Below are 230686 nucleotides of genomic sequence, written 5' to 3' on the forward strand. Positions count from 1 at the left end.
GCGATGGAAAAGCCGTGCATTGACCAGATCAATAATCTGTCGTGACGCTGTTTCGATATCCGCTTGCGCTGTATCAATCACCAGATCAACATTCTTCCAGGGCTCGTAATGACGCGCTCTGACCTTGGTCCAGTCGGGCAATTCCAGGTTTTCGATATCACTTTCGCGGCTTTCAATGCGGTTTCGATGCGTCGCCTCATCCGAGCAGAACAGCTCAACCTGCACGAATTCCGCATTGGCTAACTCGGCCGCCCTACGCCATGCCTGTCGGGTTTCCTCGACAGAATTGACCGCATCACCAATGACAATGCGACCCAGGCGAAGGTTATCCGTTGCCAAGCGGCTGGCCACCATATACCCCACCGGCCCCAGTTCATCATCGGGGCGTACGTTAGCGTCCCAGACAGCCTGTTCGATCGTGTCGATACGGAGGTGGGTCGCGCCGAGTGATTCTGCAACCCTTCTTGCAACGGAGGTCTTCCCGACGCCAGGTAGCCCTCCCAAAATGATCAGCATCTCCATATCCTTGTGAAATCTGCGCTATCAAAGCGCCGAGGGTGTTGGAATCCTCCGGCCGCCTGGGCCAACGGAATCTCGAATGGCGTCTCTCGTGACCGAATGAACTAGCCTTTTTGCCGTACCGTTGGACTCATCTTCAGACGAGGAAACAAGCCATGCTGCAAGCGCTACCCGAAGGATTCACCGCTGTGATTACCGGGGCCGGCGGTGGTATCGGTCAGGCCGTGCTGAACCGACTATTGAAGAGTGATCGACTGGGGCATGTCATTGCGGTTTCCCGTCAGAGGCTCGAGCATGAGGATTCCCGAGTCGAAAATCTGAAAGCCGATGTCACGACCGAAGAGGGTCGTAAGATACTGAAGGCGCAATTGAATGACGCACCTCTACACTTGCTGTTCAATGCCATAGGCCTGCTTCATGACGAGCAGCAGGCCATCTCGCCGGAGAAGCGGCTCGAAGATCTCGATGTCGAGACACTGGCGACACTCTTCAACGTCAATGCCATCACGCCGGTTCTGCTGATCCAGACGTTAGTCAATTCCCTCAAGGGTCGCCACCCCGCCATCATCGCCAGCCTCTCGGCCAGAGTGGGTTCGATCGGTGATAACGAGCTGGGTGGGTGGTATGGCTATCGGGCCAGCAAAGCGGCACATAATATGTTCTTGCGTACGGCCGCCATCGAGCTGGCGCGCTACAACCGGCAGGCGATCGTACTCAGCCTGCATCCCGGAACGACCGATACCGGCCTTTCCCAGCCTTTCCAGGGCAGGGTTCCGGAAGGCAAGCTTTTCACGCCAGATTTTGTGGCAGAGCGTTTGTTGGCGGTAATGAACGACCGCCGCGCTGAGGAGAGCGGCAGTTTCTGGGATTGGGCAGGAAAGCCGATACCGTTCTGATGGGACCGAGCTCACGGTCATCACGCTGACCGCATGACCTGCAGAGCTTCGATCAAACTGTTCATCTCGTCATCGGTACCGATCGAAATGCGCAGGAAATCGCTGAGCCCGTCCTTGTTGAAATGCCTGACCAGAATGCCGCGTTCGCGCAGACCGCTGAACAGGTTGGCGCCACTGTATTGGGTATGGCGAACGAACAGGAAGTTGGTCTGCGATGGCAAGACTTCGAAGCCCAGCGATTCGAGCTGCTGGCGCGTCCACTCGCGTGTCGCAATAATCTGATCGCAGCGGTTTTGAAAATAAGTGCTATCTTCCAGCGCTGCGATGGCGGCATCGCTGGCCAGCATATCCACCGGGAATGAGTTGAAGGAGTCTTTTACCCGCTCCAGGCCTTCGATGAGCTCGCGAGAACCGATCGCATAACCGACACGCAAGCCAGCCAAGCTACGCGATTTCGACAATGTCCCGGTGACCAGCAGATTCGGGTATTGCTCGATTAATGGCACGCTGCTTTCACCGCCGAAGTCCACGTAGGCTTCGTCCACCAATACGACGCTCCCGGTGATCCGATCCAGCAATTGAGCAATCGCCGAACGAGTGTGGCCATGGCCCGTGGGTGCATTGGGATTGGCAAACACCACGCCGCCGTTATCGACGTCGAAAGCCTCCAATGCTATCTGCCAGCGATCATCCAGCGCCACGGTGCGATAGTGGATGTCGTAGAGCTTACAGTAGACCGGATAGAAGCTGTAGCTGATCGCCGGCATGAGAAGGGGCTTGGGCTGGCAGAAGAAGGTCTGAAAGGCCAGCGCCAATACTTCGTCGGAGCCATTGCCGACAAAGACTTGTTCTGGCTCCACGCCGTTAACTTCCGCCAGTGCCCGTCGCAGGGCCCAGGAGCCCGAATCGGGATAGGATCGCAAGCGATCGATTTCGAATCGATGCAAGGCTTGTTGGACCGACGGAGATGGCGGGTAGGGATGCTCATTGGCATTGAGCTTGATCAACTTCTCGCGTGGCTGCTCTCCCGGTACATAGGGTGTCAGGGCGCGAACGGCAGGGCTCCAGAATTGACTCATGATCTCTCGCGGGCACGTTATTGATAGAGGCTGGATACGCGTGGCAGCGCTCATAGTGACGTCTGGCCAGGCCCCGCGCAAGGACGCCAGAGACAGACCGGTCCGAGCTCACTCGGGCCTCCTTGACGACCCTCGGCGGCGGGTTTGGGCCTTCGGGTTGATTAGTGGTCTAACGATCGCCATCTAAAAAGCATCCGATCCATATGACTATTTTTAAAGGTATCCCATGGCTTACGACAAGCTGCTTTCGCCTATCATCGTCGGTGATGTCGAACTCTCCAATCGCGTACTGATGGCACCACTGACGCGCGCCAGAACACCGGATAGTGTGCCCGGTGAGCTGCAAGCCGAATACTATGCTCAGCGAGCCAACTCGGGGCTGATCATCAGCGAAGCGACCAATATCTCTCCGACCGCGCGGGGTTATGTCTACACGCCGGGAATCTGGACCGACGCCCAGGAAGCCGGCTGGCGCCGAGTGCTGGAAGCCGTTCACGGTGCCGGCGGTCGCATGGCTCTGCAACTATGGCATGTCGGGCGTATCTCGCACGAGATGGTGCAGCCGGAAGGCCAGACGCCCGTCGCGCCCAGTGCGTTGCGAGCCGAAGGCGCCAACTGCTTCGTCGAGTTCGAAGACGGTAGTTCCGGCCAGCATCCGACCAGCACCCCGCGTGCGTTGGAGCTCGACGAAATCCCGGGGCTGATCGACGATTACCGTCAGGCAGCCAAGCGCTCGAAGCGCGCCGGATTCGATCTGGTCGAAGTGCATGCCGCCAATGCTTATCTGCTGCAGCAGTTCCTCGCCACCGGCAGCAATCAGCGTACCGACCGCTATGGTGGCAGCGTGGTCAACCGCGCCCGTCTGCTGCTCGAAGTCGTCGACGCCGTGACGGAGGAAATAGGCGCGGGCCGCGTTGGCGTGCGGCTATCGCCGTTCATCGAAATATTCGGGCTGTCGGATGACGAACCACAGGAGATGATGCGCTATCTCGCCGGCGAATTGGATCGCCGCAAGATTGCCTACTTGCACATTAACGAGCCCGACTGGACCGGCGAAGGCCCGCAGCTCAGCGATGATTTCCGTCGCGATCTGCGTGATCGCTTCACCGGCACCTTGATCTACTGCGGGCACTACACGGCCGAGCGGGCGGAGACGTTGATCGTAAACGGTCTGGGTGACGCCGCTGCCTTCGGTCGTCCGTATATCGCCAACCCGGATCTGGTCGAGCGCTTCCGCCGCGAGGCCGTCCTCAACGAGCCGAACCCGGATACCTTCTATGGTGGCGGGGCGGAAGGTTATACCGACTATCCGACGCTGGATTGAGTCGCTTTCCCGTGGCAGCCTGAGCGACGGCGTCTGAATGGGATGTCACGCGGCAGACTTACCGCTATCCTGTAAACACGTGGCCGCCCAAGCGGCCTGTATGGCCCAGAAGTGAAAGGAGAACCGATATGCAGATCAGGACGTTGCTGGCCAGCGCCGCCACGGTAGCCGTATTGGCCGGTTGTGCCAGCGGTGGCAACCAAACGCAGACCGGCACCGCCGACTCCTCTGCCGGGATGTCGTCGAATGCCGTCACCTACGAAGGCACACTGCCTTGCCGTAGCTGCGACGGTATCGATTTGACCGTCAACCTCGAAGGCCAGGAGTCCTCGCCAGCACCGGAGCGCACCTTCACCCTCGAGGCCGACTACCAGAACCACCCGCAGAACCCGGATCCCGAGCAGTACGAAGGTCAGTGGGAAGTGATGACCGGCACTGCAGTGGATCCGCAGGCCACAGTCTATGAGCTGACGCCGAACGGTGAAGGCCAGGTCTACTATTTCCAGAAGATCGACGACAGCACGCTCGAGCTGATCGATCCGCAGCGCCGTCGTTTCGAAAATGGCGAGACTCTGCGTCTGACCCGTCAGTAAGTGTTACGGTTGATGACTCAAGAGGCGGCCATTGGCCGCCTTTTTTTGTCCGAGGAAAAGCGTCTATGGGATGTCACCAACGGGTCGTCGCTGGCGAGTCGCCATCGGTCGGTCGTCGTTGTGAAAAGGTCTTCTGTGGCACCATACACGTTACGCTAACTTCTACTGGGCCTGATGGAGACCGCCGCGCGTGGCAAAAGCGAAGAGCGCCTTTGTCTGCACCGAATGCGGTGCGGACTACAGCAAATGGCAGGGGCAGTGCAGCAACTGCCGTGAATGGAATACGCTGAGCGAGGTCCGACTTGGCGGCGCACGGCCCGGGGCGGCGGCGACATCCGGCGGCGGGTCACGTGGCGGCTACGCGGGCGCACTTTCGCGAGAAGTCGTCGATCTTTCCGGCGTCGATCTCACCGAGGTGCCGCGCTTCAGCACCACGTTCGAGGAATTCGATCGCGTACTCGGGGGCGGTCTGGTCCCCGGTTCGGCGGTGCTGCTGGGCGGCCATCCCGGGGCCGGCAAGTCGACGCTGCTGCTGCAGACTGCCTGCCGTCTGGCCCAGAGCAAGCGTGTCCTCTATGTCACCGGGGAAGAGTCGCTGTCCCAGGTGGCGATGCGCGCTCACCGCCTGCAACTGCCGACGCAAGGTCTCAAGATGCTCGCCGAGACCAGCATCGAAACGCTGCTGGCCGTGTCCGAGCGCGAGCGTCCCGAGGTGCTGATCATCGACTCTATCCAGACCATGCATCTCGAGGATATCGGTTCGGCCCCCGGCGGCGTCGCCCAGGTGCGTGAATCGGCGGCAGCGCTGACGCGCTTCGCCAAGCAGAGCAACACCGTGCTGATGCTGGTCGGCCACGTCACCAAGGATGGCTCACTGGCCGGTCCCAAGGTGCTCGAGCACATGATCGATGCCTCGCTGCTGCTCGAAGGCGACAGCGACTCGCGCTTCCGCACTCTGCGTGGGCAGAAAAACCGCTTCGGCGCGATCAACGAGCTCGGCGTGTTCGCGATGGTCGAACTCGGTCTCAAGGAGGTCAAGAATCCCAGCGCGATATTCCTCTCGAGGAGCGAGGAGCTGGCATCGGGTAGCCTGGTCATGGTGGTGTGGGAAGGCACGCGTCCCATTCTGGTCGAGGTGCAGGCGTTGCTCGACGAATCCGCGCTGGGTAATCCGCGCCGCGTGGCGGTAGGGATCGACCACAACCGTCTGGCGATGCTGTTGGCCGTGCTGCACAAACACGGCGGACTGTTTACCGGCGACCAGGACGTCTTCCTTAACGTCGTCGGCGGGGTCAAGGTGCTCGAGACCAGTGCGGATCTCGCGGTGCTGCTGGCCGTGGTCTCCAGTCTGCAGAATCGACCGCTGCCGCGGGAACTGGTGGTGTTCGGCGAAGTGGGGCTTTCCGGAGAGATTCGTCCGGTCCCCAGCGGCCAGGAGCGCATCGTCGAAGCCGCCAAGCATGGTTTCACGCGTGCGATCGTGCCCCGGGGAAACGCCCCCAAGAAAGCGCCTGCGGGAATGCAGGTGGTAGCGGTCGACAAGCTATCCGAGGCGCTGGAAGCGTTATGACTGCGGAACGCCTTCGCGTCTTGCCAGCCGGTAAATCCGATCCAATCATCGCCAGCACTGAGTCTCGTCGCCGCGTCGGTTAAACTGTCCGGCAATGATTGATATCACCAGCAACATCTCCAGCCATGGGACGAGGAGCCAAACCATGAGTGCCATCCGCCTGACGCAATACAGCCATGGAGCAGGCTGCGGCTGCAAGATCGCTCCCGACGTGCTCGATCGGATTCTCTCCAAGGCTGGCCCGGGCGCCCAGAGCAAGCAGCTGATCGTTGGCAACCAGGGTCGTGAAGATGCCGCCGTCTACGATCTCGGCGATGGTCGCGGGCTGATCTCCACCACCGATTTTTTCATGCCGATCGTCGACGATCCGTTCGACTTCGGCCGCATCGCCGCAACCAATGCCATCAGCGACGTCTACGCCATGGGCGGCAAGCCGATCATGGCGCTGGGGATTCTCGGTTGGCCGCTGGACAAGCTGCCGGCGGAAATCGCCGGCGACGTTATGTCCGGTGCCCAGGCCGTCTGTCGCGAATTGGGTGTTGCCCTGGCAGGTGGCCACTCGATTGATGCACCGGAGCCGATCTTCGGCCTTTCGGTCAATGGCCTGGTCGATCTCGACAATCTCAAGCTCAATAGCGGCGCCAAACCGGGCGATCTGCTTTACCTGACCAAGCCGCTAGGTGTCGGTTTTCTGACCACGGCCGAAAAGCAGGGACTGTTAAAAGCCGGGCATCACGGTCTGGCTCGCGAAACGATGCTGATCGCCAATGATATTGGTGAGGATCTGGCCAGAATCCAGGGCGTACACGCCATGACCGATGTCACAGGCTTCGGCTTGGCGGGCCATCTGAGTGAAGTGTGCGCGGCCAGCGGTGTCGAGGCACGAATCGATTTCGCCAAGCTACCCCGGCTCGCCGAAGCCGAAGCTTATCGGCGCCAGGGCGCGGTCCCCGGTGGTACCGGGCGTAACCGGGAGGCGATCGGCAAGGCGCTGCCGGAAATGGATGCCGCTCATTGGCAGTGGCTGTGCGATCCGCAGACTTCCGGCGGACTGCTGCTGGCGGTGGATCCGGCCTGGGCGGATGACGTCGAACGCGTGGGTCGCCAGCATCAACTCAAACTGGAAGCATTCGGCGAATGCGTCAGCAAGCGCGGTGGTTCCGGCCTGATCGAGGTGCGCGGTTGAAGAGCGATCAGAGGAGTCATGAACTGATCGACCCCGATCTGGCGCTGCTGGATCGGCCGTTGATCGACGTCCGAGCGCCGATCGAGTTCGCGTCCGGTGCCTTGCCGGGCGCGATCAATCTACCATTGATGGACGACCACGAGCGCCGCGAGGTCGGGATTCGCTACAAGCACGCCGGTCAGGCCTCCGCGGTGGAGCTAGGCAACGATCTGGTTTCCGGCGATCGCCGGGAATCGCGCCTGATGGCGTGGGAGCAAGTGATCGCAACGGCGCCAGATAGCGTAATCTACTGCTTCCGTGGCGGCATGCGTTCGAAGATCTCGCAGCAGTGGCTCGCCGAGCGAGGCCATTCACTGCCGCGAATTCGCGGCGGCTGGAAGGCAATGCGCAACCGGCTCATCGAGACGCTTGAAACCCATAGCCATGCCCCCCTGCTGCTGATTGCCGGCCTCACTGGCTGTGCCAAGACGGCACTGATCAACTCACTCGACGCCGGCGTCGATCTGGAAGGGCACGCGCGGCACAAGGGCTCGGCGTTCGGTCAGCATCCGATGGCCGGGCCGTCGCAGATCGATTTCGAACATGGCCTGACGCTGGATCTGAGGCGCCTGCCCCTGGCGCGCGTGGTCGAAGACGAGTCTCAGCGCATCGGTCGTCTGGCGATCCCGGCGACGTTCTGGCAGTCGATGAAGGCCGCGCCCTGTATCCGCGTGGAGATGCCGTTGGAATGGCGTCTGGAGCAGATCCGCAAGGATTACATCGAGGACCTGAGCACGATCTATCACCGCGACTACGGCCCGCAATTGGGCGAGGTACTGTTTCGCAAGCAGCTTTCCGGCGCGTTGAAGCGACTCGGCAAACGCCTGGGTGGCGAGCGGCTGGCACGGCTGTTCGAAGCCCAGCAGCGGGCGTTCTCGGCTCAGCACCACGGTAACCTGCAGGCGCACGATGCATGGCTGGCGCCGCTGCTGCAGGAGTACTACGACCCGATGTATCGTCATCAACTGGAGCGTCACCAGATCGAGAGCCAGTCTCGGCCGACACTTCATGTAGGCGATTGGGATAGCTGCCTGGCGGTGGCGCGGGAATGGGAGCACGAGCACGCTGGCTAGCCAGTCATGGATGGAGTCGAATTACCGGTCCTCGAGCCACCCGGTCATGACTCGGTCCAGCAGTGCCGCCTGACGGTCGAAGCGCTTCGGGTCGCGCAGGATTTCGTCACGGCTCTGTACGTAGGGCGTTTCGCTGGCCGGTGGTGGAAGGTGATCGTAAAGCGCTGCGCTACCTTGAGCCGTCAGCTCCAGATGGCACTGCAGTGCGAGGACGCGACCCAGATCCCAGGCAAATCCCTGGACCGGCCCGGCCGGGGTGCTACCCAATGGCAGACAGCCATCCGGCAAACCGAAGATGTCGCGGTGCCAGAGCAGCGCCTCGAAGGTTTCCGGCAGATCGAAGGGGCTCTCATCGGCCAGTGTCAGCGGCTGCCAGCCGATCTCCGGCTGCACCGCGGGCGAGACGATGGCGCCGAGCGCCTCTGCGATCAGGCCAGCACCGAAGCCGATGCCCAGAACCGGCTTATTGCTCTTCAAGGCGCGGTCGATCAGCTTGCGTTCACGCTTGAGTAGCGCCGCATCGGGTGGCCCGGGCGCGTCGAGCAGCACCAGCGCGTCGCAATTCGCAAGAGGCGGCGGTAGTTCACCCTCGTCCAGTCGGCAGTGGTTGTAGCTATGCCCCATGCCGGTGAGCCAGTCCGCCATGCGGGCGGGGCCAAACAACGGGCTATGCTGGAGAAAATAGATATGCATGATAGGTTCATCATGGGGGCGACCGGCTCGCTCGACAAGCGTGAAACGGAGTTTTAGCGATGGCCATTCGCGCTCAGATTCTCGAACAGATCTACACCATCGTGGCGCAGATTCCGCCGGGGCGTGTCACCACCTATGGTCGGATTGCCCATATGACGGAAGGGGCCACGGCGCGTCTGGTGGGCACGGCCATGCGGCAATTGCCGACCGGGCACGACTTGCCATGGTACCGAGTGATCGGCGCCAGCCGACGAATCGCGGATCATGGCGGCGCCCAGCGCCAGCACGAACAATTACGCGCGGAAGGCGTCGTTTTCGACGCCAGCGGCCGCGTACCGACGCATTTGATGTGGCCAGAATGACGATGTGGCCAGAATGATGGAGAGTTCATGACCCAGCCCACGGCTAGCTTCAACGCCAGACTTCGCCAGCTCGATGCGCGCCGACAGATCGCCTTCATGGCCGCGCTGAGCGAGCGCCTGGTACCCAACTATGCACTCTATGCCGGTATGAGCGGCCAGGGAAATCCCAATGTACTGAATAACGTGCTGGACTTGGTGTGGGAACGGCTCAAGATAGCCTCGGCAAAGATCGACTTCGATAAGCAGGCCGAGAAGCTGGCCGAGGTCGAGCCGCCGGAAGCCGACGACAGCTTCGGCGCGCGTCGGGCCACGGAGAGCGTCATGGCGATTACCACATTGCTCGATGCTCTGCGCGGTGAGGCCCCGGAAGCCGCGCTGGAAGTCAGCCGGGTCTCGCGCAATGGTGTGCGCGCTTACATCGAGATGACCGAGGGTAGCGAGGACGCCGAACGTCTCGATGTACTATTCCGCGAGCATGAACTGACGCAGGATGAGCGCGATTTCCAGGACGCCGTACTCGAAGCGCTCGAGGCCGATCCGAAGCTCGACAATCTCCCGGCGCTGCGTACGCTGGGTCGCAACCAGGGTGTCAGCAACCTGGGCCTGAGTCTCGACTGACCCGTCTTATCAACCGGTTGTGGATAACCGGCTACGCTAAGAGAAGGAGTGGATAACGCCGACGAAGATACGGAGCGGTACGCCAGAATAACGTTCAAGGAGGAACACCATGCAGAAACGTGGGTTGATAGGTGGTTTGGCATTAGCAGCCGTGCTGCTGTCGGGTTGCCAGAGTCTACCTGACTGGGGGGGCGATCCGTTGCGTTCCGAGCCGGTCGTGAAGAGCGTGCACGAACCCGATTGCGAGGGCGATAGCTGCGCTAACGTCAATGCCGCTTATTTGCGTTTCCCCGAATCGCCGCAACTGTCGGCTGAACTCGAGCGACGGTTGTTCGCGCTGGCGAGTGGTCTCAGCGATAGTCCCGATGGTAACGCGATGGGTCAGGCGACTTCGTTCGACATGTTTGCCGATCAGGTGTTCGCGGCCTCCCGCAGTGCCCGCCGGAGTGTGCCGGAGATGCCCGGTTTCGAAGCTGATCTCAAGGCCGAAGAGGTGGCGGATCACGATGATCTGCTGGTAATCGAGCTCGATGGTTACCTGTATAGCGGCGGCGCTCACGGCCTGCCGTTGACCTCCTATATGGTCATCGAACGGGGTACACAGCAGGTCGTGGAGCTCGCTGACATGCTGCTTCCGGGACAGCGCCCCGCCTATGAAACGGCCTTGAAGCGGGCTCACCAGCGTTGGCTACAGACGGATCAAGCCAGCGGGCTGTCCGAAATGCAGTGGCCGTTCGCGGTATCCGATAACGTGGCACCGTTGGAGGACGGATTGGCAGTGAAGTATCAGGTCTATGATCTGGCGCCGTATGCGACGGGGCAGCCGCAGCTGATGATTCCCTATGCAGAGCTCGATGGGATTCTCAAGGCACGGTATCTGCCTTGAGGCGCCAGTGATCGTCGCGATTCGCGATCAATGGTTGATGCCGGCAATGGTTGATACCGTTAATCTTTGAAAATAGACGACCAACGAAAACGCCGTGCCTGAATTCAGGCACGGCGTTTTCGTTTCGATCTCCAACGGCTCCCCGGGCACTGCTTTCTCCCCGGGGGTAGAGGCGATGGGATGCTGCGCGACTCTCCTACAGTCGCATCTCGATACCCTGCTCGGCCATATAACGCTTGGCATCGGGAATCGTGTACTCGCCGAAGTGGAAGATGCTGGCGGCGAGTACCGCATCGGCGCCACCTTCCTTGACCCCGGCGACCAGGTGGTCGAGATTGCCGACGCCGCCGGAAGCGATCACCGGCACCTCGACGGCATCGCTGATCGCGCGGGTCACGCCGAGATCGAAGCCTACCTTGGTGCCGTCGCGATCCATGCTGGTCAGCAGCAGCTCGCCGGCGCCGTATTCGACCATTTTGCGCGCCCATTCCACCGCATCCAGCCCGGTGGGGCGACGACCGCCGTGGGTGAAGATTTCCCAGCGCGGCGGTTCGCCGTCGGCGCTGACTTTCTTGGCATCGATAGCGACGACGATGCACTGGCTGCCGAAGCGCTCGGCTGCCTCGCGGACGAAATCCGGATTGGTGACGGCGGCGGTATTGATCGAGACCTTGTCCGCCCCGGCGTTCAGCATGGTGCGGATATCCTCGCAGCGGCGAATGCCACCGCCCACGGTCAGCGGGATGAACACCTCGCCGGCGATGCGCTCGACCATCTCGACGGTGGTATCGCGATCTTCGTGGCTGGCGGTGATATCGAGAAAGGTGATCTCGTCGGCGCCCTGCTGGTTGTAGCGCTTGGCGATCTCGACCGGGTCGCCGGCGTCGCGGATGCCCACGAAATTGACGCCCTTGACCACACGGCCGGCGTCGACGTCGAGACACGGAATGATGCGTTTGGCCAGTGTCATGAGCGGACTCCCTTGGCGCGGCTTTCGTCGCTACGAACCGAATCGCCCCGAATCGAGTCACTCAAGGCCTGGGCCTCGGCGACATCGAGCGAGCCTTCGTAGATGGCACGACCGGTGATCGCTCCGATGATGCCGCTATCGGCAACCTTGGACAGCGCGCGGATATCCTCGAGATCGGTCACGCCGCCCGAGGCGATGACCGGCAGGCCGCCGTCACGGGCGAGTTGCGCCGTGGCTTCGACGTTGACGCCCTGCATCATGCCGTCGCGGGCAATGTCGGTGTAGACGATCGACGAGACGCCGTCATCGGCAAAGCGCTTGGCCAGATCCACCGCCTTGACCGTCGAGACCTCGGCCCAGCCATCGGTAGCGACGAAGCCGTCTCGGGCGTCCAAGCCGACGATCACGTGGCCGAGAAACCGACGGCACATCTCGCCGACGAAGTCGGGTTCCTTGACCGCCTTGGTACCGATGATCACATAGCTGACACCGGCGGCGAGGTAATGCTCGATGGTTTCCGCGCTACGGATACCGCCGCCAATCTGGATCGGTAGATCCGGGAAGGCACGCGCAATGGCCGTGACGGCTTCACCGTTGACGGGTTTGCCCTCGAAGGCGCCGTTGAGATCGACCAGATGCAGCCTTCGGGCGCCGGCCTCGACCCAGCGGGCGGCCATCGCGACCGGATCGTCTCCGTAGGAGGTCGCATCATCCATGCGGCCCTGCTTGAGGCGTACGCACTGGCCGTCCTTGAGGTCGATGGCGGGAATCACCAGCATGGTTTCGAATCCTTTGAGTCAGTGAGGTGCTGCCTGAAAAGTCGGCGAGCGCAGCGCGCTGTTCGGATCAGTGCCTAGGGCGCCCAGTTGACGAAATTTTCCAGCAGTTGCAGGCCATCCTTGGCGCTCTTCTCCGGATGGAACTGCACCGCGAAGACGGTGCCACGACCGGTGACCACATGAGCATCGACGCCGGCATAGTCGGTCGTGCCGAAGATATTGGCGTCATCGGCAGCTTCGACGTAGTAGCTGTGCACGAAGTAGAACCGTGCGCCGTCCTCTATGCCGTTCCATAGCGGATGATCATGGTGCTGGGTCACGCGGTTCCAGCCCATGTGCGGCACCTTGAGGCGCTCGCCCTCGGGCGTGATCAGCTTGTGGCCGAAACGACGCACACGGCCCGGCAGAAAGCTCAGGCAATCGATGCCGCCGTTCTCTTCACTGCGATCGAACAGCATCTGCTGGCCGACGCAGATGCCGAGCAGCGGTTTGGCCTGCTCCTCGAGCAGATCCTTGACCAGACCTTCGAGCTCGGTGCGCTGCAATTCGCCCATGCAGTCGCGGATCGCACCCTGTCCGGGCAGTACCAGACGCGAGGCGCCGCGAATCGAACGCGGATCGCGGGTCACCATGACGTTTTCATGAGTGACGTGTTCGAGCGCCTTGGCCACGGAGTGCAGGTTGCCCATTCCGTAATCGATCACGGCGATCGTCATTGCGGTTTCCTCGCTGATTCGGTGATGACGCGGGACGGCATCACAGGCTGCCTTTGGTCGACGGCATCTGGCCCGCCATGCGGGGGTCCTGCTCGACCGCAGCGCGTAGTGCGCGGCCAAAGGCCTTGAAGATGGTTTCCGCCTGATGATGGGCGTTGAAGCCCTTGAGGTTGTCGATATGGAGCGTGACCTGGGCGTGATTGACGAAACCCTGGAAGAACTCCCAGAACAGCTGTGTATCCAGCCGGCCGATGGCTGCGCGGGTGAATTCGACATCCATGAACAGGCCGGAACGACCGGAAAAATCGATCACCACGCGGGATAGTGCCTCGTCGAGTGGCACGTAGGCGTGACCGTAACGACGGATGCCGCGCTTGTCGCCGATCGCTTGGGCGAATGCCTGGCCCAGGGTGATGCCGAGATCCTCGACGGTATGATGTTCGTCGATCTCGAGATCGCCCTTGGCGTCGATCGTCAGATCGATCATGCCGTGGCGAGCCACCTGGTCCAGCATGTGGTCGAGGAAGGGAACGCCGGTCTGGCAATCCAGGCGGCCGCTGCCGTCCAGGTTGACCGTGACCGTGATCTGCGTCTCGTTGGTGTCGCGCGACACCGTGGCGATGCGCTCGGACATGCGTGGGGAATCTCCCGGTACGGTTGGCGAGAATCCGCCATTATAGTGAATCGAGCCCTGCATCCGCTACAATGGCGGTGTTTATCGGGCGACGGTCACCCAGTCGCCGCATGGATCAGTCAAGTCGTTCCGTCGACAAGGAGACACCGGGGGCATGCCGGAAGCCGTACCGCACGTCGAGCTGCATCACCAAGTCATGTCCGGCCGCGCGAAATGCCGGCAGTGCAACGTTTATCGTCCGCTGGCGTCTGTCGATGTTCGCGCACAGGGAGGATTCGAATGAAGGGTTTTTTCAGAGCGCTGCTGGCGGTCGTCGGTGTCCTGGGGATTCTTGTCGTGGTTGCCGTGGTCTATATCACCACGTTCTTCGACCCGAACGATCTCAAACCGCGTTTGATCGAAGCGGTTCGCGACCAGAGCGGCCTCGAGCTGCGTCTCGATGGGCCACTATCCTGGTCTTTCTATCCGCGTATCGGCGTCAGCGTCAAGGATGCCGAGGCCTGGCTTCCCGAGCAGCCCGAGGACGATGCACCCTTCGTCGGCTTTGACAATGCCGAAGTCAGCGTTGCTTTCACGCCGCTGCTGACCGGCGACGTGTCGGTCGACGGCCTGATCCTCGATGGCATGCGTCTCAACCTGGCCCGCGATTCGCAAGGCCATGGCAATTGGCAGGTGCTGCTGGATCGGCTGGCCGATAACGATGACGATAGTCAGCCGTCGTCGGACGCTGTCGATTCGACGACGGTTGCGCAGCCAGAAAAGCCAGCGCAGACGGAGAAGGCCGCGCCCGCGAAACCGGACAAGAAAGGCCCGGGCTTGAAGCAGGGTGATGATCAGGCAGTTGCATTCGATATCGCCAGCATCAAGGTCTCCAATAGTCAGGTGAATTACGTCGATCGCCAGAAGTCGTTGGATATCACCCTTTCCAACCTCGGCCTGCAGAGCAGCAACGTCAGCCCCCAGTCCTCGTTCCCGGTGCAGCTCTCGTTCGATGTCGACGGGCGCCAACCGGACGTCAACGGCAATGTGCAGTTCAAGAGCCAGATGCGGATGGATCTGGGCGCCGGGCGCTACACTTTCGAGAACGTGACGCTCAACGGCAAGGCCCGAATGCCGAAGCTGGCCGAGCAGGCGCAGGCGCTCAATCTGAAAGTTGCGACGCTGGTTGCCGACACTCAGGCCAAGCAGTATCACGCCGACGAGATTCAGCTTGGCGCCTCGCTCTACCATTCTTCCATGCAGGAAGCGCCGCTGTCGCTGGATCTTCAAGGCAATGCCGTGGCTGATCTCCAGGCGCAGACCGCGACGCTCGATGACGTCGCCTTGAGCGGAGACGATGGCCTGGATCTCAAGGGCAACGTGGATGTCACGCAGTTGAATGACAGCCCGCGATATCAGGGACACTTGGAATTGGCGCCACTCTCGGTTCGTGACTGGCTGACCCGGTTCGGTATCGATGTGAACAGCGCCGATGACAAGGCGCTCACCGCGCTCTCGTTGAGCGGACCGTTTTCCGGTGATGCGCAACATATCGACCTCGACGATCTGCAGATGACGCTGGACGACACCCAGCTTCATGGCTCGCTGGGCGCCGCGTTCGACGGTCAGTCGTTGAACTTCGACCTTGCCGGAGACAAGCTCGATCTCGACCGCTATCTGGCGCCGCGGGCGCAAAGCGCGAACGATGGGGCGCAGAGTAACGACGGCAAGGACACCGCATGGCTATCGACGCTCGGCATTGCGCCAGCAATGGCAGCGGTCGAGGGAGCCGAGTTGCTCCCCGTCGCTTGGTTGGCCGGGGTCGAGCAGGAAGGCCGCCTGACGTTGGATTCGCTCAAGGTCAAGGGCCTCGACTTGAGCAGCGTCGAACTGGCCACCAGCGGCAGCGGTGGGCGCCAGCGCATCGATTCCCTCAGCGCCAATCTCTACGACGGTTCGTTGCAGGCCTCCAGCGCCCTGGATCTGCGCCAGCCGCCAATCAAGCTCTCCTTCACGGAGCGCATGAACGGTGTGGATATCGCACCGCTGTATCAGGCTTTTAGCGGCAAGGCGTCTCCGCTGCGCGGTAAGCTCAACCTGCAGGGCGATTTCGACTCGCGGACCAATACCGCCGAAGGGCTCAAGCAGAACCTCGACGGCCAGGCCGCGCTGCGGATCGACGACGGTGCGATGCTCGACGTCAACGTATCGCGTCAGCTGTGTACCGCCGTGGCGGCGCTGGAAGGGCGTGAGTCAGCGCGGGATTGGAGCGATGACACCGCTTTCGATCGCTTGCAGGCCAGCGTGAAAGTCGACGACGGCGTGGCGCACAACGACGATCTCGACATCGCCATTCCCGGTATCGACGTGACCGGCAAGGGCGACGTCAACCTGGTGACCAACCGTCTCGACTACCGCGCCGCAGCCCGCTTCACTGATACCGCCGACAAGGCTGCCTGCGGGGTCAACCCGAGACTGGCCAAGATCGACTTTCCGATTCGCTGTCAGGGCAACCTGAATGACGCGCCGGGCCAGTGGTGCGGATTCGACCGTGAGGCGTTTCAGAGCTCGATCTCCGAGCTCGCCAAGAGTGAGGCCAAGCGCAAGGCCGGTGATCGGATCGACGAGGAGCTGAACAAGCAGCTCGACGACGGGACCCGCCAGAAGATCGACGACAAGCTGGGAGAGGGCGCTTCCGAGAAGATCGGTAACAAGCTTCGGGACCTTTTCCAGTGAACTCCTCTCATTGCCGATCTCTGCGCCGACGTGATGTCGGCGCTTTATTATCCGCCTTGTGCCTAGCCTCGAAGGCTGCCCCATGTTTGATCCCAAAAGGCCACCCATGGTTTTTCCCAAGAGGTGATGTTTGACAGAGATTGCCCTGTCGGCCGAGGCCTTTCGCGAGCGCGTGTTCGACTGGTTCGACGCGCATGGCCGTAAGTCATTGCCGTGGCAGTACGATAAGACGCCTTACCGGATCTGGGTCTCGGAGATCATGTTGCAGCAGACCCAGGTCACCACCGTCATCCCCTATTTCGAACGTTTCATGGCGCGCTTCCCGGACGTTCAGGCACTGGCGCTAGCCCCCCAGGACGATGTGCTGCACCTTTGGACCGGGCTCGGGTACTACGCCCGGGCGCGCAATCTGCACAAGGCCGCCAAGGTCGTCGTGGACGAGTACGATGGCGAGTTTCCGACTCACGATCTCGAAGACATGATGGCCTTGCCGGGGATCGGGCGCTCCACGGCGGGGGCGATCGTCAGTATCAGCACCGGTCAACGTGCCGCGATTCTCGATGGCAACGTCAAACGCGTGCTGGCTCGCCTGCATGCGGTGGAGGGCTGGCCCGGCAAGAGCGACGTATTGGCCCGGCTGTGGGCACTGGCGGAATGCTACACGCCGGAGAAGCGGCTGCCTGACTACACCCAGGCGATGATGGATCTCGGTGCCATGATCTGTACTCGCGGCAAGCCGAGCTGTTTGCTGTGCCCGTTCGAGGATGTCTGCGTGGCGCACGACCAAGGCGAAGAACGCTGCTACCCCGGTTCCAAGCCCAAGCGCGAGTTGCCGACGCGCCAGACTCAGATGTTATTGTTGCGGGACGCCACTGGCCGGGTGCTGCTCGAACAACGTCCGCCCAGCGGCCTTTGGGGCGGTCTGTGGGGCTTTCCGCAGTTCGAGGGCGACAGTGAGCTGCACGAGTGGCTGGAACGGCACTGCAGAGGTGTTCATCTCGAATCCGCCTGGCAACCGTTCACTCACACGTTCACCCATTTCCGGCTGAAGATCACGCCCAGACCGGCGCGGCTTCCGGATCAAGATGTCGTTACCGGCGTTGCCGAATCGAATCGGCAATGGGTCGATCCCGCCGAACCCGCCAACGTCGGTCTGGCGGCGCCGGTCAAGGCCCTGCTAGCGACACTGGCCCAGACCGACGCACTCAACGCATGACAGGAGGTTATTCATGGCGCAGACCGTATTCTGCCGCAAGTACCAGCAGGAGCTCGATGCTCTGGCGTTCCCGCCGCTACCCGGCCCCAAGGGCCAGGAAATCCAGCAGACCGTCTCCAGGCGCGCCTGGGAAGAGTGGCAGGCGCAGCAGACCCGGCTGATTAACGAGAAGCATCTCAACATGCTGGACCCGCAGGCCCGCGAGTATCTGATGACTCAGATGAACCGGTTTTTCGACAACGAGGAAACCGATCACGCCGAGGGCTACGTACCGCCCAGCCAGTGATTTTTCGATGCCGCGAAGGGAACTCATCTTTTTGAAATAAAAAGGCTTGACCCCAAAACGGCTTGCTGGTTAAATGCGTCCCCGTTGGCGAAGGCCAGATAGCTCAGTCGGTAGAGCAGGGGATTGAAAATCCCCGTGTCGGCGGTTCGATTCCGTCTCTGGCCACCATCATTGCTGGGGCATCGCCAAGTGGTAAGGCACCGCTTTTTGGTAGCGGTATGCGCAGGTTCGAATCCTGCTGCCCCAGCCATCGCTAACGTCTCTATGCTCGCCGACATAGCTCAGTTGGTAGAGCAACTGACTTGTAATCAGTAGGTCCCGGGTTCGACTCCTGGTGTCGGCACCAGAGCTTAGAGATTGTTTTACAAGGCTTTTTGCCTTGCAATAAACCGCCAATTTGGCGGTTTTTTTGTGCGTGTCCGTTAAATGTCAACCGCGCCAGCGAATCGAGTTTTACTACCTCCCCCCAGCTTGGGTGCGAAGTGCGCATCGCGCATGCTCACCATCAGCACCTGTTGTCCCAGGATCCTCTGACGAGTCAGAAGGTTGCCGCCATGGATCACGAAATGGCTGGCAAACATATGCCGATGGGGCGATTCGGTTCCTGCCCGCTTCGGTATCGACGCTACGAACGAAAGGGCGCGCGATAACGACAGAAAGCAGGGACAAAAAAACGGCCCAACAAGCGTCATCGGGGATGACTGACTCGTGGGCCGTAAACGATCGCAGTAAAGCGACCATGAACTCGATTGCGGCTGCACAGAATTGTTTCAGTGCGAGCAGTGCATGGGAGTATTGTCGCCGTTTTGTGGCAAAAATGGGATGCGGGAAATGCAAACAAACGTTAACACTCAATTTTCATATAAAAAGCAGTTGGTTATCGGCCGGTTTGATATTCCATGTGCCGAAACACCACTGAGTTCATCGGCAATCGACTGGGATCGAGAGTCGGTAGGGACGGGAGATCCCTTGCGTTAGTTTGTTTGTGGGAGTCGTCATGGAAAATCTAATTGCTTTCACCTTTGCGGCTACGTTGCTCACCTTGACTCCTGGGATCGATACGGCGTTAGTGCTCAGAACGGCTTCGATAGAAGGTCCTGGGCAAGCGGTGAAGGCTGCGCTGGGAATCAATGTCGGCTGTTTGCTTTGGGGGGCCGCGGTTGCCTTTGGCCTGGGCGCTGTCGTTGCCGTGTCAGAATTAGCTTACAGCGTGCTGAAATATTGCGGTGCCGCTTACTTATGCTGGCTAGGCCTGAACATGTTGCTTTCGCCTCGTCGGAGCATGGGGGCGGTGGGAACGGACTCGGGCAAGCGAGAAAATTGGTTCCTGAAAGGGGTTCTAGGAAACGCGCTAAACCCTAAAGTTGGTATCTTCTATGCTTCATTTCTACCTCAGTTCATTCCCCAAGGCAGTTCGTTAGTCTTCTGGACGTTTGGACTCGTGATAATTCACGTCATTATCGGCTCGGTATGGTCCTTGACGCTCATCGCAGCAACTCGCCCGCTCGGTCGCTTGCTGCGTAATGCACGAGTAATCCAGTGGATGGATAGAACCACTGGTATGGTTTTCCTGCTTTTCGCGACTCGCCTGGCATTCAGTAAGCGTTGATGTCAGCAAAGCTTGCACCGACAGCATTGGATGGCGTGATGCCTCTGCGCTCGCTTTGACTAACGGTCGGTGGAAGCGGGTCTCCTGCTGGTTGTTTCGGTTCCCCTCAAAGGTGTAATGCGACGATCGTGGTCGTCCCCGGATGGGTGACCACCCATGATACGGGGGAGCGAATGAGCTCTCGGCTTCCATTGCCGACAATATGTCTTTAATGTTGGACATATGGACATAACGATCGCTACCCAGAGCTTTGCTGCCTTGTCTCAGGAGACGCGTCTCCAGGCCTATCGGCTACTCGTGCGTCATGAGCCCGAGGGGCTTCCGGCGGGCGAAATTGCGCGTCAGCTATCCGTGCCTCACAACACGATGTCGGCCCATCTTTCGGTGCTGGCTCGAGCCGGTTGGGTGATGTCGCGTCGGCAGAGCCGTTCGATCATCTATCGTGCGGATCTCTCGCACATGAAAGAAACGGTCCGATTCCTGGTGCACGACTGCTGCGGCGGCCATCCGGAGGTCTGCGAGCCGTTCCTGGACGTATTGGGCGAATGTTCTGTCATTGAAGCCAAGGAGTGAGATCGTCATGAAGCCATTGATCTATCACAACCCCGACTGCGGCACGTCGCGCAACACGCTGGCGATGATCGAGGCCTCCGGCGAGATGCCGGAGGTGATCGAGTATCTCGAGACACCGCCCACTCGCGAGCGTCTGATCGAGCTGATCTCGATGATCGGTATCACCCCGCGCGAACTGCTGCGCCGCAAGGGAACGCCGTTCGGAGAGCTCGGCCTCGACGATCCGGCCCTGAGCGATGAGCAACTGCTCGACGCGATGATGGCGCATCCTATCCTGATCAACCGGCCGATTGTGGTGACCGACAAGGGCGCCCGGCTGTGTCGGCCTTCGGAGCGCGTTCTGGCGCTGCTGGCCAGTCCGGTTGCGACGTTCACCAAGGAAGACGGTGAAGTCGTGCATGCCGATGGGGCGGGGCATGAGTGAAATGAACGATTCGGTCGATTTCGACGACCTGCCCAATATTGATCCGGACAAGCTGCAGCCGATCGATGTCGAGGCGCTGATCGGCGCCGATGAACCGCGTCATGCACCGAAAATTCTGGTGCTCTACGGTTCGCTGCGCGAGCGCTCCTTCTCGCGCCTGGCTTCCGAAGAGGCGGGCCGGCTGCTGCACTGGTACGGCTGCGAGGTACGTAGTTTCGATCCGTCCGGGCTACCGCTACCGGACGATGCCGAAGCGGAGCACCCCAAGGTGCAGGAGCTGCGCGGTCTCGCCGAATGGTCGGACGGCATGCTATGGGTGAGCCCGGAGCGCCACGGGGTGATGACCGGCGTGATGAAGGCGCAGGTCGATTGGATCCCGCTGTCGCTGGGCGGCGTTCGCCCCACCCAAGGCAAGACCCTGGCGGTGATAGAAGTCTCCGGCGGCAGCCAGAGCTTCAACGCCGTCAATCAGTTACGAATCCTAGGGCGCTGGATGCGGATGATCACGATCCCCAACCAATCTTCCGTGCCCAAGGCGTTCAACGAGTTCGACGAGGCGGGACGCATGAAGCCGTCACCGCTCTACATGAGAATCGTCGATGTCTGCGAGGAGCTGGTGAAATTTACCTGGCTAACCCGGGGTCGCTCGGCCTATCTCACCGATCGCTATTCCGAGCGTGTCGAGAGCGCGGAAGCCCTCTCTCGCCGCGTCAACCAAAGCACTCACTAGCAGTATTCGCTAAAAAGTACTCACTGAACTCAAGGTCATTCGATGCTGGCACTGGCTATTTTCGTCATCACCCTGGTTCTGGTGATCTGGCAGCCCAAGGGTCTGGGGATCGGTTGGAGTGCGCTGGGCGGCGCGCTGGTAGCGCTACTCGTGGGCGTGGTTCACTGGACGGATGTCGGGATAGTGTGGAACATCGTCTGGGATGCCACGTTGACCTTCGTCGCGCTGATCATCATCTCGCTGATTCTGGACGAGGCGGGCTTCTTCGCCTGGGCGGCTCTGCACGTCGCGCGTTGGGGCAACGGCAGGGGGCATCTGCTGTTCCCGATGGTCGTGGTACTGGGTGCGGTCATCGCGGCGTTCTTCGCCAACGATGGGGCGGCGCTGCTGCTGACGCCGATCGTGATCGCCATCTTGCTGCGCCTGAATTTCTCGCCACCGGCGGCGCTGGTCTTCATCGTCGCCACCGGATTCGTCGCCGACACCACCAGCCTGCCGCTGATCATCTCCAATCTGGTCAATATCGTCAGTGCCAACTACTTCGATATCGGCTTCGATCGCTATGCCGCGGTCATGGTTCCGGTCAATCTGGTATCGCTGGTCGCGACGCTGGCCGTGCTCTGGATCGCGTTCGGTCGCCGGATTCCCAAGCTCTATTCGGTCGAAGTGCTCGATGCGCCGCGTTCTGCGATCAAGGATTCGCTGATATTCCGCGCGGCGTTCCCGCTGCTCGCGGTGCTGCTCGTCGCTTATTTCGTCACCGCGCCGCTGGGCATTCCCATCGCTTTCGTGACGGGGACGGCGGCAATTCTGTTGATGGCGATCGCCGGGCGCTGGTGGCGCGGCGGGAGTGGCGCGGCCGTGTCGGTGACGGCCGCGCTGAAGGGCGCGCCTTGGCAGATCGTGCTGTTCTCGATCGGTATGTATCTGGTGGTCTACGGGTTGGGCAACGCCGGTCTGACGAACTACGGCGCCAAGGCGCTGCAGTGGCTGGCGGAACAGGGCGATTTCGTCGCCACGATCGGCACCGGCTTTCTCTCCGCCATCGTCGCATCAATAATGAACAATCTGCCCTCGACGCTGGTTGGGGCGCTGGCGATCGATCAGGCACAGGTGCCGCCGGTAACGCAGGAACTGATGGTCTATGCCAACGTGATCGGCAATGACCTAGGGCCGAAATTCACCCCGATCGGCAGTCTCGCGACGCTCTTGTGGCTGCATGTGTTGGCCGGCAAGGGCTACAGGATCGGCTGGGGTCAGTACATGAAGATCGGCCTGCTGATCACCCCGCCGGTGCTATTGGCAACGCTGGTGGCGCTGGTGTTGTGGTTGCCGGCACTGCCTTCCTCTCACTGACTCCTGGATTAGCGTCAGGGCATGTGGCCAATGTGACAACCGGATCCCACCTGTTCGGTGGTTTCGAGCGCGAGGTCGACATCATTGTGCTTCACGACCAAGCGCATGACGCGGGGCGATGTCCGGCTCTATCGGCAGTTGGCTGGCAGTTGACGATGGATGCCGATCGGGTCAGGCGGCCAACGGCTGCAGCGGCCCGAAACACTCGTAGCGTCGCTCATGAGCGGGGATGCCGCTCGCCTCCAGCAGTTGATCGATCTGCCGCATCATGGGGAGCGGCCCACAAAAATAGTAGGTGGCATTGCGTTTGCCGATCCAGGCTTCCATCTCGCCTGCGGTGATCTTTCCGCGTTTTACATCGGCGTTATTCTGCGTTTCATGCCCGGGTTCGTCGAGGCGGACATGAAGCGTGAAATTGGCGTATTCACAAGCAAGCGCGTCGAGTTCCGCGGCAAAAGGGCGGACGCCTGCATGTCTGGCGCACTGGATGAAGATGATCGGACGCGAGGCGGAGGCTTCGAGCGCAGCATGGGCCATGGAAATCAGCGGCGTGACGCCGACGCCTCCGGCGATGAACACCAGTAGTTGGGCTTCGGCCGTCGGTAGTTCGAGTCTGAAGTTACCACACGGCGGTGTCAGTTCGATCTGGCTGCCCATGCCAAGCGTGCCATGAATCCGATGTGAAACATCGCCGTCCGGATTGCCGTCGATACCGTCCTCGCGTTTGACACTGATGCGATAGGCGGCTTCGCCCGGCGCATTGGAGAGGCTGTAGTTGCGCATGGCCGTGTTGCCTTCGGCATCATGCAGACGCAAGGAGACATACTGTCCCGGCTGGTGTCTGGGCAACGGCTTACCGTCCACGGGGGCCAGATACCAGGACGTGACGTTCTCGCTCTCTGGTTGGCACCCGACGATGGTAAATGGTTTGAATCCCGTCCAGCCCTGGTGTTTGCGCTGCTGGTCGTAGATCACCTGCTCGCGAGCAATGAATACCTTGGCAAGCTCTTCATAGGCTGCCGCCCAGGCGTCGATGAGCTCGTCCGTAGCGGCATTCCCCAGCACTTCCTTGATCGATGCCAGCAGGTTCTCGCCGACGATCGGATAGTGTTCCGGCTGGATAGTCAGCGAGGCGTGCTTCTGGGCGATGACCTCGATGGCGTCGTTCAGCGCCGCGGGATCATCGAGATGCTGGGCATAAGCCAGGATCGCGCCGGCCAGTGCGCGCTGTTGGGTGCCGGAGTGCTGATGCGCGGGGTTGAAGTAGCGCTTGACCTCGGGGTTGTGCTCGAACATCCGCGCGTAGAAATGGCGAGTCAGTGTTTCGCCGTGTTGCTGTAGCACCGGAACAGTGTGTTTGACGAGTTCGATCTGGGCAGCAGTGATCATGGGCGGTCGGCTCCTTCAAAAGAGAATAGACATTTAATAGGTATTTTATATACCTATTTAAATAAGAGTATTATCTACCAAATTTTCAGTGTCAAGCGATCATGAAACTGACGACGCATACCGACTATTCGCTCAGACTGCTGATCTATCTTGCGATCAGACACGATGAGATGCCGGCAACGGTGCAGGCGGCGGCAAACCACTACGCTATTTCGAATCATCACCTGGCGAAGGTCGCCCAGACGCTGGTGCAGTTGGGGTATGTCGCGAGTCTGCGGGGGCGAGGCGGTGGGCTGCGACTGCAACGACCCGCGGAGGTGATCAACATCGGCGGACTCGTGCGCCAGACCGAGAACCTGGAGCTGCTCGAATGTTTCGGCCCGAACTCGACCTGCCCCATCGAGCCGGGCTGCCGGTTGAAAGGCGTGTTGTACAAAGCGCAGCACGCTTTCCTCGAGGTTCTCGACGGTTACGTCCTGGCCGACCTGATCGAAAACCGGGAAGAGTTGAGGTTGCTGCTGTTGAAATGAGCTCTCGCGTTCGACCTGAGTGTTTACATCTCGACACATATCTCTCGGCGATACTTAACTCATTTAAACTTCATAGGCGTTTTTGGGGCGTAAGGTGGTTGTACAGCGTCAGGAAGACGCAGTGCCAAGGAAGGTATCGCAGGAAGCGATATTCACAGGGATGCATGGCAGGAAGCCATGGCGTATATGCAAGGAAACGCAACGATCTAAACCCGGCCCTAGCGGTCGGGTTTTTTTCGTCGGGTTCGAAGGATAATGGATTCTGGTAAGCCGTGGCTAGTGGTGAGCGCTCCCGCTTGCCCGAAGCGGGGAACGACGGGTTTACCGACGGTGCAGGGAAAAGGGAGGTCGGCATGAACGACAGCGAGAGGCAGGATCGGGTTCGGACCCGTGTCGGGGCGACGCTGCTCGCGGCGACTCTATTGGGTATCGGCGTGATGGCGGCGCTCGACGAGATCATCTTTCACCAGGTGCTAGCCTGGCACCATTTCGTGGAGACCGACAATTCGGCCCTGGCGCTCGCCTCGGACGGGCTACTGCATACACTGGAACTGGTTCTGCTGGTCTTCGGTGCTGCCCTGATGCTGCGTCTGCACGAAACCGGGCGGCACGCAGCCGGCTATCGTGGGGCCGGTTTTTTGCTCGGGATGGGGGGCTTCCAGCTGTTCGATGGCATTGTCGACCACAAGATCCTGGGGCTTCATCAGGTGCGCTACGTCGACAATCTTCTGGCCTACGATCTCGGCTGGAACGCCGCCGGTCTGTTGCTGCTGATCATCGGCTACTGGCTGTTGCGTCGCGCCCGGCGTGGCGAGGCGATGAGTCAACGATGAACGGGTTCACGCTGATCTTCGGGCTGCTGGCGGGTCTCTATGGCTGGGGCTGGTGGCGTCTGGAGAGACGCGGGCGGCACTGGCCTCGCTGGCGACTCATCCTTTTCTGGGGGAGCGCGCTCGCGCTCGCCATCGTGCTGTCACCGCCGCTGATGCAGTGGGCGCATGGGGATTTTCGCGGCCATATGGTGATGCATCTCGTTGCCGGGATGATCGCCCCGCTAGGGCTGGTAATGGCGGCGCCGGTAACGCTGGCGTTGAGGAACGTGCCTGCCCGCTGGGGGAGGCGCTGGGTCGGATTCGTGTCGTCACTGCCCATTCGGATATTGAGTCATCCGATCACGGCCGCGGTATTGAATATCGGCGGCATGATGGCGCTCTACCTGACGGACCTGTACGCCGTCATGCTTCACTCGTTTGGGTTCGCCCTGTGGCTGCACTGGCATTTCATCATCGCGGGATGCCTGTTCAACTGGGCGATCGCAGGACCGGACCCGGCTCCGCAACGGCCGACCCTCGAATGGCGCTTCGGAGTGCTGGTGGTATCGATGGCGGTGCACGCGATGCTTTCCAAGTGGATGGTCCAGTTTCACTTTCCGGCCTCGGTTCCTCTCGAACAGGTGCGCCAGGGCGCCGAGCTCATGCTCTACGCTGGCGAGCTGCCGGAAGCCCTGCTGGTCTATCTGTTGGCACGCCAGTGGCTGCGCTTGCGCTATCGCGACGCGCTAACGGCGTCGGTCGCGTCCGACGCTCGGTGACTTTAGGCTCGAGAATCCAGCGAAACGCGAGCGAGAGATTCGCGAGGCAATGGACAAGCTCAATGCCAATCGAAGCAATACGCCACCGCCGCTGAAACTCGGCGGAGTTATTTTACCCGGGCTTCCAAACCAACGCCGTAGGCTCGCGGTTTTTGGCTTGACGGCTTTCCCATCGAGTTCTGCTGTCTGCTCGATCGCTCGGCTTGCCCAAGGCGTGAGTTCCTGTCGAAAACTTGTACAAAGATTTTTTTATGTAGGGCAAAAGTACGAGTAAATTCATACCGACCTCGATTTGAAAACTGCCTGCCGGCATGGATCATTTGTCATGGGAAAGGTGGTGGTTGATTATTTTAATATATTGATATAAAAGGATTTTCAAGATATTTTTCCGCTAAATTGGATAAGAGTGCCTCGTGACCAGGGCGAGAAATTGTACGTAGCGCGATCTAAATAAAGTTAAGTTTTTCTATACGCCTGCCGATAGAACGTCTCGCGGCATGGAGCGAATTCTCCCATCGGAGAACTTCCCGCTTGCCGAGACCAGTTCCACTCGCCCTGAGGCCAGAGCCAAGGGCAACTATCGGGGCTTTTGCCATGCTGCTATTGAATCGAAGCGTGAAACTCCGCCTGGCTGCGAGCCTGGGCATCTGTATTGCCATGCTGTTCATCGTCGGAGGCGTCGGGTTGTATTGTCTAAGCGACACCAAAGCCGCTCTTGAAAGGACCTATGAAGGGAATGTGCTGACTCTGAAGGATCTCAGCCAAATCGACCGAGCTCTGCTCAGCAACCGAGTCAAGATCACCGCGGAGCAACGGGATCGCAATCCGGAGTCCGCCCGCGCGACGCGACAGGAGATCGCGGATAACGACGCGTTGATCGATGCCGCGTGGAGCGACTACTACCCACAACGTCTGGGCGGCCCACAGGAGCGCGAGATGGCGGATGCCTTTATCCCGGCGTTGGCCAACTTGCGGGCTACCATTGCCGAGCTCAACACGGCGATGATCGGCAATGACTTCGACCAGGCTCGGACCATCGCAACGACCACGCTGCGCCAACAGTATCCGGCGGCACTCGGTGCTATCCAGCAACTGATCGAGCGCAACAGCGTGCAGGCGGCCGAGGCATTCGAGGGCGCTGTCAGCGAATACGAATGGAGTCGCAATGTCGTTGTCGGGATCATGTTCGGATCACTGGTCATCGGGGTATTGGTAGCGCTATGGCTGATCCGCGGCATCATGACGCCGCTGGGGAAGGCGCAGGCGTTCGCCAATGCCATGGCCGATGGGAACCTCAACAACACGATCAATATTACCTGCAAGGATGAGTTCGGCGTGATGTTGCGCTCGCTTCAGGCCATGGAAGTCCAGTTTTCCCGAGTCGTCATGAACGTGCGCGATAACGCCGAATCGGTCAGCACAGCGGCGGATGAGATCGCGCACGGAACCGATGATCTCAGTCGTCGAACCCAGGAACAGGCGGCCAGCCTCGAACAGACTGCAGCGTCGATGGACGAGATCACCTCGACCGTGCGCCAGAATGCGGAAAACGCCGCCGAAGCCGATAAGCTTGTGCATGATGTCAGCCTGCGGGCCAACGCCGGAGGAGAAGTGGCGGGGCAGGCAGTCAAGGCGATGGAAGGTATCAACGCTTCGAGTCGCAAGATTGCCGGTATCGTGGGGTTGATCGATCAGATTGCCTTCCAGACCAACTTGCTGGCGCTGAATGCCTCGGTGGAAGCGGCGCGCGCCGGTGAGCAAGGTCGCGGCTTCGCCGTGGTGGCCAGCGAGGTGCGTAATCTCGCCGGGCGCAGCGCCGATGCCGCCAAGGAGATCAAGAAGCTGGTGGAAGAGAGCATCGGTCAGGTGGATACCGGCACCGAACTGGTCAACCGAGCCGGTCAAGCACTGGAGGAGATCGTTGACGGGGTCGAGCGGGTGACCACGCTGGTCGGAGAAATCGCGGTGGCTAGCCGCGAGCAATCCCAAGGCATCGATCAGGTCAACACTGCAGTCTCTCAAATGGATGGCGTGACCCAGCAGAATGCGAGCCTGGTGGAAGAATCCAGCGCCGCCGGTCGTTCTCTGCAAAGCCAGGCCGCAGGTCTGTTGAAAGAAGTTTCGTTCTTCAAAGGCGCCGCTACTGCCACCGATGCCACCCGAATTGCCTCGGCCGTTTCAACGCCATCGGCGGCCACGGCCAACCCAGGTGCGAGTCGACCTGCATCGCTACAGCGGCCGGCCCTCAAGTCGTCTGCCCGAGAGGAAACGGTCGAGGAGTGGAGTTCGTTCTGAAGCCTTGGGAAGATGCCACTTCCAGGATCAGAGACGGAACCCCTCAGGGCATTGGCTGCAAGGTAGGGTCGGGATATCGCTAGCATCACGCCTCTGAAGATCAACCCGCGGCCGATACAGGGCGCGATGCCTGATCGGTTACGCTTTCGGCGAGATGGATAATCAGCACGTGAGGCTGGCCGTCCAGCGTCAGCCGCGCTTCGCTGGCTTCCAGCCGCTCGCCGTCGAGCGTCGCGCCGACAGGTTGATCATCCGAGGCCCGTTCTACCCGGATCAGGCAGGCGCTGCCCTCGAGATTGACGGTGGCCGAGAAGCCTGGCCAGGCGTCGGGTATGCACGGCGAGACAATCAGCTGGCGGCCCTCCCGACGAATCCCCAGGATCCCACCGACGCCAGCCTGATACATCCAGCCGGCGGATCCGGTATACCAGGTCCATCCGCCGCGGCCGACGTGAGGCGGTTCGGAGTAGACGTCGGCCGCGATCACGTACGGCTCGACGCGATAACGCGCGACCGCCTCCGGCGTCAGGGCATGGTTGATCGGGTTGAGTAGAGAGAAAAGCGCGTAGGCTTTATCCGCTTGGCCCAATTTGGTGAAGGCCAGAATCGACCACATCGCGGCGTGGGTGTATTGGCCGCCGTTTTCTCGCAGCCCCGGCGGATAACCTTTGATATAGCCGGGTTCCAGCGTGGTATGGTCAAAAGCCGGCGTGAACAGCAACGACAGCTTCTCTTCCGGATGGATCAAATATCGCTCCACCGAGGCCATGGCCTGCGCGGCGCGCTCTGGGGCGGCGCCTTCCGACAGCACCGCCCAGGACTGGGCAATGGCATCGATACGGCAGGCGTCGTTGTCGCGGGTACCCAGCCACTGTCCATCGTCGAAGGTCGCGCGGCGATACCACTCGCCATCCCACGCCTCGTTCTCCAATGCCAGACGCAGCGTCTCGGCGCGCGCTAGCCAGCGTTCGGCGTTTGCACGTTCTTCCGGTACTTGGCGCGCTTCGGCCAGTGGCGCGAATAGCATCAGCGTACGCAGTAGCAGCCACCCCAGCCACACGCTCTCGCCGCGACCTGCCTCGCCGATACGGTTGAAACCATCATTCCAGTCACCAGTACCGATCAGCGGCAGGCCGTGTTCGCCAACATTTTCGAGCGCCTGGTCCAGAGCGCGGGCGCAATGCTCGAACAGTGAAGCCGTCTCGTCGGCCATCATCGGCTGGGCGAAATCATCATGACTCTCGGGGGCAAGCGGAGGGCCTTCCAGGAAACCGACGCGTTCATTCAAAACGTCGATGTCGTCCGTCGCCTTGATATAGGTGGCGGTGGCGAAGACGAGCCACACCCGGTCGTCGGAGATTCGGGTACGAACGCCCTGGCCGGAGTGGGGTAGCCACCAGTGCTGCACATCGCCTTCGACGAACTGGCGACCCGCGGCGCGCAGCAGGTGATGCCGCGCCAGTGCTGGCATGGCGAAGGTGAGCGCCATGCCATCCTGCAACTGATCGCGAAAGCCGTAAGCGCCACTGGCCTGATAGAACGCCGACCGCGCCACGATTCGGCAGGCCAGTGTCTGATACAGTAGCCAGCCGTTGAGCATCAGGTCCATGGCCGGATCCGGCGTGTTGACCTGAAGCGTGCCATGCAGTGTCTGCCAGTAGGCTTCGACCTCGCTCAGCTTGGCATCGAGATCGGTACGCCGATAGCGTTCGATCAGTTCGCGAGCTCCCTCTTCGTTGTTGGCCTGGCCCATGAACGAAACGACCTCGATTGACTCGCCGGGGGCAAGCGTCAGCGTGCACTGCTGCACGGTGCACGGATCGTAGCCTGCTCCTTGGCTGGCGGTCAGCGGGCGCATGTCGGTCAACGCCTCGGGAGCAGCCAGCGAGCCCCGGCCGAGAAACTCGCGCCGATCGGCGGTCCAGTTGCTCTGACGACCGTCCAGGTCAACGAATCCTACCCGCCCCGGAAATGCCTGATTCCAGGGGTTGCGCATCAATAAGGCCCCGGTGGCCGCGTCGTGCTGAGATACCAGGTAAGGCGCGGTCTTGGCCCGAGAAGTGCCCATCACCCAGGCAGTGTAGGCGGTCACCACCAGTCGGCGAGACGTCGCGGTGCGATTTTCCAGCGTCAGTCGCGAGATCTTGATGGAATCGTTCAATGGGACGTACTGCAACAGCACCATGGACAGCTGCGGTGTGTCGTGTTCGAAGCGGGTATAGCCAAAACCGTGTCGCGTCACGTGGCGGGCCTGATGGCCCGGGCGGGTACGACAGGGGCGAGCGGTGACGGTGGTCAGAGCACCGCTGTCGGCATCCTGCACGTAGAGCACTTCCCCGGGCAGATCGCTGACCGGGTCATTGGACCACGGCGTCAACTGATTCTCGCGGCTGTTGTCCGCCCAGGTGTAGCCGCCGCCCTCTGCCGAGACCTGAAATCCGAAGCCCGCGTTGGCAATCACGTTGATCCAGGGCTGAGGCGTGGTGTCGCCATTGTCGAGCACGCAGACATATTCGCGGCCGTCATGATCGAAACCTCCAGTGCCATTGAAGAACGTCAGATCCCCCAGCGGGCGCCGGCTGGAGGGCGCCACGACCGGCCGACGAGAAAACGCCAGGGCGTCGGCCCCGCCATCGATCATGACGGGCTCGTGTTCGATAGGGTCGCGATCGACAGGGGTGTGATCGATAGCGTCGCGACCGATAGCCTCGGGCTTGGGGGAATTCGACTTGTCGGACACCCCACCGTGGCGACGGGGAGAGGGCAGTGCCAGCAGGACGTCGAGTTGAGCAGGTAGCGCGCCCTTACGTGCCGTCAACACCACGCGAGCCACGGCCAGTAGCAGTTCGTGGCTGGCGAGACTCAACTGGTTGGCACGCAAGGTATAGACCGAGCCCAGCGCGAGGTTGCCATCGACATGCGCAGGGGGGCGATTGGAGCGAACGGCCGTCTCGATCGCATCCTGCAAGCCCTGAAGGTAGGAGTGAGCACGGTCATTGATGATGACCAGATCGACGCCGAGGCCCTTGGCGCGCCAATATTCATGGGCGCGCAGCATCGTCTTCAGCCAGGCGATCTCCTCAAGATCCCCGAGACGCAGCAGGACGATCGGCAGGTCTCCGGAAATACCCATCGGCCAGAGATTGGACTGTATCGACAGCCCGCGTTTCAGCGCATCCGATGACGGCCGGAATCGGGCGTCACTGTATAGGATCGGCGCTGCCAGGCGCTGAAAATCGGCGGCTTCCTCGAGATCGATGTCGAGATGGCGTAACTGGACCTGAGCCTGGGTCCAGGCGAGGGTTCGAGCACGTTCGAAGGCACTGGTGTCGTGATGCTTGTCGATCAAAGCCAGCAACGTCTCGCGGCTCTCGGCAACCACGGTCCAGAAGTCGATATGGGAGACGTGCCCGGGGGCAATCTGCAGGACGTAACGCAGCGAGAAAATGGGATCCAGCACCACGCCAGTCGTGTTCGACAGCGGTTGGCCGCCAAGCGCGATGGCGTTGCCTAGCTGACGACCCCGGCCCAGGAAGCGTGCGCGATCCGTTTCATATTGCGGCTCACCGACACATTCTCCTTTCACCAGCGCGAAGTGTGCAGCCCAGATGGGGAGTTCCTGGGTATCCCGCCGACGCCGAGTCGCCGTCAAGGCGGTGTAGTCGGCGACGAAGCCTGTCTCGACGAACAGCTTGGCGAAGGCCGGATGGGCATCGTCGGTGGCCGTCTGGGTGAGCACGACTTCGGCATAGGAGGTGACCTCGACCGTCACCGCCTGGCGGCCGCCGTTGGTCACCGAGAGACGGCGAACCTCGCCGTCGTCCTCGCCAGAGACCAGCACCTCGAGCACGGTGGTGAGATCGCCGTCGCGGCGTGTGAACCGAGCGTGATCCTCGGCGAAGACCACTTCCCGGGAATCGGCCGGCTTGCCGTTCGGATACGCGCCAGCGGACCAGCAGGCGTTGCTATGGCGATCGCGAAGGAGGATGAAACTGCCCCACTCGTCGCGGGTGGCGTCTTCGCGCCAGCGCGTTATCGCCTGGCGTTGCCAGCGGCTGAAACCGGCGCCGGCCGTGGTCAGCATCACGTTGTAGCGGCTATTGGACAGCAGATGCGTGACCGGCGGTGACGTGGGTTCCCCCTCGATCCGCCGCACCGCTGCGGCCGCCGCGACGGCACTCGATGGCGCGGCATGATCGGCATCGTTGGGGGAGGGCAGTGTCGCGACTTCTCGCGGCAGGCGCTCCTGCAGCAGTAGCTCGCTGGCCTGGATCATCGGCTCACTGTGGAAGTGGCCGCGCAGTCGCCCCTCCAGCAGGCTATTGGCGATGGCCACGATGGTCATGCCCTGATGGTGAGCCATGACGTTGCGCACAATGACGAAGGTCTGATCGACGGGCAGCCGCGTGGGGGTGAAGTCGATCGCCTCGAAGAACCCGAAATGACCTTCGGCCTCCATCGATCTCAGGCGGGCAAAGTTTTCCAGCGCCGCCCGGGGCGCGACCATGGTGGCCAGCGCCGTGGCATAGGGCGCGATGACGAGGTTGTCGCCGAGTCCGCGCTTGAGACCCAGTTCCGGGACTCCGAAGTTGGAATACTGATAGGTGAAATTGATATCCCGGGCATTGTAGGCGGATTCTGAAATGCCCCAGGGAACATCGAGACGCTTGGCGTAAAGACGCTGACTGGCTACGACCAGCCGGTTGGTCTGCTCGAGCAGGCTGCCGAAAGGGGCACGCATGACCAGGGAGGGCATCAGGTATTCGAACATCGATCCCGACCAGGAGATCAGCGCAACACCGTCTTTCAATGGCGTCACCGCCCGGCCGAGCCGGAACCAGTGGCGAGTGGGCAGATCACCCTTGGCGATCGCCAGCAGACTCGCCAGGCGAGCCTCGGAGGCGAGCAGGTCGTAACAGCCTTCGTCGACCTGGTCCTCCCGAGGGGAGTAACCGATCGACATCAGCTTGCGTTCCGGCACCAGCAGAAAGTGGAAGTCCATCTCCAGGGCCAGTCGACGGGCCTCGTCCGACAGATGATGCAACCGTTGCTCCAGGGTTGTCCGGGTCACAGTGTCGCTCCCGTTCGATACGTCTTCGTCACTGTCGTTGCCGACGCCGGAAAGCGGCGCGGTGTTCTCGGCGTCATGGCGATGCTCGTCGAGGCAGTGCTGCAGGATAAGCATCCAGCGCTGTGGGGAAACCTCCCCGGTAGCGGAATCGACCGCTGGCGTGGCATTCGATTGCGGTTCCAGCAGGCGCTGACAGGTGTCGATCGCTTGACGCAGGACGTCACAGTATTCGATGCCGTAAGACGTCGTTTCGAGCTGGGTCGTGAGAGCATCGAGCTCGTCCAGCAGCGCCGTTCGGGTCTTGGTATCCAGCAACTCGGTGGCGGCGATATCTTCACGACACAGCAGCAGCGTATCGTTCAGGCCCTCGCGGGGGTCGAGCACGTGGGGATGGGCGATCCAGGCTTCGCAGGCTTTGGCCAGCGTGATCAGGTGACCGGCCAGATTGCCGCTGTCCACCGTGGACACGTAGAGAGGCTCGAGCGGAGCGAGATTCCGGGTATCGTACCAGTTGTAGAAATGGCCCTTGCAGCGCTCCATTTCCAGCAGCGTGACCAGTGTGGCTTCCAGTCGCTCCACCGCGCGATGGGTGCCGATCCAGGCGAAATCCCGTGCGGCGATGCAGGCCAGCAGATAGAGGCCGATGTTGGTCGGCGAGGTGCGCTGGGCGATGACCGGTTTGGGGTCGAGCTGGAAGTTGTCCGGTGGCAACGCGTGAGAGGCCGGGGTCACGAAGGTATCGAAGAACTGCCAGGTGCGGCGCGCGATACGGCGCAGGGCCTGTGCTTCCGGCGGTGCCAGACGTAGATTGTCGGTGGTGTCGGTCGGCGCACGACTGGTCCAGAGCGCGATCAACGGCGCCACCAGCCACAGTACCAACAGCGGTAGCGCAATCGGCCACGCCGGTGGTTCGATGACCGCCAGAATCAGCGCCAGCGCCAGGCTCAGCAAGGTGCCGCCGGCCATCTCACGACCGAAGCCAGCCACACCCAGACGCTCGTTGCCAGCCAGCTGCGAGGCTGTCGTCCACTCCAGCAGATGGCGGTGAGAAACGTAGACGCGAAAGAGCGTGCGCACGATGGCGTCCACCATCTGCCAGGCCTGATCCGCCAGCAGCGTGAGGCTCAGTAGACAACGTCCCATTTCGGTACGCAGATCCCGGCCAAGCGTTCTCCAGTGGTGACGCCAGTTGCCGTCACGGCGGTGCGGCTTCAGGGCAAAAACGACCGGAATCAACGCGGGAATGATCAGGCACGCCAGCGTCAGGGCCATGGCCGTCAACGCCGCTGGCGTCGGGAGCCACGCGCAGAGCATGAGCGAGCCGAACAGGGTCGGTGCCAACAGCGAACGGCGCAGATTGTCGGCAATCTTCCAGCAGCCGACGGCCGTCAGCGCCTGACGATCGGCGCGTCGTCCCCAGAACCAGGGCAACAGCTGCCAGTCCCCGCGTGTCCAGCGGTGCTGGCGTCTGGCGGCGACATCGTAGCGTTCCGGGTACGCCTCGACGACTTCGACATCGGAAGCCAGTCCGGCGCGCGCGAAGATGCCCTCCAGCAGGTCATGGCTGAGCAGGCTATTCTCGGGGATTCGACCGATCAGCGAGCGCTCGTAGGTGTCCACCGCGTAGATGCCCTTGCCCGCAAAGGAACCTTCACCGAACAGGTCCTGGTAGAGATCCGATACCGCGGCCGTGTAGACATCCATGCCGCCGGGGGCGGAAAACAGGCGCTGATAGCGTGAGCCCTGACGGCCGATGGGGAGCGAGGGCGTCACGCGGGGCTGGAGGATGGCATGTCCTCGGATGACCCGATCATTGGCACCGAACACGGGCTGGTTGAGCGGATGGGCCATCTTTCCTACCAGTCTGGCGATCGTGTCACGCGGCAGGCGGGTATCGCTGTCCAGCGTCACGACATAGCGCACGCCGGGCGGCACCCATGGCGTACCCCCATCGACGGTCACATAGGATGTATCGTCGGAACCACGCAGCAAACGATTGAGCTCGGTCAACTTGCCGCGTTTGCGTTCCCAGCCCATCCAGCAACCCTCGCTGGAGTTGTAGATTCGATGGCGGTAGAGCAGCAGAAAGCGCGGACCGTCAGCGCCAGGGCCATGACGTTGATTGAGCCGTGCCATGGCATCGTTGGCGATGGCGAGCAGAATGTCATCACTGGCGAGCTCGGCGGTATCGGCGTCGCGGCCGTCCAACAGCAGGGCAAAAGTCAGGGCGCCAGCGTTGCCGGAAAGGTAGTGCACTTCCAGGCGCTCGATCAGCTCGCGCAAGGCGACCGCTTCGGTCAGCATGGCCGGTATCGCCACCAATGTTTTCAGCGATGAGGGGACGCCATCTTCGAGCGCCATCCCGGGCAACGCCTCGCCGCCGACACCTTCTCCCAATGCGCGGTTCGCCAAGGCCGTCGCAACCTCGTAGGCGGGTAGAAAAATCAGCAGCAGCCAAGGCAATTGCCAGACGAACGGCAGCGCGGCCGCGGTCAGCGCCCAGATGGCCAGTCCCATCAGCACCAAGGTGATCAGGCTCGTTGCGCAGGCATAACCGGCCAGGCCCAGCGTCAATACGATGCGACGAACCCGCAGGTCCATTGGCGGGCGGAAGCCGAGCGCTCGTTCCAGCTCGCGGCGTCCGTCGGCAATCAAGTAATAACCCGGATCGGAACGCCGCTCTATCTCGGCAGAGGAACAATCCGCCGGGGGCTCTGCCTGAGCGGCGGTCAGCGCTTGCTCGGTCACGAACAACTCGCCTCGGCGGGACCCGCGGGCCAGTTGTTCGATGGCGTTGCGGTAGCGATCGCGGGTGGCAAAATCCATCTCCGCGAAGCGGCTCTTGGCACGCAGCTGCTGATCGACCAGACTGACTTGCTCGACTTGAGTCGCCCAGTCGAAATCGGCGATATGACGCAGGCTGGTGATAGCGTTGCGCACGCTGACGTTGGAGGCGCCCTGACGTTGATGGGCGTTGTGGACCACTGCCGTGATCGACATCTCCTGGCGGGCGAGCTCCTTTTCGAGCCACGCAAGTGCCGGAACCTTGCCGGGATCCTGATCCCGCAGGCGCTTGGCCAACTGCGCGTAGAAATGCGCGACAAACGGGTCGGCAACATCGAGGTTGGCGTAAGGGATCAGAGGACTGCTGTCGGCACCGGGGCGCAGCAGGCGCTCGCACAGGGTATCGGCTTCTTCGCGAGCGTCACGTGCATGCACGATCTGATCGGTAAGCCGTCGCAGATTCTCCACCAGCACGAGTCGCAAGCTGATCGCAATCGCCCACAGCTCGCCAATGGTCAACGGTTCGACACGCTGATAGGCATTGATGAAGCGGCTCAATGTGATCGGATCGAAGTGGCTGTCGGTATGGGCGACATAGGCCCAGGTCAGCCCGAAGACCCGCGGATAGCCGGCAAAAGGGCCATCGGCGAGCTTCGGCAACTGGCGGTAGTAGCCCGGAGGCAAATCTTCATCGATGTCGCTGACATGCTTTTCGACATGGTGATAGTGATCGAGCAGCCACTCCGCTGCGGGTACGATGCTGCGGCGATGGGCGACGTCGTTGGCCATGCTGCGATAGGCGATGCCCAGTGCCACCGTGTCGTCGTGCAGTCGTTGATGCAGAGGTAAGACATCGGGCGGGTCGTCGGTGATCGGCTGCGCCAGCGCGAGGCTCTGTGCATGTTGCTCGAGCCGTTCGGGCCCGAACATCTCTTCGCGAACCGGTGCCTTGGCGTTCCATGGGGGCGGTGGATTGGCGCTGGCGTCGCGCCGCCACCAGACGTTCAATTGACACCCCCCTGTGAACGACGATAACGGATGATCGGTGACCTGACGCGTCGATGCATTGGTGATCTCCTGCCGCCGAGCGAGTGAAATCAATTCTCGCGCCGAGGCGGTAACTCCATGCCATGGTCAAAAACGAATCACGCCCGCTGGCGATAGGCGGTGCCACTCGAAAGTTCGTCGAGTGTCGAGGTGAAGAGAGCCATGAACGACCGTCACGGCATTCTACGAGGTGGGGAATCGCGGGATGTGTTGGCCGACCCGTGATGTTCGGTACGCGTCTGGCGAGGCCCGAGCAGATCGTTGGCTTGAGTATGAGCGCAGGGCAGCGAATTAGCGAATGCCTGATAGGTACGGAGGCGGGAAATCGTAGTGAGTAGCGCGTGCCCGGGTTAGCGGGATACCCGACGGCGCCCGATAGAGAGCGAAACGGCAGAATTCAGGAGGTGTGAAGCGCCAGCGCTAACGAATTGCAGGCAAAAAAGCGCCTCGTCGGGCCTTTGCCGAGCCTTGCCAAAGATAGACTAGCTGCAGTTTCGTTTCCTGCGGAACATACTTGGCCCCGATACCGTCGGGGCTTTTTTTTGAAAGCTTGTCAGTAAAGAGTTTGTCGGCCTCAGTGCGACACCGACATTCGCTCAGGAGCGGAGCCACGCGTACAGCAATTTGTAGAATACGGTTTCGTCGAGCTCGGTGTACTTAGACAGGTCGCGTTTCTGGCCGAATTGCAGATCGGTAAAGTAATACTTGCCCTCGGACTCGATGATCTCCTTGATGTCATCCTCGTCGGAAGAGGCATACATCAGGATCCGATTACCGTGGAGGTATTGCTCCTCCGGCTCGACGTGAAGCTTGCAGCTACCGAAGGTAATCGTCAGAACCTGGAGCGTGATTTCGAACGTTTCATCATACTTTTCGAGCGTATGGTTGGCTTCGGCATGATGAATCTCGATGTCATCGATATCGAGAGCGTTGACCCATTCCTCGATATGGCTCTGTAGAGCACGCAAATTTGCCTCACCCGCCTTCAAGGCCTGTTTGAAATTTGCCAGACGCTCCTGACAAAGGAGCACTTCATCCTTGATGTGCTCTTTCAATTGCGCGATCTCAATCATATGTAGCCTCTTAGCTCCTGATATCCCCCGCGCTAACCCAGCCGGTTCAAATGACAGAATAGTCGTTCACTACGAAAAGACCGCCTGGTATCAGGCGGTCTTCGAACTATTTCTGTTTGATCAGGCGGCAGCAGGATGAACGTGGGGCGAGAATGGGTGTATCGCACTCAAGGCCCTCTCTAGATCCAGTGTCTTGCACTTGAAGGCACTGCAGTTGGCACAGCTGACATTGGCTCCCTCTTGTGCATTCATCGGCAGGTGAAATTGCTGGTGACCACAAACCGAGCAGGTAAGGTCCAGCGTCACTTTGATCACGCGGTCACCCTCAAATTAGAGTGATGATTATTGAGCGGACGGTTCTCGCGCGCCATCTGTAGCGTCAGGCTGCGGCACTGATTTAGGATCTGCACCGAATAACTGGGTGCTTGAGAATCTGCCCAGTGACCGATGGTATCGAGAAACTCTCCGCATTCGGTACAGCTGATTTCATCCCACTCAGAGTGGGCTTCCAATGAGATGAATTGAGCATTACCACAACGTGTGCATGAAATTGAATCTTTCATTGTCAGCCCTCCTTGGCTGCAGACCGGCCTTGTGGCCGATCGAAATGTTGGCAATCCTTGCCGTGCCCCGCTGAGCATCCCTGCCCGCTTTCCGGCATCCTTGCCGGTTCCGACTGGCCTGACGATCCTTGTCGGCCCTACGAGACTTTTCGAATCCTACAACTGCATGCTGGCACAGCATTCAGTGCTGTACAAGGCTTGTACGGCATGGAGTTTTTCGTCCAGTTATCCCATGTTAAATCGTGTGTAGTAAGTGGCTGAATCGGTTGGGACGGGATGAAAGAAGTTTTTCCAGGATTCTCTGAAATATCATCCTCTACGCTTACTTGAGGTCGGTTATCCGCCACGCCTTGCATTCTCCAGTCAACGGTTTTACTCGCAGACCGCTATGCTGTGGGGCACGACACTTCAATTCGGAATTTCCATGAATTCTCTGAGCCAGCACAAGGCGTTCATCTTACTGCTGACGCTAGTCTCCATCGCGTTTGTATGGCTGCTACTGCCATTCTACGGGGCCGTACTCTGGGCCGTGATCCTGGCCATTCTGTTCCAGCCCATGCAGCGCCGGCTGGAATACCGGCTCAAGGGGCGGCGCAATTGGGCTGCGCTCATCAGTGTGATGGCGTGCGTGTTCATCGTCATTCTCCCGATATCGCTGATTTTCGGTGCCATGGTGCGTGAAGGTGCCAGCGTCTATCAGCGCGTGGGAAGCGGTGATATCGATTTCAATCAATACGTTCAGCAGTTTCAGAGTTCGCTGCCGGCTTCGGTCCAGGACTGGTTGGGCGATGCCGGTTTCGGCAGTTTGTCCGATATCAGCAACCGCCTGGCTTCCGCGCTCGAGCAGGGGAGCCAGTTGATTGCCACGCACATGCTGAGCATCGGGCAGAACACTCTCCAGTTTCTGATCAGCACCGGTATCATGCTCTATCTGCTGTTTTTCCTGTTCCGGGACGGGCGCTCACTCGGCCAGCAGATTCGCATCACCATTCCCCTGAGCGACGAGTACACCTACAAGCTAATCGACAAGTTCACGGCGGTAGTTCGCGCCACCGTCAAAGGCAACGTGATCATCGCCATCGTGCAGGGGGTGATCGGCGGTGTCGCCTTCTGGGCGCTGGGGATCGAAGCGGCGCTGCTATGGGGTGTGATGATGGCTTTCCTGTCGCTATTGCCGGCGATCGGTTCTGCTATCGTCTGGGTCCCGGTAGCAGCGTATCTGCTGATCACCGGGGCCTACGTCAAGGGTGCGATATTGATCTTTGTCGGGGTCGTGGTCATCGGGCTCGTCGATAATTTCCTGCGCCCGCCGCTGGTCGGCAAGGAAACCAAACTGCCTGATTACGTGGTGCTGATCTCGACGGTCGGCGGAATGACACTGATGGGCATCAATGGCTTCGTGCTCGGCCCGCTGATTGCGGCGTTGTTCATCGTTGCCTGGTCGCTGTATCGCCAGGAGCAGGAGGCCGAAGCCGAGAATCTGGAACAGACCACGGGAACGGCCGAGATACCCGGGCAGCGGCAAAATCGCTAGCTCAGGCAGATAGACTCTCAGGTTAATTATTATGATGCTAATCAATTGCCCGGCTGTTATTCACCAGGATACCGATGCCAGACTCACTTTCCCCTGCGCGTGGCGCGATTGGCCGGATCGGTGCCCTCTTGCTTGTCGTTTTCACGATGACGGGGTGCGCCAACTACGCCGGTCTCGAACCGCAGCAGACGTTGACCCCCATTAGTCAACTAAGCGTCACCGAGGTCATCGGGCGTTCGCTGGTGTCGCCAGCGGCCTGGCCTGATATCGATTGGTGGAAGCGGCTGGGCGATCCCGAATTGGACCGCCTGGTAGGGGAGGCGCTGAGCGATTCGCCGGATATTGCCATCGCCCAGGCGCGGCTGCATTCGGCCAACGCCGCCATCGCCTCGGCCAGAGCCGGGGCGCTACCCAGCGTCGACGCCTCCGCCGAGGTGTCGCGGTCGCGAATCTCGAAGGTGGAGGATCCGCGTGGGCAGGGCAATTTCTACTCTACTTCGCGGTCGCTGCTGGTCTCGTTCGACTACGACCTCGATCTCTGGGGCGGCAGCCGCGCCGCCTGGGAGGCCGCGCTGGGCGAAGCGCGTGCCCAGCAGATCGAATATCGCGCGGCAGGGCTGACGCTATCGGTCAACGTGGCGCGGGCTTACGTCAGCCTGGCCAACGCCTACGCAATGCGTGACGTGGCGCAGCGCCAGCTGGATCGCGCGCAGCGCATCAACGATATCAACGACGAGCTGCTGCAGGCCGGCATCCGTAACCAGTCCCAGAGCCTGCAGTCGCAGGTGACTGGTGCCAGTGCCCGCCAATCGCTGGAGTCGGCGCAGCAGACGATCCGCAGCGAGCGAATCTCTCTGGCCATTCTGCTCGGCAAGGGGCCGGACCGCGGCGAGTCGATTCCTCGGCCCACGGCGCTTTCGCCCGCCATCGCCGCTCTGCCCAGCGTAATCCCCGCCGAACTGATCGGTCATCGGCCGGATGTCGTCGCCGCGCGCTGGCGGGTCGAGGCCGCCTCCCAGAGCATCAAGGCAGCCAAGGCGCAGTTCTACCCCAACATCAATCTCTCGGCGATGGCGGGGTTCCGTTCGGTTCTGGGTGACTACTTCTTCAGCGAGGCGGCGAAATCCGGCAGCGTCTCTCCGGCGATCTCGTTGCCGATCTTCGAAGGCGGCCGACTCCGCGCCAACCTGGATAGCACCGATGCCGATTACGATCTGGCCGTGGCGCAATACAACCGAACCATCGTCTCGTCATTGGGCGAAGTGGCGGACGACATCACCACGCTGGAGTCTCTGGAGCGACAACGCGAAAGCCAACAGGAGGCGCTTGAAAACGCGCGCTCGGCCTATGGCCTGGCCGAGGAGCGCTACCGCGCCGGGCTGGTCGATTATCTGGACGTGCTGAGCAGCGAGCAGCAACTGTTATCGGCCGAACAGAGCCTGACCCAGCTCGACTCGCAGCGGCTCGACCGCTCGGTGCAGCTCGTCCAGGCGCTGGGCGGCGGCCTTGCGCTGGATGCCAGCGTTCCGCACGACAGGGGTGGGTTCGTCTTCGCCCCGGATCCCAACGCGACCTCTGCGAAATGACCTGGATCGTCGCTTAGACATCGTCGCCAACCGCCTGTTTTACGACGATTTGCGGCTATCGTTGCAGTTGTCCGTGCAGGCGTTGATGATTATCATAGGTGTCGCCTGGCCGGTATAGCTCAGCTGGCAGAGCAACGCATTCGTAATGCGTAGGTCGGTGGTTCGAGTCCACTTACCGGCACCAGACTTTTCCCGCCTCATCAATCAGTTAAGAATTTCTCCCATGCCGCTCTTAGCGGTTTTTTCGTTTAAATGTCAACAAGGTGTCAACTCGCGAATCGGGGTGCCATCTGTAACGTTGTGTCGCCTTTGGCGCTTCGGTGCCAACCAAGGTGCGTGTAGGCGGCGACGCTTGCGGGATCGAGAAAGACGGCCAGGCGAAGGCACCATGAACCAAGGTGCACACGGTAGGCGAAAACATCGGGGAAAAAAACGGCCCAATAAGCGTCATCGGGAGGATGGCTGACTTAAGGGCCGGAAAAGATCGCTTTCTAAGGAAGGCGACCATGAACGCGATGGAGGCCGTGTTGATTAGAAAAAGCAAATATAGCCTAGTACAGCGATTGTCGCTACTGAGAGTCACGACGGCAAACGAATTTGTACCTTTGTCATAAAAATTTACAAAGGCAGTCGAGGACTTCGACCAAAGGCGAATTTAAACTTGGATTTCTCTACATGAAAGCGAATAAAAAGTAAGCGCAAGATGCAATTAACAATAAAAACCCGCGTTCGGTGTACAGCTCATTGAGCCGAACGCCGACGCGGGTCGGGGTTGCGTCGTACAGGGTACGTAGGACGCTTATCGTTATATAGCGCTGTTCATGGTCGCTATATTGGTGTGCCGACTGATGAGATACCTCGTTCGATCTTTGATCAAGCAGAGGGAACTGTCCCATCTTATCCGATGCACGAGCCGATACTACTCCCTGAAGTCGAGAGCTGACAATATCGCTTAAGGGGCAGGGGCAAAAAGAAACCCGGTTATGAGAAACGTTCAACGGGAGCGTTTGCCATACCGGGTTGAAGCGGCCGCAGGGAAGCAACCAGAACTGGAAATTTGGGCGAGCGCCGAAGATACGCTGTCTGTAACCAAGTGTATCGGAAAAATTACGGAAATATTAAGGCTTGGGGTCAATCTTTTTCCAGAAAATTTTAAGCGATTGCCGATTCATGATCATTCCTCATCGGCGAGGCATTCACATTGAAGGAAAGCGGCGTTGATCATCAGGTGATGACCGACCTTCCGAGAAGGCAGATAGCCATGGCGAAGCTGGTCTTCGATACTCGGGCGGGTTCGCCTTGGCTGGCGTTCGCTATAACCGCCAATATCGCCTGTCGTCGTTTTGACCGGTGCAGCATCGCCAGGATGACGTTCTCTGCTTCCGGGGCTATCGTTCAAGAGCCGTTGGCCATCGCACGAAAGCCGCGAAGGTCATTACCGAGCTTTTGCCTGGCAGAAATCGATGGAGCAGTCCTGGGAGGGAATCCGCATGCCATTGGGTCTAGAAGTGATGAAGGAAACATCCGACACGTTCCATGCCAAGGAATGGTTGCGTCGCTATCAACGTGTTCGAGCTGCCACTGAAGCGATCTGTGCGCCGCTGCATAAGGAAGACTATCTAGTACAGAGTATGCCTGACGTCAGCCCGCCCAAGTGGCATCTCGCCCATGTCAGCTGGTTCTTCGAAGCCTTTATCCTGAAACCTTTTCACCCCACTTATCAGACCCTAGATCCCTCATACGACTACCTGTTTAACTCTTATTACGAGACGCATGGCGTGCCGTTTCCGCGCTCCGACCGCGGAATGATTTCACGGCCTACCGTCGATGACGTCTATCGCTACCGGGCTCACATCGACCAGGCCATGCAGGAACTCCTCGAGGAACCCCCGCAAGCCCATGCCGAGGAAATCCTCCGGCGTGTCGAATTGGGTCTACCCCACGAGCAGCAGCACCAGGAGCTGTTGTTCATGGATATCAAGCATATTCTGGCTCAGAACCCGCTCGGCCCCGTCTACCGAGACGACCTGGTGGCTGCGCCAGCACACGAGACCGGCGAGCTCCGTTGGCATGGCTTTCCCGCCGGGGTTCGGCTGATGGGTCATGACAAAGCCGATAAGGGTTTTGCCTACGACAACGAGATGGGGCGACACCGTCAGTTCGTGGAAGCCTTTCAGATCGCCGATCGCCCGGTGACCAATGGCGAGTTTCTCGCGTTCATGCAGGCGGGAGGATACGACAAGCCCGATTACTGGCTGGCGGACGGCTGGGCCACGGTCAAGGCAGAGGCGTGGAAGTCACCGCTCTATTGGGTCGAACGAGATGGCGTCTGGCATCACTTTACGCTGGGCGGGCTGGTGCCGGTCGACTTGAATGCGCCAGTCTGTCACGTCAGCTTCTATGAAGCCGACGCCTATGCCCAGTGGGTCGGGGCCCGGCTGCCGACCGAAGCCGAGTGGGAAACGGTAGCTGGTAACGTACCCATGCAAGGCAATTTCTTCGAGCGGGACCATCTGCAGCCGGTTGCCGCTGCAGCGACCAAGGACGTGCCGGGACAGATGTTCGGTGATGTCTGGGAATGGACCGGCAGCGCCTATCGGCCTTATCCAGGGTTCAAGAAGTTGCCGGGGAGCTTGGGCGAGTACAACGGCAAGTTCATGTCCGGGCAGATGGTTCTTCGTGGTGGCTGTTGCGCAACGCCGGAAGACCATATCCGTCCCACTTATCGAAACTTCTTTCCCCCGCACGCCCGTTGGGCTTTTTCCGGTTTCCGCCTGGCCAGGCACATCCCAACGTCAGAATAGGGGGCGTAGACGCAGAACGTCTTGCTGGCGATGTCGTGAGCCTCTCGGCTCCGCGCTCTAAATCCATAGCCAAGCGATATTTTATCGATGCGTTGCGGGGTGGCACTATGGCGCTCCTTTTTTCACCGGCTCCCGCAACACGATGGTCAAACGATATCTCGGCAAGATGAAAGGTTCGCCCCCGACGCGACCGGCACCGGATTGGCGCGATGCCATCTGGTCATGGCTGGGGGCGTTTCTGGGAATGGCGGGCGTGGGTTGGCTGAGCGCGCAGTCGCTTCAAACGCATTCGCTGCTGATGGTCGGCTCATTCGGCGCGACGTCGGTGCTGCTATATGCCGCGCCGGAAAGCCCACTGGCGCAGCCGCGCAATGTGCTGTTCGGCAATCTGCTCTCGGCGCTGTGCGGCGTGCTGGTATGGAAGCTGATCGGCGATAGCTGGATTGCGGCGGCGGTGGCGGTGTCGACTTCCATCCTGCTCATGCAGATGACCCATACGCTTCATCCTCCGGGCGGCGCGACGGCGCTGATCGCGGTAATCGGTTCCGCTGAACTCCATACGCTGGGCTGGTCCTATGCGTTCTTTCCGGTCGCGACCGGCTGTCTGCTGATGCTGCTGATCGCCGTGTTGGTCAACAACCTGGCAAGGCATCGCCGCTATCCGCTGCATTGGTGGTAGGGCGCGACTCACCCTTCTCACATTTCAGGTACCACACCTTTCAGGCGGCAGCGGGCCGTGGCTCTCCTTACACTCGGGTTTTTCGTGTTGATTCCGGCCTGTAATGGCGGGTCTACACCGGCGGATCAACAGGATCAACAGGATCAACAGGGTGGGAGTGCCATGAGAACCCTCGGATACAGCCTGATCGTAGGTTGGGTATTGAGTTGGGTCGCGGTTGAGGGAATCGCCTGGGCTACGGAGATGGATGCTGACCATTCCGTCGGCTGCAGCAACTTTCGCTGCGATTTCGGTGATGTGCCGAAGGCCTATCCACCGTTGATCGCCGAACCCTTCGTGTCTTTCTATCGCGATTCTGTGGTCAAGCCGATGAGGCCTTACCGAGACTGGCGGCCTACTGCCCGGCAATTGCCGAATGCCGGCGTCGCTAAACGACACGTTTCTGAAAATGCGGAAATGACATCCCGCGAGAAGTGAGCGTCATCATCGAAGGATTGGTCGACACGTTTTTTATGGCGGTGTCTTTACTACGACGTCTTCAGCGTACTGCGCTTTAGCTCGCCGCCGTTCACGCGGCGTTGGCGCGCGCCTGTCTCGACTGCTCCTCAACGGAGCGAGGCCTTCTATCTCTCACCCCCCCATTCCATGTCTTTCTGGCACGAGACAGCGCGATCATCTCGGTCTCCAGATCGGCGGAGTAGCACTTGAAAGCGGTGCAGTTCGCACAACGAATCTGCTGTCGTTCATTGGCCCGTACCGGTAGATGAAATTGGTCGTGGTCGCAGATCGAGCAGATGAGATCCAGCGTGACGCGAATCATGAGGTATCTCCAGGCGAGGAAAGGGTTGGCGTGTCGAATACCGTGCGTGACCGGGATGTAGTGTGATGGGGCCGTATGACGCTGTGATGAATGGGCGGTCGTCGAGCTGATGTTTTGATCCGAACCGGTGCCACGGTCATTTGGGATGACTTGATATACGTTATCGAGACTGCGAACGGTGAGTGTCACCGTGAGGCCACTAGACGAGAGCCATCGGCTCCGATCGTCGGAGGATTGCAATTCCCGTACTCTTTTCTAGGATGAGTATCCCACTGAAAAACAGCTGAGGATTTATTGACCCTTTCCTAATCAAGTTTAGTGCTTCGCACTATTTGGTGTGCCACACCTAGGACTGGATCTGAAACCTGATCACAAACTTGGAGGTGATTGGATGTCAGTACAGACCGCATCCCCCCAAACCCGAAATTCCACGTGGACGAAGCAGGATCGCTACCCGACTCGTTTGCGCCAGCCGCAGGACGCGCTCTGGCAACAACGGCAGGAGGACGTCGTCAAGGGGCGCCATCTCGATGGCCCGCTGAACGACGAGCAACTGAATCGTTATGAACGCGATGGATTTCTTTTCGAACCCAATTTTCTGGGGCAGTCGGAACTCGACGAGCTGTGTGCCGAATTGGCCGTCATGCTCGATCGGGACGACTTTCGTGATCGCGATTTCTCGATCACCGAACCGCGAAGTCACCAGATTCGTTCGCTGTTCGCTATCCATCATCTGTCGCAGCGCTTCGCCGAGTTGGCGAACGATGCGCGTATGGTAGGCCGTGCCCGCCAGATCGTCGGTGGCGATGTCTACGTGCATCAGTCCCGGATCAACTACAAACCCGGCTTTCACGGCAAGGGTTTCAACTGGCACTCGGATTTCGAGACTTGGCACGCCGAAGACGGCATGCCCGAAATGCATGCCGTCAGCGCCTCTATCGTGTTGACGGACAACCACCATTTCAACGGCCCGCTGATGCTGATCCCGGGTTCGCACAAGGTGTTCGTGCACTGCCTCGGTGAAACGCCGGATGACAATCACAAGCAGTCGTTGAAACAGCAGGAGCTCGGTGTTCCGAGCAACGACGCGCTGCGTGAGTTGATCGAGCAGCGCGGCATCGAAGCGCCGACCGGCGCCGCCGGCGGATTGTTGATGTTCGACTGCAATACGTTGCATGGTTCCAACGCCAACATGTCGCCGGATCCGCGCAGTAACGCCTTTTTCGTCTATAACCGTCGGGACAACGCCTGCGTGCAGCCGTTTGGCGCCAAGAAGGAACGTCCCTCGTTCCTGGCGCATCAGCCGGATGAAGTTTGGACGCCGCAGCAGGAAACGCACTAAGGCGCCAGTGAGCGTGCCGCTCGGATGTCGAGGCGTTCTCGAGTGGTAACGATCCCCGGCACGGTCGATCTGATGCCATAAGCCGCCGTTGAAGGTAGACTCGAAGAGTTGCCGCCAGCGGCGGCTTCTTGCGTCTGAAGATTGGATTTACATCCAGAAGTTGGATTTCGCCTTGGACGTCTGATTTCCCCGTAGATGTCTGCTCTCCCATGAAGAGTCAACGGTCATTGCCATTGCTTTGGAGCTTGTCATGCCTTTCACCACCCGATTCATCGACGGTCTCGAGACCGGCCTGCCGCTTGGCAAGATTCTCTGTGTAGGGCGCAACTACGCCGAACACGCCAGGGAGCTCAACAACCCGGTACCCACCTCGCCAATCCTGTTCATCAAGCCGTCGACCAGCGCCGTCGAGCTCGAAGACCCGATCGAACGTCAATTCAGCCACGGTGACGTGCACTTCGAGACGGAACTGGCGTTGTTGATCGGCGAGCGCATGAGCCATGTCAGCGCGGATGAGGCGATGAACGGGGTGGCAGGGGGCGGGCTGGCGCTGGATCTGACGCTGCGCGACGTGCAGTCCACGCTCAAGGAAAAAGGCCATCCATGGGAGCGGGCCAAGGCGTTCGATGGTGCCTGCCCGCTGTCACGCTTCGTGCCGGTGGAGGGCGACGTCGACTGGGAAGCGGTGACTTTCCATCTTGATATCAACGGCCAGCGTCAGCAGAGCGGCAAGACCAGCGACATGCTGTTCGGTCTGCCGGCGCTGCTCGAGGAGATGACCCGCACCTTCACCCTCGAACCGGGCGACGTGATCCTGACCGGCACGCCCTCCGGCGTCGGTCAGCTTCCCCGTGATGCCGTTCTCGGACTGTCGCTCTCGCTGGGGCTGGATGTCGGCACGCGCACGCGCTGATTGATCTGGCAGACAGCAAAACGCCCGGCATTGCGAGGGAAGCAGTGCCGGGCGTTTTCGTATCGATTCGCGTGTCAGTTCACGCCTTTACTCGAGATCGTGCTTACTCAAGATAGGTATAGCCGCTGAGGCCTTCCGATAGCTCGTTCACGAACAGCTCGCGCTCTTCGACGGTCAGCGGGCTGGCGATCAGCTGTTCGGTGAGCTTGCGCTTGAGCGCAACAGCGTCGAAATTGACGTAGCCGAGCACGTCCGCCACCGCATCGCCCTGTTGGACGTGGGAAAGCCGCCATTCGCCGTTCTCGTCGAGGGCGACGTCCACCGAATCGGTGTCGCCGAACAGGTTGTGCAGGTCGCCGAGAATCTCCTGATAGGCGCCGACCAGAAACAGCCCGATCAGTTTGTCATCGTCGTCGTCCCACTCCGGTAGCGGCAGGGTGCTCTCGAGGCCCTGGCCGTCGACGTAGAGATCGATCCGGCCGTCGGAATCGCAGGTGATGTCCTGAATCACGCCGCGCCGGGTCGGTTCGCGATCCAGACCGGTCAGCGGCAGCACCGGGAAGACCTGATCGATCCCCCACACGTCCGGCAGCGACTGGAACAGCGAGAAGTTGGCGAACAGCTTGTCGGCGAGCTTTTCGGCCAGTTCGTCGGCGATCTCGCGATGGGCGCGGTTGCGGTTGTCGAGCCGCTTGTGCAGACGCTGGCAGGCGGCGAAGTAGACCGACTCGCCCTCGGCGCGGGCCTGCATGTTGGCTAACCCCAGCACGAAACGATCCTGCAGTTCGCCCACCGCCTGGACCACATCGTGGTAGGCCTCGACCAGATCGCGGGGTTCGCGCATGCCTTCGAGCCGGTCGTAGACGCGCCACAGCTCGGCGACGTGGGCGTCGCCCTCGACCCGGCGTTCCGGCTCGATGTGGCCCAGACGCTCTTCGCCGATCACGTTGGTGACCAGCACCGCGTGATGCGCGGTCAGCGCGCGACCGGATTCCGAAATCAGCTGAGGGTGCGGCAGGTTGTGGTTCTGGCAGATTTGGCGGAAGGCCCATACCACGTTGGTGGCATACTCCTGCATCGAATAGTTGATCGAGCAGAAGCTCTGCGAGCGAGTGCCTTCGTAGTCGACGCCCAGGCCGCCGCCGACGTCCACGGTGTCGATCGGCGCGCCGAGCTCGCGCAGGCTGTGATAGAAACGGGCGCACTCGCGCAGACCACGCTGGATATCGCGAATGTTGGCGATCTGCGAACCGAGGTGGAAGTGCACCAGTTGCAGGCTGTCTAGCGCGTCCGCGTCGCGTAGCCGTTCGGTGATGGCCAGCAGTTGGCTCGCGGTGAGACCGAACTTGGACTTCTCGCCGCCGGTATCCTGCCACTTGCCTTTACCGACCGAGGAGAGCCGCGCACGCAGGCCGATGCGCGGTTTCACCTTGAGATTCTCGGCCTCTTCCAGAATCAGGCTCAGCTCGGAGTATTTCTCCACCACCAGATAGACCTTGTGACCGAGCTTTTCGCCCATCAACGCCAGGCGGATGTACTCGCGATCCTTGTAGCCATTGCAGACGATCAGCGACGAGCCCTCGTCACCGGATAGCGCGAGTACCGCCATCAGTTCCGGTTTACTGCCGGCTTCCAGCCCGACCCGGCCACGGCCACGCTCCTGAGTGGCGAGAATCTCCTCGACCACGCGGCGCTGCTGATTGACCTTGATCGGATAGACCGCGGTGTAGCTGGCCTGATAATCCTCCTCCTTCATCGCGTGATCGAAAGCCATGCATAGCTGTTCGACGCGATCGTGGAGGATATCGATGAAACGAACCAGCACCGGCAGCCGCAGGCCGGCATCGCGTAGCCGGTCGACCAGGGTGTCGAGAACCAGTGTCGGACCTTCGACCTCGCTGCCCAGCGGGCGCACCAGCGTGCGGCCGAGGTCGTCGACGTCGAAATAGCCGCTGCCCCACTGATCGATATTGTAGGTACGGCGAGCCCGTGCAGCGGGTGAAGGATTCGTCATGACGCTCTCCGGTCGGCCGGCAACAAAACAGAAAACAAATAGCCCCCGGCGTGAATGATGACGACGGCCGGGAACGCGAATGGCGCGCATTATGACGTCGTGAAAAGGTCACGACCACCGAAGTCTGGGAAAAGCTAGTCGAAATTACGTCAGCGTAAAGTGGCGTGAAACATTCAAGGACGGAGTTTCGTGCCACATTCCCGCGCAAAATCGATGAAAGCACGCATGCCGGCGCCGAGATGGCGATGTCTAGGATAATAGAGACAGAGTCCGGGATAGGCAGGCGTCCATGCATCGAGCCATTGTTCCAGCTGGCCGGTCGATAGCCAGTTCTGCGCCGCCCAGCAAGAGACATAGGCAAGCCCATGCCCTTGTCTGGCGGCGATGAGGGCGAGCCTGGAGCTACCCACGACCAGATTGCCGTGTGTCTCGACCTTGATTTCTTTACCTCGACGTACGAACTCCCACCGATAGATCGCGCCGCCGGGAAGGCGCAACTGAATGCAGCGGTGCCGCTGCAGGTCAGCAGGACTCGTGAGCGGTGGCGCCGATTCGAGATAGTCTGGCGCACCGACCACGATATGCCGCTGCTCGGGGCCGACAGGAATGGCCACCATGTCTTGGGGAACGAGTTCGGCAAGTCGGATACCACAGTCGAAACCCTCGGCGGCGATATCGATGAGCCGACCTTCGCAGACGATCTCCACTTCCATTTCGGGATAGCGATGCAGGAAGTCGAGCACAACCGGCGCCAGGCACTGTTCGGCGGCTGCCGTATCCGCGTTGATGCGTAACCGACCTATCGGCCGCTCACGAAAATCGCTCAGCGCCTCGACCGCCAGATCGATTTCCCCCAGCGCGGGTGCGATGCGTGTGTAAAAAGCACGGCCCGCTTCCGTCAGGGACACGTGACGCGTCGTACGGTGAAAGAGCTGGACCCCGAGTCTTTTTTCCAGCGAGGCAACCGCGTGACTGAGTGCGGATGGACTTTGTTCCAGAGTCCGCGCGGCAGCACGGAAGCCCGCTTGCTGGGCCACCGTCACGAACGCGGTCAGCTCTGTAGGTGATAGGGCGTTGATTGTTCGATATCCCTCATTAAAGCGTTCAAGCCCATCCGTCTACCCAGAACAATGACAGCAAGGTAGCGTGCAGGCAATAGACCAATAGGAATTCGATATCATGATGAAAACGCCGTACGGAGCGGGCACTACCGCTGATCAAATTCTCAACGAGCTAAATCTGCATGGGCGCCGCATGATCGTTACCGGCGGAGCCAGCGGTATCGGGCTGGAGACGACACGCAGCCTGGCCAAGGCCGGCGCTCGAGTGGTCGTCGCCACGAGACGTCCCGAAGCGGCCGAAGGGGCAATCAGCGCGTTGCGTCGCGAAAACCCCAATGCCGAGATTAGCGTCAGAGCTCTCGACTTGGCGGACCTTCGTTCCGTCCGCACATTCATCGAGGGGTGGGAAGGTCCGTTGCATGCTCTGATCAACAATGCCGGCGTCATGGCCTTGCCTTCGTTAGAGCGCTCGCGCCAAGGCTACGAGATGCAATTTGCGACTAATTTTCTGGGTCATTTTGCACTGACCCTCGGTCTGCGGCGTTATCTTGCCGAGGCGAACGGCGCACGAGTGATCTCGGTAAGTTCGACGGGCAACCTGTTCGCTCCCGTTTTCTGGGATGACCCGCATTTTCGATTCATACCCTACGACCCTCTGCTGGCCTACGCCCAGTCGAAGACCGCCTGTATTCTTCTGGCGATATCCATTGCTTCGAGGTGGGCTGGCGACGGCATCGTTGCGAATGCGCTTAACCCCGGCGCCATTGCCACTAATCTGCAGCGTTACACGGGCGGGCTGCAAACGCCGAAAGCTCTGCAGAAATCGCCGTCACAGGGCGCGGCGACGTCCGTTCTACTGGCCGCTTCGCCCTGTGTGGAGGGAGTGACCGGACGCTACTTCGACGATTGCCAGATCGCGCCTATGCGAGAAGCTCGCCGGCCAGGAATTCCTGATGGCGTCGCGAGTTATGCGCTGAATTCAGACAATGCCGAGCGACTTTGGCAGATGGCGCTGCAACTGATGGGCCGATAACCGGTATGGCCCTTTGCGGCGAGGTCGGATAATACGGTCATCGGGCGTTATTGGGCAGCGGCGGTACGCGGCCGTCGAGGCGTCTGCCCAACAGAGTGCGAAAGCGTGCCGGGTCGTGTGGCGTGATGTCGTGCGCCGGTGGATCGACGTGGATCACCAGCAGCCGTGACAGCCAGTAGCGCAGCGCCGTCAGCCGCAGCATGACTGGCCACAGTTCACGTTCCACTACCGTCAGCGGACGATGTACGAGATAGGCGCCGAGGATGGCGTCGTAACGCGGCTCGTCGATATCGCCAGCCGCATCGCTGGCCCAGTCGTTGATCACGATCGCCAGATCGAACAGTAGATCGCCGCTGCAGCCGTTGTAGAAATCGATGATGCCGCCGAGACGATCGCCGTCATAAAGCGTGTTATCGCGGAACAGATCGCCGTGAATGGCTCCCTGCGGCAGTTCGACTCCAACAAATGCCTGCTCATAAGCGGCAATCTCGTTGCTCATCATGGCCTGGTCGTCGGCCATCAGAAACGGCAATGCTTCGCGGTGGCGACGCGTGAGCCAATCGAGATCACGCGGGTTGGCGCGCTTGCCGGTGAACTGCTGCGAGGCCTGGTGCATGCGACCCAGGGCATCGCCGAGCGCGACGCATTGGGCCAGGTTCGGTGCGCTCGGGTGGCTGCCCGGCATACGCGGAAACAGCAAGGCGGGTCGCCCGGCCAGGCGCTGAAGAGCGACGCCGTCGCGGTCGTGAACCGGCCCCGGTACTGGCAGTTGCCGCGCGGCCAGGTAGTCCAGCAAGTCGACGAAGAACGGCAGATCCTCGAATTCTCCCTGCTCGAACAGCGTCAGCACCCACTCGCCCTGTTTGGTAGAGACGAAGAAGGTACTGTTCTCGGTGCCCTGAGGTACGCCTTTTAGCGTCTGCAGATGGCCGACGGAGTAGCGTTCGAGAAACTCGGCGACCTGATCGTCGCGCAATGGAGTGAATACGGCCATGGGGTCCCGGATCTGGAGCGGTCGTTAGGGGTAAAAACAGCGCGCATTGTAGCGGCTAGCGAGGCGCTCTCCTACCGGCTATTGAATGCCGGGCCAACGCCAGGTTTGAGTTGGCCTGAACCTCGAATCACTCGTTCTGGACCCAATCGGGCACGGGAACGCTGGACGCCTCGACGCGCTTGAAGTCGCCATCGCCACTGTCGTCGTAGAAAAAATAGGTCTCGCCCCCGTCTTCATTACTGTTCTTGCCACTGCTCTTGAGATGGCGAGGGGCAATGCGAATCGCGTAGAGCTTGCCGTTGACGCGGTACTCGTCGATCGTGCGCTGGGCATCCTTCTGCGAAGTGATCTCGGGCTGCACCGCGGACTGCGCCATAGCCGGCAGCGATACTCCGCCGATCAGCAGCGCCGCCAACAGGGCCGGCAGCCACATAGTCATTCGCGCCCATGAGGTCATTCGCGACCACACTCTCATTGCAGCCTCCTTCGCTCGTCTCGGGTTGCAGATTCATCGGGATGCGGATTGCCTATTGTATCGCTTTCCTCCACCCGGACGCATGGGGCCAGTTGGGGGCATGCAGGTGGATGCCCTGACGCCGAGCCATGGCTTGCGTATCATGAGGGCATCGAAAGCCAGTCACGGATCAAGCAGCTCATGGCAGATGCCCCCATCGTCCTCGTCGACGGATCGTCCTACCTCTATCGTGCTTTCCACGCATTACCGCCGCTATCGACCTCCGATGGCCAGCCCACCGGCGCGGTACGCGGGGTGCTGTCGATGCTCAAGAGCCTGATCAAGCAGTACCCGAAAAGCCCCATGGCGGTAGTGTTCGACGCCAAGGGCAAGACCTTCCGCGACGAGATCTACGCCGAGTACAAGGCCCACCGGCCGCCGATGCCGGACGATCTGCGCCCGCAGGTGGAGCCGCTGCACGACTGCGTGCGCGCGCTCGGCCTGCCGCTGTTGTGCATCGAGGGCGTCGAGGCGGATGACGTCATCGGCACGCTGGCGCGACTCGCCACCGAGTCCGGCCGTGATGCGGTGATCTCCACCGGCGACAAGGACATGGCGCAGCTGGTCAACCAGCACATCACGCTGGTCAATACGATGAAGAACGAGACGCTCGACGTGGCCGGCGTCGAGGCCAAGTTCGGCATTCCGCCGTCGCTGATCATCGATTATCTGGCATTGATGGGCGACAAGGTCGACAACATTCCCGGCGTTCCCGGCGTAGGTGGCAAGACCGCGCTGGGACTGCTGCAAGGCATGGGTGGCGGGCTGGACGCGATCTACGCCGATCTCGACCGCGTCACCACGCTGAGCTTTCGCGGCGCCAAGACCATGCCCAAGAAGCTGGAAGAGAACCGCGAACAGGCCTTTCTCTCCTACGAGCTCGCCACGATCAAGACCGACTGCGAGCTGCCGGTGGGGCTCGACGATCTGCACCTGGCCGATCCCGATCGCGAAGCGCTGAAAACGCTCTACACCCGGCTGGAATTCAAGAACTGGCTGGTGGAACTGCTGGAAGGCAGGGACGAGGGGGTCGACGATGTGGGTGCCGAGAACATCGGCAAACCGGAAATCGCTGAAGAGGTGACGCTGACCAAACCGGAGCGCCACGATCAGACCCTGCTGACGCAAGCGGAATTCGACGCCTGGCTCGAGCGGCTGACAGCCAGCGAGACGTTCTGCTTCGATCTCGAGACCACCAGTCTCAACTACATGGAAGCCGATATCGTGGGTATCGGCCTGTCGCTGGAACCGGGCGAAGCTGCCTACATTCCGGTGGGGCACGACTATCTCGATGCCCCGGCACAGCTGGATCGAACCGCCGTGCTGGCAGCGCTCAAGCCGCTACTGGAAAACCCGAAAATCGGCAAGATCGGCCAGAACCTCAAGTACGACATCTCGGTGCTGGCGCGCTACCAGATCCGGGTCGCCGGGGCGCTGAACGACACCATGCTCGAATCCTACGTGTTGAACTCCACGGCGACACGCCATGATATGGATTCGCTGGCGCTCAAGTATCTCGGCGAGAAGACCATCAGCTTCCAGGACATCGCCGGCAAGGGCGTCAAGCAGTTGACCTTTAACCAGATTGCCCTCGAAGAAGCCGTTCCCTACGCGTGCGAGGACGTCGATATCACCCTGCGCCTGCACCAGGCCTTGCGTCCCAAGGTGGAAGAAGCCGGGCGGCTGGCCGAGGTACTCGATACCCTCGAACGTCCGCTGATCCCGGTGCTCTCGCACATGGAGCGTGGCGGCGTGGCACTGGACGCCATGCGCCTGCACACGCAGAGCCAGGAGCTGGAAAAGCGCATCCGGGAGCTGGAAATCGAAGCCTTCGAGCTCGCCGGCAAGGAATTCAACCTGGGCTCGCCCAAGCAGCTGGCGGAGATTCTGTTCGAGGAACAGAAGATTCCGGTGATCAAGAAAACGCCCAAGGGCGCACCGAGCACCGCCGAAGCGGTACTCGAAGAGCTGGCGCTGGACTTCCCGCTGCCCAAGCTGATCATGTCGCATCGCGGCATGACCAAGTTGAAGTCGACCTATACCGACAAGCTGCCGCGACTGGTCAATCCGGCCACGGGACGGCTGCACACCAGCTATCATCAGGCGGTGACGGCGACCGGGCGGCTCTCCTCGAGCGATCCCAACCTGCAGAACATTCCGATCCGCACCGAGGAAGGGCGCAAGATCCGTCAGGCATTCGTGGCCCGCGATGGCTATCGCATCGTCGCCGCCGACTACTCGCAGATCGAGCTGCGCATCATGGCGCACCTCTCTGACGACAAGGGCCTGCTGGATGCCTTCGCCAACGACCGCGACATTCACGCCGCCACCGCGGCCGAAGTGTTCGGCGTGGCGCTGGAGAAGGTCACGACCGATCAGCGACGCAGTGCCAAGGCGATCAACTTCGGCCTGATCTACGGCATGAGCGCCTGGGGCCTTTCCAGGCAGCTGCACATCGAAGCCAAGCAGGCCAAGGTCTACATCGACCGTTACTTCGACCGTTATCCGGGCGTCGCCAAATTCATGGACAATATCCGCGCCCAGGCCGGTGAGGATGGCTTCGTCGAGACCGTGTTCGGTCGCCGGCTGTATCTGCCGGAGATCAAGGCCCAGAACCACGCCCGGCGTCAGGCCGCCGAGCGCACCGCGATCAATGCGCCGATGCAAGGCACCGCCGCCGACATCATCAAGCTGGCGATGATCGACGTGCATCACTGGCTCAATCCGGCTCAGGGCCAGGCGGAGTTCGATGCCTGGATGGTGATGCAGGTTCACGATGAACTAGTGTTCGAGGTCAAGGAGAGCCAGACACAGGACTTCCTCGGTGCTATTAGTGGGCGGATGCAGAACGCTGCCCAGCTCAATGTCCCGCTGATCGTGGAGGCCAATAGTGGGGCCAATTGGGATGAAGCGCACTGAAACCTGCGCCCGGCTGTCTTACACTGGTTCGACCTGTACGGATTCGACTTACATTGACGTATCGTTTATCGCCGCGTGACGGCTTTATTTTCGCAAGGAGCACAAGATCATGGCCAAACAGCAAATCGGTGTCGTCGGCATGGCCGTCATGGGCCGCAATCTGGCGCTCAACATCGAGAGCCGCGACTACACGGTGTCGATCTTCAACCGCTCGCGGGAGAAGACCGATGAAGTCATGCAGGAAAATCCCGACAGCAAGCTGGTGCCGTTTTATAGCGTCGAGGAGTTCGTCGCCTCACTGGAAACGCCGCGCCGCATTCTGCTGATGGTCAAGGCGGGCGATGCCACCGACAAGACGATCGAGTCGCTCAAGCCGCATCTGGACAAGGGCGATATCCTGATCGACGGCGGCAACACGCCGTTCGAGGACACCATTCGGCGCAACAAGGAGCTCTCGGAAGCGGGCTTCAACTTCATCGGCACCGGCGTCTCCGGTGGCGAAGAGGGCGCGCTGAAAGGCCCGTCGATCATGCCGGGCGGCCAGAAGGAAGCCTACGACATGGTGGCGCCGATCCTCGAGAAGATCGCCGCGCGCGCCGACGACGGCGAGCCGTGTGTCACCTATGTCGGCCCGGACGGCGCCGGCCATTACGTCAAGATGGTCCACAACGGCATCGAGTACGGCGACATGCAGCTGATCGCCGAAGCCTATTCGATCCTCAAGGGCTCATTGGGGCTCTCGAACGCCGAGCTGGCCGAGGTCTTCAGCGAATGGAACGAAGGCGAGCTCGACAGCTACCTGATCGATATCACCGCCAGGATCTTCACCAAGAAAGATGATCAGAGCGATCACGACGTGGTCGACATCATTCTCGATTCCGCGGGCCAGAAAGGCACCGGCAAGTGGACCAGCAAGAGCGCCATGGATCTCGGCGTGCCGCTGCCGCTGATCACCGAGTCGGTCTTCGCGCGTTTCATTTCCGCGCTGAAAGACGAGCGCGTGGCAGCTTCCAAGGTGCTCACTGGCCCCAAGGAGACGCCGCTCAAGGGCGACAAGCAGGAATTCATCGAGAAGGTGCGCAAGGCGCTGTTCTTCAGCAAGATCGCCTCCTACGCTCAGGGTTTCGCCCAGATGCGCGCCGCTTCTGACCAGTACGAGTGGGATCTCAACTACGGCGAGGTCGCCAAGCTGTTCCGCGCCGGCTGCATCATCCGTGCTCGCTTTTTGCAGAAGATAACCGACGCCTATCAGGAAAATCCCGAGCTCAAGAACCTGCTGATGGCGCCGTATTTCGGTGAGATCGCCGGCAACTATCAGCAGGCGCTGCGCGACGTCGTCGCCCATGCGGTCCAGAACGGCATCCCGGTGCCGACGTTCTCCTCGGCGATCGCCTATTACGACAGCTATCGAGCCGAAACGCTGCCGGCCAACCTGATTCAGGCCCAGCGCGACTTCTTTGGCGCCCACACCTACAAGCGCGTCGATCGGGAAGGGACGTTCCACACCGAGTGGCTGCAGGACTGACGGAGACGGATCGATGGCGGAACTGGAGCGGGATCGGGTTCGCGAGCACTTGGCAGGTAACACGCCGCCTGTGCTCGACGAGAGCGCCAAGGCGCACTATCAGGAGCGTATCGCGGCGCAGTTGAAGGCCCGCCATGCGGTACTGGTGGCGCACTACTACACCGATCCCGAAATCCAGGCGCTGGCGGAAGCGACCGGCGGCTGTGTGGCCGATTCGCTGGAGATGGCGCGCTTCGGCAAGGATCACCCGGCGACGACGCTAATCGTCGCTGGCGTGCGTTTCATGGGCGAGACGGCCAAGATCCTGAGCCCGGAGAAGCGGGTCTTCATGCCGACGCTGGAGGCGACCTGCTCGCTGGATATCGGCTGTCCGGCCGATGCCTTTTCCGACTTCTGCGATCAGCACCCGGATCGCACCGTGGTGGTCTACGCCAATACCTCGGCGGCAGTGAAAGCCCGCGCCGATTGGGTGGTGACCTCTTCCATCGCGGTCGAACTGATCGATCATCTCGATCGGCAGGGCGAGAAGATCCTGTGGGCGCCGGATCGCCACCTGGGCAACTATGTCCGCGAGCGAACCGGAGCCGACGTGCTCTGCTGGGACGGCGAGTGCATCGTCCATGACGAGTTCAAGGCCAAGGGCATTGTCGAGCTCAAGGCGCTGCATCCGGAAGCGGCGGTGCTCGTGCATCCGGAATCCCCCGCCTCGGTGGTGGAAATCGCCGACGTGGTCGGCTCGACGTCGCAGCTGATCGCGGCGGCGCAGCAGCTCGACAACCCCAGCTTCATCGTCGCCACCGATCGCGGCATCTTCTACAAGATGCAGCAGCTGATGCCCGACAAGACCTTCATGGCCGCGCCCACGGCAGGCAACGGTGCGACGTGTCGCAGTTGCGCCAGCTGTCCGTGGATGGCGATGAACGGTCTCGAGAACACCCTGGCGGTACTCGAAGACGCCAACGGCTGCGGTCAGGAGATTCACGTCGACTCGGAAATCGCCGCCCAAGCGCTCGTGCCGCTGGATCGCATGCTCGAGTTCGGGGCCGAATTGAAGCGGCGCTAGTCTTCATACGGAGCCTGGGATCTGGGCGGTCGTCACAATAAAGAAAGCCACGGAAGTGCCTGTCCGGTTTGACACCGAGACGGGCATTTTTAATGCGAACGAAGGTGGCAGAGCCGAGAAGACAGGGCTGGAACAAAAACCAGGCTAAAAGTGGTAGTTGATGAACAGGCCGGCACGGAACTGGGTGGAATCGCCGATATCGTCGACGATCGGGCTGTCGGCGGCGTCGCCGGTCAACTGCGTGACACCCAGCAGCCCGGTGACTGACCACTGCCGCGTCACATAATAGCTATAGGTGGTGGCCAGTCCGGCGGAGAAATAACCGTCATTGGCGTCGTAGGCATCGATCCCGGAGCGGGCACTTTCCCGATTCGACACGCTGAATAGATCATCCGCCCAGTCGGCGCTGGTATAAGTGAAGCGAGGACCGATTGTGAACGCGGCACGCTCGCCAACCTTGGTCACATAGTCCGCCTTGAAGCGAATCCGGTAGCCGTCGAGATCGCCTGTAAAGGGCGTCTGCGCCGAGGCGCTATAGCGCCAGTTGGCGTCGTTGTAATTGACGCGCAGGCCGGCGGTGGCGCCGCCGTCGACGTCGTCGAGATCCTTGATGTCATCCTCGTTTTCACGACCCAGGGCGTAGCCGATGAACGGCGCGACGCGCCATTTGTCCTGGCGAATCACGTTCCAGCCGATACCGTCTTCCAGGCTGGCGAAGAAGGCATCACCGTAAGTGAGGTTGAACGTGGGCCACGGCGTGGTGTGGTAATCGTCACTGCCCAGATATTTGGGCCAGTATGCCGCACCGCCGCCGATCGCGCCCTTCAGTTGCGGTTGCGCGGCCTGTGCCGCTGATGCTGTCAGTAACCCAAGTGCAGCGATCCAGCCATAGCGAAAAATCGGTGACATGCCATTCGTCCCTGAGTGGAAGGTTCATGCGTTAGTGGGAGCCAAAACATACTTGGGGTGCCCGTAAAACACCAGTTTATCAATACGCCTTTACATCGCCTCCGAGAATCTTCGTGCTGACGATCTCCGGCGACGTGTAATCGGCGAATCCTGCTTCCCGTTGAGATGCCGCTGGCCTACGCTGAAAGCAGTAATCGGTGAAATCATCTTGGGAAGGCCGTGGGGACACGACCGATCGATAATGACGAACAACGGGGAATGACGGATGCGACTCACTTCGACGCTACGAAACAGCTTGATGGGCAGTGCGGCGCTGCTGACACTGAGCGCCTGTACCAGCGGGCCGGTAGAACAATCGGTCACTACCTATCTGAATTGCGATGACTTGAAAACGGCCGTCGCCAGCGCGGATAACGGTTTCGACGACATCAAGCGCGGCTCCCGCACGACTCGCTACGGACAAATATGGAGAAGCTCCGCCCAGGCCTTTAATGATGCTTGTTCCATCGTTTCCGCCAGTGGACCGACTTATTACACCTGTTCGGGAAGTGTCGAATCCGATGCGGGCGAGTCGCAGTTGGAAGCGGCGAGCGACGGCATTGGTCAGTGTCTGGGATCGGCGTGGTCGTCTTCATCTCCGGCAGCGGGAGAAACCGATTTTCAGCGTCAGGATGGTAGCGGGCCGGCGCTCAAGCTCAAGAGCTTCGAAAATGATCGCGGTGCGCAGATGGTGATGATGCGGATCGATCCGTAAATCTTGAGTCAAAGCCACAGCGCCTGTCGATTCAGATGTCGATAGGCGCCACCTCTATCTCCTAAAATCCGCTCTCACGAATAAAGATCGCCGCTATCCAGTTGCCAAACTGGCCTACGAGACTCTCCTGCTCAGCGTCGACATGCAGCTGGCCACGCGCCTGGCGTGACTCTGGCCAGGGAGAGTCCACTCGTGCCTTGACCGCGAATAGCGGTCGCTCCAGACGGAGTTCGCTGGGTTGGTCCCGAGAGCTTTCGGAGAGCGTGAGCGGACCGCCCTGACGATCGGCCAGCATGGGTTGCTCCAGCAAGGTGCTGCGCGTCGGCGCGATGTCGATGAGCTCACCCTTGAGTGGTGCCGTCTGCCCCTCGACGAAGAAGCTGACGGGATTGCCAACCGATACACGGTGGATCTGATCCTGATCGATATAGGCCTCGATGACCCAATGCGCCGGATCCAACAGCACGCCGAGAGGTTCTCGCGAGCTGAGCCATTGCCCCGGTGCCAGTTCCGTATTGAGTTGCTGCCATTGGCCTGGGAACGGCGCAGTTAGCGTGAGCCGGGTGATCTCTTTTTGCGAGGCTTCCATATTACGCTTGCCCAGATTGCGGCGCGCGCGCGCGGCGCTGTCGATGGCCAGACGCTGCGGATTATCGAGAAGCCCAGCGAGTTCGGCATCGAGATTCACCAGGTGCGATTGCTGAGCGGCCAGATCCAGCTGGATGTCCGGCTCTGTCATGCGAATCAACGGAGTTCCGGAGCTGACCTGACCGTCGGGCGTGCGTTCCTGAAGGCGCGCCGGGAAGGGCGCGTAGAAGGTAATTTCGTGCTCTGCGCGGATCACCCCCGGTCCACTGACGCTGGTCCGCCAGGGAATACAGGCCAAGGCGATCAGCGCCAGTAACAGCAGCAGCCAACCCAGACGATAGCGGCGAGACACATTCTGGCGACGAGACCACCAGTGTGAGAGTTCGCGAGTGATGGGCATGATGATGAACCAGGCAATTTCGACACAGAAAAGAACGATGCCGAGTGCTTTGAAGAACAGGGCATAGACGGCGATAGCGATACCCAGAAAAAGCACCAGACGGTACAGCCAGGTCAAAAAGGCGAAGCCCACTAGGGCTGCGCGTCGGCGCGGAGGAAAAGCTTCGGGCCATGCGTCGTCAAGGCCGAGAAGACGGCGTCTCAGCCACGTCCTGGCCTGGCCGCCGGCGCGCTCATGCAGGTTGGGAAAGTCGAGCAGATCGGTGAGGATGAAGTAGCCGTCAAAACGCATGAACGGGCTGGCGTTGAGCGCCAGCGACAACACCCAACTGGTGGTGGCCAGATAGAGTAGAGCGCTATTGACGGCGCTGGGCTCCGTCAGCACCCAGCCCAGTGTGGCAAGCCCCGCCAATCCTAATTCGGTTAGAATCCCGGCCGAGGAGATCGCCAGCCGCTGCCGGGCGCCTTTCAGCCGCCAACTTTCGCCGGTGTCTGTGTAAAGCATCGGCCACAATACGATGAAGGCGACGCCCATGTGGGCCACTTTGACGCCCAGACGAGTCGCCACCAGTGCGTGGCCTAGTTCATGCAACGACTTGGCGACTACCAAGGCGCAGGCGAAGCTGACCAGACCTGAAAAGGAGAAGGCCTCGACCACCGAATGGGTAAACAGATCCCAGCGCTGCATCACCATCAGCAGGCCCGATACGGTCAATACCAGAACCAGCGCGACGCAAGTTCGGGTAAACAGCCACGGCGTGACTCGGGCGAGCCGCTGCAGTCCCCGCTGAGGATGAACCAGTGGTAGGCGGAAGAACAGATAGTGGTGCAGCCACCACGTCACACTGGCCCAGGGCGAACCCTGATTGGCCTTTGCCGCCATTTCATCGATTCGCGCGCGGTCCGGCCGCAGCAGTTGATGGCGGCCCAGAAAATCCAGCAGCTCGAGAACCTGTTCGGCGCTGGGGTCGAGTGCCGTCTGTGTGGAGACCTGCGCGCAGATCCGCTCGGGCGTCTGCCCCCAGCGCAACAGGCACTCGAACTCCAGCCAGCCGATACGATAGAAGCGATTGGTGACCGGGTCCTCGATCGACCAGACGGGTTCGCCACTGCGCCCGATACCGGCATCGACAAGCTGAAGGTCATCACGCAAAGGCGGCACGGAGGCGAATAACCGGGGATCCAAGCTCGTCTGCGGATCATCGGCTGGCGGGCGCGGCTGATCGTCCCTATTTCCAGTAACGGTTGCGGCAACCGTCGTTGCAGGATTCGTCGCGGGCGCCATGTTGGGGGTCACCACCCTGTCCAGGCGCGTAGTGCCGAAAGCGGGCGTCGCAGCAGGTAATAGCCGAGGGTGACGTCGTCACCATAGACCTTGGCGGTGCCATGCAATCCCAGCCGGGCGTGCTCGGGCTCGTCATCGATGGACGCTAGCAGCCGGTAGGCGGCAATGCCATTGTCGTCAGGCCTGGCCTGATAGCTGGTTTCTTCAATGACGCCGTGGATGGGGGCCAGCGGATAGGCGGTCAGGAACAGGGTGACATCGGCGCCAGGGTCGAGGGCGATGGCATCGGCAACGGCTAACTGGATTTCCATCTCCGGCTGAGCAGGATCGGCCAGTCGCAAGATCCGCTCGCCGATGGTCACCGGTCTTCCCTGCCAGTCGTCGATATCCCGATAGACTGCGATGCCATCGCGAGGGGCGCGAACCAGCGTCCGCGCCAGTTCGGCCTCGACCGCTTCCAATTCGGCCCGGCGTTGATCGCGCTGACCGCGCAGACGCGTCATCTCGGCCAGGCTGGTACGATCGTCAAACGCCAAACTGCCGGCGGCGTCCAGTTCCGCCTCGGCGACTCCGAGCCGCTGTTGAAGCACCGCCGCCTGACTCTTGAGGCTCGTCGTGTCCAGACGCAATAATGGCGTTCCCGCTGTCACCGCCTGATTGGGGCGAACCAGCATTTCTGCCACGACGCCGTCCAGCGGGCTGGTGACCACGATCGCATCGCGTGAAATTACCTGCGCGGGCGCTAGCGCTGACTGGCGGATCGGCACGAACATTGCCGCCGCTACGATGACGACGACCAGCCACGCCAGTTGCTTGCGTGGCAGTCTCCACCCCTTGCGGCGAGGAGTCAGCGCTTGCCAGCAATAGGCCCAGGTGGAGGCAAGCCCCGGCATCTGTTCTCGAACTGCCTGAGGTGGCGGCTGGTCGAGCAGAAAAACTGCGAGAGCGAGCCTCTCACCGCCTTGATCATGCAGCGGCACACACCAGAGTACGCTGGGCCACCATTGCGCCCATCCTTCCACAATGACATCCGGCGGCGTGAGTTGATCGCGGATCAGAACTCGGGGCGTGCTGTCTTCGAACTCCTGATTCAGCCAGCGAGTGGCCTGCTTCAGCCAGTTGAGATAGGGCGTCTGCTCCTGGGGCGTCGCTAGCCCGGAGACGCACATCACGCTCGGCGAAGATGCAACGGGTACCAGCAATAGCCCTTGGCGAAAGCGCAGCAACGGATAGGGATCGTTGGCGATGGAAAACCCCAGACCAGCCAGGGTCGAGGCGGCCATGGCGCGGTCACGTAACTCGGTGACCGCCGCGATGAGCGACGGTGGACTCGGATGTTCGCTGGCGCTCATCGGCTACTCTGACGGCTTGGCGACGGTTTCAGGGCTTATGGAAGAGCCGGTGGATGAGCTGACGGATGGACTCGTCGAAGAGCCGACTGAAGCACTCATCGACGCCGTCCCGGTCATGCCGGCCATAAGATCGGCATGGGACGCATCCAATTTAGCTTCGAGCTCTACCGTTTGCGCCACCGCATCGATGCGAGCGCTGATCGCGCTCAGCGTCGCGCTATACGTCTTCCCGGTTTCATTGACGCGTACCGATAGCGCCTGACCGGTCGTCAGCCTTGGCAGCAGCTCGGAGGGGGCGGTCAGCCTTACCTTCAATGCACCATCGCCGACCAGATCGATCAGCGATGTGCCGCCCCCCACGGTCTGAAACGGTTTGACGTGTAGTTTGGCGATGCGGCCCGAAAATGGCGCTACCAGCGTGCAGCGGTCACTCTGGGCGGCGGCGAGACTCAGCGAGCTGTTGGCCTTGTCCACCTCAGCCGCTGATAGTGCGACCTCCAGGTCGCCGACGGCGTCGAGCTTGCGCAGATTGCGCTTGGCTTGGGCGTTCAGCTTCGCCACGGAGAGCTCGGTGTTGGCAACGTCGACTCTGGCCTGCTCGATTCGGCAATCGAAACTGGCCAGTACGTCACCCTTGGCGACGGATTGGCCCAACGAGACGGGCAGCGTTTCCAGTGTGCCTTCCATCCGGCTCGAGAGCGTGGCCTCGACCTGTGGGGTGAGAAGCGCCCGCAGACGATAGTCGGAGAGTGGCTTCTGCGCATGCGCTTCGCTCGACTGCTCATCCAAGGGCATTTCAACCGATGGTGAAGCCAGCGCGCCTTGCTGAGCCTGCGCGTCAACGTCGATCAACAGAAGTGCTGTCATCAAGCTGGTCCACAGCAGGCGAGACGCCACTCTACGATCAGGCCGCATTGTCTCTCTCCGGTAGCGGCGCTTCGCGGTCAGATTGGCGGGAGGATGAGGGCGCTGGAAATGGCTCCCCGGCTTGGGATGCACGGTTCATCTCCGACGGCGTTCGGACCGGGGCTGGCAGCGTGAGCGCGGCTTCGTTCTGGTGCATGGTCATCATCCGCTCGATTTCGCTGGCCAGCGTGTGAATGTCGTACTGCTCTACGGTTTCCGGCAGTACGTCGAGGCCAATGGAATTGAATAATCGTCCCCACGCCGCCTGGGCACGCGAGTAGGCGGCTTCGCGCTGATATTCGGACAGCAGATAACGGCTCTCGGCACGGATGACTTCGAGTTCGGAGCCGATCGCGCTGGACGCTGCCGCCTTGGCGTAGGCCAGCAAATCCTGATCGACGTCCAGGCTCTGATCGGCGTAGTCGAGCTCTTCCTGGGCCAGGTGATAGCGCAGCGCGCCGACTCGAACCTGGGTCAGCACGGCCATCGACAACGCCGTGCGGCGCAGATCGTCGACTTCCGCCTGCGTCTTCTGGGCATTGTCGAGGTCGGGATATTGCAGCAGACGCAGCAGATTGAGCGAGACGTTGACGCCGCTCTGGGCCCAGTTGTTGTTGTACAGATAGTCGTTGGAGTCGTATTCGACACCTGCGCTCAGGGTGATGTTGGGCCACAGTCGCGCCTTGGCCGCCTCGAGATCGAGTTCGTTGACGCGTTTGCGATACCACTCTTCCATGATCTCCGGACGATGCTGTAATGCCAGGGTTTCCAGATATTCGACGTCGACCGCCTCCGGTGGCAGGTCGGGCTCCGGCTCGTCTGCCAGCTTCAACTGGGTGCCCGGCGGCAACGACATGAGTGCCGCCAACTCGGTTTGTGCCAGCTCCAGGTCCTGGCGGCGCGCGGTGAGCAGCGTGGTGGAGTCGAGCAGGGCGCGCTGGTATGCCAGCACTTCCTGGCGTGGCAGCAGGCCCTGATTTTGGGCCTGGCGCGCCGCATCCAGCGCCACTTCGGTCCGTGCCAGCAACGTATTCAACTGCGGGATCAATCGCTGTGCCGATAGCGCGCGCCAGTAGGCGTTACGCACGTCGCGCAGCACGTTCTGCGCCACTTTGCGGCGGCGCTCTTCCGCCATCAGAATCTGATCGGCTTTCTGCTGGTTTTCGTAGTAGGCCAGGCCAAAATCCAGCAGGCTCCAGCTCAGGCCGAGACCGGCGGTGGTGCGGTAACGCTCTTCCGAGGTCGAGGCACGCAGGCTCTCCTCGCCGTCCTCGATACCGATGGAGGTGCCGCCGGAATCATTGCTGCGATCGCTGTAACCCGCGTCGGCCACCAATTGTGGCAATAGCTCGTGACGGGAGACATCCTGCAGGTTCGAGGCCAGCGCGCTCTCCATCAGTTTGAGCCGGTAGTCGAGGTTGTATTTCAGCGCGCGAGCGGCAGCTTCGTAGAAGGTGATCGGCTGGTTGATCGGCTCCTGATTGCGATACATCTGCTCCTGATCGGCGATGGCTCGTTGGCGAACTTGCGCTTCGCTGTAGGGTTGGGGTTCCAGGCTCGAGCAGGCACTCAACGCCATGGTGGCGGCGATGGCTGCGCCGAGGGTCGTCAGGGGCGAGCGAATCATGCTTTGTCCTTATACTGTGATCCGAAATCGGACTCCATCAGGAGAGGCACCTGGCGCTGGTGAGAGGCCAGGAGCTGCTGGCGGAAGCTCTGTGCCACCGCTAGATGGGATGTCTGACTGGAATGTCGCGTCGAATGGCCTTCATTGGCCTGCGCGCGGCTATCGTCGACGCCGGTCGAGTCGAATGGCGGTGATGACCAGGCACTGTCATTGCCGTTCGCCGACCGCGATTGATCGCCGGTCTGACTGGTAGATTGATCCGGGGTGAGTTCGTTACTCGGCGGCTCGTCATCGCTGCTGGACGCACCGTCGCTGAATTGACCCTCTGACAATCCGAGTCGGGTGGGTGCATATAGCGACGGGTCCGGCAACAGCCCATCGGCGGTGAGATCGGTGCGGCCGTGGCGGCCCAGCAGTAGTAGCTGATCCTGCTCGGCGTAGCTGCGACTGAGCTCGATGCTGGCGCCGACGAATTGCCCCGGCACATCTGCCAGTCGGTCCCGCAGCGAGAGCGTACGAATCTCGAGCGGGCTCACCAGCCCGGGCTGCGTACCGTTGGACACCCGCAGATAGTTGGATATCTCGATATTGTTCTGCTCGACTTCCGGCGTCACGAAGACGACCGGATCGATATCCGGGAGCTCACCACCAATGCCTGGCGGCGGAATCAGCCCATCGGCATGAGGCCCGACGCTATCCCCCCTGACAGGAATGTAGGGCGCCGCAATATCCAGCGTGATACTGAGGTTGGCCGACGTGGTCGCACCCGTCGTATCGGCGACTCGATAAACGAACACATCGTTCAGTATTTGGCCGCGACCCGCCGCTCTCAGCACGTCCGGGTTCGAGAGGTCGATGGCGTATTCGTAGCGGCCATCGGCGTTCAACATCAGCGTGCCGTACTGCCCCTGCAAGACTTCGCCGGCCGGGCGCGCGGCACCGCCTCCCGCCGGGCGCATGTCGATGACGCGGAGACTATCGTTGGCGTCGACATCGCTATCGTTGGGCAGCACGTTGCCGATGGCTTGCGGAGAGGGCGTTTGGTCCGTGGCCAGATTGCTGTCGTCGGCGGCCATGGGCGTATCGTTGGCGCCCTGGATGACGACCGTCAGGCGGGCGCTGTCGGTTTCCCCTGCGCGGTCTCGCATGACGTAATCGAAGCGCTCGGTGAGTGTTTCTCCCGCCGTGCGCAGCGCCTGAACGTCGGGGTTGTCGTTGTCGACGAAATATTGGTAACTGCCATCGGCGTTGAGCGTCAGCGTGCCGTAGCGACCCTGAAGCGTCTCTCCGGCCTGGGCGTTCGTCGACGTGTTAGCCAGGGCGACGCTGATGACTGTCTTCGTTTCGCCGTACGCCGGACCGTCCACATCCGTGTCATTGGTCAGCACGTTACCCGTCGGGTCGACGCCGGTGGTGCTGTTGTCGACACCGCCCGCTTCGACGGCCGTGGCCGCGTCATCGCTGGCGATCGGGTTATCGTTGCGCCCGTCCAGGGTGATGGTCAGTTCGGCACTGGCCGTCGCGCCCCAGCGGTCGTCGATGGTGTAGGTGAATACGTCGGTCAGGGTTTGCCCGCTCTGTCGCAGCGCCTGCACCGCGGGATCGTCGTCGTTGATGTCGTAGCGATAACTGCCGTCCTCGCTCATCACCAGGCTGCCGTATTGCCCTTCGAGAGCGTTATCGAGCGAGCCATCCGAGCCGGTGTCCTGAGTACCACCGGTTCGGATGGCGATGACTTCGAGATTGGGGCCGAGCGCACCGGGGAAGGCGATGTCGTCCGGATCGCTATCATTATCCAGCACGTTGCCTGACGCAGGGCGGCCGGTGGTGGCGTTGTCGCTGCCGCCGGCTTCGATGGCCGTACCGGCGTCGGTATTGGCGACGGGGGCGTCGTTACGGCCGCGAATATAGACCGTCAGCTCAGCTGCATCGGTCAGATTGCCCTGGTCCTGAGCGGTGTAGGTGAAGTTATCGACCACGAAGTTGATCGGACCCAGGGCGGTGATCGCGGCATCATCGACCACATAGGTATAGCTGCCATCAGCCTGCACTGTCAGCGTGCCGTAGGTACCGACGATGTCCACGCCGCCCGCCTGCATGTTGGAAGCGACCGCTCCTTCTGCTTCCTCGCCGGCGCGTACGCCGTCCACCACCAGCGTATCGCCGTTATCCACGTCACTGTCGTTGTCGAGCAGATTGCCGGAAGGGTCGCGGCCGGGCGTGGGGTTCGACGGTGTATCCGCCACGGCCAGCGCGAGATCGTCAGCGGCGGTGGGGGCATCCCAGGCACCTTCGACCGTCAGTGTCAGCTGGGCGGTATCGTGAGCGCCGACCGTGTCGGCCATCTGATAAGTGAAGACTTCGTTCAGCGAGTCACCGGGTACCAGGGCCTGCACAGCGGCCAGGTCGTTGTCGACTCGATAGGTGAAGCTGCCGTCCGCATTGAGGGTCAGCGACCCGTATTCGCCCTGGACGACTTGAGTGTCACCACTAGTGTCGCCGACCGTGACAAAGCGTCCGCCGTCGTCTGTCGATCCCGTGCGAATGCCGACGACCTGCAGGGTGTCACCAACGTCGACGTCGCTATCGTTGTCCAGCACGTTGCCGCTGCCATTCTGGCCCGCGGCGCCGTTGTCGGTCCCGCCGGCTTCCGCTGCTGTGGCGCTATCGTTGGTGGCTATCGGATTGTCGTTGCGGCCTTCGATGGTGATCGTCAGGGTGGCGCTGCTCTCGCTGCCGAGAGTATCGACAGCGGTGTAGGTAAAGATCTCCGTCAGCGTATCGGATGACGTTCGCAGCGCCTGTACAGCGGGATCGTCGTTATCGATGATGTAGCTGAATTCACCGTTTGCGTCGAGCGTCAGCGTGCCATAGGCACCGTTCAAGGTGTCACCAGGACTGGCATTGCTTGAGGTATCAGAGCCTTGGGAAAAGCCATTGACCGTCAAGTCCTGGCCATCGACATCACTATCGTTGTCGAGCACGTTGCCGCCGCCATCGCGTCCTGGGTTGGCATTGTCGAGTCCGCCGGCCTCGATGGCAGTGGCGGTATCGTCGACCGTCGACGGCGGGTCGTTGGCCCCCGTCACGGTGACATCGAGCTGAGCCAGATCGACGTTGCCGTCACTATCGACGATGCGATAGGTGAAGGTTTCGCCAAGGGTCTCTCCGGCCGGCAGGCGCTGAACGTCAAGATTATTGCCGTCGACCTCGTAGCGATAGCTGCCGTCGGCCCCCAGGGTCAACGTGCCGTAAAGGCCGGCAATGGCGGTTCCATCGCTGTCGGCGGTAGACCCCGGGTTGACGTCAGTCAGACTGCTACCGGCTGACTCGCTACCCGGTCGGATGCCGTTCACGCTCAGCGTGGTATTGGGGCGATCAATCGCGTCGACATCGCTGTCGACGCCATCACCGTCATCGTCGGTGATCACGTTGCCGGTGCCGGCCCCACCCGGTGTGGCGCCATTCGTCGACGGCGCCTGAGCCGTGGTGTCGTTGTCGGTCGCCACGGGCGCATCCTGGTTGCCCTCCACGGTGATGACGAGGTTGGCGACACCGTTCAGTCCCGCGGCATCCGTGACCCGATAGCTGAAGGCCTCCGACAGTGAGTCCCCCGCGCCCAGGCGCTGCACATCGGTATTGTCGTCGTCGATTTGATAGCGATAGCTGCCGTCGGCACCGATCGTCAGCTTGCCGTACTGACCCTCGATCACGCTACCGCTTGTACTGTCGGTGTCGTCATCCACGGCCTCGAAGGCGCCCGAGGTGTTGTCATCGCCCAGGCGAATACCGCTGACCTCACGGGTTTCGCCTGCTCGATCCACGTCGGTGTCGTTGTCGAGCACATCGCCGGTGGCATCCTGGCCGCCGCTGCCATTGTCGACGCCGCCGGCCTCCGTGGCGGTACCGCTATCGTCGACGCCGACCGGCGTATCGTTGGCGCCATTGATCGTGACCGTGATGGAGGCGGTCGATGTCAGGCCACCCGCATCGGTGATTTCGTAGGCGAAGGTCTCCTGCAGCGTATCGGATGCCGTTCTCAGCGCCTGAACGTTGGCATTGTCGTTATCGACGAGGTATTGCGCAAAGCCGTCGCTGCCGATCACCAGCGTGCCGTAACTGCCGCTGATGTCGAGCGGTATTGCCGGGTTGGCGTCGACGAGCTCGAGACTGCCGGCGTCGATACCCGCCTGACTGACGCGCAGCGTGTCGCCGTTGGTAGCGATATCGATGTCGGTGTCGTTGTTCAGCACGAATCCGTTGGGATCGACGCCAGGGATATTGTTGCCAGTGCCGCCGGCTTCAACGGCAATGGCGGTATCGTCATTGGCCACGGGCGCATCGTTGACCGCATTGATGGTGATGGTGAGCGTGTCGATATCGATGAGATCGTCGTCCGACGATTCGCCGGGAATCCCGTTCCCCTCGCTGCTATCGGGGTTGTCGCCGAAGTTCCCATGATCATGGGTGGTGATGGTCAACGTGTCGGTGCCGTTGACGTTGGCGTTGCCGAGATAGCTGAGGCTGGCGAGTGTCGTATTGATCTCGTCGACGGTGCCGCTGAGCGTGACGGTGTTGCTGTTGTTGCCCGCGATCTGCGACCCGCCGGCATTGGCGATGGCCAGCGTGCCTTGGGTGACGCTCAACACCACTTCGAGATCATTGGCTCCGGCCTGATCCGAGGAATCCCGCGCATCCGGATCGCTGATCGAGAGCCCGTCGATAGCGATGGACGTATCTTCGTCGCCGCTGGGCGCGTCAGTCGGCAGATCGTTGACCGGGGCGTCGTTGAGTTCGACATAGCCGATATCAGCGTCGTCGGTGCCGCCGTCAGCAAGGTTGATCTCGACAGAGGTGAGGCTGCCATCGCCGTAATTGCCGCCGTCGCTATCGACTCTGGCGCGCACGTCACCGGCCGAGGTGTTCGGATCGGTGTCGGTGAAGTTCTCGGCGCTAGTGATGCGATAAAGGCCGGTGGGGAGGACACCGAACTGGTATTGGCCAAGCGTGTCGGTGGTATCGATGAATTCCGCGTCGTCAGTGTTACCGAATATACCGTCACTGCCGGCCCAGGTCAGGGTGACCGTGCGACCCGTGAATCCGGCTTCGTCATCGTCCTGCACGCCGTTGGCGTTTTGGGTATCGTTCCACAAGGTCCCTGAAATCACGCCCAGGCCGGCACCGCTGGTCAGAATGTAGTCATTGGGACTTCCGCCGATGCCATCATCGCCATTGCGTTCACCATCTTCGGCCCCGTCGGTGTCGCCCACGTCGGTTCCGCTGAAGCTTTGAAAATCTTCCGGCAGGCTGGACCAGGTCAGCGTGGCCTGTGCATCGGTCGGGCTGATCACGCTGTCGTTGGGTACCTCGACGCTATAGGTCACTTCGATCGAGGTGCCAGGATCGAGCTGGTCGAAGCCAATCGAAACACCGTTCGGATCATTGACCAGGCTGACGCCGTCCGGCAACGAGTCAGGCTCGTAGTCCTGACCATCGATGGTCACGTTGGTGACGCTATAATTGGTACCAGCGGGAAAGCTATCGCTGAGCATGACATCGTAAGCCGGCGCGCTGCCATTCTGAGTGAAGTTCAGATCAACCGTGGCGTTGCCTGTGGCTTCCCCCGCATTAGGATCGAAAGCGGTCACGGTCTTGTCGAGGCCGTTGAAGCCTGGCTCGACAATCTGCTCTGTGATCGTTGTGCTGGGCGTTTCGGTGCCATCGCGGCTTTCGGTAACGGTCATGCCAAGCGTCTGGCCGGCGACATTGCTGGCGACGTTAGCCACGCGGACGTTGAACTCCAGCGAGATGCCTTCCTTGTCGGCGTCATTGTCGGCGTTGATCAACTGACCTAGCTCGATGGTCAGAGTCCGGCCGTCAGACGATATCGAGTAACGGCCTGGGTCCAATGTTCCTGCGGGGCCGTTGCCGAGGTCAGCGGGAATGTCGCCGGCCTCCACAGACTGATCGTTGCCGTTGATGCTATTCGCACCGGTATCCAGATCGCTGCTCAATCCGTCCTGATTGGCGATAAAGGCCATCAGAATCTGGTTGGCGGTTTCTGGCGGAATCGTCAGGCCCTCTTCGACTTGAATCGTCAGCTGATAATTGTCGATAGAGCCTTCGGGGATGAGCGCCACCACGCGATAGCGAATGATCTCGCCGACTGCGACGTCCTCACTCGGCCCGCTGGTCGGGTCGGCCGCCGCGGTGTCGTCCAGGCCTCCAATCCGCGACACCCGCAACGCCTGAGCGACAGGGATGGTCAGCGTATCGCTGCGCTGGTAATCGTTCAGCACGCCGCTATTCAAGCTGCCGTCCACGCCGGTGCGTTCGCCGGCAGCGTTGGCCGGGCTCTCCGAGTCATTGTCCAGGCTGGTCCACTGGACCTCGGCGGTGCTGGTCAGGCTAGTGACATCGGCCGCGGTAGCGGCCACGTTGCCCGTCAACGTGACGACGATGCTCTCGCCGTTTGCCAGATCGATGTCGGCGCCATCGACGGATTTCAGCACGCCGTCGACGATCTCGAAATCACCAGCAGCCGCGCCGGTAATTTCAGCGATGTCGATACCGTTTAGCTGGTCTGGTAACTGCGTGTTCAACGTGAGGCCAAAGGCGTCGATATCGGAAGTGTTGCTCAAGGTGACGTTGAAGGTGACGGTATCACCTTCATCCACGCCGACGCCGAGGTCGGCCACAGACGGTACGGTCAGGGTCTGTTCCACATCGACGGTGGGCTCTACCAACGTGGTGGAGGCTTCGTCGCCGCTCAAGGCGATATCGCGATCCACCGCGCTGTCGTTATTACCAGCATCGCCATTGACGGTGTCGCCGTCGATATCGGAGTACGTCAGGCGGGCGCTGTTATCGTGCGTGGTGCCGGATTGACTGCCGGGCGTGGTTTCACCTTGATTGCCGAGCGTGTTGGCGGCGATCAGGCGCAAACGGACCACGAAGCTGTTGTTGTTCGTTGCGTTATCGTCATCGACGCTGCTGGCGTCGATGACGAGGCGGCCATCGGCAGCATCGAAATCCCCGGCCGTCAACGTTCCTGCGAAGTCGTTATCGATGGCGTCACTGCCCGCGGCCGTGGTGATGAGCTCATACCCGTCGCCGCCATTGAAGCTGCCGTCCAGTATCATGCCGGCGGGGATCAGATCATCGACGCTAAGGCTTTGCGTGGTGCCTTCCGGCAGGGTGACGACGATGTCGTAGGTCATGGTCTCGCCGACGACCAGATTCGCATCGTTGGTGTGCGCCTCGCTGGAGTCGTCTTCGCTCAGGCTGCCGTCGGCGAAGTCGATCCGAATCGCCGGTGCGGCAACCTGTTGAGTGGCATCGTCGGTCAGGTCGATGGGGGTAAAGTCGCTGCCGTTATCGACGCTGGCATATCGGTTCAGCGTCGCCGTGGTCCCCAGTGTGCGGCTGGCGGCCACGGCGCCCATCACTTGCACGTCGTAGGCGATGACGACCAGGTTAGTGCCACTGTCGTCATTGGCGGTGCCCGCGCGGCCGGCCTGCAACGTGGCAAGGCCGCCGGCATCCAGCAGGTTGATGGTGTTGCCGTCGACTTCGTAATCGGTGCCTTCTGTCAGCACGGTGGAGCCGTCGCCGAGGGTCAGCGTCAGGTTGGCGAGATCCAGGCTGCCGTTCGTGAACGTCAGATCCGGAGGCAGGGTGATCGACGTCGAGACGTCGAAGGCGCCGCCACCACCGGTATTCTCCAACACGGTGGCTAATCGCAGACTGTCGCCCGCGTCAATGTCACTGACGTTGCCGTCGACGACCGAGGGATCGGTAATCGGATCATTGAACGGCACTCCCGAAGTGAGCGGGGCGTTCCAGCTACCGCTGGCTCCTGTGAGCGTGCCGTGGGTCGTACTGACGACGCCATGGGTGATCGAGACCACCGGCTCGGCGACCGACTGCACCTTGGCCACGTCTTCGGAGACCAGCTCGTTCTTGTCTAGCGTCGTGGTCTGTTTCGACTGTGCCAGGATGTCCAGCGAGCGATTGTCGGCGAACGGCTGGTCACTCACCGTCATGGTAAAGCTGACGGCAATCGTGCTGCCGCCGAGCGCTTCGGTGGCGTAATCCTCGAAGGTGAAGATGACGGCGTTGCCCGGGCCGCTTTCGACGCTTTCGATAGCACCGGGATGGGTATTGTCGGCGGCTATCTCCCAACTCCCCGGGCCGTCACCTTCTGACCAGTCAATGTCCGAGACATCGAGCAGTGGCAGCGGCAGATAAGCAATGAACTGCAGATTTTCGTGATCACCGGTCACCAGTTCATAGCGCAGGGTAAAGGTGACGTCTTCGCCCGGCGCGAGTTCGGTGTCGCCACCATCGATGCTGATATCGACCGTGCTGGTGGGAATATCGAAATTGGTAGATGAATTGTCCGACTGGTTTTCGCCGCTGAGGTTGTTGGCGTCGATCAGAACCGAGCCATCGACTAATGCATCGTTGCCAAGGCTGTCGCCCTCATTGATCTCGGGATGGTCTTCGTCAGTGACGTAGCTCTGACTGATCAGCGCACTGTAGCTAATGACCGCCGAGGTGGCAGTGCCATCGATGGTGTTATCGAAGGCCGCATCTCCTACCAAGCCACCCACCAATCCATTCTGATCAGGAAAGGCTTGCTGCATCGAAGCGGCGATATCGAACACCAGTGTCGTGGTGCCGTCATCGTTGGTCGTTTGGGTATAAATCAGATCGACATCGACACTATCCGCGCCGACGAAGGTCACCGTCATCGAGGGCGGAGCGTCAGTCGTATCCAGAACCTGACCATTGCCCAACGTGTCGGTGACGCTGAATTGGCCTGTATCCTGAGTGTCGTTACCGAAGGCAAAGTAATCCGAGAGCGCCACGTCGAGTCGATACGCCAGCGTATCGCCGGGGCTGATACCGCTGCTGCCGGTATCGATCGCGATCGTGGCGCTCTTTTCCAGGGTGATGGATTTAGCGGTGAAGGAAACCGACTCGCCGACGCCATCGAAGGCGATCTGATTGTTGTTATCGGGATCCTGATCGCGCGGATCCTTCGGTGTCCAGGCGCCCGTGCCCGTCGGCGCACCGAAGGTGATCGTCACATCGTCGCCGGTGGTCGGGTTCAACACCGGGTTGCCGTTGGCGTCGCTCTCCGGCACGTAGAAATCGACTCGGCTGGAAGTCTCCGTCTGCAGGGTGTCGTAGGTGACCGTGTACTCCGTGAGGAACACGTCATCCCGGGCGATCAGCGTATTGATCGCGGCCTGTCCGTTGACCACCCGCCCGCTGGCTAGCGTGATGGAACTCAATGTACCCGTACCCGGATCGATCGCCGTCACCTGCACGTTGGTCGGGATCGGTTGGGTGATGGTCACGTCGGTCAAGGACTGTGTGTCCACACCGGCCCCCGCCGGTCTTACCGTGGTGGTCAGGCTATGGGTGTAATTTTCGCCGCTGGCCGTCTCGTTCTCATCCATATCCAGCGCCTGCTCGACGGCGATGACGGTGGGGGACACGGTGAAGACCACAGATTCCGTGCCAATCAGGCTGGGATCATTGCCGGGGTTATCGAGCGCGTCATTGCCCAGCTCGAAACCGCCCACGGCGGTGATATCGAGATTCGGTGATCCATTGACCGCTGCCGTATCGGCCAGGTCGCTGAGCGTGGCGTTGACGCTAACGACGATGGCGGGCTGGTCCTGCGTCACACTGGCGAAAGGCAGCGAGATGACCACCAGCGTGTCGCCGGCTTGATAGCCATAGTCCGCAGCCTGAATCACCAATGCGTCGCCATTGGCATCCTTGGCGAACGGGTGTTGGGCTTCGCCATTGGCATCGAACGTGACGCTTTGGAGATCGAGACTGCCGCCGAGATAGCTGGCCGAGTTGATGGTGATGCCGTCATCGACTTCGGCGCCGGCGCCATCCTTGCCCGTGGTGGGGACGAGCAAGTTGATGAAGGGCGCGTAACCCTCCTGACTGGACGCGGTTTCGAAGTTGACGGTGAAGTTGAAGTCTTCCCCCAATGGCACGCTGTCACCGGAAGAGGGCAGGCTGACGCGGGGATCGGCATCGGCCAGCAGGCTATCCATGCTGGTGAGCCGGAAAAGATCCAGCCCGGATGGCTGGTCGAGATCGCCAATGGTCGTCTCGAGTTGCCAGTCGCCATTCAAGCGTAGCGCGCCGGTGTCATCGTCGGAAGCGCCCACATCGGCTTCGGTCACTTTAGCCAGTGAATCGACCAAGGTCGCCCCAGTGTTGTCTGCACCGATGCGGCAACCGTATAGCAGGAGATCGGCATCAGCGGTCAAGGCGTCGCGCCATTGACCTAAACGGCCTTCGAGAGAGTCCAGGGTGTCGCTGGCGACACGCGTACTGCCTAACTGGAACTGTCCGGCAGCCCCGTGGCTGAAAATTTCGATGCTCTGCACATGGTCCATGCCGGCAAGTGCGGAGGTGATGGCATCGACCCCATCCTGCTCGGCCTTGACCACCAACAGTTCTGTGGATGTCCTGGCGCTATCGACGATGGCCTGGCGCTGCTCGGGGTCGAGGCGGGCATCGATGACGATCAGATGGCTCTTGCTCTGTTCGTGGGTGGATTGAGCCTCTGCGCCCTCTCTTGCCCCCGAATCCGTAACGGCGTGATGCGTGTCACCGTCCTTCGTCGCTGCGTGATCGGTATCTGCCATGTCGACTGCAACGGCAGCGGCACCATCGAACAGCAGGCGGGGTTCGAGTGCCAACAGGCGTGACCGAGGTAGTGTTCCCTTCATGAACTCTCCAGCGGCAAGTATTATTTTTTGCCCTACCTGTCCAATGGCCTAAAGGGCGAGGGTAGAGGTGTTCTTAAGGCCAATAATTAGAATAGTCGTTATTTAATCTGTCTTGTGAATGACTTTAGTAGAAATAAATTTATCTATACTAATTAAAGTTAGAAAGGGTGTTGTCGAGGAAAAACGCAATAAACTCAGCGATGTATTTGATGATTTTAATAGTGAATCGATATTGATGTTTTTACTATAAGCAGTTTCCAGGGATGTCTTAAATTATTTAATTGTAAAATTATGTTTCGTGATGGTATTTTTGCGACGTTGCTATTGGTACGGACAGACATTTTCATGTGCTTTGCATGCGGGCATGGAATGACTTCTGTAGGTGTTATCAATAAATCAATATAAACAAAAGCTTATATTGATGTGTGGCTTTGTTGGTTCTCGATTTTGTCCGAACGACCTGGGTCCGTGTTTTCGTCTGAAGGTGCTTCCGGTTTGGAAGTGGTAGTGAAAGCCAGGGGTAAGCCAGAGATGCACAGTCGAAGCGACTTGGCGTATCCGGTCTTATCGCTGCGTGAAATGGTAATCAGGAAATAGCACTGCGTGGCGACCAACCTGGCAGCAGCATTCCGGCGCTGGCCTTCATTGTCACGCCGCCTGCCGAGGCTCGGGCATCTCCGAGACCAATTGGCGCGCGAAATCGGTCAGCATTTGCCGGACTTCCGCATGACTCTCGGGTGCCCAGCGTACGACGACCTCTGCCAAACGTGCCCGAAACCGCGCGGTGAGCTGGATGATCAGCTCATGCCCGGCCGGCGTGGCAGACAAGGTCTCGTCTTCCTGCCGAGCGATCAGGCCGCGCTCCGTCAGGCGTTTCGAAATCTGGGCGAGAGTGGCGTCTCGTCCATTCGGCTTGGCGGCCTGATCGCTGTCGGCGCGCACGGTCTGCAACAGCAGCCAGGCCTCTTGCGGCGACAGATCCGCCTTGAGGCTCTCCAGAATTCGCCGCATGGCTTCCCAGCGATTCGGCCCGGAAACCGCGATGGAGATAATCCTCTCCAGCTCCTCCAGTGAAGAGGCCTGACGCGGCATGGCGAAGCTGTCGGTTAGATCGGAGGCGGTCGTACCGTCGCCCACGGTCTCGCGCAACGGTATCTCGGGGAGAAGCAACGTGAGCACGAAGCTCAGGGCTGCAAGAGCCGCCGCGATCAAAAATACCGGGCTCAGTGCATCGGAATAGGCCACGCGGTAGAGCGTACGGATATTGTCCGGTAAGGCCAGAATACCGGCGGGGTCCGACACGATCTCAGCGCCTTCGGGCAGGCCTTGCGCCAGCCCTGATGCCAGACCGACAGCAAATATCGTCCCGGCGGCCGCGACCCCCAGGGCTGCGCCGATGGATCGAAAAAGCGTGACGCCCGACGTCGCCACGCCCAGATTCCGATAGTCCACCGCGTTCTGCACGGCGAGCACCATGACCTGCATGACCAGGCCGATACCGGCACCGAGCACCAGCATATACAGCGCTATCATCCAGCCTGGTGTCTGCATTTCCAGCCGTGACATGAGCAGCAGACCGACGCTCATCAGCGCCGTGCCAACGATGGGAAATAGGCGATAGCGGCCGATCCGGCTGATGATCCGACCACTGATGATGGACGTTATCAGCATTCCGCCCATCAAGGGGGTCAGCGCTATCCCCGCCAGCGATGGAGTGAAACCGTGAACGACTTGCAGATAGATCGGCATGAACGTGACGGCCGCAAACATGGCCATACCGACGATGAAACAGACGGTGGAGGAGATGACGAATGTGCGTTCGGAAAACAGCTCCGGCGGCAGGATCGGCTCTTCCGCGCGACGCTCTACCCAGGCGAGACCGATAAGGCCGATTACGGCCACGGCGGCAAGCAGCAACTCGGTGGGGGATGTCCAGGCAACGGATTTACCGCCGAGGCTACTGGCCAGCACCAGCGCGGTCAGTCCGAGTCCCAGTAGCATCGCCCCCAGATAGTCGATGCGCGGGCGGTGACGCGACGCCGATGGCGAGAAAGTCATGGTGATCACGGCAAGCGCGGCAAGACCTATCGGCACATTGACGAAGAAGATCCAGTGCCAACTGGCGTGTTCCACGATATAGCCGCCAAGCAATGGCCCGACGACCGTCGAGACCCCGAACACGGCGCCGAAATACCCCTGATATCGACCTCGCTCGCGCGGACTGACGATATCGCCGACCGCCGCCATCGAACTGACCATCAGTCCTCCACCGCCGAGCCCCTGAACCGCGCGAAAAATGATCAACTGCGTCGTGGATTGTGCCAGGCCGCAAAGCGCGGACCCCAGCAGGAACAGAATGATGGCGACCTGAAGCACCGCCTTGCGGCCGAAGATATCCCCCAGCTTCCCGTAGAGCGGTGTGACCACTGTCATCGCCAGGATATAGGCCGTCACGATCCAGGCGAGATAGTCGAGCCCGCCCAGCTCGCCGACGATTGTCGGCAGCGCCGCCGATACGATGGTCTGCGACAGCGAGGAAAGAAACATGACCAGCATGAGGGCACCAATGACGATGCGCGTCTCTTGTTGAGATGGGGTCGCGATATTAGCCATTTGTAGATGCTCTCCGTCATGCTTCGTCTTGATGAGGTCCGTAAGGATACGGGAGGGCGGCTGCGCCGCTAATGATCACTGAATGGCTATTGGTAATGTCACGATTGAACAAACCGAACGGGCTCTGTCCGTGCAAAGTCGCATTGCTCAAGGGAATTTACGTTTAGACTAAGTTTTATCGACAACAATATTTGCTATTTTTTGCCAATCAGGAATTTTATTTAAAATTGCCACGCGTGGCTTCATCTCTAGGGGTTATCGAAGAAGTCAGTGGCATGTCAGCTATAGGTCTATATAAATGGAGGTGATGTTGCAACTGCTAAATGAATGCCTCTGTCAGATTTTTTGTTTCAATTTGTGACTGTTGATTGGGAATAATTTTTTAGAAAATGCTTATGCATAATTAGGAATTTTTCGCGATAAATCAACATTCACAGCAGTTAATGTACAATATGTCACAATGTTTGCTTTGCAGAAGCAAAATGTCTCAGCCATAAATTTATCTGTAATTACAAAGCGAAGATCATTCGCTGAATAATAAAGTGAAGCCAACTTCGAATGAAAGTTGTTGTTCGAGTCAATGGTCTTGACTGCCAGAAAGTGCTTTCAAAGTACTAAGGGGACTGGTCATGGGGGGCGCTACGACGCAGAGGTTGGTGAGTTTTCACACGGCTGCCGTTACTTGCCTTGTTTTCACATATAGTCCTATGTCTTCCGCCGATGATCAGGAACTGGCCAAGAAGCTCAGCAATCCAGTAGCCAGTTTGATCAGCGTTCCTTTCCAACTGAACTACGACGAAGATGTTGGTGCAGGCAACGGTGAGCGATTCCAGCTCAACATTCAGCCCGTCATTCCGTTCGGTATTTCGAAAGACTGGAATCTGATCAGCCGGACGATTTTCCCGATCGTCAGCCAGAACGATGTCGTGCCCTCCGAAGGCAGCCAATTCGGCACCGGAGATACAGTACAGAGCCTTTTCTTTTCGCCCAAGGCACCCACGGCGTCAGGGCTGATCTGGGGTGTGGGTCCGGTTTTCCTGTTGCCGACTGCCAGCGAGAATACGCTGGGGAGTGAAAAGTGGGGCGCCGGCCCGACCGGCGTGGTGTTGCGGCAGAGTGGCCCCTGGACAGTCGGTATGTTGGCCAACCATATCTGGGATTACGCTGGCGATAGTCATCGCAACGATATCAATAGCACCTTCCTGCAACCGTTCACGTCTTATACGACTCCTGCCGCGTGGACCTACACCGTCAATAGTGAGTCGACCTACGACTGGGAGGCGAACCAGTGGTCGGCGCCGGTCAATTTCCAGATCACCAAACTGACGTCTCTCGGCTCGCAGCCCTTCAGCGTGGGTGGTGGGCTGCGCTATTGGGTCGAATCACCTGACGACAGCGGGCCTGACGGGTGGGGTGTCCGTCTGATCGCCACCTTGCTGTTTCCAGAATAAAGAACCTCTCGTAGAAGCGGGGCAGGGAACATGAATCACTCTCGAATCATTCCGTGGGGCTGGCTGTGCGTGAACTCTCCAAACCTGGAGTCGCCCCGCGGTCATGGCTGCCGCCATCAGCGTGCCGTGGTGATGGCGCTGATCGCAAGCGGTTCGGTGATCGGTTACAGCGCTGTAGCCGAAGCCGGTGGCATTTTGCTTTATGAAGCCGGGCAGGAGGACAGTGGCTTGGCCAATGCGGGGTCGGCCGCCAGGGCGATGGACCCGAGTGTATTGATGACCAACCCTGCCGGTATCAGCCGACTGGCCGGCAATCAGCTTTACGTGGGTGGGCAACTGATCGTTGGGCGAATCGACTTCGACCCGGATGGCAGTACCAACACCTCCGGTGGAGACGGTGGTAATGCCATGGTGCCCACGCCAGGGCCTAGTCTTTTCGTCAGCCATCGAGTGGATGAGCGCTCAACGATTGGCCTCGGAATTTACGGGAATTTTGGTCTGGGGTTGGATTACGACAATGACTGGGTTGGCCGCTACGTGGTGCAAGAAACCTCCATTGTCGCTGCATCACTGCAGCCGACCTATGCCTATCGCTTCAATCCCAAGCTCTCGGTCGGCATCGGTCCGCGTCTGGTCTACGGCAATTTCCGTACGGAATCCGCGGTGAACAACAACGTGCTGGGTGGCGCTGGTTATGACGATGGTCAGATGGAATACGAGGATCACGATACCGCCTGGGGCTGGAACCTGGGCGCGTTATACGAAATGGATGACTTCACCCGCTTCGGGCTTGCCTATACCAGTAAGGTTGATCTCGATTTTGATGACAAGCCGAACTTCCGCGGCATCGACAACCCCGTGTTGGATACGACAATTCAGCAGGTCGCAGTCAATCGCGTGGGCCTGGGCCTACGGATTCCCGAAACGTTGACGGCGAGTGTTTTCCACCAAATCAGCGATGCCTGGGCGGTCATGGGCAGTGTGGGTTGGCAGAATTGGTCCGAATTCGGCGATATCGGTGTCGAGTTCGATAGTGGCTTGGGCGACGCCTCCACTGAAGCGGACCGTCATTATCAGGATACCTGGCACGTCTCACTCGGGGCTCAACATCAAGTGAATCACCGCCTGCGCTGGAACATGGGAATCGCCTATGACAGTTCCGCCGTCAAGAACGCGGATCGAACATTGGACAACCCGATGAACGAAGCGTGGCGGCTGGCGACAGGGATCAACTACCGCTGGGACGACCAGCTCGACCTGGTCCTGAATTACACCTTTATCTATCTGGGCGACATGGATGTCGACCAAACCAAGAATCTTTCCGGTCAGCGCGTCAGCGGCGAGTATTCCAGCACCTACCTGAACGTGTTTGGCGGCGGGGTGAGATGGCGTTTCTAAATGCAAAAAACGATGCCCGAAGTGAGGACAGCGACCATGAACTCAAAAAAATAACCTTCGACTTGATAGAAGGTAGCAGTAGAGGCGCTTGCGTCTTAATAACGCTACGAAAGCAGTAGCACTGGGAAGTCTAGAAGTGCCAACGATTGAGTAGATAAAGGATCTCGTCATGAAAACGAAAAGTACTTTTCTAGCGGCAACGGTCGTCACGATGTTTGGCATGTCCGGCATCGCTCTAGCCCAGAGCGATGCCATGGAAGAAACCTACGAAGCGAATGAAAAACCGCTGGAGGCCGAGTCGACATCCGAGAGTGCCGGAGACGCGAATACCGATGCCGGAACCGGGCATAGCGAATCCAGCGATAAATCGATAAACGCTGTTGGTGAAGAGACCAATAAAGCGACTGATATAGAGCAGGATGAGGAAATGAGAAAGCTGGACGCGGAGGGTGATAGCGAAGCGGAAAGCGAATCCCAGGAGCAAAAATAACGTTTACCATCGCTAAAGGAGACCCGAGTGTGGCGCTACAGATTTAGCTCCGCGTTCGGGGCTCTCATGGATAATGTGGGATCCAAGTGAACGCATCATGAACGGAAAACTGTCGCAATTGGTCTGCCGTTCTCTTGTCGCGTTTCATGCTGATCTTCCTAGTGGGAACCAGATGATCTCTCAACGATGGAGTGACGGCTAGTGTCGGATACTATCCGCTTATCGACGGCTCAGGATTCTACGCGAGGGTGGCTTTCGAGTCGTTTAAAGCCTCCGCTTTTAATGGAAAATCGTGAGTTTTTCATCGCTGAAATGGCGGGTTGCCATGATTCGTTTCGCACTGATAGCAGCGTCGTTTTGCTGGGCTCAGTGGGTTGCCATTGCGGCAGTCCATGCGGCGGAGAGTAAAGACGAGTCATGGTTTTCCCGAACGGTGGATTCGTTCACGGACGACCAGGATGGCTGGTTCGATGTGTCGTCGTTCCTGGCGAGCGGGGGGGTTTTGGTCATGCCGATCATCATCACCGAGCCTGCCGTCGACGACGGCTTCGGTTTGATCGCGTATTTCGTGGAACCCCCTGAGCCCGGCAGTGACTTACCGCCGACGCGTACGATATTGGGCGGCGTGAGAACGGGCAACGGTTCCGAAGGTTTCGGCGTCATGCGTTCGGGCTCGTTTGCAAAGGGCCGGCTGCTCTATAACGCGGCCTTCGCCAAGGGCGTGCCGATGCTGGATTTTCATCCCGGCAACCGAGACGCGGCCGTTGGCTACACCAACGATATCGAATACGCCGCCTTCAGAGTGCGCTATCGCTTCGAAGATACCGGCTTTTCCGTCGGCCCCTCGTTACGCTGGCGGCGCAATGACGTGAAGCTGGATACCCACGGAAACTTTCCACGCGTCGACGATTTCGCCGGGCGTGAAACGCAGCTCAACTCCATCGGGCTGGAGGGGCATTTCGATAATCGCGACAACCCGCTGACCCCCACTTCCGGTCTCAACGTCGTTGCGGATTGGCAGAATTTCAATCAGGTCGTGGGTAGCGACGTGGATTTCAATTCGCTCTCGCTTTTCGGCGCCTGGTTCGCGACCCGTGACGCTTGGACGTTGGGTGTCATGGGCAGTTCCAGTGTGGTCTCGAGCGGCGCGCCTTTCTTCATGCTGCCGGACATCAACATTCGAGGACTGGAGCGCAATCGCTACACCAGTGACAAGGTGCTTTCCTCGGAGCTCGAGCTTCGTCGCCAGCTGAACCCGCGCTGGGGCGTCCTCGGTTTCACCGGCTATGGCAAAGCCTTCGGCGATGACGAGCAGCATGCGTCCACCTGGGGCGCGGGTTTTCGATATCGGATCGCCAGGCAGTTGGGGCTGGATGTCGGCGTCGACTATGCGTTCGGCCCCGAACAGAATGTGCTCTACATCCAGTTCGGACACGCCTGGGGATCTCAGATGGACTAAGACTCAATATGAAGATTTTTCAGTGTAGAAGAGTGCTGTACGGATTCCGGAAAGGCGCTGCCAGTTCCCGGACTGACAATCTTCATACCGCCTGCCGAGGCTCTGTCATATCCGCGACCAGTGTATTAAAGATAGCGAACCGAATTTTTCGTATTGCTCGAAAAAACGATTCGAAGGCTAAATAAAAGAGGGGCGCGAATATTGTCATTGTCGGAACCCGTCCAACGCGCTCGCGTCAGCCGGTATTGGATGTCGGTTTCGAGTATTACTTAGAGGTTGAGAGAGCGTGTTATCCATGCGATTCGGGCACGCATTTAGATGAAATGAACCTCTGATGGATTTGCAAGATAGGCTGCTTGACGCTAAGAATATGATTATTAAAGGAGTTGGTTCGTGTCGCAAATAATTTACACAAATTTACGCTAAAATTCTCTATCTGATTTGATTGTTAGTCTACATTAGAAGAGCAAAATTAGTATCCCGAAAATGGCATGTCCCCCGCCTAATCATTTTTGCTAGGAGATGCATTCAATGGAACTCACGCCACAAAAAAAACCGCCTTCGCTGCATTGGCCCGGTTTCCTGTCTGCTGCTTTAGTTGTAGCAATGGCTTTGCCGGGAACAGCACTGGCTCAGGAGAATCAAAATCAATCAGAAAACTCATCCTCATCAAAACCCAATATTCTGGTCCTGTGGGGTGACGACATTGGCCAGTCCAATATCTCAGCCTACACGCGGGGATTGATGGGCTATCACACGCCTAATATCGACCGCGTCGCCAGCGAGGGCATGATGTTCACGGATTATTACGGTGAGCAATCGTGCACGGCGGGGCGATCCTCGTTCATTACCGGCCAGAGTGTGTTCCGCACCGGCCTTTCCAAGGTCGGCATGCCGGGCGCCAAGGAAGGGATGAGTCCAGAAGACCCGACCATCGCCGGGCTATTGAAGGCGCAGGGCTACGCGACAGGTCAATTCGGCAAGAACCACCTGGGCGATCGCGACGAGATGTTGCCCACCAACAACGGTTTTGACGAGTTTTTCGGCAATCTCTATCACCTCAATGCCGAGGAGGAGCCAGAGCTGCCGGATTATCCGAGGGATATGGTGCTGGCGGATGGCCGGACCTTCGAGGAAGCTTACGGACCTAGAGGGATCATTCGCTCCACGGCGGATGGGGAGATCGAAGATACCGGGCCGTTGACGCGCAAGCGCATGGAAACCGTCGACGACGAAACCTCGGCCGCCGCGCTGGATTTCATCGAACGCAAGACGCAGGCCAGTGAGCCTTGGTTCGTGTGGTGGAACGCGACCCGGATGCACTTCCGAACGCATGTGAAGGATTCGCTGCGGGGCATCTCCGGGCAGAACGAGTATTCCGACGGCATGGTCGAACACGATCGTCATGTGGGGCTGTTCCTCGACAAGCTCGATGAGCTCGGCATCGCCGACAACACCATCGTCTTTTATTCCACCGACAACGGGCCGCACATGAACTCCTGGCCCGACGCCGGGATGACGCCGTTCCGCGGTGAAAAGAATACCAACTGGGAAGGCGGTTGGCGGGTGCCCGCCATGGTGCGCTGGCCTGGGCATATCGAAGCGAATTCGATTTCCAACAAGGTCATGCACCATATGGACTGGCTGCCGACGTTCCTGGCCATTGCCGGCGATCCCGATATCAAGCAGGAGCTTCTGGATGGTGGCGTGCAGGCGATCGGGCGCGACTACAAGACCCATCTCGATGGCTACAACTTCCTGCCCTATCTGACGGGCGAAACCGACGAAACGCCGCGTCACGAGATTTTTTACTTCTCGGATGACGGCGATCTGATGGCGCTGCGGTACGACGACTGGAAGCTGGTCTTCATGGAGCAGCGCGCCCAGGGGACGTTGTTGACCTGGTCCAACCCGTTCACACCGCTGCGCGTGCCGTTGATCTTCAATTTGCGCCGCGATCCCTACGAGCGCGCGCCGATCACCTCCAATACCTACTACGATTGGCAGCTTGACCACGCCTTCATGCTCGTCCCGGCTCAGGCCTATGTCGCGAAATTCCTGGCAACGTTCAAGGAATTCCCGCCACGTCAGGAAGCGGCCAGTTTCAGTCTGGACAAGGTGATGGAGACGCTGCAAGAGCCTATCGCTCAGTAGCCAGAGCTTCAGAGGTGAGAGCTTCTGGAGTAAGCGCAATACGCGGGCGAGTGCAGCGGCTGCACTCGCCCGTCATCCCGGTTTTTTCCATCGCCCGGCGCTGCGCAAGATGAGCGTGCGGGGCCGGCGTGATGAATGACAGGAGTGATGACCTTGAGAAAACATCGTTTCTCTAACATCGCCATACCGCTCGCTGTTGTCTGGCTATCGCTGTTCGGGTTGCCGGTTCTGGCGCTGGCCGACCCGCTGCCGTCCTGGGAGGCGGGCGAGCATAAAAGCGCCATCATCGATTTCGTCAAAGCGACCACCGATCCTGGCAGCGGCGATTTCGTGCCGCAGCAGCAGCGCATTGCCGTCTTCGATAACGACGGCACGCTGTGGTCCGAACAGCCCTACTACTTCCAGCTCGCCTATGCGCTCGATCGCGCCGAGGGAGCGCCCCCCGGCGCCTTGAGCGATTCGCTGCAAACTGCCGTGGACGATCACGATCTGGCGACCATTCTCGCGGGGGGAAATCAATCGCTGCTCGATATCGTCAACGTCAGCCACGCCGGCATGAGCGTCGAGGCGTTTCAGAACGACGTCGGCGACTGGCTGGCCGAGGCGCGCCACCCGGTGACCGGACTTCCCTACACCGAGATGGTCTTCCAGCCGATGCTGGAACTGCTCGTCTATCTGCGAGATGCGGGCTACGCGACCTATATCGTCTCGGGTGGCGGGGTCGATTTCATGCGTGTCTTTGCCGAGGACGCCTACGGCATTCCGCCGCAGAACGTGATGGGCAGCACCGGCAATCTGGCCGTGTCCCGCGAAGGGGGCGAAATAACCCTGGTCAAGCAGGGCGATATCGCCGGGCTGGACGATGGCGACGGCAAGCCGATCACCATTCAGCGCACGCTGGGTCAGCGCCCGATCATCGCGGTCGGCAATTCCGACGGCGATGTGCCGATGCTGACCTGGACCAGCGAAGGCAGCGGGCCGCGGTTGGGCGTATTGATCCATCACACCGACGACGCACGCGAGGTCGCCTACGACCGCGAGAGCTCCATCGGCAAGCTGGATCAGGGCCTCGACGAGGCCGAGCAACGGCAGTGGGTTGTCGTGGATATGGCCGAGGACTGGCGCACCGTCTACGACCAGACTCTGAACGAACAGACCCAGAGCGAACAGAGCCAAGGCGAGACAGCCCGGCACGAGGGCAGCCAATGAGTTGTCGCGACGATATCGAGGCATTGGAAGCGGCGATCGGCACATCGATCATCGGCCAGAAACCGGTGATTCGTCGGCTGGTCATCGGGCTGCTGGCGAACGGCAACCTGCTGATCGAAGGGTTGCCGGGGCTGGCCAAGACCCGTGCGATCAAGGCGATGTCGCGACATCTCGAGGCGGACTTCAGCCGCATCCAGTTCACTCCCGATCTGCTGCCGTCGGACGTGACCGGTAGCGACGTCTATCACCAGGGCGTGGAGGGCTCGGTATTCACCTTCAGCCCCGGCCCGCTGTTCGCCAACCTGGTACTCGCCGACGAGATCAATCGTGCGCCCGCCAAGGTACAGTCGGCGCTGCTCGAAGCGATGGAGGAACGCCAGGTCACGGTCTCGGGCAAGACCCATCCGCTGCCCGAGCTGTTCATGGTGTTGGCGACCCAGAATCCCATCGAACAGGAGGGCACCTATCCACTCCCCGAAGCGCAGCTGGATCGTTTCATGATGAAGGTGCTGATCGACTATCCGGCGGTGGAGGAAGAGGTCGAGGTGATCCGGCTGGTGCGTGACGAAGAGAGAGAAACCCTGCGAAAAGAGGGCCCCAGGAGCGCGCCGGTGGTGATTGCCCAGGAGGCCGTCTTCGAAGCGCGACGGGAAATTGCCGCGCTACATGTGGCCGATCCGGTCGAGCGTTACATGGCCGACCTGGTGGATGCCACCCGCCACCCGGCGCCGCTGTCCGAAGATCTCGCACGCTGGATCGAACTGGGCGCCAGCCCGCGAGCCAGTCTGGCGCTGGATCGCTGCGGACGCGCCCACGCCTGGCTCAATGGTCGTGACTATCTCGACCCGCAGGACGTGCAGGCGGTGGCGCCGGACGTGCTTCGCCACCGGCTGGGGCTCAGCTTCGAGGCTCAGGGCGAGGGCCTGACGACCGATGCGGTCATCACCGAGCTGCTGGCGCGTGTCGCACTGCCGTAATCATGCCCGCTTTCGTCGACTCTCGCAGAGGAGGTCAGGATGCCAGGCTTTTCCGTGCGACATCGGGGTGTCGAAGCGACTGACGTTGGCCGCGATCCTCGAGTCCATACCGACCTCGCTCATCTGCGCGGACAGGAGCGCGTCGGGCGAACGCTGAGCCTGCTGCCCCGACAGCCAGCGCGTAGCGTGCTGAATGGCCGACACGGTTCACGTCTACGCGGGCGCGGGCTCGATTTTCTCGAACTGAGAGGTTATCTGCCATCGGACGACGTTCGCACCATCGACTGGCGCGTGACCGCGCGCACCGGCGAACCGCACGTTCGCGTCTTCACCGAGGAACGCGACCGCCCGGTGTTGATCGTCGTCGATCAGCGCATGTCGATGTTCTTCGGCAGCCGGCATGCGGTGAAGTCCGTCACCGCCGCCGAAGCGGCGGCGATGCTGGCATTCGCGATTCTTGCCCAGCGTGATCGCGTGGGCGGTATCGTCGTGCGCGATCGGGCTATTCAAGAGTTCCGGCCCAAGAATTCGCGGGCGGGCGTGATGCGTTTTCTGCAAGGGATCGCGGACGCCAATCTGGCGCTCCACGCTGCCGCCGAGGCCGACGCGCCGACCTCATTGGATGCCGTCCTGGAAGCGGTGGCCAGACTGGCGAGTCGCGATCATCTGGTGGTGATACTGAGTGATTTCGATGTCATCGGGCCGCGCAGTGAGCGGCTGTTGAGTGCGCTGTGCCGACACAACGATGTCGTGCTGGCGCCGGTCACCGATGTGCTGGCCGAACGTCTCCCGGACGATCTGCGCCAGACCGTCTCGGACGGCAAGCTACAGGCCCTGATGGACACACGCAGTGCGCGAGTCAGGGAGGCGCTCGAGCAGGTATCGGTCGCGCGCCGGGAGACGCTGCTCGAATGGCAGCGGCGGCTGGGGCTGTCCATCGTCCCCTTGTCTGCCAGCGAAGATACCGCCGCTCAGTTGAGGCGCTTGCTCGGTGTGAGCCGCGGTATCGGAGCCAGAAGGTGACGCCATGAGTCAACAAGCCGTCGCCGCCGCCCAGGTTTCCATAGATCAGGCCCAGGTTACCGCCGACCAGGCACCGGACGGCGCTTCGCCACCGCTGATGCTGTCGCAGATGATCGACCAGCTTTCGCCGCCGCCAGAGCCGCTGCCCGTCGCCTGGTGGCCGCAGACCTGGGGCTGGCTGGCAATGGCGTTGGTGCTGGGTGGGTTGCTGCTGTGGATTGGATGGCGCTGGTATCGCCACTGGAAAGCCAACCGTTACCGGCGCGAGGCGCTGGCCGAACTGCATCGGCGTCTGGCCGCGGGAGAGGGCGCCATCGCCGTGGCGGACGTGCTCAGGCGCACGGCGCTGGTGGCCTTCCCGAGACAGGACGTCGCCTCACTGCGCGGTGAGTCCTGGGGACGCTTCCTGAATCGCACGATGATGTCTGGCAAGGCTTCCGGCGAGGCTTGCTTCGATGCGAAGTCGACCGTGCTGTTGGCCGAACTTCCCTACCGCGAGCCGAGCAGTGCCATTCATCAGCTGGACGATCTGATTCGGCGCGTCGAGCGCTGGATCACGCGACACGATGCAGCGAGGGGAGCGACGCATGATTGAACTTGCCACGCCGCTGGCGTTGCTGCTGTTACCGTTACCGTTGCTGATCCATTGGCTGGTGCCCGCGCGAAAGCGCCGGATGAGCGCCCTGCGGATGCCCTTCTTTCGCCGCTACGTGGAGGCGGCGGGTGTGACGCCCGCCGAGGGCGCGCAGGTGGTGACGCGTTCGAAGATGCTGTGGCTGGTGGGCATTCTCTGCTGGCTGCTTCTGGTCGTGGCGCTCTCTCGTCCCGAGCAGGTGAGCGCGCCCATCCACTGGCAGACGTCGGCGCGGGATCTGATTCTGGCGGTGGATATCTCCGGCTCCATGGACGAAAAGGATTTTGCCTCTTCGGATGATGAAACGCTGCAGCGACTGGCAGGGGTCAAACAGGTGATCGCGGGCTTTCTCGACGATCGTGAAGGTGAGCGCCTGGCGTTGATCGTGTTCGGCACCCAGGCCTTCGTGCAGTCTCCGCTGACGACGGATCTCGATACCCTACAGGCACTGCTGGCGCAGACCGAGGTGGGCATGGCCGGCCCCCACACCGCGTTGGGCGACGCCATCGGCCTGGCCATTCGCCAGTTCGATGCCAGCGACGTCGAGCAGAGGCTTTTGATCCTGTTGAGCGACGGTGCCGATACCGGCAGCCGCATGAGCCCGGTCAATGCCGCCAGCATTGCCGCGGACCGGGGCGTGAAGATCGTCACCATCGCGATTGGCGACCCCCAGGGAAGCGGGGAGAACCGCGTGGATACCGCTACCCTGGAGAGCATCGCCAATACCACCGGGGGCGCCAGTTTTCTGGCGACGGATCAGCAGGCGTTGCAGGACGTCTACGATCAGATCGATGCGCTGGCGCCACGCCAGATCGCCGATCACAGCTACCGGGAACGTCGCTCGCTGGCAGCCTGGCCCATGGGGCTGGCCGTCGTTCTGGTGCTTCTGGCCTGGATAGGGCGCAGCGTTTCGCTGGGCAGGAGGCGGGTGGCATGAATTTGCTCGATGCGCTATCGGCCTTTCATTTTCTGCGTCCCCTCTGGTTTTTGCTGCTGCCACTGGTCGGCTGTCTCTGGTGGTGGTACCGCTTTCGCTATCAGCAGAAAGAGGTCGCGTCGCGCCATTTCGCTCCCCATCTCGCTCAGGCGCTACGGATCGGACAGGGCGCACGTGGCGGCCTTTCGCCGGTCGACACGCTCGCTGCGCTATCGATATGCCTGATCATCGGGCTGGCCGGGCCCGCCTGGAGCCGTATGGCCAACCCCATGATCAGCCAGACGGCCCCGCTGGTCGTCGCTATGGAGGTCAGCTCCTCGATGATGGCGAGCGACGTTCCCCCCACTCGACTGGCGCGAGCCAAGATCAAGATAGAGAACCTGCTGGCGACGCGCAGTGGGGCGGAAACGGCACTGATCGCCTATTCTGGCTCCGCCCACTTGGTGGTCCCGCTGACCGCTGACCCGGCGTTGATCAAGCCCTATCTGGAAGGGCTAAACCCCGACGTCATGCCGAATGAAGGCGATGTGTCCGCTAAGGCGTTCTCCATGGCCGAGACGCTGCTCGAAGATCAGACCGTGGCAGGCACGATCCTGTTCGTGAGCGACGGCCTGAGTGCGACGAATCGCCCGGCGTTCCAGGCGGGGGAGCCGAACAACACCCTGGTCTTTCTGACGCTGTTGCCTGAGGGGCAGCCGACACCGGAGATCGATGGGCTGGATGCACAGCAGGTCAGCGTCAGCGCCGATGACAGTGACATCGAGAGCCTGGAAAGGACGCTGGCATCTGCCTATCAGCAGGCGCTGCTCAATGATGACCGGCTGGCCTGGAAGGGCCGTGGCGTCTGGCTGGCCTGGCCCGCCGCGTGCCTTGCACTGCTCTGGTTCCGACGTGGCTGGAGTCTCGGTGTCCTGATCCTGGCGATTCTCATCGCTCCGACAATGGCCTCCTGGCCTCGCGAAGCCCTCGCGCAGCAGAACAGCGGGACGGTGTCGAAACGAGCGGCCTCGACGGACGAAGCATCGCCGGTCATGTCCCGAGTGGTCGATGCGTTCCTGACGCCGGACCAGCAGGGACGGTGGTGGATGGAGCACCGTCGATTCCGCCAGGCCAGCGAGCATTTTCAGGATCCTGCATGGCGTGGCTACGCGCTGTATCGGGATGGGCAGTATGGCGAGGCCGTCGCAACCTTGGGCCAGCTGGAGACAGCCGACGCGTCGTTCACCCAGGGATTGGCGTTGATCCGCAATCGCCAATATCGCGAAGCCATCACCGCCTTCGAGACCACGCTCGCGCGCGACGCTGACTATCCGGAAGGGGCGCGTAATCTCGCCTTGGCCAGGCAGATATTCGACGACGTCGAGGAGACGCGAGAGCAGTCCGACTCCGGCGAGGATCGTGGTGAGGGCGCCGATGATGTGGTTTTCGACAACGAAGAGCAGCGCGGCGTGGAGACGACCGTGACTGGGGACGAGGGCGACCAGCTGCTGACGCCGGATCAGTGGATCTCGTCCATCGACTCCGATACCGGGGACTACCTGCGTCAACGCTTTGCGCTGGAAGCGACCAGGCAAGCGACAAACCAGGCGACGGAGAGCGGGCCATGAACGAACGCCGCGGCTCGTTTTTCCGTGGATGCTTACGCCTGGCATGCCTGTTTTTTGCACTCGGTGTCGCACCGACGGCGAGCGCCCAATCTCAGACAACGCCAACGCTTGCGCAGCCACTGGCACCGCAGGTTACGGCAACGCTGGACCCGACCCGTGTCGCGCCTGGGGAGACGGCACAGCTGCGCGTCACCGTGTTGGTGCCAACCTTCATGCCGCGTCCCGTGGAATTCCCCGCTCTCGATCAGCCAAACCTTCGGGTTCAGCTGCCGGAAAGAGCGACGATGCCGGTCAGTCGGAGGGTCGATGGGCGTACCTGGGCCGGCGTCTCGCGCCGTTACCAGCTGACACCGATGGCGGCGGGCGACTTCACGCTGGGGCAGGGGGCGCTGGAGATCACTTTTCAGGATCCCGAGACCGGCGAGGCGATAACACGAAAACAGACACTGGAGCAGCAGACGCTGATCGCTGCCGTGCCCGAGGCGGCAGCAGGGCTTTCGCCCTATATCGCCGGTACTTCGCTGACACTGGCGCAGCGCATTTGGGTGACTCGGGCGAGCGCTTCCGAGGCCGAGTCAGCCCGAAACGAAGCGGACAGTGACGAGACGAACAGCACAGCCACGGGCGCTGACGCAGCGAAGACCGCTGAAACGCTGGACCGCTCTGGCGAGGAACCGATCTCGTTGGCGATCGGTGACAGCCTGCAACGAGAGATCGTGGCAACGCTCGAGGGCGGCAGCGCGCTGTTACTGCCGTCGTTGGGCCAGACTGTGCCGGTAGCCAACATGGATTTCCACGCGACGTCGCCGATCGTCACGGAGACCCAGAACGGTGGCTCCCGGACCGAACACCTGACCTATATCGCCCAGCACGGCGGGCTGGTAACGCTACCTGATATCACCGTGCGCTGGTACGACCTCAAGAATCGGCGCATCGTTTCTACGAGCGAGGCGGGCATGACGATCGCCATCGAAGGCGCGCCATCGCCTTCAGCCGCGTCGGGGCAGTCGCTTCTTCAGTACGGGAAGCTGGGTATCGCCATTGTGTTGCTCGGCGTGGTGGTCGGTAGCGGATGGCGCTGGCTGTGGCCGTTCTGGAAACGCGCCAGGCGGCAGCGTCGTTTACGTAGAGAGCGTAGCGGTATTGCCGCCTTGAGGCGTCTCGAGCGACAGGTCAGGGCGCGACGCTACGCCGAAAGCCTGAGCGCCTGGCAGGAACTATTGCGGAAGGCGCCCCGGCTGCCCGACTCGTGTTATCGCGAAGTTACGCGCTGCCTGGCAGTGCTGGGGCGGGAACGCTACGCGGCCAAGTCGATCCCAAACCAGCCGAGCCCGAACCAGCCGGACGCCTCATGGCGCGCCTTGCAGCAGGCAGTACCCCGTGTGGCCGACCTTCGCCAGGCTCGGGGCGAGCCGCCGTTACCGCCATTGAATCCTAGGGCCCTATGATGATGAAACCGTATCGTGAGCGTTGTTCGAACCGTATCGTGGCGGGAGCCTTGTTCGGCATGATGGCATGGTTGCTTCTTTCACCGGCTGCCATCGCAGTTGCCGCCCCGAAGGAAGCGACTCGGGAATCCCTTTCCGACAGCCGCTGCGTCGATTGTCGGGAAGCGGGTTCCGAGGAAGAGAGCTCAGGAGAAACCGGGGTCGACGGAGAGGGCTCGGATGAAGCTATTCCGGATGAAGATAGTCCTGGTGAAGCAAGCCCCGCGGCACCGCTCGTGGATCGCGCCAACTCGCTCCAGCAGGCCGGCCAGCGGGCAGAAGCCATCGGTCTGTATCGGGAGGCGCTGGCGCTGGATCCCTACTACCTGCCGGCCAGAGTCAATCTGGTGACGCTCTACAGCCGTGCGGGAGATGACGACGCGTCCCGGCAGCTTCTGGAAACCGGACTGGAGCTACCCGATACACGGCCTGCCGATCGCGGTCATCTGGCCTATCTGTTGGCGCTGTCGCTGGCCGAGCAGGGCGAGTTCGAGCCGGCGCTCGATTGGTTGAATCGGGATGCCGAATGGCGACCCGGCCATGTGCGCACCTATTACAATCAAGCGCTGCTGCTCGATCGCCTAGGGCAAAAGGAAAAGGCGCTTGATGCTTTACATAAAGGGCTCTATCTGGCGCCCGAGTCGCCGGATCTGCTGTACGCCGCGGTCTACCTGAATGCCACCCAGGGCAACGTCAACCGGGCCTTGGCGGTGATGGAGAAGTTGCGTCGTATTGCACCGGATGACCCGCAGCTCGGCAGGCTCGAGCAGCAACTCAAAGGTCAGATGCCGCAGTGAGTCAGGGTCGATCGAGATTTCTGTTCGACGAGATTTCGGTTTGATGAAGAGCCCGGTTCGATCAGTGTCCGCTTTTCTGAATGAGGATTCGGTTTGATGGCAAAGCAACGCAACAAGCACGCCGCTGCTTCCATGGTCGCTCTCGAAGGCGGCACTTTCCGCATGGGTTCGGAAGCTTTCTATCCCGAAGAGGGGCCGTGTCGCGATGTGACCGTGGGTGCCTTCGAGATCGATGTCCTGCCCGTGACGTACGGTGAATATCGGCGTTTCGTCGATGCCACCGGTTATGTTTCCGATGCCGAGAAGGCGGCCGATCCGAAGCGATTCCCTGGGGCCGACCCGACGCTGCTGCTGCCCGGCGCGGCGGTATTCACGCCGACAACCGGCCCGGTGCCGCTCAACAACCACTTCCAGTGGTGGCAGTTCACTCCGGGAGCCAGCTGGCGCCACCCGTTGGGCAAGGGCAAGTCGCTCAAGGGGATCGCCAAGCACCCTGTGACCCAGGTCAGCTTCAACGACGCCATGGCCTACGCCGAATGGGTGGGAATGGATCTGCCGACCGAAGCGGAGTGGGAATTTGCCGCGCGTGGCGGGCTGGAAGGCAGGGAATTCGCCTGGGGCGACGAGCTGCATCCCGGTGGCAAGCGCCTCGCCAAGACCTGGGAGGGGGAATTTCCGTGGCGTAACGACGCTCCGCCTGGGCTGGAACGAACTGCGCCGGTGGGCAGCTATCCGCCCAATGGTTTTGGGCTCTACGACATGATTGGCAATGTCTGGGAGTGGACGAAAGATCCTTACCACCGGCGCGAACAGCCCGCCAGGACCTGCTGCAGCAGTAGCCCCAGGGCGGACGATCCGGCGGCCAATCTCAAAGTGTTGAAAGGCGGTTCTCATCTCTGCGCCCCGGAGTACTGCCAACGTTATCGACCGGCCTCCCGGCACCCGCAGCCGCTCGATGAAGCGACCTCGCATATCGGATTTCGCTGTGTGAGGCGGTAGATGGCCCTTCATGTGCCCCCATGCTCATTCCTCTTGGATCGCGGCGGATTACTCCTGAATTCGCCCTGTCACTTTGCGCGGCCTCGCGCCCTCTCCTAAGTTGAGTAGATCCAGGTTGAGTGGGAGCCATGCCGCCTGACACGGCAGGACCTGCTCGATGACTCGCCCTTGGCGAACTCTCGCCGACTGATCGCCTTGCATTCGCCGAGGCGTCTTCCGATACGAAGCACTCCAAAACGAAAAACACCGATATGAATAACAAGAACGATCGAGTGGAAATTGATGAGGACAATGGCATGGACGATAAAGACCGTTTATCGGCTGATGTAGAGACTTACGACCCGTCGCAGGGGCAGTCACGACCCAGCTCTCCGGGGCGCCGTCGCTTTCTGCAGACCGCCGGCATTTCCGGGTTGGCCGTGGCGGCGGCGCCGGCGCTCTCCCAGGTAAGCTACGCCGGTTCGCCGGACCAGCCGGAGACCCAGGCCGATGCACCGCCCGCCGAGGGCAAGCAGCGCATCACGCTGGTGATCAACGGCCAGCGACAACAGCTGGACGTGACGCCCAACGTGATTCTTCTCGATGCATTGCGCCACGGGCTCAAGCTCACCGGCACCAAGAAAGGCTGCGATCACGGCCAGTGCGGCGCGTGCACGATTCTGGTCAACGGTACGGCGATCAACTCATGTCTGAGCCTGGCGGTGACGCATGACGGCGATGAGATAACCACCGTCGAAGGGCTGGAGAAAAACGGCCAGCAGCACCCCATTCAGCAGGCGTTTCTCGAGCACGATGCCTATCAGTGCGGTTACTGCACGGCAGGGCAGATGATGAGCGCCGTGGCGATCCTGCAGGACGATGCGATCGGCAAGAGCGACGCGGACGTACGCGAAGCGATGAGCGGCAATATCTGCCGCTGCGGGGCCTACAAGAACATCGTCGCGGCCATCCAGTCCGCTCGAGGCGCCGTGAAGGGAGGCAACGCATGAGACATTTCGATTACGCTCGCGCAGGCAGCGCGCAACAGGCGGTCGCCGCTCACGGATCGGACCGCGAGGTTTCTTTCCTGGCCGGTGGCACCACGCTACTGGATCTGGTCAAGCTCGACGTCATGCAGCCGCACAAGATCGTCGACATCAACGGCGTCGCTCTCGACAAGATCGAGCGCCTCGACGACGGCCGTCTACGCATCGGCGCGATGGTGACCAACACCGCGCTGGCCCGCGATCAGCGGGTCGTCGACGATTACGCGGTTCTGTCTCAGGCGTTGCTGGCCGGTGCCTCGACCCAGCTGCGCAACAAGGCAACCACCGGCGGCAACGTGATGCAGCGGGTGCGCTGTCCCTATTTCCGCGATGGTGTCTCCGACTGCAACAAGCGCGAGCCCGGTAGCGGCTGTGCGGCCATCGGCGGCGTCAATCGCAGCGTTCACGCGGTGCTCGGTACCAGCGACGACTGCATTGCGTCGCACCCATCGGACATGTGCGTGGCAATGATCGCCATCGGCGCCACGGTGGAAGTGCAGGGGCCCGAGGGCGCCCGCGAGATCGACTTCGCCGACTTCCACCTGCTGCCCGGCGACACGCCGGCGCGAGAGCATGCGCTGGAACCGGGCGAGTTGATTACCCACGTCATTCTCGACGCGCCGCTCGAGGGCAGCCGATCGGCCTATCTCAAGCTGCGTGATCGTCAGTCCTATCAGTTCGCGCTTGCCTCCAGCGCGGTGATCGTACAGATGGATGGCAACACCATCCGCGAGGCGCGAGTCGCGATGGGCGGCGTGGGCACCAAACCCTGGCGCGCCCCGGAAGTGGAGGCGGCGCTCAAGGGCAGGCCGGCGAGCGAGAAGCTGTTCGCCGAGGCCGCCAAGCTGGCGTTCGAGAACGCCATTGCCTACGCCCACAACGGCTACAAGATTCCGCTCGGCCAGCAGGCCATCGTGCGCAATCTTTCCGATCTGACCGCCGCCTGATCGCCCGCGAGGAGAACCGAACATGAGCGACAATGAAAAAAAGAGCGAAAAAAAGAGCGGTGACAAGCGCCACATCATCGGCGCGGGCGTGCCCCGTATCGACGGACCGGACAAGCTATCGGGCCGTGCCAACTATGCCGCCGACAATCTGCCATCCAATCTGGCCTACGGTTATGGCGTCTTCAGCACCGTGGCCAGTGGCAAGATCTCAAAATTGAGCGTCGACGAGGCTCGCAAGATGCCGGGAGTGATCGACATCTTCCATCATGGCCACTTCCCGACGCTGTATCACACGCCGTCGAGCTTTGCCGACGGCAACAAGGTCGAAGAGACACGGCTGCCGTTCGAGGACGAGCGCGTCTACTACGAAGGCCAGTTCGTGGCGCTGGTCGTCGCCGACACCTTCGAGAACGCGCGGGCCGCGGCTCGCCGGGTCAAGGTGACTTACTCGACCGACAAGGCCGTGGCCAATCTGGACCAGGGCGTCGAGGCCAACGGCACCCAGGCGGGTAGCGGCAATCATGATCGTGGCGATGCACCTTCCGCCTTCGACGGCGCGGCGACCACCATCGATGCGACCTACCGTACGCCGGTAGAGACCCACAACCCGATGGAAATGCATGCCTCCACTGCATGGTGGGATAATGGCGATCTGACGATCTTCGATGCGTCTCAGGGCGTGGTGGTGGCGCGCAACGCGCTCTCCAAGATATTCGCCATGCCGCCGGAGCGGATCACCGTTCATGCGCCGTACATCGGTTCCGGCTTCGGCGGCAAATTGTGGACCTGGCCGCATGCCATCGCCACGGCGGCAGCGTCACGTGAACTCGGGCGTCCCGTTCAGGTCGTCGTGCCGCGCCAGCAGATGTTCACCACCGTCGGGCACCGCCCGGAAACCCGGCAGCGACTACGTCTGGCCACGGACGCCAACGGCAAACTGGTGTCGCTGCGTCACGAGGCGATCAACACCACGTCCTACACTGATCAGTACGTCGAGACCTGCGGCAGTGTGACCAAGAGTCTCTACAGCTGCCCGAACCTGACCGTCAGCCATGAAACCACGCAGGTGAATCGCGGTACGCCGACCTCGATGCGAGCGCCGGGGGCCGCGCCGGGGTTGTTCGCGCTGGAGTCGGCCATCGATGAGATGGCATTGGCCGTAGGTGCCGATCCCGTGCAGTTCCGGCTCGATAACTATGCCGAACGCGACGAAAGCAAAGACCTGGATTTCTCGAGCAACCATATCGTCGAGGCGACGAAGCAAGGCGCCGAACGTTTCGGTTGGGCAGACCGCATCCCCGACATCGGCAGCATGAAGGAGGGTCGCGAGATCGTCGGTTACGGCATGGCAGCATGCAACTGGGAAGCGCTCAAGATGGCCTGCGATGCTCGCGTCTCGATTCGCGCCGATGGCACCGCGTTCGCCTCCTGCGCCACGCAGGACATCGGCACCGGCACCTACACCATCGTTGCCCAGGCCGTCAGTGACGTGACCGGCATCGCACTGGACAAGATCACCGTCAAGCTGGGGGATTCATCCTATCCCGACGGGCCGGTCTCCGGCGGCTCCTGGGCCACGGCGACCACGCTGCCGGCGATTGCCGGCGCGGCGCGCAAGGCGCTCAGTGAGATGAAGGGCTACGCTACCGGCAGCAATGGGGCTTTTTCCGGCGCCTCCGGCGACGATCTGGAAGTGGCGGATGGAGGCCTGCGCAACGCCGACGGCAAGCAGGTGAGCTTTGCCGATATCCTGGCAGCGGGGCGCTACGGCAGTGCCGACGGCGAGGCACATACCGATGGTGCAGATTCGAAATACTCCTATCGCTCCTTCGGTGCCCACTTCGTCGAGGTGCGCTGGGATCCGGGTATCTCGCACCTGCGCGTTGCGCGGGTGGTCAGCGCGATCGATGTGGGGAAGGTGATCAACGAGACCACTGCGCGCAATCAGGTCGAGGGCGCCGTCGTCATGGGTATCGGCATGGGCCTGTTCGAGGCGACCGAATATGACGAGCGCAATGCCCGGCCGGTCAACAACGACTACGCCGAGTACGTGGTGCCCGTGCACGCCGACCAGCCGGACGTCGACGTGATTCTGCTCGACTACCCGGATCTGGCGTTCAACGAATACGGCGCGCGGGGCATCGGCGAAATCGGCATCACCGGTCTCGCCGCGGCCGTCGCCAACGCGGTCCACCACGCCACCGGCAAACGCATCCGCGAATTGCCGATCACGCTCGACAAGCTGATGGACGACGTGCCCCGCGCGAAAACGGCCTGACACGATTCTCTATGGCGCAACGAAGCCGCGGCCTCTATCTGACCAACACTCAGGTAGAGGCCGCGGCTTTTTGACGATATCAGAGAAACATCAACGAAATGCTTGGAATATAGGCAAGGATCAGCAAGCCAATAAGAGAGACGACAAGAAAAGGAACGACGCCCTTGGCGATCGTGCCAAGGGGCAAGTTCGTGATATTGGCGGCGACGAACAAGTTGATGCCTACCGGGGGCGTAATCAGCCCGATGGACAACGCTGTCATCAATGCGACACCAAACCAGGTCGGGTCCAGATTGAGTTGATGTATGACGGGCAGGAAGATCGGCAAGGTAATGAACATGATGGTAATGGCGTCCATGAACATGCCGGCCAACAGCAGGATGATCAACATCATCATTACGACGACCCATGGGCTGCTGCTGATATTGAGCAAGGCATCCGAATAATCGCTGACCAGTCCGTCGACCACGACGACCCAGCCAAACAGGCTGGCAAACGCGACCACCAGCATGACGACAGCAGAGGATCCGGCGGACGCGACAACGCAGGAAAACAGGGAGGTCGGCGTGAGCGTGCGGTAGATGAAGAAGCCGACGAACATGGCGAAAACCGTTGCCACGATGGCGGCTTCGGTTGGCGTAAATATCCCTCCGTAAATTCCTCCCAGGATGACCACCGGGGTCAGTAATCCCCAAAATGCCTCACGGAAGGATTTTATCAGCCGAGCTGCGTAGGGAAGATCGATATTCGTATCGAGATGTCGTTGAAAAACCGCTTCTTCGCTCGCGCTTTCAGCCAAGGACGGTGACGGGACGATTTTGGCAAAAGGCAGCGCACATAGCATCAGACAGCCGAGCATCAGGCCAGGGACAATGGCTGCCAAAAACAGATCGGAGATGGAGGTGCCGGCGAGAATGCCGTAGATCACCAGGCCAATCGAGGGTGGAATGATCAACGAAAGCGCTGCACCGGTACAGACCAGCCCGGCGGAGAAGGCGCGAGAATAGCCATCGGCGACCATGCCGCGAATGATCAACGGGCCGATTGCCGCCACGGACGCCGGGCCGGAACCGCTCACGGCACCCCAGAACAGACAGACGACGGTGCCGACGAGCCCCATGCCGCCCGGCAATCCTCCGACCAGCGTACGAAAGAAATTGATCATTTTTTCAGCAATGCCGGTGATGCCCATGATGTTGCCGGCGAGGATGAAAAAGGGAATGGCGAGCAATGAATATTTCGCGATCCCCGAAACGATGAGATCGCCGACCATGTCCAGACCAAAGCCCATTTGATACATGGCGGCCATGGCAGAGAGGGCCAGGCTGAACGCCACAGGCACTCTGATCAAGACAAGGACGAAAAACAGAATGATCATCTGAGTACCGGCAGACCAGTCCATCATGAGAGTGCCTCCGGCTTCTTGATTTCCGCAACGGCCAGTTCGATCTGGCGGATCATCAGCATGACGAAACCAAGAGGAACGATCAGGGTGTAGTACCACTGCGGAATTTGTAGCGCACTGGATACGACGCCGCTGGAATACTGGTTATCGAGAAGATTGACCGTGAAAACGGTGCATAGCACGAGCGTGAAAATGATCAGCAAAGTCGAGAGCAAGACGAGCACGCGTTTGCAGGATCGTGGTGCGATATCGTAGAGCACGGTGACGGCAAGATGCTGGCCTTTTTTGGCCGCAATGGCAGCCCCGAAGACGGTCAGCAGCACCATGCCGTTGATGACCAGCTCTTGGGTCGAAGCCAGCGAGTAATTGGACAGATTACGGACCATGACATTGATGAATCCCAGAAGTGTCATGAGCAGAAAGACAGTTCCGCAGACAGCTTCTTCGAGATGGCGCCATAAATGCATCATATCCACCTTTCCTTTTGGCTCGCCGGTCCGATAGTTCAGCGTCTATTGTGACGGGGTGTCATCGACGGCTGTCTCGAAATCACTCACGAGCTCTTCACCAACCTTTTTGCCCCAGGCGTCGTAGACCGAGCGGGTAGCGTCACGGAACTTCTGCAGTTGGTCATCGTCCAGTGTCGTTACGGTCATGCCGTTGTCTTCCAGTGTCTTGATCCCGGATTTGGTCTGCTCTCTAGACAGATTGATCTGATACTGCATGGCTTGATCAGCTGCGTCCTGAACGGTGTGCTGAGTCTTTTCATCCCAGCTAGTCCACAGCTCTTCGCTGACGCCGATGAAAATGGGGTCGTAAGAGTAGTGCCATTCGGTCAAGTACTTTTGCACTTCATACAGACGCTGCGGGACAATGATAGATCCGACGGGGTTTTCCTGACCGTCGACTACACCCTGCTGAAGCGCCGAAAAAGTCTCGGTCCATTGAATCTGCTGTGGATTGGCGCCAAGCGCATCGAAGACATCGATATACATCGGGCCAGCCACACGAATCTTCATCCCTTTGAGATCATCTGGGCTCTCGACGGGTTTGACGCTATTGGTCAGTTCCCGAAACCCGTTTTCACCCCAGGCAAGTATTTCGATACCGTGTTCCCTGGCGACATCCTTCATCTTGTCGCCAGGAGAGCCCTGAATGGCGTTGTCGACTTCCTGATAATTGGAAAAAAGATAAGGCAGGGAAAAGACTGCCATTTGAGGAATAAGAGGCGTGACATTGATTGCGGACGTGATGACGAAGTCGATATCGCCACGGCCAACCATTTCCGACTGCTTCATCTGGTCGCCGCCGGAGAGAACGGCGTTGGGAAAAATTCGAACGCCAAGATCGCCATCGGACTCTTGCTTGAGAAGTTCGTTGAACTTCTCTGCGCCCTTCTGCCAGGAAGTGGCGTCGGAGGTGTTATGAGTCAGCCGATACGTATCCGCGAGTGCTGGCACGGAGATCGCGGCAGTCAGCACAGAGACGATCAGTGGTATTTTTTTAATGATAGGCATCATTTTCCCCATTTTCTTGCGATCGTTGTTCCGTAAAGTGGAATGTTTATTTTCTTATGATGAGAATGGCCGAGAAAAACGAAGGTGACTATTGGACAATGGTTGTAAAAAATGTTTCTGGAATTAGGGTGATGTTTAAAAATTAATCTTTAATATCATTAAGATGATCTTTAACTTCGGATGCTTGCATTCAACTAAAGTCTTCTTTATGAGCGCTTGAAATCTATTTTTCGGGCGAACATAACATCTGTATTTTGTTTCATATAGTGAAACTTTGTTTGGATAAAATCCATCGCTCCGGCATGGTCAACTTTCTGGGGTTCAGTCTCTGACTTTTCTGGCAGCCCGAATGGTGTTCTCGAGTGCCTTGGCTTCGCGGACCAGCAGTGGGCCGAACTTCTGCTGCCGATCCGGCTGCAAACGGCTATCGATCGCGGCAATGGACAGTGAGCCAATGACCCGATCCGCTTCGTCCCTGACGACGGCGCCTACGCCCCAGGACCCTGAGACGACGGAGCCGCGGTTGATCCCGTAGCCCAGTGCCCGGCATTCCGCGACACGTGGCAAAAGGTCGTTTCGCTGGTCGTGAGGGAAGTGGGTCGCGCATTCTTCGGCGTTGGCGTCCAGGCAGTGCTCGATCTCGTCATCGTCTAGCGCTGCCAGCATGGCGATGCCGCCACCGCCAACGCCTAGGGGGAGGCGAGTTCCGGGCTGCAATACATGGGTCTTGATGGGGTAGTTGCCGTCTTCTCTGATCAGGCAGATCGAGTGCCACTCGCTACGCAGCGAGAAGAAGGCGCTGTCGCCGCATTCCTCGGCAATTCTTTTCACCGGCATTGAAGCAATGCGACTCAATCCGTAGCGCTGATCGGCAATGACGCCCAAGGCATAACATTCCGGCCCCAGAAAATACCCTTCCTCTTCCGACCTGACGACCATGCCTTCTGCCATGAGTGCCTGTAACAGGCGATGAGCTGTCGGTTTGGTCAGTTCAGTTTGCTGGGTGATATAGGCGAGCGAAACGCCCCGGCCGAGTTGACCTGCGATGGCCCGCAGCACCTGCAGAGTTCTCGAAACGGACTGAGCGCCTTTGATGGGAGAAGCTTTCATAGGAAGTTTCCGGTATTCCATATTGTGGCCTAGTAATTTAGTCGAGATGGGCGTTATTCGTGTTGATACCTTTTTTAGCCTCGCATAGCTTGATACCTAGCATTCTTTTTATATTCCGTATTATGGAATAAGGAGTCTAGATGTCAACTCAAGCTAGAATAGTCGGTTGGTCGCATCTGCCTTTTGGCAAGCGCTCGGAGCCTGATACGGAAGCCATGATCGGACAGGTGGTAAAAGACGCGTTGGGACACGCAGGGATACCGGCAGCCGATGTCGATGCCATTTATCTAGGTGTCATGAACAACGGGTTTTCGAAACAGGACTTCCAGGCAGCGCTGGTAGCGATGGCGGATGAAAATCTCATGCATACACCGGCGACGCGGCTGGAGAATGCTTGTGCCACCGGGTCTGCCGCCTTGCATGCGGGACTGGATTTCATTGAAGCGGGGCGAGGAAAAATCGCTCTGGTCGTGGGTGCGGAGAAAATGACTTCGCTGCCGACCTCAGAAGTCGGTGATGTCTTGCTGGGTGCGAGTTATCGCAAGGAAGAGAGGGTCGAAGGCGGATTTCCAGGCGTCTTTGCAGGTATCGCCGATGAGTATTTTCGTCGTTATGGCGACCGACGCGAAGAGCTGGCGCTGATTGCCGCCAAGAACCATCGCAACGGTGTTGCCAATCCTCTGGCCCACGTCAGAAAGGATCTGGGCTTCGATTTTTGCAACACCGTCAGTGACAGGAATCCGCTCGTGGCGGGGCCTTTGAGGCGCACGGACTGTTCCATGGTCTCCGACGGCGCCGCGGCGATTCTGCTTGCCGACGAGGACACCGCGAAGACGCTGGAACGGGCCATCGCCTTCCGCTCTCGCGTGCAAAGAAACGACATCATGGCGCTGAGTCGGCGCGATCCGTTGGCCTTTGCGGGCGCAGCTGGCGCCTGGCGCTCGGCGCTGGAAAGCGCTCGAGTATCGCTGGACGATCTCGATCTCGTGGAGACTCACGACTGTTTCACGATTGCCGAGCTGATCGAGTACGAAGCCATGGGATTGACGGCACCTGGAGAGGGCTACCGTGCGATCCGTGAAGGCTGGACCGACAAGGATGGCCGCTTGCCGGTGAACCCTTCTGGCGGACTCAAGGCGAAGGGGCATCCGGTAGGCGCCACCGGGGTCTCGATGCACGTGATGGCTTGCCTGCAGCTGATGGGAGAGGCCGGCGACATGCAGATCCCCAGTGCCAATCTGGCTGGGGTCTTCAACATGGGCGGTGCCGCCGTGGCGAACTACGTCAGCATCATGGAGCGCAGCCGATGAGTGAGACGATTCGGGTGCCGGCAGGGGGAGTGGCGCCGGTCAGCAAGCGGGTCATGAACCTGGCCAACTTTCTGAACCAGGTCAGACGGCGCTATCCCGATTCACCCGCGCTGGTGATGGGCGACGCCAGCCTTTCGTGGCGCGAGCTGGATCAACGTGTCAGTGCGTTGGCATTGGCGCTGCGAGCGCAAGGCTTGCACAAAGGGGATCGGCTTCTGGTTCATAGCCGCAATGGTTTCGAAATGGTGGAGACCCAACTGGCCGCCTTTCGGCTGGGCGCTGTGTGGGCGCCGGCCAATTTTCGAATTTCTCCCGATGAAGCACAGTGGCTCGCCGAGTTGACTGAAGCCAAGGTTCTCGTCATCGGGTCGGAGTTCGAGCACCATTACCAGGCCATCCGCGAGATCGATGAGAAACTCTCCTTCACCGTGCGAATCGGCGATGCGGCGTTCGGCGATGCGGCCTACGAAGACTTCCTGCGGGAATACGAAGGCCAGACTTGCGTCAACGCCGATGTAGAACACGATGACCCCTGCTGGTTCTTCTTTACCTCGGGAACGACGGGCAAGTCGAAGGCGGCGGTGCTGACCCACGGACAAATGGGGTTCATCACCACCAACCATCTCTGCGATCTCATGCCCGGTACGGATCAGGCCACCGACGCCAGTCTGGTCGTTGCACCGCTGTCTCACGGTTCGGGCATTCATTATCTGACGCAACTGGCGCGCGGGGTCAAAACCGTATTGCCGGCATCCAACGGATTCGACGCCGATGAGATCTGGGAGCTGGTCGAGAGCCACCGAATCACCAACCTGTTTACCGTGCCGACCATCGTCAAGATGCTGGTCGAGGATCCCGCCAGCGATCGCTACGACCATTCGTCGTTGCGCTACATCATCTACGCCGGCGCGCCCATGTACCGCGCCGATCAGAAGCGTGCGCTGGAGCGGCTCGGCAAAGTCCTTGTGCAGTATTACGGCCTGGGTGAGGTGACCGGCAACATTACCGTGCTGCCGCCGAGTCTCCATAGCGCCGATGATGACGGTGACTTCAAGGTTGGCACCTGCGGTTATGACAGAACCGCGATGCAAGTGTCGGTGCAGGACGACGAAGGCCAGGAATTGCCGCCGCATGCAACGGGCGAGATCTGCGTCTGTGGCCTGGGCGTCTTCGCCGGGTATTACGCCAACCCCGATGCCAATGCGAAGTCGTTTCGCAATGGCTGGTTCCGCACCGGGGACCTGGGGCATCTCGATGAAGAGGGCTTCCTCTTCATTACCGGGCGTGCCTCCGACATGTTCATTTCGGGAGGCTCGAACATTTATCCCCGGGAAATCGAGGAAAAGATGCTGACCCATCCCGAAATCCGCGAAGTGGCGATCGTCGGCATGCCGGACGAGCGATGGGGCGAGATCGGTGTGGCAGCGGTGGTCCCGATTGAGGGACGGCAGTTGGACGCCGAAGCGTTGCAGGCATGGGTCAAGGAACGTGTCTCGGGTTACAAGGTGCCCCGACGCTATCACTTCTTCGAGACGTTGCCGAAATCCAACTACGGCAAGATCACCAAGAAGATCATCAGGCAGGCGATCGAGGAACGGGAGGCACGGCCATGAGCCGCACGCTGCAGTCCGGATATCATCGCCCCCGAATGCTGCGCCATGTCGGTCGCTTCAGCCCGGTGCGTATCCAGAGTATGCACTATCAAAGCGGCCGCCATATTCGACTACTTCTTCAACCGGGACGCTCGCTTTATGACGCGTTGGTCGAGCCACTGCGAGATATCGGAGTGACCAGCGCCTCGACCACCATTCTGGGTGGGTATTTCGAGCACCTCGAGTACTGTGTCGCGCCGCCTGATCCGACCGGCAATGCCGTCATTGCCTATTCCAGGCCCATTGATGCTGGCGCGTCGTTCATGGTGTTTGGCAACGCCACGTTGGGCAAGGATATGGAAGGGCGGCCCCTAGTGCATTGCCACGCCTCCGTTCGTGTTGCAGATGGCGGTGTCAAGGGCGGCCATATCGTGCCTCAAGCCTCGATCATCGGTGCCACGCCGATATCCGTTCTGGTGACGGCGCTGGAAGGATTCGAATTGCGCCAGGCGTTTGATGATGAAACCAACATTCCCTTGTTGAAGCCTTTCAAGGAGTCGTGACATGTCGAACGCAGAAACTGCCAAGGTCGTGACTACCCGAGTCGTGACCACAGAGTCGGGACGCATGGGGCGCGTCGCCTATGCCCGCATTGCACCGAATGAGGATCTGGTTCAGGGCGTCGAAAAGATGTGTCTGGCCGAGGGTTTTCGAAATGCCTTCGTGCGAGGCGGGTTGGGGAGCCTTGTCGATGCCAGCCTGGGCTGTCGCGACGGTAGCTACCAGCAGATTTCGGGTCCTGCCGTCGAGGTGGTCAGTATTGCCGGAGAAGTCCGTTCGGGTGCGGACGGCGTGCCCGTCGCCTCGTTGGCGGGCATCGTCGCGGACACCGATGGCAACGTCTATGGCGGCCCTTTCCTGGCCGGCTGGAATCCTGTCTGCATGACCTTCGAAGTGACGCTGGAAGAGTGGATTCCCGAGGACGAGGCTTCGGCCTGAGTTCGAACGCTATTTGCCGGGCCAGAGGATCAACAAGGATAACGCTATGCAAAATGCAGTCGTAATAACCGGTGGCGCATCCGGTATCGGATTGGCGGTGGCGAAAACGCTGAAGGATCGAGGCTGGAGTGTCTGTCTGCTGGACTGCTCTGAAACCGGATTGGCTCAGGCGTGCGCCGAACTGGACGTGCCACTGCGCAACGGCGTCGCCTGCGATGTCACCGACGAAGCCAGCGTCGAAGCTGCCATTGGGTCGATGTCGGCGCATTACCGTCTGTCAGGTGTCGTCAACTGTGCCGGTATCGGTCTGGACCGGCCCGCCATCGAGACGGAAGTGAGCGAGTTTCGCAAGATTCTCGACGTTAACGTCGTCGGTTCCTTCGTGGTATCGCGTGAGCTGGCTCGATACTGGACGCAGCGCGACCTCACCGGCAGCATCGTCAATATCTCGTCGGTGTCGGGGCTTTGCGGCAGCAAGGGACGCAGCGCCTACGGGGCATCAAAAGCCGGTCAGGATGCGCTGACGCGCGTCATGGCGTGTGAGTTGGGCGCCAGCGGCATTCGGATCAATTCCGTGGCGCCGGGTCCGATCGATACGCCTTTGGCGCAGGCCATGCATACCGACGACGTGCGAGCCCAGTGGCACGACAGGGTGCCGCTGAATCGCTACGGCACGCCCACGGAAGTCGCCAATGTGGTTGCCTTTCTTCTCTCGGACGACGCTGCCTATGTCACTGGCCAAGTGCTCGCCGTCGACGGTGGCTTCATCAGCGCAGGCCTGAGGGCATAGTTCGCCGTGGCCAGGATGATGCGGAAGCCGGCGACGGATTAGTCGAGTGTCGCCTTCACCAAGGTTTGCATGGTCTGCTGCAACGGTTTGACGGCGGGGCAGTCGGCGGCGCCATGACGCTCGGCGATCCATGCCGGATCGTTGTAGCCGAGCCAGGTCTGACCATCGTCGTCCTGCCATATCAAAGCCTTCATCGGCATATCGATGCCGATGCTCTGCGCGCACTGGATCAGCGGGGTGCCGCCCTTGGGGTCACCGAAGATGATCACTTCGTTGGGCAGCAGCGCCATGCTGCGCGACATCGCGCCCTGGCGATGATCGACACGGGCGAACACGGTCATGCCGCTGGTGCGGGCCTGTTCGGCGAAACGAGACGCCGTATCGTGGACGCTTGCGTCGCTCCTGGCGGCGATGAGACCGGGCACTGAGGTGGCCGGTTCCTGCGCCAGGGCGGTCCCGGCGAGGCTCAGGAAAGCGACGGCGAGCAGGGCGAACCGTGTCGTATGAGTAAGCAAACGGGGCATTCGGATCTCCGGGGCTGTGATGTCGATCGATGATGTCGGTCAGTGATGTGCGGCGCCCTGATCGCCGGTCAGCGCGGCTTCGGCCAGATCGACCTCGCGGACCAGTTTTCGCAGAACGCTGTCGTTGATGTGATCACGTTGGCGCAGTTTGTAGTACGCCCGGCGCTCGGCGCGCAGGGCTTCCAGACGAGTCTCTCGCTCCAGTTGGCGCGAGGCGGCAAGCTGGGGCATCGCCGTGTCGGCCGAGTGCAACGTTAGACGTTCGCGATAGTAGCTCATCAACTGTGAACTGATGTCGTTGAAGGCCAGGATCGTTTCGTCATTGGTCTTGTTGCGCGCGAACTCGCCCGTCCGATCATGATGATAACGCTCGATATGGTAGATCGCTGCCTCGGCGCCGGCGATGCGCGCCTTGCGCTCTTCCTCGAACTCATGAGTGTCGGCGGGAATCTTGAGGTTGCGCAGGACGAGCGGCAACCCGACGCTACCGGTGACCAGAGTGAACAGAATGACGCCGGTTGCGAGAAAGATCAGCAGCTCACGGCCGGGGAACGGGGTGCCGTCCGCCATGATCTGCGGCAGAGACATGGCGGCGGCGAGCGTGATGGTGCCACGAATGCCGGCAAGGGTTGCTGCCAGCATCAGTTTCATCGGCACGCGCCCGGTGCTTCCCGGTGCGGGAAGGCGTGGCTGGCGCTTGAGAACGGCCATCAATCTTGACAGCCCACGTCCCGTGGCGCTGGCGAGCCAGATCCAGAAGAAGCGCGAGGCGAGCAGAGCAATCGAGATCGCCGCGACATAGCCCAGCAGACGCAGAAATTCGAAATCGCCGACGTCGTGCAGCGAGTGATCCAGCGCCCCGCTGATGATCGCCGGCAGCTGGAAGCCCAGCAGCAGGAAGACCAGCGCGTTGAGTATGAATTCGAGCATTTCCCAAACGCTCTGGGTCTGCATGCGAGCATGCAACTGGCCGACGCGTTTGATATCGGCGCGGTTCATGACCATGCCGGCAGCCACGGCCGAAAGGATGCCGGACATGCCCAAATGCTCGGCCAGTAGATAGGCCGCGAAAGGTAGCAGTAGCACCAGCAGAATGACCTGGACGGTGGTGGCATCGCCCAGGTGTCGCTCGATCAGCCGCGTGCGCAGGAAATTGAAGCCCAAAGCCAGTAGGCCGCCCACGGCCAGGCCGCCGATCGAGATCAGCAGGAATCCCCCCGCGGCGTCGGTCAACGAGAACGTGCCGGTCAGCGCTGCCGCGACGGCGAACTTGAACGCGACCAGACCCGAGGCGTCGTTCATCAGCGACTCCCCCTCGAGAATTCGCATCAGCCGAGGCGGTACCGGCAAGCGCCCGGATATCGACGACACCGCCACCGCATCGGTGGGCGACAGAATCGCCGCTAGCGCGAAGCAGATCGCCAGCGGCAGCGCCGGAAGCAGCACGTGAATGAAGTAGCCGACGCCGACCACGGTGAACAGCACCAGCCCCAGTGCCAGCGTCAGAATGGGCCCGCGCAGAATCATGAACTCGCGTTGGGGAAAGCGTCGGGCATCGGCGAACAGTAGCGGGGCGATGAAGAGTAGCAGGAAGATCTCCGGCTCGAGTTCGACATGCAGACCCGAGGCAGGCCATGCCAGCAAGGCGCCGAGAAAGATCTGTATCAACGGTGTCGGCAGCGCGGGGACGAATCGTGTGATGACGCCGGTCGCCGAAGCGACCAGCAGCAGAATCAGAACCAGGAGCAGCGTATTCATCGACCCGATCAACCGGTTGAAGTCATTGGCCGACGAGCTTAGCGGAAGTCGAACTCGTTGGGAGCGGGTGCGACAAAATTTCTTGGCCTCCCGCCGAGCGGGATCGAGGCCGGGTGTCTATGCTGTTGTCGATAGGCGAGCTTGGCGTCCTGACAACGCCAGTCGTCTGATTCCGTGACGATATGCATATTCTTTGGCCTGCGAGTGGCTCGATGATCGGCGGTCCGTTCCTGATACCGGATTTGATGATCGTGCAAGAACGCCTCTCGAGATACCTCGCGGGTCTATCGCACCAGACAACGAACCGTGGCAAGGCGCAGTGACGCGCCGAACCGTCACGGTTTCAGATTCCTGATGAGGAGCCGGCATGATGGATGATTCCGCGCATTCCCGGACGGCGTTTTCGGAGACGCTGTCGGTAAACCTGACACTCAACGGCGAGCCACGAACGTTGCAGGTGGCCCCCAACGCTGTGCTGCTTGATGTCTTGCGCGAGCAGCTCGGGCTCGGCGGCACCAAGAAAGGCTGCGACCACGGTCAATGTGGCGCTTGTACCGTACAGATCGATGGTCAGGCGATGAATTCGTGCCTTCGCCTGGCGGTCATGTGCGAGGGGCAGCACGTCACCACGATCGAGGGGTTGGCGCGAGACGGCGAACTCCACCCGGTCCAGCAAAGCTTTCTCGAATGTGATGCCTACCAGTGCGGTTATTGCACCCCGGGACAGATGATGTCGGCCTCGGCGATGCTCGAGGACGACCGTATCGGCACCGACGACGCCTCGGTCAAGGAGGCCATGAGCGGCAATATCTGTCGTTGCGGCGCCTACAAGAACATCCTCGAGGCGATCCAGCAGGCTCGGGTGCAGTTGGGCCACGACGCCACTGCGGCGCGCAAGGAGGGTGTGGCATGAGAACTTTTGCCTATTCCCGCGCTGACAGCGTCGAACATGCCGCGCATCGAACGACGCCCGACGCGGCCTTCGTCGCCGGTGGCACCACCCTATTGGACCTGGTCAAGCTCGACGTTCTGCGACCGAGTGAACTGGTCGACATCAACGCGCTGCCGCTCAAGAGCGTCGAGTGGCTCGATGACGGCCGGCTCAAGATTGGCGCGCTGGTGACCAATACCGACCTGGCCCACCATCCCGAGATCAAGCAGCACTATCCGGTGCTGTCTCAGGCCCTGCTGGCAGGCGCCTCGACCCAGTTGCGCAACATGGCGACCACGGCCGGCAACGTGATGCAGCGCACCCGCTGCCCCTACTATCGCGATCCCGCCGCGGCCTGCAATCGGCGCGAACCGGGAAGCGGGTGCGACGCCCGTCATGGCCTCAATCGCCTGAATGCGGTGTTGGGCGGCAGCGAGGCCTGTATCGCGGTGCATCCCTCGGATATGTGCGTGGCGATCGCCGCCATCGGCGCAACGATGACGCTGAGTGGCCCCGACGGGGAGCGTGAAGTGGCGTTCGAGGACTTTCATCGTCTACCTGGTGATACGCCGCATATCGAGCATGACCTCGGCGATGGAGAGCTGATTACTGCCATCACGCTAGACGCGCCGCTGGTACCGGCCGGATCTTACTACCTCAAGCTGCGGGACCGGGCGTCTTACGAATTTGCTCTGGCATCGACGGCGGCGCAGCTGTCACTGGATGGCGAGATGATCGGCGAGGCCCGAGTCGCGCTCGGCGGCGTCGGCACCAAGCCGTGGCGCTGCCCTGAGGCCGAGGCGGCACTGGTCGGCCAACCCGCCGAGAAGGCGACCTTCGAACGTGCGGCCGACATCGCCCTGCGCGATGCCACGCCACTCGAACACAACGCATTCAAGATTCCGCTGGCGCGGCAGGCCATCATTCGTGCGCTACGCGAGGCGACGCGTCTCGCTCGTCAGACCGGGGAACAGGAGGGTCAGGCATGAACGATTTGACGCAGTCCGCATTGACCAAGCCGCGCGTCGTCGGAAAGCGCACGCCGCGAATCGACGGTGAATACAAGCTGACCGGGCGCGCCGGGTATACCGGCGAATTGCATGCCGACGGCATGCTCTACGGCTATCCGGTGCCGGCAACGATTGCCAACGGCGTGCTCGAATCGCTCGAACTCGACGACGCCCTTTCGATGCCGGGCGTGGTCGATATCCTTCACCACGGCAATTTCGATACGCTGCATCGCTCTCCCAACTCCATGGCCCACGGCGATATGGTCAATGAGGTGCGGCTGCCGTTCGAGGACGAGCGCATCTACTACCACGGCCAGTACGTGGCGCTCGTCGTGGCGGAAACTTTCGAACAGTCCCGGGCCGCTGCCCAGCGCGTCGTAGCCCGCTACCAGATGGAGGATGGCGCGATCGCCAGCCTGTTGCTGACCGAAGCCGAAGGCGAGCTCCAGGATGGCGCGGGTGCATCCCGGGGCGACCCAGAGGCGGCATTCGGCGGCGCCGAAGTAACGGTCGATTCGACCTACCACATCGCTGCCGAGAGCCATCTGCAGATGGAAATGCACGCCACGCTGGCGGAGTGGCGTGACGATGGACAGCGGCTGATCGTGCACGAGTCTTCCCAGGGGGTGTTCTTCCAGCGCAACGCCATGGCGCGCGTCTTCGGTATTGCTCAGGAAAATCTCGAAGTCATCTCGCACTACATCGGCTCGGGCTTCGGCAACAAGCTCTTCATGTGGCCCCATGCCGTGGCGACCGCCGTGGCGGCACGTCGACTCGGCCGGCCGGTGAAGGTCGTGCTACCGCGCCAGCAGGACATGACCGGCGGCGGCAACCGGCCGGCCTCGCGTCAGCGCATTCGTTTGGGTGCCGATCGCAGCGGCAAACTGACCTCGGTGATTCACGACAGCACCACCGAAACATCGTTGGTGCACCAGTACGTCGATACCTGCGGTAGCGCCACGCCGAGCTTCTACGCCTGTGACAACGTTTCGACCAGTCAGCGTGTGCTCCAAGTGAACCACGGTACACCCTGTCCGATGCGCGCGCCGGGTGAAGTCTCGGGCATCTTCGCGCTGGAGACGGCGATGGACGAACTGGCTGTCGAGCTGGGCATGGACCCGGTCGAGCTGCGGCTGAAGAATAACGCCGAGCTGGATCCGGCGAGCGGTCTGCCTTGGTCGAGCAAGCATCTCGACGAGTGCCTCACCAGCGCCGCTCAGCGCTTCGGCTGGGACAAGCGCGATCCCGTCGTCGGTTCGATGCGCGACGGTGACGAAATCATCGGTTACGGCATGGCGTCGTGCACTTGGTCCGCCGGGCGCCAGCCCTGCGAGGCGCGGGTCGAATTGCGCGCCGACGGCTCGCTGTTCGCTGCCTGTGGCACCCAGGATATCGGCACCGGTACCTACACTATCGTGGCGCAGGCCGTCGCCGAGCTGACCGGTGCGGAACTCTCGCGTATCGAGGTCAAGCTGGGCGAGACTGGCCTGCCGGCCGGGCCGCTCTCGGGCGGCTCTATGGCGACAGCCACGGTGTTACCTGCCGTGGCCGCCGCGGTACGCGACGCGCTGGATGCGATCAAGGAAGTGGCGGTCGGCAGCGGCGGCGCCTTCGAAGGCAGTGACGCCGATTCGCTAGACGTTGAGCGGGGCGGCCTTACCGATGGCAAGCGTCACGTGAGCTTCGCGGAGATTCTCGGTGCCAGTAAGCTCTCGAGCGTCAACGGTAAGGGGAGCGCGGCTCCGGGCAACGAGAGAAGCGAGTACAGCTTCCGCTCGTTCGGCGCGCATTTCGTCGAGATTCGTATCGATCCCGGGATCTCGCGCGTGCGCGTGGCCCGAGTCGTTTCCAGCATCGACATCGGCCGTGCGATCAATCCGCCGACGGCACGCAACCAGGTCGAGGGCGGCATCGTCATGGGGGTCGGCATGGGGCTTCTGGAGAAGCTCGATTACGATCCGCGCGACGCACGACTGATCAACGCCAACGTAGCGGACTACATCGTGCCGACACATGCCGATGCGCCGGACATCGATGTCGAACTGCTCGACTATCCCGATTTCAAGCACAACGAATTCGGGGGCCGCGGTGTCGGCGAGATCGGTCTCACCGGTGTGGCGCCAGCGATCGCCAACGCGATCTACCATGCCACCGGTAAGCGCTATCGGGATCTGCCGATCACTATCGAGGCGCTATTGGCGTCGTGATGAGGGAAAGCCCTGAACGCCATGCAGGAAAAGGTCGACACAGCGTGTCACCCGATCCTCGATCGCCGCCCGAGAGGGCGGCGATTCCAGTTGCAGCACGCGAATGAGATGCCACTCGCCCAGCAGCATGCCGAGAAAGATGCCGGCGAGTTCGATGCTGTCGCCTGCGGGCATGAGCTGCCGCTGGACTCGGCGGTCGAAGTAATCCGCCAGGGCGCGCCGGACGCGGCCCGGGCCGCCGTCGAAGAACAGCCGAGCCAGCTGTGGCTGACGCGGACTCTCGGCCACGACTTCGCGATAGATACCTAGCGTTTCCTCGTCCATCACCTTGATCAGCAAGTCGATCCCGAGCCGTTGCAGTGCGTTTTCGATGGGCAGTTCATCGACGCCGTCGGCGGTCAGGGTATCGTAGATATGGTGCGAACGGCGTTCGATCATCGCCTGAAACAGGCCTTCCTTGTTGCCGAAGTGGCGGTAGAGGGTGGATAACGAGCCCCCCGCCTGGGCGACGATGTCATTGACGCTGACCTGGCCGTAGCCATGCTCGAGAAATAGCCGTTGTGCCGCGTCGAGCAACGCATTGCGACGTTGGCGGCCCCGTTCTGTCGTCGGTGGCGAATCCTTGGGGGCTTTCGATGACATGGCTCTCCCTCGTGTGCCGCGCGGCTGGCTTTTTCAGTGACGTGATGGCGTTTTTCTAAAGATAGTGTAGTCTACACTACACATTGAGGGGGTGTGCGCCCCTGGCATGAAAAAAGGCTCGGCATGAAGATCAAGAAGAAACTCTATTCGGCAGTGGTCGTCGTTGTGGTGGTCGTGGTGGCGCTGGTTTTCGCGTGGCACTGGTGGCACACCGGGCGCTATTTCGTCGAGACGGACAACGCCTACGTGCATACCGACAGCGTCGCGGTGCGGGCCGAAGTCAGTGCGCGAGTGATGAAAGTGGCAGTTGACGACAACGAGCGCGTCGAGCGAGGTGACTTGCTGGTCCAGCTCGACGACCGCGATACCCGCAGCCAACTGGCGCAATCCCAGGCGCAGCTGGCCGTCAGCACTGCCAACGTGACCCAGGCCGAGCGCCAGGTCGATCTCGATCAGGCCAGCATCGACGAAGCGCAGGCGCAGGTGACCTCGGCGCAGTCGGACGTTGCCCAGGCTCGTCAGCACCTCGAGCGATCGCAATCGCTGGCAGCGAACAATTATGCCTCGCGCCAGCAGTTGCAGGACGATCAGGCCACGGTGCGGGTTGCCCAGGCGACGCTGGCGGCACGTCAGGCTAGCGTCGAGTCGGCGAAACGTCGGTTGTCCGCGGATCGGGCCTCGATCGACAGCGCCAAGGCCAACCGCGATGCGGCTCAGGCCGATATCGATTATGCCCAGAGCCAACTGGACAAGACCCGCATCGTCGCCAAGCGCGACGGTGTGATCGGTAACCTGAGCGTCGAGCCGGGCGATCTGGCCCAGTCGTCGCTGACCCTGATGCAGCTGGTTCCGGTACAAACCGCCTATGTGGTCGGTAACTTCAAGGAAACCCAGATCGGGCGAATGCGCGTTGGCCAGCCGGTGTCGCTGGAGGTAGACGCCTATCCGGATATCGAGTTCAAGGGCAAGGTCGACAGCGTAGCGCCAGCCACCGGTACCCAGTTCAGTCTGCTGCCGCAGGACAACGCCACCGGCAACTTCAACAAGATCGTCCAGCGCGTCCCGGTCAAGATCCACGTGACCGGGCCCAAGGACCAGCTATGGCGTCTGCAGTCCGGGCTTTCGGTAGTGCCCTCGGTGGACACTCGTGAAGTCGATGGTCAGGCAATCTATTTCGATCCCGGCCCCAACCTGGACGACGGTTCGCACTCGAACGACGGATCGAACTTGAGCGACGGTTCGAAACGAGCCGTCGACGATGACTCATGAATCCGCGCCATGAGTTTCGATCATGGATGTTGAACATGAGCCTCGAGCATGAGTGAAGTTGCAGCGCCCGCGGGGGCCGGTCCGCAGGAAATGCCCTCGTGGCACTATCGCTTCGGTTTCATTGCGGCGGTATTCGGCATGTTCATGGCGATCTTGGATATCCAGATCGTCGCCAGTTCGCTGAACGAGATTCAGGCCGGCGTCTCGGCCAGTAGCGACGAAATTTCCTGGATCCAGACCTCCTATCTGGTCGCGGAGATCATCATGATCCCGCTGTCCGGCGTGTTGACGCGCTGGCTTTCGACCCGCGTCGCCTTCGTCGTTTCCTGTGCGGGCTTCACGCTGGCGAGTCTCGGCTGCGCGTTGGCCTCGAGTATCGAACAGTTGATCGTGCTGCGTGCGATCCAGGGTTTCATGGGTGGCGCGATGATCCCGATCACCCAGGCGGTCAGCTTTTCGATATTCCCGCGGCGGGCGATGGGGGCGGTCCAGGGCGTGATCGGCATGGTGGTGACCATGGCGCCGTCGATCGGTCCCACGGTGGGTGGCTATGTCACCGAGATCTTCAGCTGGCACTGGCTGTTTCTGGCCAACGTCGTTCCCGGCATTTTCGTCACGCTGGCGGCCTGGCGCTTCCTCGATATCGACGAGGGCGATGCCAGCGTCGCCAAGCGCCTCGATTTTCGCGGCCTTCTCCTGATCGCGCTGTTCCTCGGAAGCCTCGAGTTCGTGCTCGAGGAGGGCCCCGGCGACGACTGGTTCGCGAGCGGGTTGATCGTGGGAATGACGCTGCTCTGCGCCGCGTCCTGTATCGGCTTCTTCTGGCGGGTGTTCAGCTATGACCACCCCATCGTCGATCTGCATGCGTTCAAGAATCTCAACTTTTCGATCGGCACCGGGCTGGTGTTCGTGGTCGGGATTGCGATGTACGGTCTGGTCTATTTGATGCCGCTGTTTTTGGGCGGGGTGAGAGGCTACTCGAGTCTGCAGATCGGCGAGGTAATGTTCGTCACCGGGGTGGCGATGTTCTTCACCGCCCCGATCGTGGGGCGGCTGACCAACTCGGTCGATCTGCGCGTGCTGCTGTTCTTCGGCCTGACGCTGATCGGTATCGGTACGCTGATGAACAACAATTTGACCAGCGAATCCGGCTTCTGGCAGTTCTTCTGGCCGCAGATCGTGCGCGGTATCGGCATGATCATGTGTATCATCCCGGCGTCGCGAATTGCGCTGGGCACGCTGCCACCCCAGGAGCTGGGCAACGCCGCCGGACTGTTCAGCGTGATGCGTAACCTCGGCGGCGCGGTCGGTCTGGCGATGCTCGACACCGTGCGCGACTGGCGGGTGGATTATCACTGGAATCAGCTGATCCCGGCGCTCGATCAAGGGCGTGTCGTGGTGCAGCAGCAGATCGCCAACTATCAGTCGATGCTGATCGGGCACGTCGCCGACCCCTACCACAGCGCGGTGGCGCTGCTCGGGCAGCGCTTCGGCGTTCAGGCCCAGGTGCTGGCCTACAACGATATCTTCCTGTGGCTGGGCTGCATCTATCTGCTGAGCGTGCCGCTGGTGTTCCTGCTCAAGAAGATCGAACACTAGACAGACACGTGATAAATGTCCGCGCTGCAAGGCGCGGCGCATTGTGCGTCACTCGCTCGGGATGGCGAAGGTGCCGTCTGGGTACTGGTTGCACAGAAACTCCACAAAAGCTCGGACCTTGGGGCTCTGCAAGCGGCGGGAGGTGTGCAATACCCAAAGCTCGACTTCGTCGCCGGCGGCGCCCCACGACACCAGTTGGCCTCTATCCAGCAAGCTTCCGATGATGGATTGCGGCAGCAAGGCCACCCCCGCACCCGCCACAGCGGCATCTCGAACCGTCAGGAGCGAGGACAGCCGTAAGACAGGCTCCGGCACGACGGACAGTTGGCCATCGCGGACGGACCAGACCTCACCTTCTCGATACGTCGGCATGACGATCGCCGGGACGCGGCGTGGCTCATCCCCGTTCTGCGTCGGGAGCTGAACCGAGGGAGTTGCCACCAAGACAAGTCTGTCTCTGGCAAAACACCTGCCCACCAGTACGCTGTTCTTGGGTGGATTGATACGGATAGCGACATCGAAATGCTCTTCGACGAGGTCGGCGAGCCGGTCCTCGGCCACCGCTTCGATCTGCACCTCGGGATGGATCGCCTGGAAGGCGGCGGCCAGCCGTCCAAGCGCCACCTGCGAAAACAATAACGGTGCCGCGACGCGCAGTCTGCCTCTCGGGGTATCAAGGCCATCTCGCGCCGCCGATACTGCTTCGGCTACTTCACGCATTGGTCCTTCAATTCTTGCGAGCAGCCGTTGGCCGGCTTCGGTCATCTCGAGGCTGCGGTCACTTCGCTCGAGGAGCCGAACGCCTAGGCTTTCTTCGAGATCAGCGACCCGGCGCGACAGGGTTGCCTTGGACCGGCCACTGGCCCGGCTTGCTCTTCCAAAACCACCATGAGCGGCGACCAGCTGAAAATCCAGCAAAGCATTGAAATCCATTGTGTCTCAAATATGGGACGTGATGTCTATATTTTAGGGTCTTTGTTTTGATAATGAAACTGGCTACTGTTCAAGCCGTAGGCAACTTCGATTGCCACGAACCACCCCCAGCCCAGGAAATTATCATGACCATTCTCGTTACCGGCGCAACAGGCACTGTTGGCCGCCAGGTTGTGCAGCAACTCGTCGAACGCGATGCCGATGTCCGCGTACTCGTCCGCAATCCTTCGAAGTCGGACTTTCCTGCCAGTGTCAGTGTCGTCCAGGGTGATCTGCTCGATGTCGACTCTCTGCGAAGCGCCTATCGTGGCGTTTCGACGCTCTTTCTGCTCAACGCCGTCGTGGCCGACGAATACACCCAGGCCCTGCTCGCGCTTAACCTCGCCCGTGAGGCCGGCATCGAGCGAATTGTCTACCTCTCGGTAATCCACAGCGACCTGTACGTCAATGTGCCGCACTTTGCTGGCAAGTATGGGGTGGAGCGCATGATCGAACAGATGTGCCTCAACGCCACCATCCTGCGGCCGGCTTACTTCATCGATAATGACCTGACCATCAAGGACGTAGTCACCGAATACGGCATTTACCCGATGCCGATCGGCAGCAAGGGCCTTGCGATGGTGGATACCCGTGACATCGGCGAGGTCGCTGCCCTCGAGCTCCTGCGCCGCGAGCAGTCAGCCGTACCGCTACCGATCGAGCGAATCAATCTCGTTGGTCCCGACACGCTGACCGGTCAGGACATCGCGGCTATCTGGACCGACGTACTCGGTCGTTCCATCGCCTATCCGGGTGAGGACACTGCCACGTTCGAGCAGAACCTATTGCAGCACATGCCGAGTTGGATGGCTTACGACATGCGCCTGATGAGCGAGCGTTTCATCACCGAGGGAATGCTCCCTGATACCGGTGACGTTGACCGGCTGACCGCTCTTCTGGATCGCCCCCTTTACGCCTATCGCGACTTTGCCGCCCAGATCGCGGCCTCGATCTGACGGCAACGCGTGCCCAACCAACACAAGGACATTGATCATGATCTATTCGACCGCTACTGTTCCGGTGAATCCGGTAGGTGAAACCACGCTGACCCGCGCGCAGGTTTGGCAGGGCCTGGTGCTCAAGGCCCGCGACGCCCGCCTGTTCCTGCCTGAAGGTTTGTGCACTCGCTGCGACGTCGTGGAGGAAAGCGCAACGCATTTCGTGCGCGAAGCCACCATCGCCGGCACCGATCTGCGCGAGATCATCGTCCTGACGCCGGAAAGCAAGGTCACCTTCTTCCAGGCCACAGGCCCACGTGAGGGCGCCATCGTCAATGAACTCGTCGAGGATGAGGACGGAGCGCTCCAGCTTCGTTTCTACTGCTACCTCGGCCTGCGCGACAAAACACCGGACGGCCCTGACGAGCAAGTCGAGCAGACCCAATTCGACAGCGACAACGGATACAAGGCCGCCTTGCACTCCACGCTGAAACGCACCCGCGAATTGCTCGCAGATGGCAGCCTTTAATGTGCCAATCCATTTCATGACTTAAACCGGCTAGTGAAGGAGAAGGGAATGCCGAAGGTGTGGTCATCCATTGAGGTCGGGCTCATGAGGCGCCCCCTCGGCTGGTAAGGCCCAGGCGCCAATGATTCAATGGCCGCATCTTCCGCTCGACGACCTTCAGGATCCTCACGATGCCTTCGCCCCAATCTTCCAAACCCGGCGCCGACGAACCCACCCGCACCGTGCTGCGTCTGATCGGCAGTTTTGCCGCACCGGTGGTGATCTATCTGGTGGCCTGGGAGCTGGTGGCGCGGCTGATTCTTCCCGGGGTGGCAGCCAGCGGGCGCGAGTTCGTGATCAATCTGTTCAGCGTGCTGATTCCATTCGCCGGCGTGCTGGTCAGCGTCTATCTCGCCGGTATCAAGGCCGGTCGGCTGATGGGCGGCGGCGTAATGACGGTGTTCTTTCTCTATCTCTACGTCTCGTCTGGCGTCGCGTTCAGCTGGCTGCCGGTGGCATTGACGCTGGGTGGAATCGCTCTGGCATTGGTCATCGCGCGCTACTGCCCGACGATGAAACCCGATCTTGGCGGCGCTTTCAGCTAGGTCATTCCCATGCCGAGGCTCACGCCGCACGCGGATTCCGCGCTCACTGATTGGCTGGTCAATCGCCGTTCTGGTCTGCACCACCGGCGCTGGCGCGGCGTGCTGTGGATTGCCGACGATGCTCTGAATGCGATCCGCAAGGCGATGGCCTGGATCGCATCGACCGATTGGCAGTCGTCGCTGTGGGTGGGCCCCGAACTGCCGGAGTTGCCGGAAAGCCTAGCGCGATTGAGCGCTTCCCGCGCCCGCACCCAACTGGGCAGCGAGCATGATCTGGTGGTGTTCGATGCGGTTTCCGCACAATCCGGGTTCGACCCGGACGCCTTCGGGGCCATCAGCGGCACCGTCCGGGCCGGGGGCTGGCTGGTGCTGCTGACGCCGAAGCACTGGCTAAAGCCCACCGGGGCAAACTGGCTGCCGGATGCCGACTATCGACGGCTGGCGCACTGGCCCCATGAGGCGGAAACCCTGACGACGCACTACCTGCAGCGCCTCGCAGGAAGACTCCGAGACAGCGCCGAACTGGCGGTATGGCCAGATGATGCCGCGTTGCTGCTTTCGTCTTCAACGATCGTCTCCGACCTCAGTCTCGATCCAACCATCGATTCAAACATTGACCCAACCATCGACCCGGAGCTCGAGCCGGACTATTACATCGATGAGCGCGTCGACGACCGCGATTGTCTGACTCGGGATCAGGCAGAAGCAGTGTCGCGGCTGACGCGGATGCGACGGCGCCGCCCGGTGGTGTTGATTGCCGACCGTGGCCGTGGCAAGAGCGCGGCGCTGGGCATTGCAGCGGCGCGGCGCTTGCTGCAGGGAGAACGACGCCTCTGGATCACGGCGTCGAGTGTCGTTGCCGTCGAAGCCGTGTTCGAACGTCTCGCGCAGCTGTTGCCAGACGGCCTTCGCGAATCGAATCGCTTCGAGGTCACCTTGGATGGCCGCGACTGCTGCGTGGAATGGCTGCTCCCCGAGCAGGTGACAGCAGCGCTGACGGCGGCCGATATCGACACACAGTCTCCGCCGACGCTGTTTGTCGACGAGGCGGCAGCGATCCCCGCCGCTCGGCTGATCGACTGGTTGCGCCGCTTTCCGCGCATCGCCTTCGCCACCACCGTGCATGGCTACGAGGGAACCGGACGCGGGTTCGAGGTGCGTCTGCGCGATGCGCTGGATCGGCTGACGCCGGATTGGAAGCGGCTGACGCTGCAGACGCCGATCCGCTGGGGGGCCGGCGATCCCTTGGAAACGCTGACTCGGGACCTGCTGTGTCTGGATGCCGAGATCGCCCCGGACGAGCCCGTTTCGAACGCCATGCGCGCATCGGTCAGCTATGAATGGCTGGACAGGGAATCGCTGGCTCGGGACGAGGCCCTGCTGAATCCAGTGTTCGGATTACTGGTGCAGGCCCATTACCGCACCTCGCCCAGCGATCTGCGTCAGTTGCTGGATGGCCCCGATGTTCGGCTGCTGGCCGCGTTTGCCGGCGAGGACGGGGAAAAACGTGTGGTGGGGCTGTGCGTGGTGCAGCAGGAGGGCGGCTTCGACGCCGAACTGGCCAACGCCATCTATCGCGGAAAGCGGCGCCCGCGCGGCCATCTACTGGCACAGTCGCTGGCCACCCACGGCGGCTTTGAGGCGGCGGCGCTCGCGCGCTGGTGGCGCATCATGCGCATTGCCGTGCATCCCGCTGTTCGGCGCCGGGGGCTGGGTGCCGCCATGATCGAACAGGTTGCGAACGCGGCACAGGATCATGGCCTCGACCGCCTGGGTGTGAGCTTCGGCGCAGAACCGTCCTTGATTCATTTCTGGCGTCAGCAAGGTTTCAAAACGTTGAGAGTCGGGCTGACACGGGAGGCCTCCAGCGGCGAACCGGCGCAGATGATGGGGCGCGGGCTGACGTCCGATGCCGAACAGGCCATGGCTCGCGTGAACGCGGACCACGTCTGCCAGTTGCCGGACCTGCTGGCCAGCGAGCTGCGTGACATCGAGCCCCTCGTCGCGGCGGCCTGGCTGCATGAAGGGGCGGTGGCATCGCTGCCTGCCGATCTGCCGGAACGACTCGGCTGGTTTGCCGCGGGCGGCGGCGAACTGGCGCTGGTGCGGCCCTGGCTGCGACTAGCCTGGCTCGGCTGGTGGCGGCAACAGCCAATGGACAGCGTTTCGCAGGTGCTCGAGTCCGATCGTACCGATAGCGTATCGAGCTCGGGTATGGAGACTCAGGATCTGGAACAGGCGCCGAATGTGGCTGCGGCGGTAGCGGCGCTGTTCCAGTATCGGGACGGCGCACTGTCATCGCGGGGGCGGCGTGAGCAGCAGGGCGCGGCGCGCCGGCTGGCGGCGACCCTGCTGGCATGGATCGCGGAGAAGAACGGTGAGCAGACTGGGGAAAGCGCCAGCCCTCAGCATATGGTCAAGCCGTAGTCAGACGAGTAAGGTATCGGCACCTCAAAACGAGCCGCGGTTCGCGCCGCCGGCTCAGATTTCATTCATCACTCTTTCGACACCCGTTGCGGCGCCACTCGCCGCGCGACGAGGCTGGAATCGACCATGAACGATCATCTGCTGCAACTCTCCCCCGAGCCCGTGTGGCGTCATTTTCGTACGCTCTGCAATACGCCGCGCTCCTCAGGTCACGAAGCGAAACTGGTCGAGATTCTGGAACGCTGGGCCGACGACAACGGCCTGACCCACGACCGCGACAGCTACGGTAATCTGCGGATCCGCCGTGCCGCGAGCCCCAGCTGCGAGTCGGTACCCGGCGTGATCCTGCAGGGCCATCTCGACATGGTCACCCAGGCCAACAGCGATCACCCCCACGATTTCCTCAACGACCCGCTCGATACCTACGTCGAAGATGGCTGGCTGCATGCCCGCGGTACCACGCTCGGCGCCGACAACGGTCTCGGCGTGGCGGCGGCGCTGGCGATTCTGGAAGCGGATGAGTTCGATCACGGCCCGATCGAAGCGCTATTCACGCTGGAAGAAGAGACTTCGCTGCAGGGCGCGCTGTCGCTGGACGAAGGCTGGCTGGAAGGGCGCTATCTGCTCAATCTCGATTCCGAGGATCGGGGCGAGGTTTACATCGGCTGCGCCGGCGGTGCCGATGTGGTCGTCGACGCCGACCTGCCGATGCGCGGGTGCGACGAAGAAGAGGTGATGCGCAAGATTTCCCTGACCGGGCTGGTCGGTGGGCACTCCGGGGCGGATATTCACAAGGAACGCGGCAACGCCAACCAGCTGCTGGTCAGAGCACTGCGCGGGCTGGGCGATCTGGAGATTCGCCTGGTGGACTACCACGGAGGCACGCTGCGCAACGCCCTGCCTCGCGAGGCCTTCGCCACCATCGTGGTCGACGAGCATCATTTGCCGGCCGTGGAAGAGACACTGATCACGTTGCAGGCACGTTATCGCGAAGAGCTGGCGGGCGTGGACGACGGCGTGACGCTGTCGCTATCACCGGCAGCGACCTCCTGTGAAGAGACCGAAGCGCTGACCGATACCGCCACTCTGTTGCTGGTCGCCGCCCTGCACGCCGCGCCTCACGGCGTCGACCGCATGAGCGTCGAAGTGCCGGGCGTGGTCGAGACCTCCAACAATCTCGGCGTGGTATCACTGGAGAACGGGCGTTTCCATCTCTGTGCGCTGGTACGTTCGCTGCGCGATAGCGCGACGCTCAACCTGGCCGACCGTTTCACCGCGCTGTTCGGCCTGATCGGCGCCCAGACGCGGGTCGAGAACGTCTATCCGGGCTGGACGCCGAGCGCCGACAGCACGCTGCTGACCCGTTTCCGCCGCTTACATCAAGAACAGCTGGGCGAGGATCCCGCGGTCAAGGTGATCCACGCCGGGCTCGAGTGCGGCATCATCGGCGGCAAGTATCCGCAACTGGAAATGATCTCCTTCGGCCCGGTGATTCGCGGCGCGCATTCACCCACCGAGCGTACCGAGCTTTCATCCGTCGAAGAGTTCTGGAAAGTCCTCAAGGCGCTGGTAGCCGATATCGCCTCCGGCAAGGCCGCCTGAAGCTGAACATGGCGAGCGATTCTCTCGAAGCAATTCAAGAGAACCGTTCGCCACGGGTGAAAGCCCATTCCCTCAAGCGCCTTCCTGCCAAGGCGCTGCCCGTGCCGAATCAAGTATTGGTCATCAGCACACTATCACCGCTGCCTAACGCAATATCTTCTAAACGCTGAGCGTCCCCGAAAAACAGTCCAACTAATATGACGTCAGAGAGGTCATCTATATTGGGCGCATCACTGACCGACCATTGGGCCGTAGGCTCTTCGAGCATACGTTAAATCGCTTGGCTGCCCGTTGGGACCGATTTTCTTGGTTTGGTCTCCTGCCTGTCTCAGAATCCGGTCAGCTAGGAGTGCTGCCAGCAACATTTGAAGCGGCAAAGATGATTCCTGCGCTAGAAGCTATTTTGATTGAGGCGCTTGAACCTCGCCAAAATCGAAACGCGGTGATGATCTTTCGGCTGTTGAGTTAATTCAACGTGAAGACCCGGAGATCCAGAAGAAGCGTGCGAAGGCCTCGCTAGAAGCTGCGATTGAAAAGCTGTGAGGTCTAACAATTCATTCTAGCCGAACCCGCTTCACGGGTCGGCTTAATTCAAGCGTTAGCGAAGACGGAAGAATGATGGTTCGAAGCTTGCGGATGCAAGGAACTCATTATGGGTAAAATCGAATTCTCCAAGAAAGAAAAGGAAATAATGACCCAAAAGGTCAAGAAGTACTTTCAGGATGAGTTGAATGAAAATATTGGCAACTTTGACGCCGAATTCCTTATCGATTTCTTTGCTGAGGAAATGGGAGGCTTCTTCTACAATCGTGGCCTCTATGATGCTGAAACGATGATCGCTGAAAAGGTCTCTGAAATTTCTGATCAACTGCTTCAGCTCGAGAAGCCAGTGTCGATGGGAGGCAAACCATAAGATGAAAACCAAGCAGTGCATCGCATCACATAACCAGGCGTATCGGTTCGCCACCGCAATCGGCAGGGCGATCGCGAGCTCGCGCCTCTGTAAGCGGCATTAGGTCTCTACGATGCATGTTCTTATTACTGGTGCAGCAGGTTCTGGAACCAGCACACTCGGCAAGGCGCTTGCCAAGAATCTGAATGCTCTTTTCCTTGAAGTAGATGACTTCTATTGGTTAAAAACGGATCCGCCGTTCACGAAGAAAAGGCCCGTGGATGAAAGGCGTAGGTTGATCATGTCGAGCCTGAAAAGTTATCCGGACGCGGTCGTCTCAGGATCTATGATGCAATGGGGCGAGGAAATTGAGAATGCTTTTGATGTGGTGGTTTTTCTTTATGTGGAAGCATGTATCCGCTTGAAGAGGTTGCGGGAAAGGGAGATACATCTTTTTGGTGTTGCAGATCCCGACTTTTTGGAATGGGCGGCGCAGTATGACCAAGGAACTGCGCCGGGAAGAAGCCTCGCCAGACACCAAGCATGGCTTGAAAAACGCTCATGTTGCGTCATAAAACTAGAAGGAGCCATGTCGGTGTCTGAGCAACTATCAGCTTTGAGGCAGAAAGGCTTAACTAACCGCTTCAATTGATCATCCGAAGCGCTGCCGGGCTTCGGCCGACAACTGAGCTTCGGCGTCAGCTCCTGTCCCGACAAGGCCAAGCACAGCGACAGCTTTTTCGTTGCGAAGAGGGCGATAACAACGGCTTATTGCTGCTGCTGTTGGCGCGTGTCCTCGCGTACCGCCTCGCAACCTTCTTCCGAAATATATCCCTTCGAAAGCGCGTGCTCCGCCATGCTGACGCTGTCGTGGGCCAGTATCAGCTCACAGCCAGCCTCACGAACCTCGTGAGCGAGGACCTCGATGGCGGCGTCCCGCTCGGGGTCGTTGTCCACCTTGCGAATGTAAATGGCACGCACGCGATCCGGGTGCGCCTTGACGATCTCGGTGTAGACCTCCGGGTCCCGTTGGCCGCTGTCGCCGATGAGGATGAACGGCAGCGTATCGTAGAGCGCCAGCATGTTGTTGATGACATCGGACTTGTGGTCCTGTGCCTTGCGTGGCCAGGGGCGTTTGATGGTCATGCCCCATTCGCGCAGGAACAGGATCGGCCCCACCGGGATATGGTTCAGGTTGAAGAACGTCTCGAGCACTTCGTAGATGGCCCATGGCCCCCGCGACACGTAGAGCATGGGCCGTTTGCGATTCTCTTCAGCACCACCGTAGAGCGCCCTATAAAGGGCGGAAACGCCGGGAAAGGCCGTGCGTCGATCGGCCTTTTCCATGAACAGTCGATAGAGCATCTTCAGCTTGTTGGCGACACCGGTGTACATCACAGTGTCATCGATATCGCTGATCACGATCAGGTCGGTGCTCGCCGGCGGAATGTAGATTTCGGTTTCGGTGCTGATGGCGTCGTCTTCCGAGACCACCTGCAGTTTGACCGAGTGCCAGATCGCGTCGGCGGGGAGGGTGTGGGTAATGTCGATATGCGCGTGAAAGTAGCCATCACGGTCGGTGGTGACGGTGGCGTGGGTCGCGCCTAGCCGGATATCCACCCGGGCATCTCTGACCCCGTGCCTCACCACGCGGCGGGCGACATCGACCAGATCGCTGGCGACGCCGCCTTGCTTCCAGCCCGCCAACCGGCCGGGTTGCCGAAACACGCGGCCCATGATGAAGGCTTCCGAATGCGAGCCGTAACCGCGATACGGATGCACGATGACCCCGCCTTCACCCTTGTCTCCCCGCATGGGGCGGATGAAGATTCGAACCAGTTTCTTGGTGAAATGGACGAGTTTGGTCACGAACAGTCGCGGAAGTGAACCCGATCTCGAGGAAGAACCGGTGCTGGAACGGTGGCTGGAGCATCCTCTGGAACGATTTCCGGCGCTATCAACGCCAGCACTGTCATCGGAATTGCCATCAGAACCGTCGCTGGAACTATCGACGGTCGTGTCGGCAGGGATTTCGGAATAGTGGGGCACGATGACAGTCGATCCTAGGTTTGGTTAACCCTGAGTATGGGAACTCGGGCGCCATCCTGCAAAGTCTGACCGAGAATCGGACGTAATCGAAGAGCCTGACGCAAGAACGCCCACCGAAAGGTGGGCGTTCGTTCGGCCGTGTCAGAAGACGATCAGGCGTGCTGCTTGCTGTGACGACCTTCGGCCAGCTCTTCCAGCAGCTTGGCATTGAAATCGTCGAGATCCTTCGGCGTGCGGCTGGTGACCAAGCCGCTGTCGACCACAACGGATTCGTCGACCCAGGCTGCACCGGCGTTCTTCAGGTCCTGGGCGACGGACGGCACCGAGGTCATCTTGCGACCCTTCACGACGCCTGCGTTGATCAGGATCCACGGGGCGTGGCAGATCGCGGCGACCGGCTTTCCGGCCTCGAAGAAGGCCTTGACGAAGCTGAGCGCGGTATCATTCAGGCGAAGGGTGTCCGGGTTGAACAGGCCACCGGGGAGCACCAGCGCGTGGTAGTCGGCAGCGCTGACGTCGCTGAGACTCTTGTCCGCTTCGTAGGTGTCGCCCCAATCCGTTTCGGCCCAGGCGCGGATGCCTTTGCCGTCCGGCGTGATGACGTGGGTTTCGACACCCTGACCTTGCAGCGCGGCGCGCGGCGCGGCGAGTTCGGATTCCTCGAAGCCGTCGGCGGCGAGGATTGCGACACGTTTACCATTGAGTTGCTGAGCCATCTTGACCTCCTAGTCTTGATAAATCGGCTTGATAAATCGGCTGTATGTTTCGATAAATGACAAGCCCATGGGCCATCCCGGTCCATGTCTCGGCTTACCCCTGAAGCTTGGGATACTCTGGACAAAGTTCAAGTCAAAACCGGCCGCTTTCGATGCCATCGCTTGCGCTGGGGCAATAACTTGCGGATGGTGACGCCGCGATGGCGTCGAGGTCAGAGGAAGGCAAAGCGATGAATGTAGCGGGTGAGTGGCTGTCGGGCGGCGGTGTTGTCATGGTATCGCTGCTCGGGTTGGTGGCAGTGGTGTTGGGCGTCGGTCTGCTGTGGCAGCGGCAGCGCTACATGAGTGAGAGGAAAGCGCTCCAATCCCGCTTGCAGGCCAGCGAGGCAAAGTGCCAGCGCCTGGAACACGAGCTGGCCCAGAGCGACGGCCAGCAGGACGATCTCCGCGAGCGTCAGGCCCAACTGCAGCAGCAACTGAGCTCTCGTGAACAACAGCTCGAGGCTCTCAACGAACGCTTGGCCACGCTGCGCGAGCAATACGGACGGCTCGAGACTCGCCACGAGCAGCAGCAGAATCAGCACGCGGAACAGCTCCAGTTACTGGAGCAGGCGAAGACCCGTATGGGACACGAATTCGAGTCCCTCGCCGGGCGCATTTTCGACGAGCGTCAGCGCGCCTACAGCGCACAGAGCCGGGACAGTCTGGAGGCGTTGCTGAAACCGTTTCGCGAGCAGGTCAGCGGCTTTCGTCAGCGTCTCGAGGAAATTCACGGTCAGGAAGTGCGCGAACGCACCACGCTCAAGGTGCAGATCGATCAACTCGCTTCGCTCAACCGCCAGATCACCGAAGAAGCCGCCAATCTCACCCGCGCCCTGAAGGGCGACAAGAAGATGCAGGGCAACTGGGGCGAGATGATGCTGGAGTCGGTACTGGAGCGCTCCGGTCTGCGCCGGGATATCGAATACCGGCGCGAAGTCTCGATCGACGGCGAGCACGGGCGCCAGCGTCCGGATGCCATCATCTATCTGCCGGACGACAAGCATCTGATCGTCGATGCCAAGGTCTCGCTCAACGCCTATGTGCGCTACGTCAACGCTGAAGACGAGGTCGAGCGCGAGCAGGCGCTACGGGCTCATGCGCAGGCGGTGAGAAGCCATATCGAGTCGCTTTCCGGGCGTGACTATCCGCAGCTGCCGGGACTGCGCTCGCCGGATTTCGTGTTCCTGTTCATGCCGGTCGAACCGGCCTTCGCGGTCGCCTTCCAGCATGACGAAAGCCTGTTTCAGGACGCGTTTTCCCGCGACATCATCGTGGTGACGCCGACCACGCTGCTGGCGAGCCTGCGCACCGTGGCGAGTCTGTGGAATCTCGAACGCCAGAACGAGAACGCGCGGCATATTGCCGAGCGCGCCGGCAAGCTGCTCGACAAGTTTCAGGGGTTCGTTTCGAGCCTCGAGGATGTCGGCCGCCACTTGGGGCGGGCGCAGGGCAGCTACGATCAGGCCATGGGGCGGCTGTCGACCGGGCACGGCAGCTTGGTCGGCCAGGCGCTGGCGCTCAACAAGCTGGGTGTGCGGATGAAGCGCGATCTACCGGCGCACCTGACCCGCGAGACGGACGAGGAGATCGAACCAGAGGGGGAAATCGACGAATCGGACGAAGCCGGTACGCCTGCCGGTTCTGCGCGAACCGGATCCGCCGCCGACGATCCGACGCCGTAACGCAGACCGCCGCCCGGTTGGGCGGCGGTCATCAGCGCGAAGGCTGTTCGAAGCGCTGTTCGAGGGGCGATCAGCCCAGGTAGGCGTTGAGCATCCAGACGGTCTTTTCCTGTTCGCGAATATAATCGCTGGCCAGGGAGGCGGTCCCTTCGTCGTCGGCGTCGCTCGCCTGCGAGAGCAGCTCGCGCTGGAGCTCGATCAGGACCTGAAAACCTTCCACCAGACCCCGCACGCACTGTTTGCCGTCGGCGACCTGCTTGTCTTCCTGAATCTGGGAGATCTTGGCGTAGTCGCTATAGGCGTGCAGCGGCTGATAGCCCAGGGTCAGGATGCGTTCGGCCACTTCGTCGACCTTGGTCAGCAGATCGGTGTAGATCTCCTCGAACTTGGCGTGAAGCTCGAAGAACTGCTCGCCCTTGACGTTCCAGTGATAGCCGCGGGTGTTCATGTAGAACACCTGGTAGTTGGCCAGCAGCCCGTTGAGTCGCTCCGCAAGCTGCTGGGCGCTGGAAGCGTGAAGACCTATCGCATTGGTATCGGACATGGTATCTCTCCTGGAAAGTGATGGTGAGAGTGTAACCGGGCGCCCCCTGGAGACCCATCCAAGTATCGATATGGCTTGGATAGTGTCGTTCTATCAGGACGTTAAGCGCTTCCACGCAGAGGTATATCAGGGCTGCATGACCACAAAACAAGCCTCGCGGCAGGCGTCCGATGGCATCTCACCCGTTGGCGCAGACTCGCCAGAGTCTGGCCAGCGTGCGCGCACGGTCACTCAGCAGTTCGCCGCAGCGGTCCAGCGCCTCGTCTAGCGTGATCGGGCCGTCCGCCAGGGCGAACGCGGCGGTGATGCCATGTTCGAACGCGTCCTGCCACTGATCGCCGAGACGACCTGCCAAGACCACCGTGGGAACGCCGAAGCGCTCGGCACGCCGGGCAATGCCGATCGGGGTCTTGCCGGAAAGACTCTGGCCGTCCAGCTGGCCCTCGCCGGTAATCACCCAGTCGGCATCGGCGAGCAATGCGTCGAATTTCACCTGTTCCATCACCAGTTCGATGCCGGGGCGCAGGGTGGCACCCAGAAACGCGCGGGCGGCGAAGCCCATGCCACCGGCGGCGCCTGCGCCCGACAGTTCGCGAAAATCCTCACCCAGTGCGTTGGCGGCAAGATCGGCAAAATGCGCCAGCGCTCGATCGAGTCGTGCGACATCCGCCTCGGTCGCCCCCTTCTGCGGGCCGAAGATGGCGCTGGCACCGCGTGGTCCTAGCAGCGGATTGTCGACGTCGACCGCCGTCTGCACCGTCAGCGCCGCCAGGCGCGGGTCGAGGCCGTCGAGATCGAGCGTTTTCAGATCGGCCAGTGCAGCCCCACCCGAGGGAAGCGGCCGGCCTTCGCTATCGAGCAGTCGTGCGCCGAGGGCCATCAGCATGCCGGCACCGGCGTCGTTGGTGGCGCTCCCGCCCAGCGTCAGCACCAGCGACTCGGCGCCGGCATCCAGTGCGGCCAGAATCAGTTGGCCGACCCCGTAAGTGGTGCTGTGGAGCGCAGTGCGCTCTTCCCGCTCGAGCTGCTGCAAACCGCTGGCCTCGGCCAGTTCGACGAACGCCGTGCGCGACGGCTCGTGCCAGCCCCAGGCCGCCGTGGCGTCTCGCCCCAACGCATCCTGAACGCTCGCCATGCGACGCTCGGCCTGCGTCGCCGCCAGCAGGGCGTCCAGCGTACCCTCGCCGCCGTCACCCATCGGGCACTGATGAAGCGTGGCGTCGGGTAGCTCCTGCCTCAGGCCGGTGGCTATGGCGGCGGCGGCATCGCGGGCGGAGAGCGCATCCTTGAAGCTATCGGGGGCGATGACGATATTCATGGCATCCTCGGCTGGGAATGAATCGGGTTCGTCGTGACTCTGTCCAGCATAACGTCGTTCGCGGTTGGCGGCGACGGGCTCGTCGTTGCGCTGCGATCCCTCCGTCAGCGCCCAGGTACCGCAGCGCATGATGACTAGCGTCCGAAGACGCCGAACGGGCTTGCGATGAACGTGGATCGGCAGACGGGAAAATGGCATGCTGAACACTGTTCGTAATCCTCTGCGAGGATCCTGTCATGAACGATCGACGATATCGAATTGGGCGCTGGTTGACCGTGTGTATCGGGCTCGGGGTGCTGAGCGGTTGTCAGTCACTCGCGGCACCGGAGCCTACCTCGTCAGCCGGCGGCAACGTGTTGCCGAGCGCCTGTCGCTGGCCCGCCAGCGGCGACCCGCTCGAGCGTCTGCGTGCCACCCGCGACGCCCTCGAAAGCCAGGGCTATGCCATTCTCGACACCGATGCCCAGTTGGGGCTGGTCAGTGCCGAACGCAAGACGCGTCAGCCCGGGCTCGGCGCGGTGAATAGCCCGTTCGGGCGTACCGGTTTCTGGGGTGGCTTCGGCCTTGGCGGTCGGAATGGCTACTCGCTGGGCGTCATTCAAGGCTTCGGCGGCGGCTACGATACCGATCCGGTCCAGATCGAGCGTGTCTCCGTGGTGACGCCGGAGACGACCACGCTGGTGGATCGTGACTCGGTCGTGGTCGATTACAACGGTTATCTGATCGATGCGCGCAGCTACAATCAGCCCTCGTTCTGCCAGCAGCTGCATCAGGACATCGAATCTCGCCTGAACAGGCCCGCCGCGGGAATTGCCCCATGAACCAGCGTGAAATGACGACTCCCCGTGAAGCCATCACATTGCGATCCGGACTTCGGCAGCTCGTCTGGTCGAGTCTATTGGTCGGAAGCCTTCTGTTGACGGGCTGTGCGGTGTCACCCCAGGCGCAGCCGAGAAGCATCGCGGTGCAGGCGACCGCCGATGAGACACTCAAGGCGACGCTGGCGATGCTGGCGGAGCGCGGCTTCGTGATTCGTCACGGTGATGGTGACCTGGGTCAGATCGATGCCGTGCTGGCGTCCCGATCCGGTTACGAGATGCACGCGCAGGTCACCAGCGGGGGCGAGCGCCCGCCGGGGCTGGTTCTGCAGAACGGGAATACCTATCTCACCTTGAGTGGTCGTCGCGGCGGGCATCCGCTGGAAGCCGTCGAACTCGATCCCTTGTTCATCGATGTTCAGAATCGTCTGAGGTTGTTGCCTTGAGAAGAGGGTCGTTCTTGCGTCGCTGGCGTGAGCTAGGGTTCGGAGTGGTGATCGGATTGTTCGCGGGGATGCCGTCGACCGCCTTGGCGCATCCGCATGGCTGGGTCGACTTGAGCGTCGAAGGCATCTTCGACGCTCAGGGCGAGCTGACCGCCTTGCGGCAACGCTGGCGCATGGATCCGTTCTACAGTCAGGTGGTAATGGAAGACATGGGTCGTGTGGAAGGCGATACCACGATGGCGCAGCGGCTCGATGCGCTGGGTGTCGAAATCCGCAATAACCTCGAGACTAACGATCACCTCACGCACATCACGCTGAACGGCCAACCGGTGGCCCAAGGGACGGTAACCGACACCAATACCGAGTACCGCGATGAGCGCCTGGTCTTCAGTTTCGTGCTGCCGCTGGCCAAACCCCAGGCGCTGGCGGGACAGACGCTGCGCTACCAGATCTTCGACTCGACCTACTACATCGAGATGCTGCACGAGGCCAATGCCGATGGCTCGGAGCCCCTGCCCGGGGCGCTTTCGCTGGATGACGCGCCTCGAGGATGCCATACGCGGATTCTCAAGGCGGATCCGGACCCCGATAAGGTGATGGAGGCTTCCATGCTCGATACCACCCAGCAGGGCGAGCCCAACCTGGGCCAATTCTTCGCCGAAACCGGAGAGATCACGTGTCCGGGTTGAAAGCGATGGCAGGTTTCCTCGTTCCCTTGGTGTTGCTGATTGCCATCGGCATCGCCGGCTACTCGCTGGGGTGGTGGCAAAACGTCGCGGTCCAGATCGTGCTCTGGCAGGGCAAGCTCTACCACACCCTGGTCGAGGCGGTCAGCGCGCTGAATCGCACTCCCAGTGCGACGACGTGGGGCGTTCTGCTCGGCGTGAGTTTCGGCTACGGCGTCTTCCATGCGGCGGGGCCTGGCCATGGCAAGGTCGTGTTGAGTACGTATCTGGCGTCGCAGGGTGGGGCGTGGCGCCGCGCGCTGGGGCTATCGGTGCTGGCGGCGCTGCTGCAAGGCGTAATGGCGATCGCGATCATCGGGGTGCTGGTCTTCGGTCTGGGCTGGCTGACCCGGCAGGCAATGGGCAGCATCGATCAGGCTGAGCTTGCGAGTTTCGTGATCGTGTCGCTGGTCGGGCTCTGGCTCTGCATTCGATCGCTGCGCCGGCTATGGCGTTCGCGTCATATCGGCGCCGCCTCGACGACCGTGATCTCGGCCTTCACGCCGGTCACGCCCGGCCCGAGGTCGAGTCATTCGTCGCTTAGGCCGGTGTTGCCGTCGCGACACGCCCATGACGCCCATTGCGGCTGCGGGCACGATCATCATATCGACCCGCGCGAAGCGGGGGACTGGCGGGTGGCGTTGCTGACGGTGCTGTCGATCGGTGTACGCCCCTGCAGCGGCGCGGTGCTGCTGCTGGGCGCGGCCGCGCTGCTCGATCAGTTCGGCAAGGGCGTCGTCGCGGTGCTGACGATGTCGCTGGGAACGGCATTGACCGTCTCCTCGTTGGCTCTGCTCAGCGTACTGGCGCGGGACTGGGTCAAGCGTCATCTCAAGCCAGCCGCTGGTGGCGGGCGCTGGCAGGCCTGGATCGGCCTGACGGGCGGAGCGCTGATACTGGTGCTGGGTCTGTCGCTGACGCTGGCCCAGTGGCAGCGAGGGCCGGCCATCGCGCCTCCATTGCTGGGTGGATCCACGCTCGGAGCCCCCACTGCGCAGCAGTCGGGCCACGTGCCCGGGCCGTTTGGCCCTGGGCGAGGTTGACCCGCGGACTCGGCCCATTGAACCGCAGAGCCCTATAAACGTCGTCGTCTAACGCGCGAGACCCGCTTCTTTCGCCAGCCGAGCGATCTCCGCACGGCGCTTCTCGAGCGCTTCGTCAGTATAGGCTTCGGCACTGCCATGGCCCCAGACCGGGCCGGGCCAGGCGGCATCGCCGGCAAAACGCACGATGATGTGGAGATGGAACTGCGGCACGACATTGCCGAGCGTGGCGATGTTCAATTTGTCGCCTCCGTAGAATGCCATCATCGCCTGTCCGAGCTGCGTGGCTTCCTGCCATAGGCGAGTCTGCTCGTCGGCCGGCAGATCGTAGATTTCGACGACATCGGCGCGCTGTGGTATCAAAATGACCCAGGGATAGCGCGCGTCGTGACTCAGCCGAACCTGGGTTAAAGGCAGGTCGATGACGTGGGCGCTGTCCTGCTGCAGGCGTGAATCGAGCATGAAGTTGGGCATGACGCCTCCGGTAGGAAAAGGAAAGGGTAACGACGCAAGGCGAGCGGTCAGCGCCACTTTACGTCGCGGCCCCCGGAGCGTCGAGTTGCGTGAGGGCCTGGGCAACGGTGGTAATATTCCTGCGTTGTTGCTAGATCGTTGCCTTGGTCGGCTGAAAGGCTATTCAGGATGGCTGCTCGGCGAGGCTATTCGAAACGGGCTATCCGGCGAAGGCTATTCGAAAAGGGTTGTTCGAAAAGGGCTACGCCAGCAGGCGACTTTGACGAGGATGATGGCATGAAAGTGGCGTGGAGAGTGTGGGTCATTGGCTGCCTGTTATTGACGTTGGGCGCCTGTAACACGATGCATGGGCTGGGTAAGGATATCGAGCGCGGCGGAGAGAAGATCCAGAATGCTTCCCGTTAGCAGTTCAGCCGTGAAATCCAGCAGTTAAGGCAAGATGTCATGCGCGTTTTCTCGCGCGCTCTGCTATTTTGATGGCAGGCCGATTACATAACGGCCCGGATGAGCCACGAATGCATCCGCCTAAAACGTTAAGGAGGACGACACCATGAAACGCCTAATTGCTTTCTCTCTGCTCGCACTGTTCAGCGCCGGTATTCTGGCGGGTTGCAACACCGTCGATGGGGCTGGCAAGGACATCGAAAGTGGCGGTGAAGCCGTCCAGGACGCCGCTAGCTGATATGACAACGCCCGATCCTCTGGATCGGGCGTTTCTCTCTTTTCGTCAGATAAAAGCTTCGTCAGACCCGCTTTCCGTTATGCCCTTGTCCCACCTGATGATTTCCCGCCGCGAAAAATGTATACGTGATATCGTCATGTTTCTCTCCCGACGCCCGTCGATCGAACGGAGTCGTGCATGACTTCCTCTTCCCGCACTGAATCGCATCCGCGTGATCCCGAAAGCGACCTCGGTTCGTTGGCGACTTTCGATGACGCCAGCGTCTTTTCCCTCGATACGCTGCCCGGGCCGCGGGAATCCCCCGTCTCCATCGTTTTCAACGATACGGCTTATGCCACCGTGCTGGCGACGCCGGATCAACTCGAGCCGTTGGCCGTCGGTTTCGCTTTCAGCGAAGGGGTGATCGATCGTTACAGCGATATCGAAGCCATCGAGATTGAAACCAGTCGGCACGGCTTTCGGGTCCGCTTGCGGGTCGCCGAGCGCATTGCCAGGCGCGCCGGTAGTCAAGCGAGGGCGACACTGTCCACCAGCGGCTGTGGTGCCTGCGGGGTGCAGGAGGAGTCGCAGCTACTGTTCGGCCTGACCCGCCTTCCCGCCATGACCTTGCCGGCTGTCGAGGTCCTCTCGGCGGGCCTTGGAGCCTTGCAAGCCGAGTCCGCCCCTGGCGTGCATCTGGCCTTGGGAATCTCCGGTGTCGGTGAGATCACGACCGTTGGCCGCGATATTGGCCGCCACAACGCGCTGGACAAGGTGATCGGCGCCAGTTTGATCGCTGGCATCATGCCAGCGCTGGTGATGATGTCCAGCCGCTGCAGTCTTGAGCTGGTGCAGAAGAGCGTCCGCGCTCGGATCCCGGCGCTGGCGACGCTCTCCTATCCTTCACGACTTGCGGTCGAAGTCGCGCGAACCTGCAATCTGACGCTGATCAACTGCCACCGCGGCAAACGGCTCGAACTGCTGAGTCGCGGCGACGACTAAAAGTCGCCTACCTCTCTGATTATCCTCAAGCGCAGCGCGTAACGGCCGATACGCTATCCCGTTTGGCGCGCAAGCCCCCGTCCGTCAGGTTATCGACAGCCGAAACGTTAGCGGAGTAATATACTTTGGTATTACGACCAACGTTCATGTCGGCTCCGTTGCCCATCCAGCGCGCGAGTCTTTGCTTGCGCCGATAGCGAATCCCGGTCTTCATCGCCGCCGCACTGCCATGTGCCGGTGGCGGGCGCGTCTGTCACTGCCATTCCCGTTCGTCACCCCCTCGAACGTGTAAGGAGAAGCATGTCCCAGTCCCAGCAGGAATCCAGCCCAGACTTGTCCAGTGCTGATACCACTCAGCCTGATGCGAAGGTATTCGCCTATCACAATCCGGCCGGTGGCTGGGGCGCGCTGAAGTCAGTGGGCAAGCATCTATTGCACAGCCGCTCGCCGGCGCTCAATGCGCGTTCGCTGTTCAAGCTCAATCAGCCGGACGGCTTCGACTGCCCGGGCTGCGCCTGGGGCGATCCGGAGCACGCGTCGTCTTTCGAATTCTGCGAAAACGGGGTCAAGGCGGTGACCTGGGAAGCGACCGCCAAGCGTGTTACACGACAGTTCTTCGCCAGGTACAGCGTCAGCGAATTGAAGACCTGGGACGACTATCGCCTCGAGGATCAGGGCCGTCTGGTCGAGCCGATGCGCTATAACGCCGAAACGGATCACTACGAGCCGATCGGCTGGGACGCGACGCTGGATCTGATTGCGGCGGAATTGAAGGCGCTGCCGTCACCGAATGATGGCATCTTCTATACCTCAGGCAAGGCATGTAACGAGTCCGCCTACGTGTTCCAGCTGCTGGCGCGATTCTTCGGCACCAACAACCTGCCCGACTGCTCCAACATGTGCCACGAGGCCAGCGGCTCGGCGATGAACGCGGCACTGGGTACCGGCAAGGGCAGCGTGCTGCTGGAAGATTTCGAGAAGGCGGAAGCGATCTTCGTCTTCGGTCAGAACCCCGGCACCAATCATCCGCGTATGCTCGGCGTGCTGCGGGAAGCGGCCGAACGCGGCGCCACCATTGTCACCTTCAATACGTTGAAGGAGCGCGGACTGGAGAAGTTCGCCGATCCGCAAAAGCCGTTCGAGATGCTGCATAACGGCAGCCATCGCATCAGCAGTCATTACTTCCGGCCTAAGCTCGGCGGTGACATGGCGGTAGTGCGTGGAATGGCCAAGGCGCTGTTCGCTCGCGATGCCGCCGGAGAGGACGTGCTCGACCACGACTTCATGGCCAGGTATACCGCGCATCTGCAAGCCTACCGCGCCCGCGTCGAGGCGACCGACTGGGCGACGCTGGAAGACCAGTCCGGCCTGACGCGCGACGAGATGGAGCAGGCCGCCGAACTTTACGCGCGTTCCAACGCGACCATCGCCTGCTGGGCAATGGGAATCACCCAGCACGAGCACTCCGTGGCGACCGTGCGCGAGATCATCAACCTGCTGATGCTGCGTGGCAACATGGGCAAACCGGGCGCCGGCCCGTCGCCGGTTCGTGGGCACTCCAACGTGCAAGGCGACCGCACCATGGGGATCTTCGAGAAACCCTCGAAGGCCCTGCTCGACGCTCTCGAAGCGCGTTATGCCCGAGCCATGCCGCAGGAATTCGGTTGGGACTCGGTGGCCGCGGTCAAGGCGATGCGTGACGCGCCAGGCAAGGTATTCATTGGTCTGGGAGGCAACTTCACCCGCGCCATTTCCGATAGCGTCGTCACCGAGCAGGCCATGGCCAACTGCCGACTGACCGCGTTCATCAGCACCAAGCTCAACCGCAGCCATTTGGTGACCGGCGAGCAGGCATTGATTCTGCCGTGCATCGGGCGTACCGAGATCGATGCCAACAGTGCGGGCAAGTCGCAGCTGATTACGGTGGAAGACTCGATGAGCATGGTGCACGGTTCCGCCGGGATCAATAAACCGGCAGACAAGTCGCTGCGCTCGGAAATCTTCATTCTGACCGGTATCGCCGAACGCTTGTTTGCCGACGAAGAGGCCGATACCGATGGCGTCGACTGGGCCTCGCTGCGCGAGGATTACGACGTCATTCGCGAGCATATCGCCGACGTCATTCCCGGCTTCGCGGACTTCAACCGGCGTGTTCGGCAGCCGCGCGGATTCTGGCTCGCCAACCCGGTCGCCAGCCTCGAGTTCACTACCGCGACCGGCAAGGCCGAGTTTTCCGACGACGCGCTGCCGCAGGCCGTCATGCACCAGCGTCTGGCGAAACGCGACGGCTGGCTGACGCTGCAGACGGTGCGTTCGCATGACCAGTACAACACCACCGTCTATGGCTATGACGACCGTTATCGCGGCATCGAGGGCGGTCGTCAGGTGATCTTCCTCAACCGCGACGACATCGCGCGGCTGGGCTTCGAGGCCGGGCAGTGGGTCGACCTGATCGGCGAGTCGGAAGATGGAGTGACGCGTCGCGTCGACGGTTTCAAGGTCGTCGCCTACGACACGCCCCAGGGTTGTGCCGCCGCGTATTACCCCGAAACCAATCCGCTGCTGCCGTTGGATCACAAGGGCGTGCAGAGTCACACGCCGGCGTCGAAATCCATCGCCGTGCGCCTGGAAGCGAGCACGCGACTTGCCTGAGCTTCCGGACGCGATCGAGCTGCAGCGCCAATGGGAGGCGCTGCAGGACGAGCACCCCGAGCTCGAACCGGTCGCAGCTCTGGTGTTGTTGGCGCTGAAGGAGTCCGGCCCAGCGCGAGAGGCCGGTATCTCCACCGCACTGATCTCGCGTCGTCTGGGGCTCGAGCACGCCTTGATCCGGCGCGCGGCGGCCGATCTCGAGACCGGGGGCTGGGTCTCGGCCCGGCCTGCCGGCGCTTCAAGCCCGGCCTTGCGGTTGATTTTGACGCCCACTTGCTGACTCAATGCCGGTATCGACGACTGTCGCGATCATCGCAGAACACGATCACTGGAGAGAGGAAGCGTTGCATGTCGGACAATCATTTGCAGGGACGAGTCGCGGTCATTACCGGCGGTGGTGTGGGTATCGGCTACGCCATCGCGAAAGCGTTGGCGGTCGCCGGAGCGCGCGTCGTCATCACCTACCGCTCCCACGAACCGGATGCAGAGGCGCTGGCGGCGCTGACCGCCCGCGGCGGAGAAACGGCGCTGGCCCGGTCGCTGGACGTCACCGATGAAGCTGCCGTCGAGCGCTTCGCGAGCTGGCTGAAGGAACAGGTCGGCGGCATCGACATCCTGATCAACAACGCCGGCGGCTTGATTCAGCGCTCGACCATCGAAGAAATGCCGTTCTCGCTGTGGCGACGGGTGCAGGCGCTCAACGTGGATTCGGTTTTTCTGGTCACCCATCATCTGCTGCCGTTATTCCGCGACAACAGTGGGCGCATCGTTACGGTGTCATCGCTGGCCGGGCGCAATGGTGGGCATGCCGGTGCCACGGCCTACGCCACCGCCAAGGCGGCGCTGTTCGGCTTCACCCGTGGGCTGGCAAAGGAAGTGGCGGGGCGGGGAATCACGGTCAACGCGTTGGCGCCGGGTTTCATCGAGGCGACCCCATTCCATTCGACCTTTACCACCGACGAATCCAAGCGCGCCACCATCGAAACGATCCCCGCCGGACGCGCCGGTCGGCCCGAAGACGTCGCCTCGGCGGCGGTCTGGCTGGCGAGCGACGGTGCGGCTTTCGTCTCCGGCACGATCGTTGATATCAACGGCGCCCAGTACTTTGGCTAAGAGCTTTGGTTAGGAGCTTTGATTAAAGGTTTTGACTGACGGCCCGCTAGTCGAGCGTGACGAGGAAATCGTCGAGGCAGGCGGCTAGCGTTTCGGGATGTTCGAGCATCGGGGTATGGCCGGCGTCGAGGATCTCGAGTCGGGCGCCGGCGATACCTGAAGTCAGCCCTCGGGCGTGCTGGAGTGAGCGGGCCGGGTCGCGCTTGCCGTGAACGACCAGCGTGGGGCAGCGGATATCGCGTAATCGTCCGGTGAGATCGAGTCGACGCAGGCTCGTCATGGCGTGGTAGGCACGTTCGGGGCCGGTGGAAAGCGCATAACGGCGCAGCTCGTCGCCGTAGCGAGCCAGGGCTTCTTCACCGATGCAGCGCAGCAGGAAAGTCTTGATGAAACTTTCTCCCCATTGCGCCAGCAGACGCTGGGGCAGCTCGGGGTCGCCATGGTTGGCGGCGCTGGCGCCGGTGTCGATCAGAATCAAACCATCGAGTCCGGCCCCCAGCTGTGCCGCGACCTGCAGTGCGATGACACCACCGGCGGAGTGGCCCACCAGAACCCGGCACTGACGCTCTCCCTGTAACCATTGATCGGCGATGTCCTGTGCCACTGCCGGCAAGTCGCCGTTGCCCGGGCCGGCCAGCCAGTCGAGCGGCTGCCAGTGCCAGCCGTCTGGCAGCGGAACCGGGTCGAAGATCGTGGGTGGCAGTAGGGTGCCGGGCAGCGCGATCAGCGAGCCCGGCACAGGTAGCGGCGAGCGATCAGCCACCGATGGCGCCGATCAGCCAGGCGAAGGCGAGCAGGATGATGCCGATGCCCCATGCCCACAGAAAGGTGAACTTGAGATGCTCGCGCAGCTCGACACCGGCCAGGCCGATGGCCAGATAGACGCTGGGCACCACCGGACTGATGCTGAAGCCGGTGTTCTCGCCGATCAGCATGGCGCGGGCGACGGCGTCCACCGGGACGCCGGCGGAGGTCGCAATATCGCGTACGATCGGCATCAGCGCGAAGTAGTAGGCGTCCGGCGAGAACAGCATGCCCAGCGGCACGCCGAAGAACCCGACGATCAGATGCAGCACGCCCGCCGAACCCGCGGGTAGCAGGTCGATCAGCGCAGTGGCCATGCCTTCCGACATCCCCGCGCCAGCCAGTATGCCGAGCAGAATCCCCGCCGTCAGCATCACCAGCGCCATCTGCAGGGCGTCGTTGGCGTGCCTGGCCAGCTCCTTGCCCTGCGCTTCCGGGCGCGGATAGTTGAGCAGCAGCGCGATACCCAGGCCGACCATGAAGCTCGCGTAGAGCGGGAAGGCGCCGGTGAACAGAATCAGCAGAATGATCAGTGTCAGCACCACGTTGGCCCAGTAGCGCCAACTGCCGAGCGGCAGCGCCGTCTCCCGCGGCGGCAACAGATAGGCGGTCATGTCACCACCGCCAGCGTGACCGTTGGCCCGGTTCTGGCGCTGGGCCTTGATGCCGAAGTAACTCGCGAGCGCCAGCAGCAGCACGATGCCCAACGCCTGGACCGGTAACAGCGGCAGCCACAATTCGGAAGCGTCCACGCCAGCCGTGGCCGCGGCGCGTGCCGTCGGGCCGCCCCACGGCACCATGTTGATCACGCCGGCGCTCAGCCCGACCAGACAGATCAAAATCAGCGGGCTCATCTTGAGACGCTGGTAGAGCGGCAGAAAGGCGGGAATCGTGAGCAGAAAAGTGGCAGCGCCGACACCGTCGAGATGCGCGATAGCCGCCACCAGCACGGTAACGATGGCCACTCTGAGCGGCTCGCCACGGGTGCGTTTGATCAGGAAGTTGACCAGTGGGTCGAACATGCCGCGTTCGCGCATGACCCCGAAATAGAGGATGGCAAAGATGAACAGCGTCGCGGTCGGCGCGACGGCAGTCAGACCATCCTTGATGAAGCCGCCGGTCTCGGCCGGCGTGAAGCCCGCCAGCAAGCTGGCAACAACCGGGATCACGGCGAAGCCGACCACCGGGGTCAGTCGTTTCAGAAGTATCAGTGCGATGATGCCCAGCATCATCACGAATCCGAGCGTTGTTATCATGATGGCTCCGTGAGTTGGCGTAGTCTGGACGCTCGAGCGTCTCTTGGCGTGGTCAGAACAAAGGTGAATGTCAAAGGGTCGAAGTCGATACCGTTCGACCCGAGTTGCTCAGCCGTCGGGGGGCGGCAGACGCATTCCCAGCAGCAGATAGCTCAGGCTCTTGCCGTGGCGGTCGAGCGTCGCACTCTGATTGACGCCGCCTTCCAGTGCGCCCTCGATGACGAAGTTCATGCCATCGAGATGGGGCAGGCAGTAGCGCGTTATCTTTTGGGGATGACGGTGGCTGAACCGCGAAGCCACTGCCGCTTCGGAAAGGTGTTGCTCGAGCCACGCGTAGTGACGGCTCTCGAAGGTGAATATGGCCACGTTCAGGGTGTTGCCCTTGTCGCCGGCGCGGGCATGTGCGAAGTCGGCAAGTAAAACGTCTTGGTTCGTCATCGGTGCCTCATTGCCAGGAGACGAACGGCATGACCCGCTCGCGCGCAATCAGAAAGGATCGGGTGCGAAGCGATTCGCTCAACTGCCGACGAACGCCGCCACCCCCGGCCGGCCCGTTGAGGTAGAGCGCCTCGAGTTCCTGCAGTGCCAGGTCGATGGCAGTCCGGTCGCGATCGACGATGCCCAGGCGCAGGCGCACGTCTTCCACCGCCGGGGCTTCCCTCAGGCGCTTTTCCAGCCACTCGCCGCTGCCATCGTTGAACAGACTGGCGACGCCGATCAGATCGAAATGCGGCCTCAGTTGGGGTAATCGGGCGCCCAGGCGCTGACGCAGAATCTCCAGCGCCAGTTGGGCGCGTTCCACCGCGTCAGGGCCGGCGTAGGAGATACCTGCTTCACCGAACCACAGCCCGCGCAGCCCCAGGTTGCCCTTGAGCGTTGCCGGTGCCGGATGCCCGTGAACATCGTGTATCGCGACCCGGTCCGGGCCCAGGGTTTCCAGTCTCGCTCGCGAGACATCGAGCGTGACGTCCGGCGTCAGGTAGGCCGCCGGATCGTGAACCTCGTAGAGCAGCTGTTCCTTGACCGTCTGCTCGGTGACGCAGCCACCGCTACCCGGCGTCTTGGTGATGACCAGGCTGGCGTCGCTGCCGACTTCGGCGATCGGGCAGCCAAGATTGGCGAGATCCGTAACGGTCTTGCGCCTGGCATCGGCGAAATAGCCGCCGGTGATTTGAGTGCCGCACTCCAGCAGGTGGCCGGCGGCGGTCGCCACCGCCAGATGCTGCCAGTCGTCTGCCGCCCAGCCGTGAGCGTGACACAGCGCGCCGACCGCCATCGAAGGATCCGCCAGCCGCCCGCCGATGACGATATCGGCGCCGTCGTGCAGTGCCTGAGTGACCGCTTCCGCACCGATATAGACATTGCAGGAGACGATCTCCTCAAGCGGACAGTCGGCGGGAAGCCAGTCGGCGATGGCGGCTCGATCCCCAGGCTCCTCTCCCAGCTCGCCGCCCAGATCGTCGCCCATCACGCAGGCGATTTTGGCGTCCAGACCCTGCCTCTTCAGCTGCTGGCGCAGCCGCTGTGCCGCTGCCACGGGATTGGCTGCGCCGCCATTGGTGATGATCGGAATGCCGTGTGCCAGACACGACTCGACGATCGGTTCGAGAAAGGCGAACAGATGCGTGGCATAACCAAGAGCCGGGTCTTCGAGCTTGCGTAGCTGTGCCTCGGCCAGGGTGCGTTCGGCCAGCAGTTCAAAGAACAGATAGCGCGCCCCGTCTCGCTCGGCGAGTGCTTCGACCAGAGCGACGGCGGCGTCCGGGCGATCACCGGCGAAACCGGCACCGCAGCCAATGTGCGCGTAGCGAATAGGTTGAGAGGATGACATGGAGAATCCGTTGAACCGTCGATGGCCAAGACAATGGCTCAGCGCGACAAGATCAGGCAAAGCCATATATCTTATGAATTAATAAAAAATTTCTATCTGGAAGGGCAATGTTTCATCAACGACAGCTCCAGGCATTCGTGCTGACCGCCGAGATGGCCAGCTTCACGCGGGCCGCGAAAGAAATTCATCTGTCGCAGCCGGCATTGAGCTATCTGATACGAAAGTTGGAAGAGGAATTGGGTATCGTGCTGTTCGCACGCAATACGCGCACGGTAATGCTGACGGAAGGGGGCGCGCTGTTTCTGGGGCACGCCCGTCGCATTCTTGCTGACATGGCTCTGGCACTGGACGACACCCGCAACGTGCGCGAACTCGAACAGGGTAAGCTCACGGTAGCGGGCTTGCCTTCGGTCGCATCTTCCCTGCTGCCGCGCACCATTGCCGCGTTTCGCAAGCGCTACCCCAAGGTAACCGTTGCCTTGCGCGACGGCCTGGCCGATCAGGTTCATCAATGGGTCCGCCGGGGCGAGGTCGATATGGGGTTGGGCTCTCCGTTGGATCAGGATCGCGAACTCGACTTCCAGACTCTGTTTCACGACGATCTGATGCTGGTGACGCCGCCGCGGGTGGTAAGACGCAGCGAGTCGCCCTGGTACGGACTCGACGAGATGCCGTATATCGCCATGACTCCGGGTTCCAGCGCCAGGCACTATGCAGACCTGGCGATGGAGCACGCTGGCAGGGAGGTCCAGCCTACCTGGGAGGTGAGCTTCATGAGTTCGGCCATCGCCATGGTGAGGGCGAAGCTCGGCTATGCGCTACTGCCGACCTCGAGTGTCGATGTCTTCAATCTGGACGCCGTTACCCGGCTACCCGTCAACATGCGCGAACCGCGAGAAATCGGCATTCTACGGCGCAAGCCTTTGCATTCCTCACCGGCACTGGAGGCATTCCTGCGCCAGTTGCGCAAGCAGGTCTCGTCCGCCGAAGCGAGCGAACAGCAGACCTTAGCCGATGACTAGCGACCAAACGAGAAGCGCCGCTCCAGCCGTTCGAACAGCAGGTCGGTGACGATCGCCAGCAGGCCGACCAGCAGCGCGCCCTGGATCACGTAGGCCAGATTGTTGCCGACCAGGCCGGCGATCAGCGGCGTACCCAGGCTCTTGGCGCCCACGGTGGAGCCGATGGTGGCGGTACCGATGTTGATGATCACCGAGACGCGGATACCGGCGATGATCACCCGCATCGCCAATGGCAGTTCGACTCGACGCAGAATCTGCCAGCGATTCATGCCGTTACCGCGTGCAGCTTCTAGCGTGGCCTGCGGCACCGTGCCGAGTCCGGCGATGGTGTTCTGGATCACTGGCAACAGGCCGTAGAGCGACAGTGCGATGATGGTCGGGGCGAAGCCGAAGCCGGCCAGCGGGACGGCGATGGCGAGTACCGCGGCGGGGGGGAATGTCTGACCGATTGCGGCCAGCGACGACACCATTGGCTCGAACTCACGTCCGACCGGACGGGTCACGAACAGGCCGGCGGCGACGCCGACCGTTACCGAGATCAGCGACGACATCAGCACCAGCCCGATATGCGCGAGCATCAGATTGAGGAAACTGTCGCGCGAATAGAGCGGATTGCCGAGATCGGGAAACAGCGCCCGGAACAGCGGCTCGAGCTGATCCATGCCCAGCGTCAGTGCGATCAGCAGCACTATCAGCACACCCAACACCCGGTTGCCGGCCGAAGCGGCGCGCAGTCGTTGCGCTCCTGGAATTGCCCCATTCATGAGGCTTGCGTCCCGTTTTCGGCCTGGATTCCCATGATTCCCTGCATGCCGATCTCGGCGATCAGTTTGCCGGCGTCATCGACCACGGGCAGCACCATCACGCGATACCAGACCATTCGCGAGAGCGCTTCCTTCATGCTCATTCCCGGGGTGGCGGTCCATTCCGGTTTGACCTCGGTCACCTCATGGTCCTCGTCCAGCCGGGCGCCCTCGAGAGCCACCGGTCGACCGGCGTCGTCGAGTTGCCAGCAATGATCGAGACCGGGGTGCGTAGCGTGGTGCTCGAGACTCGGCTCGCGTTGATACTGGTGTACCCAACGCCGCGAGAGCAGCTTGAGGCCGAGGTCCGCCTGACCGATGAATTCGCGGACGAAATCGTTGTCGGGTTTCACCATCAGCTCGATAGGGCGGTCGTACTGCACCAGCTTGCCGCCGTTGAGCAGCGCAATGCGGGTCGCGAGCTGGAGCGCTTCATCCATGTCGTGAGTCACGAACACGATGGTCTTGCCGGTCTGCTGGTGCACGCGCCGCATCTCGGCCTGCAGCACCTCTCGGGTGAGCGGATCGACTGCGCCGAACGGCTCGTCCATCAGCAGCACTTCGGGATCGGCGGCCAGCGCTCGGGCCACGCCGACACGCTGAGCCTGTCCGCCGGAGAGCTGATGCGGATACTTGTGACGAAACTCGGCCGCGTCGAGATGGAACATGGCCATCAGCTCGTCGACGCGATCGTCGATGCGTGATTTCGGCCACTTGAGCAGCTGCGGCACGGTGGCGATATTTTGGGCCACGCTCCAGTGGGGAAACAGGCCGGTCGACTGAATGGCGTAGCCGATCCGTCGACGGAGCTGTTCCGCCGGCAGCTCGGTGACGTCGTCGCCGTTGAGAATGATGCGCCCGCCGCTCAGCGGGACCAGGCGATTGATCATCTTCAGCGTGGTCGACTTGCCACATCCAGACGGCCCGATCAGTACGCCGAATTCGCCGGTATCGAGCGTCAGCGAGACATTGTCGACGACGTTCTTGCCGGCGTAGGTCTTGGTCAGTCCTTTCAACTCGATCATGCGGATCTTTCCTGAGTGGAACCCGGAATGCGGTCAGCGAGTGCCCGGCGGCCGGCTAAACGTGACCAGAATCTGCAGTGTGAAGTCGGCGATCACCGCCAGCACGATGGTCGGGATGGCGCCCAGCAGCACCAGATCGATGGCGTACTGCCCCAGGCCCTGAAAGATAAAGGCACCGAACCCGCCGGCTCCGATCAACGCGGCGACCACCACCAGACCGATTGCCTGCACGGTGACGATACGCAGCCCCGACAGAATCACCGGCAATGCCAGCGGAATCTCCACCTGCCACAGAATCTGACGTGAGGTCATGCCCATACCCCGTGCGGCTTCGAGTGTGCCGGGGGAGACACCGGCAAGACCGGAGTAGGTGTTGCGAACGATCGGCAGCAGCGAGTAGAGCACCAGTGCGATGATCGCCGGGGCTACGCCGATGCCGCTGACGCCGAGATCGCCAAGCCACGGCACCGCGCGGCCGAGCGCGGAAAGCGGTGCGATGAGCAGGCCGAACACGGCGATCGACGGTAACGTCTGGAACACGTTGAGCAGACTGAACAGACCATTGCGCAATCTGTCGCGGCGATTGGCCAGCAGCCCTAAAGGCAGTCCGATCGCGAGGGCAGGAATCAGAGCACCTGCCACCAGCAGTAAATGGCGCACCAGTTGATCGACGAAATTGTCTTTCTGATTGGCGAACTCGCGCATGATCGACAGCGGCGAGAGCAGATCGCCGGAGAAGCAGACCCCGATCACGACCAGTGCCGCCGCCCCGAACAGCGCGCGTTTCACCAGCCCGAGGCGCAGCCTTTGCAGCGCATCGATGGCAATCAGCGCGCTGACGAACAGCAGGATCCAGAAGGTCGCGCCTTGAGAAACACGTGCGGCCGGTGAAGCATCGACCAGCGCGCGGTGGGCATAGTCACCGAGCGAAAAAAAATCCAGCCCCAGCAATGGCAGGGTGGCGATCAGCGAAAGCCATAAAGAGGTGCGTTGGGGCAAGGGCCTTGCCAATGTCGCGGCCAGCAGCGCCAGCCCGATGAGCGCGAGCGCCGTGAGCTGCCACCCCGGCAGGGCCTGCCACAGCATGACCGGTTGACCCGAGGCCAGCCGGTTGGGAGACAGGCTGGCAAACGGTAACAGTATCGCGCTCGCGAACGCTGCGACCAGCAGCGTCAGCAGCACCCGGTTGCCGATCAGTCGATCACCTGCCGATCGTGCCAGCATCATGATCGAATCAGTCCAGCAGGCCCTGTTCGGCGAGATAGTCGTGCGCGACCTTGTCCGCCGACAGGCCGTCGACCTGAATCTTGCCGTTGAGCGTCTGCAGCGTTTCACGATCGAGCGATTCGAACACCGGCTTCAGCAGTTCCTCGATCTGGGGGTAGGTGTCGAGCACTGACTGACGTACCACCGGGGCGGGCTCGTAAACCATCTGCACGCCTTTCGGATCATCCATGACCTTGAGGCCGGCAGCGGCAATGGCGCCGTCCGTGCCATAGACCATGGCGGCATTGGTGCCGCTGGTGCCTTCCGCGGCGGCGCGGATGGTGGCGGCAGTGTTGCCGCCGGAGAGCACCAGCAACTGATCTTCGCTGAGCGTGAAATCGTAGGCGCGCTGGAAGCTCGGCAGCGCCGCGTCGCTTTCGACGAATTCGGCCGAGGCGGCCAGTTTCACTTCGCCACCGTCGCTGATCCAATGGCCGAAGTCGGCCATGGTCGAAAGATCGTTGTCGTCGGCCACGTCCTCACGCAGGGCAATGGCCCAGGTGTTGTTGGCCGGTGCAGGCGTCAGCCAGGCCAGTTGATGGGCCTCGCTGTCGGCAGCCTTGATCTTGTCGTAGCCGGCCTGCTCGTCTTTCCATGCCGGGTCATCGGTGGTATCGGTGAAGAAGGCACCGTTGCCGGTGTATTCGGGATAGAGATCGATGTCGCCAGCGATCAGCGCCTGGCGGACGATATTGGTCGGGCCGAGTTCCAGGCGGCTGTCGACCGGCAGATCGGCGTTTTCGAGCACATCGATGATCATGTTGCCGAGTAGCGATCCTTCGGTATCGATCTTGGAGGCCACGCGGATGGGCTGCTTGTCATCCTGGGCCATGGCCTGGCTGATACCGAAACCGGCGATAATCGCCGCGACGGCGACGGAAGTGACGAGATGGGTCGTGAGCGACTGGCGCATGGTGGCATTCCTTTGCGATCGATGAACTCAAGGCTCGTTTATTGTAGGGCGGCCGTCGAGGACGGCGACTCTCCGTGGCCGGCTGCGTCGGCTGGTCTAGATAGAAGTTTGAGTTTAGCGGGCCTGTGCCCGGTCGACCAGCCGATGCCGAGCTTGTCGCTAGCTGCTAATCTGGCTGGCAGAAAGTATTGGCTCATGATCCGATGTTTCACTGGCGACACGTCGCATTCGATACGTGTCATTCAAACCGTTGCAATCAGCATGTCGTGTTTACTACGTCGTGTTTATCACGTTGTATGCACCAAGCTGTACTCAAACAAGTTGTACTCAAACAAGGAGCAGGCGATGAAGATTATCGGCGCGGCATGGATTGTGAGTGGCATGTTATTGGCGGGTTGCAGCACTGCGCCCAAGCCCGACGAAGCGCCAAGACCTCCCGATGTGAAGTCGGTTCCCGAGGATGCCTGCGGCGCGCAGACGGTGGGGAGCCTGGTCGGAGAAACCTTGACCGACGATTTGCAGCAGCGCATTTCGGATCGCTCGCGCGCCGCGAACATCCGCGTCGTGGAACCCGGCAAAAGCTACACCATGGATTATCGCTCCGAGCGTCTCAACATCAAGGTCGATGACCAGCGCATGATCACGGATATTGCCTGTGGTTAGTCGTTAGGAACGGATGCTTCGAGGGCCGGCTGAATACCGGCCTTCGTCGTTTCGATACCCTGCCATTGGTGGCGTCCTGTCCGTATCGCTCAGTGGACGCCCGCAGAATTCGATCAGGAGATCATCATGCTACGAACCGAGGTCATCACCGAAGGCACGCTGACCTGCTTTCCGCCCGGGCTGACCTATGAAAACGGCTCTTTGGTCAACGTCGAGGTATCGGCGGTGGTCTTCGACGGCCAGCGTCTGATTCTCGCCAGCGACAAACCGATTCCAGGCGGCGAACGTTCGGCGGCATTCGCTTTCGATCTGGTCGATGGCTTACCGGATCCGGATAGCCTTCAATTTTTGACTGCCGATGCCATCCAGCGCGCCGTCAAGTACGAGGATTTCGCGCTGACCGTCGATGGCCGCTATATCCTGGCGACCACCGGTTTTGATCGCATCGACGACGAGAGTCACGATCTCAATGCCTACAATCATTTGCTGATCTGGCCGGTGGGCGAGCCGGATCGGGTGCAGGTCGTGGATCCTGACCCACGCGACGGCGTCGAGGGCTCGTTGGAGCTGCGGCGTAAACTCGATGACGCCATCGGTTTGCCCTATTACAAGATCGAAGGGTTGGCAACGGTGCCTGCGCAGCCGGACTTGGGCAAGACGAGCGACGGCCTGCTGCTGTTCGGGGTTCGCGAGCAAGGTCAGGCCCATGACGATTTCGAGTACGTGGCGCGTGTGGTGGGCGTCCACTATCGAATGACGGCTGACGGCAATCTCGAGTTCGTCGACGAGCTCTGCGAGCACTATCGCTTCGCGCCTTCGGAGTATGCCGGGGTTCGCCACATCTGCGGGCTCTCGAGTCTCGAGTACGACCCCCACAACGACCGTCTCTATCTGATGGCCAGTTTCGAAATCGAGAACGAGGAAGGCGAACAGACCGGCGGCTATCTGTGGTCGATGCCGCTGGCGGATCTGAGCGGAGGCGTCAGTCCGTCGATCGTCGAAGACGCTCATGGCGAGGTGCTGGAGTTCGAGCACAAGGCGGAGGGATTGGCGGTGCTCGATACCCAGAGGCTGTTCGTGGCTTATGATAATGATCGCGACATGACACTGGGCCGGATCGACGAGCGCGACGAACGGGAAGCCTGCGAAGCTCCCTACACCGTGCTACGGATCATTGGCTGAGGTTCTGAATCGTTGGCCGACGCTTCGAGCCTTCGGCTGACGCCTGGCCATCGATTCGTTGTCGATGTGTTCCGAATGGACGAGAGGCGGCTTTCTGCTGCGTGGCTCAGAGAGGCAAGACGATGTTGAAGGATTCCCCGCAACGTTACGGATCGGTCACGCGAGCGCTGCACTGGCTGATCGCACTGCTGGTCATCGCACAGTTGACCAGCGTGTTCTCCAGCTTCCTGTGGGAGCACAACGTCTATAGTCAGCTCATCCTGCCCTGGCATACGACGATCGGGGTCAGCGTCCTGGTGGTAATGGCGCTACGCACGCTATGGGCCTTGTCCCAGTTGCAACAGCGACCCGTACACGAGGGTACCCTGCAACGGCTAGCGGTTTGGGGTCATGTGCTCATGTACGCCCTGCTGATCTTGATGCCGCTGTCGGGCGCCTTGATGACCTGGGGTTCGGGTTACGGCATCCATGTGTTCGGCAATGCCTGGTTCGAAGGTGCCGATGCGCCGTGGGCCGCGGGCTTCGGCAAGTTCCACGGCACCTTCGCCTGGCTGCTGTCGTTCATGATCATGGGTCACATCGTGATGGCGATGTATCACCATTTCGGTCGCCGGGACGACACCCTGCGCCGAATGCTGGGCCGCGAGACTCCCGACTGAGCGTTCGGCTCAGTTTTTCGGGGCTTCTTCGGGGCGGGTGTCGTGACGCGTCCGAGGCTCGCTGAGCTCGCTTTTCCAGCGCTTCACGGCGACCTGTTCCTTGAGCAATTCCAGCATATCGATCAGTACCTGCTGGGTGACCCGATCGGTCCTGTCGTCGACCTGGAGCCAGGCATCGACGCCGCTGCCGACCAGGTCGGTCATCAACGAGTGAAAATGCGGCGAGCGCAGCCCGTCGATGGCCTCGTGAACCACGCGGCTGGCAATGTCGCTGAGACTGCGCTCGATGCTTTCGGCCACGGCATCGCCCATGGGCAGTCGGCGTAGACGGCGTAGCTCGTCATTCTCTTCCATCGTTCTGGCCACTAGCGCAGCGACGTAACGATGTACCTGCTGGTGATTTTCGGCGTACCCCTTGTTGATCGTTCGCTCCAGGCGTGCCGCAACCTCATCGACCAGGGCAGCCTTGCGCGGCTGAATCACTTCGCTCGAAATGCGTTGTGTCAAATGCTGGCTGTCCCGGATCTCGGTCTGCATGTCCGTCAGCAGATTGAGCGCTACGCGGTCGGATAGCTCCTCCATCAGCACACCGTAGTAGGTGCGATAGAAGCGGTAGAGACGCCAGCGGGTGATGTCGATCACACCGAGCCGTTGCAGCCGGACCAGCAGCGAGACTACGCGCAGTACGCGCAGCAGCCGGAAGCCGGCCAGGGGAATGCAGCCAAGCACGTCGTACCAGTGCACGAACGGGTAGAAGAACCACCGTGCGTAGCGTTTCTGTGCGATCGCGATGATCCAGCCCAGCAGCACGTCGAAGATGAAGATGGCGACGAAGCAGAGGTCGATCTCGACGAAATTGGCGCGGATGGTCGTGTCGTAGGCCTCGTGAAGGCCTGGCGCGACTGCTCCGAACGCGGCATTGAGCGGCGGAATCAGATAGAGGCTATCGAAAAGCAGTAGCGTCAGATTGATCGCCACCAGAGCGATGACGACGAAATCCCAGACCAGCAGCAATCGTTCGCCGAGCGGGCTGAGCCGCCGGGTAGCGCGTGGATGGCGAGGGTCGGCTTCAGGCATCGAACGTCCTTGTCCGTGAGGGTAGCTTGATGGGTGACGGTATCGTGCGGCGTGACGGTGTCATTGGCCGGCCGGATAGGCCTTGAGGTGTTCGGCCATGGCATTGCGTTCCTCCTCGGCTTCCTGCTTGCGCAATTTCTTGCGCAGGGCCGCCTTCTCGAAGCGTAGCTTCTGTAGAGGAGTCTTCAGTTCCAGCGCGGGTACCGGGACCGGATTGCCGTCGCTATCGACAGCGACCATGGTGAGATAGCAGCTATTGGTGTGGCGTATCACCCGTTGCTGGATCGATTCTGCCAGCACCTTGATGCCGACTTCCATCGATGAACGGCCGACGTGATTGATCATCGCCAGAAAGGTTACCAGTTCGCCGACATGGATCGGCTGCTTGAACAGCACCTGGTCGACGGACAGCGTCACCACGTAGCTACCGGCGTAACGGCTGGCACAGGCGTAGGCGACTTCGTCGAGCTTCTTTAGAATCGCCCCGCCATGCACCTTGCCACTGAAATTGGCCATGTCGGGGGTCATGAGTACGGTCATCGACAGTTCATGCTGTCGAGGCAGGTCATCAGGCGTCACGGTGTCCTCGGAATCGATGCAAGACGTTATTGTGCGCCAGATGTACCACGTTTCATCGCGGCTGCCCATCGGCCGGCCCAGTAGTCGACCCCGGTCCGGGCCATCGCGGGCCGCTTCCGGCAGGATCCCGCGCCGAGCTTAGAGCAAGGTCAGCCCCAGACCGATAATCACCCCCGTCACCGCTAGCTGTATCAGGCAGAAGCCCATGATGTCCTTGGCCTTGAGGCCGGCGATGGCGAGTACCGGCAGCGCCCAGAAAGGTTGTAGCAGATTGGTCCAGGCATCGCCCCAGGCAACGCCCATGGCAACGCGGGAGACATCGGCGCCGAGCGCCTCGGCGGCCGGCAGCATGACGGGCGCTTGAACCGCCCACTGGCCGCCGCCGGAGGGGACGAACAGGTTGACCACCCCGGCGCTGATGAATGACCAGAACGGCAGCGTATCGGCGCTGGCGATGGCGACGAACATCTCGGAGAGGGATTGCGCCAGACCGGACTGCATCATGATGCCCATGATGCCGGCATAGAACGGGAACTGGATGACGATGCCGGCGCCGCCCTTGATTGCCTCGTTGAGGCTCGAGAGCAGGCTGCGCGGTGTACGATGCAGCACGATGGCGAGTGACAGGAACAGGAAGTTGACGCTGTTGAGATTGAGTCCGCCGCCGGCGAAGACGAAATAATGGACCAGATAGAGCAGCCCCGGAATGCCGACCAACATCGACAGCAGAGTGCTGTTCTCGAGTCGGTCGGCCGGGCGTTCGATGGCGTTGCGGTCGGCGTTTTCCGGCTCCGCGAGCTGCTCGCGACTGACGAAGACGCTTTCGTTTTCCGGCGGCAGCATCCAGCGGTTGATCAGCGGCATGACCACGAACAGCGCGGCGACGATGATCAGGTTGTAGCTGGCGAAGATGGTCTGCGAGGTGGGGATGATACCGATTTGAGCTTCGCTGAAGTGCCCCGGCGTGGCGATGGTTAGCGGGATCGATCCGGCGAGCCCCCCGTGCCAGACCACGAACCCGGAGTAGGCACTGGCGATTAGCAGACGATAGTCGACCCGAATCTGGCGCGCCAGCGCCTTGGCGAACAGCGCACCGATGACCAGACCGAATCCCCAGTTGATCCAGCTGGCGGCGAGCGACACCAGTGTCACCAGAATGATCGCACTGGCAGGCGTTTTGGCGGTCGCGGCGAGCCTGTCCAGCAGTCGCTTGATCGGGGGCGAGTTGGCGAGCATGAAGCCGGTGACCAGCACCATCAACATCTGCATCGAGAACGACAGCAATCCCCAGAAGCCATCGCCCCAGTATTGCATCACCGCCAGCGGCGACTGCTGTTCGAACAGCATCGCGGCCAGCGCGGCGATGATCGTCAACAGCAGCACGAAGATATAGGGATCGGGCAGATAGCGCTCGACCAGCTTGACCGCCGGACGTGACAGACGCTGCAACATGACGTGGGCACTCGTTGGCGAAATGGTAGCGCGAGACTACCCGATCCTTGCGGAAACCATCAGTCAACCTTGGTCTAGCGTTTTGATTCCTGAACGATTTCGGCGTCATAGCACCAGCGAGTGCGGCGATATCGAAAATAGCAGACACCCAGCGAGGCCGAGCGCACCAGGGTGAAGAATAGAAACGAAAACCACAGACCATGGTTACCGTAACCCTGGGTCAGCCACCATACTGGCAGGTAGCAGGCGATCGCCAGCCAGATGGTATCGCGCATGGCACGGCTTTCGGTGGCGCCGATGAAAACGCCGTCGAGCAGATAGCTCCACACCGCCAGGGCTGGCATGACGATCATCCACGGCAGATAGTCGGCGGCGGTGGCGCGAACTTCCGGCAGGTCGGTCAGCAGCGATATCAGGCCATCGCCCGCCACGGCGAACAGCAGCATCGAAGCCCCCGCGACCAGCAGCGACAACTTGCCGGCGGCGCGCACGGCATCGCTGAAGTCATTCCAGTCGCGCCGACCTACAGAGCGGCCGGTGAGGGCTTCGGCGGCGTTGGCGAAGCCGTCCAGCGCGAACGAGGTGAGCATGATGAACTGCAGCAGCACGGCGTTGGCCGCTAGCACGGTGTCGCCGAAATTGGCGCCCTGGGCGATGAAGAACGCCTGTGCGAACAATAGCCCCAGCGTGCGCACGAACAGATGCTGATTGACACGTATCAGCGCCGAGTAGCGCTCCCATGCCCACAGCGCCGGGCGTGAAAGAAAACCGCCGAGATCACGGCAGTGAACGGCAACTCGCCACAGGCCAAAGGCCAGTGCACTGTAGTCGGCAATGAGCGATGCCCAGGCCACGCCATCGCTGGCCAACCCGAAGCCGACCACGAACAGCAGATCGAGCACGATATTGACGCCGTTGGTGAGCAGCAGGATCGCCAAGGTGATTCGGGTTTTCTGCTGGCCGATGAACCAGCCCAGGATGGCATAGTTGGCGAGGACCGCTGGCGCCGAGAAGATCCGAATGTGCGCATAACTGGCGGCGAGCGACATCGCCGCTTCGCTGCCGTCCAGCAGCCACAGGCCGAGATCGATCAAGGGTTTCGACAGCACGATCAGCGCCAGCCCGATGACCGCCGCCATCACCAGCGACTGAGCCAGCAGCAGCCGGACGGCGCTGTCGTCTTCCCGACCCATCGCCTGGGACGTCAGGCCGGTAGTGCCCATGCGAAGAAAGCCGAAGCCCCAGTAGAGAAAGCTGAAAAGTGTCGCGCCGAGCGTCACCGCCGCCAGATAGCGCGAGTCCGGCAGATGGCCGACGACCGCCGTATCCACCAGACCGAGCAACGGCACGGTGATATTGGAAAGGATGATCGGCCAGGCCAGCTTCCAGATATGGCCGGTGGTGTAGCGGCTGGTGTGATCGCTGCCTGATTCAGGCGGAAAAGTCTTGGTGCGGCCCACGGGGTTTCTTGCCTCCGTTCATCGTGTTCGGGCCTAGGCCTTCGGGGATGGGAAATATCGTCCAGCAGGGCGGCACAAACAGAAGCGCCGCCGAGAGCGGCGGCGATTCGGTGTCACGACATGCGGGAGCGAATGTCAGGCTGCGGTGATGATCTTGTACTTCTCCATCAGCTCGTCCTTGCTCTCTTCGCGCTCGGGATCGAGCGGAATGCAGTCCACCGGGCATACCTGCTGACACTGCGGCTCGTCAAAGTGGCCGACGCACTCGGTGCAGCGGCTCGGGTCGATGACGTAGATCTCTTCGCCGGGCGATATCGCATCGTTCGGGCATTCCGGTTCGCAGACATCGCAGTTGATGCATTCATCGGTGATCATCAGGGCCATATCAATGTCCTCCTGACGGTTTGTCGCCGTCTGCTGCAAATCGCCGCCGCAAGGCGTCGACCACGCTCGGCGATACATGTTGGGAAACGTCTCCGCCCAGCCGTGCGATCTCGCGCACCAGGGTCGAAGAGATATAGGAATTCTCGATCTCGGGGGTCAGAAACAGTGTCTCGACGTCCGGCGCCTGGGCGCGATTCATGTTGGCGAGCTGCATCTCGTACTCGAAATCCGACACCGCCCGCAGTCCGCGAAGAATGATGCGGGCCTGCTGCTGGATCAGCAGTTCGGTCAGCAAACCGTTGAAGCCGATCACCTCGACATTGGGCCATTCGGCAACGACGTCGCGCGCCAGAGTCTCGCGCTCATCGAGCGATAGCGTCGGCTGCTTGCGCGGGCTCTCCGCGACCGCGATCACGACCTTGTCGAAGATTCGTGCGGCCCGCTGAATCAGATCCCGATGACCGTTGGTGATCGGATCGAATGTGCCGGGATAGACCACGGTATTCTGCATTCAAGGGACTCCGCTCAATGGACTCCGCGCTGGTCGAAGGCGTTGCTGATACGCAATTTCGCGTCCGGTTTCAGTCCAGTGTACCGAAAGGATTGTCGACCTTCAGTGACACGGGGTTGGCATAACCGGGGATACGGATCGAATCGCGACCGACTTCCAGCTCAGGACCCTCCAGCACGCCTTCGCCGAAGCGATAGATGACCTCGAACTGTCCGGCGTTGGCGGCAGTTTCGTAGCGTGCGGCGGCAGCGAGCGTCTGTTCGCGGCGATGGCGCCAGTCATCCAGCGCGCGCTGGCCGTGGCGCCTAGCCAGCAGGCGCTCGGTCATCTTTGGCGAAAGCAGCAGGCCGGTGGCATTGTTGCCACCGAACCCCTTGGCATTGATGAAGCTGCAGTCGGTTTCGAGTTCGAGGGGTTCCCGGAAGAAACGCAGCCGCTCTGCATAGACGTCATCGGCGACCGCATCGAGCGTCGGAATGCCCGGCACCCAGCCATGGGCAAACGTACCCAGCGCGCTGGCGATCTGATCGCCGGCGGCACTGCCCTGGGAGTGACCGATGAACGCCTTGATGGCGGCGATCGGCCAGTTCTCGATGCCGTTGGCCCTGGCCACCTGATCGAAGATATGCGATTCGGTGGTGCGGTTTTTCGGCGTACTGGTGCCATGCGCATGGATATAGCTGCGCTGGCGTACGCTCTGTTCGCCGAGGATCGACGTGGCCAGAGCGACCGACTTGCCCAGCGTAAGGTAGTTGCCGATACCGGGTGCGGAGATCGAACGCTTCCAGCCGTCGGCGTTGACGTTGACCTCCGGCACGGCGCCAAGGATCTGCGCACCGGTCTCGAGCACCAGTGAGTCGTCCATCAGCAGCACGAACTGCGACGCTTCGGCGATGGTGAACCCGCAGTTGCGCGCGAACGGCCGACAGGCCCGCTGATAATCCTCGTCGGTCAGCAGCTCGAGGGCATCCAGCGCCATCAGGCTCTGATCGTCGGCCAGCGCGCTCATGGCGCGGAAACCCTCGATGATCTCCGGCGTCACCGGCGCGTCGCTGGTGCCGACCATGACGATGCGTCGGCGCCCCTGGCGGATATCGTCGATGCCCAGACGCAGATTGTAGAGGAACGTGGCGCAGGCGCCCTGGATCGCGCCGGTGGCGCCCACGCTGCCCAGCACGTAGGCATTGAGGAAATCGGCCGGCATCTGGCCGTAACCCAACGGCATCTGCTTGGAGGTGGTGCGACTTCCGGTGACGAAGCTCTTGAGCATGCCGCCCCAACCAGCATCATCGAGCTGGCCGATGGAGTTGCCGGCGTAGACCGCGATGGCGTCCGGGTCCACCCGATCGCGCAGCGATTCCCAGTCGAGCCCGCTCTGGCCGAGACAATCGCTGACTCCGAAAATCGCCATCGATAGACCGCGCGGATGATGGACGCTGCGATAGAAAGTGTCCGGCGCGAAACCCGCAGGCAGGCACCCCGCGGCGCGAACCAGTGCCTGGCGTCTTTCGGGCAGCAACGCATCCAGTGTGCCGGCGGGGACGCTGACCTCGACCGTCTGCTTGTCGAGTTCGCGGATCTCCCAGCCCTCGGGCAGCGGCTGTGGTAGCTGTCGCCGTGAGGTCGTGAAGCGCATCGGCTCCTTGAGCGTCAGTCGCATTTCACGGTTGCCGGGTATTCCTCCTTCCCGAAAAGCGTCGTCCTCGATACGCCGAATCAGCGTGTGCTTGAGGATGGACTCGCGATAGCGGGCGATAACCGCCTGTTCGCTAAGCGTTTCGCCATCGGCATCGAGCCACTGACCGTTCCCTTGCGGGGTGATCAACTGCATCAAGCTGGCTAGGGCGACAAGCGTTTGCGTTTGCTCGGTTTCTGACAGAACGTCGAGAATCGTGCGGCGGTAGGCTTGGTGCCCCGAGGTTCTACCCGCGGCGTTGACGCCGCCCATACCGACGATTACCGGTAAATGTGACAAGCCACGTCCCTCGTGAACATTGGGGGCAATCGGTAAAGCATGGCATGGGGATGACGCGACTGCGATGAAAAGGCGTCTCCCGCCGAAGGCGCGCCGTCGCCGACTCCCGGTCGGTGGACGACACCCTGAACTGGCAAAGGAGAACCCTCAAAAGAGAACCTGAGCCGGCGCAAGGCAGTGGTCGCGCATGCCATCGAAGGCCGTATTGCCAGAATTGGCTGAATGTGGGCTGGGATGATACACCTGCGCGCGCGCGCCGTCATGCCGCGCAGCGTAAGCGATCGTGCGATCTTTGCCGCGAGCGACGGCGCGGGATGAATGCCAGTGTCGGGGCGACGCGAATGCTGATGTCGAGGCTGATAGAATTCGCGATCTGTCGTTCGTCCGTAACGGTGCTCGTCATTCAACGGTCTCCATCATTCAACGGTATTCGCCATGCAAGCATCTTCCCGCACCATCACGTCCAGCCAGTCGGGGCCGCACCAGGACCTGGTTCGCCGCGTCGAGCGGGCTCGCGATGGCGACTGGCAACGTCCGCCGGCGGCGCACACGCGCGGCGCTTTCGAAGCGGCAGCGGAGTGGCTCGAGTATCAGAGTCGGCCGTTGATCCTCGATGCCGGCTGCGGCGTGGGCCTCTCCACGCGGCGGTTGGCGGAGCACCATCCCGATCATGCCGTGATTGGGGTGGATCGCAGCGAACAGCGGCTGGCACGAGACCATGGCACCCTGCCGGACAACGCGCTGCTGGTGCGTGCCGATCTGGTCGATTTCTGGCGGTTGGCACTCGCCGCCGAATGGTGCCCGGCTTGGCACTATCTGCTTTACCCCAACCCGTATCCCAAAAGCACGCAGCTCAAGAAGCGCTGGCAGGGGCACCCGGTCTTTCCGGCGATAGTAGCGCTGGGTGGTCGGCTCGAACTGCGTTCCAATTGGGAGATATACGTTCGGGAGTTCGCGCTCGCGGTGAAAACGCTCTGCGGCCGCGAAGGCGAGGTTTCGCCTTTCGTGCCGGAGACGACATCCGCGACACCGTTCGAGCAGACGTTTCTGACGCCGTTCGAACAAAAATATTTCGAGAGCGGCCAGACGCTGTGGCGTTACCGCGTCGATCTGACGGCAACCGCCATCACTTGATCAGGAAGCCCGTATCATGAGCTATCTGTTGCTCGCCCTGGCGATCATCGCCGAAGTCGTGGCGACCAGCTCGCTGAAGGCATCCGCCGGCTTTACGCGGCTGCTGCCCAGCGTGATCGTGGTGCTGGGCTACGGTTTTTCGTTCTACGCGCTGTCGCTGGTTCTCAAGTCGTTGCCGATTGGGATCACCTATGCGATCTGGGCGGGGCTCGGTATCGTGCTGGTGACGTTGATCGGCATCGTGTTCTATGGCGAGAAGCCGGACCTGCCCGCCTATCTGGGCATGGGGCTCATTGTCGCGGGAGTCGCCGTGATTCAGGTTTTCTCGAGGTTATCGTCACATTAGCGTTTTTGTTCGTATTAACGTCATACCAGGCATCGCATCCGAAGGGCGTTAATTGGTACGCTCTGGATCAGTTTGGCCCTCATTTTTCTTTGGAGCGAGCATCCCATTATGCGGCGATGGCTAGGTCGTGGTTCTGTGTTTTTCGGTGCGTTGTCCCTGTCTGTCGTTTCCATCGTCGCCCAGGCGGCCGGGTTCGATCATGTCGGCCGGCTGGCCGATAAAGGCTTCGTGATCAGTGCTCAGGCCCGCCTGCTCGATAGCGGCGAAGTGCTCGGCGCCATCAACCCTGCGCAGTCATTGTCGCCGGCTTCGGTCACCAAACTTTATACGGCGGCCGCTTCGCTGGACCGCTGGGGGCCTCAGCATCGTTTCACCACCCGATTCGTTTCCTCCGGGTCGCTCGGTAGCGATGGCGTGCTTCATGGCGATCTGGTGCTCGAAGGGGGCGGTGATCCGGCCCTGACCTCGGAAGCGCTCTGGCAGTTGATCCAGAAACTGCGCGAACTCGGGGTCTCCAGCGTCGATGGCCAGTTGGTGGTCAGTCAGGCGCGCTTCGGCCCGGTGACGTGTACCACGACCGATCGCTGCGACACCCGGACCGAGGGCACCAACGCCTACGCGTCGCTGCTTTCTTCCGCCGCAATCAACTACGGCAGCTGGTGTGCCACGGTCATGCCTGGTGTCGTCGGCCAGCCGGCACGAATCACCAGCTGTGACACGGTAGCGCCGACCATTCGCATCGAGAATGACGTGAAAACGGTCGCGGCTGGTGGCTCGGCCACGCTTTATGCCAAACGGGTCACCGATAGCCAGGGCGATACGCTGCGCGTCAGCGGGCAGATTCCCGCCGGCAGCTATCCACGTCCGGTCTACAAGGCGAGTTCGGATCCGGCCGATCAGACCGGCCAGACACTGCTGTCGCTGTTGCGCCAGTCCGGGATTCCGGTCAGCGGCGGTTACGCGGTCAGCCGTCAGGCGCCGCCGTCCACTGCACAGTCACTGGCCGCCGTCGAAGGCAAGCCGCTGCAGGAGCTGCTGCTGCGCACGCTCAACTACTCGAACAACTTCATGGCCGATACGCTGGCCCTGGATCTGACGTCAGGCACGCAGCAGGGGTTGCCCGATGCCGGACGAGCGCTGGAGCGTTTCGCAGCCGGCCTGCCGGGTCATGGCCCGGTAACCCTGCACAGCGGCAGCGGCTTGACGCCGGAAAACCGCGTCTCCGCGCAGAACGTCAATGCGCTGCTCGGCGCGATGTATGGTCGCGCGTCGTTATTCCCCACCTTCGTCGCGGGCATGCAGGTGCCCACCAACGGACCGATGCACTTCATTCGCCGCGGCAGTCAGACCTTTCAGGATCACGTGATGCTGAAGACGGGGACGCTCAACGAGCCGGTGACAGTGCGTGCCATTGCCGGTTATTTTCGCACCGAAAGTGGGCGCTGGGGCAGCTTCGCGGTCCTAGTCAACGGCACAGCATCGACGCCTTATCTTTCCTGGCGGGAGACGTTGCCGATGGTGTCGGACGATCTGACCGCGATGATCGAACGCCACTGACCATTTTGCGTTCCTCGTCGCCGGTAGGTTTCCGGCGCCGAGAAGCACCGATTTCAGCGTTGTCCGCCAGAACACGCTCGCGGATGATGCGCCCATCAATGCCTTAGCTGCCGAGGTCACTGCATGTCTGCACGTCTTTTGGGAATTGCCGTTTCACTGCTGCTCGTGACGGGCTGCGCCAGCGAGTCGACGTCAGCCCCGACGTCGACGACCGAGCCACCGCCAGCCGAGATGTCGTCCTCTCAGACGCCATCAGCCAGCGAGTCGCTGACAGGTAATTACTGGAAGCTGATGACGCTCGGCGGCAGGCCGGTGGCGGTGGCGGACAACCAGCGCGAGGCGCATCTGATCCTCGGCGCTGATGGTCGAGTTTCCGGTTCGACCGGCTGCAACCGCTTGATGGGCAGCTATACCCTGCAGGGCGATACGCTGACTTTCTCGCAGCTGGCATCGACGCGAATGGCTTGTCCGGCTGAGATGATGGCGCTGGAGCAGGCATGGCTGACGACGCTTTCCGACACCGCGCATTATTCGATCTCGGGGCAGCGATTGGTGCTCGAAGATGCCAAGAATCAGCCGCTGGCCGAGCTCAAGGTCAACGCGCTGTATTAAGAGCATCGACATCGCCATGGAATTCGTGGGAGCAGAGCCTTGACCCTGATCGACTGTGAGTTTGGCCGGCACGGTGGCGCCGTGCTGGAAATCTTCAACGACGCCATCCTCAACACGACGGCGCTTTACGAATATGAGCCACGCACCACGGCGTTCGTGGAGGGCTGGTTTCAGGCCAAGCGAGACGGCGACTACCCCGTCGTTGGTATGCTGGACGAGCACAGCGGCCACCTGATGGGCTTTGCCAGCTATGGCCCGTTTCGCCCTCATGCCGCCTACCGCTACAGCGTCGAGCATTCGGTCTACGTCGATCGAGATTTCCGCAAGCGTGGAGTGGCTCGGCAACTGATGCTGGCGCTGATCGAGCGGGCCGAGGCACAGCAGTATCACACGCTGATCGGCGGCATCGATGCTACCAACGAGCCGAGTATCGCGCTGCATGAACAGTTGGGTTTCGTCCATGCGGGCACCGTGCGCCAGGCCGCCTACAAGTTCGATCGCTGGCTCGACCTGGCGTTCTATCAGCGGATCTTGGCGACACCGAACGAGCCCCGGGCGAACTGACGCTCAGGGCGCGTCGTCGTCCTGATTCGATGGTGTGTGCGTGGAGCCCGCGGCCTGATCGCTGTCGCTGGGGTTGCCGCTGTCGTCGTTGCCGCTACCGTCTTCAATCGCAGCGGTCGGCGTGCTGGGCAGCGCGTCGGATCCGATCGCCAGTTTATCGGCATCGGCCATGTAGACTTCCTGACTGCTGCGCCGGAACAGGCAGAGTTCCTGGCCGGCTTGGCCGTTCATATGGTCCTGAGAATAGTGACCCTGGATCAGCAACGCCGTCATTCCGGCCTCGTCGTCGAACAGCACGGGTTCGCCTGCCGGCGCGGCGTCAGGGAACTGGCTGGCGTTCTGGCACTGCTGGATGACCGCTTGATCGTGTGCCTTCCACGCGGCATCGCTGGAGGCGGCGGCCTGACTGCTCAGCCCGAACAGCGCCGCGGCGAGATAGATCGGTGCGGGGATAGTGATGAAACGGCGCATGGGGAGGCGTTCCTCGTTGCCGGTTGATAGGGCGGCGACCGTCGCTCTCAGCGTGACGGGTTCACGCTCGCGTAATCTCGTCGCATTTTTCACGGGCTATCGTGGCCTGTCGTTGGAGTATAGACACCGTATGGCACTCCCCGTTGCATTGTTGTTTCTGGCCGTGGTGTTCTCGACCTCGGTGTTATCCGGCGTTTTCGGCATGGCCGGCGGATTGGTCCTGTTGGGCTTTCTGCTTGCCTGGCTGCCTGCGGCGACGGCGATCGCGGTCCACGGCGTGATCCAGCTCACCGCCAACGCCTCGCGGGCGTGGCTATCGCGGCGGTTCATCGCCTGGCGGATCGTCGGCATGATCGCTTGCGGCGTCTTGATCTCGGCAGCCTTGCTGACGCTGGTGCGCTATTCGCCCAGCGAGACGGTGGTATTGATCGTGCTCGGCCTGATGCCGGTGATGGTGTGGATTCCCAAACGCTGGTTTCACTTCGATGTCTCGAGGCCCGGGCATGCTGTCATGTGCGGCATCGTTTCCGGCGGTCTGACCATCGCGGTCGGGGTTTCGGGGCCGACCATCGATATCGGGTTCATCCGCACCCAGCTCGATCGACGCACCGTGGTGGCCACCAAGGCGACCATTCAGGTCATCGCGCATACGCTCAAGATTCTCTTCTACTGGCAGGCGGCGATGGCGATGGATACCGCCCAATGGGGCTGGATCGCGCTGGCGATTCCCTTTGCCTTCCTCGGAACACGCACGGGCAACCTGGTCCTGGCGAGACTGACGGACGATGGCTTCCGTTACTGGACGCGCTGGATCGTCACCGTGGTGGGCGCTTACTACCTGATTCGCGGACTGATGAACCTGCTGGCCTGACCACCGCTCAATCGCCAGGCTGTTAAGTCCCTAGGTCTTCGAGTCCTTAGGTCTTCGCGTCACGGGGTCGCCTGACCTTGAGAAGGGCTGACCCCGAAGTAGCGCTTGTATTCGCGGCTGAACTGCGACGTGCTGCGATAGCCGACATCGGCAGCGGTACGAGAGACGTTGGTGCGCTGCTGGCCGAGAAGAACACGTGCCCGGAGGAGCCTCAGGCGTTTGAGATACTGCACCGGCGACAGCTGCGTCGTGCGCTTGAAGTGATGATGAAAGTGCGATGCGCTCATGTTGGCGCGCTCGGCGAGCGTCTCCACCGTCAACGGTAGTGCGAAATGGCGGTGGAGATAGTCCAGCGATTCGGCGATGCGCGCGTAGTGACCATGCTGCTGCACCAGCTGGCGCAGCGACTGGCCCTGCGGGCCGTTGAGCGCGGCGAACAGCACTTCGCGCACGCGTCCGGCGCCGAGTGCTCGGCTGGTGTGCTCATCCTGCAGACATAGCGCCAGACGTTGCACGGCCTCGGCCATGGCCGGGTCAAGTGCGACGGCCGCCATGGGTTCGGGGGTGCCGCGATCGACATCGGTCTGGGTGGGCAGATGATGCACCAGTTCGCTCAGCGTCAACGGGTCGACGGCAATCGATATGCCCAGCAGCGGCGCCCCGGGACGGGCGAGCGTCTCGCATTCGAACGGCAGCGGCATCGCCTGCACCAGATAATTGCCGGGACCATAATGAATGACCCGGTCTCCCAGATAGCCGATCTTGTCACCTTGGGCGATGACGAATATCCCCGGTTCGTAGATCAACGGCGTACGCGGATGGCTGCATCCCGAGGCGATCAGTTTGACACCGTCGATAGCCGTATCTGAGAAGCCGTCGGCCACGGCCAGCGGTGCCAGCATTCCGGCCAGTCGCGATGCCCAGGACTCGTTCGTCGTCGAAGCACCAGGAGACGGGGCCGAAGGGCCATGGTGCAGTCGAGACGGTTCGGGATGACGATCGAGCATGACGACCTCGCGCTGGTGAAGATAAACAGGGTCAGCGTATTGTGCATGACTCCGACTGAATAGACGTAATAGTCTCTCGAATTCAGGAGAATCGAGCAGATGTTGCAGAGGAAACGGCATGGCTGTCGGATGCGTTGTCGGCCACACTAGGCGCACGATTCGTTCATTCACCCATTCTTCATCGGAGTCACCAATATGACACAAGCTACTGCCACGCCCGCCAAGGGCTACGCTGCGCATTCCGCTACGTCGCCGCTGGAAGCGTGGGACTTCGAGCGCCGCGCGCCGCGCCCGGACGACGTCTCGATCGAGATCCTCTACTGCGGCGTCTGCCACAGTGACCTGCACTTTGCTCAGGATGACTGGGGCATGGCCTCCTATCCTGTGGTGCCGGGACATGAAATCGTCGGCCGAGTGACGGCCGTGGGAGACAAGGTCGCCAATTATCAGGTCGGCGATATGGTCGGTGTGGGTTGCATGGTCGACTCCTGCCGCCAGTGCAAGGCCTGTAACGACGGGCTCGAAAACTACTGCGCCGAAGGCTTCGTGATGACCTACGGCAGCCCGGACAAACATGATGGCACCCTGACCCAGGGCGGCTACTCCGATTCCGTCGTGGTCAGCGAACGCTTTGTCGTCAGGATTCCGGACAAGCTCGATATCAAGTCCGCTGCGCCGATTCTCTGTGCGGGTATCACCACCTATTCGCCGCTGAAGCACTATGGCGTCAAGCCGGGTGACAAGGTCGGCATCATCGGGATGGGTGGCCTCGGCCACATGGGGGTCAAGCTGGCCAAGGCATTGGGCGCCGAGGTCACGCTGTTCACCCGTTCCGAGTCCAAGAAGGCCGAAGCGAAGAAGCAGGGCGCCGATCACGTCGTGATCTCGACCAACGAAGACGAGATGGGCGCGATCACCGAGACCTTCGATTTCATGCTCGATACGGTGCCGGTGCAGCACGACATCAACCCGTATCTCAACGCCCTGAAGCCGGACGGTACTCACATTCTGGTTGGCCTGCTCGAGCCGATCGATCCGGCGATTTCCGGTGCCAATCTGGTCTTCCGTCGCCGGGTGCTGGCCGGTTCGCTGATCGGCGGTATGCCGGAAACCCAGGAAGTGCTCGATTTCTGCGCCGAAAAAGGCATTACCTGCGACGTCGAGATGATCAATATCGATCAGATCAACGAAGCCTGGGAACGCATGCAGAAAGGTGATGTGAAGTATCGCTTCGTCATCGATATGGCATCGATCAAGAATGCTGGCTGATAGCCGCGGCTTGATTAGCCTGGATCGGTTCTGACATGGGATCGATTCCGACATGAAAAACTTGAAAGCGTGGCCCTCGGGCCACGCTTTTTTGCGTTCCAAACGCTTGTGCAGACCTGTCAGTCGTCGTTGGCCACTCTCACCAATCCTTCCTGCGCCGTCGATGCGATCAGCCGACCCTCACGATTGTAGAAGCTGCCGCGAGCGAAGCCGCGCGCGCCGCCCGCCCATGGGCTTTCCATGATGTAGAGCAGCCAATCGTCGACTTTGGGATCTTCGTGGATCCATAGGGCGTGATCCAGACTGGCAATCCGCAGGCGCGGGTCGCCGAATTCCACGTCGTGGGCAAGCAGCGACGTCAGCAGCAGGTTGAAATCGGAGCTGTAGGCAAGCAGATAGCGATGCAGCGCCGGATCGGCAGGCATGGCCCCACTTTGACCCCCGCCGCCCATGCGGAACCAGATCATTCGCGAAGGCGGTCGATCGCGGGATTCCTCGACCGTGATGAACTCGCCGGGGTGCCCGTGGAAGCGTTGATGAACCGCCTTGCCCTCGGCAAGCAGCGTTTCCGGTGACGGAACCTGGGGCATCTCGGGTTGATGGTGCAGGCCGTGCTCGCGTCCCTGGAAGGAGGCGCTGCAAAAGAAGATCGGCTTGCCTTTCTGGATCGCCGTGACCCGTCGCGTGGTGAAACTGCCGCCGTCGCGAACGCGGTCGACGGAGTAGATCACCGGCAGCTGGGCATCGCCGGGGCGCAGGAAATAACCATGCAGGGAATGCAGGTAACGGTCTTCAGGCACCGTGCGGGTGGCGGCGGCGGCGGCCTGTCCCAGTGCCTGTCCGCCAAAGAGCTGGGGCAGTCCCAGATCCTGGCTCTGGCCGCGAAACAGGTTCTCTTCCAGCGCTTCCAGGCCAAGAAGCTGGATCAGGTCGTTCAGCGCTTGTGTCATTCGGGTATCCTTGATGGCGTGTCCGTGGAGGCATGTCGCGAGTATATCCTGCTCGATGGCAGCTCGCCGCGACGCCGACGACCTCGACCGACTCTCGCCGCGAGGAGAGATCGGTCGCGATGCCGCAATACGGGATGAGCACGATGCGCAGCGATGAATTCTACATGCACCGGGCGTTGGAGCAGGCACGACTGGCGCTCGACCACGGCGAAGTGCCGGTCGGTGCCGTGGTGGTCGACCCCGCAGGCGAGGTGATCGGCACGGGTTATAACTGTCCGGTGGCAGGTCACGATCCGACCGCGCATGCCGAAGTGCAGGCGTTGCGCAGCGCGGCCTCGGGTCTGGCCAATTATCGACTGGACGATTGCACGCTGTTCGTGACCCTCGAACCCTGCCTGATGTGCGCGGGAGCGATTATCCACGCCCGCATTCGGCGGGTCGTCTATGCCACCGCCGAGCCCAAGGGCGGCATGGTCGAATCCCGTGCCAATCTCTTTGCCCAGCCATGGTTCAACCATCGCGTGGAGATCGCCGGTAGCGTGCTCGCTGCCCCGGCCAGACGGCTGCTTCAGCAATTCTTTCGGGAGCGGCGCCAGCGCGATTCTTCACCGGCGTCCGGTGTGAGCGACGAAGCGAGTTGAGTCACGAACCGGCTTGAATCGGCGGGCACTTCGAATAAACGACTGGCCTGAATCGTCGATCGGAATCCAGAGACGTTCCCGGTTCAGATGGCGTCGGCGAGAACGACACGATTGCGCCCATTTTGCTTGGCACGATAGAGCGAGTCATCGGCGGCCTGGAAGACCCGGTCGCGCTGTATCGGCAGCGTGTCGGTGACGCTGACCCCGATGCTCAACGTCACCGGCTCTCCATCGGGTTGGACGAGACCGCTGTCGGCAACCGCTCGGCATAGCGTTTCGGCGATCTCACCGGCGGTCTTGCGATCGCAATGGGGCAGACAAGCTACGAACTCCTCGCCGCCGTAGCGGGCGAACATCCCTCCAGCTTGCTCCACCGGCAGGCGACAGCTCTGTGCAATCGTCTTGAGATGGCGATCGCCCTCCAGATGGCCGAAGTGATCGTTGACGTTCTTGAAGTGATCGATATCACAGATCAACAGCGCCAGTGGCAGCGGGTCGCGATGAGTGTCCATCCAGCGCAGCAGCTCGCGTCGGTTGGGCAGCTGCGTCAGCTCGTCGTGACGGGCGATCCATTCGATCTCCTGCTGCAGACGTTCGCGCTCTCTTATCTCTTCGCGCAGCGAGACATTGGTGCGGTTGGCCAGATGGTGCTGATGGGTCAGACGGCGGTAGATATAGAGCACCATGTGCAGGAGGTAGGCGAGCAGAATACCGAAGACCAGAGTGATGTCCGGCAGCCTGTCGCGGTTTGACTCCAGCCAGTGCAGCGACGGCTTCACGCTTAGCGTCAGCCGATCGGTGCCCACGTTTACCGTCTGCTGGTAGCGCCAGTCCGCGAGGTTGCCTAGCGGGCCATAATGAAAATAGAGCCGGTCGCCACCACTGAGCGTCACCGCGCGATCCTGATTGTCGATCTGCGCCAGCAGCGAATTGAGCAGGTTGTCCACGCTGACCACCATGCCGACGGCGCCGCGCAGCGTGCCATCGACGGCGTCGCGGACCGGTAGATAACTGATGACTCCCCTCCCGCCCTGGAGAAAGTCGATGATGCCGGTCTGGCCTTCGATGCCGTAAACCAGCGGGCGATCCAGCGCCTCTCTGGCGGCAGGGTCCGACGCGTAGAGGTTGACGCCGAGTACCGATTGATTGTCTCGCATCGGGTAGACACGAATGACGGTGCCATCGAGATCGATGAAAGCGATATTGCGAAAATAACTGAAATCGTCGTGATAGCGTTTGGCCTGTTGCTCCCATTCCGAGCGGGTGGGAACGTGGCCCATCATGTTCCAGAAACTGGTGAAGCGCCGCATTGCCTCGAGGTGGGAAGCCGTCTCGGAGGCCAGCCTGGTGGCAATGTCGTTGCCTTCGTTGGCGGCCAGGCCGTAGAGGCGCTGATTGTCGGTTTGGCGCTGCTCCTGCCAACTGATCATGGCCAGCAGCGCGATCGATCCGCCGACCATCAGAGGTAGCACGATACGTCGCCAGTAGCATCGAAGCGTTGGAAAAAGTACCAGGCATTGGGCGAACCAGAGGAGCCATAGCGATGCCAGGATCGGTAGCGGTATGCCGACCATGCTGGAAGCGTATTCCGGCGGAGGAGTCAGCGAACGGTAGCTGAGCCAGCTGCTGCCCATGGCGATCAGCAGCAAGAGAATCGGCGAGCCCAGGCCCAGGCGTGATAACAACAGGACGTTGAGCATCAACCCGAAGACGACGCTCAGCGAGAGGATAGGAGGCCGGCTGTGGAAGAGGTCCCAGTTACCGGGAAGCTCGTTGAGCCATCCCTGCCAGACGTCGACGCTCAACCAATTTTCGGCGATCAGAAAGCTGCTGATGATCGCCAGGGTCACGAGTGCGGTGGGGATCAGCAACCAGCGGCTGGACTTCTGCCATTGATGAGACGCGGCAAACTGGCCCAGCCAAAGTACGCCCAGCAGCGGGGCCAGGATCCAGCGCTGCGCCGGTTCGTCGCTGGGCCAGATCGCCAACAGCAGAATCGGTAGCGCCAGGTACAGCGACAGACGAGACACCACCATAGGCGTTACGGTTCTCCACGGCGCAGTTGCCAACTCCGGTCTTCAACTACAGCAGCGGGGCAATGACTTCGAAGGGAGGGGTTTCCTCTCCGTCGAGGGCGCGCTCGCCTAGCTGATTGAACTGCTGTTGGCTGCGATTGACGTATTTCAGTATCTCGTAATAACGGCGCACGTTACGCACATAGATTACCGGTTCCCCGCCACGAGCGTAACCGTGGTGCACACGAGAGTACCACTCGCGCTGTTGCAGCAAGGGCAGAGCTTCGCGGACGTCGGCCCAGCGATTAGGATCGCCGCCACGCAGTCGAGCGATGTCCTGAGCGTCGAAGAGATGTCCCAGCCCGACGTTGTAGGCGGCGAGCGCCATCCAGGTTCGATCCGGCTCGGGAATATCGTCGGAAAGCCGCTGTTTGACCTGTTGCAGATACCGGGCGCCGCCGTCGACGCTCTGGCGAGGATCCAGACGGTTGTCGATGCCGATCTCCTTGGCAGTGGGGAGGGTCAGCATCATCAGGCCGCGAACGCCGGTCGGGGACTCGGCGCCGGCCTTCCAGTGCGATTCCTGGAACCCCAGCGCGGCCAGCAGGCGCCAGTCGAATCCGGTCTCGCGTGCGGCTTCCTTGAAATACGACACGAAGCGCGGCAGGCGGTTGCCAACGTGGCGAATGAACAACCGAGCGCCGACGTACTCGAGATAGTCGTCATGACCGAAGTAGCTTCCGACAAGCTCGTCCAGAGCGCCGTTGCGCCGCTGCGTGTCCAGAAATTCGTTGGCGGCCGCGAGCAGGTCGAGCGACCGATTGGCGGCGAATGCCCAGCTCAGACTCATGGGTTTGCCCAGCGGGAAACCCCGTTCGACGTTAGGGAAGAACAAACGATTGAGCTGGAACTGATGGGTATAGACGACGGCGGCGTCGAGGTCGTCACGCTCGACCATCTCCATCAGGTCGGCGATGGTCAGGCCGTCCGCTTCGCGCCAGCCCAGTTCGGGCAGATTTTTCTGCTGCGTGTGTAGCGCAGCGGCCGTGCCGGAATCGGCGATGGCGCCGATGCGCAGCCCGACGAGATCGTCCAGGGTGCGTACCGGCGGCAGCCCGCGGCGATAGACCACCAATGGCTGCAGCATCAGGATCGGCTCACTGTAACGAATGCCCGGCTGGCCGAGATCCAGCGTGAGTGCCGCGGCACCCATGTCCGCATTGCCACTGCGCACATCGTCGAAAACGCTGGAGATCCGAGCCTCGTTTTCGACCGCCAGGCTGATCCCCAGCGATTGCGCGAAGCGCCGCATCAGCTCGTATTCGAATCCGGTCGGGCCATGACCTCCTGCGTAGAAGGTAATGGGTCCATTGCGGATGGCGACCTGCAGGAAATCACGTTTCCGGATCGGATCGAGCCCGTCGCTGAAGCGCAGCGCCAGCTGAGCGGGGCAAAGGAGAATCGCCAACGCCAGTAGCCCTGTCAGCACGAGTCGCAGGCGTGTCGGTAGCTTGGACATGCAGTGGGATCGGTGACAGCGTGACGGCACACCATATCCGGCCATCGCTTCGCTGTCATCTATTGGCTACCACGCTATGCATCCCGGATCGCGGGCGCTGCGCTTCGAATCGATGAACGTTTCGCGCGTGTTTTCACGACCCATGCAGCTCGGGCGCGTTGGCTTAGCGAGCGTCGCCGCTTTCCAGTATCATGTCGGCCTGATCCCGGCATCGCTGCCCGTCTAGTACAACACAAACGAGTACGAGACAGACGCGATCCTCGACCGTCCTGGAGGCTTTCCACGCCATGCTCGAATTGCAAGGCGCTCCCGCGCTATCTGCATTCCGTCACGCCAAACTGCTCGCCGATCTTCGCGCTGTCGTTCCCGAAGTCGAGTCTCTCAAGGCGCATTATGTTCATTTCGTCGACCACCATGACGAGCTCGATGACAAGGCGCACCAGGTATTGGAGCGGCTGCTGGACTATGGTTTTCAAAGCCATGGTTTTCAAAATCATGGTTTTCAAAACCATGAAGGCCAGGGGAGCGGCGAACCCGATCGTGACGCGCCGCTCGATGGCCACCTGTTTCTGGTCGTGCCGCGTATCGGCACGATCTCGCCGTGGTCCTCCAAAGCTACCGATATCGCCCACAACTGCGGGCTCGAACAGGTCGAGCGCGTCGAGCGAGGTATCGCCTATCGCATGACGCTGAAAAGCGCGCCGTCCGCCGAGGCCTACGACGTCATGGTGTCGCGTCTGCACGACCGCATGACCGAGACCGTACTGTTCGACTCGAGTGACGCAGCCAAGCTGTTCTCGCATCATCAACCGACCCCGCTGGCGACGGTTGACGTACTGGCCGGTGGACGAGCGGCGCTGGCGGAGGCCAATGGCAAGCTGGGGCTCGCCCTGGCCGACGACGAGATCGACTACCTTGTCGATGCTTTCCAGCAACTGGGCCGCAATCCGACCGACGTCGAATTGATGATGTTCGCCCAGGCCAACTCCGAGCACTGTCGTCACAAGATATTCAATGCCGACTGGGTGATCGACGGCGAGCCGCAGACCCACTCGCTATTCAAGATGATCAAGAACACCTTCGAGCAGTCCGGCGACAAGGTGCTATCGGCATACAGCGACAACGCGGCGATCATCGAAGGGCCGACGGCCGGGCGGTTCTTCCCCTCGCCACAGAACCAGGTTTACGGCGCGACCCAGGAACCGATCCACATTCTGATGAAGGTGGAGACCCACAACCATCCGACGGCGATCGCCCCGCATCCGGGTGCGGCCACCGGCGCCGGTGGCGAGATTCGTGATGAGGGCGCCACCGGCCGCGGTGGCAAGCCCAAGGCCGGATTGACCGGTTTCACCGTCTCCAATCTGCGGATTCCCGAGTTCGTGCAGCCGTGGGAAGCGTTCGACTACGGCAAGCCCGAGCGGATTCAGTCGGCGCTCGACATCATGCTCGAAGGGCCGATCGGTGGCGCCGCATTCAACAACGAATTCGGCCGGCCCAATCTCAGCGGCTTCTTCCGGACCTTCGAACTCGAGGCGGTTGGCGCTGGCGGCATCGAACGCCGGGGTTACCACAAGCCGGTGATGCTGGCCGGCGGCTACGGCAACGTTCGCGATGGGCACGTACTCAAGGGCGAGATTCCGGTCGGCGCGAAGCTGATCGTGATGGGCGGCCCGGCGATGCTGATCGGGCTGGGTGGTGGTGCTGCCTCGTCCATGGCATCGGGTACCTCGAGTGAGGATCTCGACTTCGCCTCGGTCCAGCGCGACAACCCGGAAATCGAGCGTCGCGCTCAGGAAGTGATCGATCGCTGCTGGGCGCTGGGGGACGACAATCCGATCGCTTTCATCCATGACGTCGGCGCAGGTGGTCTCTCCAATGCCTTGCCGGAGCTGGTCAAGGATGGTGGCTGCGGTGGCCTCTTCGATCTGCGCGCGGTGCCCAACGTCGAGCCGGGCATGAGCCCGCTTGAAATCTGGTGTAACGAAGCCCAGGAGCGCTATGTGCTGGCGGTCACGTCAGAGCAGCTCGAGGCCTTCGACGCGCTGTGCACCCGTGAACGCTGCCCTTATGCCGTCGTCGGCGAGGCCACGCAAGCGCACCACCTGGCCGTCCGTGATGGACATTTCGAGGCCGATCCGGTTGATCTGCCGATGAGCGTGCTATTCGGCAAGCCGCCCAAGATGCAGCGCAGCTTTGAGCGCGAGGCCCTGAAACTGCCGGGCCTGGGCCTCGACAACCTCGATCTGCGCGAAGCGCTGGATCGTGTACTGCGCCTGCCGACGGTCGCCTCCAAGAGTTTTCTGATCACCATCGGCGATCGTTCCATCACGGGCCAGGTCGCCCGCGATCAGATGGTGGGCCCGTGGCAGGTGCCGGTGGCCGACTGCGCAGTGACCACGTCGAGCTATGACACTCACGCGGGCGAAGCGATGGCGATGGGCGAGCGCCCACCGGTGGCACTGATTGACCCGGCTGCGAGTGCGCGGTTAGCGGTGGCCGAAGCGATCACCAATCTGGCAGCGGCACCGATCGCCCAGCTTTCCGACATCAAACTCTCTGCCAACTGGATGAGCGCCGCCGATCACGTGGGCGAGAACCAGGCGCTGTACGACGCCGTCCATGCTGTCGGCATGGAGCTGTGCCCGGCGTTGGGTATCGCCGTGCCGGTGGGCAAGGATTCGATGTCCATGCGCACTGCCTGGCAGGTGGAAGAGGGCGAAAAAAGCATTACTGCGCCGCTGACCCTGAACATTACCGGTTTCGCGCCGGTCACCGACGCGCTGCGCACCCTTACGCCGCAGCTGCGTCTCGACCAGGACGAGAGCGACCTGATCCTGATCGATCTGGGTCGCGGACAGAACCGCCTCGGCGGTTCGGCCTTGGCACAGGTCTACGGTCAGGTCGGCAATCTTTGCCCGGATCTCGATGAAGCCGAAGATCTGGTGGCGTTCTTCAGCGTCATCCAGGGGCTCAACGCCGATGGCAAGTTGCTCGCCTACCATGATCGCAGCGACGGTGGCCTGATCGTGACGCTGCTGGAGATGGCCTTCGCCGGCCGCGGCGGGCTCGAGATCAAGCTCGACTGGCTGACCGACGACGCCGTCGGTGCGGTCGATGCGCTGTTCTCCGAAGAGCTCGGCGCGGTGATCCAGGTCAATCGTCACGATACCGAGTTCGTGCTGGCGCAGTTTGCTGCCGCCGGACTCGAGACCTGTGGCGTGATTGCCCGGCCGCGGTACGACGATCAGGTCCGCGTCACGCTGTTCGAAGAGCCGCTGCTGGAAACCACCCGCGCCATGACACAGCGCACCTGGTCGGAGACCAGCTATCGGATGCAGGCGCTGCGCGATAACCCCGAGGCCGCCAAGAGCGAGTTCGATGGCCTGCTCAACCTGCGTGACCCGGGCCTTTCGGCCAATCCGACCTTCGATGTCAACGAGGATATCGCCGCGCCCTACATCCAGACCGGCGTGCGTCCTCGGGTGGCGATCCTGCGCGAGCAGGGCGTCAACGGGCATATGGAGATGGCGGCGGCATTCGACCATGCCGGTTTCGAAGCGGTCGATGTCCACATGAGCGATATCCTCGCCGGGCGCATCACGCTCGATGACATGAAAGGCCTGGTCGGCTGTGGCGGCTTCTCCTACGGCGACGTGCTTGGCGCCGGCGGCGGCTGGGCCAAGTCGGCGCTCTACAACCCCCGCGCTCGCGACCAGTTCGCGGCCTTCTTCGCCCGTGAGGACACTTTCGGTTTCGGCGTCTGCAACGGCTGCCAGATGTTCTCGCAGCTGAAGGAGCTGATTCCGGGTGCCGAGCGCTGGCCGCGCTTCGTGCGCAACGGCTCCGAGCAGTTCGAGGCGCGCGTATCGATGGTTCAGGTCGAGGAGAGCCCTTCGGTCCTGCTGACCGGTATGGCGGGGTCGACCCTGCCGATTGCCGTCGCTCACGGCGAAGGCCAGGCGCTATTCGAGGACAGCGGCCACCTGCGCAGCATGCAGACCAGTGGTCAGATCGCGGTGCGCTACATCGATAATGAAGGCCAGGTCACCGCGCGTTATCCGGCCAACCCCAACGGCTCGCCGGCGGGGATTACCGGGCTGACCACGCCTAATGGCCGTGTCACCATCATGATGCCGCACCCCGAGCGCGTAGCACGTGCAGTGACCAACTCTTGGCGCCCGTCGGAATGGACGCAGGACGGCGCGTGGATGCGGATGTTCCGCAACGCGCGGGTCTGGGTGGGTTGATGTAAGGATCGACTGATGTGAAGGTCGATCGACGCCAGAGTTGGCGTGACGATGAAAGCCGGCTTGCCCTTGGATCTATATCACAGGGCAGGCCGGTTTTTTATGGGTGGTTGGACGGGTGGTTGGCTCTATGTTGGTGAGGCTACGACTGACGGCACATTGACTGCCCTTGCGCGCGTTATTACGAGGGGCAGGCCCCTCGCGCTCCCCTTTTTGACGCCACAGAACGATGAAATCCCGAGCGTTTGAGCACCAAACTCGGGTCAGCGCCTAGGGACATCCCTGTCCCAACGCGCCTCGCGCGACATCCATGTCGCGCGCCCCGGTTTGTGTGCTCATCGCTCGGCATCGTTCTGAATAGGCGTCATGGGGTGGCGGCCGTCACCTCAACGAATTTACCAGATGGTTCATCGTCTCCAAGAAAAGGATGGCGAAACTCTCATTCATAGAGCGCCCAGTGTCGCGTCCGAATTCTGTCCAGACAGAGCCTGAGTTCACCATCCAGCGCTCGGTCTTCGACCACCGGGGCGAAATCTTCGCGCAGCGTATCGACCATCTCGGCAAGCGGGGCGGGCAGAGGATCGCCGCGCAGATGGACGCCCTGCAGCCCGGCGAGCAGGGCAGCGGCGGCGACCTGTTCGGTGAGTTCGAGCACGCGCAGGGCATCGCGGGCGGCGATGGTGCCCATGCTGACCTTGTCCTGGTTATGACACTCGGTGGAACGCGAAAAGACGCTGGCTGGCATGGTGCCCTTGAGTGCTTCGGCGGCCCAAGCGGAAGCGCCAATCTGTACCGCCTTGAAGCCGTGATTGATCATCGCGCGTTCGGTTGGGGCGCCGGACAGATTGCTCGGCAGGCCGTGGTTGTAGCGGGTGTCGACCAGCAATGCGAGCTGGCGGTCGAGCAGATCGGCGACGTTGGCGGTCAACGTCTTGAGGCTGTCCATGGCGAAGGCGATATGCCCGCCGTAGAAATGCCCGCCATGCATGACGTCACCGGTATCTGGATCGATCAGCGGATTGTCGTTGGCGCTGTTGAGTTCGATCTCGATGAAGCCGCGCAGCCAGCCGAGGCTATCCGCCAATACGCCGAGAACATGCGGCGCGCAGCGCAACGAGTAACGATCTTGTAGACGCTGTTGAGGGGCTTCGAGCTCGGTCTGAAGATCCTCGCGCAGCCACGCCGCCACGCGAGCCTGACCAGGATGCGGCTTGGCCGCGAACAGTCGGGCTTCGAAATGGTTGGAATTGCCGCGCAGGGCGGCCATGTTGAGCGCGGTAACGCGAGTGGCGAGTTCCAGCAGATATTCCGCTCGGCTGAACGCCTGGCACGCCAGCGCTGTCATCACCGCTGTGCCGTTCATTAGCGCCAGGGGCTCTTTGGGCCGCAGCGTGAGCGGCTCCCAGCCCAGCTCGGCATGGGCGTCGGCTGCCGTTCGCACTTCACCGCGCCAGATCACCTCGCGCTCACCACAGAGCATGGCCGCCACATAGGAAAGCGGGGTCAAGTCGCCGCTGGCACCGACCGAGCCTTCTTCGGGAATGCGGGGCAGCAGGTCTTCCTGCAGGCAGGCCTGCAGCCGTTCGAGCAGCGCGAAGCGTACGCCGGAGACGCCCTGACACAGCGATTGCAACCGCGCGGCGAGCACGGCACGTGCGGCTTCGGGTTCAAGGTATCGACCCAGGCCGCAACCGTGAAAGGTGTAGAGCTGACGCGGCAGCGCTTCGACCTGGGAAAGCGGAATGGTCGTGACGCAGGAGTCGCCATAGCCGGTGGTGATGCCGTAGATCTGCCCCTCGCGATCGAGCAGGCCGTCGACAATCGCCGCGCCCCGATCGATCCGCGCGCGCCACTGCGGGTCGGTATCCAGCGCCGGTTCGGCGCGGCGTTCGGCCAGAGCGATGACGGATTCAATGGATAGCGGCGCTGGGCCGAAGGTGATCTGCGGAGCATTCGGAGTCATGCAACGGCGTCCGTTTGGGTTCAGGAGACGCCGAGTGTAGCCGCGGGCGATGCCACGCGGCTAGCGGATGCCATCAGGCGGTGGCATCAGGTAACGATATCGCGAAGCGGTACTGACTTATTCGGGACGAAGAGCCGTGTAGAAGAAGCGTACCGAGGGGTCGCCCGCGATCAGCGGTGCGGAGCCTTCCTTGAACGGCGCATAGTGTGGCATCTGGGTGTGATGCTCGAAGGCGGCGCGGTCGCGATAAACCTCATGGAGGACGACCACGTCTTCGCTGCCTTCCGGCGTCAGCACGTCGAATGCCAGGCAACCTTCCTCGTTGGCCAAGGATTCACTGGCATCGTTGTGGGCGAGGGCGAGAAACGCGGGCACTTGCCCGGCCTTGATCTGAAACTCGGCGAGGACAACGAAGTAAGTCGTGTCGGCCATGGTGATCTCCTTGTCGGACATGTCATCGATAACGGCAGTCTAGACACCCTGCCACAAGGGCGAAAGCGGCATGCGCCTCAATGCACGCGCGGCGCTTCACCCATGCCCAGACGTTCCTGAAATTCGGCCACTGCGCTCTTGAGGAGTTCCAGTAGTCCGGGGATCAGCGCCACGCCCTGGTCCGGCCCCTCGACGAACTGCTCGACGCTGACGTGCACGGCTTCGTTATGCACGACCAGCTTGGCGGCTTTCAGGATATTCATCACATCGTTGGCGGTTTCCAGCAGCAGCGTGCGGTTGGCGGCGTCTGCAGCCTGCCACACGCCAGGCAGCATCAACTGGAAGAAAGCTGGCTCGTCTGCAGCGACCACCAGAACGAACTCCAGATGGTCCTGGCGAATGCGTGCGGCCTGATCGTCCATCGCTTCGATGTCGATCTCCATCGCACGCAGTTTTTCGATATAACGTTCGAGCGGCGTGTTGGGTTCGAGGGGGGTGTTGGCCTGCATGAAGGCACTCCGGACGAGAATCATGACGAAGACGCGGTGGCGCCGATGACCTTCATTGTAAGGGAGAGCGCCGCAGCGGTCAGGTTGATACCGTCGGGTTCAGCACGGTGGCTCCCAACGCCTTGAACACGTCACTTCGCGCATCGGCGGCGTCGGTGATCAGCGTCCAGTGCGGAGGGAAGGCGGTCCAGTGCTGCTGGCTGGCCCGACCCAGCTTGGTGGCGTCCGCCATGATATAGACTTCGGCCGCGCGTGCGATCATCGCCTCCTTGAGCCACGCCTGTTCAGGACTCGCTTCGCAGAGCCCCAGCTCGGTGACGCCATCGGCGCTCAGAAACAGCCGGTCGACCGTCAGCCGGGAAAGCGCCGCGTGCGCCAGCGGGCCATAGACCGTCATGCTCGAGGCGCGCAGATCCCCGCCGAGCACGGTCGTATGCCCTTCCGGCAATTGCATAAGGTAAGGCAGCGCCGCCATGTTGTTGGTCACCACGTGAAGGCCGCGACGCTCGTTGAGCCGGGCCGCCAATGCGGCGGTGGTGGTGCCGCCGTCCAGTAGTACGGTGTCGTTGTCTTCGACACAGTCCAGCGCGCAATCGGCCAGTCGGGCCTTGACGTCACCCTGACGCGTACGTCGCTGTTCCAGGGTCAGCTCGGGTTCGCGATGGCCGATATGGGCCGCGGCGCCCCCGTAGGTGCGAACCAGCAGGCCCTGATCCGACAGCGCGCCAAGATCACGACGCGCTGTCGCCTCGGAGATAGTGAAATGCTGGCAGAGCGCGTCGATGCTGGTGATGCCCGACAGCACCGCATCCAGCATCGCCTGGCGACGTTTGGCGACTTTCATGGTGATTCCCTGGGGTCGACCAGCGCGACGCGCTGGCTCGGCCTCTTCGTGGCTGGCGATATTTCGCCGGTCATTGTGCCACCGTTACCGAGAATGACGCATCTCGGGTCTCCCTTGAATTCGAACGGGAAGTCGGGGCAAACGGCTTCATTCGCTCAGAGACGTATGGTGGCGCGCCGCGACGATGTCGGAGAGCTCGGGCACGTACTTCTCGCCGTCACCCTGGGATTCGGCGCTGGCGTAGAGATCGCGAACGGCTTTGGCGACACCGGCATCGACGTTCATCGCCTCGGCCAGCGACGCGAGGTAGCGGGTGTCCTTGTGAGCGTTGGCCAGGGTGAATCGATGGGCATTGCGATCACGCTCGAGCACGTACTGAAAGAAGGTCTGATAGAAGCCGCTGTCCATGCGCGAGCCGCGAATGACGCTGTCGAAGGTCTGCGGCGTGATGCCGGCCTTGGCGCCGATGGTCAACGCTTCGGCGAAGATCGCCCCGTAGCCCATGGCGAGGAAGTTGTTGAGCAGCTTCATGGTATGGCCGGCGCCGACCGGGCCGACATGCAGAATCCTGGCGGCCCAGGTCTCCATCACCGGGCGTACGCGTTCGAGGGTGGCATCGTCGGCACCCACGATCGCCTGCAGTTCACCGGTCTCTGCCTGGGCCGGCGTACCGCCCAGGGGCGCGTCGATCAGGGCGATACCGTCCTCGCTCAGCGAGGACGCCAGCTCGCGGGTTACCGTGGGTTCGGAAGTCGAGCAGTCGACGATCAACAGGCCCTCGCGGCCGGCATTTCTGGCCCCGGCCCGGATCCCTTCGTCACCGTCGATCAGTGCCTTGACCTGCGGCGCACCGGTCACGCACAGAAAGACGATATCGCATTGGGCACCCAGCGCTGCAGCGTTGCTGACCTCTTCGGCGCCCTTGGCAACCAGATCGTCGATGGGCTGGCGGTTGCGATGGGCCAGTACCTTGAGCGGATGGCCCGCTTTAAGGATGTTGGCGGCCATACCGGCCCCCATGAATCCCAGTCCTGCAAAACCGATGATGGGCATCTCTTTCTCCTCAGCAGTGATAGTCATGAACGCGATGAAATGGCGTCAGTGATCCGGCCTATTTGGCAGTGTTGCGGCTGGCCAGCTCGACCGCCTGGCGCAGCGCCTCGATCAGACTGCGATCGTCGGCGATGCCTTTTCCGGCGATATCGAACGCGGTGCCGTGGTCGACCGAGGTGCGCACCACCGGCAGACCGACGGTGACGTTGACGCCCGCTTCGAGCCCCATCACCTTGACCGGACCGTGGCCCTGATCGTGATACATCGCCACCACGCAGTCGAAATCGCCGCGACCGGCGCGGAAGAATAGGGTATCGGCAGGCAGCGGACCTTCGACGTTCCAGCCCCGCTGGCGCAGCGCCTCGATCGCCGGCACGATCTTCTCCTCCTCCTCACCATAGCCGAACAATCCGTTCTCGCCGGCATGAGGGTTGATGCCGCAAACGGCAATGCGCGGATCGGTCTGCCCGGCGCGTGCCAGCGTTTCGTGGGCGCGCTCGATGGTGCGGGTGACCAGTCCCGGTTCGATCCGGGCGATGGCATCGATGATGCCGATATGAGTGGTGACGTGGATCACCTTCATCTTCGGTGTCACCAGCATCATCGAGACTTCCTCGGTGCCAGTGAGATGCGCCAGCAATTCGGTGTGGCCCGGGAACACGTGGCCACCGGCATGCAGCGCTTCCTTGTTGAGCGGTGCGGTACAGATCGCATCGAGCTCGCCGGCTTCGATCAGTTCCACGGTCTTGGCGATGTACTGATAGGCGGCATCGCCGGCGATCGGCGAGACCTTGCCCCAGGGCAGATCGGCGGGAATCAGGCCGAGGTCGATGCACTCGAGGGTGCCGCGCTCGAACCGCGCCTGGGCGGGGGCGTCGACGACATGCAGCTCGAGCGTCGAACCGACGATCTCTATGGCCTGACGCAGGCGATCGGCGTCGCCGATGACCAGCGGCCGGCAGGTGTCGTGGACGGCGTCCTGGGCGAGCGCCTTGACGATGATTTCCGGGCCGACGCCGGCGGCGTCTCCCATGGTGATACCGATGATGGGGCGATCGCTCATGCTCGTATCCTCTGCTGAGTCTTGAAAGTGGGTGACGGATTCACTGTGGGTGGCGACTGTCCCGTGGGTAGCGGATCCCGGGTCGTGCCAGACCCGCTGGAAGGCTTCGGAATCACCGAAGCCGCCGGCCTTGGTGATTACCTCCAGGGGCCGCTCGCCATGGCGGGTCACAAGCCGGGCCATGCCGGTATCGGGGGCGTCGATCAGCGTCAACCGGGTGATGTCCGCGGCCATCAATATGGCCCGGGCGGTGGCGCCACCCGTGGCGATCAGCCGATCGACCGCGGCCAGATGCGGGGCGAGCATCACGCCGAGTTCGGCGCTGAGGCGCGGCCCATCCGCGGCGTTGCGATCCTCGTTCTGGGCCAGACGAACCATGACGTCCTCACCCGCCTGCAGCCTTTCCCCGATACGGTGAGAGAGACGCTGGGAGATCGACGCCAGCGCGGGCGACGACGAGGTCTCTTCCGTCTCGCCGAACAGCTCGGCCGGGGTGATCTCCACGACTGCGAGGTCGGGGTTGGCGGCCACCAACGCGTCGGCCTGAACGTGCGAGATACCGCTCATGCTGCCGATCACGATCAACGTCGGGCGTCGACGTGGGGCACGGGCGGAAGGGGCCTCGGCCGGCGTACCGGTGAGCCCCAGCGCATCCGGCAGGACCAGGCCCAGCCCGGCCGAACCGACCCAGAAGACGTTGTCTAGAGAGGTGGTCAGCGCGGCCAGACGCCGCAGGTCGGCATCGGTCAGGGCGTCGCAGACGACGGCTTCGACACCTTCCTGCTGATACTGCCGCAGCATGTTCGAGACCATCGCATCCGTTTCATAGAGCGTTGCCAGGTCGAGGTGACGCGTGGTCAGCGCCGCGCCTTCCAGCATCTCGACCAGATCGGCGCGGCCGCGGATGCCTTCGTTGGTCCAGACCTCGGTCTCCTCGACCGGGCGTTCGTGTAGCCACTGGCGGCCGGCCCGGGTGGTGCGTCCTGTGGCCGGGTAAGCCGGGGCGACGATGGCCATGCCGGCGCTTGGCACCAGACTCGCGATCTCGGCGGCGACGTTGCCACGCAGGGTCGAATCGATCTTCTTGAATAGATAGCGATAGCGCCCCTGCCACTGATTCAGACAGTCGCGATGACGCTCTACCGCCTGCTGTGGGGAGCTGGCTCGCGAGTCGAGATCGATGGCGACGGCATTGGCGCTGGCACTGATCCTCCCCGAAGCGGAGAGCATGACTTGCGTCGAGAGCCCTTGTCGGGTGCAGCCAATCGCCGAATCGGCGGTGCCGGTCAGATCATCGGCCAGAATGAGCAGGGATGTCTGATCGGCCATCGAGGGCGGATCGGACAGGTGCGAAGCAGGCGCTATCGTCATGGTTATGATTGAACCGATTAAATATTTCCGTATAAATTGATCGATTCGATCATAAATGGCAAGTCGACGAAGGTGGAACACGACCCGCCATGAACATGAACACGCGTGGCCACCAACCGGAAAACGAGGCCGAATTCAGTTCACTGACTCAGCCAGTGACTCAGCCAGTGACTTGGTCAGTGATTCAGAAAGTGATTGGGCTGGTGATTCGGCCAGCGATTCGTCCATATCAGGGTTTCAGCGCCGTAGGCTGCCAGAATCGCCGCGCAGGGCATAGGCTTCCAGCACGCGGGCATGGACATCGGCGAGAGGGTGGTCGTGCTCGAGGGCAAGGCGATGGATGTCATCATATTCCGGCGCCACCCGGATATCGCGGCCGTCTAGGCTGCCGATCTTGACCCTGACCTCGCCCCACTCGGTTTCGACGACTTCGATTCGGCGATTCAGAATTCGCCGGCTGGATTCATGACGGCGCACGCCGAAAGTCGAGGTGTGCAGGAGCAAGAGTCGCTCCAGGCCATCCGCTCGCGGCCACGGTGCCAATACCGTGATCAACGTTCCGGGGCGAGATTTCTTCATCGTGATCGGGGTATAGAACACATCGAGGGCCCCGGCTTCCAGCAGCAAGCCCATCAGGTGGCCCAGTTGCTCGCCAGTAACATCGTCGAGCTGGCACTCCAGGACGCCGATCGACTCTCGCGGTTCGTCGTCGTGGGTGGTCGTGGACGATCTCTCGGCCTCGAACAGAACGCTGCGCAGCACGTTGGGATGGGCCGAGTCGCGATTGCCGGCGCCGTAGCCGATCCGCAGCGGTATCCCGGCCGGCAGTCCGCCGAAGCGCTGGACCAGTACCCCGAGAAAGGCAGCGCCAGTGGGCGTGGTCAGTTCGCCCGGCGCATCGAAATCCGACAGCGGCACCCCCTTAAGCAGCTCCAGGGTGGCCGGCGCGGGAATCGGAAAGCGGCCATGGGCGATATCGATGATGCCGTGTCCTACCGGCACCGGCGAGGCGCTGATGCGATCGATACCGAGCAGCTCGAGTGCCAGACAGACACCGAGGATGTCGATGATCGAGTCCATCGCCCCTACTTCGTGCAGGTGGACCTCGCCGGGATCGATGCCGTGAATTCGCCCCTCGGCCTCGGCAATCGCGGTGAAGAGCGCCGTCGCCCGATTTCTGGCCCGGTTCGGGAGGTCGGCGGCCGCGATCATCGTCAGAATATCGCCGGCACGGCGATGACCATGGACGTGCTCGTGCTTGTGATTGTCGTGATCGTGGTCGTGGCCGTGATTGTGGTCGGCGTCGTGATGATCGTGATGGGAATGATCGTCGTGATGAATGCCGCGAACATGCCCATGCGGATCGGCGATGTCGAGATCGATCGTCAACAGGCGGGCCCGAATCCCGCAGCGATCTACCGGCCGGGTGCCGAGTTCGAATGGGTCGATTGGCAGCCGGCGTAACGCGGTGGCGATCTGGTCCAGATCGGCGCCAAGATCCACCAGCGCTGCCAGCAGCATGTCGCCGGCGATGCCAAAGGTGCAGTCGATATGGAGCGTCTTCATGAGCTGCGTGGCCCTGTTGAGGCGGATTCGGCGGGCGCCTCGGCGGCGGGTGTCGAGCTCCCGAAGTTGGCGGGCTGCGGATCGGGGCCACGCTCGAGCAGCGACAGAATGCTGGCGGCCTGCCAGGCGGCGCCGAAGCCGTTATCGATATTGACCACGCTCATGCCGGTGGCGCACGCCGACAGCATGCCCAGCAGAGCAGTGATGCCCTGCAGGCTGGCGCCGTAACCCACCGAGGTCGGCACCGCGATCACCGGATTGCGCACCAGCCCGGTGATCACGCTGGGTAGCGCGCCTTCCATGCCGGCAATCACGACCAGCACGTCGGCTCGGGTCAACGCCTCGCGATGCGCCAGCAGGCGATCGATGCCGGCGACGCCGACGTCGTTGAGCCGGGCGACATCGGCGCCCAGCCACTCGAGGGTGCCCGCTGCTTCCTCGGCCACGGGCAGGTCCGACGTGCCGGCGCAGATCACCGCCACGGTACCGGGGAGTCGTTTCGGCGGGGCACCCCAGGAAAGCAGGCGGCTCATCGGATCATAGTGCCCGTCGGGATGATCCTGAAGCACGCGTTCGGCGCGCTCGGCATCGAGTCGGGTGACCAGCGCGCGCTGGTGACGATCGATCAGGCGGCCGACGATGGCGCTGATCTGATCGGCCTGCTTGCCCTCGCCGAAAACGACTTCGGGGACGCCGTTACGGACTTCTCGATCGTGATCGACACGGGCGAATCCAAGATCGGAAATGGGGCGGTCTGGGCGTTCGGTCATGCCATATCCTGTCGATCCGAATTCAAGGCAGCAGTCGATTCATGCTGCCGCTGCGATACCCGGCCAGGTCCAGCGTCACCCAGGCGTAACCCAGTGCGGTGAGTTCCGCGACCAGCCGGTCGTGATGTTCGAGCACCGTCGCCATGTCCTGGGGTTCGACTTCGATCCGGGCCAGTTCTCCATGGTGCCGCACGCGAAGCTGGCCGATGTTCAACGCTCTGACGCGGCGCTCGGCCTCGGCAATCCGCTCGAGCTTCTCCAGCGTGATGCGCTCGCCGTAGGCAACCCTCGACGACAGACAGGCCAGCGAGGGCTTGTTCCAGGTCGGCAGGACCATTGCCTGGGAGAGTTCGCGAATCTCGGCCTTGTAGAGTCCGACTTCATGCAGCGGACCGCGCACGCCGTACTCGCGAGCGGCCTGGGTGCCCGGGCGGTGCTCGCCGTCGTCATCGGCGATCAGGCCGAAGACGATATTGTGGAATCCGGCGTCGACCATGATCGGTGCCAGATGCGTGAACAGGCCGGATTTGCAGTAGTAGCAGCGATTGGCGTCGTTTTCGGCGTAACCGGGGATGGCGATCTCCGAGGTCTCGATGACCCGGTGCGGCGCCTGCAGGCGCCGGGCCAGATCGCGGGCGGCATCGAGTTCCTCGAACGGATAGGATTCCGAGTCCGCAGTCACCGCCAGCACGCGTTCCCGGCCCAGCGTCTCCAGCGCGATGGCCAGCAGGAAGGTGCTGTCGACGCCACCGGAGAACGCCACCACAACATCGCCCATCTGGCGAAGGACGTCGCGCAACCGGGCCAGCTTGGCCTCGAGTTCGGCGCCCTGGGCCACGTCAGCGGTCAGCGACACGCTGTGCGAGTGCGACGGCGCCGCGTCCACGCTCAAGGTATTGATTCGTTCGGTTCGAACCGTCGAGGTCATGGGTTCCCTCCCGTCGTGTGTCCGTCGATCGGCAGTTCAGTCATCGGCGTAGCTCGATCATCCACGTAGCTCAGTCATCGACATAGCTCAGTCATCAACATAAGGCACGGTCAACGGGCCCAGCGGCATCACGGCAATCGTCATCTCGTCACCATAGCGTGATTTCAAGGCCTGCAGCGCCTCGGCGATGTCGTGCACCGGCTCCATCAGTGCGGCGCGAGCCTGGGTGTCGCTTAGCGTCGAGTAGAGCATGACATCGGCCCAGCTCTGAATGACCGCCTGCTTCTGGACCTGCCATTGGTCTAGCATGGCGAATTCGGGATCTTCGATCATCTCTAGCAGCGCCTGGGGCGAGTCCGCCATGGCCAGGATCTCGGCGAATTTGCCGTGGTCGGGAATGCCGTCCGAGCATTCGCAGGCCATCAGAATCGTGCCGCCACGCTTGACGATCTTGTGCGCCGCGCTCATTCCCTTGACCGCCTGGTAGAGATTCTGATCGAGCGGATAGCCGGAATTGCCGGTGATCACGACATCAAAACGCTGGCTGGCCTGCACCATCGCGTGTTCCAGTTCGTGCTCGCAGCCCTGCCTGTGTGCCTCGGTCAGATCGCCGGCAAATACCCGGGTAATCGCCTTGTCGCGATTGAGGGTGACGTTGAGCATGAAATGCGGCGGGCACAGGGCGTTGATCTCGCGGGTCATCGTCTGCAGCGGATTGTCGGCCATGTTGCCCCAGGTCGAACGCGGATCGCCGATCATGCGGGCGTTGTGGAACGTCATGATCGTTTCGAGCCCGGCGATGCCCGGCATCACGCCCTTGGGCCCGCCGGAGAAACCGGCGAAGAAATGCGGTTCGATGAAACCGGTGACGATGCGGAAGTCGGCCTCGACCCAGCGGCGGTTGAGCCACGAGGGACAGCCGAAGCTGTTGTCGCCGACGTTGACCAGCTCGTCGTAGTTGTCGCAGTGGTTGTTGATGATCTCGATGTGATCCACCACCCAGTCGCCCAGCATGCCGCGGAGCTCCTCGACCGTCTGGTCGCGGTGGGTGCCGGTACCGTTGATGATGACGAAGTTTTCATGCGGCACGTGATCGAGCGTTTCGATCAGCAGCGGTACCAGCAGATGATTGGGCGTCGGGCGGGTGATGTCGCTGATCACGATGGCGACGCGATCGCTGGCCTTGACCATCTCCTTGAGCGGCGGGGTACCGATCGGCGAAGAGAGTGCTTCGCGAACGCCGACTTCGGGATTCTCCATCCCATGCTGCGTCGTCGGTTCGACGACGAAAGTGTCGTCCGGCAGGTCGAGTGCCAGCTCACCCTTGCCGTAGAGCAGAGAGATTTTCATGAAGGCTCCAGGATGGCGGCGCTTGCGCGCCGCCGGATGATGTCATTCCTCTCAGCATGCCACGATACGGCAGCGGCGTCGCTCAACCGTCGCGGGCGACGCCGAGGTCGTCATCGACCCGAGACTGTGGCTCGTCTTCCAGCGTGCCTTCGATGCCCCGTCTTTTCTGCCAGCGATCGACCAGCATCACGGCAATCGGCCCCAGAATGGCGGTGGTCAGCGTGGCGATCGATATCTGTGACGTCGCGATATTGACCAGGTCATGATAACTCTGCGCTTCGGCCGCACTCATCATGCCCGAGTTGGCGGCAACGGCAGCTGCGGCGGCAATGGCCGCGGGTGTGCCGGCGGCGTTGCCTGCCGTGGTGGCTTCGGAAATCGGGGCGATCACGCTGGGTTCGCGGAACAGCCTGAACACCAGGATACCGACGCCACCGGTAAGTACGGTGGTCATGATGCCCAGCAGCAGACCGGCACCCACGACCTCGGGATTGAAGAACGCCGCCAGATTCATGTTCGCGCCCAGCGCAAAGGCAAAGAAGGGCACCGGAAGGATCTCGCCGGGCTTGAGGAAGGCGCGAATATCGCGGTCGATATTGCCCAGCAGCATGCCCAGCGCGATCGGCAACAGCACCGCAATGAAAGCGATCACCGGGAACTGGGAACCCAGCAGGCCCAGCGACATGAGGGTGAAGAACGGACCATCGTTGAGCGACAGGATCGCCACGGCGCCGGTATCGGAGCGGTTGCCGTACTGGCTGGTGAGTGCCGCGTACATGCCGCCGTTGCCGTTGGTCATGGCGGCGATGATCGCGACCGTCGAGAGGCCCAGCAGACCATCGATCGGGTCGAACATCAGCCCTAGCCCTACGCCCACCGCCAGACCGGTCAGGTATTTGGCGGTGACCAAAAGCGCGCCTTTCTTGAGCGCCTTGCCGCCCACGCGCAGATTCATCTGGCTACCGGAGCAGAACAGGAACAGGGCAATCAGAACCAGCGCGCCATCCTTGAACAGCTCCTGGGAAAAACCGCCGATACGCAGAAATTCGTATTGGCCGCTGTCGGTCTGACCGGCGCCCAGCCACTGCAGGATCGCAGTGATCCAGGAAAGATGGAGCTGGTCGATGGTGTTGAGCGCGGCACCGAAAATGAGGGGAACGACCATCAGGCCCCCGGGAACCTTCTGGACCGTGGCAAGCAGTTTCATGGAGTGGACTCCCGTAGGCCATGAGTGACGATTGAATCATCATTGATCGAAACGATTGATAATTTGATCGAAACGATCATTTTTAACAATTCCACTAAAGGCGTAGATGAAAAAGTGAAAAGGGATAGATCAAAGAATTCGTCTGCCCTCACTGCCACGTTGGGAGCCGACTATCAGCGCGACGATCCCGAGGCGTTCCCTCGGTCGCGCGACCTGAGTAACATGCCGTCATGCTCAAATCCCCCTCGGACAGCACCGTTCCCAAGCTCCGTCCTTACCAGATTCAGGCCGTCGATAACGTCATCGCGCATTTTCGGGGTGGCGACGACCCGGCCGTGGTCGTGTTGCCGACGGGAAGCGGCAAGTCGCTGGTGATCGCGGAGCTCGCTCGGCGGGCCCGTGGTCGGGTACTGGTGCTGGCCCACGTGCGCGAGCTGGTGGAGCAGAATCACGCCAAGTATCTCGCCTATGGGCTCGAGGCGGACATTTTCAGCGCCGGGCTCAAGCGCAAGGAGAGTACACGGCAGGTGGTATTCGGTTCGGTGCAGTCGGTGGTCAACGGGCTCGATGCGTTCGCCGACGGCCACTTCACGCTTCTGGTGATCGACGAGTGCCACCGCGTCTCGATTTCGGCCGAAACGGTTTCGAAAAGGACGATGTCGAAAGACGCGGCTTCGGAAGCGAAGGCGAACGCAGCGAAGGGCCGGGCGCGCTCGGCGTCCACCTACGAGAAGGTGATCGCGCGGTTGCGGGCGGCACGGCCCAATCTCAAGGTGCTTGGCCTGACCGCCACGCCCTACCGGTTGGGCGAAGGCTTCCTCTACCACCGCCATTATCACGGCATGGTCAAAGGCCCCGAGGATGCCTTCTTCCGCGACTGCGTGTTCGAGCAGCCGCTGCGGGTCATGGTGCGCCAGGGCTATCTCGCCGAGCCAAAGCGCGTCGATGGGGCCATGGCTTTCTACGATTTTTCGCGGCTGACGCCCCAGCGCAACGGCCAGTTTGCCGAGCGTGATCTCAACGGCGTGGTTCAGGGCAACCGCGCCACGCCGCAGATCATCCACGACGTGATACAGCGTGCCCGCGATCGCCAGGGCGTGATGATTTTCGCGGCCACCGTGGCGCACGCCGAGGAAGTGCTGGGACTCTTGCCATCAGCCGGATGTGCGCTGATCACCGGGGCGACGCCGGGGCCGGAACGCGAACGATTGATCGCTGCGTTCAAGGCCCGCGAGCTCAAGTATCTGGTCAACGTTGCCGTACTCACCACTGGCTTCGATGCGCCGCACGTGGACGTGATCGCCATTCTGCGCCCGACCGAATCCGTGGGACTCTATCAGCAGATCGTCGGCCGCGGCCTGCGGCTCTCGCCGGGCAAGCGCGACTGTCTGATTCTCGACTACGCAGGCAACCCCTGGGAGCTCTATGCGCCGGAAATCGCTCAGGCGCGCCCGGATGGCGATAGCGAGCCGGTGCAGGTCGAATGCCCAGAATGCGGCTTCGCCAATACTTTCTGGGGCAAGCGCGACGGCGACGTCGTGATCGAACATCACGGCCGACGCTGCCAAGGGCTGGAGGGGGGAAGCCAATGCACCTTCCGCTTTCGCTTCAAGGTCTGCGAGCAGTGCGGTGGCGAGAACGACATTGCCGCGCGTGCCTGTGGCCACTGCGGTGAGCGGTTGGTCGATCCGGACGACAAGCTGCGTGATGCGCTAAAGCTCAGACATGCCAAGGTGCTCAGGGTCAGTGGCATGCAGCTCGAGGCGACCACCAACGGGCGCGGCGTGCCGCGGCTTAAGGTGATCTATCACGACGAGGATGGCGAAACGCTGGACGAGTGGTTCGGGCTGGAGACGCCGGCTCAGCAGCATGTCTTCGAACGGATCTTCCTGCGCCACCATCTGCGCGCACCGTCGAGCGGCTGGCGGCCGCGTTCCGCGCAGGAAGCCGTCGAGGACGTCTCTCGCCTGCGGGCACCGGATTTCGTCATCGGCCGCAAGAGCGGTCGTCATTGGCGGGTCGACGAGAAACTGTTCGACTATGTCGGGCGCTACCGCAAGGCGGATGGCGCCGGCATCGACGATTAAAAGTTTACTTGCTAAGTAAATTCTTGGGATAAACCGCGACGATTGGCTAATATGGAGAAGCGCTCATCCGAGCGTGATCGACAATCGACCTCAGGAGCTCCCCATGAGCTGGACGACCCCGGAAGTGAAGGAAATCTGCGTCGGCATGGAAATCAACGACTACATGCCCGCTGAATTTTGAGCCATCAGCAAGACACGCGCGGCGGTGCTGCTCTGCAGCTGCGCGTTCTCGGGGCGGCCGCCGGTGGCGGCTCGCCTCAGTGGAACTGTCGCTGCGACGTGTGCCGTCTGGTCTGGGAAGGCGATCCGCGCGTGACGCCGCGAACCCAATCCTCGATTGCCGTCAGCGTTGACGGTCAGAACTGGGCGCTGATCAACTGCGCGCCCGATATTCTCAAACAGATTCAACAGACGCCGGCATTGCATCCGCGCGAGGGCCGACGGCATACGCCGATCGCCAGCGTGCTGCTGACCAATGCCGATGTCGATCATGTCGGCGGGCTGCTCAATCTCCGCGAAAGCTCGCCGTTTCGGCTGCTGGCGACGCCGATGATCCAGGATGTGCTGCGTGGCAGCCCGATCTTCGATGTGCTGAACCCCGATTACGTCAGCCGCGAATCGATCGCCCTAGATCAACCCTTTACGCTGCTCGACGGCCTGCAGGCTCGGCTGTTCGCGGTGCCGGGTAAGACCGCACTCTTTCTGGAGGGCGACCAGGTCGAGATCGGTGTCGAAGGCGAGAGCACGGTTGGCGTCGAGCTGATCAGCGGCGACAGGCGCGCCTACTATATTCCCGGCTGCGCCGCGATGACGCCGACACTCGCTGCGCGTCTCGAAGGCGCCGATCTGCTGCTGTTCGACGGCACCCTGTGGCGCGACGATGAAATGGTGCGGGCGGGCGTTGGCCATAAGACGGGGAACCGGATGGGCCATATGTCGATGTCCGGAGAAGACGGCAGTATCGCCGCGCTGGCGGAACTCTCGCTGGGCAAGCGCGTCTTCGTTCACATCAACAACACCAATCCGGTGTTGATTGCGGATTCCTCCGAGCGCCAGGCGGCCGAGCGCGCCGGCTGGGAGATCGCCCATGACGGTATGGAGCTGAGCTGTTGAGCCTGTCTTTCGAGAATCATCCGGATCTTGTCGAGCCGCTGAGCATGGAGGCGCTGGAAGCACGCCTGCGCGAGGTCGGTGAGACCCGCTATCATCACCGGCATCCCTTCCAGTTGATGCTGCAGAACGGCGAGCTCGACAAGCGCCAGGTTCAGGCCTGGGCGCTCAACCGTTATTACTATCAGGCGATGATCCCGATCAAGGACGCCTCGCTGATGGCGAGGCTCGAGGATCCCGCGCTACGCCGAACCTGGCGTTCGCGGTTGGTCGATCATGACGGTGAAACGGCAGGCGAGGGCGGCATCGAACGCTGGCTCAAGCTGACCGATGGTCTGGATCTGCCCCGAGAGCTCGTCGTCTCGACCCGCGGCATCCTGCCGGCAACCCGCTTTGCGGTCGAGGCCTATACCCACTTCGTGCGCGACCGGACGCTGCTCGAAGCGATCGCGTCGTCGCTGACCGAGCTGTTCTCGCCCATGGTGATCGGCCAGCGCGTGCGCGGCATGCTCGAGCACTACGATTTCGTCTCCCGCGAGACGCTTGCTTACTTCGAGCCGCGGCTGACCCAGGCGCCGCGCGACGCCGAGATGGCGCTCGACTACGTCAAGCGCCACGCCTTGCGTGCCGACCAGCAGCAGGCGGTCATCGACGCGCTGCGCTTCAAGTGCAGCGTGCTGTGGGCGATGCTCGATGCGCTTCAACATGCTTACGTGGGGTCCGGCTCGAATCCAGCGGGTCAGGTGCCGCCGGGCGCCTGGGGCAGCGGCGTCGAAGGGCAGGAGATCGAGGGTGATGGCCTGAGTGACCAAGGGAGAATTGCCCGATGAATGCCGATGCCCATATCAACGGCGACGCTGGCGGCGTGCCGGCGCTCCACGAGCACGACGTGGTCAAGATTCCGCGCGGCGTACGGCTGCGCGAGGACAAGGCCCGCGGCGGTTGGGTGTTGCTGGCCCCGGAGCGTGTGTTCCAGCTCGACCCCATCGCTCAGCAGGTGCTCACCCGCGTCGATGGCGAGCGTGACATCGCCGCCATCGTCGACGATCTGGCCGACACTTTCGCGGCGCCCCGCGAGCGCATACTCGTCGACGTGCGAGCCATGCTCGCCGATCTGATCACCAAGAACGTTCTGGAAGTGGCATGAATTCCCCATCGGAAGCGCGACAGTCGCCCTCGATGCAGCCACCCCCTATCGGCATGCTGGCGGAATTGACCCACCGCTGCCCGCTGCAGTGCCCGTATTGTTCCAACCCGGTCGAACTGACGCGCAAGCGTGAGGAGCTCGATACCGAAACTTGGCAGCGGGTCTTTCATGAGGCGGCCGAACTGGGTGTGCTCCAGGTGCATCTTTCCGGTGGCGAGCCGGCACTGCGCCAGGATCTCGAAGCGCTGGTCGCGAGCTGCGCCGAGCACGGCCTCTACTCCAACCTGATCACCGCCGGCGTCAATATCAGCCGGGCGCGGCTCGAAGCATTGGCGAATGCCGGGCTCGATCATGTCCAGCTCTCGGTGCAGGGTGCGACCGCGAAGGTCAACGACCATATCGCCAACCTGCCCGGCGCCTTCGACAAGAAGCTCGCCTTTGCCGCCGAGGTGACCGACGTCGGCCTGCCGCTGACGCTCAACAGCGTGATACATCGTGCCAACCTGCATCAGATCCCCGACCTGGTCGAGCTGGCGCTGAAACTCGGCGCGCGTCGTCTGGAGATCGCTCACGCACAGTATTACGGCTGGGCGCTTCAGAACCGTGGCGCGCTGATGCCTCCGCGTGAGCAGGTGATGGAAGCGCTGGACCTGGTCGAGGCTGCCCGCGAACGGCTGAAAGGCAAGCTCGTTATCGACGCCGTCGTGCCGGATTACTACGCGCGCCTGCCCAAGCCGTGCATGAACGGCTGGGGCCGCCAATCGCTCAACGTCACTCCCGCAGGCAAGGTGTTGCCTTGTCACGCCGCCGAGACCATTCCTGGCCTCGAATTCTGGAACGTGCGCGAGCATGCGCTGGGCGATATCTGGCAGTCGAGCCCGGCGTTCAACGCCTACCGCGGCACCGACTGGATGCCGGAGACCTGCCAGAGCTGCGATCGGCGCGAGATCGACTGGGGCGGCTGCCGCTGCCAGGCCTTGATGCTGACCGGCGATGCCGCCCAGATGGATCCGGTCTGCGAGCTCTCGCCCTATCACGACGAAATCCAGACGCTGGCGATCATCGATTCGAGCCGAGACGACGACTTCACCTATCGGCGGTTCGTGCGCCAGCCTGCCTGAGAACTAGCAATGGCGGCGTGACCCCCGCCGTTCGGTCGGCGTCGTGTCGATAGGCCATCGTCGCCTGCCTTGTTAGACTGCTTTCACTATTCAGCAGTGATCCGGGAGGCGGCGTGAGCGTTATCGAATCCGAACGACCCGATGCCGCCGAGGCGTCGCCTTCCGGGCAGCTGCCGCTGGAGTTCGTGGCGCGCGTCAACGGTGAGGGGCTGACCGAGCTGCCGCAGGATCTCTACATTCCGCCGGAAGCGCTCAAGGTCTTTCTCGAGACCTTCGAAGGGCCGCTCGACCTGCTGCTCTATCTGATCCGGCGCCAAAATCTGGATATTTTGGCCATCAACGTCGCCGCCATTACCCATCAGTACGTCGAGTACGTGGACCTGATGCAGGCGATGGAGATCGATCTCGCCGGCGAATATCTGGTGATGGCCGCGATGCTGGCGGAGATCAAGTCGCGCTCGTTACTGCCGCGGCCGCCCAAGGGTGATGACGAGGACGACGAGGAAGATCCGCGAGCCCAGCTGATTCGCCGGCTGCAGGAGTACGAGCAGCTCAAGCTGTCTGCCGAAGAACTCGATACCCTGCCGCGCATGGGGCGCGACTGGCATCCGGCGCAGGCGGCGCTGCCCGAACTCGAATCACGCGTGGTTCACCCGGACGTGTCACTGAACGATCTGCTGGGCGCGCTCGGCGGCATGCTCAGGCGGGCCGATCTGCGTCAGTCCCATCGCATCAGCCGCGAGGTGCTCTCGACCCGCGAGCGGATGCTCTTGATCATGGCCAAGCTGAACGCAGATCGCTACACGCCGTTCGAGGCGCTGTTCGAGCTCTCGGAGGGGCGCGCCGGGGTCATCGTGACCTTCATGGCGATTCTCGAATTAGCGCGTGAGTCGATGATCGAAATCGTGCAGAATGCGCCGCTCTCGCCGATTCATCTGCGCGCCAGACTAGCGCTGGAAGAGGGTGTCTCGGATGACGATCGCGGGTTCGAGAGTGAGGGTGAGTTGGCGTTCGAGGCCGCCGATTCTGCTGCGGAGGATGATATCGACGGATCCAACATTCCCGATAGTGAAGTCGAGAGCAAGGCATGAATCGCCTGACCGACCCTTACGTTTCCCCGCTCGTGTCGCCAGCGCTGGATGAGATCCTCGAAGCGGTGCTGCTGGCCGCGGGCGAGCCGGTCTCGTTGGAGCGCCTCGAGGCGTTGTTCGGTGACGGCTTGTTCGACTCCGGGCAGCCGCCGTCACGCGCCGCGCTTCGGGAGTCGTTGAACAAGCTGTCCGAGCGGTTGGCGGCCGGCGGGGCGCTGGAGCTTGGCGAGTCGGTATCGGGTTATCAGGTGCGAATTCGTCAGCGCTACTCGCCGTGGGTGTCGCGGCTGTGGGATGAAAAGCCCCAGCGCTATTCCCGAGCGCTGCTCGAGACGCTGGCGTTGATCGCCTATCGCCAGCCGGTGACCCGCGGCGATATCGAAGAAGTGCGCGGTGTGGCGGTCAGCAGCTCGATCATGCGGACCTTGGTCGAACGCGGCTGGATTCGCGTCGTCGGTCATCGCGACGTGCCGGGGCGACCGGCGGTCTACGCCACCACCCGGTCGTTTCTCGACGATCTGGGATTGAGTACGCTGGAGTCGTTGCCGCCGATGCATGAACTCAAGCCGCTCGAGACGTTCGAAACGGGCATGCATGAGCCGTTTGCCGATGTGCCCGGTGTCGATGTGACCGAGGTCGATACGGCCGGCGAGACGCCATCGCTCGATGCAAAAGACGCCGCGGACGCGGTGGTGGAATCAGAAAATACCGGTTTATCGGCAGCGTCGGGTGAATGTGACAAAGATGAGCCCGACAAAGACGAACACGCCGAGATGGCGTCCCCCGGCGAGTCGCTGAGTTTTGCCGAGCTCGAAGTGCGACTGGCCGAACGTGCCCGGAAGCGTCAGGCCGAAGAGGCGGAGTCGAACTCCTCCCCAGCGGATGACGATTCGGACACGGACACCTGAGGATCGTCACTACCGACCTTGCTGCCTGACGGGCAGGCGGTCACCGGCGACTCCTCGAGCCGATGAGGCAATGAAGCATCATGACCGAGATCAATACCGAAAAACTGCAGAAAGTACTGGCGCGTGCTGGCTATGGCTCGCGTCGCGAGATGGAAACGGCGATCAGCGCCGGCCGTGTCAAGGTCAACAGCCAGGTCGCCAAGCTGGGCGATCGGGTGGGATCGCGCGATCGTGTCGCGCTCGATGACCGCTTGATCAGCCTGCGTGCCGTGGAAGAAGTGCCGCGCCGCGTGATCATGTACAACAAGCCGGAAGGCGAGCTGTGCACGCGCAAGGACCCGGAAGGGCGGCGGACCGTGTTCGAGCGCCTGCCGCGGCTGAAGGGCGAGCGCTGGATCGCGATCGGCCGCCTCGATATCAATACCAGCGGCCTGTTGCTGTTCACCACCGATGGCGAGCTGGCCAACCGACTGATGCATCCCTCGCACCAGATCGAGCGGGAATACGCAGTCCGCGTGATGGGCGAGGTCAAGCGCGAGCACGTGGTCAATATGGTCGAAGGGGTGATGCTCGACGATGGGCCAGCGCGTTTTTCCGACGTGCAGGAGTTCGGCGGGGAAGGCATCAATAGCTGGTTCCACGTGGTGATCATGGAGGGGCGCAATCGTGAAGTGCGTCGTCTGTGGGAATCCCAGGGTCTCACCGTCAGCCGCCTGAAACGCGTTCGCTACGGCAACATCTTCCTCGACAAGCGGGCCAAGGCCGGCGAGTGGACCGAGATGACCCAGGACGAGATCGACGAGCTTTCGACGATGGCGGGGCTCGAACCGCGCAAGGTGCCGGAATTGACGCCGGATGAGAAAAATCGCTGGAGCCGCGACAAGAACAAGCGGCGCCCGGTCACGGCGATGAAGAAACCGCGCCGTCCGCGGCGTGAAGACTCCTGATTCCCGCGTCGTGACAGCCACCTCGGAGCGGGAAAAAACACTTGCCTGCTCCGAGGGTTATGAGTAATATGTGCGCCCAGTCGGAAGGGGTCGTTAGCTCAGTTGGTAGAGCAGTTGGCTTTTAACCAATTGGTCGTAGGTTCGAATCCTACACGACCCACCACTTTCCGACGGGTCGATGCTTTTTGGCGGTAAGCACTCTCTGCGGGATGTACGATTTGCCGTGAGTACTGTTTGTCGTGAGCATTATTGATCGAAAGATCATGGGTCGTTAGCTCAGTTGGTAGAGCAGTTGGCTTTTAACCAATTGGTCGTAGGTTCGAATCCTACACGACCCACCATCGATCTCTTCCTCGCCTGCATGGCACTGACTCGGCATCTCTCGCCGGTCGCACGTTCTGGGTCGTTAGCTCAGTTGGTAGAGCAGTTGGCTTTTAACCAATTGGTCGTAGGTTCGAATCCTACACGACCCACCATTCGTTTCGTGTTCTGATGCTTCCGCTCGATCCTGTGTTCATTCCTGCGCGCTAGAAATTACGCATCGTTTCGCGATATTCCAGGAAATCCTTGCGCCGCTGTTCGATGCGGCTGGCCATGGCGTAGTCGCCGCTCTGCTTGGCGACGGTCTCGGCTGAGTCGATCTGGCGTATGGCGGTGTCGATGGTGCCCTGAAGCTGGAGTTGCTCGGCACGCGCCAGTTGTCCCCAGGCATCTCGTCCGCTGCGTCCGGCGGCTTCGGACAGCAAGCCGAACACATCTGGGTCCTCCGGGTACTGCTCGCTCATGTCTCTTAGTACATCGAAGGCCCGTGAGGGCGACGTCTGTACCAGTGTTTCCGCCTCTACCCACTGGGCCGGATAGTAGCGGGGGGAGAGCCGCAGGATGCGTTGTGAGCGTGCCAGCGCATCCTGACGGCGGTCGGCGTCGTAGGCTATCTGGGCGGCAGTCGCCGGGATCATCGACAGGTCAGGGTAGTCGTTCGCCAGCTTGTCGAGCGTCGCCAGCGCTGCTTCCGGGCGCGACCGTTGCGCGTCGGTCAGTGCCTGAAGGTAGCTGATGGCGGCGGGCGGCGGATCGTCCTGCTTAAGCACCGTCATCGCCTGGGTCGGGTTGCCCTGATTGAGCATCAGCAGCGCCCGGCCCCGGATCATGGCGTAGGTCGGGTCATCGTGATGAGGCGGCGAGGTCAGTTGGTCGGCACGCGCCTGGGTATCGCTGATGCGCGATTCGGTCACGGGGTGGGTCAGCAGGAATTCCGGCGGATTACCACCCTGTAGTGAGGCCAGTTTCTGCAGCGTGCGAAACATCTCCGGCATGGCCTGCGGATCGTACCCGGCCTTGGCCATGGCGCTGAGGCCGACGCGATCGGCTTCCTGCTCGAAGCGCCGGGAGTAGGCCAGCTGATCCTGGATGAATGCCGCCTGAGAGCCCATCATGGCGGCGATCCCGGCACCGCCACCACCACCCGCCGCGAAGATCATCCCTGCCAGCATCGCCGCCATGGTCGGTAGTTGCGTTTCCTCCACTCGCGCCATGCGCCGGGCATAGTGGCGCTGGGCGAGGTGGCCCAGCTCGTGGGCGAGTACCGAGGCGAACTCGTCCTCGTTGGGCGCGGTCGTGAACAGGCCCGCATTGACGCCGACAACGCCGCCGGGCACGGCAAACGCATTCAGGAGCCGGCTATCGACCAGCGTGACGACGAGCCGTTCGTCGACGCCGCTGTAAGGCACCAGCTTGGCCAGCATCGAATGCACGTAAGTCTGGGTGATCGGGTCATGCCAGGGATCGGTCTGGGCGCGGAATTGGCGAAGCCAGGCCCGGCCCAGACGGTACTCGTCATTGGTGGTGACGGCGACACTGGTACTGCCGAGATCCGGAAGCTGATAGCCTTGCTCGGCCTGTGCGATCGGGGGCGCGCCTGCCAGGGTCATGGACAGCAGCGAGACGGCCAACAGTTGCCGTTTGAATGATGTCAGTCGTTGCTTTGTCATGCCGACGGTCTCGATCCCAATTCAGGCAAAAAGCCACAATACAGCCAGAAGCTACAGCGCAACCACAAGCTACAGCACGGCCAGACGCTACGGTACCGGTAACAGGCTCTGTGCAGGCAATAATCGGTATGGTGCAGACGACGCTATTGCAGACGACGCTATTGCAGACGACGCCACAGTAGGCGGTTACGGTCTGAGGTATCATGTTTTTCGACCACAGTCTGGCTCAGACGTTGCTTAGGCACTTTCTGAAAAGTCAGCGAGCGATGCAACTGGCCCTGTGCCGGCTACGAACGTTCAAACTTTCATCAACCCGGGATGTGTCATGTCTCAAACGCCCGATTGTCGACTGGATGCCTCCGGTTTGAGCTGTCCGCTTCCTCTGCTCAAGGCCAAACAGGCTCTCGCTGCCATGCACCCCGGGGAACTGCTCGAGGTGACCGCCACCGATGCGGGCTCGTGGCGCGATTTCGAGAGCTTCGTCGAGCATAGCCGGCACACGCTGGTCGAGCGCAGCGAGGCGGCGGGCGTCTATCGCTACTGGTTGCTAAAAGCCGAGGGAGTATAGAGAGCATGAGTTTGAGAGGCATCCTGCGTAACTGGTTCGAGCGTTATCTCTCCGACGAGGAAGCCATCGTTCTGCTGGCGCTGCTGATTGGCGGTTTTGCCGTCGTCATCTGGCTGGGCGGTGCTCTGGCACCGTTCTTCACGGCGTTGGTCGTCGCTTTTCTGTTGCAAGGCGTGGTGTCATGGCTGGAACGTCGGGGGCTGCCGCGTCTGTTGGCCGTCGGGCTGGTCTTTCTGTTGTTCGTGGGGGCGCTGTTGGCACTGGCGCTGATCGTCATGCCGCTGGTCTGGAATCAATTGGTCGAGCTGGTTCAGGAAGCCCCCAACATGTTTGCCAGCAGTCAGCGCTGGCTGGGTGAAATGCAGGCCAAGTACCCCACCATCGTGACGCCGGATCAGATCCAGGGCTGGATCGCCACGGCAGGCCATCAGGCCTCCCAGCTCGGTCAGCGCGCGCTGACCTTCTCGCTGGCATCGCTGGGTAACCTGATGGCGGTCATCATCTATCTGGTACTGGTGCCGATACTGGTCTTCTTTCTGCTCAAGGACCGCGAGCGACTGGTCGATTTTCTGCTCTCGATGCTGCCGGGAAAACGCACGCTGATGACTCGCATCTGGCAAGAGATGGATGATCAGATTGCCAACTACGTTCGCGGCAAGACGATCGAGATCATCATCGTCGGTAGCGTGGCGTTCATCGTCTTCTGGGGTTTCGGTCTACCCTATGCGGCGCTGCTGGGGCTAATCGTGGGGTTGTCGGTGCTGGTGCCCTATATCGGTGCGGCGATAGCCACGCTGCCGGTCGCCGCCGTGGCGGGTTTTCACTTCGGTGTCGGCGATCAATTTTTCTACGTGCTGGTGGCGTACGCCATTCTGCAAGCGCTGGATGGCAACGTGCTGGTGCCAATCCTGTTCTCGGAAGCGGTCAATCTGCATCCGGTCTCGATCATCGTGGCGGTGCTGTTTTTCGGCGGGTTATGGGGCTTCTGGGGGGTGTTCTTCGCGATTCCGCTGGCTACCCTGATCAAGGCGCTGGTCCAGGCCTGGCCACGAGGCGAGTCGGACCAGGTCGAGATCGCACAGGAGCGCTGAAGCCAGCGCTCTGCCGGTCCTAGCGGTTGAGTTCGCGCGCCGCTTCGAGCACTTCGTCGACATGCCCCGGCACTTTGACGCCGCGCCACTCGCGGGCCAGATTACCGTCGGCATCGATCAGAAAGGTGCTGCGTTCGATGCCCAGATGTTCCTTGCCGTACAGCTTCTTGAGCTTGATCACATCGAACTGTCGGCATACGGCCTCGTCGCGATCCGAGAGCAGTTCGAACGGAAATTCCTGCTTGGTCTTGAAGTTTTCGTGCGATTTGAGGCCATCCCGCGAGACACCGAATACGGCCGTGTTGGCGGCTTCGAACTCATCGATGTTGTCCCGGAAGTCGCCGCCTTCGGTGGTGCAGCCGGGGGTGCTGTCCTTGGGGTAAAAGTAGATCACGACCTGTTTGCCACGATAATCGCTGAGCCGAAATGGGGTGTCGCCGGTGGCTTCGGCGGCGAAGTCGTCGACGGGTTGTCCAATCTGGGTAGCCATGGAGCGCTCCGATGCAGGGGAAGTGAATGGCGAACGATAGCCGATCCTGGCGGTCAATGCTTGGTCGCCATGGCTCTGACAAGGCAATGGGTCGGTAGCTGATCTCGCCGTTAGCCGGCTTGGCGGCTGTACACGCCGGGGCTGCCTGAGTACCATCTCAAGGCTGTAAGATCGTGCTCGGGCAGGCGTCATGAGCATCACGTCTGTAGTGTCGGCGTCCAGAATCGGTCGCGCTGCACGAGATGCGCCAGCAAGCCGGGCAAAGTCTATTTGTCTGGCCGGCATTCGATTTTGGTTATTCGATCCCGATGAGATAAGGCGGCCGGTCGCCATCCGGCCTCAAAGAGAGAGCTGCAAGATGATCACAGGCAGTATCGTTGCCATGGCGACGCCGATGAAAGCCGGTGGCGAGATCGATTGGGAGGCGCTGCGTCGCCTCGTGAATTTTCATCTCGACCACGGCACTGACGCCATCGTTGCCGCCGGTACCACCGGCGAGCCGACCACCATGTCTTTCGCCGAGCATTTCGATGTCATCCGCACGGTGGTCGAGGAGGTCAACGGTCGGATACCGGTCATCGCTGGCACTGGCGCCAACAACACGGCCGAAGCGGTCGAGCTGGCACGCTACGCCAGTGAAGTAGGCGCGGACTGCTGTCTGTCGGTGGCGCCCTATTACAACAAGCCGACCCAGGAAGGCCTGTACCAGCATTTCAGGGCGGTCGCCGAAGCGAGCGAGCTACCGATCATCCTTTACAACGTTCCCGGGCGCACCTGCTCCGATATCTACAACGAGACGGTTTTCCGCCTGGCGGAACTCGAGCGAATCGTTGGCCTGAAAGATGCCACGGGCAATCTCGAGCGTGCCGAGGAGCTGATCGATCGGCTCAAGGGTAGCGGTTTCGCGCTCTACTCCGGCGACGATCCCACTGCCTGCGATTTCATGCTGATGGGCGGCCACGGTGATATTTCCGTCACCGCCAACGTGGCGCCGCAGGCGATGCATGATCTGTGCGTCGCGGCCACCAGCGGCCAGCGTGAAAAAGCGCACCAGATCAATGCGCGCCTGGCGCCGCTGCACACTGCGTTGGGGATCGAATCCAACCCCATTCCCGTCAAGTGGGGCCTCAATCGTATGGGTTACGCCGATACCGGCATTCGTCTGCCGCTGACCTGGCTGTCCGAACGCTATCACGGCAATGTCGGCGAAGCGCTGCAGCTCGCGGGTATCAACATCAAGTGACTCGTTGGTATCAACAGGAAGTAACGCATATCGGCGCAGGCATTGATGCCGCGTTTCTCCAATAAGCCCATTGCTTCAAATAAAGGTGGATGCATGAAGCCCATCCTCAAATGGATGCCTCTGATGTTGTGCTCGTCGCTGGCCTTGTCTGGCTGCGGTCTGTTTCAGGACGGTTACTACTACGACCGTAACGACGAGTATCAGGATGCCAAGATGGCCAAGCCGCTGGATCTGCCGGCTTCGCGCAACCAGATCCTTTACCAGGATTCGATGCCGGTACCTCAGGCCGACAGCGACTTTTCGGCAGCAGATGCGGTGGACAACGCGCCGCGCCCGCAACCGCTGGCCTCGGGCCAGAGCGACGAGCAGGCTTATGTCGAGATGCGCGAGGCGGGTAGCGAACGCTGGTTGCTGATCGACGCCGCGCCGGCCAGCGTCTGGCCGCGTCTGCAAGGATTTGCCGTCGATCATGGTGTCAATCCGACCTCGATCAATGCCGCCAGTGGTCGAATCGAGACGGCTCAGGGCAGTATGAGCCTGCGTCAGGGCCTGCGTAGCGGCACCAGTGAGGTGCGGTGCGATATCGGCAGCAGCGCCCAGTGTCTGAGTTCGGTCAAGGCCTACCTCGAGAACAACCATAGCGCCGACAGCGGCGTGTCACTGGCTGCCCAGCCGCTCGATCAGAGCGAGCGCGTGAAGCTACGTAATCGTGACGGCGGATGGGAACTCGATCTGGCGCTGGATAGCGAACGGGCCTGGTCGGAGCTCTACTATCAGTTGCAGAACGGCTTCGACGATGATCGCTTGACGGTTACCGATCAGAATCGTAGTGCCGGCCAGTTCTTTGTCGACTACCTCCCGCTGAGCGCGAAGGACGGTGGCTGGTTCGACTGGTTTGGCAGCGATCCCAAACCCGATCACTATCGCTTGCAGCTCGAATCGACCGGTGGCAACTCCGTGGTGACGGTTGCCGATGCCGAAGGTCAGCCGATTGCGCCGACTGCGGCAAGGGAGCTGCTCGACGCTATCGCGTCCACATTGCGCTGATGTCGTTACCATCCACGCCCGGCTTGCACTTTGCCTCGCTGGGCAGCGGCAGCAAGGGCAATGCAACACTCGTCAGCGATGGCGAGACCCTGGTGCTGGTGGACTGTGGTTTCGGCATGCGCGAGGCGGAAAAACGTCTGGCGCGGTTCGGTGTCCATCCGCGCCAGTTGTCGGCGGTATTGGTGACTCACGAGCACAGCGATCATATTACCGGCGTGGGTGCGCTGGCGCGGCGTCATCAGCTGCCGGTCTATCTGAGTGCCGGTAGCTGGCTTTCCGGCAAGCTGGGTGACGTTCCCAGGCATGAGTTGTTGGTGCCTCAGGCACGCTTCTCCATCGGCGGGCTGGAGATCGATCCGGTCACGGTTCCCCATGATGCCCGGGAGCCGATCCAGTTCTGTTTTCGTGCCCACGATCGGCGTCTCGGTGTATTGACCGACCTTGGCCATCCGACATCCCATGTGGTCGATGCCTTCAGCGGTTGCGATGCGCTGTTTCTCGAGTGCAACCACGACCCGCACATGCTGGCCGAAGGGCCGTACCCACCCCATTTGAAGCGCCGTGTCGCCGGTCGCTGGGGCCATCTGGCCAATGGCCAGGCCGCAGACCTGTTGCGCCAGTTGGGACTCGATCGGCTGCAACGGATTGTCTGCTCGCACCTGTCAGCGCAAAATAACTGCCCCGAGCGGGTACTGGAAGCGCTGGTGCCGCTGCTCGATGGCGATGAATCGCGTCTGCTGGTTTCGGCCCAGGATCGCGGTATCGACTGGCAGCAGGTGGCATGAGGGTGGCATGAAGCCATCTCGTCACCACATCACGCCTCACCCCTAATTTCATGAACCTGCTGCCCCGAAGGGCCGCGACGCGGAGACAGCCCCATGCAAAAACGCGATCTTCTCTATGCCGGCAAGGCCAAGTCGGTCTATCTGAGCGACGACCCGCAGCTTCTCGTGCTGCACTTCCGCGACGATACGAGCGCCTTCGATGGCAAGAAGAAAGAGGCACTCGAGCGCAAGGGGCTGGTCAACAACAAGTTCAATGCCTTCATCATGGAGAAACTCCAGGCTGCCGGTATCCCCACACATTTCGAACAGTTGCTGTCCGATACGGAATGTGTGGTCAAGAAGATGGAGATGATCCCGGTCGAGTGCGTGGTGCGGAATCTGGCCGCCGGTGGCTTGGTGCGTCGTCTTGGTGTCGAGGAAGGCATTGCGCTGAATCCGCCGACCTTCGAGCTGTTTCTGAAGAACGACGACAAGGGCGATCCGATGATCAACGAGTCGCTTGCCGAAACCTTTGGCTGGGCGACGCCCGCGCAGCTGGCGACCATGAAATCGCTGACCTTCCGGGTCAACGACGTACTCAAGCAGCTGTTCCTCGACGGCGGCATGCTGCTGGTCGACTACAAGCTCGAGTTCGGCGTCTTCGATGGCGAGATCGTACTGGGTGACGAATTCTCGCCGGACGGCTGTCGGCTATGGGATGCCGAGACCCGCGAGAAACTGGACAAGGACCGCTTCCGCCAGGGGCTGGGCGGCGTGATTGAAGCCTATGAAGAGGTGGGGCGGCGGCTCGGCATGACCTTCTGACCGACCTGGCGTCGCCGAATCGATGCCACGTAAGACGAAGCGCCCCNNTATCGGGGGCGCTTCACGTAGAGAGCGCCGACAGCCTCAGTCGATTCGCTCTACACCCTTGATGGTGATCGGTGTCTTGGGCACGTCGGCGTGCGGGCCTTGGCGTCCGGTGGGCATTCCGGCGATCTTGTCGACTACATCCATCCCGGAGATGACGTGGCCAAACACCGTATAGCCCGGGTTGTAGAGGTCGCGATAATTCAGCGCGCTATTGTCGACCAGATTGATGAAGAACTGGCTGGTCGCCGAATCCGGATTGGCGGTACGCGCCATGGCGATGGTCCCGCGAGTGTTTTCGAGGCCGCTTTTTTCCAGCGCAATCGGCTCATGGGTCTCTTTCTGATCGAGATCCGCCGTCATTCCGCCACCCTGGATCATGAAATTCTGCATGACACGATGAAAGACCGTGCCGGCGTAGAAACCTTCATCGACGTAGCTGAGAAAATTGTCCACGGTATTGGGTGCCGCCTTGGCATCGAGCTCGATCTCGATATTCCCTTGGCTCGTCTCCAGACGCACGTGCGGGTGGACGTCATCGGCCAGTGCCGGTAAAGAGAACCAGGTCAGGGCGGACAGGCAAAGCGGAATCAGCGACTTGCGCATCGAAGGCACTCCAGTCATTCATCGAAGCTCGCCAGCCTAGCGGGATCGGCACTCGCTGACCAGTGCTGGCGGTCCCAAGACGAGAGTCGGCCGGGTATGCGTCGTCCAGTCTCCAGCGACAGGATATGGCATGGAACGTTATGAAACCGATCGGCTGATACTGAGAAAGCCGAATATGGCAGACGGGTCACGGCTTTTCGCTATTTATGGCGACCCAGAAACCAATAGATTCAATCCTGCCGGCCCGCATGCCAATGCCTCGGCTTCGATGAAGGTGCTGATTCGGTGGAGAGACCACTGGCAGGACCATGGTTTCGGTGTCTGGGCAATCGAGGAAAAGGCGAACCCGGGTATCGTCACCGGGTTTGGCGGTCTTGGCTGGGCGGAAGAAGAGGGTTGGGGCTGGATCGTCAATCTGGGATATCGATTCTCCCCCGCCGTGTGGGGAAAAGGCTATGCCACTGAGATGGGGCAGGGCGCGATAGACTTCGCGACAGAGCGCCTGGCAGTCGAGGCACTTTATGGCCTGGTTCGCCCGCAGCACGAAAAGTCGTTGCACGTCCTGCGCAAACTGGGATTCGGCGAAGTCGGTACGCTGGAAGACACCCCCGGTGAGCCAGCCAGTCTGGTGCTCGAGCGATCACTGCGCTGAACCGGTCAGCGCGGTTCAATCGCCTCCACGTGGATTTCGGCTTCACCGTCACGGTCCACGACGCGAAAGCGCACGTTGACGTCACGTAGGAACACGCCATAGCACCTCGCGGTATCGTTCAGACTAGACGGTGAAGACGCTCGGCCGTGATAGGCAGGGCGCGGATCCTGTGCCAGCACCTCGTCGATCAGCCGGGCCAGCGACTGGCCATCGTCGTGCCGCTGGAGGGCGTCGTTCGCCGCGAGGCTGAACGTGACCCGATGCCGGGGCGGTGATGAAGGCGCGAACCCGGTGCCGGCGTCAGGGCGAGACTCGACCCACGGTAGATACGGTTTGATGTCGAGAATAGGCGTGGCATCGCAGAGATCGTGTCCACGGAGATGGAGTTTGACACGACTCTGATGCCCGGCGAGACGAGAGCCGGCGATCGGAACCCGCGCCGTCGAGGGCTTTGACGTGCATTCCACATCGATCAGCTCGACCAGTGACAGGCCGAGGCGGTTAGGCCGATGGGTGCTGCGGCTGGCGAAGACGCCGATACGTTGATTGCCCCCCAGGCGCGGCGGTCTTACTCGTGGCGTCCAATGGTTCGGGCTGCGATCGAAGACGAAAGTTAGCCACAGATGAGTGATTGTGGACAGGCCCTCGACCGCAAGCGGGTCATCGAACGTCGGTGATAGATAGAGGATGGCGCGGGCAGACGGTGCCAGTCCCGGCTGTCGAGGAATCCCGAACTTGTCGGGATAGTCGCTGGCCACATGCCCGATCGTCTCCAGCGTGAAAGCGCTATCGGTCACGTCGGCCTGAAATGGGGGCGCTTGCATCGTGAAATCGCTTCCAGAGGTGAAATTTCATAACGGTGCCATACTGCATGAGCGCTCGCACGGCGGGCGTCGGCAATTCGTAGACTCGCATGATACCAAGGAGAGGTGTTGGATGAGTTTCTTACACGTTTACCACGAGGCGGATAGCGACCAACCGCTGCTGACCACGCATGACGCCTATCGAATCTCGCTGGAGCTGAGTTCGATCGAAGTCTATTTCGATCGGCGTGAGCTGGTGGAGTTGCCGGTTGGCATTCAGCGCCAGCAACTGCTGATGTTGAACAACGAAACCGCGACCGAGATCCAGCAGCTGAGCGGACGCCGATACTGCGACATGCGCGGCATGAGCCCGCAATATCCCGACCTGGCTCTCAGGCGCGAGCTGCTGTGCACCGAGTCCTCGAACGATGAGGAAACCTGGCATCTGTTCCTGCGAGGCCAGGCCATTTTCTACTTCCATGTCAACGGTCGCGTCTACGTCGTCGGCTGTGATCGGGGAGATCTGATCTCGGTCCCCGCAGGCCTGTCACATTGGCTCGATATCGGGCCCGAGCCCGACTTCCTGTTACTGACGTTGAGCAACGTGCAATCGCCCGATCTGATTGCCACGGCAAGTGATATCGCTCTGCGGTTCCCACGTTTCGAAAGGTTGGTCGACGGCGTCGCGGCGTGAGGGAACTGCGACACGCTCGTCGATCCAGGAGAGAACGCGATGCTCGAACGGACCCGTTTCCGTCAAGCGCTCCCCAAGGACGCGCCGGATCAGGCCGAGGTCTTTCATCACGCGATCATGGATGGGGCGGCCGGCCGGTATACCCTGGCCCAGCGTCGAGCTTGGTCGATGGCGCTTCCACGCACGGCCGAGGCGTGGATGGTCCGCCAAGCCATCCATTTCACGCTGGTGGCGGAATGCGACGGTCACTGTGTCGGCTTCTGCGAAAGTGATATGGCGGCCGGACGCATCGAAACCCTCTACGTCTGGCCCTCGGTGGCCCGGCAGGGTCTGGGCTCGCGACTGCTCTCGCTGTCGATCGATGCGTTGAGAGAGGCAGGCCACAAATCGGCGTTGATCGAAGCGAGCCTGGTTCTGGCGCCGTCACTGATCGCCCGAGGTTGGCAGACCTTGAGCGAGGAGCGGGTCGAGCGTCACGGGGAGCTGCTGACTCGTCTGTGTATGCGGCTATCTCTTTCTACTCATGAAAATGATGAACATTGACGAGAGCGCCCGTGGACAGAGGTCCTTTCTCGGATATTCCCTTGGGCTGGGAAATTCGGTAGAGTCGCTTCCATAATGAAAGTGACTCACGATATTTCCGCTGTTTGCCCCGTGGCCCGCGCGCTGGACTGTGTCGGTGACAGCTGGACTCTGCTGATCCTGCGCGATGCCATGCAGGGAGCCCGCCGCTTCGACGAATTCCAGCGCGGGCTGGGCATCGCGTCCAGCATGCTGACGCGGCGTCTGGACCGTATGGTCGCCAGCGAGCTTCTGGAAAGACGCTGCTATCAGCAGCATCCACCGCGGCACGACTACCATTTGACCGCCAAGGGGCACGATCTCGCGCCGGTCATCCTGATGCTCTATCGCTGGGGCGAGCGCCACTTGCCGATAGAGGCCAACGCGTTTTATCTGATCGATCGACATTCGCAGCAACGCGTCGATCCGATCCTGTACGACCGGATCCAGCAGCGGCCACTGGCGCCTGGAGACGTGTCTATGGCGCCAGGGCCTGACGCGACACCGGCGGTTCACGTGCGGGTCGAACGCATGCGTAAAGCGCTGGAGCGCGGTACTTCTTCCGACTCGAGGGTGGAGGTGACGCCTATCATGCGTCAGACCGACATCACGAGTGATTCGATCAATGACTGAAAGGACATCGTCATGCGACGTATCGTAGTGACAGGTATGGGAATCCTCTCGCCGCTGGGATGCGGTATCGAGACGGTATGGCAGCGTCTGCTGTCGGGAGCGTCCGGGCTGCGCCAGCTGCCGGCGGAGACCGTCGAAGGCCTGGCCGTCGGCGTGGGTGGTCCGGTGCCGACCATCGAGGAAGACAGCGCCGGTTTCGATCCCGATGCGACCATGGATCCCAAGGAGCGGCGCAAGATGGACCGCTTCATCCAGATGGCGGTGGCGGCGGCGGAAGAAGCGCTGACCCAGGCCAACTGGTTCCCGCAGACCGAAGCCGAAAAGGAGCGCACGGCGACCCTGATCGGCTCGGGAATCGGCGGCTTCCCCGCCATCGCCGATGCGGTACGCACGGTCGACAGCCGCGGACCGCGACGGCTGTCGCCGTTCACCATTCCCTCGTTTCTGGCCAACCTTGCCTGTGGCCAGGTATCGATTCGCCACGGTTTCAAGGGGCCGCTCGGCGCGCCGGTCACCGCGTGCGCCGCCGGTCTGCAGGCGATTGGCGACGCGGCTCGCATGATTCACGCCGGCGAAGCCGATGTGGCGCTGTGCGGTGGCAGCGAAGCGTGTATCGATCGCGTCAGCCTGGGTGGCTTCGCGGCGGCCAAGGCGCTTTCGAGCCATTTCAACGACACGCCGGAGCAGGCCTCGCGCCCCTTCGATCAAGGTCGCGACGGTTTCGTGATGGGTGAGGGCGCCGGGCTGATCGTGATCGAGACGCTCGAACACGCCTTGGCGCGCGGTGCGACCCCCATTGCGGAACTGGTTGGCTATGGCACGACATCGGACGCCTACCACATGACCGCGGGCCCGGAAGACGGTTCCGGTGCGGCGCGAGCAATGAAGATTGCGCTGCGACAGGCGGATCTGGAAGCGACCGAAATCCAGCACCTCAATGCCCACGCGACGTCGACCCCGGTGGGCGACCGTGGTGAGCTGGCGGCCATTCACGGCCTGTTCGGCGATCGTTCTCCGGCGATCAGCGCCACCAAGGCGACCACCGGTCACCTGCTGGGCGCGGCCGGCGGTGTGGAGGCGATCTTTACGCTGCTGGCGCTGCGCGATCAGATTGCGCCGCTGACCCGTAACTACACTGATCCCGATCCGCTAGCGGCGGACCTGGACGTGGTCCACGGCCAATCGCGCAAGATGGAAATGGAGCACGCTATCTGTAACGGCTTCGGGTTCGGCGGGGTCAACGCCAGCGTGATCTTCAAGCGTTACGATGCTTAAAACCGGCTGAAACGGGCTGCGCTCGGCGCCGCCTGATCCTACCCGGACACAAAAAGCGCCGCTGGCCTCGAGGCTAGCGGCGCTTTTCTTTGGCAACCCAATCGATAATGGGAAACTCGGTGAGCGATGGTCAGACTAGGCGAAAATCGGCGAGGGCACGGAGTTTACCGGGGTAAATGAGTAGCCTGAGCCGATTTTCAACAACGTCTGGCCGAGCGTAGCCAGTTTACCAAAGCGATTTCAGGCCATCGTGTCGACGATCCCACCTTCGACCCGCATCGCCGCACCGGTGGTAGCGCTGGCCTGCTCTGATGCCAGATAGACGCTGAGGTTGGCGACTTCTTCAACCTCGGCGACACGCTGAATGATCGAAGACGGGCGGTTTTCCTTGACGAAGTTGGCTTCCGCCTCGGCTTCGCTGACGCCTTGCTGCTTGGCGATGTCGGCAATCATCTTACCCACACCTTCGGATTTCGTCGGTCCCGGTAGTACGGCATTGACCGTGACCCGAGTGCCGGCGAGTACCTTGGCCAGCCCGCGCGAGATCGACTGCACTGCGCTCTTGGTCATGCCGTAATGAACCATTTCCGCCGGGATGTTGAGCGCGGATTCACTCGACAGAAACTGGATACGGCCCCAGTCGCGCTGTTTCATGCCCTGGGCATAGTGGCGCGATAGCCGCACGGCGCTCATCACGTTGACATCGAAGAACTGCTGCCACTCTTCATCGGAAATCTCGAAGAAATCCTTGGGGCCGAAGATGCCGACGTTGTTGATCAGGATATCGCAGTCCGGCTTCCGGTCGATCAGCGACTGACAACCCTCGGCGGTGCCCAGATCGGCGGCTACCCCATCGACGGTGGCGGTCGGGAGTGCCTGTTTGAGTGTGGCGATGGCGTCGTCGACGCGCGCCTGGGTCCGGCCGGTCACGGTCACGGCGGCGCCAGCGTTGGCCAGCCCCTTGGCGATGGCCAGCCCGATACCGGCAGTGGAACCGGTGATGATGGCAGTCTTGCCTGTCAGATCGATTTTCATCAGATGTCTTCCTTAGCGGTTATGACCTGCGCCTCGCCGGCCGTGAGTCTGCGACGGTGGTGATCGACGAGGGGATGGTTCCCACGAAAGTGGCAGAGGTACACTCCGACATCGGGGCAGTCGTCGCGAACACAACCCGCGCGATGACGGTCAACCTGGAATTGATGTTCAACTCGGAGCTGACGTTCGACCCGGAGCTGATGTTAAGCCCGGGCAAACGGGATGAACCATGGATTGCAATATTCTTGGCTAACAGAGCCTCCATGACGAACCTCGCGCCAACAGGGCGCTTTTCGCAATTCGCCGTCCCATCGCTGAAAGCCGCGAGGCCGTCGCCTCCTTATACTCAACTGAAACAACCCTAAGGAAACGCTGAATAAATCGACGAGCAGGATGAAGCGCAAGACGCACGGAGCGCAGGAACCGGAGCCTATGGGCTATAGGTGAGGATTCCGAGCACCGCGCAACGCAGCGATTCGCCTGCGCAGGCATTTATGCAGTGCTTCCCTAAACCTCCAGGGAGAGAGACATGGCCACGAGCCCGACACGTGACGATTTCGACCGCTACATGACCCCCAACTATTCGCCGCAGCAGGCGATTCCGGTGCGCGGCGAAGGCAGCCGACTGTGGGATCAGGCGGAAAAGGAGTACATCGATTTCGCTGGCGGGATCGCGGTCAATGCGCTGGGGCACTGCCATCCGGCCTTGGTCAACGCGCTGACCACCCAAGCCAACAAGCTGTGGCATCTCTCCAACGTCTATACCAACGAACCGGCGCTGGCGCTGGCCAAGCAGATGGTCGAACGGACCTTCGCCGACAAGGCGTATTTCTGCTCTTCCGGTGGCGAAGCCAACGAAGCGGCATTCAAGCTGGCGCGTCGCTGGGCGTTCGACAACTTCGGCGAGAAGAAGCACAAGATCATCTCGTTCAAGCAGGCGTTTCACGGCCGCACACTGTTTACCGTCAGCGTCGGCGGTCAGCCCAAGTATTCCGAAGGTTTCGGCCCGATCCCGGGCGGCATCGTTCACGCCGAGTTCAACGATCTCGACAGCGTGCGTGCGCTGATCGACGACGAGACCTGCGCCATCGTGGTCGAGCCGATCCAGGGCGAAGGCGGCGTGACGCCGGCAACGCCTGAATTCATGCGCGGCCTGCGCGAGCTGTGTGATCAGCATCAGGCGCTGCTGGTTGTCGACGAAGTGCAGTCCGGCGTCGGCCGCACCGGCAAGCTCTACGCCTACATGCACTATGACGTAACGCCGGACATCCTGACCACGGCCAAGGCCCTGGGCGGCGGCTTCCCGATCGGCGCGATGCTGACCACCGATCGCGTCGCGCCGTCGCTGGCGGTGGGGACGCATGGTTCCACCTACGGCGGCAACGCCCTGGCCTGTGCCGTCGGTCTGGCGGCGCTGACTACCATCGACACGCCGGAAGTGCTGGCGGGCGTCGAGCGTCGTCACGCGCTGTTCCGCGAGCACCTCGAAGTCATCAATCGCAAGTACGGCGTGTTCAAGGAGATCCGCGGCATGGGTCTGCTGATCGGCGCCGAGATGAGCGACGACTTCCATGGCAAGGCGCGGGACATTCTGCCGCTGGCGCTGGAGCAGGGCCTGATGATTCTCGTCGCCGGCCCCAATGTGCTGCGAATGGCGCCGTCGCTGGTGATCCCGGAAGCGGATCTTCAGGAAGGCATGGCGCGTCTGGAGCTGGCCATCGGGCAGCTCGTCGGTCAATCATGATCGACGCCGCTGGTAGTTCAGATGCCGGTATCCTCTCGGCGGGCGTAGCGGATTTCGCGGCGCGAAGCGTGGGCAACCTGCTGGTTCGCCCGGCGCAGTCGGGCGATCTGGCGGCGATCGAGCGGCTCGCCGGTGGCGCGACGCCCAGGCTGACCAATCTTCCCGCGCATCGTGACCGGCTCGAGGAGCGGATTGCCCGCTCCTCGCGCGCGCTGGCCCACAATGTCGACTTTCCCGGCGACGAGCTCTACACCTTCGTGCTCGAGGACCGGGATCTGGGCGAGATCGTCGGCACCGCCAGCATTCGGGCGCAGGCGGGGGCGCAGGACGCCTACTACACCTATCGTCAGGAAACCCTGATCCACGCCTCGCAGCAGCTCAATCTGCGCCACGAGGTGCAGACGCTGTCGCTCTCCCACGAGATGTCGGAAGTCTCGCTGCTGTGCGCGCTGTCGCTGGATTCGCGCTATCGCGGCACCAGCGCGGCCACGTTGCTGCGCCGTGCCCGGCTGATGTTCATCGCCCAATACCCCGAGCGCTTCGCACAGACGCTGGGCGTCGCCTTTCCGGGATATCTCGACGAGGAAGGTCGATCGCCGTTCTGGGATAGCGTCGGTCGTCACTTCTTCGAGCAGGGCTATCACGAGATCAATCTGCTGGCGGGGGTGCGGTCGAAGAGCTTCATCGCCGAGGTGATGCCGCAGTTCCCGCTCTATCTCCCGCTGCTGACGCCTCAGGCCCGCGCGGCAATCGGACGTGAACACCCGGATCATGAACAGGCGCTGCAGGAGATGCTCGCCGAAGGCTTCGTGCGTTCGCGCCACGTCGATATCTTCGACGCCGGGCCGGTGGTGAGAGGCGAGCGACAGCGTCTGCGCACGTTGACCCACTGCGGCTGGCATCCGGTAAGAATTCGGCCGGCGGCCTCGTTGCCGGATGCCGAGCCGGCGATGGTCGCCAACCAGCAACTGGCCGACTTTCGCTGCACCGTCGCGCGCTACGCGCTCACGCCGACCGGGCAATTGTTGCTGTCGGAGGAGCAGGCGGCACTGCTCGGCGTCGAAGAGGGTCGCGCCGTACTGGTCGCGCCGCTGGCGCTACCCAATGTCGAAGACGCGCTGGACGAGGGAGAACTGTAATGCGGCTGCGACCCATTGGGCACCACGATATCGACGAACTGCAGGCATTGGCGCAGGAGACCGGCGTCGGCTTCACTTCGCTGCCCAACAGCCGCGAATTTCTGACCGCCAAGATCGACAATGCGGTGGCGGCTTTCGAACGCCGTGTCCCCGAGCAGGAGCGACTCTACTTCTTCGTGCTCGAAGACGAGCAGAGCGGTGAACTGGCGGGCTGCTGCGCGATCGAGGCCGAGGTCGGCCGCGAGACGCCGTTCTATCACTACCGCGTCGGCAAGTTGGCTCATTCGTCGGTCCAGCTCGATCTGCACCGCACCATCGATACGCTGTTTCTGAGCTCCGACCATACCGGCGATGCCGAAGTCGCCTCGCTGTTTCTGCGTCCGGCCTACCGCCGCGATCGCAACGGCACGCTGCTCTCCAAGGCGCGCTGGCTGTTCATGGCGGAGTTCCGCGAATGTTTTCCGGCCAAGGTGCTGGCGGAGATGCGCGGCGTGTTCAGCCCCGACGGCGTCAGCCCGTTCTGGGACAGTCTGGGCAGTCACTTCTTTCCGATGGAATTCAAGCAGGCCGACCAGCTCACCGGGCTGGGTCAGAAGAGTTTCATCGGCGAGCTGATGCCGAAATACCCGATCTACACGCCGTTTCTGCCGCAGGCGGCGCGGGAGTGTATTGGCCAGGTCCACGAGCACACCCGTCCCGCGCTGGAGATGCTGAAGAAGGAAGGACTGCGCTGGGAAGGCTATATCGACATCTTCGATGGCGGGCCCACGGTCGAGGCCTATATCGACGACGTTCGCGCGATTCGCCACTCATCCTGCGTCACGGTCGAGGTCAGCAGCGAGCGACTGGAACAGTCCGAACGCCCCGGCTGGATGGCGGCCACCACCGGGATGAGTGATTTCCGCTGCAGCTGGATCGGCCGCGGCCCCAGCAAGGACGGTGTGATCACGCTGACCACGGCGGAAGCCGGGCGGTTGAACGTCACCAGTGGCGATGCCTTGCGGGTGCTCGAGTCCTGAGTGCCGACGAACGGCCGACGCAATTTCCAGAACAACCAGGAGTGATGTATGCACGCCAAGCAACAACTGCTGATCGACGGTCATTGGATCGATGGCGCCGCTGCGCGGTTCGACAAGCGCGACCCCATCACGGGCGACACGTTATGGCAGGCCGCAGCGGCCTCCCCCGAGCAGGTCGACGAAGCGATCGCAGCGGCACGGCGTGCGTTCCCTGGCTGGGGGCGGCGGCCGTTCGCCGAGCGTCAGGCCGTGGCCGAGCGTTTCCGCGACGAGCTGGAAGCCAATCGCGAACCGCTCGCCCTTAGTATCGCCCATGAGACCGGCAAGCCGATCTGGGAAGCGCGCACGGAAGTGGGCGCGATGGTCGCCAAGGTGGCCATTTCGCTGACGGCCTATCACGAACGCACCGGCGAGCGCGCCCGCGATGCCGGCGGTACACGCGCGGTATTGCGACACCGCCCGCATGGCGTGCTGGCGGTTTTCGGCCCCTACAACTTCCCGGGGCATCTGCCCAACGGCCATATCGTGCCGTCACTGCTGGCGGGAAACTGCGTGGTGTTCAAGCCCAGCGAACAGACCCCGATGACCGCTGACCTGACCCTGCAGTGCTGGGAGCGGGCGGGCCTGCCTGCCGGTGTGATCAACTTGGTCCAGGGTGCGGCGGAAGTGGGGCAGGCATTGGCGGGCAACGCCGATATCGACGGCCTGTTGTTCACCGGCAGCGCCAAGGTCGGCGGGCTGCTGCATCGTCAGTTCGGCGGGCAGGTCGGCAAGATCCTGGCGCTGGAGCTGGGTGGCAACAACCCGCTGGTGGTCAAGGATGTGCGCGATCTCGATGCCGCCGTGCTGACCATCATCCAGTCGGCGTTTCTCTCCGGCGGTCAGCGCTGTACCTGTGCACGTCGTCTGATTGTGCCGCAGGGAGAATCCGGCGATCAGCTGATCGAGAAGCTGGCGCGGACACTGGCCGAACTGCATGTGGCCGAGCCCTTCAGCGAACCGGCGCCGTTCTATGCCGGACTGGTCAGCCCGCAGGCGGCGGAAGGTCTGCTCGAGGCCCAGCGCGACCTTGAAGCCCGCGGTGGCCGGGTGCTGGTGCGGATGCAGTCGCTGCAGACTGGCACGAGTCTGCTGTCCCCGGGGCTGGTCGATGTCACCGGCTGCGACGTGCCCGATGAAGAGCACTTCGGCCCGCTGCTCAAGGTTACGCGCTACGGTGACTGGGACCAGGCGGTCGAGCTGGCCAACGATACCCGCTACGGGCTCTCCGCCGGTTTGATCGGTGGGGACCAGCCGGATTGGGACGATTTCCTGCTGCGGATTCGGGCCGGCATCGTCAACTGGAATCGTCAGACCACCGGTGCCTCCAGCGATGCGCCGTTTGGCGGGATCGGCGACAGCGGCAACCATCGCCCGAGCGCCTACTACGCGGCGGATTATTGCGCCTATCCGGTCGCCTCGATGGAGGCCGACACGCTGACCCTGCCCACGGAGCTGCCGCCCGGCATTCAGCTATGAGCGATTCCGTCAGCTATGCCATCAGCCATGTCATCAGTCATGCCATAAGTGGAGTCACGCGATGAGCGACACGACCAACGCTTTCGCGCCGGACGTTCGAGAGGTCAATTTCGACGGTCTGGTGGGTCCGACGCATAACTACGCCGGGCTGGCCCACGGCAACGTAGCGTCGATGCGTCATGGCGGACTCGCCTCCAATCCGCGTGAGGCCGCGCTCCAGGGCCTGGCCAAGATGAAGTCGCTGATGGACTCAGGCTATGCCCAGGGCGTGCTGCCGCCGCAGCAGCGCCCGGATCTGGGTGCGCTGCGTGCCCTGGGGTTTGGCGGCAGCAACACCGAGATACTCGCGCGAGCCGCGCAGGAAGCGCCGCAGCTTCTGCGCGCGGTGTGTTCGGCCTCCTCGATGTGGACCGCCAACGCGGCCACCATCACGCCGGGTTTCGATGCTCCGGACGGTCGCGTGCACTTCACGCCGGCCAATCTGCAGTCGAGCTTCCATCGCTATCTCGAACCGGAAACCACCGGCCGCGTGCTGGCGTCGATTTTCCGTGACGAGCGCCACTTCGCCCATCATAGCGTGCTACCGGCGACGCCGGCGTTCTCCGACGAGGGCGCGGCCAACCATACCCGCCTGTGCGGCGATCATCAGGAGCCCGGAGTGCACCTGTTCGTCTACGGGCGTCAGGCCTTCGGCGGCGAGCGTGCCCCCAAGCGCTATCCGGCTCGACAGACGCTGGAAGCGAGTCAGGCGATCGCGCGTCAGCACGGGCTCGAGGATTCCCAGACCGTGTTCGCCCAGCAGCATCCGGATGCCATCGACGCCGGCGTCTTCCACAACGACGTGATTGCGGTGGGCAACGGGCCGGTGCTGCTCTATCACGAGATGGCGTTTCTCGACGAGGAGAAGACGCTGGAGGCGCTGCGCGCCCGAATGGCTTCGCCGCTGATCCCGGTTCGGGTGCCGAGCGAGGCGATCGGCCTCGAGGACGCGGTCTCGACCTATCTGTTCAACTCGCAGCTGCTGTCGAATCCGGATGGCAGCATGACGCTGGTAGTGCCTGGGGAGTGTCAGGAAAACGAAGCGGTCTGGCGCACGATTCAGGATCTGCTGCTGGCGGGCTACAATCCGATCAGCGAGGTCACGGTCAAGGACGTCAAGCAGAGCATGCGCAACGGCGGCGGCCCGGCGTGTCTGCGTCTGCGGGTGGTGCTCTCGGCCGCCGAGCGCCAGGCGCTGAGCGGACGGGTGCTGCTGAACGAGGCGCTGTATGCCGACCTGGTGGGCTGGGTCGAGCGCCACTACCGCGACAGCCTGACCCCGGACGAGCTGGCCGATCCCCGGCTCGCCGACGAGACGCTCACCGCGCTCGACGAGCTGACACGACTGCTGGGAATCGGCAACGTCTATCCGTTTCAACTGGAGCCGTGAACCGGCCGATCAGCCCTGACCCGCGGCACCGCCGACCATACCGCTGCGCAGGTCGGCGCCACTTTGGCGGTTGTTGACATGCTGGCTCACCACATCTTCCGGTGAGCCGGCCATTTCCCGGAACATCCCCATGCTGCCCAGCAGCGCGGAAGACTCGTAAGGCACGAACACGCGTTCGCCATCCTTGGCCATGGTCGGGAGGGCCTTGATGTAGCTCTGGCCGAGCAGATAGCCCACCACGGTTCGCTTGTTCTCTTCATTCTCGCCGATGGCATTGAGCACCAGCTTGATCGATTCCTGTTCACCCTGGGCGCGCAGAATGGCAGATTGCTTGTCACCCTCGGCATTGAGTATCGATGACTCGCGTTGGCCCTGCGCCATGGCAATGGCGGCGGATTTCTCGCCCTCGGCTTCGGTGACCGTCGCGCGTCGTTTACGCTCAGCCGCCATCTGCAGGCGCATGGCGCTCTCGACCTCTTCCGGCATGGCGATGTCCTGCACCTCGACGCGAGAGATCTTGACGCCCCATTTGGAAGCGGGTTCTTCCATGGCGGATTGAATCGCGTTGTTGACCTCGGCACGAGACTCGAACAGCTTGTCCAGCTCCATCTTGCCCACCACCGAACGTAGCGTGGTCTTGGCCAGCACCTCGACCGCCTGACTCATGTTGGCGACTTCATAGACGGCCCGCTTGGGATCGATGATCTGGTAGTAGAGCGCGCCGTTGATGGTGACCGTCACGTTGTCGGTGGTCACCACCGGTTGTCCCGGAAAGTCCATTACCGTTTCGCGGCGGTCGATGCGGATCTCGTCGGTGGCGATCGGGTAGTACTCTTCGCCCTGCTTGCGATAGCGGATCATGCTGATGGCGCGCGGCTGTTCGATGAACGGGATGATGAAGTTGATCCCGCTTTCGAGCAGCCGGTTGAAGGAGCCCAGACGCTCCACGACCATCACCTCCGACTGGCGAACGATCACCAGCCCTTTGACGATGAGCAGCACGCCAATGGCGACGATGATCAGGCTGAGAATCAGCCCCGGGCTGGCGAAGAGATCCATATGCGTTACTCCGGTGAGCGTTTCAGCGTCACGATGGCTTCAGTGCCATCGAAGCGCTGAAAGATGACCGCTCTGCCCACGGGCAGTTCGGTCGTGTCGGTGTCGGCGATTCTCAGTCGATAGAAATCGCCGTTGATCTTGAGGCCGGTCGCGCCGTCGAAATCGCGCTTGAGCGTGCGGTATTCATGGCCTTTCTCGACGCCGGTGCCGGTCGTGCCGTAATCGACGCCCGGTGGTGAAAACCACGGTCGGATCACCTTGATCACCACGGGCAGGAGCACTCCGGCGACGATCCCTAGGCCCAACAATTGCCAGGTCATCGACGCGCCCAGCCAGGCCAGTAGCGCGGCCACAGCGGCCGCGATCGCCAGCGCCAGCAGCACCAGCGCCCCGGAGGCCAACTCCGCCAGGCCCAGCAACAGCGCAATGGCGAGCCAGACATAAGCCACGTTCCAGTCCATATCGGTCCTCGGCGAACGATTCAGGGTAAGTCTCTCGACGTCAGCGACCGTCAACGCGTTCGGCCGCGTCAGACTCGCTGGACCTGGCAGCGTATCAGAGATTGCCGCTACAAAAGGTCAGCGTTTACCGTCGGTGCCGATGTGGGAGGTAATGTGACTGGTGGAATATGATCGATGGCCGAATCAATCATCGCCTAGCCTGACCATTTTGGGTCGGCCGATTAGCACACCGGCCACGCTCTGGGCCGCGAGAAGCAAGATCAGAAATATCAGTGACGCCTGCCAGTCACCGGTCCAGCCATGCATGGCGCCGAACAGCAGCGGGCCGCTGGCACCCATCAGATAGCCGATGCTCTGCGACATGCCCGAGAGCATGGCGGCGTGCTGGGGCTGGCGGGTGCGCAGCACGATCATGGTCAGCGCGAAGGCGAAACAGCCCCCCTGACCGGCGCCCAGCAGCAGTGCCCACAGCAGTGGCGAGGCGGTCGGTGCCAGCAGCAGGCCGAACAGCGCCAAACCTACCAGCGAACAGAGCCCGACGACCAGCAGACTGTGATGGGTCAGCCGCGACGCCAGGCGGGCGACGATGTAGCTGCCGGGGATGCTGGTGAGGTTGATCAGCGACAGCATGATTCCGGCCGTTGCCTCGGGCACCCCAGCCTGAATCGCCACCGCCGGTACCCACGTCTGCAACGTATAGAAGCTCAGTGACTGTGCGCCCATGAACAGCGTAAGCGTCCACGCCACCGGGCTTCGGAACAGCCGAGACATCGGCGGCCGCCGCGTAGCGGCCGCTTCGGCGGGTGCCAGAGACAGCGCTACACGCCACCACACGATGGCGGAGCCGATACCGAAGGCGGCCCACAGCCAGATCGGAGTGGACCAGCTCCCCGAGAGGTTCATCAGCGGAATGGCGCTACCGGCACTGATCGTGGCGCCAACACCCATCATCACCGTGTAGAGGCCCATGGTGCGGCCCAGACGGTCACCGCGGTCGCGCTTGACCAGGCTCGGCATGAACACGTTGCCGAAGGCGATGCCCATCCCCGCGCATAGCGTACCCAGCAACATGATCGTCAGGCTCTCGACGCCGCGTAGCACGCCGCCAATCGCAATCAGCGTGACCGCACAGGCGATGGCGCGGTCCAGGCCGACGCGGTCGGCGAAACCGGGCGCCAGCGGCGAAAGCAGCCCGAAACAGAGGATCATGCCGGTAGTGAAAAGGCTCGCCGTTCCCGCACCGATGGAGAGCGTCGACATGATTGGATCGAGTACCGGCCCGATGACGACGATCGGCGCGCGCAGATTGATCGCCGCCAGACCGAAAGCGACGAGCCACAGCCAGGCCGGTAGCGAGGGACGAGAAAACGAGGCTGACGGCACGAGCGACCACCAAAGAATGAACGGGCCGGCATTCTAGCATTCGGCAGTCGAGAGACAGACTCAAACATTGATCGAACGGTCAGGAAGCTGGACGACCTGACCCTGCGTCAGGAACTTTGGGGGATTAGGTCAAATATGTAAAATGATCGTTTTACATGCGCGTCGTTACGATCTAGGGTAGAGACAGACAAGCGAGGCAAGGGAGAGGTATGAGCACCGACATCGACATTCGCACACGGCTTCTCGGGACCGCCGAGCAGCTCTTCGACCGGCACGGCTTCACCGCCACCGGCATGGATCGGCTCACGAGCGGTGCCGGTATCTCCAGCCGTACGCTTTACAAGCATATCGGCAGCAAGACTCGGCTGGTGGCAGCGGTGTTGAACGAACGTGACCGTCGCTTCATGCGTTCGCTGCAAGTCGATAGCGTCGACGCACTGTTCGACGCGCTGGAAGGCTGGTTCGCCACGGAAGGGGCGCGGGGGTGTCTTTTCCTGCGCACATGGGGCGAGACCGGTGGTGACGTGGCTGAAGTCACCGAGGCCATGGCACGGCACAAGCAGCGGCTCTTGTCGCGGATCGGCGAGATCGTCGCGGCGGAAATCGGCCGACACGACGATGAACTCGCCGAGCAGATCCTGATCCTGTTCGAGGGCGCGACCCACGCCACGACGTATCGCGGTGAAACGGCGATTTCCGCGGCCCGGCGCGCCGCAGGCCTATTGATCGCTGGCGCACGCGCCTAGCGGATGCCGATCAGGCGCGGCGATCCCTGCTCCTGACAGCCTGACATTACCAAGGCTCTATTTTCCGGTTCAAAGCTGGCGAATTTGTCACGGCTGTAGGGAAAACGATCACTTTACATCAGGGCCATGAGACGCGGCGTTTGCCGCGCCAGGCCGAGGAGGCATCAACATGATCCACAAAGAACTTCGACTTATCGTTGCCGGCACGCTGCTGATCGGCGTGAGCTACGGACTGGCGCGCTTCGCCTACGGTCTGTTTTTGCCCAGCATGCGCGAGGACGTCGGGCTGAGTTCGGCCATGGCCGGGGCCATCGGCAGTGGCGCCTACGTCGGCTACTGTCTCGCCATCGTGGCCAGTGCCGTACTGGTGGAGCGTTTCGGCGCTCGACCGATGGCCGTCGCCGCCGCCCTGATCGCGGCGGCAGGCATGGCGGTCGTTTCGATCAGCGAGAGCCCGCTGTTGTTGGCCGGCGCCATTCTGCTGGCGGGAACGAGTACCGGATTGGCCTCGCCGCCCATGGCCCAGGCCGTCTCGCGCGCGATTCCGGAAGCCCATCAGAGCCGGGCCAACACCTTCATCAACGCCGGCACCAGTCTCGGCGTCGCGGTCTCCGGCCCCGTGGCGTTTCTGGCCACTGGTCAATGGCGAGTCGCTTACGCAGCCTTTGCGATAACTGCGCTGTTGAACGCCGGCCTGCTGCTGCTCGGCGTGCCACGTTCCCAGGGCGCCGACGAAGGTGGCGAGGCATCCTCGAAGGAAAATAGTCGTCCGAACCGAGACGGACTATGGCGCCCACGCGCGATCCGGGTCGTGCTGGCCGCAACCGGGATGGGGCTTGCCAGTGCCGCCTACTGGACGTTCTCGAGCGAGGCAGTCGTCAAGCTGGGACACTTCGATCAGTCGGTGGCCAATATCGTCTGGATTCTGATCGGCGTTGCAGGCCTGGCCGGCGGATTGGCGGGGGACCTCGTCAAACGCTTCGGCCTCGACGTCGTCCATTGCGGTTCGCTCGGCGCGCTGGCGCTCTCGCTCTGTCTGCTCGCACTGATGCCTGCCAGTCTCCCGGCGATGCTCGTCTCGGCGGCGCTTTTCGGTGGCGCTTACATCATGCTCACCGGCGTCTACCTCGTCTGGGGTATCCGGCTCTACACGGATCGGCCCGCCATCGGTCTCGGTTTGCCATTTCTGATGATCGCCGTGGGCCAGATCCTCGGCTCGCCGTTGGCGGGCTATCTGATCGGCAGCCAGGGGTACGCCTTCTGCTTCATTGCCTTTGCACTGATTGCCGTGGCGACGATGCTGGCCGGATACCGGGCGGATAAGCCGAGCGACGCGGGAACCGGTCAAGATGTTGCCGCCCGACGAGATATGCCGCGAGCCCCGCATCCTTCGATCCATCGCTTCTACATGCCGGCCATGCCGCCGCTATGGCTGATCGAAAAGATCGGCCGGAGGTTCAGCGGCGGGGTTGGCTCCGGCACCGACAGACGCTGAAGCCGTCGATAGGCCTATGCGACAACGACGGGCACGCCTGAAGGTGATCGACGGCTCTGAGTGGATCAGTCTCCCAACATCGCTTCGACGACACTTGCGTGTTGCAACAGGGTCACATCGTCGCCCTGAGGCCGCGACAGCATCAGACCGATCGGCAGTTCGGCGCCGGCCGCGAAGTAAGGCAGCGAGATCGAGGCGGCGTCGAGATAGTTGAAGATGCTGGTATTACGCAGAGCCAACCGGTTCGCACGCTGGAATGCGGCGGCGTCGTTTTCGAGCTCGGCTCGCTTTGGCGGCAACGTGGCGACGGTGGGCAGTAGTACGGCGTCGAAGCCGGCCATCTCGGCCGCAAAGCGCCGCTGCCAGCCCGCTCTCGGCCACAGGCGCTGAAGATAGTCTGCGGCGCTGATATCACGGCCGCCATTCAGGCGCTCGGCGATCAGCGGATCGTAGTCCGCCTCGGCATGCGCGAGCTGCTCGCGATGCAGCGCTGCCGCCTCGGGTACCACCAGACCGCCTTGCTGATTGATCGCCAGGGCACCGTCGACGGCATCGAAGCTCAGGCGCTCGACGCGGCATCCCTTGGCTTCGAGTGCGGCGATCGCTGCCTCGAAGCCGTCGCGGACGGCGTCGTCGAGTTCGCTCAGCAGTCCGCCATCGGCAATCGCCAGGCGTAGTGGCCGCGGAGCGGAATCCAGCGCTGGCATCGGTCGATCGGCCAGCACTGACCACAGCCGCGCGCAGCAGTCGACGCTGGGTGCGATGGGGCCGACGCAATCCAGGCTCGGCGCGAGCGGGTAGGCGCCTTCGCCCGGCACGGCTTGCTGGCTCGGCTTGAACCCGGTCAGCCCGCAGAAAGCGGCAGGAATCCGCAGCGAGCCTCCGGTGTCACTGCCCAGCGTCGCTGCCGCCAGGCCAAAGGCGACCGAAGCTGCACCGCCGGAGGTCGAGCCGCCGGTGATACGCTCGGCGTCGAACGGGTTGGGCGGGGTGCCGAAATTCTGATTGAGCCCGAGTCCCGAAAACGCGAACTCGCTCATGGTGGTACGTCCGGTCAACAGCGCGCCGGCGCGACGGAGGCGGGCAACCGAGGGCGCATCCGTCGTGGCGGGTGCACTTTTACCCAGCACCCGGGAAGCCGCCTGGGTCACTTCACCGCGCACATCGAACAGGTCCTTGATGCTGATCGGAATACCGCCCAGCGACTCGCTCGGATCGATCCGCGTCAGCCGGTCACGCAGCTTGTCGACATCGAAGTCGATGAAGGTCGTGGCGGCGACGTCGGGCATCGTCTTTGCCCGTTCGATCAGCGCCTCGAGTGCGTCTGCAGGCGTGAAGTCGCCGTCGTCGAACGCCCCCTGCCAGTCCGCCAGCCGCCGTCGATGTGGCGGCCGAGCCCAGAATGCTGTCGCGGCATCCTGTGGCGTCTCTGGTGAGCTCATTGCGCTACCTCGAGCTCGATGACGGAATAGACGTGGCTGAGGCGACGGTCCAGGACAGGATCGTTGAGCGTCATCGAAAAGCACGCGCTGGGACGAATGCCGCCGATCGCCGGCACCGTTCCGCACAGCAGCAGCGTATTGGGCGCGAGGAATTCGCCCTGCTTGAGAGCGGAGGGCAGTTTGGCCAGCAGCGTATCGACGTCAAGCAGCTCGGCGAGCGTGCCTTGCTGATAGGTGACATTGTGGCCGTTCTCCTCGATCTCGCTCGAAAGCTCCAGCGAGTCCCAGTGGTCCCGAATCTCTTCCAGCGCCCAGGCCTGGGTGGCGACCGGCTTGGCGCAGAGCTGCTTGGACTCGGCCACGCCCACGGCTTCCAGCTTGCGGTCGGTGTGGTCGGATGCCAGCGTCACCCACAGCCGACCTTCGCTATCACTGACCAGACAGACCTCGGCTTCGCCGGAGCCTTCGCCGCCGAGCATCTCGACGTCCGGCGCCTGGGTCAGTAGCTGGGCGCTGGCGCGATAGAACAGCGGTACGCTCGACGGCGGCTTGACGCCGAGCTCGGCCAGCTCCTCGATATGGTGCTGCACGCCGGCCTGATCGCGGCCGGCCCAGCCGGCGATGGCCAGGCGCTGAGGCGAGAGAGTGAAGGTGCCCTGCGGTGTTTCGAAAGTCAGCATGAGATCGTTTTCCTGTTCAAGGGTGCGTCATTGAGCGCGTCAGTCAGGGCGTCAATGAATGAAAGTCACAGTGAGTTGGGTAGCCACAGCGCGATGCTCGGGAATATCACCAGCAGCGCGGCCATCAATAGCATGGCGACGATGAATGGCAGGGTGCCGACGATCACGTCCGAGAACGGCTTGCCGCGTCGGGCGGCCTGCACGATGTAGAGGTTGAGGCCCACCGGCGGGGTGATCAGCGCCATCTCGACGAACAGGATCATGATGATGCCGAACCACACCTTGTCGAAGCCGGCGGCAGCGATCAGCGGCGTGACGATGGGAATGGTGATCACCATCAGCGACAGCGTCTCGATGAAGAAGCCCAGTACGATGAACAGCGCGATGACGGCCAGCAGCAGGCCATACGGCGAGAGATCGTAGGTATTCAACAGCGTGGTCAGTTTCTGGACCAGCCCCGACGAGGTCAGCGCGAAGTTCAGAAACGAGGCCGCCAGAATGATGAACAGCAGCATCGAGGTCGTCTTGACCGTGCCATCGAGCGCGGCCGTCAGCATCTTGCGATCCAGGCGCCGGTTGGCGGCGGCCAGACCCAGCGAGACGATGACGCCGACGGCGGCCGCTTCGGTGGGGGTGGCCCAGCCGAGATAGATCGAGCCGACGATCACCGCGAACAGAATCAGCAGTGGCGCGAGGAATGCCAGACTGCGAAAACGCGCCTCCCAACTGGCGACGTTGCGCGGCCCACCGAGGCTCG

Annotated in this window: 195 protein-coding genes and 7 tRNA genes (1 of these 202 cut by a window edge); 125 read left to right on the forward strand and 77 right to left on the reverse strand. The window is 61.6% G+C overall.

Annotated features, from left to right (window positions below):
- On the reverse strand, positions 1–516 hold a 516-nt coding region (locus DOM27_RS12905; RefSeq protein WP_110656480.1), incomplete at its 3' end, for a P-loop nucleotide/nucleoside kinase family protein.
- 158 nt (positions 517–674) lie between these two features.
- Between DOM27_RS12905 and DOM27_RS12910 the strand changes: the two genes are divergently transcribed.
- A complete protein-coding gene (locus tag DOM27_RS12910; RefSeq protein WP_110656481.1) occupies positions 675–1415 on the forward strand; it encodes an SDR family NAD(P)-dependent oxidoreductase in 741 nt (246 codons plus the stop codon).
- Positions 1416–1435: 20 nt separating this feature from the next.
- On the opposite strand, the gene hisC is transcribed toward DOM27_RS12910, so the two are convergent.
- Entirely contained in the window at positions 1436–2494 is a 1059-nt protein-coding gene (hisC, locus tag DOM27_RS12915) for a histidinol-phosphate transaminase (RefSeq protein ID WP_110656482.1), read from the reverse strand.
- A gap of 226 nt (positions 2495–2720) precedes the next feature.
- Here hisC and DOM27_RS12920 point away from each other — a divergent pair, with 226 nt between their 5' ends.
- From DOM27_RS12920 to mnmH, 5 genes are all read left to right on the forward strand, one after another.
- Entirely contained in the window at positions 2721–3818 is a 1098-nt protein-coding gene (locus DOM27_RS12920; protein ID WP_110656483.1) for an alkene reductase, read from the forward strand.
- 128 nt (positions 3819–3946) lie between these two features.
- A complete protein-coding gene (locus DOM27_RS12925; RefSeq protein WP_110656484.1) occupies positions 3947–4411 on the forward strand; it encodes a copper resistance protein NlpE N-terminal domain-containing protein in 465 nt (154 codons plus the stop codon).
- A gap of 190 nt (positions 4412–4601) precedes the next feature.
- Entirely contained in the window at positions 4602–5981 is a 1380-nt protein-coding gene (radA, locus tag DOM27_RS12930) for a DNA repair protein RadA (protein WP_110656485.1), read from the forward strand.
- A gap of 145 nt (positions 5982–6126) precedes the next feature.
- Complete coding sequence (gene selD / locus DOM27_RS12935) at positions 6127–7167, forward strand: selenide, water dikinase SelD (protein WP_110656486.1); 1041 nt, start codon at positions 6127–6129, stop codon at positions 7165–7167.
- On the forward strand, positions 7164–8279 hold the full coding sequence (gene mnmH / locus DOM27_RS12940; RefSeq protein ID WP_245392720.1) for a tRNA 2-selenouridine(34) synthase MnmH: 1116 nt from the start codon (positions 7164–7166) through the stop codon (positions 8277–8279). The genes selD and mnmH overlap by 4 nt, the downstream gene beginning before the upstream one ends.
- A gap of 21 nt (positions 8280–8300) precedes the next feature.
- On the opposite strand, the gene DOM27_RS12945 is transcribed toward mnmH, so the two are convergent.
- Positions 8301–8972 carry a type 1 glutamine amidotransferase gene (locus DOM27_RS12945; protein ID WP_110656487.1) on the reverse strand — a complete coding sequence of 224 codons (672 nt, stop codon included), beginning with the start codon at positions 8970–8972 and terminating at the stop codon, positions 8301–8303.
- Between the two features lie 59 nt (positions 8973–9031).
- Between DOM27_RS12945 and DOM27_RS12950 the strand changes: the two genes are divergently transcribed.
- From DOM27_RS12950 to DOM27_RS12960, 3 genes are all read left to right on the forward strand, one after another.
- On the forward strand, positions 9032–9334 hold the full coding sequence (locus DOM27_RS12950; RefSeq protein WP_110656488.1) for an MGMT family protein: 303 nt from the start codon (positions 9032–9034) through the stop codon (positions 9332–9334).
- 27 nt (positions 9335–9361) lie between these two features.
- Positions 9362–9952 carry a YjaG family protein gene (locus DOM27_RS12955; protein WP_110656489.1) on the forward strand — a complete coding sequence of 197 codons (591 nt, stop codon included), beginning with the start codon at positions 9362–9364 and terminating at the stop codon, positions 9950–9952.
- Positions 9953–10061: 109 nt separating this feature from the next.
- Entirely contained in the window at positions 10062–10838 is a 777-nt protein-coding gene (locus DOM27_RS12960) for an RsiV family protein (RefSeq protein ID WP_110656490.1), read from the forward strand.
- A 196-nt stretch (positions 10839–11034) separates the two neighbouring features.
- On the opposite strand, the gene hisF is transcribed toward DOM27_RS12960, so the two are convergent.
- The 4 genes from hisF to hisB all read right to left on the reverse strand — a co-directional run bounded on the left by hisF (position 11035) and on the right by hisB (position 13937).
- Positions 11035–11808, reverse strand: coding sequence for an imidazole glycerol phosphate synthase subunit HisF (hisF, locus tag DOM27_RS12965; protein WP_110656491.1), 774 nt, complete (start codon positions 11806–11808; stop codon positions 11035–11037).
- Positions 11805–12587, reverse strand: a complete 783-nt coding sequence (gene hisA / locus DOM27_RS12970) for a 1-(5-phosphoribosyl)-5-[(5-phosphoribosylamino)methylideneamino]imidazole-4-carboxamide isomerase (RefSeq protein WP_110656492.1) — start codon at positions 12585–12587, stop codon at positions 11805–11807. The genes hisF and hisA overlap by 4 nt, the downstream gene beginning before the upstream one ends.
- Before the next feature lie 74 nt (positions 12588–12661).
- Complete coding sequence (hisH, locus tag DOM27_RS12975) at positions 12662–13303, reverse strand: imidazole glycerol phosphate synthase subunit HisH (protein ID WP_110656493.1); 642 nt, start codon at positions 13301–13303, stop codon at positions 12662–12664.
- Between the two features lie 40 nt (positions 13304–13343).
- A complete protein-coding gene (hisB, locus tag DOM27_RS12980) occupies positions 13344–13937 on the reverse strand; it encodes an imidazoleglycerol-phosphate dehydratase HisB (RefSeq protein WP_110656494.1) in 594 nt (197 codons plus the stop codon).
- 279 nt (positions 13938–14216) lie between these two features.
- On the opposite strand from hisB, the gene DOM27_RS12985 reads away from it, so the two are divergent.
- The 11 genes from DOM27_RS12985 to DOM27_RS13035 all read left to right on the forward strand — a co-directional run bounded on the left by DOM27_RS12985 (position 14217) and on the right by DOM27_RS13035 (position 22846).
- Positions 14217–16652: an AsmA family protein gene (locus DOM27_RS12985; protein WP_110656495.1), complete on the forward strand. Its 2436-nt coding sequence runs from the start codon at positions 14217–14219 to the stop codon at positions 16650–16652.
- Between the two features lie 130 nt (positions 16653–16782).
- Entirely contained in the window at positions 16783–17868 is a 1086-nt protein-coding gene (mutY, locus tag DOM27_RS12990; protein WP_110656496.1) for an A/G-specific adenine glycosylase, read from the forward strand.
- 13 nt (positions 17869–17881) lie between these two features.
- On the forward strand, positions 17882–18154 hold the full coding sequence (locus DOM27_RS12995) for an oxidative damage protection protein (RefSeq protein ID WP_110656497.1): 273 nt from the start codon (positions 17882–17884) through the stop codon (positions 18152–18154).
- A gap of 92 nt (positions 18155–18246) precedes the next feature.
- Positions 18247–18322, forward strand: a tRNA-Phe gene (locus DOM27_RS13000).
- A gap of 7 nt (positions 18323–18329) precedes the next feature.
- Positions 18330–18404: transfer RNA gene (locus DOM27_RS13005), tRNA-Gln, on the forward strand.
- A gap of 20 nt (positions 18405–18424) precedes the next feature.
- Positions 18425–18500 (forward strand) — tRNA-Thr (locus DOM27_RS13010).
- A gap of 651 nt (positions 18501–19151) precedes the next feature.
- Positions 19152–19763, forward strand: coding sequence for a LysE family translocator (locus tag DOM27_RS13015; protein WP_110656498.1), 612 nt, complete (start codon positions 19152–19154; stop codon positions 19761–19763).
- A gap of 222 nt (positions 19764–19985) precedes the next feature.
- Positions 19986–20336 (forward strand): ArsR/SmtB family transcription factor, encoded by a 351-nt coding sequence (locus DOM27_RS13020; protein WP_110656499.1) that lies wholly within the window; start codon positions 19986–19988, stop codon positions 20334–20336.
- A 7-nt stretch (positions 20337–20343) separates the two neighbouring features.
- Positions 20344–20760 (forward strand): arsenate reductase (glutaredoxin), encoded by a 417-nt coding sequence (gene arsC / locus DOM27_RS13025; protein WP_110656500.1) that lies wholly within the window; start codon positions 20344–20346, stop codon positions 20758–20760.
- Positions 20753–21490, forward strand: coding sequence for an arsenical resistance protein ArsH (gene arsH, locus DOM27_RS13030; protein ID WP_223162344.1), 738 nt, complete (start codon positions 20753–20755; stop codon positions 21488–21490). The genes arsC and arsH overlap by 8 nt, the downstream gene beginning before the upstream one ends.
- Positions 21491–21532: 42 nt before the next feature.
- On the forward strand, positions 21533–22846 hold the full coding sequence (locus DOM27_RS13035; protein WP_110656502.1) for an arsenic transporter: 1314 nt from the start codon (positions 21533–21535) through the stop codon (positions 22844–22846).
- Positions 22847–23017: 171 nt separating this feature from the next.
- On the opposite strand, the gene hmpA is transcribed toward DOM27_RS13035, so the two are convergent.
- On the reverse strand, positions 23018–24235 hold the full coding sequence (gene hmpA, locus DOM27_RS13040; RefSeq protein ID WP_110656503.1) for an NO-inducible flavohemoprotein: 1218 nt from the start codon (positions 24233–24235) through the stop codon (positions 23018–23020).
- 101 nt (positions 24236–24336) lie between these two features.
- On the opposite strand from hmpA, the gene DOM27_RS13045 reads away from it, so the two are divergent.
- The 4 genes from DOM27_RS13045 (at position 24337) to DOM27_RS13060 (ending at position 28651) form a co-directional block, all read left to right on the forward strand.
- Complete coding sequence (locus DOM27_RS13045; RefSeq protein WP_110656504.1) at positions 24337–24765, forward strand: Rrf2 family transcriptional regulator; 429 nt, start codon at positions 24337–24339, stop codon at positions 24763–24765.
- 353 nt (positions 24766–25118) lie between these two features.
- Complete coding sequence (locus tag DOM27_RS13050) at positions 25119–25598, forward strand: DUF2243 domain-containing protein (RefSeq protein ID WP_110656505.1); 480 nt, start codon at positions 25119–25121, stop codon at positions 25596–25598.
- The gene (locus tag DOM27_RS13055) at positions 25595–26356 is read left to right on the forward strand and encodes a cytochrome c oxidase assembly protein (RefSeq protein ID WP_110656506.1); all 762 of its coding nucleotides are present in this window, start codon (positions 25595–25597) and stop codon (positions 26354–26356) included. The genes DOM27_RS13050 and DOM27_RS13055 overlap by 4 nt, the downstream gene beginning before the upstream one ends.
- Positions 26357–26950: 594 nt before the next feature.
- Positions 26951–28651: a methyl-accepting chemotaxis protein gene (locus DOM27_RS13060; protein ID WP_110656507.1), complete on the forward strand. Its 1701-nt coding sequence runs from the start codon at positions 26951–26953 to the stop codon at positions 28649–28651.
- Between the two features lie 100 nt (positions 28652–28751).
- Here DOM27_RS13060 and DOM27_RS13065 read toward each other — a convergent pair whose 3' ends face one another.
- The 3 genes from DOM27_RS13065 to DOM27_RS17910 all read right to left on the reverse strand — a co-directional run bounded on the left by DOM27_RS13065 (position 28752) and on the right by DOM27_RS17910 (position 39189).
- Entirely contained in the window at positions 28752–37607 is an 8856-nt protein-coding gene (locus DOM27_RS13065; protein WP_245392721.1) for a GH36-type glycosyl hydrolase domain-containing protein, read from the reverse strand.
- 542 nt (positions 37608–38149) lie between these two features.
- Complete coding sequence (locus tag DOM27_RS13070; protein ID WP_110656508.1) at positions 38150–38626, reverse strand: hypothetical protein; 477 nt, start codon at positions 38624–38626, stop codon at positions 38150–38152.
- Between the two features lie 311 nt (positions 38627–38937).
- Complete coding sequence (locus DOM27_RS17910; protein WP_157956769.1) at positions 38938–39189, reverse strand: hypothetical protein; 252 nt, start codon at positions 39187–39189, stop codon at positions 38938–38940.
- A gap of 424 nt (positions 39190–39613) precedes the next feature.
- Here DOM27_RS17910 and DOM27_RS13075 point away from each other — a divergent pair, with 424 nt between their 5' ends.
- The 8 genes from DOM27_RS13075 to DOM27_RS13115 all read left to right on the forward strand — a co-directional run bounded on the left by DOM27_RS13075 (position 39614) and on the right by DOM27_RS13115 (position 48867).
- Positions 39614–40723 (forward strand): AI-2E family transporter, encoded by a 1110-nt coding sequence (locus DOM27_RS13075; RefSeq protein WP_110656509.1) that lies wholly within the window; start codon positions 39614–39616, stop codon positions 40721–40723.
- 74 nt (positions 40724–40797) lie between these two features.
- Entirely contained in the window at positions 40798–42309 is a 1512-nt protein-coding gene (locus DOM27_RS13080; RefSeq protein WP_110656510.1) for an efflux transporter outer membrane subunit, read from the forward strand.
- 108 nt (positions 42310–42417) lie between these two features.
- A tRNA-Thr gene (locus DOM27_RS13085) sits at positions 42418–42493 on the forward strand.
- 1306 nt (positions 42494–43799) lie between these two features.
- Complete coding sequence (gene egtB / locus DOM27_RS13090; protein ID WP_188113727.1) at positions 43800–45113, forward strand: ergothioneine biosynthesis protein EgtB; 1314 nt, start codon at positions 43800–43802, stop codon at positions 45111–45113.
- 166 nt (positions 45114–45279) lie between these two features.
- The gene (locus DOM27_RS13095; RefSeq protein ID WP_245392722.1) at positions 45280–45792 is read left to right on the forward strand and encodes an HPP family protein; all 513 of its coding nucleotides are present in this window, start codon (positions 45280–45282) and stop codon (positions 45790–45792) included.
- Positions 45793–45876: 84 nt separating this feature from the next.
- Positions 45877–46269, forward strand: coding sequence for a hypothetical protein (locus tag DOM27_RS17915; RefSeq protein ID WP_157956770.1), 393 nt, complete (start codon positions 45877–45879; stop codon positions 46267–46269).
- Positions 46270–47003: 734 nt separating this feature from the next.
- Positions 47004–47954 carry an ectoine hydroxylase gene (thpD, locus tag DOM27_RS13110; RefSeq protein ID WP_110656514.1) on the forward strand — a complete coding sequence of 317 codons (951 nt, stop codon included), beginning with the start codon at positions 47004–47006 and terminating at the stop codon, positions 47952–47954.
- 250 nt (positions 47955–48204) lie between these two features.
- Positions 48205–48867, forward strand: a complete 663-nt coding sequence (locus tag DOM27_RS13115) for a fumarylacetoacetate hydrolase family protein (RefSeq protein ID WP_110656515.1) — start codon at positions 48205–48207, stop codon at positions 48865–48867.
- A 103-nt stretch (positions 48868–48970) separates the two neighbouring features.
- On the opposite strand, the gene speA is transcribed toward DOM27_RS13115, so the two are convergent.
- Positions 48971–50881, reverse strand: coding sequence for a biosynthetic arginine decarboxylase (gene speA, locus DOM27_RS13120; protein ID WP_110656516.1), 1911 nt, complete (start codon positions 50879–50881; stop codon positions 48971–48973).
- 173 nt (positions 50882–51054) lie between these two features.
- A complete protein-coding gene (locus tag DOM27_RS13125; protein WP_110656517.1) occupies positions 51055–51960 on the reverse strand; it encodes a LysR substrate-binding domain-containing protein in 906 nt (301 codons plus the stop codon).
- Between the two features lie 100 nt (positions 51961–52060).
- Between DOM27_RS13125 and DOM27_RS13130 the strand changes: the two genes are divergently transcribed.
- Positions 52061–52975: an SDR family NAD(P)-dependent oxidoreductase gene (locus DOM27_RS13130; protein ID WP_223162346.1), complete on the forward strand. Its 915-nt coding sequence runs from the start codon at positions 52061–52063 to the stop codon at positions 52973–52975.
- 37 nt (positions 52976–53012) lie between these two features.
- On the opposite strand, the gene DOM27_RS13135 is transcribed toward DOM27_RS13130, so the two are convergent.
- Together DOM27_RS13135 and DOM27_RS13140 are read right to left on the reverse strand one after the other, a co-directional pair.
- Complete coding sequence (locus DOM27_RS13135) at positions 53013–53969, reverse strand: homoserine kinase (RefSeq protein ID WP_110656518.1); 957 nt, start codon at positions 53967–53969, stop codon at positions 53013–53015.
- Positions 53970–54096: 127 nt separating this feature from the next.
- On the reverse strand, positions 54097–54408 hold the full coding sequence (locus DOM27_RS13140) for a DUF2782 domain-containing protein (RefSeq protein ID WP_110657770.1): 312 nt from the start codon (positions 54406–54408) through the stop codon (positions 54097–54099).
- A gap of 216 nt (positions 54409–54624) precedes the next feature.
- Between DOM27_RS13140 and polA the strand changes: the two genes are divergently transcribed.
- The 3 genes from polA to nadA all read left to right on the forward strand — a co-directional run bounded on the left by polA (position 54625) and on the right by nadA (position 59990).
- The gene (polA, locus tag DOM27_RS13145) at positions 54625–57402 is read left to right on the forward strand and encodes a DNA polymerase I (protein WP_110656519.1); all 2778 of its coding nucleotides are present in this window, start codon (positions 54625–54627) and stop codon (positions 57400–57402) included.
- 109 nt (positions 57403–57511) lie between these two features.
- Positions 57512–58927, forward strand: coding sequence for an NADP-dependent phosphogluconate dehydrogenase (gndA, locus tag DOM27_RS13150; protein WP_110656520.1), 1416 nt, complete (start codon positions 57512–57514; stop codon positions 58925–58927).
- 13 nt (positions 58928–58940) lie between these two features.
- On the forward strand, positions 58941–59990 hold the full coding sequence (nadA, locus tag DOM27_RS13155) for a quinolinate synthase NadA (protein WP_110656521.1): 1050 nt from the start codon (positions 58941–58943) through the stop codon (positions 59988–59990).
- Positions 59991–60134: 144 nt separating this feature from the next.
- Here the strand turns inward: nadA and DOM27_RS13160 are convergent, their stop codons facing one another.
- Positions 60135–60899, reverse strand: a complete 765-nt coding sequence (locus tag DOM27_RS13160) for a MipA/OmpV family protein (protein ID WP_110656522.1) — start codon at positions 60897–60899, stop codon at positions 60135–60137.
- Positions 60900–61164: 265 nt separating this feature from the next.
- Here DOM27_RS13160 and DOM27_RS13165 point away from each other — a divergent pair, with 265 nt between their 5' ends.
- Positions 61165–61653: a hypothetical protein gene (locus tag DOM27_RS13165; protein WP_110656523.1), complete on the forward strand. Its 489-nt coding sequence runs from the start codon at positions 61165–61167 to the stop codon at positions 61651–61653.
- Positions 61654–61714: 61 nt separating this feature from the next.
- Here DOM27_RS13165 and DOM27_RS13170 read toward each other — a convergent pair whose 3' ends face one another.
- The 6 genes from DOM27_RS13170 to DOM27_RS13195 all read right to left on the reverse strand — a co-directional run bounded on the left by DOM27_RS13170 (position 61715) and on the right by DOM27_RS13195 (position 81192).
- Positions 61715–63802, reverse strand: a complete 2088-nt coding sequence (locus DOM27_RS13170) for a site-2 protease family protein (RefSeq protein ID WP_223162347.1) — start codon at positions 63800–63802, stop codon at positions 61715–61717.
- 131 nt (positions 63803–63933) lie between these two features.
- Entirely contained in the window at positions 63934–65277 is a 1344-nt protein-coding gene (locus tag DOM27_RS13175; protein WP_110656524.1) for an efflux RND transporter periplasmic adaptor subunit, read from the reverse strand.
- A gap of 3 nt (positions 65278–65280) precedes the next feature.
- Positions 65281–66144, reverse strand: a complete 864-nt coding sequence (locus DOM27_RS13180) for an efflux RND transporter periplasmic adaptor subunit (protein ID WP_223162348.1) — start codon at positions 66142–66144, stop codon at positions 65281–65283.
- Between the two features lie 37 nt (positions 66145–66181).
- Positions 66182–67810 (reverse strand): TolC family protein, encoded by a 1629-nt coding sequence (locus DOM27_RS13185; RefSeq protein WP_110656525.1) that lies wholly within the window; start codon positions 67808–67810, stop codon positions 66182–66184.
- Positions 67807–78579, reverse strand: a complete 10773-nt coding sequence (locus DOM27_RS13190) for a VCBS domain-containing protein (protein WP_110656526.1) — start codon at positions 78577–78579, stop codon at positions 67807–67809. Before DOM27_RS13190 ends, DOM27_RS13185 begins: the two co-directional genes overlap by 4 nt.
- A 648-nt stretch (positions 78580–79227) precedes the next feature.
- Positions 79228–81192, reverse strand: a complete 1965-nt coding sequence (locus DOM27_RS13195) for an MDR family MFS transporter (RefSeq protein WP_110656527.1) — start codon at positions 81190–81192, stop codon at positions 79228–79230.
- Between the two features lie 707 nt (positions 81193–81899).
- Here DOM27_RS13195 and DOM27_RS13200 point away from each other — a divergent pair.
- The 17 genes from DOM27_RS13200 to DOM27_RS13280 all read left to right on the forward strand — a co-directional run bounded on the left by DOM27_RS13200 (position 81900) and on the right by DOM27_RS13280 (position 102064).
- Positions 81900–82643, forward strand: coding sequence for a hypothetical protein (locus DOM27_RS13200; RefSeq protein ID WP_223162349.1), 744 nt, complete (start codon positions 81900–81902; stop codon positions 82641–82643).
- A gap of 30 nt (positions 82644–82673) precedes the next feature.
- The gene (locus tag DOM27_RS13205; RefSeq protein ID WP_223162350.1) at positions 82674–84041 is read left to right on the forward strand and encodes an OmpP1/FadL family transporter; all 1368 of its coding nucleotides are present in this window, start codon (positions 82674–82676) and stop codon (positions 84039–84041) included.
- 169 nt (positions 84042–84210) lie between these two features.
- Positions 84211–84531: a hypothetical protein gene (locus DOM27_RS13210; RefSeq protein WP_110656528.1), complete on the forward strand. Its 321-nt coding sequence runs from the start codon at positions 84211–84213 to the stop codon at positions 84529–84531.
- Between the two features lie 292 nt (positions 84532–84823).
- Positions 84824–85990 (forward strand): BamA/TamA family outer membrane protein, encoded by a 1167-nt coding sequence (locus DOM27_RS13215; protein ID WP_157956771.1) that lies wholly within the window; start codon positions 84824–84826, stop codon positions 85988–85990.
- A gap of 606 nt (positions 85991–86596) precedes the next feature.
- Positions 86597–88144 carry an arylsulfatase gene (locus DOM27_RS13220; protein WP_110657778.1) on the forward strand — a complete coding sequence of 516 codons (1548 nt, stop codon included), beginning with the start codon at positions 86597–86599 and terminating at the stop codon, positions 88142–88144.
- A 153-nt stretch (positions 88145–88297) separates the two neighbouring features.
- A complete protein-coding gene (locus tag DOM27_RS13225) occupies positions 88298–89353 on the forward strand; it encodes an HAD family hydrolase (protein ID WP_223162351.1) in 1056 nt (351 codons plus the stop codon).
- Positions 89350–90330: an AAA family ATPase gene (locus DOM27_RS13230; protein ID WP_110656531.1), complete on the forward strand. Its 981-nt coding sequence runs from the start codon at positions 89350–89352 to the stop codon at positions 90328–90330. Before DOM27_RS13225 ends, DOM27_RS13230 begins: the two co-directional genes overlap by 4 nt.
- Before the next feature lie 39 nt (positions 90331–90369).
- The gene (locus DOM27_RS13235; RefSeq protein WP_110656532.1) at positions 90370–91353 is read left to right on the forward strand and encodes a DUF58 domain-containing protein; all 984 of its coding nucleotides are present in this window, start codon (positions 90370–90372) and stop codon (positions 91351–91353) included.
- 4 nt (positions 91354–91357) lie between these two features.
- Positions 91358–91948: a DUF4381 domain-containing protein gene (locus tag DOM27_RS13240; protein WP_110656533.1), complete on the forward strand. Its 591-nt coding sequence runs from the start codon at positions 91358–91360 to the stop codon at positions 91946–91948.
- Positions 91941–92924, forward strand: a complete 984-nt coding sequence (locus DOM27_RS13245; RefSeq protein WP_110656534.1) for a VWA domain-containing protein — start codon at positions 91941–91943, stop codon at positions 92922–92924. Before DOM27_RS13240 ends, DOM27_RS13245 begins: the two co-directional genes overlap by 8 nt.
- On the forward strand, positions 92921–94531 hold the full coding sequence (locus tag DOM27_RS13250) for a VWA domain-containing protein (protein WP_223162352.1): 1611 nt from the start codon (positions 92921–92923) through the stop codon (positions 94529–94531). Before DOM27_RS13245 ends, DOM27_RS13250 begins: the two co-directional genes overlap by 4 nt.
- Positions 94528–95979 (forward strand): BatD family protein, encoded by a 1452-nt coding sequence (locus DOM27_RS13255; protein ID WP_110656535.1) that lies wholly within the window; start codon positions 94528–94530, stop codon positions 95977–95979. The genes DOM27_RS13250 and DOM27_RS13255 overlap by 4 nt, the downstream gene beginning before the upstream one ends.
- Before the next feature lie 38 nt (positions 95980–96017).
- Positions 96018–96815: a tetratricopeptide repeat protein gene (locus DOM27_RS13260; protein WP_188113728.1), complete on the forward strand. Its 798-nt coding sequence runs from the start codon at positions 96018–96020 to the stop codon at positions 96813–96815.
- Positions 96816–96911: 96 nt separating this feature from the next.
- Positions 96912–97814 (forward strand): formylglycine-generating enzyme family protein, encoded by a 903-nt coding sequence (locus DOM27_RS13265; RefSeq protein WP_223162353.1) that lies wholly within the window; start codon positions 96912–96914, stop codon positions 97812–97814.
- A gap of 296 nt (positions 97815–98110) precedes the next feature.
- Positions 98111–98803, forward strand: coding sequence for a (2Fe-2S)-binding protein (locus DOM27_RS13270; RefSeq protein ID WP_110657784.1), 693 nt, complete (start codon positions 98111–98113; stop codon positions 98801–98803).
- Positions 98800–99786 (forward strand): FAD binding domain-containing protein, encoded by a 987-nt coding sequence (locus DOM27_RS13275; RefSeq protein ID WP_110656537.1) that lies wholly within the window; start codon positions 98800–98802, stop codon positions 99784–99786. Before DOM27_RS13270 ends, DOM27_RS13275 begins: the two co-directional genes overlap by 4 nt.
- A 22-nt stretch (positions 99787–99808) precedes the next feature.
- A complete protein-coding gene (locus DOM27_RS13280) occupies positions 99809–102064 on the forward strand; it encodes a xanthine dehydrogenase family protein molybdopterin-binding subunit (RefSeq protein ID WP_110656538.1) in 2256 nt (751 codons plus the stop codon).
- 79 nt (positions 102065–102143) lie between these two features.
- On the opposite strand, the gene DOM27_RS13285 is transcribed toward DOM27_RS13280, so the two are convergent.
- The 4 genes from DOM27_RS13285 to DOM27_RS13300 all read right to left on the reverse strand — a co-directional run bounded on the left by DOM27_RS13285 (position 102144) and on the right by DOM27_RS13300 (position 106096).
- Positions 102144–103469, reverse strand: a complete 1326-nt coding sequence (locus tag DOM27_RS13285) for a TRAP transporter large permease (protein WP_110656539.1) — start codon at positions 103467–103469, stop codon at positions 102144–102146.
- Positions 103466–103939, reverse strand: a complete 474-nt coding sequence (locus tag DOM27_RS13290) for a TRAP transporter small permease (protein WP_110656540.1) — start codon at positions 103937–103939, stop codon at positions 103466–103468. Before DOM27_RS13290 ends, DOM27_RS13285 begins: the two co-directional genes overlap by 4 nt.
- A 42-nt stretch (positions 103940–103981) precedes the next feature.
- On the reverse strand, positions 103982–104989 hold the full coding sequence (locus DOM27_RS13295) for a DctP family TRAP transporter solute-binding subunit (RefSeq protein ID WP_223162354.1): 1008 nt from the start codon (positions 104987–104989) through the stop codon (positions 103982–103984).
- A 318-nt stretch (positions 104990–105307) separates the two neighbouring features.
- Positions 105308–106096: an IclR family transcriptional regulator gene (locus DOM27_RS13300; RefSeq protein ID WP_110656541.1), complete on the reverse strand. Its 789-nt coding sequence runs from the start codon at positions 106094–106096 to the stop codon at positions 105308–105310.
- 140 nt (positions 106097–106236) lie between these two features.
- Here DOM27_RS13300 and DOM27_RS13305 point away from each other — a divergent pair, with 140 nt between their 5' ends.
- The 5 genes from DOM27_RS13305 to DOM27_RS13325 are packed head-to-tail and all read left to right on the forward strand — an operon-like array spanning position 106237 to position 110787.
- Complete coding sequence (locus DOM27_RS13305; RefSeq protein ID WP_110656542.1) at positions 106237–107406, forward strand: acetyl-CoA acetyltransferase; 1170 nt, start codon at positions 106237–106239, stop codon at positions 107404–107406.
- Positions 107403–109019, forward strand: coding sequence for an acyl-CoA synthetase (locus tag DOM27_RS13310; RefSeq protein WP_110656543.1), 1617 nt, complete (start codon positions 107403–107405; stop codon positions 109017–109019). The genes DOM27_RS13305 and DOM27_RS13310 overlap by 4 nt, the downstream gene beginning before the upstream one ends.
- Positions 109016–109561 carry a PPC domain-containing DNA-binding protein gene (locus DOM27_RS13315; protein WP_110656544.1) on the forward strand — a complete coding sequence of 182 codons (546 nt, stop codon included), beginning with the start codon at positions 109016–109018 and terminating at the stop codon, positions 109559–109561. Before DOM27_RS13310 ends, DOM27_RS13315 begins: the two co-directional genes overlap by 4 nt.
- A 1-nt stretch (position 109562) precedes the next feature.
- Positions 109563–109997 (forward strand): PCC domain-containing protein, encoded by a 435-nt coding sequence (locus tag DOM27_RS13320; protein ID WP_223162355.1) that lies wholly within the window; start codon positions 109563–109565, stop codon positions 109995–109997.
- A gap of 46 nt (positions 109998–110043) precedes the next feature.
- Complete coding sequence (locus DOM27_RS13325) at positions 110044–110787, forward strand: SDR family NAD(P)-dependent oxidoreductase (protein ID WP_110656545.1); 744 nt, start codon at positions 110044–110046, stop codon at positions 110785–110787.
- 38 nt (positions 110788–110825) lie between these two features.
- Here the strand turns inward: DOM27_RS13325 and DOM27_RS13330 are convergent, their stop codons facing one another.
- Together DOM27_RS13330 and DOM27_RS13335 are read right to left on the reverse strand one after the other, a co-directional pair.
- A complete protein-coding gene (locus DOM27_RS13330; RefSeq protein ID WP_110656546.1) occupies positions 110826–111311 on the reverse strand; it encodes a DUF302 domain-containing protein in 486 nt (161 codons plus the stop codon).
- Positions 111312–111350: 39 nt separating this feature from the next.
- Positions 111351–113069 (reverse strand): Na+/H+ antiporter, encoded by a 1719-nt coding sequence (locus DOM27_RS13335; protein WP_110656547.1) that lies wholly within the window; start codon positions 113067–113069, stop codon positions 111351–111353.
- A 367-nt stretch (positions 113070–113436) separates the two neighbouring features.
- Here DOM27_RS13335 and DOM27_RS13340 point away from each other — a divergent pair, with 367 nt between their 5' ends.
- Genes DOM27_RS13340 through DOM27_RS13350 form a run of 3 tightly spaced genes read left to right on the forward strand, consistent with a single transcriptional unit; the run spans position 113437 to position 117217 of the window.
- A complete protein-coding gene (locus DOM27_RS13340; RefSeq protein WP_110656548.1) occupies positions 113437–113982 on the forward strand; it encodes a (2Fe-2S)-binding protein in 546 nt (181 codons plus the stop codon).
- Positions 113979–114989 (forward strand): FAD binding domain-containing protein, encoded by a 1011-nt coding sequence (locus DOM27_RS13345; RefSeq protein ID WP_110656549.1) that lies wholly within the window; start codon positions 113979–113981, stop codon positions 114987–114989. The genes DOM27_RS13340 and DOM27_RS13345 overlap by 4 nt, the downstream gene beginning before the upstream one ends.
- On the forward strand, positions 114986–117217 hold the full coding sequence (locus DOM27_RS13350) for a xanthine dehydrogenase family protein molybdopterin-binding subunit (RefSeq protein WP_110656550.1): 2232 nt from the start codon (positions 114986–114988) through the stop codon (positions 117215–117217). The genes DOM27_RS13345 and DOM27_RS13350 overlap by 4 nt, the downstream gene beginning before the upstream one ends.
- On the opposite strand, the gene DOM27_RS13355 is transcribed toward DOM27_RS13350, so the two are convergent.
- A complete protein-coding gene (locus DOM27_RS13355; protein ID WP_110656551.1) occupies positions 117203–117859 on the reverse strand; it encodes a TetR/AcrR family transcriptional regulator in 657 nt (218 codons plus the stop codon). The genes DOM27_RS13350 and DOM27_RS13355 overlap by 15 nt on opposite strands.
- A gap of 123 nt (positions 117860–117982) precedes the next feature.
- Between DOM27_RS13355 and DOM27_RS13360 the strand changes: the two genes are divergently transcribed.
- Together DOM27_RS13360 and DOM27_RS13365 are read left to right on the forward strand one after the other, a co-directional pair.
- Positions 117983–119128 carry an HlyD family secretion protein gene (locus DOM27_RS13360; protein ID WP_110656552.1) on the forward strand — a complete coding sequence of 382 codons (1146 nt, stop codon included), beginning with the start codon at positions 117983–117985 and terminating at the stop codon, positions 119126–119128.
- Between the two features lie 48 nt (positions 119129–119176).
- A complete protein-coding gene (locus DOM27_RS13365; RefSeq protein WP_110656553.1) occupies positions 119177–120727 on the forward strand; it encodes a DHA2 family efflux MFS transporter permease subunit in 1551 nt (516 codons plus the stop codon).
- A 48-nt stretch (positions 120728–120775) separates the two neighbouring features.
- Here DOM27_RS13365 and DOM27_RS13370 read toward each other — a convergent pair whose 3' ends face one another.
- Positions 120776–121660, reverse strand: coding sequence for a LysR family transcriptional regulator (locus DOM27_RS13370; protein WP_110656554.1), 885 nt, complete (start codon positions 121658–121660; stop codon positions 120776–120778).
- 125 nt (positions 121661–121785) lie between these two features.
- On the opposite strand from DOM27_RS13370, the gene DOM27_RS13375 reads away from it, so the two are divergent.
- From DOM27_RS13375 to DOM27_RS13410, 7 genes are all read left to right on the forward strand, one after another.
- A complete protein-coding gene (locus tag DOM27_RS13375; RefSeq protein WP_110656555.1) occupies positions 121786–122655 on the forward strand; it encodes an SDR family oxidoreductase in 870 nt (289 codons plus the stop codon).
- Positions 122656–122692: 37 nt separating this feature from the next.
- Complete coding sequence (locus DOM27_RS13380) at positions 122693–123166, forward strand: SRPBCC family protein (protein ID WP_110656556.1); 474 nt, start codon at positions 122693–122695, stop codon at positions 123164–123166.
- A 170-nt stretch (positions 123167–123336) separates the two neighbouring features.
- Entirely contained in the window at positions 123337–123750 is a 414-nt protein-coding gene (locus DOM27_RS13385) for a hypothetical protein (protein ID WP_110656557.1), read from the forward strand.
- A 9-nt stretch (positions 123751–123759) separates the two neighbouring features.
- Positions 123760–126177 carry a tRNA(Met) cytidine acetyltransferase TmcA gene (locus DOM27_RS13390; RefSeq protein ID WP_110656558.1) on the forward strand — a complete coding sequence of 806 codons (2418 nt, stop codon included), beginning with the start codon at positions 123760–123762 and terminating at the stop codon, positions 126175–126177.
- Positions 126178–126303: 126 nt separating this feature from the next.
- Positions 126304–127779, forward strand: coding sequence for an aminoacyl-histidine dipeptidase (locus DOM27_RS13395; protein WP_110656559.1), 1476 nt, complete (start codon positions 126304–126306; stop codon positions 127777–127779).
- Positions 127780–128431: 652 nt separating this feature from the next.
- Entirely contained in the window at positions 128432–128692 is a 261-nt protein-coding gene (locus DOM27_RS13405; protein WP_110656560.1) for a DUF2164 domain-containing protein, read from the forward strand.
- Between the two features lie 112 nt (positions 128693–128804).
- Positions 128805–129323, forward strand: a complete 519-nt coding sequence (locus DOM27_RS13410; protein ID WP_110656561.1) for an AAA family ATPase — start codon at positions 128805–128807, stop codon at positions 129321–129323.
- 116 nt (positions 129324–129439) lie between these two features.
- On the opposite strand, the gene DOM27_RS13415 is transcribed toward DOM27_RS13410, so the two are convergent.
- Together DOM27_RS13415 and DOM27_RS13425 are read right to left on the reverse strand one after the other, a co-directional pair.
- Entirely contained in the window at positions 129440–130540 is a 1101-nt protein-coding gene (locus DOM27_RS13415; RefSeq protein ID WP_342588622.1) for an App1 family protein phosphatidate phosphatase, read from the reverse strand.
- A gap of 332 nt (positions 130541–130872) precedes the next feature.
- Entirely contained in the window at positions 130873–131436 is a 564-nt protein-coding gene (locus tag DOM27_RS13425) for a type 1 glutamine amidotransferase domain-containing protein (protein ID WP_110656564.1), read from the reverse strand.
- A 230-nt stretch (positions 131437–131666) separates the two neighbouring features.
- Here DOM27_RS13425 and DOM27_RS13430 point away from each other — a divergent pair, with 230 nt between their 5' ends.
- Positions 131667–133160 (forward strand): DNA recombination protein RmuC, encoded by a 1494-nt coding sequence (locus tag DOM27_RS13430; protein ID WP_188113729.1) that lies wholly within the window; start codon positions 131667–131669, stop codon positions 133158–133160.
- Between the two features lie 70 nt (positions 133161–133230).
- On the opposite strand, the gene DOM27_RS13435 is transcribed toward DOM27_RS13430, so the two are convergent.
- Both DOM27_RS13435 and DOM27_RS13440 read right to left on the reverse strand, forming a co-directional pair.
- Positions 133231–133704: a Dps family protein gene (locus DOM27_RS13435; protein ID WP_110656565.1), complete on the reverse strand. Its 474-nt coding sequence runs from the start codon at positions 133702–133704 to the stop codon at positions 133231–133233.
- Positions 133705–133882: 178 nt separating this feature from the next.
- Positions 133883–135022 carry a glycerate kinase gene (locus tag DOM27_RS13440; RefSeq protein WP_110657792.1) on the reverse strand — a complete coding sequence of 380 codons (1140 nt, stop codon included), beginning with the start codon at positions 135020–135022 and terminating at the stop codon, positions 133883–133885.
- A gap of 236 nt (positions 135023–135258) precedes the next feature.
- Between DOM27_RS13440 and DOM27_RS13445 the strand changes: the two genes are divergently transcribed.
- From DOM27_RS13445 to DOM27_RS13460, 4 genes are read left to right on the forward strand one after another with little or no spacing between them, the layout of a single operon-like run.
- Positions 135259–135843 (forward strand): hypothetical protein, encoded by a 585-nt coding sequence (locus DOM27_RS13445; RefSeq protein ID WP_110656566.1) that lies wholly within the window; start codon positions 135259–135261, stop codon positions 135841–135843.
- The gene (locus tag DOM27_RS13450; protein ID WP_110656567.1) at positions 135840–136286 is read left to right on the forward strand and encodes a hypothetical protein; all 447 of its coding nucleotides are present in this window, start codon (positions 135840–135842) and stop codon (positions 136284–136286) included. Before DOM27_RS13445 ends, DOM27_RS13450 begins: the two co-directional genes overlap by 4 nt.
- 14 nt (positions 136287–136300) lie before the next feature.
- Complete coding sequence (locus tag DOM27_RS13455) at positions 136301–136975, forward strand: DUF1007 family protein (RefSeq protein ID WP_245392724.1); 675 nt, start codon at positions 136301–136303, stop codon at positions 136973–136975.
- Positions 136963–138054 (forward strand): nickel/cobalt transporter, encoded by a 1092-nt coding sequence (locus tag DOM27_RS13460; RefSeq protein ID WP_110656568.1) that lies wholly within the window; start codon positions 136963–136965, stop codon positions 138052–138054. The genes DOM27_RS13455 and DOM27_RS13460 overlap by 13 nt, the downstream gene beginning before the upstream one ends.
- A gap of 48 nt (positions 138055–138102) precedes the next feature.
- Here DOM27_RS13460 and DOM27_RS13465 read toward each other — a convergent pair whose 3' ends face one another.
- On the reverse strand, positions 138103–138528 hold the full coding sequence (locus DOM27_RS13465) for an HIT domain-containing protein (protein WP_110656569.1): 426 nt from the start codon (positions 138526–138528) through the stop codon (positions 138103–138105).
- A 276-nt stretch (positions 138529–138804) separates the two neighbouring features.
- Between DOM27_RS13465 and DOM27_RS13470 the strand changes: the two genes are divergently transcribed.
- The 6 genes from DOM27_RS13470 to DOM27_RS13495 all read left to right on the forward strand — a co-directional run bounded on the left by DOM27_RS13470 (position 138805) and on the right by DOM27_RS13495 (position 143956).
- The gene (locus tag DOM27_RS13470) at positions 138805–138933 is read left to right on the forward strand and encodes an entericidin A/B family lipoprotein (protein ID WP_110656570.1); all 129 of its coding nucleotides are present in this window, start codon (positions 138805–138807) and stop codon (positions 138931–138933) included.
- A gap of 145 nt (positions 138934–139078) precedes the next feature.
- Positions 139079–139210 carry an entericidin A/B family lipoprotein gene (locus DOM27_RS13475; RefSeq protein ID WP_110656571.1) on the forward strand — a complete coding sequence of 44 codons (132 nt, stop codon included), beginning with the start codon at positions 139079–139081 and terminating at the stop codon, positions 139208–139210.
- A 177-nt stretch (positions 139211–139387) separates the two neighbouring features.
- Positions 139388–140191 carry a formate dehydrogenase accessory sulfurtransferase FdhD gene (locus DOM27_RS13480; protein WP_110656572.1) on the forward strand — a complete coding sequence of 268 codons (804 nt, stop codon included), beginning with the start codon at positions 139388–139390 and terminating at the stop codon, positions 140189–140191.
- 300 nt (positions 140192–140491) lie between these two features.
- Positions 140492–142843, forward strand: a complete 2352-nt coding sequence (locus DOM27_RS13485) for an FdhF/YdeP family oxidoreductase (RefSeq protein WP_110656573.1) — start codon at positions 140492–140494, stop codon at positions 142841–142843.
- A complete protein-coding gene (locus DOM27_RS13490) occupies positions 142836–143123 on the forward strand; it encodes a MarR family transcriptional regulator (protein ID WP_110656574.1) in 288 nt (95 codons plus the stop codon). The genes DOM27_RS13485 and DOM27_RS13490 overlap by 8 nt, the downstream gene beginning before the upstream one ends.
- Positions 143124–143191: 68 nt before the next feature.
- Entirely contained in the window at positions 143192–143956 is a 765-nt protein-coding gene (locus DOM27_RS13495; RefSeq protein WP_110656575.1) for an SDR family NAD(P)-dependent oxidoreductase, read from the forward strand.
- A 46-nt stretch (positions 143957–144002) separates the two neighbouring features.
- On the opposite strand, the gene DOM27_RS13500 is transcribed toward DOM27_RS13495, so the two are convergent.
- The 4 genes from DOM27_RS13500 to DOM27_RS13515 all read right to left on the reverse strand — a co-directional run bounded on the left by DOM27_RS13500 (position 144003) and on the right by DOM27_RS13515 (position 147847).
- Complete coding sequence (locus DOM27_RS13500) at positions 144003–144719, reverse strand: alpha/beta fold hydrolase (protein ID WP_110656576.1); 717 nt, start codon at positions 144717–144719, stop codon at positions 144003–144005.
- Positions 144712–146016, reverse strand: a complete 1305-nt coding sequence (locus tag DOM27_RS13505) for a CitMHS family transporter (RefSeq protein ID WP_110656577.1) — start codon at positions 146014–146016, stop codon at positions 144712–144714. The genes DOM27_RS13500 and DOM27_RS13505 overlap by 8 nt, the downstream gene beginning before the upstream one ends.
- A 108-nt stretch (positions 146017–146124) precedes the next feature.
- Entirely contained in the window at positions 146125–146454 is a 330-nt protein-coding gene (locus DOM27_RS13510; RefSeq protein WP_110656578.1) for an AtuA-related protein, read from the reverse strand.
- A gap of 7 nt (positions 146455–146461) precedes the next feature.
- Positions 146462–147847: an acyclic terpene utilization AtuA family protein gene (locus tag DOM27_RS13515; RefSeq protein ID WP_188113730.1), complete on the reverse strand. Its 1386-nt coding sequence runs from the start codon at positions 147845–147847 to the stop codon at positions 146462–146464.
- Between the two features lie 107 nt (positions 147848–147954).
- On the opposite strand from DOM27_RS13515, the gene DOM27_RS13520 reads away from it, so the two are divergent.
- A complete protein-coding gene (locus tag DOM27_RS13520; protein ID WP_110656579.1) occupies positions 147955–148869 on the forward strand; it encodes a LysR family transcriptional regulator in 915 nt (304 codons plus the stop codon).
- Here DOM27_RS13520 and DOM27_RS13525 read toward each other — a convergent pair.
- From DOM27_RS13525 to osmF, 4 genes are read right to left on the reverse strand one after another with little or no spacing between them, the layout of a single operon-like run.
- Positions 148866–149633, reverse strand: coding sequence for an ABC transporter permease (locus tag DOM27_RS13525; protein WP_110656580.1), 768 nt, complete (start codon positions 149631–149633; stop codon positions 148866–148868). The genes DOM27_RS13520 and DOM27_RS13525 overlap by 4 nt on opposite strands.
- Positions 149630–150697 carry an ABC transporter ATP-binding protein gene (locus DOM27_RS13530; protein WP_110656581.1) on the reverse strand — a complete coding sequence of 356 codons (1068 nt, stop codon included), beginning with the start codon at positions 150695–150697 and terminating at the stop codon, positions 149630–149632. Before DOM27_RS13530 ends, DOM27_RS13525 begins: the two co-directional genes overlap by 4 nt.
- Before the next feature lie 33 nt (positions 150698–150730).
- On the reverse strand, positions 150731–151924 hold the full coding sequence (locus DOM27_RS13535) for an ABC transporter permease (protein WP_110656582.1): 1194 nt from the start codon (positions 151922–151924) through the stop codon (positions 150731–150733).
- A 7-nt stretch (positions 151925–151931) separates the two neighbouring features.
- On the reverse strand, positions 151932–152876 hold the full coding sequence (gene osmF / locus DOM27_RS13540) for a glycine betaine ABC transporter substrate-binding protein OsmF (protein ID WP_110656583.1): 945 nt from the start codon (positions 152874–152876) through the stop codon (positions 151932–151934).
- Positions 152877–153221: 345 nt separating this feature from the next.
- Here osmF and DOM27_RS17920 point away from each other — a divergent pair, with 345 nt between their 5' ends.
- The 3 genes from DOM27_RS17920 to DOM27_RS13555 all read left to right on the forward strand — a co-directional run bounded on the left by DOM27_RS17920 (position 153222) and on the right by DOM27_RS13555 (position 155380).
- Positions 153222–153539 (forward strand): I78 family peptidase inhibitor, encoded by a 318-nt coding sequence (locus DOM27_RS17920; protein WP_157956772.1) that lies wholly within the window; start codon positions 153222–153224, stop codon positions 153537–153539.
- 126 nt (positions 153540–153665) lie between these two features.
- Positions 153666–154721: a hypothetical protein gene (locus tag DOM27_RS13550; protein WP_110656585.1), complete on the forward strand. Its 1056-nt coding sequence runs from the start codon at positions 153666–153668 to the stop codon at positions 154719–154721.
- Between the two features lie 122 nt (positions 154722–154843).
- Complete coding sequence (locus DOM27_RS13555; protein WP_110656586.1) at positions 154844–155380, forward strand: cytochrome b; 537 nt, start codon at positions 154844–154846, stop codon at positions 155378–155380.
- A 9-nt stretch (positions 155381–155389) separates the two neighbouring features.
- Here the strand turns inward: DOM27_RS13555 and DOM27_RS13560 are convergent, their stop codons facing one another.
- From DOM27_RS13560 to DOM27_RS13590, 7 genes are all read right to left on the reverse strand, one after another.
- On the reverse strand, positions 155390–156457 hold the full coding sequence (locus DOM27_RS13560; protein ID WP_110656587.1) for an ion transporter: 1068 nt from the start codon (positions 156455–156457) through the stop codon (positions 155390–155392).
- A gap of 60 nt (positions 156458–156517) precedes the next feature.
- Complete coding sequence (locus tag DOM27_RS13565; protein WP_245392725.1) at positions 156518–156997, reverse strand: acyl-CoA thioesterase; 480 nt, start codon at positions 156995–156997, stop codon at positions 156518–156520.
- A gap of 177 nt (positions 156998–157174) precedes the next feature.
- A complete protein-coding gene (locus tag DOM27_RS13570; RefSeq protein WP_110656589.1) occupies positions 157175–158488 on the reverse strand; it encodes a short-chain fatty acid transporter in 1314 nt (437 codons plus the stop codon).
- 74 nt (positions 158489–158562) lie between these two features.
- The gene (locus tag DOM27_RS13575) at positions 158563–159879 is read right to left on the reverse strand and encodes an MATE family efflux transporter (RefSeq protein ID WP_110657798.1); all 1317 of its coding nucleotides are present in this window, start codon (positions 159877–159879) and stop codon (positions 158563–158565) included.
- Positions 159880–160083: 204 nt separating this feature from the next.
- Complete coding sequence (locus tag DOM27_RS13580) at positions 160084–160332, reverse strand: YfhL family 4Fe-4S dicluster ferredoxin (RefSeq protein ID WP_110656590.1); 249 nt, start codon at positions 160330–160332, stop codon at positions 160084–160086.
- A gap of 1 nt (position 160333) precedes the next feature.
- A complete protein-coding gene (gene coaD / locus DOM27_RS13585; protein ID WP_110656591.1) occupies positions 160334–160843 on the reverse strand; it encodes a pantetheine-phosphate adenylyltransferase in 510 nt (169 codons plus the stop codon).
- A gap of 70 nt (positions 160844–160913) precedes the next feature.
- Positions 160914–162791 carry a beta-ketoacyl synthase gene (locus DOM27_RS13590; protein ID WP_110656592.1) on the reverse strand — a complete coding sequence of 626 codons (1878 nt, stop codon included), beginning with the start codon at positions 162789–162791 and terminating at the stop codon, positions 160914–160916.
- 462 nt (positions 162792–163253) lie between these two features.
- Here DOM27_RS13590 and trmB point away from each other — a divergent pair, with 462 nt between their 5' ends.
- The 5 genes from trmB to DOM27_RS13615 all read left to right on the forward strand — a co-directional run bounded on the left by trmB (position 163254) and on the right by DOM27_RS13615 (position 167031).
- Entirely contained in the window at positions 163254–163952 is a 699-nt protein-coding gene (gene trmB, locus DOM27_RS13595) for a tRNA (guanine(46)-N(7))-methyltransferase TrmB (RefSeq protein WP_110656593.1), read from the forward strand.
- A gap of 13 nt (positions 163953–163965) precedes the next feature.
- On the forward strand, positions 163966–164298 hold the full coding sequence (locus tag DOM27_RS13600; RefSeq protein WP_188113742.1) for a DMT family transporter: 333 nt from the start codon (positions 163966–163968) through the stop codon (positions 164296–164298).
- 108 nt (positions 164299–164406) lie between these two features.
- Complete coding sequence (gene dacB, locus DOM27_RS13605; RefSeq protein WP_110656595.1) at positions 164407–165855, forward strand: D-alanyl-D-alanine carboxypeptidase/D-alanyl-D-alanine endopeptidase; 1449 nt, start codon at positions 164407–164409, stop codon at positions 165853–165855.
- A 123-nt stretch (positions 165856–165978) separates the two neighbouring features.
- Positions 165979–166467, forward strand: a complete 489-nt coding sequence (locus tag DOM27_RS13610) for an META domain-containing protein (RefSeq protein WP_110656596.1) — start codon at positions 165979–165981, stop codon at positions 166465–166467.
- A 39-nt stretch (positions 166468–166506) separates the two neighbouring features.
- Complete coding sequence (locus DOM27_RS13615) at positions 166507–167031, forward strand: GNAT family N-acetyltransferase (protein ID WP_110656597.1); 525 nt, start codon at positions 166507–166509, stop codon at positions 167029–167031.
- Between the two features lie 3 nt (positions 167032–167034).
- On the opposite strand, the gene DOM27_RS13620 is transcribed toward DOM27_RS13615, so the two are convergent.
- A complete protein-coding gene (locus tag DOM27_RS13620; protein WP_188113731.1) occupies positions 167035–167502 on the reverse strand; it encodes a hypothetical protein in 468 nt (155 codons plus the stop codon).
- A gap of 130 nt (positions 167503–167632) precedes the next feature.
- On the opposite strand from DOM27_RS13620, the gene DOM27_RS13625 reads away from it, so the two are divergent.
- Positions 167633–168373 carry a TSUP family transporter gene (locus DOM27_RS13625; RefSeq protein WP_110656598.1) on the forward strand — a complete coding sequence of 247 codons (741 nt, stop codon included), beginning with the start codon at positions 167633–167635 and terminating at the stop codon, positions 168371–168373.
- A gap of 59 nt (positions 168374–168432) precedes the next feature.
- On the opposite strand, the gene DOM27_RS13630 is transcribed toward DOM27_RS13625, so the two are convergent.
- On the reverse strand, positions 168433–169380 hold the full coding sequence (locus tag DOM27_RS13630; protein WP_110656599.1) for an AraC family transcriptional regulator: 948 nt from the start codon (positions 169378–169380) through the stop codon (positions 168433–168435).
- 195 nt (positions 169381–169575) lie between these two features.
- Between DOM27_RS13630 and DOM27_RS13635 the strand changes: the two genes are divergently transcribed.
- On the forward strand, positions 169576–170649 hold the full coding sequence (locus tag DOM27_RS13635; RefSeq protein ID WP_110656600.1) for an NAD(P)-dependent alcohol dehydrogenase: 1074 nt from the start codon (positions 169576–169578) through the stop codon (positions 170647–170649).
- A 119-nt stretch (positions 170650–170768) separates the two neighbouring features.
- On the opposite strand, the gene DOM27_RS13640 is transcribed toward DOM27_RS13635, so the two are convergent.
- A complete protein-coding gene (locus tag DOM27_RS13640) occupies positions 170769–171599 on the reverse strand; it encodes an acyl-CoA thioesterase (RefSeq protein WP_110656601.1) in 831 nt (276 codons plus the stop codon).
- 143 nt (positions 171600–171742) lie between these two features.
- On the opposite strand from DOM27_RS13640, the gene tadA reads away from it, so the two are divergent.
- Positions 171743–172240 (forward strand): tRNA adenosine(34) deaminase TadA, encoded by a 498-nt coding sequence (gene tadA / locus DOM27_RS13645; protein WP_110657800.1) that lies wholly within the window; start codon positions 171743–171745, stop codon positions 172238–172240.
- 83 nt (positions 172241–172323) lie between these two features.
- On the opposite strand, the gene DOM27_RS13650 is transcribed toward tadA, so the two are convergent.
- Positions 172324–174276, reverse strand: a complete 1953-nt coding sequence (locus tag DOM27_RS13650) for a diguanylate cyclase domain-containing protein (protein ID WP_110656602.1) — start codon at positions 174274–174276, stop codon at positions 172324–172326.
- Positions 174277–174322: 46 nt separating this feature from the next.
- Positions 174323–175774: a membrane-bound lytic murein transglycosylase MltF gene (mltF, locus tag DOM27_RS13655; RefSeq protein ID WP_110656603.1), complete on the reverse strand. Its 1452-nt coding sequence runs from the start codon at positions 175772–175774 to the stop codon at positions 174323–174325.
- Between the two features lie 287 nt (positions 175775–176061).
- Here mltF and purL point away from each other — a divergent pair, with 287 nt between their 5' ends.
- On the forward strand, positions 176062–180024 hold the full coding sequence (gene purL, locus DOM27_RS13660; protein ID WP_110656604.1) for a phosphoribosylformylglycinamidine synthase: 3963 nt from the start codon (positions 176062–176064) through the stop codon (positions 180022–180024).
- A 439-nt stretch (positions 180025–180463) separates the two neighbouring features.
- On the opposite strand, the gene DOM27_RS13665 is transcribed toward purL, so the two are convergent.
- The 11 genes from DOM27_RS13665 to DOM27_RS13715 form a co-directional block, all read right to left on the reverse strand.
- Complete coding sequence (locus DOM27_RS13665; RefSeq protein ID WP_110656605.1) at positions 180464–181987, reverse strand: HAL/PAL/TAL family ammonia-lyase; 1524 nt, start codon at positions 181985–181987, stop codon at positions 180464–180466.
- 117 nt (positions 181988–182104) lie between these two features.
- Complete coding sequence (locus tag DOM27_RS13670; protein ID WP_110656606.1) at positions 182105–182419, reverse strand: putative quinol monooxygenase; 315 nt, start codon at positions 182417–182419, stop codon at positions 182105–182107.
- 77 nt (positions 182420–182496) lie between these two features.
- Positions 182497–182928, reverse strand: coding sequence for a hypothetical protein (locus DOM27_RS13675; RefSeq protein WP_110656607.1), 432 nt, complete (start codon positions 182926–182928; stop codon positions 182497–182499).
- Between the two features lie 79 nt (positions 182929–183007).
- Positions 183008–183772, reverse strand: a complete 765-nt coding sequence (locus DOM27_RS13680; protein ID WP_110656608.1) for a DeoR/GlpR family DNA-binding transcription regulator — start codon at positions 183770–183772, stop codon at positions 183008–183010.
- Between the two features lie 147 nt (positions 183773–183919).
- Entirely contained in the window at positions 183920–184825 is a 906-nt protein-coding gene (locus tag DOM27_RS13685) for an NAD(P)-dependent oxidoreductase (RefSeq protein WP_110656610.1), read from the reverse strand.
- A 58-nt stretch (positions 184826–184883) separates the two neighbouring features.
- Positions 184884–187217: a 4-hydroxythreonine-4-phosphate dehydrogenase PdxA gene (gene pdxA / locus DOM27_RS13690; RefSeq protein WP_110657802.1), complete on the reverse strand. Its 2334-nt coding sequence runs from the start codon at positions 187215–187217 to the stop codon at positions 184884–184886.
- Between the two features lie 279 nt (positions 187218–187496).
- Entirely contained in the window at positions 187497–188825 is a 1329-nt protein-coding gene (larC, locus tag DOM27_RS13695) for a nickel pincer cofactor biosynthesis protein LarC (protein ID WP_110656612.1), read from the reverse strand.
- Positions 188822–189595 (reverse strand): nickel pincer cofactor biosynthesis protein LarB, encoded by a 774-nt coding sequence (larB, locus tag DOM27_RS13700; protein ID WP_110656614.1) that lies wholly within the window; start codon positions 189593–189595, stop codon positions 188822–188824. The genes larC and larB overlap by 4 nt, the downstream gene beginning before the upstream one ends.
- Positions 189596–189617: 22 nt before the next feature.
- The gene (gene larE / locus DOM27_RS13705; protein ID WP_110656616.1) at positions 189618–190523 is read right to left on the reverse strand and encodes an ATP-dependent sacrificial sulfur transferase LarE; all 906 of its coding nucleotides are present in this window, start codon (positions 190521–190523) and stop codon (positions 189618–189620) included.
- 87 nt (positions 190524–190610) lie between these two features.
- Complete coding sequence (gene larA / locus DOM27_RS13710; protein ID WP_110656618.1) at positions 190611–191873, reverse strand: nickel-dependent lactate racemase; 1263 nt, start codon at positions 191871–191873, stop codon at positions 190611–190613.
- 82 nt (positions 191874–191955) lie between these two features.
- A complete protein-coding gene (locus DOM27_RS13715; protein WP_110656620.1) occupies positions 191956–193080 on the reverse strand; it encodes a 2-keto-3-deoxygluconate permease in 1125 nt (374 codons plus the stop codon).
- 230 nt (positions 193081–193310) lie between these two features.
- On the opposite strand from DOM27_RS13715, the gene DOM27_RS13720 reads away from it, so the two are divergent.
- The 12 genes from DOM27_RS13720 to DOM27_RS13775 all read left to right on the forward strand — a co-directional run bounded on the left by DOM27_RS13720 (position 193311) and on the right by DOM27_RS13775 (position 201967).
- A complete protein-coding gene (locus DOM27_RS13720) occupies positions 193311–195167 on the forward strand; it encodes a DEAD/DEAH box helicase (protein ID WP_110656622.1) in 1857 nt (618 codons plus the stop codon).
- 103 nt (positions 195168–195270) lie between these two features.
- Positions 195271–195348 (forward strand): pyrroloquinoline quinone precursor peptide PqqA, encoded by a 78-nt coding sequence (gene pqqA, locus DOM27_RS18295; protein WP_075569317.1) that lies wholly within the window; start codon positions 195271–195273, stop codon positions 195346–195348.
- Positions 195345–196280, forward strand: coding sequence for a pyrroloquinoline quinone biosynthesis protein PqqB (gene pqqB, locus DOM27_RS13730; RefSeq protein ID WP_245392726.1), 936 nt, complete (start codon positions 195345–195347; stop codon positions 196278–196280). Before pqqA ends, pqqB begins: the two co-directional genes overlap by 4 nt.
- Positions 196277–197107 carry a pyrroloquinoline-quinone synthase PqqC gene (gene pqqC, locus DOM27_RS13735; RefSeq protein ID WP_245392727.1) on the forward strand — a complete coding sequence of 277 codons (831 nt, stop codon included), beginning with the start codon at positions 196277–196279 and terminating at the stop codon, positions 197105–197107. Before pqqB ends, pqqC begins: the two co-directional genes overlap by 4 nt.
- Positions 197104–197424: a pyrroloquinoline quinone biosynthesis peptide chaperone PqqD gene (pqqD, locus tag DOM27_RS13740; protein ID WP_110656625.1), complete on the forward strand. Its 321-nt coding sequence runs from the start codon at positions 197104–197106 to the stop codon at positions 197422–197424. The genes pqqC and pqqD overlap by 4 nt, the downstream gene beginning before the upstream one ends.
- The gene (pqqE, locus tag DOM27_RS13745) at positions 197421–198545 is read left to right on the forward strand and encodes a pyrroloquinoline quinone biosynthesis protein PqqE (RefSeq protein WP_110656627.1); all 1125 of its coding nucleotides are present in this window, start codon (positions 197421–197423) and stop codon (positions 198543–198545) included. The genes pqqD and pqqE overlap by 4 nt, the downstream gene beginning before the upstream one ends.
- 113 nt (positions 198546–198658) lie before the next feature.
- Complete coding sequence (locus DOM27_RS13750) at positions 198659–199636, forward strand: segregation and condensation protein A (RefSeq protein ID WP_110656630.1); 978 nt, start codon at positions 198659–198661, stop codon at positions 199634–199636.
- A complete protein-coding gene (gene scpB / locus DOM27_RS13755; RefSeq protein ID WP_110656632.1) occupies positions 199633–200544 on the forward strand; it encodes an SMC-Scp complex subunit ScpB in 912 nt (303 codons plus the stop codon). Before DOM27_RS13750 ends, scpB begins: the two co-directional genes overlap by 4 nt.
- An 80-nt stretch (positions 200545–200624) precedes the next feature.
- Entirely contained in the window at positions 200625–201491 is an 867-nt protein-coding gene (gene rluB, locus DOM27_RS13760) for a 23S rRNA pseudouridine(2605) synthase RluB (RefSeq protein WP_110656635.1), read from the forward strand.
- Positions 201492–201578: 87 nt separating this feature from the next.
- Positions 201579–201654 (forward strand) — tRNA-Lys (locus tag DOM27_RS13765).
- Positions 201655–201756: 102 nt separating this feature from the next.
- Positions 201757–201832: transfer RNA gene (locus DOM27_RS13770), tRNA-Lys, on the forward strand.
- Between the two features lie 59 nt (positions 201833–201891).
- Positions 201892–201967: transfer RNA gene (locus DOM27_RS13775), tRNA-Lys, on the forward strand.
- A 51-nt stretch (positions 201968–202018) separates the two neighbouring features.
- On the opposite strand, the gene DOM27_RS13780 is transcribed toward DOM27_RS13775, so the two are convergent.
- Entirely contained in the window at positions 202019–203482 is a 1464-nt protein-coding gene (locus DOM27_RS13780; protein WP_110656637.1) for a M48 family metalloprotease, read from the reverse strand.
- 325 nt (positions 203483–203807) lie between these two features.
- Between DOM27_RS13780 and DOM27_RS13785 the strand changes: the two genes are divergently transcribed.
- A complete protein-coding gene (locus DOM27_RS13785) occupies positions 203808–204050 on the forward strand; it encodes a sulfurtransferase TusA family protein (RefSeq protein ID WP_110656640.1) in 243 nt (80 codons plus the stop codon).
- Between the two features lie 5 nt (positions 204051–204055).
- Positions 204056–205141, forward strand: a complete 1086-nt coding sequence (locus DOM27_RS13790) for an AI-2E family transporter (protein WP_110656642.1) — start codon at positions 204056–204058, stop codon at positions 205139–205141.
- 19 nt (positions 205142–205160) lie between these two features.
- Here the strand turns inward: DOM27_RS13790 and DOM27_RS13795 are convergent, their stop codons facing one another.
- Positions 205161–205631, reverse strand: coding sequence for a peroxiredoxin (locus DOM27_RS13795; protein ID WP_110656645.1), 471 nt, complete (start codon positions 205629–205631; stop codon positions 205161–205163).
- Positions 205632–205989: 358 nt separating this feature from the next.
- Between DOM27_RS13795 and dapA the strand changes: the two genes are divergently transcribed.
- The 4 genes from dapA to purC all read left to right on the forward strand — a co-directional run bounded on the left by dapA (position 205990) and on the right by purC (position 209510).
- Positions 205990–206874: a 4-hydroxy-tetrahydrodipicolinate synthase gene (gene dapA / locus DOM27_RS13800; RefSeq protein ID WP_110656647.1), complete on the forward strand. Its 885-nt coding sequence runs from the start codon at positions 205990–205992 to the stop codon at positions 206872–206874.
- Positions 206875–206967: 93 nt separating this feature from the next.
- The gene (gene bamC / locus DOM27_RS13805) at positions 206968–207921 is read left to right on the forward strand and encodes an outer membrane protein assembly factor BamC (RefSeq protein WP_110656649.1); all 954 of its coding nucleotides are present in this window, start codon (positions 206968–206970) and stop codon (positions 207919–207921) included.
- Positions 207921–208706: an MBL fold metallo-hydrolase gene (locus DOM27_RS13810; RefSeq protein ID WP_110656651.1), complete on the forward strand. Its 786-nt coding sequence runs from the start codon at positions 207921–207923 to the stop codon at positions 208704–208706. Before bamC ends, DOM27_RS13810 begins: the two co-directional genes overlap by 1 nt.
- Positions 208707–208799: 93 nt before the next feature.
- Positions 208800–209510, forward strand: coding sequence for a phosphoribosylaminoimidazolesuccinocarboxamide synthase (gene purC, locus DOM27_RS13815; RefSeq protein WP_110656654.1), 711 nt, complete (start codon positions 208800–208802; stop codon positions 209508–209510).
- An 84-nt stretch (positions 209511–209594) separates the two neighbouring features.
- Here purC and DOM27_RS13820 read toward each other — a convergent pair whose 3' ends face one another.
- Positions 209595–210161 carry a peptidylprolyl isomerase gene (locus DOM27_RS13820; protein WP_110656656.1) on the reverse strand — a complete coding sequence of 189 codons (567 nt, stop codon included), beginning with the start codon at positions 210159–210161 and terminating at the stop codon, positions 209595–209597.
- 130 nt (positions 210162–210291) lie between these two features.
- Here DOM27_RS13820 and DOM27_RS13825 point away from each other — a divergent pair, with 130 nt between their 5' ends.
- Positions 210292–210813, forward strand: coding sequence for a GNAT family N-acetyltransferase (locus tag DOM27_RS13825; RefSeq protein ID WP_110656658.1), 522 nt, complete (start codon positions 210292–210294; stop codon positions 210811–210813).
- Positions 210814–210818: 5 nt separating this feature from the next.
- On the opposite strand, the gene tsaA is transcribed toward DOM27_RS13825, so the two are convergent.
- Positions 210819–211637: a tRNA (N6-threonylcarbamoyladenosine(37)-N6)-methyltransferase TrmO gene (gene tsaA, locus DOM27_RS13830; protein ID WP_110656660.1), complete on the reverse strand. Its 819-nt coding sequence runs from the start codon at positions 211635–211637 to the stop codon at positions 210819–210821.
- A 112-nt stretch (positions 211638–211749) separates the two neighbouring features.
- Between tsaA and DOM27_RS13835 the strand changes: the two genes are divergently transcribed.
- From DOM27_RS13835 to fabF, 4 genes are all read left to right on the forward strand, one after another.
- Complete coding sequence (locus DOM27_RS13835; protein WP_110656662.1) at positions 211750–212310, forward strand: cupin; 561 nt, start codon at positions 211750–211752, stop codon at positions 212308–212310.
- A gap of 39 nt (positions 212311–212349) precedes the next feature.
- Entirely contained in the window at positions 212350–212853 is a 504-nt protein-coding gene (locus DOM27_RS13840) for a GNAT family N-acetyltransferase (protein WP_110656664.1), read from the forward strand.
- Positions 212854–212928: 75 nt separating this feature from the next.
- The gene (locus DOM27_RS13845; protein ID WP_110656667.1) at positions 212929–213504 is read left to right on the forward strand and encodes a winged helix-turn-helix transcriptional regulator; all 576 of its coding nucleotides are present in this window, start codon (positions 212929–212931) and stop codon (positions 213502–213504) included.
- 12 nt (positions 213505–213516) lie between these two features.
- Positions 213517–214779: a beta-ketoacyl-ACP synthase II gene (gene fabF / locus DOM27_RS13850; RefSeq protein ID WP_110656669.1), complete on the forward strand. Its 1263-nt coding sequence runs from the start codon at positions 213517–213519 to the stop codon at positions 214777–214779.
- A gap of 240 nt (positions 214780–215019) precedes the next feature.
- Here the strand turns inward: fabF and DOM27_RS13855 are convergent, their stop codons facing one another.
- Positions 215020–215814: an SDR family NAD(P)-dependent oxidoreductase gene (locus DOM27_RS13855; RefSeq protein ID WP_110656671.1), complete on the reverse strand. Its 795-nt coding sequence runs from the start codon at positions 215812–215814 to the stop codon at positions 215020–215022.
- A 529-nt stretch (positions 215815–216343) separates the two neighbouring features.
- Between DOM27_RS13855 and DOM27_RS13865 the strand changes: the two genes are divergently transcribed.
- The 5 genes from DOM27_RS13865 to astB all read left to right on the forward strand — a co-directional run bounded on the left by DOM27_RS13865 (position 216344) and on the right by astB (position 222663).
- On the forward strand, positions 216344–217558 hold the full coding sequence (locus DOM27_RS13865) for an aspartate aminotransferase family protein (protein WP_110656675.1): 1215 nt from the start codon (positions 216344–216346) through the stop codon (positions 217556–217558).
- A complete protein-coding gene (locus tag DOM27_RS13870) occupies positions 217555–218697 on the forward strand; it encodes an arginine N-succinyltransferase (protein WP_110656677.1) in 1143 nt (380 codons plus the stop codon). Before DOM27_RS13865 ends, DOM27_RS13870 begins: the two co-directional genes overlap by 4 nt.
- Positions 218697–219716: an arginine N-succinyltransferase gene (gene astA / locus DOM27_RS13875; RefSeq protein ID WP_110656679.1), complete on the forward strand. Its 1020-nt coding sequence runs from the start codon at positions 218697–218699 to the stop codon at positions 219714–219716. The genes DOM27_RS13870 and astA overlap by 1 nt, the downstream gene beginning before the upstream one ends.
- 48 nt (positions 219717–219764) lie before the next feature.
- On the forward strand, positions 219765–221234 hold the full coding sequence (astD, locus tag DOM27_RS13880) for a succinylglutamate-semialdehyde dehydrogenase (protein ID WP_110656681.1): 1470 nt from the start codon (positions 219765–219767) through the stop codon (positions 221232–221234).
- Between the two features lie 61 nt (positions 221235–221295).
- Positions 221296–222663, forward strand: a complete 1368-nt coding sequence (gene astB, locus DOM27_RS13885) for an N-succinylarginine dihydrolase (RefSeq protein WP_110656684.1) — start codon at positions 221296–221298, stop codon at positions 222661–222663.
- Between the two features lie 9 nt (positions 222664–222672).
- On the opposite strand, the gene DOM27_RS13890 is transcribed toward astB, so the two are convergent.
- The 3 genes from DOM27_RS13890 to DOM27_RS13900 form a co-directional block, all read right to left on the reverse strand.
- Positions 222673–223722: an SPFH domain-containing protein gene (locus DOM27_RS13890; RefSeq protein ID WP_110656686.1), complete on the reverse strand. Its 1050-nt coding sequence runs from the start codon at positions 223720–223722 to the stop codon at positions 222673–222675.
- A 5-nt stretch (positions 223723–223727) separates the two neighbouring features.
- Entirely contained in the window at positions 223728–224183 is a 456-nt protein-coding gene (locus DOM27_RS13895) for a nodulation efficiency, NfeD-like protein (RefSeq protein ID WP_110656688.1), read from the reverse strand.
- Positions 224184–224366: 183 nt separating this feature from the next.
- Positions 224367–225566 carry an MFS transporter gene (locus DOM27_RS13900; protein WP_110656690.1) on the reverse strand — a complete coding sequence of 400 codons (1200 nt, stop codon included), beginning with the start codon at positions 225564–225566 and terminating at the stop codon, positions 224367–224369.
- Between the two features lie 209 nt (positions 225567–225775).
- On the opposite strand from DOM27_RS13900, the gene DOM27_RS13905 reads away from it, so the two are divergent.
- A complete protein-coding gene (locus DOM27_RS13905; RefSeq protein WP_245392728.1) occupies positions 225776–226312 on the forward strand; it encodes a TetR/AcrR family transcriptional regulator in 537 nt (178 codons plus the stop codon).
- Positions 226313–226481: 169 nt separating this feature from the next.
- Positions 226482–227807, forward strand: coding sequence for an MFS transporter (locus tag DOM27_RS13910; protein WP_110656692.1), 1326 nt, complete (start codon positions 226482–226484; stop codon positions 227805–227807).
- A gap of 65 nt (positions 227808–227872) precedes the next feature.
- Here the strand turns inward: DOM27_RS13910 and DOM27_RS13915 are convergent, their stop codons facing one another.
- The 3 genes from DOM27_RS13915 to DOM27_RS13925 all read right to left on the reverse strand — a co-directional run.
- Entirely contained in the window at positions 227873–229249 is a 1377-nt protein-coding gene (locus tag DOM27_RS13915; RefSeq protein ID WP_110656695.1) for an amidase, read from the reverse strand.
- On the reverse strand, positions 229246–229929 hold the full coding sequence (locus DOM27_RS13920; protein WP_110656697.1) for a DUF2848 domain-containing protein: 684 nt from the start codon (positions 229927–229929) through the stop codon (positions 229246–229248). The genes DOM27_RS13915 and DOM27_RS13920 overlap by 4 nt, the downstream gene beginning before the upstream one ends.
- A gap of 65 nt (positions 229930–229994) precedes the next feature.
- Positions 229995–230686, reverse strand: the 3' portion of a protein-coding gene (locus DOM27_RS13925; RefSeq protein WP_110656699.1) for a TRAP transporter large permease. It continues 589 nt past the right edge of the window; the window shows 692 of its 1281 coding nt (coding positions 590–1281); the start codon falls outside the window, past its right edge; its stop codon occupies positions 229995–229997.

This window comes from Salinicola halimionae (genome assembly GCF_003206065.1).
In the GTDB taxonomy this organism is placed as follows: Bacteria; Pseudomonadota; Gammaproteobacteria; order Pseudomonadales; family Halomonadaceae; genus Salinicola; species Salinicola halimionae.

Bases quoted from the DNA above. Each gene is read 5' to 3' on its own strand.
- DOM27_RS12910 (WP_110656481.1), top strand. From the start codon at position 675: ATGCTGCAAGCGCTACCCGAAGGATTCACCGCTGTGATTACCGGGGCC.
- hisC (WP_110656482.1), bottom strand. From the start codon at position 2,494: ATGAGTCAATTCTGGAGCCCTGCCGTTCGCGCCCTGACACCCTATGTA.
- DOM27_RS12920 (WP_110656483.1), top strand. From the start codon at position 2,721: ATGGCTTACGACAAGCTGCTTTCGCCTATCATCGTCGGTGATGTCGAA.
- DOM27_RS12925 (WP_110656484.1), top strand. From the start codon at position 3,947: ATGCAGATCAGGACGTTGCTGGCCAGCGCCGCCACGGTAGCCGTATTG.
- selD (WP_110656486.1), top strand. From the start codon at position 6,127: ATGAGTGCCATCCGCCTGACGCAATACAGCCATGGAGCAGGCTGCGGC.
- DOM27_RS12945 (WP_110656487.1), bottom strand. From the start codon at position 8,972: ATGCATATCTATTTTCTCCAGCATAGCCCGTTGTTTGGCCCCGCCCGC.
- DOM27_RS12950 (WP_110656488.1), top strand. From the start codon at position 9,032: ATGGCCATTCGCGCTCAGATTCTCGAACAGATCTACACCATCGTGGCG.
- DOM27_RS12955 (WP_110656489.1), top strand. From the start codon at position 9,362: ATGACCCAGCCCACGGCTAGCTTCAACGCCAGACTTCGCCAGCTCGAT.
- DOM27_RS12960 (WP_110656490.1), top strand. From the start codon at position 10,062: ATGCAGAAACGTGGGTTGATAGGTGGTTTGGCATTAGCAGCCGTGCTG.
- hisF (WP_110656491.1), bottom strand. From the start codon at position 11,808: ATGACACTGGCCAAACGCATCATTCCGTGTCTCGACGTCGACGCCGGC.
- hisA (WP_110656492.1), bottom strand. From the start codon at position 12,587: ATGCTGGTGATTCCCGCCATCGACCTCAAGGACGGCCAGTGCGTACGC.
- hisH (WP_110656493.1), bottom strand. From the start codon at position 13,303: ATGACGATCGCCGTGATCGATTACGGAATGGGCAACCTGCACTCCGTG.
- hisB (WP_110656494.1), bottom strand. From the start codon at position 13,937: ATGTCCGAGCGCATCGCCACGGTGTCGCGCGACACCAACGAGACGCAG.
- DOM27_RS12985 (WP_110656495.1), top strand. From the start codon at position 14,217: ATGAAGGGTTTTTTCAGAGCGCTGCTGGCGGTCGTCGGTGTCCTGGGG.
- DOM27_RS12995 (WP_110656497.1), top strand. From the start codon at position 17,882: ATGGCGCAGACCGTATTCTGCCGCAAGTACCAGCAGGAGCTCGATGCT.
- DOM27_RS13015 (WP_110656498.1), top strand. From the start codon at position 19,152: ATGGAAAATCTAATTGCTTTCACCTTTGCGGCTACGTTGCTCACCTTG.
- DOM27_RS13020 (WP_110656499.1), top strand. From the start codon at position 19,986: ATGGACATAACGATCGCTACCCAGAGCTTTGCTGCCTTGTCTCAGGAG.
- arsC (WP_110656500.1), top strand. From the start codon at position 20,344: ATGAAGCCATTGATCTATCACAACCCCGACTGCGGCACGTCGCGCAAC.
- arsH (WP_223162344.1), top strand. From the start codon at position 20,753: ATGAGTGAAATGAACGATTCGGTCGATTTCGACGACCTGCCCAATATT.
- DOM27_RS13035 (WP_110656502.1), top strand. From the start codon at position 21,533: ATGCTGGCACTGGCTATTTTCGTCATCACCCTGGTTCTGGTGATCTGG.
- hmpA (WP_110656503.1), bottom strand. From the start codon at position 24,235: ATGATCACTGCTGCCCAGATCGAACTCGTCAAACACACTGTTCCGGTG.
- DOM27_RS13045 (WP_110656504.1), top strand. From the start codon at position 24,337: ATGAAACTGACGACGCATACCGACTATTCGCTCAGACTGCTGATCTAT.
- DOM27_RS13050 (WP_110656505.1), top strand. From the start codon at position 25,119: ATGAACGACAGCGAGAGGCAGGATCGGGTTCGGACCCGTGTCGGGGCG.
- DOM27_RS13055 (WP_110656506.1), top strand. From the start codon at position 25,595: ATGAACGGGTTCACGCTGATCTTCGGGCTGCTGGCGGGTCTCTATGGC.
- DOM27_RS13060 (WP_110656507.1), top strand. From the start codon at position 26,951: ATGCTGCTATTGAATCGAAGCGTGAAACTCCGCCTGGCTGCGAGCCTG.
- DOM27_RS13070 (WP_110656508.1), bottom strand. From the start codon at position 38,626: ATGATTGAGATCGCGCAATTGAAAGAGCACATCAAGGATGAAGTGCTC.
- DOM27_RS17910 (WP_157956769.1), bottom strand. From the start codon at position 39,189: ATGAAAGATTCAATTTCATGCACACGTTGTGGTAATGCTCAATTCATC.
- DOM27_RS13075 (WP_110656509.1), top strand. From the start codon at position 39,614: ATGAATTCTCTGAGCCAGCACAAGGCGTTCATCTTACTGCTGACGCTA.
- DOM27_RS13080 (WP_110656510.1), top strand. From the start codon at position 40,798: ATGCCAGACTCACTTTCCCCTGCGCGTGGCGCGATTGGCCGGATCGGT.
- egtB (WP_188113727.1), top strand. From the start codon at position 43,800: ATGCCATTGGGTCTAGAAGTGATGAAGGAAACATCCGACACGTTCCAT.
- DOM27_RS13095 (WP_245392722.1), top strand. From the start codon at position 45,280: ATGAAAGGTTCGCCCCCGACGCGACCGGCACCGGATTGGCGCGATGCC.
- thpD (WP_110656514.1), top strand. From the start codon at position 47,004: ATGTCAGTACAGACCGCATCCCCCCAAACCCGAAATTCCACGTGGACG.
- DOM27_RS13115 (WP_110656515.1), top strand. From the start codon at position 48,205: ATGCCTTTCACCACCCGATTCATCGACGGTCTCGAGACCGGCCTGCCG.
- speA (WP_110656516.1), bottom strand. From the start codon at position 50,881: ATGACGAATCCTTCACCCGCTGCACGGGCTCGCCGTACCTACAATATC.
- DOM27_RS13130 (WP_223162346.1), top strand. From the start codon at position 52,061: ATGATGAAAACGCCGTACGGAGCGGGCACTACCGCTGATCAAATTCTC.
- DOM27_RS13135 (WP_110656518.1), bottom strand. From the start codon at position 53,969: ATGGCCGTATTCACTCCATTGCGCGACGATCAGGTCGCCGAGTTTCTC.
- DOM27_RS13140 (WP_110657770.1), bottom strand. From the start codon at position 54,408: ATGACTATGTGGCTGCCGGCCCTGTTGGCGGCGCTGCTGATCGGCGGA.
- polA (WP_110656519.1), top strand. From the start codon at position 54,625: ATGGCAGATGCCCCCATCGTCCTCGTCGACGGATCGTCCTACCTCTAT.
- gndA (WP_110656520.1), top strand. From the start codon at position 57,512: ATGGCCAAACAGCAAATCGGTGTCGTCGGCATGGCCGTCATGGGCCGC.
- nadA (WP_110656521.1), top strand. From the start codon at position 58,941: ATGGCGGAACTGGAGCGGGATCGGGTTCGCGAGCACTTGGCAGGTAAC.
- DOM27_RS13160 (WP_110656522.1), bottom strand. From the start codon at position 60,899: ATGTCACCGATTTTTCGCTATGGCTGGATCGCTGCACTTGGGTTACTG.
- DOM27_RS13165 (WP_110656523.1), top strand. From the start codon at position 61,165: ATGCGACTCACTTCGACGCTACGAAACAGCTTGATGGGCAGTGCGGCG.
- DOM27_RS13175 (WP_110656524.1), bottom strand. From the start codon at position 65,277: ATGAGCGCCAGCGAACATCCGAGTCCACCGTCGCTCATCGCGGCGGTC.
- DOM27_RS13180 (WP_223162348.1), bottom strand. From the start codon at position 66,144: ATGACAGCACTTCTGTTGATCGACGTTGACGCGCAGGCTCAGCAAGGC.
- DOM27_RS13185 (WP_110656525.1), bottom strand. From the start codon at position 67,810: ATGATTCGCTCGCCCCTGACGACCCTCGGCGCAGCCATCGCCGCCACC.
- DOM27_RS13190 (WP_110656526.1), bottom strand. From the start codon at position 78,579: ATGAAGGGAACACTACCTCGGTCACGCCTGTTGGCACTCGAACCCCGC.
- DOM27_RS13195 (WP_110656527.1), bottom strand. From the start codon at position 81,192: ATGGCTAATATCGCGACCCCATCTCAACAAGAGACGCGCATCGTCATT.
- DOM27_RS13200 (WP_223162349.1), top strand. From the start codon at position 81,900: ATGTCTTCCGCCGATGATCAGGAACTGGCCAAGAAGCTCAGCAATCCA.
- DOM27_RS13205 (WP_223162350.1), top strand. From the start codon at position 82,674: ATGAATCACTCTCGAATCATTCCGTGGGGCTGGCTGTGCGTGAACTCT.
- DOM27_RS13210 (WP_110656528.1), top strand. From the start codon at position 84,211: ATGAAAACGAAAAGTACTTTTCTAGCGGCAACGGTCGTCACGATGTTT.
- DOM27_RS13220 (WP_110657778.1), top strand. From the start codon at position 86,597: ATGGCTTTGCCGGGAACAGCACTGGCTCAGGAGAATCAAAATCAATCA.
- DOM27_RS13230 (WP_110656531.1), top strand. From the start codon at position 89,350: ATGAGTTGTCGCGACGATATCGAGGCATTGGAAGCGGCGATCGGCACA.
- DOM27_RS13235 (WP_110656532.1), top strand. From the start codon at position 90,370: ATGCCAGGCTTTTCCGTGCGACATCGGGGTGTCGAAGCGACTGACGTT.
- DOM27_RS13240 (WP_110656533.1), top strand. From the start codon at position 91,358: ATGAGTCAACAAGCCGTCGCCGCCGCCCAGGTTTCCATAGATCAGGCC.
- DOM27_RS13245 (WP_110656534.1), top strand. From the start codon at position 91,941: ATGATTGAACTTGCCACGCCGCTGGCGTTGCTGCTGTTACCGTTACCG.
- DOM27_RS13250 (WP_223162352.1), top strand. From the start codon at position 92,921: ATGAATTTGCTCGATGCGCTATCGGCCTTTCATTTTCTGCGTCCCCTC.
- DOM27_RS13255 (WP_110656535.1), top strand. From the start codon at position 94,528: ATGAACGAACGCCGCGGCTCGTTTTTCCGTGGATGCTTACGCCTGGCA.
- DOM27_RS13265 (WP_223162353.1), top strand. From the start codon at position 96,912: ATGGCAAAGCAACGCAACAAGCACGCCGCTGCTTCCATGGTCGCTCTC.
- DOM27_RS13270 (WP_110657784.1), top strand. From the start codon at position 98,111: ATGGACGATAAAGACCGTTTATCGGCTGATGTAGAGACTTACGACCCG.
- DOM27_RS13275 (WP_110656537.1), top strand. From the start codon at position 98,800: ATGAGACATTTCGATTACGCTCGCGCAGGCAGCGCGCAACAGGCGGTC.
- DOM27_RS13280 (WP_110656538.1), top strand. From the start codon at position 99,809: ATGAGCGACAATGAAAAAAAGAGCGAAAAAAAGAGCGGTGACAAGCGC.
- DOM27_RS13285 (WP_110656539.1), bottom strand. From the start codon at position 103,469: ATGATGGACTGGTCTGCCGGTACTCAGATGATCATTCTGTTTTTCGTC.
- DOM27_RS13290 (WP_110656540.1), bottom strand. From the start codon at position 103,939: ATGATGCATTTATGGCGCCATCTCGAAGAAGCTGTCTGCGGAACTGTC.
- DOM27_RS13295 (WP_223162354.1), bottom strand. From the start codon at position 104,989: ATGATGCCTATCATTAAAAAAATACCACTGATCGTCTCTGTGCTGACT.
- DOM27_RS13300 (WP_110656541.1), bottom strand. From the start codon at position 106,096: ATGAAAGCTTCTCCCATCAAAGGCGCTCAGTCCGTTTCGAGAACTCTG.
- DOM27_RS13305 (WP_110656542.1), top strand. From the start codon at position 106,237: ATGTCAACTCAAGCTAGAATAGTCGGTTGGTCGCATCTGCCTTTTGGC.
- DOM27_RS13310 (WP_110656543.1), top strand. From the start codon at position 107,403: ATGAGTGAGACGATTCGGGTGCCGGCAGGGGGAGTGGCGCCGGTCAGC.
- DOM27_RS13315 (WP_110656544.1), top strand. From the start codon at position 109,016: ATGAGCCGCACGCTGCAGTCCGGATATCATCGCCCCCGAATGCTGCGC.
- DOM27_RS13320 (WP_223162355.1), top strand. From the start codon at position 109,563: ATGTCGAACGCAGAAACTGCCAAGGTCGTGACTACCCGAGTCGTGACC.
- DOM27_RS13325 (WP_110656545.1), top strand. From the start codon at position 110,044: ATGCAAAATGCAGTCGTAATAACCGGTGGCGCATCCGGTATCGGATTG.
- DOM27_RS13330 (WP_110656546.1), bottom strand. From the start codon at position 111,311: ATGCCCCGTTTGCTTACTCATACGACACGGTTCGCCCTGCTCGCCGTC.
- DOM27_RS13335 (WP_110656547.1), bottom strand. From the start codon at position 113,069: ATGAATACGCTGCTCCTGGTTCTGATTCTGCTGCTGGTCGCTTCGGCG.
- DOM27_RS13340 (WP_110656548.1), top strand. From the start codon at position 113,437: ATGATGGATGATTCCGCGCATTCCCGGACGGCGTTTTCGGAGACGCTG.
- DOM27_RS13345 (WP_110656549.1), top strand. From the start codon at position 113,979: ATGAGAACTTTTGCCTATTCCCGCGCTGACAGCGTCGAACATGCCGCG.
- DOM27_RS13350 (WP_110656550.1), top strand. From the start codon at position 114,986: ATGAACGATTTGACGCAGTCCGCATTGACCAAGCCGCGCGTCGTCGGA.
- DOM27_RS13355 (WP_110656551.1), bottom strand. From the start codon at position 117,859: ATGTCATCGAAAGCCCCCAAGGATTCGCCACCGACGACAGAACGGGGC.
- DOM27_RS13360 (WP_110656552.1), top strand. From the start codon at position 117,983: ATGAAGATCAAGAAGAAACTCTATTCGGCAGTGGTCGTCGTTGTGGTG.
- DOM27_RS13365 (WP_110656553.1), top strand. From the start codon at position 119,177: ATGAGTGAAGTTGCAGCGCCCGCGGGGGCCGGTCCGCAGGAAATGCCC.
- DOM27_RS13370 (WP_110656554.1), bottom strand. From the start codon at position 121,660: ATGGATTTCAATGCTTTGCTGGATTTTCAGCTGGTCGCCGCTCATGGT.
- DOM27_RS13375 (WP_110656555.1), top strand. From the start codon at position 121,786: ATGACCATTCTCGTTACCGGCGCAACAGGCACTGTTGGCCGCCAGGTT.
- DOM27_RS13380 (WP_110656556.1), top strand. From the start codon at position 122,693: ATGATCTATTCGACCGCTACTGTTCCGGTGAATCCGGTAGGTGAAACC.
- DOM27_RS13385 (WP_110656557.1), top strand. From the start codon at position 123,337: ATGCCTTCGCCCCAATCTTCCAAACCCGGCGCCGACGAACCCACCCGC.
- DOM27_RS13390 (WP_110656558.1), top strand. From the start codon at position 123,760: ATGCCGAGGCTCACGCCGCACGCGGATTCCGCGCTCACTGATTGGCTG.
- DOM27_RS13395 (WP_110656559.1), top strand. From the start codon at position 126,304: ATGAACGATCATCTGCTGCAACTCTCCCCCGAGCCCGTGTGGCGTCAT.
- DOM27_RS13405 (WP_110656560.1), top strand. From the start codon at position 128,432: ATGGGTAAAATCGAATTCTCCAAGAAAGAAAAGGAAATAATGACCCAA.
- DOM27_RS13410 (WP_110656561.1), top strand. From the start codon at position 128,805: ATGCATGTTCTTATTACTGGTGCAGCAGGTTCTGGAACCAGCACACTC.
- DOM27_RS13425 (WP_110656564.1), bottom strand. From the start codon at position 131,436: ATGGCTCAGCAACTCAATGGTAAACGTGTCGCAATCCTCGCCGCCGAC.
- DOM27_RS13430 (WP_188113729.1), top strand. From the start codon at position 131,667: ATGAATGTAGCGGGTGAGTGGCTGTCGGGCGGCGGTGTTGTCATGGTA.
- DOM27_RS13435 (WP_110656565.1), bottom strand. From the start codon at position 133,704: ATGTCCGATACCAATGCGATAGGTCTTCACGCTTCCAGCGCCCAGCAG.
- DOM27_RS13440 (WP_110657792.1), bottom strand. From the start codon at position 135,022: ATGAATATCGTCATCGCCCCCGATAGCTTCAAGGATGCGCTCTCCGCC.
- DOM27_RS13445 (WP_110656566.1), top strand. From the start codon at position 135,259: ATGAACGATCGACGATATCGAATTGGGCGCTGGTTGACCGTGTGTATC.
- DOM27_RS13450 (WP_110656567.1), top strand. From the start codon at position 135,840: ATGAACCAGCGTGAAATGACGACTCCCCGTGAAGCCATCACATTGCGA.
- DOM27_RS13465 (WP_110656569.1), bottom strand. From the start codon at position 138,528: ATGCCCAACTTCATGCTCGATTCACGCCTGCAGCAGGACAGCGCCCAC.
- DOM27_RS13470 (WP_110656570.1), top strand. From the start codon at position 138,805: ATGAAAGTGGCGTGGAGAGTGTGGGTCATTGGCTGCCTGTTATTGACG.
- DOM27_RS13475 (WP_110656571.1), top strand. From the start codon at position 139,079: ATGAAACGCCTAATTGCTTTCTCTCTGCTCGCACTGTTCAGCGCCGGT.
- DOM27_RS13480 (WP_110656572.1), top strand. From the start codon at position 139,388: ATGACTTCCTCTTCCCGCACTGAATCGCATCCGCGTGATCCCGAAAGC.
- DOM27_RS13485 (WP_110656573.1), top strand. From the start codon at position 140,492: ATGTCCCAGTCCCAGCAGGAATCCAGCCCAGACTTGTCCAGTGCTGAT.
- DOM27_RS13495 (WP_110656575.1), top strand. From the start codon at position 143,192: ATGTCGGACAATCATTTGCAGGGACGAGTCGCGGTCATTACCGGCGGT.
- DOM27_RS13505 (WP_110656577.1), bottom strand. From the start codon at position 146,016: ATGATAACAACGCTCGGATTCGTGATGATGCTGGGCATCATCGCACTG.
- DOM27_RS13510 (WP_110656578.1), bottom strand. From the start codon at position 146,454: ATGACGAACCAAGACGTTTTACTTGCCGACTTCGCACATGCCCGCGCC.
- DOM27_RS13515 (WP_188113730.1), bottom strand. From the start codon at position 147,847: ATGTCATCCTCTCAACCTATTCGCTACGCGCACATTGGCTGCGGTGCC.
- DOM27_RS13520 (WP_110656579.1), top strand. From the start codon at position 147,955: ATGTTTCATCAACGACAGCTCCAGGCATTCGTGCTGACCGCCGAGATG.
- DOM27_RS13525 (WP_110656580.1), bottom strand. From the start codon at position 149,633: ATGAATGGGGCAATTCCAGGAGCGCAACGACTGCGCGCCGCTTCGGCC.
- DOM27_RS13530 (WP_110656581.1), bottom strand. From the start codon at position 150,697: ATGATCGAGTTGAAAGGACTGACCAAGACCTACGCCGGCAAGAACGTC.
- DOM27_RS13535 (WP_110656582.1), bottom strand. From the start codon at position 151,924: ATGATGCTGGCACGATCGGCAGGTGATCGACTGATCGGCAACCGGGTG.
- osmF (WP_110656583.1), bottom strand. From the start codon at position 152,876: ATGCGCCAGTCGCTCACGACCCATCTCGTCACTTCCGTCGCCGTCGCG.
- DOM27_RS17920 (WP_157956772.1), top strand. From the start codon at position 153,222: ATGAAGATTATCGGCGCGGCATGGATTGTGAGTGGCATGTTATTGGCG.
- DOM27_RS13550 (WP_110656585.1), top strand. From the start codon at position 153,666: ATGCTACGAACCGAGGTCATCACCGAAGGCACGCTGACCTGCTTTCCG.
- DOM27_RS13555 (WP_110656586.1), top strand. From the start codon at position 154,844: ATGTTGAAGGATTCCCCGCAACGTTACGGATCGGTCACGCGAGCGCTG.
- DOM27_RS13560 (WP_110656587.1), bottom strand. From the start codon at position 156,457: ATGCCTGAAGCCGACCCTCGCCATCCACGCGCTACCCGGCGGCTCAGC.
- DOM27_RS13565 (WP_245392725.1), bottom strand. From the start codon at position 156,997: ATGACCGTACTCATGACCCCCGACATGGCCAATTTCAGTGGCAAGGTG.
- DOM27_RS13570 (WP_110656589.1), bottom strand. From the start codon at position 158,488: ATGTTGCAGCGTCTGTCACGTCCGGCGGTCAAGCTGGTCGAGCGCTAT.
- DOM27_RS13580 (WP_110656590.1), bottom strand. From the start codon at position 160,332: ATGGCCCTGATGATCACCGATGAATGCATCAACTGCGATGTCTGCGAA.
- coaD (WP_110656591.1), bottom strand. From the start codon at position 160,843: ATGCAGAATACCGTGGTCTATCCCGGCACATTCGATCCGATCACCAAC.
- DOM27_RS13590 (WP_110656592.1), bottom strand. From the start codon at position 162,791: ATGGGCGGCGTCAACGCCGCGGGTAGAACCTCGGGGCACCAAGCCTAC.
- trmB (WP_110656593.1), top strand. From the start codon at position 163,254: ATGCAAGCATCTTCCCGCACCATCACGTCCAGCCAGTCGGGGCCGCAC.
- dacB (WP_110656595.1), top strand. From the start codon at position 164,407: ATGCGGCGATGGCTAGGTCGTGGTTCTGTGTTTTTCGGTGCGTTGTCC.
- DOM27_RS13610 (WP_110656596.1), top strand. From the start codon at position 165,979: ATGTCTGCACGTCTTTTGGGAATTGCCGTTTCACTGCTGCTCGTGACG.
- DOM27_RS13620 (WP_188113731.1), bottom strand. From the start codon at position 167,502: ATGCGCCGTTTCATCACTATCCCCGCACCGATCTATCTCGCCGCGGCG.
- DOM27_RS13625 (WP_110656598.1), top strand. From the start codon at position 167,633: ATGGCACTCCCCGTTGCATTGTTGTTTCTGGCCGTGGTGTTCTCGACC.
- DOM27_RS13630 (WP_110656599.1), bottom strand. From the start codon at position 169,380: ATGCTCGATCGTCATCCCGAACCGTCTCGACTGCACCATGGCCCTTCG.
- DOM27_RS13635 (WP_110656600.1), top strand. From the start codon at position 169,576: ATGACACAAGCTACTGCCACGCCCGCCAAGGGCTACGCTGCGCATTCC.
- DOM27_RS13640 (WP_110656601.1), bottom strand. From the start codon at position 171,599: ATGACACAAGCGCTGAACGACCTGATCCAGCTTCTTGGCCTGGAAGCG.
- tadA (WP_110657800.1), top strand. From the start codon at position 171,743: ATGCGCAGCGATGAATTCTACATGCACCGGGCGTTGGAGCAGGCACGA.
- DOM27_RS13650 (WP_110656602.1), bottom strand. From the start codon at position 174,276: ATGGTGGTGTCTCGTCTGTCGCTGTACCTGGCGCTACCGATTCTGCTG.
- mltF (WP_110656603.1), bottom strand. From the start codon at position 175,774: ATGTCCAAGCTACCGACACGCCTGCGACTCGTGCTGACAGGGCTACTG.
- purL (WP_110656604.1), top strand. From the start codon at position 176,062: ATGCTCGAATTGCAAGGCGCTCCCGCGCTATCTGCATTCCGTCACGCC.
- DOM27_RS13665 (WP_110656605.1), bottom strand. From the start codon at position 181,987: ATGACTCCGAATGCTCCGCAGATCACCTTCGGCCCAGCGCCGCTATCC.
- DOM27_RS13670 (WP_110656606.1), bottom strand. From the start codon at position 182,419: ATGGCCGACACGACTTACTTCGTTGTCCTCGCCGAGTTTCAGATCAAG.
- DOM27_RS13675 (WP_110656607.1), bottom strand. From the start codon at position 182,928: ATGCAGGCCAACACCCCCCTCGAACCCAACACGCCGCTCGAACGTTAT.
- DOM27_RS13680 (WP_110656608.1), bottom strand. From the start codon at position 183,772: ATGAAAGTCGCCAAACGTCGCCAGGCGATGCTGGATGCGGTGCTGTCG.
- DOM27_RS13685 (WP_110656610.1), bottom strand. From the start codon at position 184,825: ATGCCCATCATCGGTTTTGCAGGACTGGGATTCATGGGGGCCGGTATG.
- pdxA (WP_110657802.1), bottom strand. From the start codon at position 187,217: ATGGCCGATCAGACATCCCTGCTCATTCTGGCCGATGATCTGACCGGC.
- larC (WP_110656612.1), bottom strand. From the start codon at position 188,825: ATGAAGACGCTCCATATCGACTGCACCTTTGGCATCGCCGGCGACATG.
- larB (WP_110656614.1), bottom strand. From the start codon at position 189,595: ATGACCGAACGCCCAGACCGCCCCATTTCCGATCTTGGATTCGCCCGT.
- larE (WP_110656616.1), bottom strand. From the start codon at position 190,523: ATGACCTCGACGGTTCGAACCGAACGAATCAATACCTTGAGCGTGGAC.
- larA (WP_110656618.1), bottom strand. From the start codon at position 191,873: ATGAAAATCTCTCTGCTCTACGGCAAGGGTGAGCTGGCACTCGACCTG.
- DOM27_RS13715 (WP_110656620.1), bottom strand. From the start codon at position 193,080: ATGAAACTGCTTGCCACGGTCCAGAAGGTTCCCGGGGGCCTGATGGTC.
- DOM27_RS13720 (WP_110656622.1), top strand. From the start codon at position 193,311: ATGCTCAAATCCCCCTCGGACAGCACCGTTCCCAAGCTCCGTCCTTAC.
- pqqA (WP_075569317.1), top strand. From the start codon at position 195,271: ATGAGCTGGACGACCCCGGAAGTGAAGGAAATCTGCGTCGGCATGGAA.
- pqqD (WP_110656625.1), top strand. From the start codon at position 197,104: ATGAATGCCGATGCCCATATCAACGGCGACGCTGGCGGCGTGCCGGCG.
- pqqE (WP_110656627.1), top strand. From the start codon at position 197,421: ATGAATTCCCCATCGGAAGCGCGACAGTCGCCCTCGATGCAGCCACCC.
- scpB (WP_110656632.1), top strand. From the start codon at position 199,633: ATGAATCGCCTGACCGACCCTTACGTTTCCCCGCTCGTGTCGCCAGCG.
- rluB (WP_110656635.1), top strand. From the start codon at position 200,625: ATGACCGAGATCAATACCGAAAAACTGCAGAAAGTACTGGCGCGTGCT.
- DOM27_RS13780 (WP_110656637.1), bottom strand. From the start codon at position 203,482: ATGACAAAGCAACGACTGACATCATTCAAACGGCAACTGTTGGCCGTC.
- DOM27_RS13785 (WP_110656640.1), top strand. From the start codon at position 203,808: ATGTCTCAAACGCCCGATTGTCGACTGGATGCCTCCGGTTTGAGCTGT.
- DOM27_RS13790 (WP_110656642.1), top strand. From the start codon at position 204,056: ATGAGTTTGAGAGGCATCCTGCGTAACTGGTTCGAGCGTTATCTCTCC.
- DOM27_RS13795 (WP_110656645.1), bottom strand. From the start codon at position 205,631: ATGGCTACCCAGATTGGACAACCCGTCGACGACTTCGCCGCCGAAGCC.
- dapA (WP_110656647.1), top strand. From the start codon at position 205,990: ATGATCACAGGCAGTATCGTTGCCATGGCGACGCCGATGAAAGCCGGT.
- bamC (WP_110656649.1), top strand. From the start codon at position 206,968: ATGAAGCCCATCCTCAAATGGATGCCTCTGATGTTGTGCTCGTCGCTG.
- DOM27_RS13810 (WP_110656651.1), top strand. From the start codon at position 207,921: ATGTCGTTACCATCCACGCCCGGCTTGCACTTTGCCTCGCTGGGCAGC.
- purC (WP_110656654.1), top strand. From the start codon at position 208,800: ATGCAAAAACGCGATCTTCTCTATGCCGGCAAGGCCAAGTCGGTCTAT.
- DOM27_RS13820 (WP_110656656.1), bottom strand. From the start codon at position 210,161: ATGCGCAAGTCGCTGATTCCGCTTTGCCTGTCCGCCCTGACCTGGTTC.
- DOM27_RS13825 (WP_110656658.1), top strand. From the start codon at position 210,292: ATGGAACGTTATGAAACCGATCGGCTGATACTGAGAAAGCCGAATATG.
- tsaA (WP_110656660.1), bottom strand. From the start codon at position 211,637: ATGCAAGCGCCCCCATTTCAGGCCGACGTGACCGATAGCGCTTTCACG.
- DOM27_RS13835 (WP_110656662.1), top strand. From the start codon at position 211,750: ATGAGTTTCTTACACGTTTACCACGAGGCGGATAGCGACCAACCGCTG.
- DOM27_RS13840 (WP_110656664.1), top strand. From the start codon at position 212,350: ATGCTCGAACGGACCCGTTTCCGTCAAGCGCTCCCCAAGGACGCGCCG.
- DOM27_RS13845 (WP_110656667.1), top strand. From the start codon at position 212,929: ATGAAAGTGACTCACGATATTTCCGCTGTTTGCCCCGTGGCCCGCGCG.
- fabF (WP_110656669.1), top strand. From the start codon at position 213,517: ATGCGACGTATCGTAGTGACAGGTATGGGAATCCTCTCGCCGCTGGGA.
- DOM27_RS13855 (WP_110656671.1), bottom strand. From the start codon at position 215,814: ATGAAAATCGATCTGACAGGCAAGACTGCCATCATCACCGGTTCCACT.
- DOM27_RS13865 (WP_110656675.1), top strand. From the start codon at position 216,344: ATGGCCACGAGCCCGACACGTGACGATTTCGACCGCTACATGACCCCC.
- DOM27_RS13870 (WP_110656677.1), top strand. From the start codon at position 217,555: ATGATCGACGCCGCTGGTAGTTCAGATGCCGGTATCCTCTCGGCGGGC.
- astA (WP_110656679.1), top strand. From the start codon at position 218,697: ATGCGGCTGCGACCCATTGGGCACCACGATATCGACGAACTGCAGGCA.
- astD (WP_110656681.1), top strand. From the start codon at position 219,765: ATGCACGCCAAGCAACAACTGCTGATCGACGGTCATTGGATCGATGGC.
- astB (WP_110656684.1), top strand. From the start codon at position 221,296: ATGAGCGACACGACCAACGCTTTCGCGCCGGACGTTCGAGAGGTCAAT.
- DOM27_RS13890 (WP_110656686.1), bottom strand. From the start codon at position 223,722: ATGGATCTCTTCGCCAGCCCGGGGCTGATTCTCAGCCTGATCATCGTC.
- DOM27_RS13895 (WP_110656688.1), bottom strand. From the start codon at position 224,183: ATGGACTGGAACGTGGCTTATGTCTGGCTCGCCATTGCGCTGTTGCTG.
- DOM27_RS13905 (WP_245392728.1), top strand. From the start codon at position 225,776: ATGAGCACCGACATCGACATTCGCACACGGCTTCTCGGGACCGCCGAG.
- DOM27_RS13910 (WP_110656692.1), top strand. From the start codon at position 226,482: ATGATCCACAAAGAACTTCGACTTATCGTTGCCGGCACGCTGCTGATC.
- DOM27_RS13915 (WP_110656695.1), bottom strand. From the start codon at position 229,249: ATGAGCTCACCAGAGACGCCACAGGATGCCGCGACAGCATTCTGGGCT.
- DOM27_RS13920 (WP_110656697.1), bottom strand. From the start codon at position 229,929: ATGCTGACTTTCGAAACACCGCAGGGCACCTTCACTCTCTCGCCTCAG.